This is a genomic window from Roseibium sp. Sym1, assembly GCF_027359675.1.
Lineage (GTDB): Bacteria > Pseudomonadota > Alphaproteobacteria > Rhizobiales > Stappiaceae > Roseibium.
This window is the reverse complement of the sequence record NZ_CP114786.1, coordinates 2,676,733-2,907,418: the sequence shown is the minus strand read 5'-3', so window position 1 is coordinate 2,907,418 and position 230,686 is coordinate 2,676,733. Positions and strand designations below refer to the sequence as shown.

The following is a 230,686-nucleotide window of genomic DNA, read 5'->3' as shown; positions in this document are numbered from 1 at the left end:
CTGCTGCCAACTCCCTACGGGGAGGATCATCAGGCGTGGATAGACAATTGGCGGAGATTCCAGGAGCATCTCGCGCCGTTCAGACATTGGCGCATACCGGTGATCATGTTCAGCAGCGACGAGGCAATTCAGGATTTCCGCGAGGAATGGCCCGGCACCCTGGCGTCACCGAGTGCCGATTTTGGCGGCGGCGGCCGGAGCATCGGCAACAACACGTTCAACATGACGAACCGTATCCTCCCGAAGATCATTGTATCGGTCTATGACAACACGCTGGAGCTATGGGCCGAAAACAACACCTGGTCGGATGGGCCGACGGTCGAAGCCATTCCACCCAGCGACGACATAATCATTCACATCTAGGCAACGGAGGAACGCTGAAATGAGAAGGATCACGTTGCCCGTTGTGGCGCACCGGATATTCAGCAAGAAGCACGAGAGGGAGATCGTCTGGGAAGATCCGCCGAATACCTTCTTCGAACGCAAATGGTGGGAGGAATGGGCCGCCGGGATGAACACCCCTCCCAAATGGCGCGACGACAGCGATGAAAAACCGCGCTTGCCGGGGGTGCCGTCCATAAGGCTCGACAGGGAACACGGCACTGTTCGCAGCATCGACGAGATTTGCGACATTTTCGATGGCGGCCACCGATCCGGATCAAGCAATGGCAACAGTGTGAACCGGATCTGGAAAGCGGCCGGTATCAATTTCCGGCTGGTGGCGATTGTGGACGAGGGATTGCCGCATGTGCGCTCCCTTGGCATCGACCATGAATCGGTGATCGACATTGCCCGGGATCTGAACACCCCCAAGATGGTCAACGTCTATTTCTTCAAGACCATCGTGGGCGCCCGGGGCGTCGGCGGGTGGTCGCCCAATCCCTTGCAGGAAATGTTGAGGCTTGTTCCATTTGCCGCGGGAGAAGACACGGACTCCTGGGATGGCACCGTTGTTGTGCTGGCGCACGAATTGGGACATCTCCTGAATCTGAGCCACGTGTCCGCTTCCGAAAACCTGATGCATCCCGCCGCCTGGGATAGCGCCGAACTCACTCCGGCGCAGATCATGATAGCCCGCAATCAGGCGCACTATTACACACCGGCTCTTCCATCCCTATGTGTGCAGACATGGTTTCGCGACCGCTTCATCGACCTGGAAGAGCCGCCACTTCGACGCGACGCGTTGAAGGAAGGTCCGCTGGTTCTCGGACCTCCGGTACCGCGACCGGAAGACCCCGCGGCCCAACTGGATTATGTGATGGATGGCGCGCCTGTGTTCGGCTACCAGCTGCCGCGAACCGGCGATTACCGGATGTACAAGAAACCTGTACGGGATGATGTGCCGATGTCCGGCGAGACGAAGCGGCCGGAAAACGACCGGCTCAAGGTGCAAAAGCATGCGTTGGCTCTCTTGAACAGCCTGGAAATCGACAGTCTGGTTGTTGCCCAGTTGGCCGGGCTTCCCGATGCGGCCGAGACACTCTCCGAAATTGCATCTGGAAGCGTCAAGGCGACCACCTCCCAGCGCCAGAACGCCGTTTATGCCCTTGGACGGATCGGCACACCGAAAGCTTCCGACATATTGCTCAAGGTGCTGGATTCGAAAGACCCGTCCATGAGGCTTGCAGCATTGGTGGCCTTGAGAGCGCTAGGGGTGACTACGCATATCCGGAAATGCCTTTGGCAGTTCGTCAAAAACAAGGATGTTGCCCGGGCAGAAGCCGATTTTGCACGCTTGGCCCTGGGTCAGAAGGTAAGCGCCTTCAGCAACGGCCCGCGTCTCGAGGCCGACATCAACAAGGGGATGGATCTCCCGTCCGGTGCCCGAGGCGCATGAACTGACGCTTGAGGTTTGTCATGAGGAACGTTTGTTCGCGCCCCGTCCAAACGCAACAATGGTCCGCGCCCAACAGGCTGATCGACGGCCCCTCAAATCTCCGTTCGCATCCGGTAGCCCGGCGCAAAGATCAGGCGCACATGAGTGATCGGCATGTCGCCCGCCCAGGTGATGCGCTCCATGGCGAAGAGGGCACTGCCCTCGGCCGCGTCGAGTTTTCTGGACAGCGTCCTGTCGGCGTTGACGGCGAAGAAGGAAATGTCGCCGTGGCTGTAGGGCGCGTTGTGGACAAGCCATTCGTTGGCGCTGACATCGGTAAAGGTCTGGTCGCGTGCCTCAGGCGCCGCGGCCAGGTTGATGTAGCGTTCCTCGAATGCATAGGGCCGGTCATCGGCGAAATGCAGCGTCTTCAAAAACAGCACATCCTCGCCGAGGCTCACCTGGAACGCGCCGTGCAGCATCGGTGGAAGCGGCCTGAGATCCCGTTCCAGCAGACTGTGGGAATAGGTGCGGCCGAGCGCCTCGACCTCCTCGCGGATGATCGGGATGGTGAGGGTCGCGCGCTGAGGCGGGTTGAGCGCGACCCGCGTGCCCGCCCGGCGCTTGCGCACCACCAGACCGCTTTCCGCCAGATCCCTCAAGGCCCGGTTGACCGTCGTGCGGGCGCAGCCGAATTCCTCGGCGAGATCCGCCTCATGCGGGATCTGCTCGCCCGGCAGCCAGACCCGTTCGTGGATCCGCCGCAGCAGCTCCTCGCGGATCCCGGTCCAGGAATTTGTGTCGGTCAGCGTCAAGTCTCTCGTGGTCCCGTCAAAGTCGATTGCGCAGCGAGGCCATGGTGGCCCGGTATTTCGCGCGGATGGCCTCGCCTTTTACATGGTTTCCGCCGGAAACAACATGCCGCCCGGCCGACCAGACTTCGGTGACCATGCGGTCGTCTCCGGCGAAGATCCAGGCATCGAGGATTTCGTCACCCTCACGGCCTTCGAGGTCGATGGCAGTGCAGTCGAGGGCAAGCAGATCCGCGTAACGGCCCTCTTCGATGGCACCTGACTTTCGCCCGAGCGCCTGGGCGCCGCCGGCAACGGCGCCGTCGAACAGCACCCGGCCGGTGGAATGCTCTTTGGTGGCGACGGACGCGCGGCAGGTGTCCCGCAGGCGCTGGGAATATTCCAGTGTCCTGAGCTCTTCGGAGAGCGCGATCCGGATGTTGGAATCCGAGCCGACGCCGAAGCGGCCGCCAGCGCCAAGATAATTGACGCCGTCGAAAATGCCGTCGCCAAGGCTGGATTCGGTGATCGGGCAGAGACCGGCAACAGCCCCGGTTCTGGCAAGGCCCTCTGTTTCCGCCGGCGACATCTGGGTGCAGTGGATCAGGCACCAGTTGTCCCGGACCTCATGATGGGCGAGCAGCCACTCGACCGGACGCTGGCCCCAGGCTGCCTGGACTTCCTCCACTTCCGGGATCTGTTCGGCGAGATGCATGTGCAGCGGGTTGGCCCCGGCAAGGGCAACCGCGCTTTGGAGGCCGTCGTGATCGACCGCGCGCAGGGAGTGCGGCGCAACGCCGATGACCGCATCCTCCGGCAGGGCCTTCAGCGCCTGCCCGGCCAGCTCGTGCAGCTTCTGGAACCGCTCGGTGTCGTTGCCGAAGCGGATCTGGCCTTGCGCCAGCGGACGCCTGTCGCAACCGCCATATTGATAATGGACAGGCAGATGGGTGAGGCCGATGCCCGTATCTGCAGCGGCGCCGATGATGCGTTCCGACAGTTCCGCAAGGTTGTTGTAGGGCGCCCCGCCCGGCTGGTGGTGCAGGTAGTGGAACTCGCCGACGGCGGCATAACCTGCCTCCAGCATTTCCATCTGCACGAAGGCGGCGATCGCCTCGACATCCTCGGGCCTCAGCGCATCCAGAAAACGGAACATGATCTGGCGCCAGGTCCAGAAACTGTCGCGCGGTTCGGAGCCGCGGCGCTCGCTCATGCCGGCCATGGCCCGCTGGAACGCGTGGCTGTGCAGGTTGCCAGGTGCCGGCAGCAGAATACCGACGGTCTGCCCTGTCGCGGCCGTATCACGGTCAACGGCCAGGATCCTGCCATCGGCGCCGATGGTCACCGCGACATTTTCCGCCCAGCCACCGGGCAGCAGGGCCCTTTCCGCAAAAACCGTCGCGCCAGAAACCGTCGACATGCCTGCTTTTCCTCCGTTGACACGTTAATATGTGCATGCATATTATCTTATAACGCGATCTAATCAAGCCGGAGTTGACCGTGACCAAACGCCTTCTCACCAATGCCAGGCTGGCGACGCTGACCGAAAGCGGCGCGCCCTATGGCCTGATTGACGAGGGCGCGCTGGTGATCGAGAGCGGTCGCATCTCGTGGATCGGCGAGGCCGCCAACCTGCCGTCGCATTATTCCCGCTGCACGCCGGAAGATCTGGGCGGGCGGCTGGTCACCCCCGGCCTGATCGACTGCCACACCCATGTGGTCTTCGGCGGTGACCGGGCGCGCGAATTCGAGATGCGCCTTGAAGGCGCGACCTACGAGGAAGTCGCGCGCGCCGGCGGCGGCATCGTCTCGACGGTCAGGGCCACCCGCGCCGCCAGCGAGGACGAGCTGCTCGTGTCCTCCCTGACGCGGGTCGACGCGCTGATCGCCGAAGGCGTCACGACGCTGGAGATCAAATCCGGCTACGGCCTCGACAGGGACACCGAACTCAGAATGCTGCGCACGGCGCGGCGGATCGCAAAAGAGCGGCCGGTCACCGTCAGGACCAGCTTCCTCGGCGCCCACGCCATTCCGGCCGAGTACAAGGACCGGGCCGACGCCTATCTGGACGAGGTCTGCCTGCCGACGCTGAAGGCGGCCCACGCGGAAGGCCTGGTCGATGCGGTCGACGGGTTCTGCGAAGGCATCGCCTTCTCGCCCGAGCAGATCAGAAGTGTTTTCGAGACGGCCAAAGACCTCGGCCTGCCGGTGAAGCTTCACGCCGAGCAGCTCTCCAATCTCGGCGGCACGGCCCTTGCCGCGTCCTACGGCGCGCTGTCGGCCGATCACCTGGAATATCTGGACGAAGCCGGCGTCACCGCCATGGCGGCAAGCGGGTCCGTGGCCGTGCTGCTGCCCGGCGCGTTTTATACGCTGCGCGAAACCCGGATGCCGCCGATGGACCTGCTTCGCAAGCACAGGGTGCCGATCGCGCTCGCGACCGACTGCAATCCGGGTTCCTCGCCGCTGGCCTCGCTGCTGCTCACCATGAACATGGGCTGCACCCTCTTCCGCATGACGCCGGAAGAAGCACTCGCGGGCGTCACCCGCGTTGCCGCGAAAGCCCTCGGCCTTGAGGACCGCGGCACGCTGGAAGCCGGCAAGCGCGCCGACCTCGCTGTCTGGAACATTTCCCATCCTGCGGAACTCTCCTACCGGATCGGGTTCAACGCTCTTAAAAAACGCATCTTTGGAGGCTCTGAATGAGCGCCCTCACCCTGACGCCGGGCTCCGTCACCCTCGCCGACCTGGACCGCATCTACCGGGAAGAGCTCGCCGTCACCGTTGATCGCGCCGCGCAAGCCGCCATCAACCTCGCCGCCGAGCGGGTCGCCGAGGCGGCGCGCGGCAGCGAGGCCGTCTACGGCGTCAACACCGGCTTCGGCAAGCTGGCCAGCGTCAAGATCGCGGCGGAAGACACCGCAACGCTCCAGCGCAACCTGATCCTGTCCCATTGCTGCGGGGTCGGCGAAGCGCTCGACCGCACCACGACCCGGCTGATGATGGTGCTGAAGCTGTTGTCGCTCGGCCGTGGCGCCTCCGGCGTGCGCATGGACGTGCTGAAGCTGATCGAGGACTGCCTTCAGCACAATGTCACCCCGGTGGTTCCCTCGCAGGGTTCCGTCGGTGCCTCCGGCGATCTTGCCCCGCTCGCGCACATGACCGCCGTCCTGATCGGCGAAGGCGAAGCAGAATTCAATGGCGAACGCCTGCCCGGCGGCGAAGCGCTGACAAAGGCCGGTCTCACACCGGTGGTGCTGGGGCCGAAGGAAGGCCTCGGCCTCATCAACGGCACCCAGTTCTCGACCGCCTGTGCCCTGACCGGCCTCTTCGATGCCTGGCGCCTGGCGGAAGCGACACTGGTCACGGCCAGCCTCTCAACCGACGCCATCATGGGCTCGACCGCGCCGCTCTTGCCGGAGATCCACGAGCTGCGCGGTCATCGCGGCCAGATCGAGGTCGCCCGTGCCATGCGTAAGATCATGGAGGGCTCGGAGATCCGCGAAAGCCACCGCGAAGGCGACACCCGCGTCCAGGATCCCTATTGCATCCGCTGCCAGCCGCAGGTGGCCGGCGCCTGTGTCGATCTCCTGCGCATGGCTGCCCGCACCTTGGAAATCGAGGCCAATGCGGCGACCGACAATCCGCTGGTGCTGATCGATGCCGGCCGGATCGTCTCGGGTGGCAATTTCCACGCCGAGCCGGTCGCCTTTGCCGCCGACCAGATTGCCCTCGCCATTGCCGAGCTTGGCGCCATCGCCCAGCGCCGCGTCGCGCTGATGGTCGACCCGACCCTCTCCTTCGACCTGCCGCCGTTCCTGGCAAAGGACCCGGGGCTGAATTCCGGCATGATGATCGCGGAAGTGACCACGGCCGCCCTGATGAGCGAAAACAAGCATCTCGCCAACCCGTGCTCGACCGATTCCACACCGACCAGCGCCAACCAGGAAGACCATGTCTCCATGGCCGCCCATGGCGCGCGGCGCCTTGCGCGCATGAACGCGAACCTTTCCCAGATCCTCGGCGTGGAACTGCTCTGCGCCGCCGAGGGCATCGAGCACCGGGCACCGCTCACCACCAGCCCGTCGCTGCAATCGGTGCTGGCGCGGCTGCGCGACACCGTGCCGAGCCTGGACGCCGACCGCTACATGGCGCCGGATCTCGAAAAAGCCGCCGAGCTGGTGCGCACCCGCGCCCTCGCCGCGGTCGTCTCCCCTTCGCACATGATCGAGCTGGGAGAGACCCATGCAGCCGGTTGAGGTTTTTGAAGGCGACAGCCCGGTCGTCCTTGGCGTGCCCCATGCCGGCACTTTCGTGCCCGACGGCATCCGTTCGCGGCTCAACGACACCGGCCTGAAACTGGCCGACACCGACTGGCATGTGGACCGGCTCTATGCCGACTTGCTGCCCGGCGCGACGATGGTGAAGGCCAACTTCCACCGCTATGTCATCGACGCCAACCGGGATCCGGAAGGGGTCTCGCTCTACCCGGGCCAGAACACGACAACACTTTGCCCGGTCACCGATTTCGACGGACGCCCCATCTACCACGCCGGCGAAGAACCGGAGACGGACGAAATCGAAGCGCGACGCCTTGCCTGGCACGCCCCGTATCACGCCGCCCTCGCGGCGGAACTGGAGCGGGTGCGCGCCAGGCATGGCGTTGCCATTCTCTATGACTGCCACTCGATCCGCTCCGTGGTGCCGTTCCTGTTCGACGGCACGCTGCCGGATTTCAACACGGGCACCAACAACGGCACGACCTGCGCCCCCGAAATCGAAGCCGCCGTCGTCAGCCGCACCAGGGCCGCCAAGGGCTACACGTCGGTGCTCAACGGCCGCTTCAAGGGTGGCTGGACCACGCGGCATTACGGCCGCCCCGAAGAGGGCTTTCACGCCATCCAGATGGAGCTGGCCCAGAAAACGCATCTGACCACCGAGGACACGCCCTTTGCCTATGACGTGGCAAAGGCAGACCGTCTACGCGTGCATCTGAAAGACATCCTCGGCGCGCTGGACAACCTCGCACCCCGCCTGACCAACGATAAAAGACACCCTGGGAGCCCCTCATGACCAATCCGCGTCACAACGCCCGAGACATCTTCCCGCCCACCGGACCTGAGCTCAACACCAAGTCCTGGCTCACCGAAGCGCCCTTGCGCATGCTGATGAACAACCTGCACCCGGACGTCGCCGAGAACCCGCATGAGCTGGTCGTCTATGGCGGCATCGGCCGCGCCGCGCGCACCTGGGACGATTTCGATCGCATCGTTGCCAGCCTGAAGAGCCTCGAGGAAGACGAGACCCTCTTGGTCCAGTCCGGCAAGCCGGTCGGTGTCTTCAGGACCCACAAGGACGCCCCCCGGGTTCTCATTGCCAATTCCAACCTGGTGCCGAACTGGGCCAACTGGGACCATTTCCACGAACTCGACAAGAAGGGACTGGCCATGTACGGCCAGATGACCGCCGGTTCCTGGATCTATATCGGCACGCAGGGCATCGTGCAGGGCACCTACGAAACCTTCATGGAAGCCGGCCGCCAGCATTACGAGGGCAACCTCAAGGGCCGCTGGATCCTGACCGGCGGTCTCGGCGGCATGGGCGGCGCCCAGCCGCTCGCCGCCGTCATGGCCGGCGCCTGCTGCCTGGCCGTCGAATGCGACGAGAAAAGCGCCGACTTCCGCCTGCGCACCCGCTATGTCGACGAAAAGACCCATTCCCTCGACGAAGCGCTTGAGCTGATCGAGCGCTGGACCAAGGCCGGCGAGGCCAAGTCCGTCGCCCTGATCGCCAACGCTGCCGACGTCTTCTCCGAACTGGTCAGGCGTGGCGTCAAGCCGGACATCGTCACCGACCAGACCTCCGCCCACGACCCGGTCAACGGTTACCTGCCGCAGGGCTGGACCGTTGCCGAATGGCGCGCCAGGGCCGAGACCGAACCGAAAGCGGTCGAGAAAGCCGCCCGCGCCTCGATGAAGGTGCATGTCGCCGCTATGGTCGATTTCTGGAACGCCGGCGTGCCGACCCTCGATTATGGCAACAACATCCGCCAGGTCGCCCTGGAAGAGGGCCTGGAAAACGCCTTCGCCTTCCCGGGCTTCGTGCCGGCCTATATCCGCCCGCTGTTCTGCCGCGGCATCGGCCCGTTCCGCTGGTGCGCGCTCTCCGGCGATCCGGAGGACATCTACAGGACCGACGCCAAGGTGAAGGAACTGATCCCGGACGACGAGCACCTGCACAACTGGCTCGACATGGCCCGTGAGCGCATTTCCTTTCAAGGGTTGCCGGCACGCATTTGCTGGGTCGGTCTCGGCCAGCGCCACCGCCTTGGCCTTGCCTTCAATGAAATGGTTCGCAACGGCGAGCTGAAAGCACCGATCGTGATCGGCCGCGACCATCTGGATTCAGGCTCCGTCGCCTCCCCGAACCGCGAGACCGAGGCCATGCGGGACGGCTCGGACGCCGTCTCCGACTGGCCGCTTCTGAATGCCCTCTTGAACACCGCCTCCGGCGCGACCTGGGTGTCGTTGCACCATGGCGGCGGCGTCGGCATGGGCTTCTCCCAGCATTCCGGCATGGTCATCTGCTGCGATGGCACCGAGGACGCCGACCGGCGCATCGGCCGGGTGCTGTGGAACGATCCGGCCACCGGCGTGATGCGTCACGCCGATGCCGGCTACGAGATCGCGCTCGATTGCGCGAAAGAACAGGGGCTCAACCTGCCGGCCATTTTGGGCAAATGAATAAGCACGGCGGGACGCTCCGGACCCAAACCTGTGACTGAGGGGTAATACCATGAAAAGACGTGATTTTCTGAAAGCCGGCGCGACCGGCACCGCCGCCGTCGCGGCCTCCACGCTGGCAGCTCCTGCCATCGCTCAGGACGTGCGCCAGTGGCGCATGGTCACCGCCTGGCCGAAGAACCTGCCGGGCCCGGGCGTTGCCGCCCAGATGCTGGCAGACCGCATCACCGCGCTCTCCGGCGGGCGCATCGAGGTCAAGCTCTTCGCAGCCGGCGAAATCGTCCCGGGCAACGGTGTCTTCGATGCCGTCGGCCAGGGCACGGCCGAGCTCTACCATGCCGTTCCGGCCTACTGGGGCTCCAAGTCCAAGGGCATTCTCCTGTTCGGCTCGCAGCCCTTCGGCCTGACGGCTCCGGAACAGGCGGGCTGGCTGATCCATGGCGGCGGCCAGGCGCTCTATGACGAGATCTACGCGCGCTTCAACCTGAAGCCGTTCCTGTGCGGCAATTCCGGGCCGCAATGGGCCGGCTGGTTCCGCACCGAGATCAACAGCGTCGACGACCTCAAGGGCCTGAAGTTCCGCTCCACGGGCCTTGCCTCCGAGATGTGCTCCAAGCTCGGCATGGCGGTCCAGGCCATGAGCGGTCCGGCCATGTTCCAGGCGCTCCAGTCCGGCGCGCTCGACGCCGGCGAGTTCATCGGCCCCTGGACCGACAGCGCGCTCGGCTACTACCAGATCGCCAAGAACTACTACTGGCCGGGCGTCGGCGAGCCGTCTTCCGCGGAAGAATGCGCGGTCAACCTGGAGGCTTACAACGATCTGCCGGACGACCTGAAGGAAGCCGTGCAGCGTGCCTGCGCCAGCCTCTATAATGACGTCCTCACCGAGTACAACACCAAGCACGCCCAGGCCCTGACCCAGCTGGTCAACGACCATGGCGTGATGGTGCGCAAGCTCCCGGACGACGTCATCGTCGCCATGGGCAATGCCGCCGGTGAAGTCGTCGCGGATCTCAAGGCCAGCGACGACGAACTGGTTGTGCGCATCACCGACAGCTTCCTCGCCTACCGCAAGCTGATGCGCGACTACATGCCCTATGCCGACAACGGCCAGATGAACGCCCGCGTCATGGACTACACCTACGACTAAGGACGCTAGCCCACCCACGGCGTCGTCCTGAGGAGGGCCTTAAGGCCCGTCTCGAAGGATCGGCATCTTGTCTAGAGCAAGCGGCCGATCCTTCGAGACAGCGCTCCGCGCTTCCTCAGGATGACACTGTGGGTGTGTGAGGGGCTGTTTTTTTGAGGAAGAGGACATACCCCGTCGCCCTCCTCCGTCGTCCCATGGCTTGACCATGGGATCCATGCCGTTTCCTTTCGCCCACTGAAGGCGCTGCAAGGTTACGGAATGGATTGCAGGATCTAGCCCTGCAATGACAAAGTTCCCTTACACCGCTGAAACAAGACAGGACACCACGGATGGAAAAAGTGGCGGGCGCGCTGGAGCGTGTGAATTCGGTCATAGGCAACACGCTCTGCTGGGCGGCGCTTCTCATGCTGCTGCTGCAGTTCGTGATCGTGCTTCTGCGTTATGTCTTCGGCTACAGCTTCATCTTCCTGGATGAGGGCGTGCTCTATTTCCACGCGGCGATCTTCATGCTCGGCGCCGGATACACGTTCCTGGTCAACGCCCATGTGCGCGTCGATATCTTCTATGCCAAGGCCAGCGAACGCACCCAGGCAAGGATAGACCTGTTCGGCCACCTGTTCCTGCTGACACCGGCGCTCATTGTGCTGATCTGGTTCTCCTGGCCGGCGGTGCGCGGCAGCTGGGCCATCCTGGAAGGGCCGATCTCCGTCGGCGGCATCCCGGCCTCCTTCCTCCTGAAAAGCCTTATCCCCGCCTATTGCGTGCTGCTTCTGATCCAGGGCGCCGCGGCCTTCATCCGCGATCTGCAGAAACTGAAAGGCCTTGCCGCATGAGCCTGCCGCTCGACCTCCTCATGTTCGGCGCACTGATCGCTTTCATCCTGCTCGGCTATCCCGTCGCCTTCACCATTGCCGGCGTCGCCACGGCCTTTGCGCTGATCGGCTGGTGGATCGGCGACTTCAACATCCAGCTCATGGGCGCCATGGGTCAGCGCTTCTTCGGCGTCCTGACCAATCCGGTCTTGACCGCGATCCCGCTGTTCGTGCTGATGGGCGTCATTCTCGAAAAAAGCCGCATTGCCGAGGACCTCCTGGAAACCATGGGGCGCCTCTTCGGCAAGATGAACGGCGGTCTCGGCGTCTCCGTTGTCCTGGTCGGCGCTCTGCTGGCCGCCTCCACCGGCATTGTCGGCGCGACCGTCGTTGCCATGGGCCTGATCGCCCTGCCGACCATGCTGCGCAACGGCTACGATCCGAAGCTCGCCTCCGGCATGGTCTGCACGGCCGGCACGCTCGGCCAGATCATCCCGCCTTCGACCCTGCTGATCATCCTCGCGGACGTGATGTCCAACGCCTTCCAGCAGGCGCAATATGCGCAGGGCAAGTTCACCATCGAGACCATCTCGGTCGGCCAGACCTTCGCCGCCGCCATGGTGCCGGGCCTTTTGCTGGTGGTTGTCTACTGCGTCTATATCCTCGCCCGCGCACGGCTGTTTCCGGACGATGCGCCGGCGATGAAGGAACATGTCGACAAACCGTCCGGCGCGGAGATCGCAAGCGCCATCGTGCCGCCCATCCTCCTGATCATCGCCGTGCTCGGCTCGATCCTCGGCGGTATCGCATCCCCCAACGAGGCCGCTTCGGTCGGTGCCATCGGTGCCATCCTGCTGGCGGGCCGCCGCCTCGGCATGTCCACGAAGCTGATCGTTCTGGCCACCACCGCCCTGCTGATCCTGGCGGTTGCCGCCTCGGTGCTGCCGGTGCGCCTGCAGCGTTCCGACATCTCCGCGGGCGGTTACGTGCTTGCCGCGATCTATGCCGGGCTCGCCCTCTTCGCACTCGGGGTCGTCTTGCGCATCCTGAAGGCGGCCTTTTCCGACGGGTTGCTGAAAGCCTCGCTGATGTCGACGCTGACCGTCACCTCGATGATCTTCGCCACCATCCTGATGGCGAGTTTCTTCTCGCTGGTCTTTGTCGGCCTCGGCGGCGAGGACCGGGTGCATGCCATCCTGAACGAGATGCCCGGCGGGCCGACCGGCGCGCTGATCTTCGCGATGCTGTTCGTCTTCGTGCTCGGCTTCTTTCTCGACTTTGTCGAGATCTCGGTGATCCTGCTGCCGGTCCTGATCCCGCCGCTGATCCTGATGGGCATCGACCCGATCTGGCTGACGGTGCTGATCGCGATCAACCTGCAGACCTCGTTCCTGACCCCGCCTTTCGGCTTCTCGCTGTTCTACCTGCGCGGCGCGGCGCCGAAGGAAATCACCACGGGACAGATCTATCGCGGCGTGGTGCCGTTCATCGCCCTGCAGATCGTCGCCGTCGCGATCCTGTGGCTGTTCCCGCTGATCGCCACCTTCCTGCCGCGCTGGCTCTACTGAGCCGGCGCCAGCGCACACTCTTGCCGGTCCGGCACGCTCTCGCCGGGCCCGCCTTCGGGATGGACCCGTGCCCGCAAGGGCTCTGCGATGAGCCGGCTCTTGAGCGCCTGTATCCGTCCATACGCCGCGTCGATCTTTTGCGCGAGCACCGGATCCGTCCGGGCCTCGCTGATCAGGATCGCGGCCACCTTGGCCGGGATGTCCGGGTCCGGCCGCTTGTCATTGGCAAAGACAAGAATGTCGGTACCGGCACCGACCGCGCGCAAGACGGCCTCCTCCAGCGAGAAACTCCGGCGGATCGCGTCCATCTGCAGGTCGTCGGACATGATCACGCCGGCAAAACCGAGCTCGTCGCGCAGAACCTCCGTCAGCGCCGGTTTGGACAGGGACACCGGCATGGCGTCCCCCGGCGGCCGAAGCGCACGATTGACCACATGCGCGGTCATGATCAGGTCGGCCTTGTCATCGGCGATCAGCCGCCGGAAAGGCTCCAGTTCCTTTTCGGTCCAGGTCCTGGAGACGTCGACCGCGCCCCTGTGGCTGTCCCGCCGGCTGGATCCGTGCCCCGGAAAATGCTTCAGCGCCGTCAGGACACCATGCTGCCTGTGCGCCTCGACAAAGGCGGCCCCGTAGTCAGCGACCTGATGCGGGTCGGCCGAGAAGGAGCGCTCCAGCCGGCCGATGATCGGATTGCGCGGGTTGGTATCGACATCCACGACAGGGCCGAGGTTCAGTGTGAAGCCCCAGTCGGACAGCCCTTCGGCGAGAGCACCATAGGCCGTTGCCGCTTCGGCCGCGCTCTTGCGGCGCGCCATGCGCTTCGCGGACACCGTTTGCGGAAATCCGTGACGCCGCTTCAGGCGCTGGACCACCCCGCCTTCCTGGTCGATCGCGATCAGGGGTGGCAGGCGGGCCGGGGCCACGGAGACCAGGCCGGCATTCATCCGGCGCACCGTCGCCCGGTTCCGGAGGTTTCGCCCGAGATAAAGTACACCGCCGATTTCCCCGGAGCGGAGCTGCTCCCGCACCCGCCGGAACCCGGCATGGCGGGGCGTATCGCCCGGAAATCCGACCAGGATCATCTGTCCGATTTTTTCCGGAAGCCCCGGCAGACAGTCTGCCCTTCCATCCGCTTGTGCCCATTCCGGAACGGCCTGCACGGCCCACGCCGTGCCAGGCCCGATCGGCAAGGCCAACAGGGCAAACAGGACACCGGCACAGACCCTGCCCATGAACATCATTTCTGACCCCGAGTTCCTAAGCGTTTGCTTCCACCCTCCTGATAAGGCTTTTGAGCGAAAAGACCCGCGGTCTTCCCGTTCCCGAAGGGTTTCTCTCAGCCCCATAAAAACATTCTTCGGTGGTTTCGGCAAAACGGGCTAGGGTCGGCCGCAAGCTGTGCCATGCGCATGCATGCATTTCAGACCAGGAAGGAAATGTTTATGGATCAGGACCTTTACGAGAAAGGCCTCGCGCAGCGCAAGGCAACCCTCGGGGACGCTTATGTCGAGAACAACCTCGCGGCCGCCGACGACTTCTCCAAGCCGTTCCAGGAGGCCATGACCGCCTGGTGCTGGGGGTTCGGCTGGGGCGACGAGGTCATCGACGCCAAGACCCGGTCCATGATGAACCTCGCCATGATCGGCGCGCTCGGCAAGATGACCGAGTGGGAGGTCCATTGCAAAGGCGCCCTCAACAACGGCGTCAGCAGAGAGGAACTCCGCGCCATCATTCACGTCGTCGGAATCTATTGCGGGGTACCGCAGGCGCTGGAATGTTTCCGGGTGGCAAAGAAGGTGCTCGACGGCCACGACGCGCCGGCCTGAAGCCGAACCTGACACCGGCTTCCCGTCATGATGGCCGCTCCTTTGTCGGCATCGGCTGGGGAAGACGGCCAGACCGCCAACCGGCCCCGCCATTCCGTGTCTGTTACGGACCGCCGGGTCCGGCCTTGGCGCTGCCGGTCAAGGTCGCTCGGAGCAGGCTCACCAGCAGATCGATGACAAACCAGGTCACGAGAAAGCCGACAAACTCCAGAAGAAAACTCTTCCAGTGAAAAAACAGCTGCGTGACGATCAGTGCCGGAAAAAGGCTGAAGACCTGGGTCGTCACCAATGTCTTTGCATCCGCGGCGAATTGCTTCCGCAAACCGTCATTTCGAAAAATGCTGTACATTCCCTCCTCCTATGCTGCTGCCATGACAGGTCGAACGGAACCGGTTGCCCGGCTGAACGCGTCTCGCTTCCAAGATGCTCGTGTCATCCGCTCCTGCGCAATCGAAAGCAGACGGCGCCCTTGCGGCCGGTGGACGCCGGCCCCGCGGCTACCAGGTACGGGTTGACCTCCGGGCCGGCACGCGATCGGGGCCGTTGTTCCGAAATCCTGAAGTTTTCAGCGAAACGCAGGGGCTGCCGGAACAATTTTTAATTGCCAAGGGTGGAAACGCAACTAAAATCATCAGACCAGCCGATGCAACGGGGGAGTTGCCGCGCTCTTTCAAATTGTGCTCCGGCGGCAACGCGGCATTGCCGACACCACGCCGGTACAGAACCGCGCTGCACCGACATTTGGATCGCCACATTGAGGAAAGATAACTGGCTCCGCGAGAGACCGGTGAAGAGCATGTGGCATCAGGAGTGGGAGGACAGCATGGCAGGAATGAATCCCAACGCAACCTTGCCCTCGGCCACAAAACGCCGTGTCGAGACGGTTTCCGTTCCCTTCGACCAGCCCAGGTTCGGGGCACCGGTGATTTTGAACGCTCCGGGCGCGGCCGCGCTTGAGGCAGCGCCGAGCGCGGATGTCATCAAGCCTCTGCGCGACTCCAAGGAACCGCTGCCAGAAGCTTCCGAGGTCGACCTCAGCCAGTTGCTCGAGCTTGAAGATTATCCGCAGGCTCCCGACGTGGAAATGGCGCATGAGAAGGGCGGTGTCGCTCCAGAAGCCAGCGTCCAGGTCGATTTCGACGGCGGCTCATACGGCAATCCGGGCACGATACCGCCTGACACCCATGGTGCTCCCGGCAAGACATCGGTCATGACCACGCTCAACAACCGGGTTTGGTGGCACGACCGCAGCGGGACGCTCCGGGCGGATGTGACACTCGATTCCTTTTGGAACGTGTTCGGTGTTCCGATCGACACATTTGACCCGAAAACCTTCAACGACGAACTGACCGGCCGCTTCATTTCCGTGGTCTGCGGCAACGCACGTCTGCCGTCTTCGTGTCTTCTCGTTGCCGTTAGCCATACAGACGATCCGCAAGGCAACTGGTCCTTCGGCCGCATCACGGTGGACCCCGCCACGATGGGACATGTCTGGATCGATTACCCGAGCGTCGGCTTCACCGAGGACAAGATTACAATCTGCGTGAACCTGTTCACGATTGACGCCAACAGTTTCGCCGGGGTCGCCCTGTTCGTGATCGACAAGCCGTCCTTTCTGTCGCCGCCCCACAACTTCGATTTCGACCAGTTCGTGGTCTCGGACCAGGGCGGCACATTGTGTCCCGCCATCGTCGCGGATGCCGGCGTCTCCGACCAATACCTGGTCAGCAACTGGACCGGCAGCTACAACGGCAACGGCTATCTCGCTCTTTACAAGATCGATGGCAGCGTCGCCGCCGGCACGACCAACTTCACCCGCGTCGGGTTCCTGAAAATGCCGCGCACCTGGTCCTTCGGTTTCAGCGGGGACCAGGCACCGCAAAAGAACACCCCTCACCGGATCAACACCGGCGACGCCCGGATGCATTGGGTGGTGCACAGACATGGCAAATTGCAGCTGTCCCACACGGTCTTCGTTCCCGCCTCAAGCCCCGCACGCAGTGCAATTCAATGGGCGGAGGTCAGTCTCACCGGCACGCCTTCCATGTCCCAAAGCCAGCTGATCGGCGGCACGAACAGTGAAACCTATTTTGCCTATCCGTCACTGGCTGTGAACTCGGACGGCGACACGCTGATCGGCATGGCCGCCTTTTCAAGTTCGATTTTCGCCAGTGGCGCCTATGCCTTCAAACCCGCCGGCGGGAGTTTTGCGAGCCCGGTGATCTACGCTCCGGGCAAAAACACATATCACCTCACATTCAGTGGGACCCGGAACCGCTGGGGAGACTACAGCTCGACGCATGTCGACCCGGCCGATACACGGAACTTCTGGACAGTACAGGAATATGCCGGCCCCACCGCCGACAGATGGCGCACCCGTTGGGCCAGCATCGCACCACCTGCTGCCGTGCCGACCGTCTGACGGACGAGGCCAGAGCGACCGGAAAGACCGTTGCCACGCCTGAGCGCCTTGCATTTGCCGGGATCGCTCCTTAGATTCGAGGCACAGGCTGGCACGCGGCGTCGGAGTTTCCGCGGCGGGTCAACGGATCATCCGACACGCTTCCGGCACGAATATCTGCTATTACAATCAGATCGCCCGCTTCTGCGCGACGATGGTTTTACCCGGGTTCGCACGTTGCCGGACAGGCGAATAGGGGTTGTCGGATGAAAGTGACCAAAACGTCCAAACGCGGTGTCACCGTCAAAGCGCCTTCGACCTCCGAGGCACTTGCTGGCGATGTTCGCTCTGCGATGAAAAAACTCGGCGCAAACATCATTGTTCACGAACCGCTCGCGCTGCCGGAAGCGGAATCGGTGCCGGAAGATGAAATTCTGCCTTCCGACAAGAAGAAGCCGCGCTAAACCCACAGTGTTGCGTTTAAGGCTCAGAGCCAGGACGCTGAAAACGATCCCGATGCCGGAAATGACCCGTCTTTCCAGATCGTGGAGCCTACCGTTCGTTCGCGCCTTTGCCGGCAATCATCTTCTCCCGGAACTTCTCGATGCGCGAGTTCCGGGTTGCGGATGCTTTTGCGGAACCGAGATTGATGACATAGCTCCTCTGCCGGCCCGGTGTCAGTGCGTGAAAGGCTTCCGCCAGCTCGGGGTCGGCATCCATGGCATCGACCAGCTCCTCCGGCAGCTCCAGTTCAACCGTCTGCTTCGGCGGCAGCACGCCCGCCGCGGCATAGCCTTTTGCCTCTGCCAGGTAGGACGCGATGACGGGTTTCATCGCCGCCACCTGCAAGGTCTCCGTAAACCGGATCACGCCGGGATGCTGCGTGTTCGGGCCGTTTTTGACAAGGACCCCCTCAGGGTCCTTCATCAGGGCCGCGTTGAAGAAACTGAGTCGAAAATCGCCGCGAAACGCCCCGATCAGCGCAATGTTCCGCTCACCATGCGCATAGCAGGGATGAGCCCATTTGACGGTTTCGGTCAGGCCGGCCTCCCGGCAGAGCTCGCGCAGCCGGGCAAGGCCTTCACTCCAATGACGCGCCGAACAGTCCGGTGTTGCAAACCGCGCGCAACGCCCGCAGCCCTTTGAAAAGAAGTCTTCTATGTCCGTGATCATGGTCATTTAGGCTCTCCCCGCCCGGCCTTTTAAATCAGGGATTGCAGGCCGCCAACAGCGCGAGCCGTTTTTGTGCCAGCAAATGCCGTTTGTAATTTGGATTCTTATGCGTTTTTTGTTATTTTTTCCGGAGAAGGCGGGAGGAACAACAAGAATGGACAGTTTCTGGAGCGCGATTGGCGGGGCTTTCGGCCTGCTGTTCATGCTGGATCCGGATCTCCTTGAAATCATCGGTCTGTCCATGCAGGTCACGCTGACGGCTGTTGCCCTCGCCTGCCTGATCGGCCTGCCCCTGGGGGCAGCCGTCGCCACATTCCGCTTTCCCGGCCGCACGCTTTTGGCGGTTGTTCTGAACGCCCTCATGGGTCTTCCGCCGGTCGTGGTCGGCCTGCTGGTCTACCTGATGCTGTCCGCATCCGGGCCGCTCGGCGTGCTGCGCCTGCTTTACACCCCGACCGCCATGATCATCGCCCAGATGGTGCTGGTGACGCCGATCGTCGCCGCTCTTACCCGCCAGGTGATCGAGGATCTCAACCGGGAATATGCCGAACAGTTTGCGTCCATGGGCGTGGGCCCGCTGGACCGGCTCACGGCCATGCTCTGGGATGCACGCTACAGCCTGCTGACCGTGGCCCTCGCCGGCTTCGGCCGCGCCGTGGCGGAAGTCGGCGCCGTCATCATCGTTGGCGGCAACATCAATCATGTCACCAGGGTCATGACCACCACCATCGCCCTGGAAACGTCGAAGGGCAACCTGCAGCTTGCACTCGCGCTCGGCATCATTCTCCTGCTGATAGCCTTTGCCGTGAACGCCGCGGTCATGGCACTCCGCAGCTCCGCCATGAGGTCCGCCTATGCGTGACGTTGCCTTCAACACAGCTCCAAGCGCTCTCGGGGCTCCCGCAGCCAACCTGGAGGCTCCGCTGCTCGAGGTCCGCGGGCTCCGCTTTTCAGCAGGCGGCGAGCGCCTTCTGGACCAGGTGGATCTCGGCATCCGGCGCGGATCGCGCACCTTGATCATGGGCCCCAACGGCGCGGGCAAGAGCCTGTTGCTGCGTCTCATGCACGGGCTTCTGCAGCCCGAGGAAGGCACCATCCTGTGGCGGGGCGCCAGGCTCGATGGCGACGCCCGCCAAGCGCAGGCCATGGTGTTCCAGCGGCCGGTCCTGCTGCGCCGGTCCGTGTTCGCAAACATGAAATTCGCCCTTACGGTACGCGGCCGGCGCGGCAGCGAACGCGCCGAGAAGATCCGCGCCGCCCTAGCCGATGCCGGGCTCGAACATCTTGCCAAACGCCCGGCCCGGGTGTTGTCCGGCGGCGAACAGCAGCGCCTGTCCCTCGTAAGGGCGCTCGCCTGCGAGCCGGAGCTTCTGTTCCTGGACGAGCCCACAGCCAACCTGGACCCGGCGTCCACGGCCGCCATCGAACAGCTTGTCCTGGACGCAAACGCGCGCGGCGTCACCGTCGTGCTGGTAACCCATGATGCCGGACAGGCAAAACGGCTCGGCCAGGATCTCGTCTTTCTGCAGGACGGCAGCGTCGCCGAAACCGGACCGGTCGAAACCGTTTTGAAATCACCACGCAGTGAGCCCGTCAAAGCCTGGCGGGACGGCCGGATCTATCTCGGCCCCAACACACGTTCCATAAAAGAGCACCCTGGGAGGTCACATTGATCAGAAGAGCATTTCTGGCGCTTGCCGCCACATTGATTGCCGGCGCCCTGGCGGGGCAGACAGCCTTCGCCGAGGACAAGTTCATCGTCGTCCAGTCGACAACATCGACACAGAATTCCGGCCTGTTTGACTACCTGCTGCCGAAGTTCCAGGAAAAGACCGGCATTGAGGTGCGTGTGGTCGCCGTCGGCACCGGCCAGGCCATCAAGAACGCCGCCAATGGCGACGGCGACGTGCTGTTCGTGCATTCCAAGCCGTCGGAAGAAAAATTCGTTGCGGACGGTCTCGGCGTTGCCCGGTCGGATGTCATGTACAACGACTTTGTCATCGTCGGCCCTGCGGATGATCCGGCAGGTGTCGCGGGTTCCGGTGATGTCGCCGCGTCCCTGAAGAAAATCGCCGAAGCCGAGGCCCCGTTCGCGTCGCGCGGCGACGACAGCGGCACCCACAAGGCCGAACTGCGCCTCTGGAAAGCCGCCGGTATCGATCCGACGGCAGCCTCCGGCGACTGGTACCGTGAAACCGGCTCGGGCATGGGCGCAACGCTCAACACCGGAACGGGCATGGGCGCCTACATCATGACCGACCGCGCCACCTGGATCGCCTTCGGCAACAAGGGCGACTACCAGATTGCCGTCCAGGGCGACGACAAGATGTTCAACCAGTACGGCGTCATCCTGGTAAACCCGGAAGCGCATCCGCATGTGAAGGCCGAAATGGGTCAGGAATTCATCGACTGGCTGCTGTCGAAAGAGGGCCAGAAAGCCATCGCCGATTACGAGGTCGACGGGCAACAGCTGTTCTTCCCGAACGCCAACAAGGGCAGCAGCTGACCCAGCACAACGGTTGAGCGGACAAACGACGGGCATCCGTGTCGCAGCCACCGCTCAAGCAGTCCCTCTCCTGCCCCACGGGAGAGGGACTTTTTTTGGTCGGAGGGAGACAGCTTCACCCTTCAGTCACGGGCGGACAACTCGGGCTCCGGCATCCGCCTCGACCCGCATGCGCATGTCACGAATTCATTCCCCCAGCCGGACCGAGGAACTTGTCGTCATGTCGGCGCTGGAAAAACCCATGTGTTCGAGAGCCTGATTGGCGCCGACCGCAATCACGATGATTGCCGCAAAGGCCAGAAGCATCGCTTTCATTGTGTGTCTCCTTCGCTCGTCCCGGCGGTCGTCGCCGTCCTGAGGTAGTCGATAAGGTCATCCCGGTCTTGCGGTCCAACGATCCGCTGCATCGGCATTTTCGAACCCGGTATGTAGTGGTCCGGCCCGTCCAGGAACAGCTGGTTGATTGTCTCCGCCGACCAGATGATATCAGATCCCTGCAAGGTCTCCGAATAGGGGTAGCCGGGAAGCGTTCCGGCCTGCCGCCCGAAGACCTTGAAGAGCGTCGGCCCGGCCTTGCGCCCGCCATCGGCGGTGAGCGCATGACAGATGGAGCATTTGCGCGCGAACTGGCGCTCGCCGTTGCTCATTTCCTCCGGCTTCTTCAGAAATTGCGGGGTCTCGGTGGCCATCGGATCGTAACTGGCGAGATCCGCCAGCGGCCAGGAATAGACGATGTTCTCGATCCCGCCGGCATGCAGCACGCTGCCGTCCTTCGAAAAGGCCAGCGCCCAGATCGGACCTTTGAGGGCCGCCCGGAAATCCGTTTCGATGCCCCAGGTTTCCGTGTTCAGCACGGTGATGTAGCCGTGCCCGTCTCCGGTTGCGAGCTTCGAGCCATCCGGGCTGAGGCTCAGCGCCAGGATCGGCCGGCGCTCGAAGGCAAAGTCATGCAGCCGCTCGCCGGTCTCGATGTCGACGATCCGTGTCGTGCCGTCCTGGGTTCCATAGGCAATCCAGCTTTCCGCCTGCCCGGAACCGCCAAGCCCGATGACATTGATGCCGAACCCGTTGCGGTCGATAACACGTTTTTCAGACCGGGTTTCCAGATCCCAGAGCTTGATCGAACCGTCGACGGAGGCAGAGTAGAGCCATCTGCCGTCCCTTGAAAAGGCAACCGCATTCACCCCGGCCGTGTGCCCCTCGAGGAAGACAGGCTCTCCGCCGCCGGCGGGCCACAGGCCGATCCGCGTATCCCAGCTGGCGCTGGCAATCAGGCTTTGGTCCGGAGAAACGGCAAGCTCCATCACCTTGGCGGTATGGCCCTTCAGCCGGGACGAGGTTCCGTCGGTGCTGTTCCAGAGGATCAGGTCATTGTCGTCTCCGGCGGAAACCAGCCGGTCTCCCCCTAAGAAGGCAACAACCTTGACCGCCGCCGCATGGCCCTCCAGCCAGCGCGGCGTTCGACCTGACCACAGGCCGACGGAATTGTCGAAACTGGCGGTCGCCACCTGGCCGGTGACCGCGGACACGTCGATATCCATCACCGGACCGCCGTGGCCCTTCAACGTCTGGAAGTCGGCGGCCTGGGCGAGCGTCGTCAGTGTGGCGGAGACAAGCAGGGCAACCAGGAAACCAACCCTTTTGTCATCCCGGCCAGGCGCAGCGCGAGCCTGGACCCGGGACTCCCGGGCGGCCGTTTTGAAGTTCGGCATAAGGTGAAGGTTCCCGGGTCCCCGCTTTCGCGGGGATGACTTCCTGTGCCGGCAGGACGTCCAGAGCCCTTCCCCCCAAGGCAAACCGATCATCGCCGAAGCGGCCCTATTCCGCCGGAACGGCATCTTTCGTCCCGGATCCCGATTCCCGTTCGGCTTCCTCGACTTCCTTGACCCAGAGGCCGTGGTGCTCGCGTGCCCATTGCAGCTCGACCTCACCGGAACCCATGGCGTCATAGGCGCCTTCCATGCCGATCGAACCGATATAGATATGCGCCAGGATCATCGCCATCATCACGAACGCAACAATGGCGTGCCAGATCTGGGCATATTGCATCTCCTCGTGTGGTGCGAGCGCGGTCGGCAGCGTGCCGAGGCCCAGAAGCTGCGAGATGCCGAGCGCATTCAGCTTCTCGAAGGTGGCCGCGAACATCGGCAGCTCGAACGGGAACAGCAGCGACAGGCCGGAGGCCGACACCGACACACCCAGAACGATCACACCCCAGAACACCATCTTCTGGCCGAAATTGAATTTCTTCGCCGGCGGGTGCACGCCCTTCTTCAGGAGACCGCCGCCGACTGCGATCCACTTCAGATCGGTCTTGTTGGGAATGTTGTGGGCCACCCACATCACGAACACCATGACGAGCCCGATCATGAAAGCCCAGGCGACGTTGTTGTGGATCCACTTGGAAGCCAGAGCAAGCGGCGCGAACGCGTCCTTGCCGATCAGCGGAATGATGGCGAAACGTCCGAACAGGGTCAGAAGCCCGGTCAGGGCCAGCAGAACGAAAGAGCCGGCCAGCAGCCAGTGACCGAAACGCTCGACGGCCTTGAACCGGGTAATGGTTCGGCCGGTTTTCTCGCCGTCAATACGGATGCGGCCGCGCAACAGGAAAAACAGCGCCAGCAGCAGCACCGTCGCGCCAAGCAGCCAGGCACCGTAAGTGGCCAGCGGGCCCTTGCGCCAGGCCAGCCAGCGCATGCCGCCGTCCTGCATCAGGACCGTCGCCGGCTCCCCGCCAGCGGAAACGGTGATGTCGGCGGAACCGTAGCGCAGCGCGCGCCAAAGCTCGGGATCGGAGACACCGCCCAAAGTGCCGAGCTGCGACGATATCGCCGCTGCGGAATTGGGATCGCCGGTGTTGTTGCGGCGGAAGTCGTAGTCGACCTTCTCGCCGCGCTGGCGTTTCATGATGTCTTCCAGCGTCTGCGCGCCGCCGGTCGCGGATCTTTCGGATGCCTGATCCTGCGCCAGCCCCTGGGACAGGAATGCCAGCAGCACAGCCAAAGCCAGTACCATGCGTTTCATGGCGGGAACCTCGTTTTCTTGTCACCGGAGACGCACGGGGCGGCACTGCTGCCGCCCCGCCTACGCACATATTCAGGTTGATCCGCATGCCGGACCGGCAGCCGCAAGACCGCCGGTCGCGGGAAGTGCGATCAACCGCCTTTCTGGCCGTAAGCGGTGCCCCAGCCCCAGGCGCCGGAGCCGAAGCCGCGGGCAACCACGCGCTCGCGGTAGATGGCCGACACAACGTCGCCATCGCCCGCCAGCAGGGCCTTGGTGGAACACATTTCCGCGCAGAGCGGCAATTTGCCTTCGGCAATACGGTTGCGGCCGTATTTGGCAAATTCCGCGGTCGAGTTGTTCTCTTCCGGTCCGCCTGCACAGAAGGTGCATTTGTCCATCTTGCCGCGCGATCCGAAATTGCCCGCCTGCGGGAATTGCGGTGCGCCGAACGGACAGGCGTAGAAGCAGTAGCCGCAGCCAATGCACAGGTCCTTCGAGTGAAGCACCACGCCTTCTTCGGACTGGTAGAAACAGTCGACCGGGCACACCGCCATGCAGGGCGCGTCCGAGCAGTGCATGCAGGCGACGGAGATCGACCGTTCACCGGGTTTGCCATCATTGATGGTCACCACCCGGCGGCGGTTGATGCCCCAGGGCACCTCATGCTCGTTTTTGCAGGCCGTGACGCAGGCATTGCACTCAATGCAGCGTTCGGCATCACAAAGGAACTTTGATCTAGCCATTGCGTCTCCTCCTTACGCTGCCGAGATCTTGCAGAGAGTGGCTTTTGTCTCCTGCATCTGGGTCACGGAGTCGTAGCCATAGGTCTGCGCCGTGTTGGTGCTTTCACCGAGCACATACGGATCGGCCCCGGACGGATATTTCGACCGCTGGTCCTCGCCCTGGAAATGACCGCCGAAGTGGAACGGCATGAAGGCAACGCCCTCGCCGACCCGCTCGGTCACCATTGCCATGACCTTGACCTTGCCGCCTTCCGGACCCTCGACCCAGACCTGCGCGCCGTCCCGCACCCCGAGATTGTTGGCATCCCGCGGATTGATTTCGACGAACATGTCCTGCTGAAGCTCGGCGAGCCACGGGTTCGACCGTGTCTCGTCGCCGCCGCCCTCATATTCCACCAGTCGGCCGGATGTCAGGATGATCGGGTAATCCTTCGAGAAATCCTGCTTCTGGATGGAGGCGTAGAGCGTCGGCAGGCGGTAGAATTTCCGGTCCTCATAGGTCGGATAATCCGCCACCAGGTCGCGCCGGTTGGTGTAGAGCGGCTCGCGGTGCAACGGCACCGGATCCGGGAACGTCCACACGACGGCACGTGCCTTGGCGTTGCCGAACGGGGCGCAGCCATGCTTGATCGCGACCCGCTGGATCCCGCCCGACAGGTCGGTCTTCCAGTTGGTCTTCGGACCGGCCACCGCGTCGATCGCGGCCCGTTCCTCGTCCGTCAGGTCGCCGTCCCAGCCCAGATCCATCAGCATCTGCATGGTGAACTCGGGATAGCCGTCCTGGATTTCCGCGCCCGGGTTGGAAACACCGTCGGCGAGCAGGTTGTCGCCGTCCCGTTCCACGCCGAAGCGGGCCCGGAAGCACAGGCCGCCTTCCGCGACAGGCTTGGACATGTCGTAGAGGTTCGGTGTGCCCGGATGCTTCATTTCCGGAGTGCCCCAGCACGGCCACGGCATGCCGTAGTATTCGCCGTCATTCGGGCCGCCAACCGCCTGAAGGGTGGTGCGGTCGAACGTGTGCTGGTTCTGCATGTGCGACTTGATGCGCTCGGGCGACTGGCCGGTATAGCCGATCGTCCAGAGACCGCGGTTCAGTTCGCGGGTGATGCTTTCCACATTGGGCGTTTCGTCGTCTTCCATCTCGATATTCCGGAAGAGACGGTCCCCCCAGCCGAACTTGTTCGCGAACTTCGCCATGATCACGTGATCGGGCAGGCTCTCGAACAGCGGGTCCACCACCTTGTCGCGCCACTGCAGCGAGCGGTTCGACGCGGTCACGGAGCCACGGGTCTCGAACTGGGTACAGGCCGGCAGCAGGTAGACACCGTCGGTGCGGTCATGAAGCACGGCGGAAACGGTCGGATAGGGGTCGATCACGACCAGCGTATCCAGCTGTTCCATGGCCTTCTTCATTTCCACCATGCGGGTCTGGGAGTTCGGGGCATGGCCCCAGAGCACCATTGCCCGCACCGCGTTGGGCTGATCGGTGTTGGCCGGGTCTTCCAGCACACCGTCGATCCAGCGGCTGACCGGGATACCGGTCAGGTTCATCAGGTTCTTGTCCTTGCCGTCGGCACCCTGAACCGTCGCGAACTGGGCTTTCAGCCAGTCGGGATCTTCCTCCCAGACACGGGCCCAATGCGCCCAGGCGCCTGCCGTCAGGCCGTAGTAGCCCGGCAGCGTGTGGCTGAGGACACCCAGGTCCGTCGCGCCCTGCACGTTGTCATGGCCGCGGAAGATGTTGGTGCCGCCGCCGCTGGTGCCCATGTTGCCAAGGGCCAGCTGCAGGATGCAGTAGGCGCGGGTGTTGTTGTTGCCGTTGGTGTGCTGGGTACCGCCCATGCACCAGATCACGGTGCCCGGACGGTTGTTGGCCAGGGTCCGCGCCACGCGCTTCAACTGGCTTTCCGGTGTCCCGGTGACCCGTTCCACCTCGTCCGGCGTCCACTTGGCGACTTCCTCGCGGATCTGGTCCATGCCCCACACGCGGGTGCGGATGAACTCCTTGTCCTCCCAGCCATTGTCGAAGATGTGCCAGAGGATGCCCCAGATCAGGGCGACGTCCGAGCCCGGACGGAAGCGGACATATTCATCGGCATGAGCCGCGGTGCGGGTGAACCGCGGATCGCAGACGATCAGCGGCGCGTTGTTCTGTTCCTTGGCGCGCAGCACATGCAGCAGGGACACCGGATGGGCCTCCGCCGGATTGCCGCCGATGATGAAGATCGCCTTGGAATTGTGGATGTCGTTGTAGCTGTTGGTCATGGCGCCGTAGCCCCATGTGTTGGCTACGCCGGCAACCGTGGTCGAATGGCAGATACGGGCCTGGTGGTCGACGTTGTTCGTCCCCCAGTAGGCCGCGAACTTGCGGAACAGATAGGCCTGTTCGTTGCTGTGCTTGGCCGAGCCGAGCCAGTAGACGCTGTCCGGACCGCTTTCCTCCCGGATCGTCATCATCTGGTCGCCGATCTCGTTGATCGCCTCGTCCCAGCTGATGCGCTTCCACTCGCCGCCTTCCTTTTTCATCGGATATTTGAGGCGGCGCTCGCCATGGGCGTGTTCACGCACCGAGGCGCCTTTCGCGCAATGGGCGCCGAGATTGAACGGGCTGTCCCATCCCGGTTCCTGACCGACCCAGACCCCTTGCGAGACCTCGGCGATGACCGTGCAGCCCACGGAGCAGTGGGTGCAGACGGATTTCACCAGATCGACGGAGGTGCCCGGCGCTTGCGCCTGGGCCCTGGTTACGGATCCGCCCGTGGCGGTGATGGCGGCCAGGCCGCCCGCGGCGAGACCGGAGCCTTTCAGAAATGTCCGGCGGTCTACCGATTTGTGTGCAGCGTCTCTAAGGATACTTGCACCCTGGGGGCGTCGCGCAACCCCATTGGTCTTTTTCCTAAGCATGTTGCCCTACCTTGCTTGTATCGAAATCGATACGGCTGGGAATTCAGTGAACCGGCCATCGGGCGTCACGCAACCATCGGCCGGGCAATTCACAGGGTCCAGTCAGAACCGGGCGCTGTCGAAGTAGGCGCGGGTATGCGCCGTGTCCTGCATCTTGTCGGAAGACAGATCAGGCTCCGCCGCTTCGGCGGTACCGCCGGCGGTTGTCGCAGCCACGGCGACAGGCGCCGACAGGGCAGCTAGTTTCAGGAAGTCCCGGCGGCCGGTGCCCTCTTTGGGCTGCGCCTGTTCGGGTCGTTTCATCGCTGCAATCCTCCTCTCCTTGCGGCGGCGGGAGCCACCTAAATTGCCAACGTGAACGTCAGTTGGGCAGCATGGCAAAGGCCTCGGCCTCAATCTCCATGAAGTGCCGCCCGAGCGAGCCGATCGCGCCGTAGAACACGGAACTCTTGCTCGATTCCAGATCGGTGAAAAAGTGAATGGCCCACGGTTCCACATGGGCGTTGTAGAAGTCCTTCTGTCCGGCCACGGAGGTCACCGTGCCGAACCGGCCGGTGATCAGGCCGGCCATCATCTCCATCAGCGAGGCAATGTTGTCTTCAGGTTCACGCTTGCCCTCGGCGCGCTGGATGCCACGACGGGCCATGTCGGCCCTGAGGTTGGCCAGCGGCTTTTCGTTGAGAAAACCGGTCAGGTAGTGACTGGCATAGGGAAGCAGTTCACCGCGCCCGAGACCGATGAACAGCGCGTTGAATTCACGCTCCGCTGTCTCGGCTGTGGTGACACCGGCGATTTTCGCCAGAACGCTGAGCGATTGTCCCAGCGGGGTGCCGTCGCCCTTGAGCGATGCAACCTGGTCGAGCAGTTCGCGACTTGCCGGACCGGCCAGCAGGACACCCAGGAAATCATAAAGGTCCGCCCGGGCCTGGTCTTCCGGGTCGATCACAAATTCCTTGACCATTGCGGACATCCGCGATGCTCCTCCCTCAAGCGCGGCTCGACTGCCTGGTCTGCCCGTCAGATCGCCTTCGACTCGCGTTAGACTTTAGTATTATGAATAGTCGAATCGAATGCGACGCCTCGTGATACGAGGTTCTTCTACAGGTTCATCTAGAGCAGAATCTTGCAAGTCAAGTGTATCCACGTCCTCCTCGTCAGATTGACCGAGGTTGTCTCCTTGCGTCAATTGAAAAGATGTTTTTCTTTTTTGAGAATAATCATTGTGCGCTGCGATATCTTCTTCGCACTGCAACTTTTCACTGCTTTCCGGTGTGGCATCGTCCGCTTCGGCAACATCCGTGGTTTCGGCGTCCTCACCGGTATCGACCAGTTCGGCAAACTTGTCGAACATGCCCTTGCCGACCTGGTAGACCGTCTGCATGTTCTCGATCACCGTGGCCGCGTCGGTATAGTCCTCGGCGTAGTCGACCAGCCCGTCGAGATTGGCGAGCACGGGATTGACCGCCCAGAGGCGGCGCAGGGCGCGACGGCGCAGCCGGTCCGGAACCGCCGATCCCAGGAACCTGGAGAAATCATCCTTCTCGGTGAGGCTGTCAGGATCCTGCAGGCCCAGTTCCTCAAGGATCTCCTCATCAGTCTTTTCTTCCAGCTGCGCGCGCTCGGCGGCTTCGGCTTCCGCGGTCCTTTCCGCCTGTTCCGCCGCCTCCGCCGCACGCACGGCCGCCTTGCGCCTGGACCAGAAGTCCCCTGCGCTGTCGTCCGGCCCGCTCATGGCTCCCTCCGGATCATTGCAGGGTATCCTTCGGCTTTCGGCCCGGCGCCCGGTACACGTCGCTCAACTGCTTGATGCGCGGGTCACCGATGCCATCCTCGACAAGGTCGATCCGTTTCCGGTCACGCTTGCGCTTGATGAATATCTCGTCTTCATGGTGCTGTTCGACAAAGTCGCGTACCCAGGCGATCAGGCCGGGCGGCATCGCGATCTTCTCCACCTGCACCTCGCTGGAATCGGCATAGTCCTGCCCCTCATAGGCCGACGCGGTCACGAGCATGACCTCCAGGGGCACGTCGCGCTCGACTTCATCCGCGGGGCGCAGAACCACATAGACGGACGGCACCCTGTCGGACAACGCGGTCAGGTAGGCTTCGGTATCGGCCCGGTGCAGCTCAAGAGGAACAGTGGCGGCGTGATACTCGACGGCCTCGCCTTCCTGCCTCATGACGGCCCAGTCGGCAGGCCCCGCACCCGGCAGCACCGACACCGGCCGCCAGGACCATTTCTGCCACTTCGTGGCGCCGGGCAGACGCCTGACGACCACACCGACAGGCATTGTCCGTGTCCGTTCCGTATTCACAGCAAGCCGTCCTCCCCCAGCCGGTCGTACCGGTCGTTTTCAGTATTGTCTAAATGCTGTCGTCTGTCCCACAAATTTCAAGCCCGGCTGAAGTCGAACTTGACGCGGACAGATTCGGGCCCTTGTTATGAAGGACGAATTGTCCGACATGCCGGCTTCAAGACCGGTGGCGCTCAATTCGCCTGGGGGAGAGGACGCGCACGCGATGACGGAGACAAAGCTGCTGCTTTGCGACTGCCTGGGCAGTCAGAAGATCGATGCGGAAGCCATCGAAAAATCAAGCGGACTTCCGTGCTCCAGGGTCTATACCGAGCTGTGCCGCAAGGAAGCTGAGAGCACGGCGGAGGCGCTGCAGGCCGGGGACGTGATGATCGCCTGTCAGCAGGAACGGCAGGCTTTCGAGGAGCTGGCAGCCGAACTCGAGACCGCAGATCCGGGTTTTGTCGATCTGCGAGACCGCGCCGGCTGGACGGAGGATTCCGCGCCCGTCACACCCAAGATGGCCGCGCTGATCGCGGATGCGATGCTGCCGGCACCGGGTGAGAAGGTTGTCGATATTTCCTCCGGCGGCACCTGCCTGATCGCCGGAGAGCCGGAACACGCGCTTTCGGCCGCCGCCGATCTCTGCGATGTCCTGAGTGTCACGGTCCTGCTGTCGCCGGAAGCGGAACTGCCTGTTGTGGACGACCGCCGTTTCGACATCGTGCGCGGCCGGATCCGGTCCGCGGCCGGCAGCCTCGGGCAGTTCAAACTGTCCTTTGACGCCCTTCAGGAGCGAATCCCGGGCGGACGCGGGGCGCCTGGCTGGACCGCTCCCCGCGATGGCGGCAAAACCGAATGCGACATTCTTCTGGACCTGCGCCGCGCCGCATCCCTTTTCCCTGCTCCGGAAAAACGCGAGGGCTATCTGAAAGTGGATCCCGGCAATGCCCGGGCCTATACCAGGGCGGTCCTGGAAGCGTCCCAGCTTGTCGGCACGTTCGAAAAGCCGATCCACATTCGCCTGGATGAACAGCTGTGCGCCCATTCCCGCGCCCGGAAGACAGGCTGCAGCCGCTGTCTCGATCTTTGTCCGACCGGCGCGATAACGCCCAGCGGCGATCATGTCGCCGTCGACACCATGATCTGCGCCGGCTGCGGCAGCTGTTCCGCGGCCTGCCCGTCCGGTGCGATTGCCTATGACGCCCCCCCGGTCGCCCACACTTTCCAGCGTCTCCAGACGCTGGCATCCACGTGGCGCAAGCACAGCGATGCCGCGCCGCGCCTGCTTGTTCACGGCCCCGGGCACGGAACGGATCTGATCCGCCTCAGCGCACGGTATGGCCGCGGCCTGCCGGCGGATGTGATTCCGATGGAAATGGCCGGGCTGGCCGGCTTCGGCCACGCCGAGGCGCTTGGCGCACTGGGATGCGGTTTTGCCAGTGTCACCCTCTTGGTCTCTCCCGAAACGGAAACCGAGGGCCTGCCCTTCCAGGTTGAACTGGCCAATGCCGTCGCAGGGGAAGACCGGACCGAGCTGATCGAACCGGCGGATCCCGACCAGCTGGCAGCGGCGCTTTACAAGGACACACCGGATGCCCTCACCGGCCAGCCGATCCTGCCGATCGGCTCGCGGCGGCAGATCACCCGGTTGGCGGCCAAGGCACTGGTCCCGGAAAGCGGCGCCATCCTGCCGCTGCCTGCGGGCGCGCCCTATGGGTCGGTCACGCTCAACCAGGACGCCTGCACCCTGTGTCTGTCCTGCGTCTCGCTGTGCCCGTCCGGTGCCTTGAAGGAAAACCCGGACAGCCCGCAGCTCCGCTTCCAGGAAGATGCCTGCCTGCAATGCGGCATCTGCACCAACATCTGCCCGGAACGGGCGCTGACGCTGGATCCGCGTCTCGACCTGAGCGACGAGGCCTTGAGACCAAAGGTCCTGAAGGAGGAGGAGCCGTTCCACTGCATCGAATGCGGCAAGCCCTTCGGCGTGCGCTCAACCGTGATGCGGCTGACGGAAAAACTCGCCGGCAAGCATTCCATGTTCCAGGACAACAAGGCGGTCAACCTGATCCAGATGTGCGACGACTGCCGGGTCAACGCCGTCTATCACTCCGAGAACAATCCCTTCGCCATGGGTGAACGGCCGAAGGTGCGCACCACCGACGACTACATCAGCAAGCGGCGCGACCATTGATCCGGCATCACATCTCTCACTGGTACTGGATCGGCGCACCGAGATCGGCAGGCGGTATCCGGGAGACAAAGGCGAGGATGGCGTCCAGCTCGTCCAGCGTCATCTCCAGCGGCACGATCGGCGACGGACGGCTGGCATCGAACGGTTCGGTGACCCCGTCGATGAGAGTGAAAGCCGGGTGCGGATTGAGCGCGAAAAACGCCTCGAACCGGGCCTGCCAGTCGGTGAAGCTGCGCATCACCGCAAAGGACGGAGAGGACCCGATCGTGGTCAGACGCGTCGCCTCGTTGACCATGTGGCAACGGCCGCAATGGCGCACCGCCAGTTTTTCGCCCTCGACGACATTGCCTTCAAGGACCACGGTCTCGTCATCCGCCTGCCTGGCGACCGCCGCCGTGAACAACGCCTTGCCGCCCGGCTTGAACGCCCCGATGGTCTTGCGGCCGACCTCGCTGGTGATCCAGTCCTCGAACCGATCGACATGTTCGTTTCCGGGTGTCAGGGTGACCAGCACCCAGGTCGCATCGGCGCCGGCAAAGACCGGCGTACCCCTGCCCTCGGTCGACAAACGTGCATCGGCTTCACCGGTGCCAACCAGTTCGATCCGGACCTGGGTCTTGAGAGAAAAGCGCGGCAGCAGATGCTTGAGAAACCCGCTCGCGACCAGCGTGTCGGGCGCAGACAGACGGAACGACCGGGACTGGGCCTGGCCGGCCCCGGCTGACACGACGCAGAGCGCAAGGCCCAACAGCCCGACGCAGAAAAGACGACAGCCCACGCGCTCCTCCCTCACGTTGCTGACAGGTCACGTCAGGGTAGGTGCCGGAGCGCCGAACAGTCAATGCACTGACAAATGCAACAGGAGGATAAGATGAGCGACGATTTCAACATGTCCATGCGCAAGTTCCTGAAACAGGTCGGCGTCACGTCGCAGCAGGCGATCGAGAACGCCGTGCGCGAAGCCGCCCCGGCCAGCGGCAAGACCTACAAGGTCAAGGCCGTGATCACGATCGAGGAACTCGGCCTGGAGCACGTCGTCAACGGCGAGATCGAGGGGTAGGATCGACGTGTCGCTCAGCCGTGAAAGCGTTCTGGAAATCCTGAAATCGGTAATCGATCCGGCGACGGGGGAAAACATCGTCGCCTCCGGCATGATGCGCGCCCTTCGCGTGTCGGAGGGCAATGTCCGCTTTGTCCTGGAGATCGACGGCGGCCGCATCGCCGAAATGGAAACCCTCGCGAAAGAAGCGGAGGAACGGCTCAAGGCACTGGCGGGCTGCAGCGACGTCCAGATCGCGATGACCGCCCATTCCGACGCACCGCCGCCAAGCGCGCCCGCCACCAAACCCGCCGAGCCGCAGCCGATCAAGGCCCGCCCGGCGCCGCCCGGCACATCCGGACCTCAGAAGGTGCCCGGCATCGACCGGGTGATCGCCATCGCGTCGGGCAAGGGCGGTGTCGGCAAGTCGACGGTGGCCGCCAATCTCGCCTGCGCGCTCGCAGCCGAGGGCCGCAAGGTCGGCCTGCTTGATGCCGATGTCTACGGGCCGTCCCAGCCGAAGATGCTGGGCGTGAGCGGCCGGCCGACCTCGCCCGACGGCCAGATGATCCTGCCCCTGCGCAATCACGGCGTCACCGTGATCTCCATTGGCCTGATGACCAGGGGCGACGAGGCGGTGGTCTGGCGCGGCCCCATGCTGATGGGCGCTCTGCAGCAGATGATGTCCCAGGTGCAGTGGGGCAAGCTGGACATCCTGATCGTCGACCTGCCGCCGGGCACCGGCGACGTACAGATGACCTTGTGCCAGAAATTCATCGTCGACGGCGCGGTCATCGTGTCGACGCCGCAGGACGTGGCCTTGCTGGATGCGCGCAAGGGCATCAGTATGTTCAACCAGATGCAGGTGCCGATCATCGGCATGATCGAGAACATGTCGACCCATATCTGCTCCAATTGCGGCCACGAGGAACACGTCTTCGGACATGGCGGCGTGGCGGCGGAAGCGGAAAAACTCGGGGTGCCGCTGTTGGCCGAAGTGCCTCTGCATCTGAACATTCGGCTGGCGGGAGACGGCGGCACGCCGATCGCGGTCCAGGCGCCGGATGCGCCCGAAGCCGGCGTCTTCCGGGACCTGGCCCGGACACTGGTCAAGGAGGGGCATGCATGAGCGAGCTGCAGTTTCCGCCGCTCTTCCAGGGCGAGCCGCTGAGCGGCCCGGCCGACCCGTTCGACCGGGCAATCGCCCTTGCCATTGCCGGCACCGATGCCGGCACGGTGGTCTACAATCTCGACGGGCCGCAGCTGCGGGCAAGCCTGGTCTTCGCGCCGGAAAAACCGTTGGAAGAGGCGATGACCGCCCTGCCGGTCTGCGGTCTCGGCCTGCAGGCCGCCCTCGGCGCCCTCGCGCCGCCGGAGGTCGCCGTGCATCTGGACTGGGACGGCGGCATCAAGGTCAACGGTGCGACCTGCGGCCGGCTGCGGGCAAAGGCCTCGTCCGTACTGCCGGACGCCGAACCGGACTGGCTGGTCATCGGCCTCGAGCTGGGCATGACCAGCCCCGCCGACAACCCCGGCGAGGCCCCCGACCGCACCTGCCTCCTGGAAGAAGGCTGCGCGGACATCACCCCCGGCGATCTGCTGGAGGCCTGGGTGCGCCACAGTCTCTACTGGATCAACCGCTGGCTCGAGGACGGGCCGCGCCCCGTTCACGACGACTGGCGCGCTCTGGTGCCGAATGTCGGCGAGCCGGTCGAGATCGACGGCCAGTCCGGCACGTTTGTCGGCGTCGACGAGAATTTCGGGATGCTCCTGAGAAACGGAGAGGAGACGTCCCTCATCCCCCTGTCCACCAGGCTGGAGACCTGAGCCCATGAAACTCGCCCGCGCCATTCACCTGGACGACAGCGACCGCAACGTGTTTTTCTCACCCGCGCGCACGGGCGAATGGTGCCTGTCCGGCGGCTTCGAATTTTCCGACTGGACCGAGGCCGATCTCGAAGGCAAGGCCCGGCAGGCCTTTGCCAATGGCTGGCTGGGGCTGGAGACCTTCGGCCGGGTGACGTTCGTCGCCGTCACGCCGATCGCGGAAACCGAGTTCCACCAGCTGGTCGGCCAGCTGGCACGACACTTCGTCGATCTCTACGGCGCGCCCTCCGTCGATGCCGCCAGAGGCGTCGCCGAGGGGGAGCTGCGCTACATGGCCGACCTCTGCGAAGAGCATCCGGAAAACACGTTGATCGCGGTGCAGCGGGAATTGAGCGAGGACGGCGTCCGTGAGAGTTTCCGCACCATTGCCGTTCCGGAGGCGGAACTGGACATGGTCGCCGTGCATGGCGACAGCCACTGACGTGCCCTGTCCGCCGTGCCGCGATTCCACCAGCCAGGACATCACCTTGCCGTCTCCACGCGGACAGACGCCGATTTCAACAAGATCTTTAGAATAACGCCACATTACAAGTCATAGAAAATTTACCAAATTTACTTGGCATTTATTGATAAAAAATACCCCTTGATCGGAATCAATGCTTCCTTGTCCGGTACATGTTACCAAGAGTAACTTGAACAAGGAGGCACATTTGAAAACGAGTCAGACCAGCACCCCCGCACGCAAAACCGCCGCCGGCAGCACCCGCCCCGGCAAGGCATCCAACAGCAAACCGGAACAGTCCAAGACGAGTGAGGAGATCCACCCGACGGGTGGAGGACTTCGTCACACACTCGCGGAGATGCGGCACAGCTCGGAGGCCATTCATCACGTATTCGAGACCGGCGAGTATCCCTACGCGACCAAGATGCGCCGGGCCGCCTACGAGAAACGCAAGGCGACGCTGCAGGCGGAACTGCTGAAGGCGCAGAAATGGATTCAGGAGACCGGCAAACGCGTGGTCATTCTGTTCGAAGGCCGGGACGCCGCCGGCAAGGGTGGAACAATCAAGCGGTTCATGGAGCACCTGAACCCTCGCGGTGCCAGCGTGGTCGCCCTCCAGAAGCCGTCCGAAGGCGAGCAGAGCCAATGGTACTTCCAGCGATATATCCAGCATCTTCCGACGGCGGGACAGATCATCCTGTTTGACAGGTCCTGGTACAACAGGGCCGGCGTCGAACGCGTGATGGGGTTCTGCTCTCCCGCGCAGTATCTTGAATTCATGCGGCAATGTCCTGAAATCGAACGCATGTTCACGCGCGACGGGATTCTCCTGTTCAAGTACTGGTTCTCGGTCACGCAGGAAGAACAGCGCCGCCGGTTCAATCAGCGCAAGACCGATCCACTCAAGCAATGGAAACTGTCACCGATCGACATGGCCTCGCTCGACAAGTGGGACGACTATACCGAAGCCAAGGAGGCGATGTTCTTCTATACCGACACCGCGGATGCGCCGTGGACCGTCATCAAGTCCGATGACAAGAAGCGCGCACGTCTGAACTGCATGGAACACTTCCTGTATTCGCTGCCTTATCCGGACAAGGACGGCAAAGTGGTCGGACATCCGGACCCGCTCATTGTCGGTTCGAGCCAGCATGTCATCGGAAGGGACAGCCATATTCTCGGCAAGACACTGCACCCGGAAACGAAGACCCGGCGCAACAGCGACGATTCTCCAGACGCCACCAGCTGAGAAGGCATGACGTAAAGGCACTGGCGCGACCAGTCTGACGACAACCGGCTCTCCCAATCCTCGCAGGCAGGCCCAATATTTTCTTCCCAGGTCCCGCCACACGCTCAGCGTCATCCTGAGGAGCGCGCTTGCGCGCGTCTCGAAGGACCGGCCACCTGTTCCCATGTGATTGGCCGCTCCTTCGAGACGCCGCTGACGCGGCTCCTCAGGATGACGCTGCAGGTGCGGTAGCGCCTGTTTACCTTGACAGATCTCTACTCTGCCACGGCAGGTCGTTCCTGCTAGGCTGGACCCGATTCAAAAGGAGCCACCATGCCCCGGACCGACCTTTCCCGCCGCCTGTTCTTAAGCACCTCCGCCGCGTCCCTGGCGCTGTTGCCGGTCAGCAGCATCGCGCAGACCCTGTCTCCCGCGCAGACACCGGGCGTCGAGGTGCCCCCCGGCCAGATCGATGCCGCTATTGCCGAACTCGACCGGATCAGCACCGGCATCCTGGAGCGCAGCGGCATTCCCGGTCTCGCCGTTGCCGTGGTTCACAAGGGGGAAACGGTGTTTGCGAAGGGATTCGGCGTCAGGCGTATCGATCTCAACGACCCGATCACGCCGGATACGGTCTTCCAGCTCGCCTCCCTGTCGAAACCGGTCGGCGCCACGGTCGTCGCCCGCCAGGTCGGTGAGGGGGTGGTCAGTTGGGACAGCCGCATGCGCGACCTGCTGCCCTGGTTTCAGCTGTCCGATCCCGCGCGGACCGACAAGCTCACCATCGGCGACCTCTACAGCCACCGCTCCGGCCTGCCGGACCATGCGGGCGACGACCTGGAGGATCTCGGCTTCGGCCGACGGACCATCCTGGAGCGCCTGCGCCTGCAGCCGCTGGATGCGTTCCGCACCTCCTATGCCTATACCAATTTCGGACTGACGGCCGCTGCCGAGGCGGTGGCGGAAGCTTCCGGCACGGACTGGGCGAGCCTGTCCGAAGACGCGCTCTATAAGCCGCTCGGGATGGACAGCACGAGCTCGCGTTTCGAGGACTACATGGGAGCGGACAACAGGGCATTTCCCCATGCCCGCGACGGTGACGCCTTTGCGCCGCTGTTCCAGCGCGATCCGGATGCCCAGTCGCCCGCGGGCGGTGTCAGTTCCACCGCCAACGATCTCGCCACCTGGCTCAAGATGGTGCTGGCGAACGGACAGCATGAAGGCAACCGGATCATCGCACCAGAGGCGCTTCTCCCTGCGCTCAGCCCGCAGAGTTTTTCCGGCCAGCCTCACACGCCCGACGCAAGGGCAGGGTTCTACGGCTTCGGCTTCAATGTCGGCGTGGAACCGTCCGGCCGCGTCAAGCTCAGCCATTCCGGCGCCTTCCTGATGGGCTCCGGCACCTGTTTTTCCATGATCCCCTCGCTCGATCTCGGCATCGTTGTCCTGACCAACGCCGCCCCGGTCGGCGCCGCCGAAGGCATCGCGGCCGCATTCATGGACCTTGCCCAGTACGGCCGCGAGACCCGGGACTGGTACGCCGGCTATGCGCAGCGGTTCGAGGCCTTCTTCGTCAAACGCGGACATACCGTCGGCCAGGAACCCCCGGCCGCAGCCGCGCCGCCGCCTGCCGCTTCTGCCTGCACCGGCCGGTATGGCCATCCCTATTTCGGAACGGTGGAGGTGAGCGCCGTTGGAGACGGCCTTGTCCTGTCGGCAGGCCCCGAGCCGCAACACTACGCGCTGAAGCCCTGGGACGGCTCGATGATGGTGTTCGACTTCGTCACCGAAAATTCACCGCTCGGGTCTCGCTCGACACTGGTCTTTGCCGAGATGGTGTCCGGCCAGGCGCAAAGCCTTGAGATCGAGCTGTTCGCGGAAGCCGCGCCGGCCCGTTTCACACGTCTGTGAGAGGACTGCCTAAAGGACAAATTCTCCCCGCATCCTGAGCGCGGCGTAGCCGCCGACGGAGACGCTGGTGATCTCCTTGCCGGAGGTGCCGAGCACGGTCCTGACGATGCTCGGCCGGCCCATTTCGAAACCCTGCTCGGCCACCAGGACCGCCGTTCCGCCGGCGCCCGGCAGCAGGTTTTCGGAGCGGAACAGGTCACAGGCGAGCGCGCCGTTCGTGGTGCCGCTGGCGGCCTCTTCCGGGTCACCGACACCGTGGCAGAGGTCGCGCAGCCGCACCTTGGCCTTGCCGAGGCCCGAGGCCTGCCGGCACCAGACACCGATCGTGTCGATGGACCGGTCGCGGCAGAAATCCCGAAGGGCAGCGTCTTGCGGCTGCAGCAACGCCAGTGTTTCCTGTTCGGCGAGCTGCACAAAGACGTGTCTCAAGGCTGTCGACGACGCGGTCACGCGCCAGACCAGGTTCGGGTCCAGTCCGAGAAGAGGTGCGATCTCCTCTCGGGCCACCTGGTTGAGATCGAACACCGGCAGCGGCTGATGCATGGTCACGGCACCGTCCGACGTCACCTCCACGCCGATCTCTCCGGCTGGCGTTTCCTGAACATTACTCCCGGGGCCGATCCGGCCGTCATCCCTGAGCGCGGCAAACACCGCCAGGGTGACATGGCCGCACATGTCCATTTCGGAGCATGTGGAATGAAACCGGGTTTCATAGCGCCCTTCCGAAATGTGCCGTACAAACCCTGTCGTCGGCGCGCCGAGATCCGCCGCGATCCGCTGCCGCGCCGCGGGCCAGAGCGGCATGTCCTCGAACACGACCGCCCCCATATTGCCGCCGGTCTCGTCTGCGGCGAAGGCGGCGTAAAGGCGAACGGGAAGGGTTTCCATGACGGGATCTCGACGGTGCATTGCGAAGGCTGCATCCGACCATGATGCGCCTGGTGTGGCAATTCCAGGGGCGGGTTATCCAGTGGAACCTGCCGGGCCGTGCCCGATAAACCGTCCCTCACAAACGCGTCACGAAACCGGCGCGACATTTTATTTCCATGTGATCGCCCTCGCCCCTACCTGACTGTCACCGCAACAGTTCCTTCGGGGGAAAAGACAGTCATGACCAGCATCGCATCGAACAGCCGTCCAGCCGCATCCCTGCCGGCGCTCAATTTCAACACGCTCGGCCTGATGTTCATCTCGGGCTTCTTCGCCACCATCGCCTTCGACTTCTGGGGGCAGATCCTCAGCCCGGCTCTCGGCTTCGCCAACCTGTCGCCGCATGGCCTGGCGCAGAGCCTGCTCGGCAGCCTCGGCCTGCCGAACAATGCCTTTGCCGGCTACTTCGTGCATTTCTACGTGGTCGGCCTGATCGGTTACCCCGTCGGCTGGATGTTCATCTTCGCCCCGCTTTGGCAGCGGATCATCGGCACCACCCACTGGCTGCTGCCCTCCGCGATCTACGGCTTCGGCCTCTGGGTCTTCGCCATCGGCGGCATCACCTCGCTGGCCGGCCTGCCCTTCTTCCTGAATTTCACCGGCATCGTCTGGGTCGCCCTGGTCGGCCACGTGCTTTATGGCATCGTGCTGGTCGCCATGCTCGAGCTGATCAGGAGCCGGAACGGCTAATCGCGGTTGCCAGACCCATTGAAACAGAAAAGCGCGCCAAAACGAGGCGCGCTTTTTCCTTCTGTCCATGGATCGCCGTACGGGTTCAGGTGTCCAGCGGCCACTCCCGTTCCAGCAGCTCCGCAGCAGTGCGTCCAGCCTTCACGATTCCCTCTGCCATAACGTCCGATTCCGCCAGCCGTGCCAGCGTGACCGTGCCGACCATCAAGGCAAGCAGCGCCGTTCCTTCGGCCCTTCCGCCACGCGTTGCAAGAAGCTCGGAAACCCGGTCAACCGCCGCAAGACCCTCACGACGTCCATCCTCTTCGCCGCGACCAAGGTCGTTCGCCAGCGCTGCCAGCGGGCACCCTTCCGCCCGGTTGTCGACATGCCCTTGCGACAGATAGGTGTCGACATAGTCCCGGCGCGCCTTTTTCCGGGCTGCGTCGTCCGAAGCCTCTTCCATGTCGTTCAACACCTCGTCGACGGCCGTCCGGAACGCCGCCGCGACGAGTTCGTCTTTGGATTTGAAATGCCGGTAGAAGCCGCCATGGGTCAGTCCTGCAGCCTGCATCACGTCCGAAACACTTGTCGCCTCCGTGCCGTTGGCACGCAGCAGGCGTGAGGCCGCGCCTAGTATCTTGTTGTGGGATTTGCGTTTTTCAGCTTCCGACATACGGGGCATGGGGCAGGCTTTCCGTTGGGCTTGACTTTATAGATTTCATGTATCATCTATATTTTTAGATTACAATCATCATCTAAAGGTGTTCCGTGTCCTCCAAGCCCAAAATTCTCGTCACCAGCGCCGGTGGCAAAACCGGTCTGCCCGTCACTTTGCAGCTTCTCGAGAAGGGATATCCCGTCCGGGCCGTTCTGCGCCGGCACGACAGGCGTGCGGAGCTCCTGGACCGCGCGGGCGCCGAGATTTTCATCGGCGATCAATACAGCCTCACCGACATGCGCAAGGCGATGCACGGGATCGACCGCGCCTACCAGTGCGCGCCGACCGCACCGAACGGATTGCACTTCAACGCGGTGTTCACGGTGGCGGCCGGTGATGCCCGGCTCGAACATGTCGTCACGCTCGGCCAGTGGCTCACCGCCGTGGACCACCCGTCCCTGTTCACACGGGAAGTCTATCTTTCCGATGCGCTGATCCGCCTCGCACCCGGAACAACGGTCACTTCGGTCACTCCGGGCTGGTTCGCTGACAACTACCTGATGGTGATCGACATGGCCGCCCATCTCGGCCTGTTCACCATGCCGCTTGGACCGGGACACGAAAAGAAGAACGCCCCGCCCTCCAACGCGGACATCGCCAGCGTCGCCGTCGCGGCGCTGGTTGATCCCGTCCGGCATGCGGGCAAGAGCTATCGCCCGACCGGTCCCGAACTTCTGTCGCCCGATGACATCGCGAGCGCGATGGGCCGCGCACTCGGCCGGCGGGTCCGCTACATGGACATTTCCGAAAAGATGATGACCAAGGCCCTGCGCGCCCTGCCGCCGTCGAATTACTCCGAGGCAGCGGTCTCGCAGCTCGCGATCTATGCCGAGGAATACCGCCGCGGTGCCTTCGCGGTAAACGCCCCGACCGGTGACGTGCAGGAGATCGGCGGCCGCGTCCCGGACAGTTTCGAAAGCATCGTCCGGCGTCTGGTCGCCACACGGGCGGACCTGCGCCGCAGCCCTGCCGGAACGGCGCGTGCCGCGCTCGGCTTCCTGAAGATCGCACTCACCCCGGCGCTTGATCTGGAGAGGATCCAGCGCAACCGGGACTACGTGCGCCCTGCCCAACCCAGGTTCTGCCAGGACACGCCGGAATGGGTCCGGAGCCATGTCCCGGGCGACCTCCTGAAGCCCCATGCCAACATCGCCTGAACCAGAAAACCGAAGGATACCCCATGACCGATACGTCCGTTCTCTTCGAACGCAACCGAACCTTTTCAAATGGCTTCGACCAGGCCGACCTGCCGATCCTGCCCAGGCTCAACACGCTGATCGTTGCCTGCATCGACGCACGGGTCGATCCCGCCCATGTGCTCGGGCTTGAACTCGGTGATGCGGTCGTCGTCCGCAACAATGGCGGCCGGGCGACCCGGGCCGTGATCGAGGAAATCGCCACGCTGGCGATGATGGTTTCGAAGATGACGCAAAACCCGCACCCCGCATTCAACGTCGTGCTGATGCAGCACACCCAGTGCGGTGCCCAGAATTTTGCAAATCCGGAGTTTCAGCAAGCACTCAGGGAAAAACTCGGCATCGACGTCTCGTCCTCGGCGATCACGGATCAGGAGACGGATCTGAAGGGGGACGTCAACCGGCTGCGCGATGCCGAGGAAATCCCAGGCTCACTCACCGTGTCCGCCGTGCTTTATGACGTCAGGACAGGAGGCATCCGGGAGATTGCCGGGCCTGCGAGACTTTCTGACCTGCGCTTGGACGCATGAAAATGGAAGACACGTCCCGAGACACACCGGACCGGTGACGAAGCCTCGGCAGCTCACCTCGGGCAACGGCTTGAACTGGCCAACAGAATAAGGCGCGCCTTCTGGCGCGCCTTTGTTTCTTTCAGGCCGGACCTCAGACCGTGCCGGACTGGGCCTTGTCGAAGATCTCCAGAGCCCCTTCCCTGGTCAGTTCGACCGGGTTGCCGCCGGCGGTCGGGTCGACGATGGCCATGTCGGCGATCAGCTCGCGCTTGCTGTCGTCCACGTTGAGCCCCGCCAGCGTGTGCGGCACGTCGAGGTCGGACCGCAGCTTCAGGATGGCATCGAGCACCCCCTGGTAACCGCCGGAAATGCCGAGGAAGCCGGCAAGGCGCTCGAATTTCTGTTCGATCGCAGGTTTGTTGAACTGCAGCACATAGGGCATGAAGACCGCGTTGGTCATGCCGTGATGGGTGTCGTAGAGCGCGCCGACCGGGTGCGACAGCGAGTGGATCGCGCCGAGGCCCTTCTGGAAGGCAACGGCGCCCATGGCGGCGGCGCTCATCAGGTGACCGCGGGCTTCCAGGTCGGAGCCGTCGGCGGCGACCCTGGGCAGGTTTTCAAACACCAGCCGCATGCCTTCCAGCGCGATGCCTTCCGACATCGGGTGGTACATCGGCGCGGAATAGGCCTCCAGACAGTGCGCGAGCGCGTCCATGCCGGTGCCGACCGTGATGAAACGCGGCATGCCGACCGTCAGTTCCGGGTCGCAGATGACGATGGCCGGCAGCATGTTCGGATGGAAGATCACCTTCTTGGTGTGGGTCGCCTCGTTGGTGACGACACCCGCACGGCCGACTTCGGACCCGGTACCGGCCGTGGTCGGCACGGCGACGATCGGTGCGATCCCGGCTGGATCGGCGCGTTTCCACCAGTCGCCGATGTCCTCGAAATCCCAGATCGGCCGGGTCTGGCCGGACATGAAGGCGATCAGCTTGCCTGCATCGAGGCCCGAGCCGCCGCCGAAGGCGATGACGCCGTCATGGCCACCGGCCTTGTAGGCGGCAACACCGGCTTCGACGTTGCTGTCGACCGGGTTCGGCTTGACGTCGGAAAAGACGGCCGCCTGAAGCCCATCGGCTTTCAGGCTCTCGATGGCCTCGGCCACCATCGGCAGGCCGGCGAGACCCGGATCGGTGACCAGCAGCGGATTGGCCATACCGGCGGACCGGACCGCTCTCGGAAGTTCCTTGATACGGCCGGCGCCGAAACGGACGGAGGTCGGGTAGGACCAGTTGACGGAAGGAAGTGAGCTCATGATCGTCTCGTTGGTTTGAAACTCGATGTATTCAGGGAAACACCCGATCTGCAGGTGCCGGTAGTCCGAACAGCACCGCCCCTTGCTCCCCTCTCCCCCCTTGAGGGGGAGATGTCCGCCTTGGCGGACAGAGGGGGGACGGGCGGTGCCGCAATTTCAAATCTCGCATTAGAGGAGAGGCTGTCCCCCCCTCTGTCTCCTTCCGGAGACATCTCCCCCTCCGGGGGGGAGAGAGGAGCAAGTCCGAAGGCTTCAGCCAATTGACAGTGCCTTTGGATAGACCCGCTCCTGCGTCTTGCCGCCTCAGTGCTCCACCCGGAAGTGGAAGGATTTCGGACGGGTCAGGTTGTGGAAGCCGATTTCGGAGAGGGCGGCGCCCTTGCCGGTGTCCTTCACGCCGGTCCACACCAGTGCCGGATCGAGATAGTCGCAGCGGTTCATGAACACCGTGCCGGTCTCGACCTTGTCACCGATCTCCGCGGCCGCCTCGACGTCCTCGGTCCAGATCGAGGCGGTCAGGCCGTAGGGGCTGTCATTCATGAACTGCAGCGCTTCCTCGTCGTCCTTGACCTTCATGATGCCGACGACCGGGCCGAAGCTTTCCTCGCGCATCACCGACATCTGGTGATTGACGTCGGTGAGCACCTGCGGTGCCAGATACGGCGTGCCGTCCTTGTCGGCCTCGAATTTGGAGGTGTCGATATGCGCCCTGGCACCCTTGCGCAGGGCTTCCTGGGTCTGCTCGCGCACCCAGGCGGCAAAGCGGGCCTGGGCCATCGGGCCGAGCGTGGTCGCCTCGTCGAGCGGGTTGCCCAGCTTGTACTGGCTGGTCAGGTCGACAAAGCCCTCGACGAAGCGGTCATAGAGGCTTTCATGGACATAGACGCGCTCGATACCGCAGCAGCACTGGCCGGCATTGTAAAACGCGCCGTCGACCAGGTTCTCGACCGCATAGTTGAGATCGGCGTCGGCGCGGACATAGGCCGGGTCCTTGCCACCCAGCTCAAGGCCAAGCGTCGCGAACGTGCCTGCCAGCGCCTTCTCGATGGCGCGGCCGCCACCGACGGAGCCGGTGAAGTTGACGTGGTCGATCAGGCCGGAACCGAGCAGCTTTTCCGTGCCCTGGTGGGTCAGGACGATGTTCTGGAAAACACCCTTGGGCAGGCCGGCGATTTCGAACGCCTTGGCGAGACGTTCCCCGACGAGCAGCGTCTGGGCGGCGTGTTTCAGCACCACCACGTTGCCCGCCATCAGCGCCGGCATGATGGTGTTGATGGCCGTCATGAACGGGTAGTTCCACGGCGCGATCACCATGACGATGCCGAGCGGCACGCGGCGAAGGTAGCGCTTGAAGCCCGGCTTGTCGGTACGCTCGATATCGGCCAGGGCCGCGGCGGCCGTGCGGGCGCAATATTCGGTGCGCTCAATGGTGCCGCCGAGTTCACCGCCGTACCGGATCGGCCGGCCCATCTGCCAGGCGAGCTCGTGCACGACGTCTTCGTTCATTGCCTTGAGGGCCTCCAGCGCCTTCTCGCAATAGGCAACCCGCTCGGCCACCGGCAGCGCCGCCCAGCCCGGCTGGGCCGTGCGCGCGGCGGAGACCACGCGGTCGACCGCCGCCGCATCCAGCGCCGGGCGTTCGGCATAGACCGAGCCGTCCACCGGCGAAATCAGTTTGATCACATCTGACATTTGAACCTCTCAAACCCGCCTCTTCCGGGCGGCGTCCTCAAAAGTGGTTGGCTCTAGGTGTTCCAGTCCGGCCGCTTCCCCCACCCTCGTCATCCTGAGGAGGGCCGTAAGGCCCGTCTCGAAGGATCGGCGGCAAACTCCGAGCAAGTTGCCGGTCCTTCGAGACGCCGCTTCGCGGCTCCTCAGGATGACGGCGTGGGGTGAAGCGGACTATTCTCGTCTCATCGCCTGTTATGCCCGCTCGAAGCCGCGGGCAACTTCATAATCGGTAACCACCCGGTCGAATTCCTCCAGCTCCCATTCCGCGGCGCGCGCGTAGTGGTCGATCACCTGGTCCGAGAAGGCCTCGCGCAGGAATTTCGACTTGCGCATGGTCTCGCGCGCGTCGCGCAGGGTCTGCGGGATTTCCTTGGCCCGCCTGGCTTCGTAGACGTCGCCCGACGTCGGCGGGTCGAGCGGCAGCTTTTCCTCGATGCCTTTCAGGCCGGCGGCGATCTGGACCGCCAGCGCCAGGTAGGGATTGAGGTCGGAGCCGCCGATGCGGCACTCGATCCGGAGCGCCTTGGTGCCTTCGCCGCAGAGCCGGAAGCCCGCCGTGCGGTTGTCGACGGACCAGACGGTCTTGGTCGGCGCGAAGGTGCCCTTCTGGAAACGCTTGTAGCTGTTGATGTAGGGCGCCAGGAAATAGGTGTAGTCCGGCGCGTACTTGATCAGCCCGGCCAGGTAGTGCCGCATCGTCTTCGACATGCCGAGTTCGGCCTTGTCGTCACAGAAGACGTTGTTGCCGTCCTTGTCGAACAGCGACTGGTGCACATGCGAGGACGAGCCGACCTTGTCGTGGTGCCACTTGGCCAGGAACGACGCGGACCGTCCCTTGGCCCAGGCGATCTCCTTCACCGCGTGTTTGGCGATGCTGTGATATTCGGCCGTGTCCAGCGCCGGGGCGTATTTGATGTTGAGCTCTTCCTGGCCGGTCTCGGCCTCGCCCTTGGTGTTCTCCACCGGGATGCCCGCGGCATAAAGACAGTTGCGCACCGGGCGCATGACGTCTTCTTCCTTGGTGGTCTGCAGGATGTGGTAATCCTCGTTGTAGCCGGAGATCGGCTCCAGATCGCGGAATCCGCCCTTGCGGATCTCGTCAAATCCCTTTTCGAACAGGAAGAATTCCAGTTCGGTCGCCATGATCGGCGTCAGGCCCATCTCGGCGAGCCGCGCCACCTGGCCCTTCAGCATGGCGCGCGGCGAATGCGGCACGTCCTTGTGGGTGTGATGGTCCTGCACGTCGCACAGCACCATGGCGGTGCCTTCCAGCCACGGCACCAGGCGCAAGGTCTCAAGGTCCGGCTTCATGACATAGTCGCCGTAGCCGCCCGACCAGCTGGTCGCGGCATAGCCCTCGACCGTGTACATCTCCAGATCCGTTGCCAGCAGATAGTTGCAGCAATGGGTCTCGTTATGGGCACTGTCGACGAAGTGCTGGGCGAGGAAGCGCTTGCCCATCAGCCGTCCCTGCATATCGACGATACAGACGAGCACCGTGTCGATCTCTCCGGTGGATACGAGCGATTTCAGCGCATCGAAGGTCAGGTTGCCAGGCATCTTGAGCGTGTCCGTTTCGCGGGTCGTGTTCTGTCGGAATTCTAAAAAGCCGGCCCGGAGGGTTCCGCTCCGGACCGGGAGGTATGGCCGTGCCGGAAACGGCACGGCCGGGCCTGCATCAGGTGTAGCGGTATGGACGCCCCGCCTTCTGCATGTCCTGATTGTACTTCTTGAAGATCTCGACGACCTTCGCCTTGGTCGGGCTTTCGGCCGCGATCTCGTCCCAGAAGGCCGTCGCGGCTTCTTCGACGGTTGCCCATTCGGCATCCGGAATGGAGGTCAGTTCCATCTTGGTGCCGTTGACGCGCAGGTTGGCTTCGCCGCCCCAGTACCACCACTGGCGATAGTAGTGGGAGGCATCCATGGCCAGCTGCAGCATCGACTTCAGGTGGTCCGGAAGCTCGTTCCAGCGTTCCTGGTTGGCGAAGAAGGAGCCGGCCCAGGCGCCGGAGATGTTGTTGGTCAGGAAGTAGTTGGTCACATCCGCCCAGCCGACGGTGTAGTCCTCGGTGATGCCCGACCAGGCAATGCCGTCAAGCTCGCCGGTCTGGACGGCAACCTCGATGTCTTCCCACGGCAGGGTGACCGGCACGACGCCGAACTGGGCCATGAAGCGGCCGGCCGTCGGGAAGGTGAAGACGCGCTTGCCTTCCAGGTCCTTCAGCGAGCGGATCGGGTCCTTGGTGGCGAAGTGGCACGGATCCCACGCACCGGCGGAGATGTGCTTCACGCCGACCTTGGCATATTCTTCTTCCCAGATTTCCTTAAGGCCGTACTGGTTGAACAGCACCGGCACGTCGAGGGAATAGCGGGACGCGAACGGGAAGTAGCCGCCGAAGACGGTGACTTCGGTCGGAGACGCCATCGAGTCGTCGTCGGACTGCACGGCGTCGATGGTGCCCTGCTGCATCGCGCGGAACAGTTCACCGGTCGGAACCAGCTGGTCGGCGGTGTAGAGCTCGATCACCATCTCGCCGTTGGCGGCCTTGTTGAAGGCATCGATATGCGGCTTGATCACGTGTTCGGCCAGCGCCGGACCGGCATAGGTCTGCAGGCGCCATTTGATCTGCGACTGGCCGTGCACGGCCGGGGCCGCGAGGGTGGTCGCACCGGCGGCGGCGGCAGTGCCAAGACCGGCTTTTTTCAGAAAGTCACGTCTGTTGGTCATCTCAAGTTCCCCTAAGTTCCAGTTTCATTTCAAGCGGTGCGGCCGTTGTCCGGCTCTGGTATGTCCGCAGTCAAACTCCGTTTCCTCCGGACGTTTTGTTGTTGCCCTCAGATCCTCCTACCTGCCGTACACGAGATCCGGCAGCCAGAGCGCGATCTGCGGGAAAGCCATGACGAGAACGAGCGCCAGGATCATCACCGCGACGAACGGCGTGATCGAGCCGTAGATGTCGCGCATGGTGACATCCTTGGGCGCCATTGCCCGCATCAGGAAAAGATTGTAGCCGAAGGGCGGCGTCATGTAGGCGATCTGCGTGGTGATCGTGTAGAGCACGCCGTACCAGATCAGCACCTCGCCCGCCGGCATGCCGAGGTCGAGCGTTGCCACCAGCGGCACATAGAGCGGCGCCACGATCACCAGCATCGCCGTGTCGTCCAGGAACGTGCCCATCACCAGGAAGGACAGCTGCATCAGGATCAGGATCATCCAGGGCGACAGGCCGAGCTGGTCGGTGAAGAGGTTCTCGATCGCCTTGACCGCGCCGAGCCCGTCGAACACCGCGCCAAAACCGAGGGCCGCCAGAATGATCCACATGAACATGCAGGAAATGCCGAGCGTGTTCTTCATGCACAGGATCAGGATGTCGAAGGTCATGCGCCGGCGCACGATCGAGGCGAGCAACGCGGTCAGCGCGCCGATCGCCGAGGCCTCGACCAGGCTGGTATAGCCCATCACGAAGGGCACCATCATGGCGGCGAAGATCACGATCGGCAGGATGCCTGCCAGGAGCAGGTGATATTTCTGATCCTTGGACGCTTCCCGTTCTTCCTTCGACAGAACCGGGCCGAGTTCCGGCTGGATCTTGCAGCGCACGGCGATATAGACCACGAACAGACCTGCCATCATCAGGCCGGGCACGATGCCCGCCAACCAGAGCTGGCCGACCGGTGCGCGGGCGATCATCGCATAGAGCACCAAGACCACCGAGGGCGGCACGAGAATCCCCAGGGAGGACCCGGCCTGGATCACCCCCGTGACCATGCGCTTGTCGTATTTGCGTTTCAAAAGTTCGGGCAGGGCAATGGTCGCACCGATGGCCATGCCGGCGACCGACAATCCGTTCATGGCCGAGATCAGCACCATCAGCAGGATCGTGCCGATGGCGAGACCGCCATGAACCGGCCCCATCCAGACATGGAACATCTTGTAGAGATCGTCGGCGATCTTGGTTTCCGACAGCACGTAGCCCATGAAGATGAACATCGGCAGGGTCAGCAGCGGATACCATTTCATCAGCTTCATGGCCGCGGAGAACGGAATGTCACCGCCGCCGGTGCCCCACAGCGCCAGCGCCGCGATGGCCGCGATGCCGCCGATGGCGCCGAAGACGCGCTGCCCCGTCAGGAGCATCAGCATCATCGACGAGAACATCAGGAGAGCGATCAACTCATAGGACATCAGAGAGACACTCCCTTGATCCGGGCAATGTCTTTCAGAAGTTCAGAGACGGTCTGGAGCAGCATCAGGAAGAAACCGAAGATCATGATGAATTTGACCGGCCACAGATAGGGCCGCCAGGCGGTCGGGCTGCGCTCGATGTAGCCGAGCTTCTCAGCCGCAGCGTCCGGACCGCCGGTCACGAAGGTGATGAAGAGGTCCCACCAGAAGCCGATCGAATCCTTGCCGAAATAGCCGAGCGAATAGGCTGTCGAATTGAGCGCGCCATAGAGCAGGACACAGAGGTAGAAGATCAGCAGCAGCACGGTGAAGGCGTCGAACCAGGCTTTCTTCTGCACGCTCCACTCGGCGTAGAAGAGATCCATGCGCACGTTCGAGCCCATCTGGATCGAATAGGGGCCGCCGAGAACGTAATAGGCGACCATGGCGAACTGGGCGACTTCCAGCGTCCACAGCGACGGATTGAAGAACGTCTTGGAAATCGACGACCACAACAGAATCGCCGCCATCACGAAGACACCCCACATGATCACCTTGCCGAGCCCGCGGTTGAACCCGTCGACGGCGCGGACATAGAGGCAGGCCAGCTTAAGCATGGGCACCTCCCCCAACCATCTGCGCGGCGCGTTGCAGCACCGGTGCCAGCAGCGTGCTCCAGCGGGCTTCCTCTTCCGGCGTCGTAATCTCGTCGTTGCGGATCTCGATCATCAGGCAGGGCAATTGCCGTTCCTCTCCATGCCGGTGGATCGTGTAATAGACGCCATCAGCGGGCGAATAGGGCTCATTGTCGCCGACCGTCAGGTCGCCGCGGGCCTTCAGGTCCGCCAGCACCGGATCGGCCAGGCGCCGGTCACTCTCATAGATCAATCCGATCTCCCACGGCCGGGACTGGCCCTTGTAGACGGGCGTGAAGGAATGGATCGAGACGACCGCACTCGGCAGCCCCTTGCCCTTGCGCAGGTTCAGCACCTCGTCGATCGCCGTGTGAAAGGGCCGGTGCGCAAGATCGATGCGCAATGCCTTTTCTTCCGGGCTCAGGTCCCTGTTCCCGGCAATCTCGGTGGTTTCGCTCAGACACGGGATCAGGTCGGGCCGGTTTTCCTCCCGGTTGCAGTCGATGATCAGCCGGGAAACCGTTGTGAAGACGAGCGGCGCGTCAAGCTCCTTCGACAGCCCCCTGGCAACGCCAAGCGCGCCCGGGTCCCAGGCGATATGGGCTTTCTTGTCGGCATCGCTGACGTTCAGGCTTGTGTCATAGGGAGGCGGAAAGAAGTTGGAGGCATGGTCGCAGACAAGCACGATCGGACCTGCCCCCTCGGCATTTTCAACCGCGACAGCGTGGTTCACTTCTCCTGCGGGGAGACCTGCACCCATTCCCAACTCCCTGAAAGACCACCCTGTTTCTTTGTAATGTTTATTACAGGATTGCCGACTTCGCTAACTTCTGTAATATTTGATACGCAGAATGAGACCGCTGTCAAATGAATTTCAGCGGCACCAATGGGAAAAAGGCCGAAGCCCATGGAACGCCCCCTTCTGGAAGAGATCCGCGACCGTCTGGATGAATTCACCGCCACGGAAAAGAAGGCGGCCCATGCGCTGATGGCGAATTATCCGATGCAGGGCCTGGGCACCGTCGCCCAGTTCGCGGAAGCCGCCGGTGTCAGTTCACCAACCATCCTGCGTTTTGTCGGCAGGCTCGGATTTCCGGGCTTCGCGGAGTTCCAGAAAAAGCTGCGCAGCGAACTGGAAAGCCAGCTCAACTCTCCGCTGGCACGCAGCAACAACATGGCCGACGCACCGGACCGGGACCCCCATGTCAGCCAGCTTCTCGACAATGTGCGCGAGACGTTCGCGCATCTGCCCAAGGGCGAGCTGACCGGGCTCACAAAGCTGCTCGCCGACGAGCGCAAGACCGTGCATCTCATCGGCGGGCGCTTCACCGACGGGCTCGCCCGCTACATGGCCGCGCATCTCAGGATCGTGCGCCCCAATGTCAATCACGTCGCCGGACAGCAGGGAAACTGGCTCGACCAGCTGATCGGTATCGGTTCGAAGGACGTGGTCGTCATCTTCGACATCCGCCGCTACCAGGCAGAGATCATCCAGTTTGCCGAGGCGGCGGCCCAGCAGGGCGCCACGGTGGCGCTGATCACCGACAGCTGGATGTCCCCGGTCGGCCGGATCGCCAGCTATGTGCTGCCGGCCCGCGTCGCCGTGCCCTCCCCCTGGGACTCCTCGCTGGCCCTGATGGCCATTGCCGAAGTGCTGATCGCCGGCGTCACCCGGGAGAACCAGGGCCGTGCCCAGGAACGCATGCGCGCCCTGGAAAAACTGCGCAACGAAATCGACCCCTCGACGGAAGGGCGGGCCATGGGGCCGGATATCTGAGTTTTTGCCGGGTCCACCATCGGTCATTCTGATCGGCCTGAAAACACGCCCTCACCCCACTCTCAGTGATCACCCCGGCCTTGAACGGGCACAAGATCTCACCACTCCCACCGAGGTCATCCCGGCCTTGAGCCGGGACCCACTCGTTTCCAGAGCTGTCGGGTTGAAGCAGGTATGGGTATGGGCGCCGCGTTGCTCTTTTCAGGGTCCTGTACGCGCCGACATGTGGATTAGGTCCCGGCTCAAGGCCGGGATGACCATGGTGATTGGGGCGAGGCTTCAACTGACGTCGCCACCAAAATTCAGCCTCATCCTGAGGAAGCGCGCAGCGCTGTCTCGAAGGATCCGCAGCACACTCCCAGGCAAATTACCGATCCTTCGAGACGGGCCTGCCGGCCCTCCTCAGGATGACGATGATGGATGTGGCCTGCTGATTCCTGAGGTGACGGACTTGCTGTCAAACCATGGGAGGCATCTCACTTTCCGTGCTCAACCCACCCTTAATTCACAGGCTTTTATCGGTTAGCCGGGTGCGCGCGACTCACCTATACTCCGACCGATCTTGGCAGGGTGTCGGCACAGATGCGGCGTCATGGTATGGCACCGAGACCGCCCCCCCCGCGGCCCGATGCCGCGACAGACAAAGGACGCAGCACGATCTCCAGCGACCTTTCCTCTCCACCGTTTCGCCCGCTCATCCGCGCGACACCGCGCGCCTTCATCCTGCGCGGCGAGCACTTGCTGGTGCAGGAAAAAAACCATCCGGTGAAAGGGGTTTACTACACCTTGCCGGGCGGAAAGCAGGAGCCAGGCGAAGACCTGGAAGCGACCCTGCAACGCGAGTGCCTGGAGGAAATCGGCGCGGAGGTGACAGTTGGCGACTTGCGGCATGTAGCTGATCTCTACCGAGCGAAATCGGACGGCATGGAGCGCCAGCACCAGCTCGATCTGATCTTCGAATGCACCGTCCCGCAGAGCTATCAACCAATGCTTGGAGACCATCCGGATCCGCATCAGGTTGCCACCAGGTGGATCACCGCCGAGGACGCGGCGCTGCTACGTCCGCTTTATGTCACAAAACTGTTTCCAGTTGGCTGTACGCGGGTGCCCAAAGTCTATCTCGGGCCTCACGATGACTAACATACCGAAGATTATCCGTGAAAATCTCCATTTCCTGTGCGCGGAGATTGACGGTCAGCTGATCCAGCTTGAGGCCTTCTTCAAGGAGCCGACGGCTGCGACCGCGCGCCGGATCATGGACCGGGCCGGATATGCCCATAACCTGAAGACGCGCATCCTCGCCGCCTGCGTGCGCCAGATGAGCGGCGCGAAGACGACCAACCGCAAACACATCACCCTGCGCAGCCTGGAACTGATCGCCTCCGACCTGCAGCGCCTGTCCAACCTGGCACGCCAGTCCCTGCACCATGTCGAGCAGATCGAAGAGTTCGAAGCGCTGGAGCCGCAGCGTTACCCGGCCATCGTCAAACGGGTCCGCGGCGGAGTTGCCCGCATCGAGCAGGCACTTGTCAGCGGCGACAGTGAGTTGGCGATCGGGATCGGCCAGCTTCAGGACAGGATCGAGGCCGACTACCGCAAGCTGTTCAAGACCTACACCCGGGAGATGCGCAACACGAAAATCCGGCCGGCCGACATCGCCAACAGCCTGCTGGTCGCCAGCGAGATCCAGCGCATGGGCGACTCGCTGCGCTCGATCAGCGAGGCCCTGATCTCCGCCAATATCGGCCAGGCGGTCAATTTCGAACGCTATTTCGCGCTTCAGAGCCTGATGTCGGACCTGGACGGACCGGGCGGCGACCTGACCGTCGAGACCATTGCCGAGACCCGCTCCGGCAGTTCCATCTCGGCCATCAAGGACCGCAAGACCGAAGAGGTCGCGGCGGTCTTCAAGGACGGTGAGAAAAGCAAGGTGAAGGAAGAGCGCCAGGGGGTGAAAAGCTGGCACTCGATCTATCCGGGCCTTGCCCCGAAGATCCTGTCCTACGAGAAAGGCGACCGGTCCGCAGCCCTTCTGATCGAACATCTGCCCGGCCAGACGTTCGAACATATCGTCCTGAGCGGAAACGAGACCCTTTGCACCTGCGCACTCAAGCGACTCAACCGGACACTCCGGGACATCTGGAAACAGACCAGGACCGGCGAACCGGCGGAACTGGCCAGCATGCAACAGCTTGCCAGGAGGCTCGGGGACGTGCGCCGGGTCCATCCGGAATTCAAGGACCGCAAGGTCAGCTTCTCCGGCGAGGTCCTGCCGTCATTCGACAAGCTGATCGACCAGGCCGCCGAACGGGAGACCAGGGTCCCCGCACCGTTCTCGGTCCATATCCACGGCGACTTCAATGTCGACAACATCCTTTACGACCCCGGCGAGGACCGGGTCCATTTCATCGACCTGCACCGGTCGCGCTACATGGACTATGTTCAGGATGTCTCGGTGTTCATGGTCTCCAACTACCGGCTGCAGGTGCTCGACCGCGAGACGCGCCGGCGGATCATGCAGGTCTCCCAGGACTTCTACAAATCCGCCAGGGGGTTTGCCCGCAAGCAGGGCGACGCGACGTTCGAATACCGGCTGGCGCTCGGACTTGCCCGGTCCTTCGCCAGTTCCACCCGGTTCATTTTCGACAAGTCCCATGCAAGGCGGATGTGGCTGCGCGCCCGCTACCTGATCGAACAGGCGCTTGCCTGCCCGCCCGGCGATGAAGCCCGCTTCCGGCTTCAGATGAAGGAGCTCTTCGTTGACTGACCTGAAAATCGGCGTCATCGGCATTCCGGGAAAGTGGTCGACCGAGGTTCTCGCCGATGCACTGGAAAAGGAAACCGGCTACCGCTGCGTGGTCGACATGGCCGATGTTGCGCTCGATCTGGAAAACCGCGCGCTGATGTCAGGGGCCACCGACCTCTGCAAGCTCGATGGCCTGGTGATCAAGAAGATCAGCCAACAGTACAGTCCGGCGACACTTGACCGGCTTGAGATGCTGCGCGTCGCCGAAGCCGCGGGCGTGAGGGTCTTTTCGTCCACGCAGTCCATCCTCGGCCTTGTCAACCGCCTGAGCTGCACCGTGACGCTCGCCAATGCCGGCATGCCGATGCCGGCGACCTGCGTCACGGAAAGCGTCGACCTGGCTCTTGCCGCCGTGCGGCGCTTCGGTGGCGCGGTGTTCAAGCCGCTGTTCTCCACCAAGGCCCGCGGCATGTCGCTGATGGATGGCGGCGAAGACGAAGCGGCGCTCCGGCGGAAGATCGAGGCCTTCAAGGCCGACAACCCGGTGATGTACCTGCAGCAGAAGGTCAATCTTTCGGGCCGCGATCTCGGCATGGTGTTCCTCGGCGGCAAATACCTTGGCACCTATGCCCGCGTCGCCCAGACCGACAGCTGGAACACGACCATTCTCCATGGCGGCAAATACGAGCCCTTCGAACCGGATGCGGATCTGGTCGAGCTGGCCCGGCGCGCCCAGGCGCCCTTCGAGCTCGATTTCACCACGGTTGACGTCGGACTGACGGATGCCGGCCCGGTCATCTTCGAAGTCTCCGCCTTTGGCGGCTTCAGGGGCGCGCTCGAGGGCGCCTCCATCGACGCGGCAACGCTTTACGCAAACCACGTGATTGAAAGGGTGCGCGCATGACCGGCATCAGCGTTCAGGACGTTGTCGATGCGCTCGCGCCGGTACGCGAGACCCAGGCCTCAGACCCGGTGTGTCTCACTGTCGGCGGGCTGGTCATTGAAGTCCGCTGCATGTCGGACACGCTGCTGGCCGAACTCCTGCGCTACTTCCAGCACGTCATTTCCGCACCCTCGGAACCGGACCTGACCGTCCATGTCCTGGGCGAAGCCGACCTGCCCTTCACGGTGGCCTACACCGACTGGGCCCGGGAACCGGGCAAGACCGGGCGCAAGGATGCCGTCTGCGACCTGGACAACGGGCGCATGGTGCTGAAGGTGCGCACCGGCGTGCAATTCCTGCAGGCGCCCGGCTGGGCGATCGCCTTCGGTCCGACGAAGGATTATCCCAACCAGGTGATCAACTTCGTCAATACCCAGATCCTCAACCATTTCCAGCGGCAGGGATGGGTCGCCTGCCACGCGGCCGCGGTTCGCATGGCTGACAAGGGACTGGCCATTTCCGGCCTCTCCGGCGGCGGCAAGTCGACGACCATGCTGCGCCTGATGGAAATCGCCGGAACGCACTATGTCACCAATGACCGTCTGCTGGTGCGCAATGCCGGCAACCGCACCGACGCGCTCGGCATCCCAAAGCTGCCGCGCATCAATCCGGGCACCATCGTCACCAATGCCCGCCTTGCCGGCCTCATCGACGAGGAACGCGAGGAAGAGCTGCGCAATCTCGAACCGGACGAACTCTGGCACCTGGAAGAAAAATACGACCTCTTCATCGACGACATCTACGGCCCGGGCCGGATTTCCCATGACGCAGGGCTGACCGATTTCTGGGTGCTGAACTGGTCTCGGGACAGCGTGGAACCGACAAATGTCCGCCAGGTCAACCTGGAGAACCGGCCCGACCTCCTCACCGCGATCATGAAAAGTCCGGGCCCGTTCTTTCAGGGCACCAATGGTATGTTCTGGACGGACCACTCGGAAATGGATACGCCGGCCTATCTGAACGCATTAAGGGACGTGCAGGTCTGGGAAGTCACGGGCAACATTGATTTCGACGCCCTGTTCCACGCAGGGGCCGATCTCCTGGGGCAGAAACCATGACCAACCGTTTTGCAATCCTCGTGCGGCACGGCGCCTATCACCAGAAACCCGGCACGCCGAGCGCGCTGCAGCCGTTTCAGCTGACCGATGCCGGCAGGCGGCAGGCCGCCGACGCGGGCCACGAAATTGCGGCCCTTGCCGCAGACCATGGCTGGCGCCTCGTGCCGGAGGTGCTGTGTTCGCGCCAGCAGCGCGCCTGGCAGACGGCCACGCTTCTCGGCCAATCCCTGTCCGAAGCTACGGGAGCGGACGTCACCGTGACCGAGCACGAGGCGCTTGCCGAGCGCAGTGTCGGCGCCTTTGCCAACCTGACCATCCCCGAGATCGAACAGGTGCTTGCCGAGGATCCGCGCTACACGCCGCCCCCCGAAGACTGGAAATCGAACAGCCATTACAGGCTTCCCGCCCAGGGAGCCGAAAGCCTGCTGGAGGCCGGCGCGCGCGTGGCCGCCTTCCTGGAGACTCGGCTCGACGCGCTGGCAGCCCACCCCGGGGTGACCGCGCAGGTCTTTGTCGGCCATGGAGCGGCCTTCCGCCATGCCGCGCACCATCTCGGCGTGCTCGCTTTCGACGACATCCGCAAGGTCAGCATGCACCACGCAAGACCCGTTGTCGTGAGTTTCAGCCCGGACGCGGGCTGGTCGCATGTCGCCGGCGCCTGGAAACAGCGTCAGGTTCTGGAAACCGCACTGGACTGATTGGAACGCCAAGCCCAATGATGACGGACACGCCCCTGAGCCCCCTGCTGCCGCCGATTGCCTGCACCAACAGCCGGGACCTGGACCTGCCCGAGAGCTGTGTGCCCTGGCCGATCGAAAAGGGACACGACCTGCCTATTGCCTGCAACAACGCGCCGGACCTCGTCACCAGCCTTGCCAAAGCCAATGAGCTCGGTCCCTGGGACTGGCCGGCAAGGCCGGTGATCTTCATTTCCGATCTGCATGCCGATGCCGAGAGCCTGTTGCGCTCCCTCGTGGCGGCGCGGGCGATCATCCGCACGGGCACGGGCCTGACGGAGTTCGAGCTCACGCCCTTCGGGCGGAGCTGCCAGATCATCATCGGCGGCGACTGCCTCGACAAGGGCCCGAGCAATCTTGACCTGCTCGACGCCCTGGCCGTCCTGATGAAATCCACGGACGTGGTGCTGCTCGCCGGCAATCACGACCTCCGGCTTTTTCTCGGTCTGGAAGCGCTCACCGTGAAGCGCAGCTCGCTCAACGCACACATGTTCGTGCGCATGGGCAAGAAGGTGATGCCGCTGCTGAAGGAGATCTTCGACCGCCATGTCGATGCATCCTCGGCCTTGGACCACCTTCCGGACGAAATGGACTGCCTGCGCCTGATGGTGCCCGGCAGGAAATGGACGAAGCAGTTCCCGAAGGCGGCCGCGGCCTACATGAACGACGCCGCGATCCGCAAGGAGATGCAACGCCTGAAGAAAAAGACCGACAAGTTCGCGGACCACGCCGCCGAAGTCGGCCTGTCGATCCGGGAGCTTTTTGCCGCGGCGCTGAAATGCCGGGAGCTGTTCATCGAGCCTGATGGCCGTTACGCGTGGCTGTTTCGGCAGATGAAGGCCGTGCACCAGAGCGGATCGCTGCTGTTCGTCCATGCCGGCATCGACGACCAGATGTCCGCCCAGATCTCGAAAAAGGGCGTCGATCACGTCAACCGGCGCTTCCGGAAGGAAAGCCGCAAGGATCCCTTTGTCTTCTATTCCGGCACGATCGCCAACCTGATGCGGACCAAGTACCGGGATGTCGATCACCCGCTGACCGAGGCCGGTGTCGAGGAGCTTCATCTGGCGGGCATCAAGCTCCTGGTCCAGGGTCACATCAACCGCCACTGCGGTCAGGAACTGACCTCCAGACAGGGCCTCCTGCACCTGGAGGCCGACATCACCCTTGACCGCCACTCCAGAAGCTCCGAAGGTCTGGACGGCATCGGCACCGGGGCAACGATCATCTCGCCCAGCGGCAATATTCTCGGCCTCAGCCGGGACTATCCGCATGCCAAACTGTTCGACCCGGTTGAGATCCTGAAGCAGCACGGAGTGTCGCGATGATGGAACGCAAGGGCCGGTTCCGGCACCAGTCTCTCCAGGACAGGAAGTCGATCCAGAAACTGCTCGACGCGGTCAAGCGGGGCATTGCCAAGGGTGAGCTCGAGTTCGGCGACGACACCGGCGAGATCACCCTGGAGCCCAGGGGCCTGATCACCCTGCGTGTCACCGCCACCCAGGAGGACGACCAGTCCCGCCTCGACCTGCGCCTCACCTGGACCAACGACACCGAAAACGGCAGGGACAGCGGCAAGCTGAAGGTCAAGGGCGGGTAGGCAAGCCCAGACATCAGCTTGAATGATCCTTTTCAGCCCGATCCTTCAACAGGACGGGGATGCGCTCGCAAGCCGGCATCTCATGCGTGGGCGGCGTGGCGCGAAGATATTTCGCCGGCTAACCAGTCCAGAAAAAAGGCTTCCGCCGCTGCCAGGTTTGCACCGGCTTTCTCCGACAGCCCCTCTTTCACCTCACCATACTCATACCCGGAAATGCCGAGCACAAAGGCTTTCGGACATGCACCATAGAGCGTTTCGGCGAGCGCCAGCACCGTTTCGGGAACCAGGCTGTGACTTCCGAGCACGTCCGGAGCGCCCGGCGCGATTTCCCGGAAGGAAAAGGCTTCCTCGCCGCCCATCTCCGCATCCGCGAAGATCACGAGGTCATGGCCTGAAACCGCCAGCGCATGTTCGGCAACCAGCTGGTAGTCGGTATCGACCTCAAGACCCGGCAAAGCGCGCGCGGCCATGCCTTCGGAAAAGGCCGGCCCCAGCCCGTCGTCCCCGCGCCCCGGATTGCCGTAGCCGATCAGCAGCATTCCAACACCCTCACACGCACTGTGTCTGGCTGTCGACCAGCGTGCCGTCGGCACCGAAAAGTTCCACCTGCAGCGGCATCTGGCCGAGCGCGTGGGTGGCGCAGGAGAGGCACGGGTCATAGGCTCGGATGGCGACCTCGACATGGTTGAGCATGCCCTCGGTGATCTTCTCCCTGCCGGAGAGATGCTTGACCGCCACGTCTTTCACCGCCCGGTTCATGCCCTCGTTGTTGTGGGTCGTGGAGACGATCAGGTTGCAATAGGTGACCTGGTCGTGCTCGTCGACCTTGTAGTGATGAATGAGGTTGCCCCGCGGCGCCTCGATGACGCCGATACCTTCCTCGCGCCGGTCTCCGGTGACAACCAGGTCGGATCCCTGCAGGTCCGGATCGTTCAGGAGCTCGCGGATCTTCTCGACACAATGCAGCACCTCGATCATGCGCGCCCAGTGATTGGCAAGGGTCGAGTTGTTCGGCGTGCCACAGGTGACCGCCTTCAGGTCCGCAAGCGCCGCATTGGCCAGCGGCGTGTCGATGAAGCTGGCCGTGTTCATGCGTGCCAGCGGCCCGACCCGATACCAGCCGGCGTCGGGACCGAGTGTCTTGATGAAGGGGAACTTCATGTAGGACCAGGAGCGCACGTCCTCGACGATCAGCTCGTGATACCTGGTGTAGGGCACCTGGTCGAAGATCGTGTCGCCGGTCGAGCTGAGCGCCCTCAGAGTGCCGTGATAGAGATCGAGAGCCCCGTCGCTCTCGCGCACCAGCGACATGTAGTTGGACGGAAACGAGCCGAACTCGGAGACCAGGTCCTCGTGCTCGAGCGTGTAATCGCGGGCAAGCTTCACCGCATCCTGCGCCCACGCGATCATTTCGTCGATGGAGGCGAGGAAATGATCGCGGCGCTCGGTGGACAGGTTGCGGTTGATGCCGCCCGGAATGGCGCCGGTGCCGTGGATCTTCTTGCCGGCCGTCGCCTCGATGATCTCCTGGCCGTATTTGCGCATCAGGACGGCGCGTTTGCCCAGCTCGGGCTGCTCCTTGATCACCTCGAAGATGTTGCGTTTCTCCGCCGGCGCGCCGAAGCCGAACAGGAGATCCGGCGCGGCCAGGTGGAAGAAGTGCAGCACGTGGGACTGCATCACCTGGCCGTAATGCATCAGCCGGCGCATCTTTTCCGCCGTCGGTGTGAGTTGGTCGACACCGGCGATCATGTCCATGGCCTTTGCCGCCGCAAGGTGATGGCTGACCGGACAGATGCCGCAGAGCCGCTGCACGATCACCGGCACTTCCCACATCAGCCGTCCGCGGATAAACCGCTCGAAACCGCGGAACTCGACTATGTGCAGCCGGGCCTCGTCGACCTCGTTGTCGGCATTCAGATGGATGGTGACCTTGCCGTGGCCTTCCACGCGCGTGACCGGCGAGATTTCAATCAGTCTGGATTCACTCATGACGACGTCCCGCCTCAGTCAAACTTGATCATGTCACGCTCAAAGCCCCGGAACTTGCCGGTCAGAAGCTTGGAGAGCGTGTCGAAAATGATGTCGCCGGTCGGGGCGCAGCCCGGGATCTGGTAGTCGATCTCGACCACCTGGGAACACGGATAGACCTCGTCCAGCAGCAGCGGCAGCGCCGGGTCGTTGGGCACGTTGTGGGTCGTGTTGCGGATATACTTGCCGGTGATGTAGGCCTCGTCGAGGCACTCGCGCAGAGGTGCGTCGGAATGCATGATCGCGTTGCGCATCGCCGGCAGCCCGCCCATGATCGCGCATTGGCCGAGCGCGATCAGCACGTCGCAATTGCGCCGGAAGTCGTGCAGCACATGCACGTTTTCCTCGTTGCAGCAGCCGCCTTCGATGATGCCGATGTCGCAGCGCTGGGTGAAGCGCTTCTTGTCGGTCAGCGGCGAACGGTCGACATCGACCAGTTTCATCAGGTCGATCAGCCGCTCGTCGATATCGAGGATCGCCATGTGGCAGCCAAAACAGCCGGCAAGGGAGGCGGTTGCGATCCGGGCCTTGGGCAGCTCGCTCATTTGCGCTTCTCCTCGATGTCATGACCGATCAGGCCCTTGTCGAACTCGCGCTCGCCGATCGGGACGGCAAAGCCGACCCGCTTGCGGATGATGCAGCCGACCGGGCAGACCTCCGCGCTGATGGCGTGGTCCGTGACCTCGGCATCCGTGTCCGCCAGGTTCTCGCCATTGACGGCGACACGCCGGTGAATGCCGCGGCCGACATAGCCGAAGATGCCCTTGCCATCGACGTCCTGGGAGGCGCGGATGCAGCGCCCGCAGGAGATGCAGCGGTTCGTGTCCAGCGCGATGTCCGGGTGGGACGCATCCAGCGCCCGGCACGGCTCCAGATACGGGAACTTTGTGGCCTCCGTCATGTCGAGCCGGTAGGCCATCGCCTGCAATTCGCAATTGCCGCTGGCCTCGCAGATCGGACAGAGGTGGTTGCCCTCGTGAAACAGCATTTCCACGAGATCCCGGCGCATCTTGGTCAGGTGCGGGGTCTCGTTCTCGACCGCCTGGCCGGGTGCCGCCGGCTGGGTGCAGGCGGCAACGCTGCGCCCGCCCGCCTTCACCGTGCACACCCGGCAGCTGCCCTGGTGGCGCAGGCCCTCGTGGTCGCACAGGCGCGGGATATAGACCCCGGCCTCGTCGGCGGCTTCCATGATCGTCTGACCGGCATAGGCGGTGACTTCGATGCCATCGATGGTGAAGGTGAAGCCAGTCTCTTTCTTGGTGCCGCTCATTGGGTGAAATCCTTGTCGAAGATGTAGGAGCGGCGCTTGGCGATCTTGCGCGCGCCATCAATGGCCGACTGGATGTCGAACGTGTCGCGAATGCCGTCCTTGCTCGGCTTGGAAACCGCCGAGTAGACCAGCGGGAAGTTCTTCAGGGTCGACAGGATCGGGTTGGGCGAGGTCATGCCGAGACCGCAGCGGCTGGTCTCGATGATCGTGCCGGAGAGCTCCTTGAGGTAGTCGATGTCCTCCGGATTGGCGAGGCCCTTGCGGAATTTCTGGATCGCCTTTTGCAGGAACACATTGCCGACCCGGCAGGGCGTGCAATAACCGCAGCTCTCATGCACGAAGAAGGACATGTAATATTCGACGATCTCGAGAATGTTGCGGTCGCCGTTGAAGATGATGATGGCGCCGCCGGTGGCGAGATCGTCGAAAGTGAGTTTGCGGTGGAAGCTGTCGCGGGCAATCATCGTCCCGCTCGGGCCGCCGACCTGCACCGCGGCGGCCTCTCCGCCACCGACCATCTCCAGCAACTCGCGCACCGTGTGGCCATAGGGAAGCTCGTAAATGCCCGGGTTGAGGCAGTCGCCGCAGACGGAGAACAGCTTGGTGCCGTGCGAACCTTCCGTGCCCATGGCGTGGAACCACTTCGCGCCCCGGTCCAGGATCCGGGCGGCATGGCAGAAGGTCTCCACGTTGTTGACCACCGTCGGGTAGCCGAGATAGCCGCGATTGACCGGGAAAGGCGGCCGGGTCTTCGGTTCGCCCGGCAGTCCCTCGCAGGAGCTGATCAAGGCACCTTCCTCGCCACAGATATAGGCGCCCGCCCCGAGTTGCAGGCGGATGTCGAAATCGAAGCCCTTGACGCCGAGGATCGCTTTGCCGAGCAGACCGCGACGCCGCCGCTCTTCCAGAACCTGCTCAAGGAGCTCGCGCAGATAGACATATTCGCCGCGCAGGTAGAGGATGCCCTCCCGCGCCCCGACCGCACGGGCGGCAATGGTCATGCCCTCGATCAGCAGGTGCGGCCGTTCGGTCAGTAGCACGCGATCCTTGAAGGTGCCCGGCTCGCCCTCATCGGCATTGCAGATGACGAAATGCTTCTCGGCGCGCTCGCTGGCGGCAAACCGCCATTTCCGGCCGGTCGTGAACCCGGCGCCGCCACATCCGCGCAGACCGCTGTCCTCGACAGCGGTGATGATCTGTGCCGGCGTCATCGACACGGCGTTGTTCAGCCCGGCCTCCTCCGGCACCGGTCCGAGCAGCACTTCGCCGGCATGGCGGATGTTGTTGTCGACCATGTGCAGCGCGCGCTCATGCGGCGTCAGGGAGGAAAAACGCTCGCTCACGATCCGCTCCGGTGCCTCACCGGCTTTGAGCGCCTCGGCTGCTGCCCGCGCCGTTTCGGGTGTGAGCCTCGTCAACACCACGTCATTGACCATGGCGGCGGGCGCCTGGTCGCACATGCCGATGCAGGGTGTGACTTCCAGCGAGAAAGCGCCGTCGGCGGACGTCTCGCCGATACGGATACCGAGCACCTCTTCAAAGATGGCGGACACCGCTTCGAGCCCCGAGTAGCGGTCGACGATGTCGTCGCACAGGCGGATGGTCACCCGGCCTTTCGGTGTCAGCGACAGGAAGGAATAGAAGCTGGCGACCCCCTCCACCTCGATCCGGGTGAGGCCGGTCCCGGCGGCAATCCGGTCCATGGTCGAAGGCGCGATACAGCGGTAGCGATCCTGCACCTCCCGCAGGATATCCAGCATGCGGTGCTTGTCACAGCCGTACCGCGTGCAGATCGCCGCGAGTTCAGCATCCGGCACCGGCGCCACGTCACACACCTGCGCGGCAACACCGTTCCCGGTCTCGTGACCGTTCTCCATGGAGATCTCCCTCATGAAGTCGCCGGAGCGACGCTCTCATTGCTAAATCGATTAGAAGGAAACGACGGTCGTTTGACAACCCGGTGAAATCCGGCACGCTTCCCGTGAAAATTCTCTCGTGCGGACACGCTCCCCCAGATGCGGCAATGCGTCTTTGAGCCAGATCAAGCTGCATAAGATCGAGGCAGGAAAGGAGCGCCGGATACAAAACCGGGCGCTAGGGTCAGGACTCATTAATTTGATTGAAATGGCGCAACAAACGGCGATGAGCTGCAAGGAAAAGCGCGATAAGCGGGCTTCCTGCCCGGTTGAGCGGTGTGACGCAGCAGATCGAAGCCGTTTTTGCCTCCGTCCGGGATAGGGTGAATTTGCCCGGCAACGTCGTTGCAAATCTTTGGAAACCGGACGGTTTCCTGCAGTTTTGCGCCTCGTATCCGAACAAATTCATCCCTACCATTTCACTCAAATTAATGGGTCCTGACCCTAGGCTGTAGTGACACATTAACGATTGGCAGCGCCGCTCGAAAACTGGGTCATTTCAAGGAGCATGGAGGACGGACATGCGGGGCATATTCGACGACATGAGACGCGGAAATGACCCGATTTCCGGGCGGCCCCTTCGGGGTTGGTCCAGGATCGTCCCTGAAGGCGTTGGAAATGCTCGAAAGTGCGCTGCACTTCCTTGCGCTTTCCGCCTGTTCAGGAACGATCCTGCCCCCAACGATGCCAGTCTTTAATGTGTCACGACAGCCTCGAGGCGCCCGGACAAGGTCGGATTGGTCGGAAAGGTCAGCGCAGCGGACGCTGACCGAAGGTGCTGACGGCTTCAATCTTGTCCAGATTGCCGTTGATCGTCTCCAGCCGCTCCAGATTGATGATCGTGGACAGCATCAGGCGGTCGTAGCTCCAGTCCGCGGGCTTCTGCAGGGACAGTGCCGTCAGGAAGATCACCGCGGTCATCGGCACAACGGCCAGTCCCATCACGCCCCAATGCGGCCGGATCCGGTTGGTCTCCAGAAGGGCCTCGACGCGGCGGCGCAGTTTCTGGGCCGGGGAGCGGCGCAGGAACCGGTCCTGGACCTCCAGCAGCGCAACGGCGGCGACACCGACCGCGCGGCCGCGCGTCATCTGGTCCTGCCGCTTCTTCAGGCCCGCCTGCGCGGCGCGCAGCAGACACATGCAGTAGGACCTGAGATCCACATGGGCATTTTCAGCCACACGCTGGTCGCAGGCCAGTTCGCGCAGGCGCTCCACTTCCGATTTCCAGACATAGAAGAACGGGTTCCAGAAGAACAGAGGCCGCAGCAGTTCCAGGCCGATCTCCCAGGCGACATCGCCCTGGCGCAGATGCTGGAACTCGTGTTTCAGCACGAGCTTCAGGTCGTCGGGCTCGCCCAGCAGTTCGGACGGGATGACCACGTAGTGATTCACGAGGCCACGCGCGGAAAACGGCACGAGCGCATGATCCGACAGAAGCAGATGCACGCGGCCCTGCCGGCGCCAGTCGTGACACGAGGCCAGCATCCGGTTGAGACGGACAAAACTGATTGCCAGCCTTGCGCTGAACCACGCCAGACCTGCCAGAAGGGCAAGGGCGATGCCGGCACCGAGCCCGGTCGACAGCGTCAGCACATCCTTGCTGAGCTGGCCGCGCATGCCGAGCAGGAACTGGAAGTCCTCCGCCGGAATGGCAACGCCGCCCCGAAGATATTGCGAGACCGCGTAATCCGCCAGGTTGACGGACATGACCGCCGGAACCATTTCGGCCGCCAGCAGGTGCTGATAACCCGCCACCGCAAGCGGTGACAGCAGGATCAAGGCAAACAGCCCGTTCAGGAGACCGAGCTGGACGGGAAAGTCGAGCTTGTTTCCGAAGCGGGCCATCAGAAGCTTGACGCTCAGCCACACCGTCGCGGTGATGGCCAGCGTGATGTTCAGATCGATGTAAACATCGAAGACCTGGTCAAGTAGCGTCATCTGTCCTCCTCCTGTCCAGCAACGCTCTAATTTCCTCCAGATCGTCCCCCGAGAGTTCGTATTCGTCGACCAGCCGGGCCACCAGCGATGCCGGTGTGCCGTCGAACAGTTTTTCCGACAGGTTTCGAAGAGAACGGGACTGGTAGGTATCCCGTGTCAGCCGAGGGCTATATATGAATGTCTTGCCTTCTTTCCGGCTGTCCACAAAGCCTTTTTCATCCAGGATCCGCATGATGGTTGCGCAGGACGTGTAAGCAAGTTTGCGCTCGGGTGGCAGGGTTGCCAGGATATCCCGAACGGAGCCTTCACCGAGTTTCCAGAGTTCGGTCATGAACTCCAGCTCGACTTCGGTCAAAAACTCGTTGCTCTTACGCTTTCTCATTACAATCCTGTGCCCATTTCGGAATGGATGTGGCTTATGCCTATTATTCATGCACCAAGTCAGCGGAAATTACTATTCATTTAGTTGGCAAAACGGCAACGCCGCGCCCCGATCTCACGGGGCGCAGCGCAGGATCACACTTTCCAGAAGCAGAACACGCCCCAGCCGATGCTCAGCGCCAGCGGCCACCACAGCGGCTCGCCCATCAGCCCGAGCCAGGCCAGGAAGATATAGGCCGTGCCCAGCAGGGTCATGAACAGGCGGTCGCCGCGGGTTGTTTCCAGTCCCAGGACACCCTTGCGGGCATGACCGCCGGGATATTTGAGCTCCACGACAGTCAGGAAACCGATCGCGGAAAAGATGCCGACGAACAGAAGCGCCGTCGGCCAGGTCCAGGCCATCCAGCCAAGCATCAGACCCTCCCCAGGGCAAAGCCCTTGGCTATGTAGTTGCGGACGAAGTAGATGACGATGGCGCCGGGAATGATGGTCAGGGTCCCGGCGGCCGCCAGAAGCCCGAGTTCGTAACCGGCGGAGGAAGCGGTCCGGGTCATCACGGCGGCGATGGGTTTTGCCTCGACGGCGGTCAGCGTCTTGGACAGCAGCATTTCCACCCAGGAGAACATGAAGCAGAAGAACGCGGCCACCCCGACACCGGATTTGATCGCCGGCAGGAAGATCGTCATGAAGAACCGCGGGAAGGAATAGCCGTCCACATAGGCGGTCTCGTCGAGTTCCTTGGGCACGCCGCTCATGAAGCCTTCCAGGATCCACACGGCAAGTGGCACGTTGAAGAGACAATGTGCCAGGGCCACGGCCAGATGCGTGTCGAACAGGCCGACGGCCGAATAAAGCTGGAAGAAGGGCAGCGCGAACACGGCGGCCGGGGCCATCCGGTTGGTCAGGAGCCAGAAGAACAGATGCTTGTCGCCCACGAAGGAGTAGCGGGAGAAGGCATAGGCCGCCGGCAGGGCCACGGTGATCGAGATGACCGTGTTGATCGTCACGTAGATGATCGAGTTGATGTACCCCCAGTACCACGTCGGATCGGTGAAGATCTCGATGTAGTTCGCGAAGGTCCAGGTCTGCGGGAACAGGGTGAACCCGGCGAGGATCTCGTTGGTGGTCTTGAAGCTCATCGCGACGAGCCAGTAGATCGGCAGCATCAGGAAGAGGATGTAGAGGGCCGGGACCAGGCTTTTCATGCGCATGACGGGTCTCCTCAGGACTTGTTATCGTTCATCGTCATCAGCGTGTAGAACAGCCAGGAGGCGAACAGCGTGATGGCGAAATAGATGAGGGACATGGCGGCTGCCGGTCCGAGGTCGAACTGACCCAGGGCGATCTTCACGAGGTCGATCGAGAGCAGCGTCGTGGAGTTGCCGGGCCCGCCTCCGGTGAGGACGAACGGTTCGGTGTAGATGTTGAAGCTGTCCATGAAGCGCAGCAGCACCGCAATGGTCAGCACCGTCTTCATCTTCGGCAACTGGATGAACCGGAACACGGCCCAGTTGGAGGCGCCGTCGATTTCCGCCGCCTGGTAATAGGCGTTCGGGATCGACACCAGGCCGGCATAGGCCAGCAGCACCACCAGCGACGTCCAGTGCCAGACATCCATGACGATGATGGTCACCCAGGCAGCAACCGGATCCTGGGTCATGTCATAGGAAATGCCCAGCGTGTGGTTCATGAAGTAGCCCAGGAGGCCGATATCCGGCAGGGTGAAGATGTTCCACATGGCCCCGACCACGTTCCACGGGATCAGCATCGGCAGGGCCATGGTGATCAGGCAGAACGGCACCCAGAATCCCTTCTTGGGCATGGCGAGCGCAATGGCGACCCCGAGCGGCACCTCGATGATCAGGATCATCACCGTGAAGAACAGCTGCCGGCCGAGCGCCGCATGGAACCGTTCGGACCGCAGGATCTGCTCGAACCAGCCTAGCCCTTCCCAGAAGAACAGGTTGTCGCCGAAGGTTTCCTGGACCGAGTAATTCACCACGGTCATCATCGGAATGAGCGCATTGAAGGCCACCAGGAGAAGCACCGGGGTGACGAACCACCAGGCGCGTTGGTTTTGCGTTTTCATCAGGCACCCCCTCCCGGCGTGCTTGCCAGCCAGCCATCCTTGTAGAGCCGGGTCTGGGTCTGTTTGAAGTCGAGCTTGACGGCGTCGCCCGCGTTCGGGGCCTCGCCTTCCAGGATTGCGTGGACGCGCTGGTCGTGGGCCACCGCCTCGACCACCTTGTGGCGGCCGATGTCGGAAACCTTGCGCACGGTCGCGGCCACTCCCGACCCGTTGGACGAGATCGAGACGAATTCCGGACGAATGCCGATTTCGGCCGAACCGTCACCGGCGCCGTCGACCGCGCCTTCGAGATCCACCTTCTCGCCGCCGAAGAAGGCAGCGCCGCCCTTCACCTCGCACGGCAGGACATTCATGCCCGGCGAGCCGATGAAATGGCCGACAAAGGTGTGCGCGGGCCGGTCGAAGAGTTCGACCGGCGTGCCGATCTGGACAACCTCGCCATCCTGCATCACCACCACCTGGTCGGCGAAGGTAAGGGCTTCGGTCTGGTCGTGGGTGACGTAGATCATGGTCGCCTTGACCCGCTGATGCAGCTCCTTGAGCTTGGAGCGCAGCTTCCATTTCAGATGCGGGTCGATCACGGTCAGCGGCTCGTCGAACATGACGACATTGACGTCCTGGCGCACGAGCCCGCGGCCCATCGAGATCTTCTGCTTGTTGTCGGGCGACAGATTTGCCGCCCTTGTGTTGAGCATGCCCTCGACTTCCAGCATCTCCGCGATCGCCATGACGCGCTGCTTGACGATGTCCTCGTCCCGGCCGCGGTTGCGCAAGGGAAACGCCAGATTGTCGTAAACGGTCATGGTGTCGTAGATGACCGGGAACTGGAACACCTGCGCGATGTTGCGCTTGGCCGGCGGCAGGGCGGTCACGTCCTGGTCGTTGAACAGGATCTGCCCCTCGGAGGGAACCAGCAGGCCGGAGATGATGTTCAAGAGCGTGGACTTGCCGCAGCCGGACGGGCCAAGCAGAGCGTATGCGCCGCCGTCGTCCCAGGTCAGGTCGATCTTCTTCAGCGCGTAGTCGGCATCGCTCGACGGGTTCGGGCTGTAGCTGTGACGCAGGTTGGAGAGTTTGATTTGTGCCATAAGTCCTCTCCTCAGGCCGCCAGGTCGCCATTGGGCGCAAAGAAGAAACAATGGCTCGGGTCCAGGTAGAAGGTGTGGACCTCGCCGACAAAATAGGGGTGTACCCCCGGCGACAGCGACACCCAGGACTGGCCGTGCATGTCGAAATGGGCGCTGCTTTCCGAACCGCTGAGCTCGGTCACCAGGACGTTGCCCTGAAGCCGCACGCTGTGCTGCGGGCTTTCCACCGGCATGACGTGGTGCGGACGGATCGCCAGCGTATAGGGTCCGTCGCGCAGGCTTGCCGCCGCGCCGGACGCCGACCAGCGGACATCGTCGTTCAGGATGATCGTGTCGCCCTGCTTGTTCACCGGCGCCGTGTTGATTGGCGGATTGGAGAACACCTTGGCAGCGTCGAGGTCCTTCGGCTTGCGGTAGATATCCGCGGTCGGGCCGAACTGGACCACATTGCCGTCGGTCATCAGGGCGGTATGGCCTCCGAGCAGGAGGGCTTCCTCGGGTTCCGACGTCGCATAGACAACCACCGCGCCGCGGCCGGCAAAGAGATCCGGCAACTGGTCGCGCAGTTCCTCGCGCAGCTTGTAGTCGAGATTGGCGAGCGGCTCGTCGAGAAAAACCGCGTCGCTTTCCTTGACAATCGCGCGGGCAAGCGCCGTGCGCTGCTGCTGTCCGCCGGAGAGTTCGTTCGGTTTGCGGTTGAGATAGGGTTTCAGCTTGAGGATGGCTGCGGCCTCTTCCACCCGCCCGTCGATCTCCGACCTGGCAACGCCGGCAACCTTCAGCGGCGAGGCGATGTTGTCGTAAACCGACATGTGCGGATAGTTGACGAAAAACTGGTGCACCAGGCTGATATTGCGCTTTTGCGCCGACAGGCGGGACACATCCTTGCCGTTCAGGAGGATCTGCCCGGAGGCCAGGCTGTCGAGGCCGGCCATCAGCTTGATCAGCGAGGTCTTGCCCGAGCCGGTTTCTCCGAGGAGAACATTGAAGTGGCCGGTCTGCAGGGTCAGGCTCGTTTCCTTGACATGCGTGATGCCGGCAACGCGCTTGCTGACGTTTTTGAGTTCTAGAGACATTTTTTTCTTGCCCGCGTCCGGACTGGGCTTGAAGGGCGGCCTTGTTGCGGCCGCGGCCCGTCACTTTCGGATCGGTGAAGGACCGGGGACAAGCCCCGGTCCAGTTTCGTGCTTGATGGGGCCAGGCCTTAGTTCTTGGCCCAGCGAGCAACCAGGTCGTCGTAGTTGACGGTCTGGCCCTGCGGCTTCTCGTTATCGAGCTTGGCCTTCGGAGCACCCGGCTTGGACAGCCACTCTTCCGGATCGGACTCTTCGTTGAGACGCGGGCCGCAGCCGCCATAGACGTTGGCGCGTTCGTCAGCCTGCTGCATGCGGGCCATGACGATGTCCATTTCTTCCGCGAGGCGATCCATGGCTTCCTGCGGCGTGAACGCGCCGGAGTTCACGTCACCGATCTGCTGCCACCAGATCTGGGCCAGCTTCGGATAATCCGGAACGTTGACGCCGGTCGGGGACCAGGCAACCCGGTCCGGAGACCGGTAGAACTCGACCAGGCCGCCGAGCTTCGGAGCCCGCTCGGAGAAGGACTCGTGGTTGACGGTGCTGTCGCGGATGAAGGTCAGACCGACATGGCTCTTCTTGGTGTCGACCGTCTTGGAGACGACGAACTGTGCGTAGAGCCAGGCTGCCTTGGCGCGGTCTTCCGGGGTGGAGTTCAGGATGGTCCAGGACCCCACGTCCTGATAGCCGACCTTCTGGCCTTCTTCCCAGTACGGGCCGTGCGGGGACGGAGCCATGCGCCACAGCGGCGTGCCTTCGTCATCCACGGTGTTGTTGCCTTCGGACTTCGGCTTCACCATGTCCGCGGTGAAGGCGGTGTACCAGAAGATCTGCTGGGCAACGTTGCCCTGGCTGAGCGCCGGCAGGGACTGGTAGAAGTCGAAGCTGGCGGCGCCCGGAGGGGCGTAGTTGCGCAGCCACTCGTCCCATTTGCGGATCGCGTAGACAGCAGCCGGACCGTTGGCGGCACCACCGCGGGACACGGATGCGCCCACCGGGTTACAGGTGCCGGCTTCCATGCGGATGCCCCATTCGTCGACCGGGATGCCGTTCGGCTCACCCTTGTCGCCGGCACCGGCCATGGACAGCCACGCATCGGTCATGCGCCAGCCGAGATCCGGTGCACGCTTGCCGTAGTCCATGTGACCGTAGATTTCGACACCGTCGACTTCCTTCACGTCCTTGGTGAAGAACTCGGCAATGTCTTCGTATGCCGACCAGTTGACCGGAACGCCCAGGTCGTAGCCGTATTTTTCCTTGAAGGCCGCCTTCAGGTCTTCACGGTCGAACCAGTCCTTGCGGAACCAGTAGAGGTTCGCGAACTGCTGGTCGGGCAACTGGTAGAGGTCGCCGTCCGGACCGGTGGTGAACTGGGTGCCCATGAAGTCGTCCAGGTCGAGACCCGGGTTGGTGACATCCTTGGCGGCACCTGCCATCCAGTCGGTCAGGTTGTAGGCCAGCTGCAGACGGGAATGGGTGCCGATCAGGTCGGAATCGTTGACATAGGCGTCATAGAGATTCCGGCCGGTCTGCATCTGTGTCTGCACGGCCTGCACCACTTCCCCTTCGCCGAGGATCTGGTGATTGACCTTGATACCGGTGATTTCTTCGAAGGCCTTGGTGAGGACTTCCGACTCGTAGGAGTGCGTCGGAATGCCTTCGGACAGGACGTTGATCTCCATACCAGCATACGGCTCGGCCGCCTTGATGAACCACTGCATTTCTGCAAGCTGCTCATCCTTTGACAGAACGGACGGCTGGAATTCCTGGTCGATCCATTTCTGGGCCGCCGCCTCGTCGGCAAAAGCGGACCCTGCTCCCGCAAGCACAGCACCTGCTGCGACTGCGGAGAGTAGATACTTACGCATCTGCATCTCCTCCCGTGAGATAATTTTCGCCGTGAATACCCGGCTCCGCATAGATGGACACAGCCTCGCCACGTTGTCAAACTAAATTTTTAGTAGATTTTAGACTCCATCAAATGAAGTCATAAACTATTGAAATATATAATTTTATTTCTGGCGCAACGCAAGCTGCGCTCCGCTTTTTCGGGGTCATTGGAACCACCGATTGATATGAGTGTGGCACAAATTTGACAACAGAGGTAGCCCGAAATCGGGTTTCGGGTCTTTCAGATATAGCCGTTTTTGACTTCCATTAAGGTTCGTTTTGCGTCGCAAAACGAAAATGACCCACAAATTTTGCAGCGCAACAGCACCACGAATGCCTCCCGGGGAGGACCCTGCGAGCGGGTTGGCACGATCCGCTTTGACCGGCCATCCGTTTCGCAATAGGTGTGGAATGCACAGGACGGTGTCTGTTGACCACGACACCCCTCCGGCTATCTGTTGAGACTGGTCGGTCAACACCCCTCATCAGAACGAGGTCTCGAAAATGCGGATTTCAACCGACGCGCCGGTCCTGGTCACCGGCGCCACCGGCTATGTCGCCGGCTGGCTGGTGAAGGAACTGCTCGAGGCCGGCGTCACGGTGCACGCCGCCATCCGCGACCCGGCGGCAACTCACAGGCTTTCGCACCTGACCGCGATTGCCGAAAAGGCGCCCGGCGAGATCAGGTTCTTCCGGGCCGACCTGCTGCAACCGGACTCCTATGAAGACGCCATGCAGGGCTGTTCCGTCGTCTTTCACACCGCCTCCCCGTTCACGGTCACCGTCAGGAACCCGCAAAAGGAACTGGTCGATCCGGCGGTCCTGGGCACACGCAACGTCCTGGAAACCGCTGTGGCAACCCCGAGCGTCACGCGTGTCGTCGTCACCAGCTCCTGCGCCGCGATCTATACCGATGCCATCGATTGCCGGAAGGCCCCTGGCGGTGTTCTGACCGAAGACATCTGGAACACCACCGCGTCCCTCGCCTACCAGCCCTACAGCTATTCAAAGACGCTCGCCGAGAAGGAAGCCTGGAAGATCGCGCACGGACAGGACCGCTTCAGGCTGGTCACCGTCAATCCGTCCCTGGTGATCGGACCGGCGCTGGCCAAGAAACCGACGTCGGAAAGCTTCAACATTGTCCGCCAGATGGGCGACGGCACCATGAAACAGGGAGCTCCCAAGCTCGGCATCGGCGTGGTCGACGTGCGCGATCTGGCCAGGGCCCACATGGCCGCGGGTTTTTCCGCGGACGCCGAAGGTCGCCACATCATCTCCGGCCACAACACCAACATCCTGGAACTCGGCAAATCCCTGATCGACAAATACGGCGACCGCTATCCGGTCCCGCGCAAGTCCCTGCCGAAATGGATCGTCTGGGCCGTCGGCCCCCTTGTCAGCGGTATTTCCCGGAAATTCGTCACCAACAATGTCGACGTCAAATGGCGCGCCGACAACACCAAGAGCAGACACGCGCTCGGCATGTCCTACAGGCCCTACAAGGAATCGATGGAGGACATGTTCCAGCAGATGATCGAGGCCGGGGCGTTTCGGAAACAGGGGTATCGATAGTTAGCAGCGCCCCTCCTTCCACGACATCCTATGGCTTGACCATGGGACCCATGCCGTTGCGCGTCCGGTCACACGGCCTTGCTTGTGGCATCGTCACGGCATGGATTGCAGGGTCAAACCCACTGCTGTCCGGTTAAGCAGGAGCCTCGGTGCGCAAACAGGCTTTGCCGCTTGTTCCACTCTCCCCCCTGGAGGGGGAGATGTCTCCGACAGGAGACAGAGGGGGGGCTCAACCTCTCGGCAGACAGGACCTTTTCCGAATTCGAGGAACCGCCGCGCCCCCCCTCTGTCCGGTTCCCGGACATCTCCCCCTCCAGGGGGGGAGAGGGGTGCAAGTGGTAAGGCACTGCGTGTCCCGGACTAGGAGAAGCGTAAATATCGACAATGAATCAATGACCTGTTGTAACTGAGCCGCGTTAAACCGGACAGCAGTGGGTCAAGCCCTGCAATGACGGAGGCGGGGTCAGAGCGGGCTCGCGATGGCCCAGGCCGAGGATGTTCCGGAAGCAGAAAAGGCGCGACCGAATGGCCGCGCCTTTCTTTGTTCAGACCAGAAAGAAAGCCTTACATCTTGCACTCGGCCGCATAGGCGTCGGCATGGTCTTCCATTGCCGTGGCGATGATCTTGTTGGTGTAGACGTCGCCTTCCTTGATCACCTCGCGGACATAGATGTCCTGGATCGGGTGGTGGTTCGGGCCGAATTTGAAGTCACCGCGCGTGGACGCGAAGTCGGCTTCCTCGAGCGCCGCACGAAACGCATCGGCATCCTTTACGTCCGCCTTGCCCATCGCGGACAGCAGCAGGTTGGCCGTGTCGAAGCCCTGCGAGGCATAGAGCGACGGCAGGCGGCCATATTCGGCCTGGAAGCTTTCGACAAAGGCCTTGTTGGCGTCGTTGTCGATGTCCTTGTTCCACTGGCTGGTGTTCTTGACGCCGAGCGCGGCGTCCCCGACCGCCTGCAGGATGCCCTGGTCGAACGAGAAAGCCGGGCCGACCACCGGCAGGTCGATGCCGCTGTCGGCATACTGCTTCAGGAACGAGATGCCCATGCCGCCGGGCAGGAAGAAGAACACGCTGTCCGCGCCCGACGCCCTTATCTGGGCGAGTTCGGCGGCGTAATCGGTCTGGCCGAGCTTGGTGTAGATCTCGCCCGCCAACTCACCGTCATAGAACCGCTTGTACCCGGTCAGCGCGTCCTGGCCGGCCGGATAGTTCGGCGCCAGGATGAAGCTGTTCTTGTAGCCGGCTTCCTTGGCATAGGCACCGGCGGCCTCATGCAGGTTGTCGTTCTGCCAGGCGACGTTGAAATAGTTCGGATGGCAGCCCTTGCCCGCCAGCGCGGACGGGCCCGCATTCGGCGACAGGTAGAACTTGCCCTGCGCGGTCACCGAAGGCACCACGGCCATGGCCAGGTTCGACCAGATGATGCCGGTCAAGACATCGACCTTTTCCGACTGGACCAGCTTGTCGGCCAGCTGCACGGCGACATCCGGCTTGCGCTGGTCGTCCTCGACAATGACTTCCAGATCCGGATTGCCGGCCTGTTTCACGGCCAGCAAGAAGCCGTCGCGCACATCGATCCCAAGACCGGCGCCACCGCCTGAAAGCGTCGTGATCATGCCGACCTTGACCGGTTCGGCCAGGGCGCTTCCGGACACAAGCGCAAGGACGCTCGCCGCTGCTGCAAGGTGTTTGAACATTTGAAAATCCCCTCTCATTCAATCCCTTTGAGCCTTTTCCCGGCTCTTGGCAGGACACTTTATCGGCACCCAGGCAGATGGCAAACAGGCAATTTTGAGAATAAGAAACCTTGGAAGGGCACGTCCTTGTCACCAAAGCTGAAAGAACGGCCTCCTGAAGAAATCGCCTCGCAATTGGCAGGATAATCGCGTGTGGTCTTGCCGGGCTCCCTCTCCCGCCGGGAGAGGTGGCAATCCGCGTTCCCTGGCATCTTTCGCCCGTTCCCCCTTCCAGCCGTCAGAGCTCGGTGCGCACGTGCCAGAGTTCGGGAAAGAGCTCCACGTCCAGCATGCGCTTCAGATAGGAGACGCCGCCCGTGCCGCCGGTGCCGCGCTTGAAGCCGATGACCCGTTCCACGGTGGTGACATGGTTGAAGCGCCAGCGGCGGAAATAGTCCTCCAGATCGACCAGCTTCTCGCCGACCTCGTAAAGCGTCCAGTGGGCCGAGGGATCCCGGTAAACGGTCTGCCACAGCGCCATGATCTCCGGCACGGCCGCATACGGTGCGCAGGACGGCGTGTCGGTATATTCATTCGGCACGGCGAGCCCCCGCCGGCGGGCGAAGGACAGCACCACCTGGTAAAGGCTCGGGCGGGCCAGTTCCGCGTTCAACAGCGCAACGCTGTCCGGATCGTGTTCGTGCGGCCTGACCATCGCGGTGTTGCGATTGCCCAGCGCGTATTCGATCAGGCGGTATTGCAGCGACTGGAAGCCCGACGACATGCCCAGCGCGTCGCGGAACTGGGTGTAGTCGCTCGGCGTCATGGTCCGGAGCACGTCCCATGCGGAATTGAGCTGTTCCATGATCCGGCTCACCCGCGCGAGCAGTTTCATTGCCTCGGGCATGTGGTCGTCGGCAATGGCGTCGCGGGCGGCATCCAGCTCATGCAGCATCAGTTTCATCCAGAGTTCGGATGTCTGATGCTGAATGATGAAAAGCAGTTCGTCGGGTGCCTTGGAAAGCGGTGCCTGCGCCGTCAGGATCTGCGACAGGCCCAGATAGTCGCCATAGGACATCTTGTCGGAAAACCGCATTTCGGCGCCTTCGGTTTCCGGATTGTAAGCGCCGCCGTGGCCGGTTTCATCAGTCATCAGTCTCTCCCTGGGGGCTCCTTGGGTCCGGGACACAAATGATGCCGCGGCCCTTGGCTCCTCACTGCATCTATAGCTGCCGGAAAAGGCACTTGGACAGGAGAGATTTCAAGACGTCGAAATATGGGTTCGCACCCTAACTTCCCGCCGCCTCCAGGATGGCATCCGCGGAAAAATCGTAATGACTGCGGCCGGACCTGGACTTGCAGAAACGACCAAAGTCGATCTTGTCCCAATCGCCATCCCCAAGGCGCTCCAGATAGGTCTCGACATTCTCCGGGGTGATCGGCGACATCTTGAACAGCACGTCGACATAGACCTCACCCTTCACGTCCCGGAAATAGTGATCACGCAGCATGACGATCGACCATGCGCCGGCAAAGAAATGCCCCCCGTGGCTCATGGTCATTTCCGTGCCTTGGACGGCATCCATGCCACGCTTCGACCAGTTCAGACCTGCGAAGAAAATATCCTTGCCCGCGGTCAGTCCTGCCTCACGCGCCGCTTTCCCGGCCCCGATCGCCAGGTCGTCGTTTGCGCCCCAGACAATATCGATCCGCGTGCGCGCCAGAACGTTCCTGGTCCGCTGATAGGCGAGCTCCTCGTTCCACTCCACCGGAATGGCGTGAACCAGGGTCACGTCGGGATTGTCGGCAACAGCCCGCGTCATGCCGAGTTCGCGCTGCAGGCCGGCGGGTGTGTTGCTGTCGCCGGTCAGGGCCAGTAACCGGATCTGCTCGGTTCCGGACCGGAGCTTTCGCGCTTCCGTGAAAAGGCTCAGTGCCATTTCGTAACCCGCAGTTTCGTTGTCGGGCACGATCGAGGCGATGACGCTGCTCAGGTCGATATTGCGCCGTTCCAGAATGTTCTTCTGCATCGGGGTCAGCTTGTTGAGCAGGAACAGGACCTTGCTGGGCTTCCCCTCCAGCAGCTGCATGAGCCTGGCCGCGGACTGGTTCTCGTTCACCAGGATGAAATAGTCAGGCAGATCACCCTGGACCAGCCGCTGGCTGAGCAGCTCTTCCATGGCATAGGGCTGCCGGTCGGCATTCAGGATTTCCAGGTCGGCATTCAGATCCGCCGCGGCCGCCGCCATCGTCTTCGACACCTCGCCCCAGAATCCCGTCTCACCACCCGGATTGACGAAGGTGACGCGAAAATCGGCGGCCTGGACGGCCTGGGCCGCAATCCAGAAACACACGATGCAAAAGACTCTGACGATCATTGCATTCCTTTGCTCCGATGTGCGTGCCACCGGCCGGGAAGGTTTCCCGGACGATGCGCCGACATCCGCAACAAGTCTATCCGGTCATTGCACGGTCCACCGCTGAAACGGCATCCTTCGCACAACCGCATTGTCCGCCCGAAACGTCAGCCCGCCAACCCGACCGCCTGCCTTGAAATCCGGCAAGCGCGAACACCGGGCACGGGCGGCAGCCAGGACCGTTTTCCGACCGGAGCAGGCGTAAAGCAAGGCGTTTTCAAAGCAAGACAAAAATACCAAAATGGATTTTCTTGGTGCATTATGTAGCCAGGTAGGTGGCAAAATGCTTAACGAAACAAAAAGCGCGACCGCATGTTTCCTGATCCTGGTTTTCATGACCTGTGCTTCGCCAGGCCGGATCGATGCCGCCGAAATCATCACACTGAAGCCGTTCGCCGACCAGGACCAGCGCTACCTCTATGTCGAACAACTGCTCGAAAAGAGCCTTGAGGCCAGTGGATCGCAGGACACGGTCGTCCGGGCGAAAGAACGTTTTTCACGCGACCGGCTGCTGCAGGAACTGATTGCGGGCCAATCGATCCATGTTATCGCGGAAGCACCGAAACCGGGATGGGAGGACCAGCTTCTGACCATCCGCATCCCCATAAGGAAGGGCATCCAGGGATACAGGCTGTTTCTGATCAACCGGCAGGACCAGCCGGCTTTGTCCGAGGTGAAAACGCTAGAAGATCTCAAGGCCTTCCCGACCGGATCGGGCGCACAATGGTCGACCCGGCGCGTGCTGGAAGAAAACGGTTTCACGGTTATCACCAATCCCGACTATTCCGCACTGTTCAAGATGCTGAAGCTCAGGCGGTTCATCACGTTCGGACGGGGCATCAACGAGGCTTTCCGCGAGCAGGATGCCTTTTCGGCAGAAAACGAAAACCTGGTGGTCGAGGACGGTCTGTGCCTGTTCATTCCGCTGCCGACCTATTTCTTTGTCAGCCCCGCGCATCCCGACCTCGCCAGGCGGATTGAGACAGGCCTGAAAAAGATGATTGCCGACGGATCCTTTGACCGCCATTTCCTGGATTACCACCGCGAGGACATCGAGCGCGCCCGGTTGTCGACGCGCAAGATCTTTTCGGTCACCAATCCCAATCTGAGCGCGGCGACACCACTGGACGTCCCGTCCTTCTGGTTTGACCCGGCCACCGCCTCACTTGTTCCTCCCGGGGACGGCAGCTGAGCGAAGAGCTGAGCGAAGACCGGGCAGACCGCTTGCAGAAAGACATGGTGCAGTGTGTCATTTTGTGAAAACCTGAGCCCGCGCGTTTGAGCCGAAGCGGATCAGGACCAGGAAATGTCTATACGAGCAAGCATTTATCATCTTACCCACTACCGGTACGACCGTCCGGTCACGTTGAGCCCGCAGGTTATCCGGCTCCGTCCCGCACCGCATAGCCGCACGAAGGTGCTGTCGCATTCCCTGAAGGTTTCGCCGTCCGGCCACTTCGTCAATCACCAGCAGGATCCCTACGGCAACTGGCTGGCGCGCTTCGTCTTTCCCGAGCCGGTGCGCGAATTCAAGATCGAGGTCGACCTGGTCGCCGACATGTCGGTCTACAATCCGTTCGATTTCTTCGTCGAGGAACGCGCGGAGACCTGGCCCTTCGACTATCCGCCCGAACTCAGCGAAGACCTGCAGATCTACCGGCGCCTGGACCCGACCGGCCCGCGCATGAAGGCCTTCCTGGAAACCATCCCGAGGGACGAGCTGCGCACGGTCGACTTCATCGTGATGCTGAACGCGCGCGTGTCCGAGGCGGTCGGCTATGTCATCCGCATGGAACCGGGCGTCCAGACACCCGAAGAGACCTTCGAGAAAGGCACCGGCTCCTGTCGGGACTCCAGCTGGCTTCTCGTACAGGCCCTCAGACATCTCGGGTTCGCTGCCCGGTTCGTCTCCGGTTATCTCATCCAGCTGAAACCGGACCTGGAGGCCCTTGACGGCCCGTCGGGCACTGATCACGATTTCACCGACCTGCATGCCTGGGCCGAAGTCTATCTGCCCGGCGCGGGCTGGATCGGGCTCGATCCGACTTCCGGCCTCTTGACCGGCGAGAGCCATATCCCGCTGGCCGCCACCCCGCACTACACCAACGCGGCGCCGATCGTCGGCATGGCCAGCAAGGCGGATGTCGACTTTGAATTCGACATGAAGGTCGCCCGGGTCGCAGAACACCCGCGGATCACCAAGCCCTTCTCCGACGACGCCTGGACCGCCCTCAACCAGATGGGCGACAAGGTCGACCGGATTCTTGCCCAGGAAGACGTCCGCCTGACCATGGGCGGCGAACCGACCTTCGTCTCGATCGACGATTTTGAATCCGCGGAATGGAACACCGACGCGGTCGGCCCCACCAAGCGTGACTTGGCTGACAGCCTGATCCGCCGCCTGCGCGACCGCTTCGCTCCCGGGGGATTCCTGCACTACGGCCAGGGCAAGTGGTATCCGGGCGAGACCCTGCCGCGCTGGACGTTCTCGCTTTACTGGCGCCGGGACGAAAAACCGATCTGGCACGATCCGGCGCTGATTGCCGACGAGGGCCAGGACACCGGCGCGGATGCCGAGAAGGCGGAAGCCCTGATGAAGGCGATTGCCGGCAAGCTGGAGATCGACCCGGAATATGTCGTTCCCGCCTACGAGGACCCCGCGGTCTGGCTGGTCAAGGAAGCCAATCTTCCCGAAAACGTCACTCCGGATAACTCGAAACTGGAAGACGCCGAGGCCCGGCATCGTATTGCCCGCGTGTTCGATCGCGGCCTGTCGAAACCGGCCGGCCATGTGTTGCCGGTGCAGCGCTGGCAGTCCAGGGCTTCCGGCAAGCGGTGGCGCTCCGAGCGCTGGAAACTGCGCCGGGAAGCACTGTTCCTGGTGCCCGGCGACAGCCCCGCCGGCTACCGCATTCCCCTGGAATCGCTGCCCCACGTGCCGCCGTCGCAATATCCCTATACAAACATTGCCGACCCGACCGTGCCGCGCGATCCCCTGCCGGAATTTCCGGCCGGACCGAAACCGGACAGGGTCCAGGACGTCGCCCATTTCAACGCCGGCTCCCCCCAGCAAGACCGACGCGAGCAGACGCTGACCAAAGGCGAAACCGATGACGGCGCGATCCGGACCGCCTTGTCGGTCGAACCCCGTGACGGCCGCCTGTGCGTTTTCATGCCGCCCGTGGAGCGGCTCGAGGATTACCTGGAACTTGTTTCCGTTGCCGAAGCGGCCGCAGCGGATCTCGGCCTGCCGGTGCATATCGAGGGCTATCCGCCCCCCACCGATCCGCGCATGAATGTCATAAGGGTTGCTCCGGACCCGGGCGTCATCGAGGTCAACATCCATCCCGCGTCCAGTTGGCAGGACTGTGTGGCGATCACCGAGGGTGTCTACGAGGATGCCCGCCAGACAAGGCTCGGCGCCGACAAGTTCATGATCGACGGCAAACACACCGGCACCGGCGGCGGCAACCATGTGGTCGTCGGTGGTGCGACACCGCTCGACAGCCCGTTCCTGCGCCGTCCCGACCTGCTGCGCAGCCTGATCCTGCACTGGCAACGCCACCCGAGCCTGTCCTACCTGTTCTCGGGTCTCTTCATCGGGCCGACCTCGCAGGCACCGCGTGTCGACGAGGCCCGGCATGACGGTCTTTACGAACTTGAAGTCGCCCTGTCCCAGATCCACCGGCCGCATGAAGGGCAGGCGCCCTTCCCCTGGCTGGTCGACCGGCTGCTGCGCAATCTCCTGGTGGATGTCACCGGCAACACCCACCGGGCCGAGATCTGCATCGACAAGCTCTATTCTCCCGACGGCCCGACCGGGCGCCTCGGGCTCGTCGAGTTCCGCGGCTTCGAAATGCCGCCCGATCCGCGCATGAGTCTCGCCCAGCAACTGCTTCTTCGGGCCCTGGTCGCCCGGCTGTGGCAGCAGCCGCTTTCCGGCAACCTGACCCGTTGGGGCACGGCCCTGCATGACCGTTTCATGCTGCCGCATTACGTCTGGACCGACTTCCTGGATGTCCTGCGCGATCTGGACCATCACGGTTTCCAGATGCGATCCGACTGGTTCGAGGCCCAGGCGGAATTCCGCTTCCCGTTCTGTGGCGAGATCGAGGTCGACGGTGTGCACCTGGAGCTGCGCCAGGCCCTCGAGCCCTGGCATGTTCTGGGTGAAACCGGTGCCATCGGCGGCACCGTGCGCTACACCGACAGTTCGACGGAACGTCTTCAGGTCAAGCTGACCTGCAGCGATCCGGACCGCTATGCGGTGACCTGCAACGGCCGCACGATGCCCCTGCAGAAAACCGAGACCAACGGTGTCTCGGTCGCGGGGGTCCGCTACAAGGCCTGGCAGCCCGCCATGGCCCTGCATCCGGTCCACCCGGTCGATGCCCCGCTGACCTTCGACATTTTCGACCGTTGGAGCGGGCGGGCCCTCGGCGGATGTGTTTATCATGTTGCCCATCCGGGCGGGCGCAATTATGAAACCTTCCCGGTCAATGGCAACGAGGCGGAAGCCCGGCGTCTGGCCCGGTTCGAGCCTCACGGCCACACGCCCGGTCTCTACATGCCCGGCCTTGAGCGCCCCCATCCGGAGTTTCCGTTGACCTTGGACCTGCGCAGACCGCAGAATGTCTGACGGTCGACCAGCGACCAGCCGTATGGAAAATGACGCATGAGCCTGGACGAAGACACTGAAAAAGGAGCGCAAGATTACAGCCTGTTGAAGGCTTATCGCCCTTTTCCGGGGGTTTCCGACGAGCTGCTTTATCCCGACGGCCGGGTGCGGCCGGTCTGGCGGCCCTTTCTCGATCATCTGTCCGGCCTGTCGCCGGAGACGATCCTCGAACGCTTCGCGCGCGGCAATCAGTATCTCAACGATGCCGGCGTCTATTTCCGCCAATACGGCCAGGATGGCCCGAATGAGCGGGAATGGCCGTTCAGCCATATTCCCGTCATCATAAGCCAGGACGACTGGCAGGTGATTTCGGACGGGCTTGTCCAGCGCGCGGAACTGCTGGAGCAGGTGGTTGCCGATCTTTACGGCCCGAACCGGCTTGTCTCCGACCGGCTGCTGCCGGCGAACCTTGTCGCGAAGAGCCCGGAATGGCAGCGCCCGCTGGTGGGTGTCGAGCCCCGGTCCGGTCATTTCCTGCATTTTCTGGCCTTCGAGATCGGCCGCGGGCCGGACGGCACCTGGTGGGTGCTGTCGGACCGGGCGCAGGCGCCCTCCGGCGCCGGTTTCGCGCTGGAAAACCGTGTGGCCACGGGGCGCGTCTTCAACGAGTTCTTCGCAAGGGCGAATGTTCACCGGCTGGCCGGGTTCTTCCGCCGCTTCCGGGATCACCTTGTCGACCTGCGCGGCGAGCCCGACAGCCGGGTGTCGATCCTGACTCCCGGGCCGCTGAACGACACCTATTTCGAACACGCCTATATCGCCCGCTATCTCGGCTTCATGCTGCTTGAAGGCGAAGACCTGACCGTCGAGAACGACCGTCTGATGGTGCGTACCGTCGCGGGCCTGAAACCCGTCAGCGTGCTGTGGCGGCGTCAGGACGCAAGCTGGACGGATCCCCTCGAACTGAACGAGACGTCGCAGATCGGCACGCCGGGGCTGGTACAGGCGGTCCGCCAGGGCACAGTCACGATGGTCAACGCCCTTGGCTCGGGCTTCCTGGAAACCCGTGCGCTGCTGGCCTTCCTGCCCCGCATTTGCGAACACCTTATGGGCGAACCGCTGAAGATTCCGAATGTCGCGACATGGTGGTGCGGCGAGACCTCGACGCGGGACTATGTCAAGGAACACGCCGAAACCATGATGTTCAGCCCGGCACTGAGCACCGCGCTGCCCTTCACCTCGGCCCAGACGGACTTCATCGGCAAGGACTTTCACGAGCGAAGCCAGGGCAACCTGGAATCCTGGATCGACGGCAGGGCCAGCAATCTGGTCGGCCAGGAAGCGGTCACGCTGTCGACGACACCTGCCTATCATGACGGGCAGCTGCTGCCACGGCCGATGAGCCTGCGCGTCTTTCTGGCCCGCACCGCCAACGGCTGGGAAGTCATGTCCGGCGGCTTTGCCAGGATCGGCCGGACGGAGGATGCCAGCGCAATCGCGATGCAGGCGGGCGGCTCCGCGGCGGATGTCTGGATCGTCGCCGGGCAGAAACCAGTCAAGGAAACCCTTCTGCACCAGACGGAATCGCCGTTCTTCAAGACCCAGAGCGGAGCCCTGCCGTCCCGTGCCGCCGACAACCTGTTCTGGCTCGGCCGTTACGTGGAGCGCGCCGAGGGCGCCGTGCGGCTGCTGCGCGCCTATCACGCGCGCTTACTGGAAACGGCCGATCCGGAGGCACCGCTGGTGGCCCAGGCAGGCGAATTCCTGGACAAGATCGGTGTGGCACCGGTCGAGCCTGTTCCCGAAGGCCTCTGCGAGATGCTGCAATCGGCCGTTGCCAGTGCGTCCAAGGTGCGCGACCGTTTTTCCGTCGACGGCTGGCTGGCCCTCAACGACCTCGCGCAGTCCGCCAACGGCGCCAGGAGAACGATGCGCGACAGCGCGGACGTGACCCGTGCCATGGGGCTGCTGCTGCGCAAGATCACCGGCTTTTCGGGACTGGTGCACGAGAACATGTACCGCTTTACCGGCTGGCGGTTCCTGAGTATTGGCCGGGCCCTGGAGCGCGCCCACCGGATGGCCGACCTTCTGGCCGAGTTCACGGCCGAGGACGCGCCGGAAGGTGCCCTGGAACTGCTGCTGGAGGTCGGCGACAGTGCCATGTCGATGAGCCGGCGCTACGCGGTCTCCCTCAGCCAGTCCACCGTGCTCGACCTCCTGGCGATGGACACCAAGAACCCGCGCTCCGTGCTCTACCAGTTGAACGACATGAAGGATCACGTCGGCGTGTTGCCGGGATCGTCGGAAAACGGCCACCTGTCGGAACTCGCGCGCTCCGTGCTGCAGATCCACACCAGCCTGGCCATCTCCACTCCCGACACGCTTGTTCCCGAAAAGCTTGGAGAGCTCAGGGACCAGATTGCCCATCTCTCCGTGGAGCTGACCGATGCCTATATCCGGTGACCTTAACCCCGCTTTTGAGTACACCGGACCCAACACCCTGCCGGCAACGAGACGATTTTGCTTTACGACCTGAATCTTGAAATCAGCTACAACTATGCCAGTCCGGCAAATGCCGGGCGCCACGCCCTGCGCCTGATGCCGGCAACCATTTCAGGCGCACAACGGCTTCTGGCCGGGCAGGTCCAGTTGCTGCCCGAGCCGTCGGAACGGCATGATCGCATCGATTTTTTCGGAAACGCGGTCACCGATGTGGCCTATCGCAGCTCCCACAGCGACCTTGTCTTCAAGCTGAAGGCCCGTGTCGACAGGACAGCCGTTCCGGAAGAATTCGACATTTCCCCGCCCTTGAACCTGTTGCCGAGGGAACTCGGCAGCATCCAGTCGCTGGCCCCGAACGAACCCCTGCATTTTCTGGCAGCGTCTCCGCGGCTGCCGCTCGATCCCGCCTTTGCGCACTATGCACAGCAGCATGCCTCGACGGACATGAGCACTCTCTGCGCCGTGGAGGCGCTCGGCAAGGCCCTCAATGCGGAGCTGAAATTCGACGCGGAGGCCACCACGGTCGACACGCCGGTCATGGAAGCCTTCGAGCGCCGTCACGGAGTTTGCCAGGACTTCTCGCACATCATGATTGCCTGCCTCAGGAGTATCGGCATCCCGGCAGGCTATGTCAGCGGTTTCCTGCGCACGATTCCGCCAAAGGGCCAGCCGCGCCTTGAAGGGGCCGATGCGATGCATGCCTGGGTACGGGCGTGGTGCGGCATTGATGTGGGCTGGGTCGAATACGACCCGACCAACGCGCTTCGGGTCGGCCAGGATCACATCGTGGTGGCCTACGGACGCGATTACGGCGATGTCGCTCCGGTCAAGGGGGCCCTGCGCACTGCCGGCGGCCAGACGACGAGCCACAAGGTGGATGTCATTCCACATTGACGGCGGGTGCCGTTCCTAGGGTCAGGACCCTAATCCCGAGATATCCCCCGCAGACCTCGCCCGGCCTGTTCCCTGTCGGCCGGTTTTGCTAAAGTGTAGTGCGCGACCACGGGTGCGGGAGCTGGTGATGCGTTCATTCCTATTGGCAGTGTTTTTGTTGTTTGTATCGGCCGGATCGAGCCTGGCGGACTACAATCAGTCCAAGGCCTGGTTCAACGAGATGACCTACCAGGAACGCATCCGGACGCAATTCCTTCTGGTTTTTACCGGCGACTACGCCTCGATCGTGGACGGCACATTCGGCAAGCTCACCTACAACGCCCTGACCACATTCCAGAAGCACCGGGAGTATGAACCCGACGGCGTGCTGGATCCTGCCGAACTTCTGGTCCTGCAGCGCGACGGTCTGGACCTCGTCAAGCGCGTCGGCTTCGAAACGAAGAACGATGCGTCGACCGGCATAACATTCGGCGTGCCGGTGAAACTGTTCGAACCGCCCACCCCGGGCGAACGCGGGCAGCGCTGGCAGGCCTATGACGGCAGCATCGCGCTGGAGACCCTGCGTGTTCCCCACACGGAAACCGCCTACAAGGACCTGTTCAGGCGCCTGACCCGGACAGGCGACGGCAGAACCGTCGAATTCAAGCTGATGAGAAACGACTATTTTGTCGTCTCCGGCCAAAAGGACGGCCGCGACTTCTATGCCAGGATCATGAAGACCGCCGCCGACAACAGGGGCTTCTCGCTCTCCTGGGAGCCGAGACACGCGGTGTTCATGGACCGGGTCGCTGTCGCCATGTCCAACAGTCTGCGTTATTTCGAGGGCAACCAGGATACAGGCAAGCTCGATGCCATGACCTCCGCTCCGGACCTGAACACACCGGAAGCGGGCAAGCACGCCGCGGCCGCGGCAACGGGCAAATCCGACCGGGCCCGCAAGATGCCCACAGGCTCCTCCTCGGGCTCGGGCTACCTGGTCACGGCGGCCGGGCATATCGGCACCAATGCGCATGTGGTCAGCGACTGCGGTTTTCTGGAAGTGCCCGGCCATGGCACCGCCAGCCTGGTGCAGGCCGACCTGGTCAATGACCTGGCCATCATCCAGCTGGACAGCAAGCACGCGGAACATTTCGCGCAATTCCGGTCGAAACAGCCTATCGTGCGCGGGGAAGAGGTGTTTGTCCTCGGGTATCCCTTCGCGCAGATCCTCGACAACAACCTGAATTTCACCTACGGAATCGTCTCGTCACTGGCCGGGGTCAAGGGCGACATCCGCCATTTCATGGTGTCCGCACCGGTGCAGCCGGGCAATTCCGGCGGGCCCGTGCTGGACAGGACAGGTGCCCTGATCGGCACGGTCGTGTCGCGCCTGGACAAGTTCAAGACACTGCAGGTGGCCGGCGATCTGCCTGAGAACATCAATTTCGCCATCCGCGGCCGGCTGATGTCCACCTTCATGGAGAGCCTCGGGCTGTCGCCGTCCTACAACACGATCACCCGGCTGAAGAGCCCGACCGTAATCGACGAGGAAGCCGCCCGCTACACGGTCCAGATCCTCTGCAAGAACTGATAGCCGCAAGGGGCTCTGCCTATCTGACCGCCTGACCGTCCGTATCGAAGAAATGCATGCGCGCCTCATCGAAATTCAGCCCGACACGCGCACCTTCTTCGACAGTGTCCGCGCCGCTGATGCGCACAAGAACCGTCTCCAGGCCGTCCAGCGCAACATAGAGGAACGTGTCCGCGCCGAGATATTCGGCGACTTCCACCGTCCCCATGCAATGGCCCTCGCCCTCACCGACGACAGCCATGTGTTCCGGCCGGATGCCGAGCTTGACCGGAGCCTGCACCGAGCCCGCATGCGGGTAGTGGCCCCCGCCATGTCCCTGGAGCGAAAACTGGTCGCCGGAAACGGAACAGGGCAGCACATTCATCTTCGGCGAACCGATGAACTGGGCGACGAACAGGTTGTCCGGCCGCTCGTAAAGCTCGCGCGGCGACCCCACCTGCTCGATCGTGCCGCCCTGAAGGACAACGATCTTGTCCGCCAGCGTCATGGCTTCCACCTGGTCGTGGGTCACGTAGATCATCGTGGTGCCGAGGCTCTTGTGCAGGCGGGCGACCTCGAAGCGCATTTCCACACGCAGGGCCGCGTCCAGATTCGACAGGGGCTCGTCAAACAGGAACGCGCTCGGCTCGCGCACGATCGCCCGGCCGATCGCGACACGCTGGCGCTGACCGCCGGACAATGCCTTCGGGCGCCGGTCGAGATAATCTCCGAGCTTCAGAACATCCGCAGCGGCGTTGACCTTGCTGTCGATCTCGGCCTTCGGCACACCGGCCGTCTTCAGGCCGAAGCCGACATTCTCGCGCACGGACATGTGCGGATAGAGCGCGTAGGACTGGAACACCATGGACAACCCGCGCCCGGACGGCGGCAGCGCGGTGACATCCTTGCCGTCGATGTCGATCGTGCCGCGGCTGGTTTCCTCCAGGCCGGAGATCAGCCGCAGCAGCGTCGATTTTCCGCAGCCGGACGGCCCCACGAAGATGACGAATTCACCATCCTTGATGTCGAGGTCGATGCCCTTGATGACCTGCAGGTCGCCGAACCACTTTTCGACCCTGTTGAGCTGGATCGCTCCCATTTCATGCTCTCCTACTCTTAAGCTGCCTGCTGCGCGTGAGAGGGCGAAGCCCAGGTGAGCCAGATGGCCGCCGTCCAGGAAAAGGAACCTCCACCGGCGCCGGCACCCGTTTCCGGGCTGAAATATTCGGCGAACCCGCTGGTCTCGATCAGGCTGGCCGTGTCGCGGCGCAGCCGGTCGGCACGCGCCGTGTCTCCGGCTTCCGCAAAGCCCTTGGCGATCATGTAGTTGATCATGGCCCAGACCGGCCCGCGCCAGTAGCGCAGCGGTTCGTAGCAACGATGATCGGGATCGTAGGACGGCATCATATAGCGCACCTTGGCCGCGATCCGGTCGAAATGGCCTTGCAGCGATGTCAGCGTCGCGGCGTCGGCCAGGCCCGCATAAAGGGCCAGAAACGATGCACTCGAGATCCCGTCCGTCTGTTTTCCGGAGCGTTCATCCAGGGCGACATGCGCCCGGATCTCTTCGTTCCAGAGCGTCTTCGCCCCCGTTTCCATCCGTGAAATCCAGCCGCGGATCTCGTCCGCCTCGGCGTCCTTGCCGAGCCTCTCGGCAAGCGCCAGAAGATCCCGGTTGGCGCGCAGGAAGATGAAGGTCACGCCCGGGTCGGCAACGAAGAAGGGGCAGCTCTCGGCCACCTGCGCCGAATCCCAGCCGACCTTCCGGCAGGCGGCGACGATGCTCAAGTAACGGTCGTAGTCTTCCTTGTGCGGGCGCATCGCCGGATCGACATGGGAGGTGTCCTTGCGCTCATAGGGCGCGATGTCCTTGACCTCGACGGCCCGGAGCGCGTCGTCCCAGTCCGGCAGGTTGTCGCGGCCGGATTCCCAGGGATGGATCACCGCGATCACGCCGAGGCCCTTCGGGTCCCGGTAGTTCAGGTACCAGCGGTGCCAGGCCATCAGGCCGGGCAACAGAGAGGCGGCCCGTTCGAGCGCCTTGCCCGTCCGGTCGTTCCGGACCAGATCGAGGATCACCGAGGCGGCGACCGGCGGCTGGGAATGCCCGGAACTCGGAATCGGACCGCCGTCCGTCCCCCAGACGCCCGGTCCCGGGAAATAGCTCGGGTCATCCTTGCGGAACAGGATGTGGGGCACCATGCCGTCGCGCCACTGGCCTTCGAACAGCATTTCGATCTCGCGCCAGGCGCGGTCCTGGTCGAACTCGGCGAAGCCGAGCGCGACGAAGACGGAATCCCAGTTCCACTGATAGGGATAAAGCCCCTTGGTCGGGATGGTGTAGCCGCCCTGATCGTTTTCCGTCAGGATGGTCTTGGCCTTTTGATCCAGGTCTGTGTACGACACAGTTAACTCCTCGGGCCTCTTTCAAAGAGCCCTTTTCATTGATTGCTCAACCCTTGACGCTGCCGGCCGTCAGGCCCTGCACAAGGAAGCGTTCGAACCACAGGAAGATGACAAGGACGGGCACGGTCGCAATCACCGCGCCCGCCATGAGGTGCTGACGCGGCACCTCGGAGGAATTCAGGGACACGACACCGCGCGACAGGGTGAAGATGTCCGGATCGTCGAGGAACATGAAGGCGAACAGGAACTCGTTCCAGGCGATCATGAAGACATAGAGCGACACCGAGGCGAGCGCCGGCAGGGACAGCGGCAGCGTGATCTTCAGGATCACGCCGATGCGCGACAGCCCGTCCATCAGCCCGGCCTCTTCCAGCTCCGAGGGCAGACCGCGGAAATAGCCCTGCAACATGTAGAGCGCGACCGGAATGGTGGTTGCCGGATAGACGATCAGAAGACCTGTGAGCGTGTTGCGGAGGCCAAGCTGGGAGAAGACCGCGTAGAGCGGGATCACCAGCACGATGGCCGGCACCATGTAGATCAGCAGCACCGAACGGGCCAGGAATGCCTGCCCCGGGAAACGCAACCTTGAGACCGCATAGGCGCCCGGCACCGAAAAGAGCAGCGTCAGCACGACGGTCGCAATGGAAACGAAGGCGGACACCATCAGGTAACGGCCGAAATTGAACTGGGTGAACAGTTCCACATAGGAGCGGAACAGGCCGTCCAGCCCCTGGCTGACATCGATGGAAAGATCGAGCGGATTGGCCAGAAGCGCCTGTTGGCTCTTCAGCGAGGTCATCACCATCACGTAGAAGGGCAACGCCACGATGATGGTGAAGACGACAAAGCCGATGCCCTTGGCAATGCGGATATAGATGACCTCCCGCTCGTACCGGCTCATCGCACCGAGGCGTGCGCCGCCGAGCGAGATCCGGTTGGCCGCCGTCACGCCGGCGACGAAGACGATCAGGGCAAGCCCCTGCCACACCGGGGTGGTGCCGAGTGAAAGACCGAAGGGCGCGGCGAAGGACGCCGCCATCAGCACCAGGAAAAGCGCACCGGCGGAAAGCCCCCAGGCAGGCAGCCCGCCCCGGGTTCCGGCGGACTGCCGCCAGACAAAGACCAGCGCACTGACGAGGCCGGCAAGACCGGCGGCGGTTGCCTGCGGCAGGGCGACTTCCCCGGTGATCAGGGTGAGCGTCACGGCGATCACCACCATGGCGGTAACGCCCCAGATCAGGCCGGTGAGCGCGGTGAGAAGGACACTGCCGGGTCTCATAGCCCTTCCTCCTTCGGCGAGAAGCGGATGAACAGGGTGGCGAAGGTGACCAGCACCACGAAGACGACGACGGCGACGGCCGCGCCCGCTCCCAGGTTGGAGAGCGCGAAGCCCTGCTCATAGACATCGACGGTCAGCGTACGCGTGCCCGCATTGCCGCCGGTCAGCAGGAAGATGTCGTCGAACTTGTTGAAGGTCCAGATGAAGCGCAGCAGGAACAGGACCGACAGGATGCCCATCAGCTGCGGCAGCGACAGGTACCAGAATTGCTGCAGAGGTGTCGCGCCGTCCATTTCGGCGGCCTCGTACATGTCCGTGTTGATCGACTGCATGCGCGCAAGGATGAACAGGAAGGACAACGGGAAATAGCGCCAGGCCTCAAAGGCGATCACGGTCGTCAGCGCCAGCGGAAATTCCATGGACAAGCCGAAGAACGAGAACTCGACCGCCCGCTGACCGAAGAAATTGATCGGGTCGGCGACGACGCCCATCTTTGTCAGCAGCGCGTTCAGGGTTCCGGAAAACGGATCGAACAGCACCACCCAGGTGAAGGCGACCGCGATCACCGGCGAGACATAGGGAAACAGGAACAGGCCGCGCAGGACGCCACGTCCCGGAAACACCGTGTTGAGCAACTGGGCGGCAAACAGGCCGAGCACCAGCGCGCCGCCGGTGCCGAAAATCGTGTAATAGAAGGTCACCCGCAGCACGGACCAGAATTCGTCGGCATTGAAAATCCTGCGGAAATTCTCAAGCGTGAAATCGAAATTGGTGAGGACGTTGTTGGCCTCGCCGGCGATCTGCGGCTCGCTTGCCCGCTCGGGACGGTCGGCAGACAGGAACGCATCGCTTACCGTTCCTTCAAGCTGCAGCCGGTCGCGCCAGCCGGGCTCGACGGTACCCAGGTCACAGGTCAGCACACTTCCGGTGACAGAGCATGGCTCCGGCAGGGCGCCGAGCTCGAATCCTGCCGGAATCTCGTCGGTCAGGACGACATTGCGGATCTCTTCGTCCTGGGACGAGTTGCGCAGGCGGTATTCCAGTGTGGCGCTGTCGCCGGCGGCTTCCGGCCGGCCACGCGCCCGCTCGTTCACCAGCACGGTGGGCGGCCTGAGATCGGCAAGTTGAACCGGTTTCACGCTGATCCAGAAATTGGCCATCAGCGGACCGGCGACGATCATCAGGATGATGGCAAAGGTCGGCGCCAGCATCATGTAGGCCAGCCACATCTCGCGCCGCTGCATGGGGCCAATGCCCTTGGGCGGGCCGGACGATGTGGATGTCTGATCGTGTGAACTCATTGTTCCAGCTTTCGGCACATCGATTGACGACACTCAATGCTTTGAAGTTGAAGCCACCATGCGGGGACACGCTCCCCCTCTCCCGTGGGGAGAGGGCTGGGGTGAGGGGAGCCCCCCCTCCGTATCCTCGCAAAGTCTGCCCCCTCACCCGGCGCAGTCGCGCCGACCTCTCCCAATGGGAGAGGAAACCTGGTGTATGCAGCGACCTTGGGTGATCGTTGGCAAACAGCCGCTTCCCGTGCTCCCACAAGGATCAGTTGGTTCGCTTTCTGTGGACCGGGCGTCACGGGCGGGCGCCCGGTCCCTGCCTTGGATGGTGGGCAGTGTCCCGCCTCCCGGTTCACACCGGGAGGCGCAACGCGGTTACTGGATCTTGGCCAGTTCTTCGTTGAGCTTGGCGACCGTTGCCGCAGCATCCCGCTCGCCGTCGATATATTCACGGACGTAGCGGTTGATCACCTGGCTGTTGATCATCTTGGAGGCAAGCGACAACTGGCCTTCCTTGACACCCCAGCGGCTGGCGGTGTCGAGACCGGAGACGATCGTGCTGATGGTCTCGGCATCGTAGAGGTCCGTCAGCGGTGCCTTGCGGTCGACGCCGACCGGCAGCTTCGCCCAGCCGTCGACAAACGCGGTGGCATTGTCCGAATTGCCCCGGCGGATCGGGAACTTGCCTTCCGGCGCGATCGACAGCGTCGACATGTAGCCGTCATCCATGGAGAACTCGACGAACTGCATGGCGGCTTCCGTGTCCGCATCGTTGGTGATGCCGAAATAGCGGATGTCGGCCCAGGCGGCACCATCCGGGTTGGACGGCCCTTTCAACGTGGTCACGACACCGGTCTTGGAGGCAAGCTCGGACGAGGTCGGATCGTCGGTGATGGTGGGCGGCGCACTGTCGCGCAGGCCGGCCAGCTCATCCAGGATGAACGGCGACCAGATGATCATGGCAGCCTTGCCGGCGAAATAGAGTTCGCGCGACTGTTTCCAGAAGAGGTCACCCGGGGGCGAGGCCTCTGCGATGGCCTTGTAGAACTCCAGCGCCTCGATGGTCTTCTTTTCATCCAGCGCGCTGAACCCGTCGCCGCTCACCGGGCTGACGCCATTGGCCAGGAACACGTGTTCCAGAACCTGGCTCATGAAGTTCTCGTCGATCTTGGTTGCGGCGACGAAGCCGAACATTTCCGGCGGATTGTGCAGTTTCTCGACCGCCGCGAGGATGGCTTCATAGCTGTTCGGAGCAGCCAGGCCGTTTTCCTCGAACAGGTCCTTGCGGTAGACGACCATCTGGGTCCAGCCGTCCACGGGCACGGACGCAACGCCGTCTTCCACCGATGCCATGGCGACGGCACCCGGTGCGAACGTATCGGCACCAAGATTTTCAAGAACCTCGGTCGCGGCTTCGGTGTCCAGGATGCCGGCTTCCGCCCAGGGCAGCGCATATTGCAGCGTGTGATAGATCACGTCCGGCAGGTCTCCGGCCGCGAAGGCCGCCGTCGCCCGCGTGCCGAGATCCGATTCCGACACCGGAATGACATCGACTTCGATGCCGGTCTTTTCTTTGAAGGCCGCGGCCATTTCTTCCTGCTTGGCCAGCCGCTCGGGCTGCTCTTCGGTGGTCCAGAACCGCAGCGTTTCCGCCTGGGCCGCCGTCAGGCCAAGCGCGAGAACGCCTGCCATGGTCGAGGCCAGGAATGTACTCCTCCCAAACATATTACTCTCCCTTACTGCCAGAATGTGGCTGTTGGTCCAGCCGGCCCCGGAGCGCTTCCGCGAGCGCGGCCGGTGTCATGGTTGGCGCGCCGTCGGAGGCACGCCGGATCAGGTTCGCTTGTGCAAGCGCCTGCAAACTGGTTGGGTTCTTGCCGTCCAGAACGTCGATCAGCATCCGCGCGACCCGTCCGCCGGCATCCTGTGCGCTTTGCGAAAACGTCGTCAGCGGCGGATCGAGATACTCGCCGACAGGCAGACCGTCGTAACCGATCACCGTCACGTCGGAACCGACCTTCAGCCCGAGCCTTCGGCAGAACTGTACCGCTCCGATCGCAAGGGCATCGGTCACGCACAGCAGGGCTGTCGGCGGCGCCGACAGCGACAACAGCGCCTTCGCACCGGCGGCGCCGCCCTTTTCGCTGAGAACCTGCAGGCTCTCCAGGCTCGAATCGTGTGCCACGCCGAGCGCCTCGAGGCCCTGACGGTAACCGTTCAGGCGCTGCAGGGCGAAATTCAGTTCCAGGGACCCGCCGACCAGGCCGATACGTTCATGGCCGAGGCTGTAAAGGTGGCGCACCCCCTCCGCAAAGGCGGTCTCGTTGTCGATGTCGAACCAGGCATAACCCTCCGGATCGCGTGTGCGGCCATGGGCGACAAAGGGGAAATTCTTTTCCAGAAGGAACGCGATCCGGGGATCGTCGACTTCCGTGCGCGTGACAATGAACCCGTCCACCTTGCGCCGTGCGATCAGCCGCTCCAGCGTCTCGATCATGTGTTCGCGTGAATGCGCGGTCGTGACCAGCAGGTCGAGGCCGAGTTCATCAAGCGCCCGCGCGATGCCGTCGATGAATTCCGACAGGAACGGATCCGCGCCGCTGCCGTGACCGACCGGAATGACGATCCCGAGCGTATCCTGGCGGCCGCGCTTCAGGTTGCGGGCGGTCGCGGAGGGCTGATAGCCGAGATCCTCGACCGCCTTCAGGATACGCTTGCGGGTGTTTTCGGAAATGTCGGTATAATTGTTGAGGACGCGGGAGACCGTTCCCTTGGCCACGCCGACATGGCGTGCGACATCGTCGATCGTGACGGAACCGCGCAACCGCGACATCAATCCTCCCCGGAGCTTCCCGGCTCCCTTCCCGCCGTTGCACGATCTGGCAACGGATCATTATTATCTGAATTCAGTCTTACAAAACCGATTTTGTAAGTCAACAAAATCGGTTTTGGTGCTGTGCGATAAAAATTCTGCAAAGCGGCAAGACACTGTCTTTGCAACGAAACACATCGCCTGAAAGTTTCGAGCGAACGTGAAACGAACCGCCCCCGGTCTCAGCACATGAAACCGGGGGCGCGGATGAAGGTGGAAGATTATGCCCGCGCCTGATCAGAAGGCGACGCCCGAAACCAGAATGAGATTTGCGTAGGGTGTGCACTCGCCGGTGCGGATGACGGCGCGCGCACGTGCCGTCCGCGTCCTGAAATCGTCGTGCGGCAGGCGCACATGCTCGATCGGCTTGCCCGTCTCGGCCGCCCAGTGCGCGAGCCGAACCTCGATCGCGGTGGTCAACTCCGGAGAGGCTTCATCGGCGAAGACCGCCTGTTCGATGATCATCTCTTCGACCAGCGCGTCGAGAACATCGAACAGCCCGGGCACGCCGGGGCTGACCGCAAGATCTATCACGCCGACATTGGGCGGCACTGGCAATCCGGCATCGGCCAGGACGATTTCGTCCAGATGCCCGAGCGAGGCCACGAGCTTGCTCAGATGACGGTTCAACAGCTTGGTCCGTTTCATGGCCTCTTCCTTTCTATGTCAGTGATACCAGCGCTTCGCACAGCGGCGCGGGATCATAATAGGGCGCGGACGCCTTGCTGACGAGATCGAGACGCAGGACGGCGATGCCGCGTGCGCCGATTTCCCCGGTCTCGCTTTCCGGCACGCTCTTGTCGACGATCACATAGTTGAGCAACCTGTGAACGGGACAGTCCGATCCGGCATCCTTGCGGAGATAAGTCAGCAGCGTATGAACCTTGTCTGCCAGCCGCATGTCGCCGGTTTCCGGATCCTGCCCGAGGCTCGGCACGTAGACCTTCGGCACCGTGCGCGCGGCAAGCGTACGGCCGACACCGGTCGGCAGGAGGGTCGCCATCAGGCTGGTGTAGAAACTGCCCGGGGCATAGCAGACAAGATCGGACGACCCGATCAGAGACCGGTTTCGGTCCGGAAACACCGCTTCCGCCGGGTCCCTGTCCGTCAGGCCGATGTTGAAGAAAAGATCCTTGATCGGAGAGGCCGGCGGCGGATGTTCCTTGCCGGTCAGCAAATGCTGTCCGATGATCACGTCACCGGAGGACAACTCCGCGCCCAGATGCAGGTTGTCGTCGGTCACGGCACGTACGGTGCCCTGGACGCCCACCAGCTTGGACACCAGAAAGATGATCGGTTCGAGCTCCTGGTTCTGGTTGAGGTAACCGCCGGCCAGGATCAGGTTGCCGATACTGGCACCCCGCAGGTCGAAGCTCTTCGGACGCGCGGCATGAAACATGCCGAGCTGGTTCTGGATCAGCGTGCGCATCGGCTGTTCGATGGCCTCGACCAGCGGATGCGTTCCCGCGATCATGGCCTGAAGTTCGCCCGCCAGATCCTCCGGCGCCGCGGTCCTGGAAAAACGGTGGGTGAACAGGCGAAACACGTCCGGATGCCCAAGAACCGTCTCGTCGGCGAGCGCCATCAGGCGGCTTCTGAGATCGCCGATCGCAGGCATGTTGAAGGCCAGCCGCAGGCCCTGCGAACTGCCGCCGCTGTCAAATGGGGTGACGAGATGAATGGAGTTGTGTGTGTAGCGTTTCAGGTGCTGCGCGACACCATTGAGCGCGGAGCCACCGCTGAAGAACAACAGGCGTGGACCGAGTTTCGGATTGGACAGAAAACGTTCGATCCGGAAAGGATCCGGCATGCGCACGGCGCGGGTGATGGTGAGTTCGGTCACATCAAGGTCCTGTTTCGTCCTTGGTCTTCCACAGCCTGGTCCCCGGAGGCGGTTTCATTTCATTGACGTCTGGGTGCACGATCCTGCGAAACCATAGCCTAACCGATCCGGATGGCACGGAAGTCATTGACATTCGTTAGTGTCGGTCCTGTGACCACCTGGTCCCCGATCGAGGCGAAAAACGTGTGCGCATCGTTGTGGCGCAGGGCTTCCTGGATGTCCGCGCCGGCAGCCGCGGCCCTGGCCGGGGTCTGCGGTCCGATCACCGCACCCGCCACCTCGGCGGCACCGTCGACACCGTCCGTATCGCAGGCGATGGCATGAATGCCGTCGGCCCCGTCGAGCGCGGCGGCAAGTGCAAGCGCATATTCGGCATTGGGGCCACCGACCCCGTCGCCTCGCCGGGTCACCGTCAGCTCGCCGCCGGACAGGAGCAGCAGCGGCGGGCTGCCCGCCTGCCGTTCCCGCTGCCGGGACAACGCCAGCCTGGCGTGTTCGGCGGCAACCTCGCGGGCTTCTCCTTCCAGGGCATCCCCCAGGATCTCGACTTCGCAGCCGTTTTCCTCTGCCAGGACCTTGGCCGCCTCCAGGGACTGCGACGGGGCTGCAAAGATCGTGTTGGTCACATGGGAGAGTCTTTCGTCCGCCGGCGCCAGCACGCCGCTCGGTCCGGCAAGCACGGCCTCCACCGACGCCGGCACGCTGATCTTCCAGCGGTCGAGAATGGATTTTGCCTCATCGGCCGAGCTGGCGTCACCGACCGTCGGACCGGACCCGATTTCCGCCGGGTCGTCACCGGGCACGTCTGACAGGAGCAGCGCCAGCATCCTGGCCGGATAGGCGGTTGCCGCAAGCTGCCCGCCCTTCACCCGGCTGAGATGCTTGCGCACCACGTTCATCTGACCGATCGGCGCGCCCGAAGCGAGCAAGCTCTGGTTGACTGCCTGTTTTTCGGCAAGCGTGATTTCGCCCGCGGGTGCCGTCAGCAGCGCGGACGCCCCGCCGGAAATCAATGCCAGAACGAAGGTTTCCTCATCGAGATCCGCGAGCAGGTCGAGCATGCGTTTCGTTGCCGCGAGGCCGGCCTCGTCGGGCACAGGATGCGCCGCCTCTACGATCTCGATGCCCTTGCAGGGACGTGCATAACCATAGCGCGTGATCACCAGCCCGTCGCACGGCCCCCAGACCGCTTCCACGGCTTCCGCCATCCGGGCGGACGCCTTGCCGGCCCCGACAACCAGGACCCGCCCGGCCGGCTTTTCCGGCAGATGGGCCGCGAGGCTTTTCATCGGGTCCGCGACTTCGACCGCCCGTTGAAACAGCTGTTTCAGAAAATCCTGCACCTCGTCACCCATCCGGCGTGCCTCTCCTTTCAATATTCGATGCCATCGTTTGAGCCCGGATCCGGCAACATTTTCAAGGGCATTGCGCGGCATTTCCGGCCCGAAAGAACCGAAACAAGCGAAAACACCCATGGCTGACCCGCTATTTTTTTGCGTTTTTCCACCATCGACCACACATCAGGGGACAGCTTGAGAGAGGTTCCGATGACAGTGCAAGCGACACCCGCCCTGGAGGGGGCGATCCGCAATCCGGACAACCCGGCCCATCTGATGGTGATCAGGGATGTGCCCCGCCGCATCCGCATCTATCACGGCGCCGCCCTGCTCGCCGACAGCACCCATGCGCTGCGCGTGCTTGAAATCGGCAAGTCCTTCTACGACCCGATGATCTATGTCCCGGAAGCGGATCTGAAGACAAAACTTGGTCATGTCGACCGCACGACCTTCTGCCCGATCAAGGGCGAGGCCAGCTACGTGTCGCATGACGGCGACGAGATCGGCTGGGTCTACCGCACGCCGGTTGCCATGGCCGGCCAGCTGGAAGGTCATCATGCCTTCTGGCCGGCCAAGGTGCGGGTGGTGGAAGGGGAATAGGCGGCCTGCGCGCCGCCGCTCCGCGGCTCAGCCCTTGCCGACATCCTCGACATAGACCAGTGCCCGGCCCTGGCAGATGCGCGTGCCGTCGGCGGCCTCGCAGACCGTTTCCAGGTCGACCAGATGCTTTTCGGGGCGCAGACGCGTGATCGTCACGGAAGCCGTCAGCGGCTCGCCCACCGGTGCCGGCGCCAGGAACTCAAGGCTCTGTTTCAGGTAGTTCGTGCCCCGTCCCGGCAGCTTGACACCAAGAAGGTAGGAAAACAGCCCGCCGATCAGCGGACCGGGCACGGCATCGGGAACGGGCGTGCCCTCACCGGCCATGCCCGCGAAATCTCGCATGTCCTGAGCCGTATAGCTGCGTGTCAGTTCTGCCCGCTGTCCGAGATCCAGGCTCATGCGAGTTCTCCGAGTTTGCAGCTTCCGGAAAGGGTGACAGCACCATCGGCGCTGCGCCTGACCTCGATCCCGATCAGCCCGGACGCGTCCGGGGCCTCATGAAAGGAAAACGTCAGTTCCTCATCCGCATAGGCCGGGTTCGGGAACATCAGCGCCTGGACCTCATGTTTCCGCCCGGGAAACAGCCCCTCCAGATGCCCGAACACCCGCGTATAGAGCAGCATGCCGTGTGACACGGTCCGGCCGAAGCGGGTACGGGCCGAAAAGTCCGGGTCGACATGGATCGGGTTGTCGTCGCCGGAGAGTTTCGCAAAGGCATCGAAATCGGCCTGCCGCGGGATCCAGGTGAAGGTTGCGCTGACGGGCGCGTCGGCGGTGAGGCTCATGGGCTATGCGTCCTCCGGTGTCTTTTCCAGTGTGTAGCTGTCTTTCAGGACATTCTTGCGGACCTTGCCGGCGGCGGTGCGCGGCAGGTCGTCGACGACGGTGAAACTCTTCGGAATCTTGTAGGGCGCCAGATGGGTGCGGCACCAGCCGGGAAGACTGCCCGTGTCGACCGTCTCGCCGGGACGCGCGATCAGGAAGGCCGCGCCGACCTCGCCCCACTTTTCGTCAGGCACGCCGATGACCACCGCCTCAAGGATTCCGGGATGGCCGACCAGCACCTTCTCGACCTCGGCCGGATAGACGTTCTCGCCGCCGGAAATGTACATGTCCTTGATCCGGTCGACGATGTAGTAATAGCCGTCCTCGTCGCGCCGCCCGACATCCCCCGACTTCAGCCAGCCGTCGACCGTGAAGGTTGCGACGGTCGCTTCGGGATTGTCCATGTAGCCCGGCGTGATGTTCGGACCGCGGAACTGGACCTCGCCTTCACCGGGACCTTCCACCATGCCGCCGTCACCGTCCACCAGCCGGACATCCGTCATGATCTGCGGCTTTCCGACGGAACCGATCTTGGCGGCCGCGTTGGCCTTGTCCATCAGGAACACGGTCGGACCGGTTTCCGTCATGCCCATGCCGTTGCAGATGGTCACTCCCCGGCTCTGGAATTCGACAAGAAGATGTTTAGGCACGGGCGCGCCGCCGCAGCCGAGCGACCGGACGGATGAAAAATCCGTCTTGCCGGCGCGGGGCGACAGCGCAAGCGCCTGATAGATCGCCGGCACGCCGAAGAAGCAGGTCACCTCGCCCGAGCCGATCAGGGTCAGGACGGTGTCGGCGTCGAACTTGCGCAGCACGGTCGACACACCGCCGTTCAGGAAGATCGGCAGGGTCGGCAGGTTGATCCCGGCCGTGTGGAACAGCGGCAGGAAATTGACGCCTTTCTCGCCCACGGAAAGGCCTGTCGCCTGGCAGTAGTTGATCATGTTGGCATAGGCCATGCCCGCGGTCTGGATCACCGCCTTGGGCAGGCCCGTGGTGCCGGATGTGTAGAGCAGGTACCAGGGCGTGCTTGCCTTGATGCGCCCGCAGCCGATCGCCGCAGGACTGGAGCCGTCCAGAAGCGCATCCAGCGCGCTCGTTGCCGTCCCGGACGCACCGATCGGCAGCAGATCGATCCCGGTCCCCGCGGCGAGTGCCCCGGCGGCTTCGGCCAGGCCCGCGTCGTGAAAGAGCAGCTTCGCCTCCGAGGCTTCCAGGATCGGCGTCAATTCGGCGGCGGGTTGGCGCCAGTTGAGCGGTACCAGCAGGATTCCGGTCTTCTGGGCTGCGAACAGCAGCACGAAGAAGTCCGGATGATTGTGGCACAGAACCGCCATGCGGTCCCCTTTTGCCAGCCCCCGTCCAAGGAGCAGATTTCCCAGCCGGCTGGCACGATCATTGATCTCGCCGAACGTGAATTGCCGGCCGGTCTCCTGGTCGATGAAAGCGGTCGCGTCGGGCGTCAGCTCGGCCCTTTTCGCGGCCATGTCGGTCAAAAAATCCATGTGTCCTCCCAAACACCCGGAGTGAGCGGCAGCCCGTCGCATCAGTGGCGTGTTTCAGGCGCGTTTCCTCGTGAAATCCTTCATGCCTTGCAGCGTGCCCTGGCGGCCGACCAGATCCAGAAAGCGCGTCTTTTCCTGGTCGAGACGCCGGCGCACGGTTTCCCGCCGCAAGCCGTCCCAGATGTTTTGCCGCGTTGCCTGGTGGGTCTGGGCAAACCCCCGGCCAAGATCCGCAACCCAGCCGTTGACAGTATCGATAAGCCCGGCCCCGGGGCAGGCCTGCGCGGCAAGCCCCAGTTCCACGACCTCCGCAGCACTGATGCGGGTATTTCGGTACTGGATCGCCAGGGCTCGGGCGGTGCCGATCCGGTCCGGCAGCAGCGCCGTCCAGCCCCCATCCGGTCCGAAGCCGACCGCACTGTAATAGGGCTGCACAAAGGCGGTATCGGCGATGGCGACCAAGTCGGCGGCAAGCATCAACCCCGTCGACCCTCCGGTGACCGGGCCGTTGACAGCCGCCATCACCGGCGCCGGAAACGCCAGCAGGTCGAGGATGGTGTCATGCAGACCGCCGACCAGAAGGTCCGCATAGGCCCGCAGCTCGATCTGCGAGCGGGCATGATCCAGAAACCCGCCGAGGTCGCCACCGGTCGAGAAACTGCTGCCGCGCCCGGAAAGCACCAGCGCCTCCGGGTCCCTTTCCGCCGCAGCCGCAATCGCGGCGCGCAGATCGGATATCAACGCGGGAATCAGCGCGTTGTGCCGGTCCGGCCGGTTCAGCCAGAGCCAGATAGCATCTTCGCGGACCTCGGTTTCGACAAAGCTCATGGCCCCGGTCTCAAGGTTCCTTCCTTCACGGCTTGATGCCGTTGGCGATCAGGTCATAGGCGCTTTCGACCAGGTCCCGGATCGGCTTGTCCGACTTGAACACCACCAGCTGCTCACCGAGCGACCGTGCTATTCCCATCAGCGCCCAGGCGCGTGTCTCGCTGTCGCCTTTCGAAATCTGGCCTGCCGCCTCGGCGGCTTCCAGCCCCGTGCGATAGCCGGCAGCGAAGGTCACGTAATATTCTTCATAGGCCGCCGGATCGACGAACAGGGCCTCCTGAACGATGCGATAGAGATCCGGGTGGGCCCGGACAAATTCCAAGAAGGCATGAAGACCGGCTTTCTCCGCCTCCAGGCGATTGCCGATGCCCTGCGTTGCCTCGGCGATCGTGTGCCGCACCAGCCGGCCCATTTCCAGAACCAGTTCGGAGAAGACCTGTTCCTTGGTGGTGAAATAGATATAGAAAGTGCCTTGGGCGACACCTGCCTCGCTGGTAATGTGGCCGATGGAAGCATCATTGTAACCCTTGGCGCCAATGACCTTCTCCGCGGCGGCCAATATCGCCCGCCGCGTGGCTTCTCCGCGAGCGGTCTTGGGCTGGTTGCCTGCCGTCCTGTTCGGCACGTCTGCCACTTCGGCCGGTTTGCGCACGTCCACTATCCTCCCGAGATCCTGAAACATGAATCAGTATTCATGTTTGATATCCGAAAGCAAGAACCTTCTTCCCAAATGGGTTGTTTTCGTGGAATTCGAGGGATCCGGGTCCTTTGCCGGATAGACTCAGCACTCCAAAACATGCAAAAAACAATATATGACGTTTGGACGCAGCCAGGCTTTTGACCTTGATCAAGGCCAAAAGTTTGTTAAGCAGTTTTGAATGACACTAATGTAGCTGCTAGTCTGGATCAGGACGGATTGGATCGAGACTGGAGAAAGCCGCGCGGGACGCGAGTTGCGCGGGCAGGAGAGAGGCGCTGGCAAAGGTGCCCGCTTAGAGAGGATCCTGAGCATGGACGTGAACGCGTATCTGGAAGAACGCCTGGGCAAATTGCATGACAACGGGAATTACCGTGTCTTTGCCGATCTCGAACGCCAGGCAGGCGATTTTCCGCGCGCGAAACGCTACCGCGAGGATGGTTCCGTCCAGGACGTGACCGTCTGGTGCTCCAACGACTATCTCGGCATGGGCCAGAACGACAAGGTCGTCTCCGCCATGCAGGATGTCATTTCCAAATGCGGCGCCGGCGCCGGCGGCACCCGCAACATCTCCGGCACCAACCACTATCACGTGCTCCTGGAGAACGAGCTGGCCGATCTGCACGGCAAGGAAGCCGCGCTGATCTTCACGTCCGGCTACGTGTCCAACTGGGCGGCCCTCGGCACGCTGGCTTCCCAGGTTCCGGGCATGATCGTCTATTCGGATTCGCTCAACCACGCCTCCATGATCGAGGGCATCCGTCATGCCCGCTGCGAAAAACGCGTTTTCAAGCACAACGACGTCGAGGATCTGGAGCGCCTGATGGCCGCTGACGATCCGGACGCGCCCAAGCTGGTGGCCTTTGAAAGCGTCTATTCCATGGACGGCGACATCGCGCCGATCAAGGAACTTTGCGACGTCGCCGACAAGTTCGGGGCGCTCACCTATCTCGATGAAGTCCATGCCGTCGGCATGTACGGTCCGCGCGGCGGCGGTGTCGCTGAACGCGAAGGCCTGATGGATCGTCTGACCATCATCGAAGGCACGCTCGGCAAGGCCTTCGGTGTCATGGGCGGCTACATCACCGGGTCGAAGACCGTGGTCGACTTTATCCGCTCCTTTGCCTCCGGCTTCATCTTCACCACGGCCCTGCCGCCGGCGCTGGCCGCGGGCGCGACCGCCTCGATCCGCCACCTCAAGGAAAGCCCCTTCGAGCGCAAGGCCCACAAGGACCGGGTCGCCCAGGTGCGCGCCGCCCTCGACAAGCGCGGCATCCCGCACATGGAAAATCCGAGCCACATCGTTCCGGTGATGGTCGGCGACGCCAAGAAGTGCAAATGGATCTCCGACATCCTGCTGGAGACCTACGGCATCTATGTGCAGCCGATCAACTACCCGACCGTGCCCGTCGGCACCGAACGCCTGCGCTTCACCCCGACCCCGCTGCACACGGCCGCCGACATCGAACACCTGGCGGACGCGATCAACGACCTGTGGTCGCAATGCGCCCTGGCCCGGGCCGTGGCGTAACGCCAATCGGCATTGCTGATTTTTGAGAACCCGCGTCTCGATGAGACGCGGGTTTTTCCGTACCATTTTCTCCACTTCGTCATCCCATGCGTGACCATGGGCCTGCCCTCGACGAAATCGGGGGATCCATGCCGTCTCCGTCCCACACATGCAGTGCGCATTGGGATACGCAACGGCATGGATTGCAGGGTCAAGCCCACTGCTGTCCGGATAAGCAGGAGCCACTGTGCGCAAACAGACGTCGCCGCTTGTTCCCCTCTCCCCCCTGGAGGGTGAGATGTCTCCGACAGGAGACAGAGGGGGGGGCTCACCCTCTCAGCAGACAAGACTCTTTCCAAATTCGAGGAACCGCTGCGCCCCCCTCTGTCCGGTTCCCGGACATCTCCCCTCCAGGGGGGAGAGGGGCGCAAGTGGTAAGGCGCTGCGTGTCCCGGAACGGCCCGGGGCCCTGGTCCCGGGCCTGCGCTCCGCCTGCGAAGACAATCCGGGGATGACAACCACCCTGCCCTTTTCCCTCCCCCGCCCTAGCTATGTCCGGGTGCCTGTTTGCGGGGAGCGATGCCGATGCGGAGTGTTGTTGCGGTTCTTGTGTGGTGCCTGCTGCTGGTACCGCCCGCCCACGCCGAGGAACTCGACCTCGAACTGGTGCTTCTGGCCGATGCCACCGGATCCATCGACGAGAACGAAATCCGCTTCCAGCGGCGCGGCTATGCCGAGGCAATCACCTCGGCGTCCGTGCTCAACGCCATCTCCAGCAACATCTACGGCAAGATCGTCGTCACCTATGTGGAATGGGCGGACATGTTCTCGCAGGATGTGGTTGTCGACTGGACGGTGATCGACGGCAAGGCCGCCGCGGACGACTTTGCCGCAAGACTGATGGAGGCCCCGCGCCGGGCATATGGCCGCAACGCCATCGGTGCCGCGCTCCTGAAAGGCAAGGAACTGATCGACACCAATGAATTCCAGGGGCTGCGCCGGGTGATTGATCTGTCCGCCGACAGTGCCAACAACTGGAACGGCCCGACCATTTCCGAGGCGCGCGAGGCTGTGGTCTCCTCCGGCATCGTCATCAACGGTCTCGCCGTCCTGTGCCGTCATTGCTCGGGCAGGCCGGTCGCCTATGACCTCGAGGACCGGTTCTACCGCGACATCATCGGCGGCCCGGCGGCATTTGTGGTCACCGCCGACAGTGCGCAAACCTTCGCCGAAGCCGTCCGGAAGAAACTGATCCTGGAAATCGCGTCGAAGCGGGAAACATCCCGCCGGATCCTCGCGCAATCGGCACCGCCCCGCCCGCCCGGGGTCGCTTTTGTTCGCGCCCGGTTCCTCGCAGGATCCCGCTGAACCTACCCTTAGGGAAAATCACGGTTGCCACACGGGAGTGTCATCTGCTTATCATTTGAGTTGTCGGGCCCCGCTTGCCCTAATGGCGCCGTGGGCCCTGGGAGAAAAATGGATGACCACCGGTCTTCTGATGCTGGCAATGTTCACCGTCTGCTACACGTTGCTGGCAAAGACCCTGTCCAACGGCATTCTTACCGCGCCCATCCTGTTTGTCGGCTTCGGCTACGCGATGGCCCAGACCGACCTCTTCCCCCTTGTGGAAGCCGAAAGACTTCTGCATGTCGTCGCCGAAATCGCGCTGATCATCCTGTTGTTTCTGGATGCCGCGCAGATCAACCTCAAGACACTGCGCGAGCGCCACCAATGGCCTGTGCGCATGCTGACCATCGGTCTGCCGCTGGCAGTTGTCATCGGCACGGCGGTAGCCGCGCCTCTTCTTGCCTCCGAACCGCTGATCGTCGCCGCGCTCGCCGCGGCCTTGCTGGCGCCGACCGACGCGGCGCTCGGCCAGGCCGTCGTCACCAACGAGGCCGTGCCGGAACGGGTCCGCCGGGCCCTGACCCTGGAAAGCGGCCTGAATGACGGCCTGGCCCTGCCGGTGATCCTGCTCTTTGCCAGCCTTGCCGGCGAAATGATGCAACCGGCCGCGACCGACTGGCTGGTGTTCGGCGCAAAGCAGCTCGTGTTCGGTCCCCTTGTCGGCGGCCTCATCGGCGCTGTTGGAGGCGTGCTGTTCCTCACCGCCAAACGCCGCAAGATGACAACAGCCACCATCGAGGGCATCGGCGCGATCGCGCTGGCTGGCGGCGCCTACCTTGCAGCGGACATGGTTGGTGGCAACGGTTTCATCTCGGCCTTCGTCGCCGGCCTCTTTTTCGGCAATGTCATCAAGGGCCAATGCGCCTTCATCTACGAGTTCACCGAAAACGAAGGCCAGATGCTGTCCTGGGGAGCGTTTTTCCTGATCGGGCTCGCGCTGGTGCCGGATGCCGTTGTCCATCTCGACGGTGCAACGCTCGCCATTATCCTGAGCAGTCTTCTGGTCGTGCGCCCGCTTGCCGTCTGGCTGTCCTTGACCGGCACCGATGCAGCACCGCTGACAAAGCTGTTCTTCGGCTGGTTCGGTCCGCGCGGACTGGCCACGGCCCTCTTCGCATTGCTCATTGTCGACCAGCTCGATCACGAGATTGGCGAACAGCTTCTGAACCTGGCGGTCAACGCCGTCTGGATCAGCGCCGTCCTGCACGGCATCACCGCCGTACCCTTTGCCAAGTGGTATGGGGCGCGCATTTCCGCGAGCGAGGGCGCTGCAGAAATGAAGGCGGTGCCACCGATGCGACCGGAGATGTTCGTCGACGAGATTTGAACGACCGAAGAGCCAGGGCGAAAACGCCGTTAGCCGGGGGAAAGCATGAAGAAACAAGTTGTTGCCACCTTGAGCACTTTGCCGGACCGGGAGCCGCAATACGCCCTTGTTGCCGATGTCGACCTGGTCGTCGTCCGCTTCGATGATGACGTTTCGGTCTTTTACGGCCGCTGCCTGCACCGGGGCGCCCTCATGTCGGACGGGTATGTCCAGGGCGACAACCTGATCTGCGGGCTGCACTACTGGGACTACCGGCTCGACAGCGGCGTCTCGGAATACAACAACTCGGAAGCCCTGCCGAAATTCACCTCCTGGGTCGAGGGTGACGACATCCTGGTCGACGGGGATGAAATCGCGGCATGGGCCAGGGACCACCCGCAACCGTTCCAGCGCAACCAGTATCTCGGCCTTTATGCCGACACCAGCCATGGCACCGAGGAAGAGCCTTATACCGGCCTGATCCAGCAATATGCCCGCGACGGCTTGTCGAAGACCGGCCATCACGGCCGGGTCGATGCCATGGGCGTGCCGCGCGCGCAGTTGCCCGACTGGGACGACATCCAGATCCTGACCGCCCAGCTGCAACGCTTTCCACTGCTGGAGGAGGACCCGGTCGGTACGGATGTCGTTATTGGCCCGAACGCGCAAAAACCGCTGCATCTGAAGATCCCGCTGTTCGTTTCCGACATGAGCTTCGGTGCCTTGTCCGAACCCGCCAAGATCGCCCTTGCCCGAGGCGCAGACCTGGCCGGCACCGGCATCTGTTCCGGCGAGGGCGGCATGCTGCCGGAGGAGCAGGAGGCCAATTCCCGCTATTTCTACGAGCTCGCCTCGGCCCGCTTCGGCTTTGACTGGGACAAGCTCTCCAGGGTCCAGGCTTTCCATTTCAAGGGTGGCCAGGGCGCCAAAACCGGCACCGGCGGCCATTTGCCGGGCGCCAAGGTCCGGGGCAAGATCGCCGAGGTCCGCGGCCTCACGGAAGGCGAGGACGCGATCTCGCCGCCGCGCTTTCCGGACTGGACGGACACGACCCAGATCAGGGACTTCGCCGACGAGGTCCGAAGCCGCACCGGCGGCATTCCGATCGGCTACAAGCTCTCCGCCCAGCACATCGAGAAGGACATCGACGCGGCGCTCGAGGTTGGTGTCGACTACATCATTCTCGACGGCCGCGGCGGCGGCACCGGTGCAGCCCCGATCATCTTCCGCGACAACATTTCCGTGCCGACCATCCCGGCGCTGGCCCGCGCCCGCCGGCATCTCGACAAGCTCGGACGCCCGGATGTCACGCTGGTAATCACCGGCGGCCTCCGCAAACCCGCGGATTTCGTCAAGGCGCTGGCCCTCGGCGCCGATGCAATCGCCGTCTCCAATTCGGCCATGCAGGCCATCGGCTGTATCGCCATGCGGGCCTGTCACACCAACAACTGCCCGGTCGGGATCGCCACCCAGAAACCGCATCTGGTGAACCGCCTGCAGATCGAGAAATCCGCGCGCCAGCTGACCAACTTCTTCGAGGCGTCGGTCGAACTCATGCAGGTCATGGCGAGGGCCTGCGGCTATTCGCACCTCAACCAGTTCAATCCGGACGACCTGACCACCTGGAAACGGGACATGGCGGATCTTTCCGGAGTTGCCTATGGCGGGGTTGCCTGAACGGATAACAGTGGGAGGAAGATGATGGACGCCCAGAATCTCGACTGGATCAAGGTCGGCCATACCAATGACCTGGCCGAGGGCCGGGTCAAGACGGTCACCGCCCGCACAACCTCGATCTGCCTGTCCCATTTCGACGGCCAATGGGCGGCGATGGACAATCACTGCCCGCATCAGCGCGGTCCGCTCGGCGAAGGTTCGATCGAAAAGGGCACGGACGGCAAATGCTGGATCCGCTGTCCCTGGCACGGCTGGGATTTCGACCCGCTGACCGGCGCGTCCCCGGGCGGTCACGAGGACAGCGGCCAGAAACTCTACCCGCTGAAGATCGAGGACGGCGAGATCTTCGTCGGTCTCGAACCGGAACCGGAGCATGAGCGCACGGTCACCGATGTCATGGCCGAGACCATGGTCAACTGGGGTGTCCGGCGCGTCTTCGGCATGGTCGGTCATTCCAACCTGGGTCTGGCCGACGCCATACGGCTCCAGGTGAACCAGGGCAATCTCGGCTATGTCGGCATCCGCCACGAGGGGGCCGCCGCCTTCGCTGCCTCCGCCTATGGCAAGCTCACCGGCCGGCCCGCCGCCTGCCTGACCATTGCCGGGCCCGGTGCCACCAATCTCCTTACCGGCCTGTGGGATGCCAAGGTTGACCGCGCACCAGTGCTCGCCCTGACCGGGCAGGTCCAGACCCAGGTCTTCGGGCCAGGTGCCTTTCAGGACATCGACCTGAAATCGGCCTTCGAGGCGGTGTCGAAATTCTCCCAGCCGGTGCTGTCGACCTCCAACCACGCGGAGCTGATGTCGCTGGCGCTGAAGACCGCAATCGTCGAACGCGACGTCGCCAACCTGATCTTCCCGGACGATGTCCAGACGATCCCCAGCGGCAAGCCCGCCGCCGGCCCGGAAGGCCGGATGGGCGGAACGGAAATCACGCCGTCACCGGATGATCTCGCCCAAGCCGTGGAGATGATCAATGGCGCCGAGCGTCCGGCCATGGTCCTTGGCTATGGCGCCAAGAATGTCCGTGACAAGGTGATCGCGCTTGCCGAGAAGATCGGCGCGCCGGTTATGACCACCTTCAAGGGCAAGGGCTTGATCGCGGACACCCATCCTCTTGCTGCCGGGGTGCTCGGCCGGTCGGGAACCCCGATCGCGAGCTGGTTCATGAACGAGGCCGACCTGATCATTTCGCTCGGCTCCTCCTTTGCCAACCACACCGGGATCGCGCCCTACAAGCCGATCATCCAGGTCGATTTCGAGCGCATGCAGCTTGGCAAGTTCCATCCCGTCTCCCTGCCGGTCTGGGGCGAGATCGGCACCTTTTGCGAGGCCATTGTAGACCGGGTACTGAAACCGGGCGGCGCACCCGACCAGAGGGAAGAACTCGTCGAGCGATGGGCGATCTGGCGCGAGGAGAAGGAACGCCGGCTGACGGAAGACCGTGGCCAGGGCATTCATTCGGCCGCCGTCTTCAAGGCACTCACCGAACTCTGCCCGGAGGACGCGATCATCCCGGTCGATGTCGGCAACAACACCTATTCCTTCGGCCGCTATTTCGAGCCGCGCGGCCAGCGCATCCTGATGTCGGGCTATCTCGGCTCCATCGGCTTCGGCCTGCCGGCCGCCATCGGCGCCTGGTGTGCGACGCAGGATTTCGCCGATTACAGGGGCCGGAAGGTGATCTCGATATCCGGTGACGGCGGCTTCGGCCAATACGCCATGGAATTCACCACGGCAGTGAAATACGGCATGAATATCACTCATATACTTCTGAACAATTCCGAGCTCGGCAAGATCTCCAAGGAACAGCGCTCCGGCGAATGGCCCGTCTGGGAAACCGGCCTCACCAATCCGTCCTTCGCCGCCTTCGCCCGCCTGTGCGGCGGTCACGGCCACAGGGTGACGGAGACTGCGGAGCTGAAGGACGCCATCCTTGACGCCATCAATCACGACGGCCCGTCCCTGGTGGAAATCATCACCGACGCGGACCTGGTGTGATGGCGGCAATTCGCCAGCTGTCATCGCGGCCGCAGCGAAGCGGCGAGCCGGGACCCAGTACTGCCAAGAAACAGTGTTGTCCACCGACGACCGGCTATGAGGGCCCCCGGGTCCCCGCTTCCGCGGGGATAACACCTTGGCATAACACCAGCCTCTCTTCGTCATCCCATGGCTTGACCCACTGCTGTCCGGTTAAGCAGGAGCCTCTGTATGCAAACAGGTTTCGCCGCTTGTTCCAGTCTCCCCCCTGGAGGGGGAGATGTCTCCGACAGGAGGCAGAGGGGGGCTCAACCTCTCAGCATACAAGGCCTTTTCCGAATACGAGGAACTGCTGCGCCCCCCTCTGTCCGGTTCCCGGACATCTCCCCCTCCAGGGGGGAGAGGGGTGCAAGTGGTAAGGCACTGCGTGTCCTGGACTAGGAGAAGCGTAAATATCGACAATGAATCAATGACCTGTTGTAACTGAGCCGCGTTAAACCGGACAGCAGTGGATCAAGCCCTGCAATGACGAATATCGAGAGCGAGCAAGCTGTTGGCACAGCTTTGTTTTCGGTTAAGCTCAAAACCTGGAACGGAGCTCGCGACCACGGAGACCTGATGTGCAGACAGCATCCATTCTGATCGAGATCGGCCGCTATTACCTGATGGCCGGGGGCGTGGTCGCCGTCCTGTTCCTGGCGATCGGCATCGACCGGGTGGAACCGTCCTCCCGCGGCTCCTATGTCTTCCGCCCCCTGCTCGTTCCCGGCATCTGCCTGATCTGGCCGCTGGTCCTTTATCGATGGATCCGGCTGGAAAAGCACGGCGAGGACGCAAGATGAAACGCGCCCACCGAACGGCACACGCCCGCATCTGGACGTGGCTCGGCATCCTGCTACCGCTCGCTTTCTTCGCTATTCTGGCCCTGCGCCAGTCCCCACCCGCCGACCGGCCTGCCTTGTTGATCGAGGCGCCTGCCGGGGAGGTCTCGCAATGAGCGTTCAGTACATGCCGGTCATCTGGAACCGGAACAAGATCGTTTATGACGCCGTGCTGCTGATCGCCGTCGCGCTCTATCTTTACGTCTATATCCGCGTCGGCCCGGCCTTCGAGGATGTGACCAGGCCCATCGACGGCGCCATCCTGCGCATGCGCGCCTTCGGCAGCTGCGCGTTCCTGATGCTGACCGTGATCCTGTGCATCGGGCCGCTGGCCCGGCTCGACCGGCGTTTCCTGCCGCTGCTCTACAATCGACGCCATTTCGGCGTCATGACCGCAGTCATCGCCGCCGTCCATGCCAATTACGTGCTCGGCTGGTATTTCAACTTCTCGCCGACCGACCAGTATGTCGCCCTGCTGTCGTCCAACACGAATTACGGCCAGATCCTGGGCTTCCCCTTCGAGGCGTTCGGCATCGCGGCGCTGCTGATCCTGTTGGTGCTGGCGGCGACCAGCCATGATTTCTGGCTGAGCTTTCTGGGCGCGCCGATCTGGAAAGCGCTGCACATGTTCATCTACGCGGCCTATGCCTGCGTGGTGCTGCATGTCGCGCTCGGCGCTTTGCAGGGGCCGGGCGATCCAATTTTCACCGCGCTCGTCGCCGCCAGTGTCGTTCTGGTTTCCGGCCTGCATTTCGTCACCGGGCGCATGGAGGCGAAGCGCGATCGCGGCGAACAGACCGCGCAGGCTTCGCTGCAAGAGCAAGGCTGGGTCATTGCCGGCGATCTGGACGAGATCGACGACACCTGCGCCAAGGTGGTCACGCTCTCCGACGACGAGCGCGTGGCGATCTTCAAGTATGACGGCAAGCTGTCGGCCATCACCAATGCCTGTGCGCACCAGAACGGCCCGCTCGGCGAGGGCAAGGTGCTGTGGGGCTGTATCACCTGCCCCTGGCACGGCTACCAGTACAATCTTGCCGACGGCCGTGCTCCGGCGCCTTTCACCGAGAAGATCTCCACCTACCGGCTGAAGCTGGTCGGTTCGACCATCCTTCTGGACCCGAACGCCCTGCCACCCGGAACCCATGTCAACCCCATTGAATTCGGAGGGGACTCATGAGCTGGCGACAGACCAAGGACGCCCCCTTCTTCGTCGGCTACCTGAATGCCGTGCCGAAACCGCTGGTGACCTTCCTCGCCGTCTTTTCCCTGTGTTTCGCCGGCGGGCTCGGCCTCGCCGCCCTGGCGCTGTCATCGACCCAGAACGATCCCGGCAACGGCGGCTTCCAGTGGGGCAACCGCTTTGAACATGTCGGACTGCTGGAGCTCAGGCCCTACCCGGTCCTGCGGGTGCCCGCCGACGGCGACACGCCCGCCCGCACCTACATGCTGGCGGGTCAGGGCAAGCGCGGCGTCTTCGAACAGGCGGAAGCCAACAAGGGCAGCCCGGTCTCGCTGCGCGGGGTGCCCGTCAATCGCGGCGACCTCACCATGATCCAGGTCGGCGGGGTCGAAGCGGCCGAAGCCCGCTTCGAAGGCGGCTTCCCCTCGGACGCCGTCCCGCTCGGCCGCTGGAAACTCACCGGGGAGATCTGCGACGGCAAATGTTATGCCGGTGCGATGCGCCCGGGCCGGGGCCTTGCCCACAAGGCCTGCGCGAATCTCTGCCTGACCGGCGGCATCCCGCCGGTCTTCGTCTCGTCCGGCGATGTGAAGGGCCGCAATTTCTTCCTGATGGCGGACAGCGACGGCAAGCTCCTCGGCGATGAACTCAAGCCGTTGCTGGCGCTCTATATCGAGGTCGAGGGCGACGTCGAGCAGCTCGACGACCTGATGGTGTTCAAGGCGGACCTGTCGACAGCGAGGGTGCTGAAATGAGCGACACACCGCAAAAACCGGCCTGGCAGACCATCCTGATCTCGCTCATTGCGACTGCGGTTTTCGTGACAGTCGCCTATTTTGTGTGGACCTACGCCAATATCGGCGTGCGCAGCTGGGACGTCACAAGAGGCTCACTGCTGACAGACCTGCGGTTTTTCGTCGGCCTGCTCGCCGTCTTTCTCGTACTGACTTTCCTCGACCGGATCGTCGAATTCGTGAAGGCGAAACGGAGCGGCGGGCACTAACCTGCGTCTCCCTCTCCACCCGCGAAAGCGGAATAAGGGCAGAACCACACACTCGTCCTCATCCTGAGGAGCGCGCCTGCGCGCGTCTCGAAGGATTCACCGCTTGTTCCAGAGTGGGCCGCCCATCCTTCGAGACGGGCCTTCGGCCCTCCTCAGGATGACGCATCATTTTGGTCCACGGCTTTATTCCCGCACCAGACCCAGCAGCAGATCGTTGAACTTTTCCGGCTCTTCCATGTGCGGGACGTGGCCGGAGTCCTCGAAGCCGTGGAAATGATAGTCGGGCACGTTGTCGGCGTGCCAGGCGTGGACGCCCGCGCCGTAGAGCTGGCTCTTCAGCCCGGCGGCCAGATGAAAGGGGACGGGAAAGTCTTGCAGGAGCGGGCGGAAATCCTGCGCGGTCAGCGAGGCCCACATCGGCCGCAGCATTTCGGGATCTCCGGCGGCAATTTCCTGGCGCGCGAAGGCGACCAGATCAGCGGCCGGCTCACAATCGGCCGCAAACAGCCTGCGTGCGATCCGGCCCGGCAGTTTCGGCCAGTCGGCGACCATGCCGTCGAGAAAATGCTTGTTGAGTTCGGCATTGAGGCCGTTCAGCGTGCCGTTGGACCAGTCCGGTGCATTGAGCACCTTGGGCGACATGTCGACCGCTACGAAGCTGGAGATCCGGTCGGCACCATAACGCTCGATCAGCGCATAGGAAACCAGCGCGCCCATGGACCAGCCGACAAGAACGATGTCCTCGAGTTCCCGGTCCGCCAGCGTGGAATAGACCGCGTCCGCCGCCGAAGCAATGCTGAGCGGCAGGCGGCCGGCCGTCCGGCCATGTCCGGGAAGGTCGGGAACGATACAGCGCGCATGGTCCCTCAGCACCTGGATCTGCGGCTGGAAGAACCGTCCCGGACAGGACCAGCCATGGATCAGGACCAGCGGCCGCCCGGTTCCTTCATTGCGGATATGCAGCAAATTGTCGTTCACCCACGCCCAGCCCGTAATCGCCCGACAATGCCCGTCGGGAAGAAATAAACCGACAAAATAAACAGGACACCCAGCCAGAGCAGCCAGCGCTCGGGTGCCACCAGCGTCGACAGGAACGGCACCGCGCTGGTCGCCTCGGCCGCCACACCCATCAGGTTCTGCAGATAGGTCTGCGCCAGGATGAACAGGGTTGCCCCGAGCACCGCTCCGTAGAGCGTTCCCATGCCCCCTATCACGACCATCAGCAGAATGTCGATCATGATTTCCATGGACAGCGTCGTCGCCGGACCGGTGTAGCGCAGCCAGATCGCCAGCAGCGAACCGGCCAGCGCCGCCATCACGGCGGAGAGCACCGTTGCGGTGGTGCGGTACCAGACGACACGGTAGCCGATGGCCTCCGCCCGGAAGGCATTGTCACGGACGGCTTTCAGCGTGCGCCCGAAGGGCGAGTTGACGATCCTGAGCATCACCAGGAACAACATCGCGGAAGCGAAGAAGACAAGATAATAGGCCATCAGCTTGCCGTTGATGCGCACGTCGAGGATCTTCTCGTCGATCAGCTTGAAAGCCGGGGTCAGCTCCCGCGGGATCCGGTAGTTGAGCCCGTCCTCGCCGCCGGTCAGCCAGGACATCTGCGACACCAGAACGGCAAAGGCACTCGCCACCGCAAGTGTCACCATGGCGAAGAAGATCGCCTTCACGCGCAGGGAAAAGAGCCCGATCACCAGCGCGAACACCGCTGCCACAACGGCACCGGCCACGGTTCCCCAGACCAGCGAAAAATAGCTTGGCCCCGTCGCCGACAGGGCCAGCGCCGTGCCATAGGCACCGATGCCGAAGAACATGGTGTGGGCGAAGGAGACGATGCCGGTATAGCCGAGCAACAGATCGTAGCTCGCCACCAGCACAATGAAGATGCAGATCCGGGCCGCTGTCTCCAGCGACTTGGTGCCGGGAAACAGGAACGGTGCGAAGGCCAGCGAAATCAGCACGATCAGCAGCAGGACAGTGAGCAGGCCGCTGCGCGGCGTGTCGCCTGAGAGAAGTCTTGTCAGCATGATCTTCCCCTATTTCGCCTTGACGACCGGATAGAGGCCCTGGGGCCGCCACATCAGGATCGCCACCATCAGGGCGATCGTCGAGATCAGCGCCACTTTCGGGGCCAGGAAGGCCGTGTAGTTGGCGAGCAGCCCGACCAGCATCGCGCCGATGAAGCAGCCTTCGACCGAGCCGAGCCCGCCGATGATCACGACGATGAACACCAGCACCATGATCTCGGAACCCATATGGGCAGTGATCGTCTCCTGGTAGAGCCCCCACATGACCCCGCCGAGACCGGCCAGCGCCGAGCCGGTCATGAAGACGATCAGGAAAAGGCGGCGGATGCGGTAGCCGAGCGCTTCGACCATCTCGCCATTCTCGACCCCGGCGCGCACGAGCAGGCCGACCTTGGTGTTCTTCAGGATGTGGCGCATGGCCAGAAACAGGGCGAGCCCGATGCCGACCGCCACCAGCCGGTATTTCTCGATCGCCGCCTCGCCGATCACCCAGGACCCCTGCAGGGCCTCGGGGCGCGACAGATGCAGCTCGTCCGGGCCCCAGACCACGTAGATCATCTGCTGGGCGACGATCAGCCCGCCCATGGTCACCAGGATCTGTTTCAGGTGCTCGCCGTAAACCGGCATGACGATCACCCGCTCGAAGGCCAGCCCCAGAAGCGCGGTAACCAGCATCGCCGCCAGGATGGCGATCAGCACGGCGGCAAGGTTCATCATCACCGAGGGCGAGGCGGTCCAGCCCGCCAGCCAGGCGAGCACGGTGAACCCGACAAAGGCGCCGACGGCGACAAAGGCCCCGTGGCCGAAATTGATCACGTCCATGAGACCGAAGACGACCGTCAGGCCCGAGGCCATGATGAAGATCATCATGCCCATGGCGAGGCCCGCCACGGTCAGGGTCAGCCAGCTGGCCGGGTTGCCGATCGCGACAAGGCCCACGAACGCCAGGATCGGGACCAGCATCACCGGCAGTTTCTGGAAGACCTGTTCGCTGAAGGGGACCTTCTCGATCCTCGGTTTGATCGATGTCTCGCTCATTGATGCGCCTCCAGGCTCAGTCCCATGAGTTTTTCCTGCAAGGCGGCATCTCCCGCCAGCTCGGCCATGGATCCGGAATGGATGATCCGGCCGTCGTCCATCACCGCGACGGTGTCGCCGATGCTGGAGGCCATGGCAAAATTCTGCTCCACCAGGAGGATGGTGGTGTCGGTTTCCTTGAGCTCCCTGAGCGCATCGGTCATCGCCTTGATGATCGCGGGCGCCAGGCCCTTGGTCGGCTCGTCGATCAGGATCAGGCGGCGCGGCTCGATGATCGCGCGGGCGACCGACAGCATCTGCTTCTGCCCGCCCGACAGCGTGCCTGCGGAGGAATTCCAGAAGGTGCCGATCGGCGGGAACAGCTCCCTGATCCAGGCGAGACGCTTGTCGTCGACCGGACCATTGGCGGCGGCCAGCATCATGTTTTCCGCCACGGTGAGATCGGTGAAGATGCCCATGTCTTCCGGCACGAAGGCAATGCCCCGCCGGGAGATTTCCGGCGTCGACAGTTTCGTTATCACGTGATCTTCGAAGCGGACATCGCCCTGGCTGGCGGTCCACAGCCCCATGATGGTGCGCAAGGTGGTGGTCTTGCCGGCGCCGTTGCGGCCAAGCAGGACCGTGACACCGCCCACCGGAACGGTCAGGTCCACGCCCTGCAGAATATGATAGGGCCCGATATGGGTGTGCACGCCGGAAAGCGTCAAAAGATTGTCGGCCATCACGCAGCCTCCCCGGAGGTTTCCGGTGCCTTGCCGAGATAGGCCTCCTGCACGACCGGCAGCGCGATCACCTCCGCCGGGTCGCCGTCGGCGACCAGTTCGCCATTGTGCAGAACGATGATGCGGTCGGCGAGCGTGCGGATCACGTCCATCTTGTGCTCGACCAGCAGGATGGTGCGGTCCATGTCGCTTTTAAGCTTCTGGATCAGTTCCAGGATCACCGGCACCTCGTCGACGCTCATGCCGGCGGTCGGCTCGTCGAACATCAGCACCTGCGGCCCGAGCGCGATCAAAAGCGCCACTTCCAGCTTGCGCTGGTCACCGTGAGGCAGGGCCGAAACGGTCTGGTTCGCCTGGTCGATCAGCCGGACCTCGGAGAGCACGTGATCGGCCCGCTCCAACAGCTCCACATGGCTTTCGGCGACGGAGAACAGGTCGAAGCCCTTGCGCGCCTTCGCCTGCGCCACCAGGCGGACATTCTCGCGCACGCTCAGGGTCGGAAACAGGTTGGTCAGCTGGAACGCCCGGCCGATGCCGCGGTCGGTGCGTTCCGGCACGGACAGCCTCGTGATCGTCTCGCCGTTCAGGAGAACGCTGCCCGAGGTGGCTGTGAGCTGTCCGGAGATCAGGTTGAAATAGGTGGTCTTGCCGGCGCCGTTCGGTCCGACGATGGCGGTCAGCGTGCCCCGGTCGAAACTGCAGGAAACATGGTCGACCGCCACATGGCCGCCGAAGCGGATGGTCAGGTCCCTTGTCTCAAGAATCGGGTGTTCCTTGGCCACGATTGTGTTCCCAGGTTAATCGAAGAGGTTGTCGGGCAGAGCCCGGCCGATTTCATCATTGCCCGGCCGGGGGATCAAGTTGAGGTGGCGCCGGAGTTGGTCTTTTCAGCGCCGCACACTCCGGTTCACCTCTCCCCTTGGGAGAGGTCGGCCTGAAAGGCCGGGTGAGGGGACAAACGTCCGAACGATACGGTGAAATCCGCCCCCTCACCCCGGCCCTCTCCCATTGGGAGAGGGGGCTTTTCATTGGCAATCGTCAGAAGTGCAGCCAGTCTTACTGGTTGCGGACCGGGATGTTCATGTCCTCGATCTTGAGTTCGCGAACCAGCTCCGGAATGCCCCACTCGACATCCGGATCGACCTTGATCTTGAAGTGGTACATCGACTGCAGGGCCTGGTGGTCCTCGGCGCGGAACATCATCTTGCCCTTCGGCGTATCGAACTCCATGCCTTCCATGGCCGTGATCAGCTCTTCGGTATCGGTGGACCCGGCCCTGCGGATCGCCTCGACGATGGCGATGCCCGCAGACATGCCGCCGGCGGTGAAGAAGTCGGGCGGCGCATCGAAGCGCTTCTGGTGCTCGGCAACCAGCCAGTCGTTCACCGGGTTCTTCGGGATCTCGTAGTAGTAGTAGGTCGCGCCTTCCATGCCGGGCAGCTCCTTGTAGGCCTTCATGGCCGCCAGGATGTTGCCGCCGGTCGCGATCTCGACGCCGAACCGTTCCGGCTCCATCGCCTTGATCTTGCTGATCGGGTTACCGCCGCCGGCCCAGATCACGAACAGGAACTTGCGGCCCGGCTCGTCCTTGAGGGCATCAAAGACGCGCTGCGCATTGGCGGTAAAGTCCTTGGTGTCGGTCGGCGCGTATTCCTCGAAGACCAGCTTGGCACCGGTGCCTTCGAGCGCTTCCTTGAAGGCGGCGACGCCGTCACGGCCAAAGGCATAATCCTGGGCGAGCGTCGCGATGGAAACGCCTTCCTGGCCGAGCGCGACCGCATTGGAAATCGCGTCCTGGGACGAGTTGCGCGAAGTGCGGAAGATGTAGCGGTTCCAGTTTTCACCGGTGATCGAGTCGGCCACGGCCGGCTCCACGATCAAGAGCTTTTCATATTCCTCGGCGACGGGAAGCATGGCCAGCGCCACGCCGGAGGACACCGGACCGACCGCGATGTCGACCTCGTCATCGCCATAGGCCTCGGCCAGCGCCGCCTTGCCGATGTCGGGTTTCAGCTGGGTGTCCTTCTCGATGACCACCAGCTTGCGGCCGTCGACTTCCATGGTGCCGTCGGTGGCATATTCCAGACCCATCATCAGCCCGGTATGCGACTGTTTCGCATAGGCCTCGAACGGTCCGGTCTTGCCGTAGACATGGGCGATCTTGATGTCCTCGGCCAGGGCGCCCGTGGTGCCTGCCGCCGCGATGCTCAGGCCGGCCAGAACCGGCAGCGCCCAGCGGAATACGCGTTTCGTCATGAATTCTCCTCCCGTTGCGCGCAAGGCCGGCGTCCCGCCCGTGCCGCTCCCACAGCCCGAACAACGCCAATTTGCCGCCTGACGCTGCAATATATGACACATGAATCAGTATTCATGTCAAGGAAGAAAGCTCAGGGGATGCGCGGGGGATTTGATCGGGGCGACGGCGCATTTGCCGCCGGCTGTGAGCGGCGAGACTGAGCCAGGCGGCGGGTTCGCCACTGCGCATCGAACCTATAACGCACTTCAGCTGTCACATGATGACAGAGGGCTTACAACCCTCGCAAGCACCAACTCATGTTCTGGAAAACGAGTGCCTCTGCCGCCTTTGCGGACAAGCGCAGCTCGCTGAATCAGCAGCAGGAATAGGGAAAGACCTGACCACGCACACCATCTGTCATCTCCGCGAAAGCGCACAGGTGTCCGGGATTTTAGGGGTGAGTCAAAGTGCACGGCAGACATTTCCTGCGATTGAGGTCAAAAATCTTGTCGCCAAACTTGATTTTTGGAGGCCTGCCGTGCCGTTTATTCGTACCGCCTTTCACCGCGTTTTGGAACCGCTCGACCGTCGTGTGGTCAACCGTGTGGTGAGCGAGCACAAGGGCAACCACGGTGTTGGCGAGGGAGACGGGGCCTGGACCTGCCAGCGCCATCTCAAGGCCCTGCTGTTCGCCCAACTGGCCGGCCTTTCCAGCCTGCGCGAGATCGAGCAGGCCCTGGCGGCCCGGCCGGAGGCGCTCTACCACCTGGGGCTGAGAGTTCCCGGCAAGTCGACGCTGTCGGACGCCAACGCCGCCCGCCCGGCGGCGGTCTTCCGCGATCTGGCCGGCCACCTGATGAGCGACGTGACCCGCAGGCTGCGCCAGGAAGGCAAGGGCCTGATCGAGCTGATAGACGCCTCGCCGATCCCACTGCGCGATGCCCGCTTCGCTTGGCCGGAGGCCGACAGCCGGGTGCGCGGCCTCAAGCTCTACGTTCACTATGACCCCGAGACGAAGCATCCGACCTGCTTCGACCTGACCTCGCCCCAGGTCAGTGACACGACCCTTGCCCGCGCCATCACCATCACGCCGGGGGCGACTTATGTGTTCGACAAAGGGTTTGCCGACTATTCCTGGTGGTTTGGCCTCCATCAGGCCGGTGCCATCTTCGTCACCCGCCTGAAGAAGAACGCCCGCCGGCGCGAGGTCAGCGCGAACACGGACCAGCTCGAAGCCCCCATCCTCGCCGACAACAGTCTCAAGGTCGGTCACAAGAAGCCCCGTGGCGGGGCGGACAACCCGCTCTTCGGCACAACTTTGCGCGAGATCCTGGTCGAGCGCGAGAACAAGGAGCCTCTGCGGCTGGTCACCAACGACATGGAGCGCTCGGCCGAGGACATCGCCCAACTCTACAAGAAGCGCTGGCAGATCGAGCTGTTCTTCAAGTGGATCAAGCAGAACCTCAAGATCAAGACCTTCCTCGGACGCTCCGAAAATGCCGTCAGGATCCAGCTCTATGTCGCCCTCATCGCCTTCCTCCTGCTCAGGCTGCTGAAGGACACCTGTGCCAAGGCACACAAAGGCACCCTCAAGGATCTCATGGCACGATTGAAAGTCGCCCTCTTCAACCCCCTTGACCTCTCCGCGCGTCAAAAGCCCAAACCAAGACCTCCGCGCCTCAGACCACCAAAACCCCAGCTGGAGTTGCAACTCGCATGAAAACCGACTGCGCGACAAAAATCCCGGACAGCTGTGCGCGAAAGCGGAGACCCAGGAAGCCTCATCGACAGCTGCTTTGCGCAACAGCTTTCACCCGGGCGTCCCGGATCCCGGGTCTGCGCTACGCTCCGCCCGGGATGACAATCAGAGGGTTTTGCGTTTTTCACCGTCATTCCGGACAAGCACAGCATTTGCTGTGCGCCGATCCGGAATCCAGCGCATCAGTGTGAGCGCAAGCGAACTCTATTCGATTATACGAGGACGCGTCTTTGGCGCGAAATATATCTGGGTTCCGGACCTGGCCATGCAGCTAAGCTGCAGACCGTCCGGAATGACGGCCTGCCTAATGTTTCTTACCGCAGCCGCTGTTCGCTCTTCGCATCGAAGAACAGCGCCGAGGCCGGGTCGAAGCTGATGGAGACCGTACCGTCGGAGACCGGAGCGTCCTCGCCCTTGGTTTCCACGATCACGCGTTCCCCGGTCGGGCAGACGAGATAGGAATAGGCGACGCCGCCGAGCTGTTCGCACAGGTCCACACTGGCGCCTTCGCTTGCAGGGGTAACCTCAAGATGCTGCGGGCGCAGGCCGACCAGCACCTTCTCGCCCTTGGCTGGCAGGGTCACGGAGGTCGGCACGGAGATACCGCCAAAGGCTGCAATCGTGACCGCGCCGTCACCGGCAATGCCTTCAACGAAATTCATGCTCGGACTGCCGATGAAGCCGGCGACGAACTTGTTGTCCGGGTCGGAATAGAGCTGCATCGGCGAACCGACCTGCTCGATATTGCCGCCGCGCAGCACCACGATCTTGTCGGCGAGCGTCATCGCCTCGACCTGGTCGTGGGTGACGTAGATCATGGTCGCGCCGATATCCTTGTGCAGGCGGGCAATCTCGACGCGCATGTCGACGCGCAGCTCCGCATCGAGGTTCGACAGCGGCTCGTCGAACAGGAACACTTCCGGTCCGCGCACGATGGCCCGGCCGATGGCGACGCGCTGGCGCTGGCCGCCCGAAAGCGCCTTGGGCTTGCGCTTGAGATAGGGATCGAGCTTGAGGATCCGGCTGGCCTCGGCGACCTTTTCCTGGATTTCGGCCTTGGGATGCCCGTTCATCTTCAGGCCGAAGCCCATGTTTTCCTCGACCGACATATGCGGATAAAGCGCATAGGTCTGGAAGACCATGGCAACGCCGCGTTCCGCCGGATCGGTTCTGGTGACGTCCCGGCCACCGATCCGGATCTTCCCGGCAGTGGTTTCCTCAAGGCCCGCAATCATGCGCAAAAGCGTGGACTTGCCGCAGCCGGACGGACCGACAAAGACACAGAACTCGCCGTCCTCGATCTCAAGATCCACCCCGTGAATGACTTCCAGATCACCATATTTTTTGACGGCTTTTGTCAGTGTGACGCCAGACATGAAACTCTCTCTCCCAGGAAGTGCTGTTCGGGTTCAGGCGGGGAACTGCCAGTCCTCGACCGCCGCGGCAATCTTGGAGGCGGTGTCGAGCAGAACCGGACGGATTTCCATCAGCTGTTCCAGGCTCTTGCGCTGTGTGGATGTGGTGACGGACAGCGCCCCGATGGGCCTGGCCTTTGAATTCAGGATCGGCGCGGCGATGCAGATGATCCCGGGCTCGTGCTCCTCGCGGTCGAAGGCAACGCCTTCCTGCCGGATCTTGTCCAGATCGGCGCGCAGCGCGGCCTCGGTGCTGAGCGTTGCGGGCGTATAGGCGTAGAAGGACTGCTTTTGCAGCACGTGGTCGAGTTCGGCCGGCTCCAGGAAGGCCATCAGCGCCTTGCCAACACCGGTGCAATAGGCGGGACCGACCTTGCCGGCCTGCGAGAACATGTCGATGGCATTCATCGGATTGCGCTTGTCGACATAGAGAACCTGGCCGCTGTCGAGCTGCGCCAGGTGCACGGTCTCGCCGGCCGCTTCCGACAGCGCGCTGACAAACGGACGCGCGATCGGCGCGATCGAGCTTTGACGCCAGGCCGCGTGCGCGAGACGCACCAGGCGGATGCCGAGCGAATAGGTCTGCTGGGTGTCGTCATAGGCCAGCATGCCCTGGCTCACCAGGGTCTGCAGCAACCGGTAGAGCGTCGCCTTGGGATGGGTGCTGTCGGCCAGCAATTCCGAAAAGCGCACCGGCCGGCCGACGGCCGCCACCTTGTCCAGGATTTCCAGGGCCTTGCCGACCGTGCCGTCGCCCGTCGTCGAGCCCGCCTGCTTGTTCATGCCTTCCTCCTTCGGCCCGTTTCTTCTCGCCGGCCCTGTTGACAACCTACCCCGTTCGCATCAAAGTATCAATATACGAAATCAAGTTTCACATAATGGAACCAAAAGGGAGGACACCATGCGTTCCATGCTGAAAACGTCCGTAGCGGCATTTGCCATGTTGGCAGCCGCGATGGGCGCAGCTTCCGCTGACGGCCTGACAGGCAATCTGAAAATCTTCCTCGACACGTCGAACCCGGCGCCGCGCGCGACCATGGAAGAGATGATCGCCCAGTTTCAGGAAAAGAACCCGGACTTGGCCATCGAGACCACGGTGATCGACCGGGAAGCCTACAAGACCCAGATCCGCAACTTCCTGACGGCCAACGCGCCGGATGTTGCCACCTGGTATGCGGCGAACCGCATGCGTCCCTACGTGGAAGCCGGCCTGTTTGAAGACGTGTCCGACCTGTGGAACGGCACCGAACTCGGCGAGAACCTGGCCTCGACGAAAGGTGCGATGACCATCGACGGCAAGCAGTGGGGCGTGCCTTACACCTACTATCAGTGGGGCGTTTACTACCGGAAGGACATCTTCGACGAGCTCGGCCTGTCTGAGCCCGCCACCTGGGAAGAGGAAAAGGCCAACTGCCAGAAGATCATCGATGCCGGCAAGAAGTGCTACACGATCGGCACCAAGTTCCTCTGGACCGCCGGCGGCTGGTTCGACTACCTGAACATGCGCACCAACGGCTTCGACTTCCACATGGACCTGCTCACGGGCAAGGCGAAGTGGACGTCCGACGAGGTCAAGCAGACCTTCGCCAACTGGCGTGAGCTGATCGACATGGGCGCTTTCATCGACAACCACCAGACCTATTCCTGGCAGGAAGCCCTGCCGTTCATGGTCAAGGGCGATGCCGCCGCCTACCTGATGGGCAACTTCGCCGTCGCACCGCTGCGCGAGGCGGGCCTCTCCGACGACCAGATCGATTTCTACCAGTTCGTGGAAATCAACCCGGACGTCGAACTGGCGGAAGATGCTCCGACCGACACGTTCCACATTCCCTCGAATGCCGAGAACAAGGAAAACGCCCGCGAATTCCTGAAATTCGTGGCCTCCGCCGATGTCCAGACCTGGATCAACGACGGCAAGCATCTCGGCCAGCTTCCGGTCAACTCCAAGTCCTCCGTGGACAAGGACAAGTTCCTGGAGCAGGGCTTCGAAATGCTGTCCTCGAACTCCCCGGGCGGCGTCGCCCAGTTCTTCGACCGCGACGCGCCGGCTGAAATGGCCAAGGTCGCGATGGAAGGCCTGCAGGAGTTCATGGTCAAGCCGGACAACCTGGACAGGATCCTGGCCCGCCTGGATCGCGCCCAGGAGCGCATCTACAAGTAGGCACCGCCTTGCGAAACCGGACGGGGGGCTCCGCTCCCCGTCTTCGTTCCTTTGTCCGCCGTCGCGCAACCCTTCGCGCCCGAGAGTTCAAAAATGGCCCAAGCGTCCGTCACCGAGGCCCGCCAGAGTTCCTGGTGGCATCGCAACCAGCAGCAGCTGACCCCCTGGCTGTTCCTGGCGCCGGGGATCCTGTTCTTCCTGTTTTACGTGATCTTCCCGATCTTCCAGTCGTTCAACCTGTCGCTCTACGAATGGGACGGGCTGGGCCAGGCGGAATATGTCGGCCTCTACAATTACGAGGAACTCTACTGGGACGACGCGTTCTATACCTCGCTGAAGAACAACGTCATCTGGCTGCTGCTCTACCTGGCCGCCATTCCCGCCGGGCTTTTCATCGCGCTGTTCCTGAACCAGACCGTCGTCGGCATCCGGCTCTACAAGTCGCTGTTCTTCTTTCCCTTCGTGATCTCCCAGGTGGTCGTCGGGCTTGTTTTCACCTGGTTCTATGACCCGACCTTCGGCATTCTCAACGTGCTGCTCGGTGCCGTCGGCCTGCCGCCGATGAACGTGCTCGGCGACGAGAACTGGGTCACCGTCGGCATCATCGTTGCCGGCCTCTGGCCGCAGACCGCCTATTGCATGATCCTCTATCTCACCGGCCTCAACGCCGTCGATCCGGAGCAGATCGAGGCCGGGCGCCTCGACGGCGCCAAGGGCTGGCGCATGCTCTGGTACATCATCGTGCCGCAGCTGCGCCCGGCCACGTTCATCGCCTTTGTCGTCACCATCATCGGCGCGCTGCGCTCCTTCGACCTGATCTCGGTGATGACCAATGGCGGTCCCTTCGGCGCCAGCCGCGTGCTCTCGTTCTACATGTTCGAGGTCGCGCTGTCCGAATACGGCTTCCGCATGGGATATGGCGCCGCGATCGCGGTCGTCCTGTTCCTGATCATGCTGGCCTTCATCGCCTACTTCCTGTGGTCGATGTACAAAGAAGAAAAGGCGCGCTGAGATGTTTCCGACACCGATCGAACGCACCTCCCGCTCCTGGCAGGTCACCTACCAGGCCCTGCTGCCGCTGGCGCTGATCCTGTGGCTGCTGCCGCTGATCGCGGTCGCGATCTTTTCCGTCAAGCCGGACGCGGATTTCGCCAACGCCAACTACTGGGGCTGGCCGTCCTCCTTTGAAGGCTTCACAAACTACGCGCTGGTCTTCACCGGCTCGGACATGCCGCAATACCTCCTGAACTCGTTCAAGATCACCATTCCGACCGTGATCGGCGCGGTGGCCCTGTCCTGCATGACCGGCTTTGCCCTTGGCATCTACAAGTTCAGGGCCAATATCTGGATCTTCTTCATGTTCGTGGCCGGCAATTTCGTGCCGTTCCAGATCCTGATGGTGCCCGTGCGCGACCTCACCCTGCAGATGGGTCTCTACAACACCATCACCGGTCTGGTTCTGTTCCACATCGCCTTCCAGACAGGGTTCTGCACCCTGTTCATGCGCAACTTCATCCGCGCGCTGCCCTTCGAGCTGATCGAGGCCGCGCGCGTCGAAGGCATCGCGGAGTGGAAGATCTTCTGGTACGTCGTGCTGCCGCTCATGAAGCCCGCGATCGCCGCCCTTTCCGTGCTGATCTTCACCTTCATCTGGAACGATTATTTCTGGGCCGTGGTGCTGACCCAGGGCGTCGAGAGCCAGCCGGTAACTGCCGGCATCACCTCCTTCAACGCCCAGTACCGCGCCGCCTATCACCTGATGAGCGCCGGCTCGATCGTTGCCGCGCTGCCGCCCGTCGCCATGTTCTTCCTGATGCAGCGGCACTTCATCGCCGGCCTGACCCTCGGAGCGGTGAAGTGATCAGGCATTGGCATCTTGGCGATGACAGGCAAAGTCTTGTCCTTGCCAGCTTCGACAACCGGTTGCCGGAAACCGTCTACTGGGGCCCCGCGCTCCCCGAGGGCGAGTCCCTTGAGACGCTTTCGGCGGTTTCCCGCATGGATGTCACCGGCGGCATGGTCGATGAAAACGCCGCCGTCAGCCTGTGTCCGGAAGCCTCGCAGACCTTCCCCGGCCAGGCCGGTCTGACCGCCCGGAGCCGGGACGGCAGCCCGCTTGCCCCGGCGTTCCGGTACGAAAGCGAAGCGGCCTCCGAGCATGGTCTGACACTGGTCTTTGCCGACACGGCTCTCGACCTGACCCTCGTCTTCGATCTGGCGCTGACACCGGACACCTCGCTGCTGAAGCTGCAGACACGGCTTGAAAGCGCGGATGTCATCCAGGTCGACTGGCTGGCCGCGCCCGTGTTGCCCGTTCCGGCGCACACCAACGAGATGATCGAGTTTTCCGGCCGCTGGTGCGCCGAATTCCTGACCAACCGCCTGCCCTTCGCGCCGGGTGCGCGCGTGCGCGACAACCGTACCGGCCGCACGGACCATGCCCATTTCCCGGGCCTGATCGTCTGCAACAAGGCCACCACCAACACAGCTGGCGAGGCCTTCGCCTTCCACTATGGCTGGTCCGGCGGCCACAGGATGGTGGCCGAGGAACTCGCCGACGGCCGCCGTCACATCCAGTTCGGTCATGCCTCCGCTTCACAGGCAGCGGGCCGTCATTTCGTCACCGCGCCGCTTTATGCCACCTACGCGCCGGGCGGCTTCAACGGCACGGCCGTGCGCTTCCAGCGGCACCTGCGCGACCATATCGTCACGGGTGCCCGGACGCCCCGCCCCGTCCACTACAATTGCTGGGAAGCGGTCTATTTCGATCACAAGCTCGACGAGCTGAAAGCCATCGCCTCCCGGGCAGCCGAGCTCGGCGCCGAGCGTTTCGTCCTCGACGACGGCTGGTTCGGCCGCCGCGACGATGACACCTCGTCCCTCGGCGACTGGATCATCGACGCGCGGAAATATCCGGACGGGCTGACCCCGCTGATCAGCCACGTCAACGCGCTCGGCCTGGAATTCGGCATCTGGTTCGAACCGGAAATGATCAACGAGGACAGCGACCTCTACAGAGCCCATCCCGACTGGGTGCTCGGTCCAACCGACCAGATCCGCGGTCGCCAGCAGCTGGTGCTCGACATGGCCCGCGAAGACGTCCGCGCCTATCTCTACGACCAGATTGCCGAGGTGCTGAAAAACAACGACATCGGCTACATCAAGTGGGATCACAACCGGGTGCTGCCCGTGGTCGAGGCGGCGCAGACCGACGGCGTCTACCAGTTCCTGGACCGGCTGCGCACCGATTTTCCGCATGTCGAAATCGAGAGTTGCTCCTCGGGCGGCGGCCGCATCGATTTCGGCATCCTGGAGCGCACCCAGCGGGTCTGGCTGTCGGACAGCAACGACGCGCTGGAACGTCAGCGTATCCAGCACGATGCCGCCCTGTTCCTGCCCGCTTCCGTCACCGGATCCCATGTCGGCCCGCGCCATTGCCACACCTCGGGCCGGACGCTGGACATGCGCTTGCGCGCCTGGACCGCGGCGCAACGGCACATGGGCTTCGAGATGGACCCGCGCGAGCTGACCGACGACGAAGCGGCGACCTTGCGCAAGGTGACGGGCTGGTGGAAGGACAATCGCAACTGGATGATGCACACCGATATCCTCAGGCTCGACAGCCCGGACCCGGCAATCATCGCCGAACAGCAGCTCGCCGGAGATGGCGGCCGTTTCGTGGTCTTTGCGGCCCTGACACGCCCTTCCGACCAGATCCTTCCTCACCCCATCCGGCTGACAGGTCTGGACCCGGCATCCATTTACAGGCTAACACTGGCCAATCGGGACGAAGCACCCCGCCTCTCGCGGGGAATGCCACTCCTCAAAACCCAGGACCTTCAGGCCAGCGGACAATATCTCATGTCCCACGGCGTCACCTTGCCCTGGCGGTTTCCGGAAACCGTCTTCGTGCTTGAGGGCCGGCGCATTTGAGGAACGCCCCTCAAACGAGAATATACTCGGCTCGCGCCGACCAGCGACTTAAGGAAGTGCCATGTACGCGACGTATCCGGATCTCGAAAACGCCTCGGTCTTCATCACCGGTGGGGGCTCCGGCATTGGCGCGGCCCTGACCGAAGGCTTCCTGGCCCAGGGCGCAAGGGTCGCCTTTGTCCAGAGATCCGACGCGACCGCCTTCTGTGACGAGATGGAACAAAAACACGGCCGCCGCCCGCTGTTCCTGCCCTGTGACGTTACCGACGTGAGCGCCCTCAAGGGCGCCATGGACAAGGCCGCCGAGGCCCATGGCACCATCACCGTGCTGGTCAACAACGCCGCCAACGACCAGCGCCACGCCACGGAAGACGTCGACGAGGCATTCTGGGACTGGTCCCAGGCAATCAACCTGAAGGCCTATTTCTTCGCCTGTCAGCATGTCATTGCCGGCATGCGTGCCAATGGCGGCGGCGCGATCGTCAATTTCACCTCGATTTCCTACATGATGGGCAATGCCGGCTACGCCGCCTACACGACCGCCAATTCCGGCATCAACGGCCTGACGCGCAGTCTTGCCCGCGAATTCGGTCCGGAAGGTATCCGCGTCAACGCCATCGCTCCGGGCTGGGTCCTGACCCAGAAACAGAAGGACATGTGGGTGACGCCGGAAGGCCTTGCCGCCCATATCGACCGGCAGTGCCTTAAAGTGGAACTCGTGCCGGAAGACATGGTCGACCCGGTCCTGTTCCTCGCCTCCAGGGCCAGCAAGGCGATGACCGGCCAGTCCCTGGTGGTCGATGGCGGTGTCGTGGTGACGGGATGACAAACGAGACCGACATTGCCTGGATCGCGGCGGATTGGGGAACAACCAATCTGCGCGTCTGGGCGCTGGACATCACCGGCCGGACGCTGGCCCACCGCCAGTCCGACAAAGGCATGGGCAAGCTTGCCCGCGAGAACTTCGAACCCGCTCTGCTGGACCTCGTCTCGGACCTGCTTCCGGCGGGCCGCATTGTGCCGGTCATCATCTGCGGCATGGCCGGTTCACGCCAGGGCTGGGCGGAAGCCCCCTACATGACGACGCCTTGCGCCCCGCCCTCGGCGGAAGATGCGACGCGCGTGGCAACATCCGACACCCGGCTCGATGTCCGCATCCTGCCGGGGATCAAGCAGATGTCACCGCCCGATGTCATGCGCGGCGAGGAGACCCAGATCGCCGGCTTCCTGGCCGGCAATCCGGGGTATTCCGGCACGCTCTGCCTGCCCGGCACGCACACGAAATGGGTCGCCCTGAAGGACGGCCGTGTTGAACGCTTCCAGACCTTCATGACGGGAGAAAGCTTCGCGCTTTATTCTGGTCAATCCGTGCTGCGGCATGGGCTCTCCGCCGACAAGCTGGACGAGACCGCCTTCAGGACGGCCGTGACCCGCCTGCTCGACACGCCGACGCGTTTTGCCGCGGAACTGTTTGCCGTGCGCGCCGCCGGACTGATCGCCTGCCAGACGCCCGAGCAGGCCGGCGGGCGGCTTTCGGGCATCCTGATCGGCGCAGAACTCGCCGCCGTACGGGATGCATTTGACCTCTCCGACGTGGTGCTGCTCGGCAGCCACGGCATCGCCAGAAGCTACCGGACGGCTCTTGAGTGCCTTGGTCGCGACGCCAGGCTGCTCGACGCCGAAACCATCACCCTCGAGGGCCTTGCCCTTGCCTATTCCAGCCTGTCGAAGGTGCCTTCATGAGCCGCAACCTGATTGCCATTCTCCGGGGCCTGAGCCCGGCGGAGGCACTGCCCGTTACCGAATGCCTGATCGAGGCCGGCATCACCCGCATCGAGGTACCGCTCAATTCGCCTGACCCGCTGACCAGCATCAAGGCGATGGCAGAGGCTTTTTCGGCGCGGGCCGAGATCGGCGCCGGCACGGTCCTCGACCCCGAGCAGGTCACCGCCGTGAAGACCGCCGGCGGTACGCTGGTCGTCTCACCCGACTGCAATCCCGATGTCATCCGCGCGACGAAAATCTGCGGCATGTCCTCCTTCCCGGGCGTGATGACACCGACGGAATGTTTCACGGCCCTGCGCAACGGCGCAGACGGACTGAAGTTCTTTCCCGCCTCGCTGATCGGGCCGGATGGCCTGAAGGCGATGCTCGCGGTGCTTCCGAAAGGCACGGAAACCTATGCGGTCGGCGGGGCCGGGCCGGACAATTTCAGCGACTGGATCAAGGTTGGCGCGACCGGCTTCGGCATCGGCACGGCGCTCTTCAAGCCGGGCTTTTCCGTGGCCGAGATCCGGGAGCGCGCAGACAAGATCGTTTCCGCCTACGACGCGGCAGTTTCCGAGGACAGGTGAACGCATGAGCACTCATTTTGACGACCGCCAGTGCACTCTTGGGGAAGGCCCGCTGTGGCATCCCGAACGCCGGCAGCTGTTCTGGTTCGACATCCTGAACCGGCAGCTTCTCAGCCGTGACAACGGTTCGCCGCGCTGCTGGCAGTTCGACGAATATGTGTCGGCCGCCGGCTGGGTGAGCCGGTCCGAACTGCTGATTGCCAGTCAGAGCAAGCTGTTCCTGTTCGACCTGGAGACGGAAAGCGCCCGCAAGCTCTGCGACCTGGAAGCGGACAATCCGGTGACCCGCTCCAATGACGGCCGCGCCGACCCGCAGGGCGGCTTCTGGATCGGCACGATGGGCATCAACGCGGAGCCGGGTGCCGGCGCCATCTACCGCTATTACAAGGGCGAGCTGCGCAAGCTCTTCGGCGACATTACCATTTCGAATGCCATCTGCTTTGCGCCGGACGGCAAGACCGCCTGTTTTTCCGACACGGCCACCCAGACGATCCGGAAAGTCGCGCTGGATGCCGACGGCTGGCCCCGCGGCGCGCCCGAGCTGTTCGTGGACCTCGGCCCGGAGGACCTCAATCCGGACGGAGCCGTCTTCGACAGCGAAGGCTTTCTGTGGAACGCCCAGTGGGGCGCCAACCGGGTGGCCCGCTATGATCCCAACGGCGTCTTTGTCGAGGAAGTCTCGTTTCCGGCCAAACAGGTCTCCTGCCCGGCTTTCGGCGGCGCTGACGGGCAAACACTTTTTGCCACCACGGCCGCCGAAGGCCTCGAGGGCGAGGACGAAGGCAAAACCTATTTTGCCCCGGTCGGCGTGCGCGGCCAGACCGAACACCGGGTCGTGCTGTAAGATCGGTGAAGTCCAACCGCCCGTCACGTGAGCCGGTTGGGAACAAGTCGCGAATACATGCGTCGCACCTTGCTCCCCTCTCCCCCCTTGAGGGGGAGATGTCCGGGAACCGGACAGAGGGGGTGGCAGCTTCACCGCGAATGCCGGCGGTGCTGAATTTGCCGAAAGGCTGTTCCCCCCTCTGTCAGCTGAAGCTGACATCTCCCCCTCAAGAGGGGAGAGGGGAACAAGCTTGAAGGCCATCACAACAAAACACAAACCTCTAATTGAATGAGGTCAGTCATGAAACGCACCCTTGGCACCTGCTATTACCCGGAACACTGGCCCGAGGAGATCTGGGAGGCCGATGCGCGCCGGATGGCCGAGGCCGGCCTGACCTGGATCCGGATCGGCGAGTTTGCCTGGTCGCGGCTGGAACCCAGGCCCGGCGACCTGCAATTTGACTGGCTCGACCGGGCCATCGAGACCCTCGGGCAGGCTGGCCTCAAGGTGGTTCTGGGCACGCCGACGGCAACCCCGCCCCGCTGGATGATCGACCGGCACCCGGACATGCTCGCGGTCGATGCCAGCGGCCATCCGCGCAAGTTCGGCTCGCGCCGCCACTACTGTTTTTCCCATGAAGGCTACAAGCAGGAAAGCGACCGGATCGTGAAGCTGATCGCCGGGCGCTACGGCAACAACCCGCACGTGGCCGCCTGGCAGACCGACAACGAATATGGCTGCCACGACACGATCCTCTCCTATTCGGATGCCGCCCGCGACGCCTTCCGGCGCTGGCTGAAGGATCGCTACGGATCCATCGAGGCGCTCAACCGTGCCTGGGGCAATGTCTTCTGGTCGATGGATTACGCCTCCTTCGACGAGATCGACCTGCCCAACCTGACGGTGACCGAGCCGAATCCGTCGCACACGCTCGCCTTCCGCCGGTTTTCCTCCGACCAGGTCGTCGTCTTCAACAAGCGCCAGGTCGACATCATCCGCGCGCATTCCGATGCTCCGATCAGCCACAACTACATGGGCCGGGTCACCGACTTCGACCATTTCAAGGTCGGCGACGATCTCGACATCGCCACATGGGACAGCTATCCGCTCGGCTTTCTGGGAGATCGGGTTGGTGCCGACGATGAGGCGAAACGCGCGTTCATGCGCCAGGGCGATCCGGACTTCCAGGCCTTCCATCACGATCTCTACCGGGCCGTCGGCAGGGGACGCTGGTGGGTGATGGAACAGCAGCCCGGCCCGGTGAACTGGGCGCCTCACAACCCGGCGCCCCTTCCCGGCATGATGCGGCTCTGGGCCTGGGAAGCCTATGCCCATGGCGCGGAGGCCGTCTGCTATTTCCGCTGGCGCCAGGCGCCCTTCGCCCAGGAACAGATGCATGCCGGCATGCTGCGCCCGGACAATGCCGATGCACCGGCGCTGATCGAGGCCCGGCGCGTGGCCGACGAGCTGCGGAATGCCCCGGACGTCTCCGCACCGCAGGCACCCGTCGCGCTGGTCTTCGACTATGACGCCGACTTTGCCTGGACCACCCAGCCCCACGGGGCGGAGCTCAGCTATTTCCAGCTCGTGTTCGACACCTACAAGGCCCTGCGCAAGCTGGGTGTGTCCGTCGACATCGTGCGCGGCGAAACCCGTGACTTCTCCGGCTACAGGATCGTCGCCGCGCCGGGGCTCATCTACATGCCGCAGGACCTGAAACAGGTTCTCGCCGATGCGGACGCCCTCGTGGTCCTTGGCCCGCGCACCGCCGCCCGCAACGCGGACATGGTCATTCCCGTGCCGCTTCCCCCGGACGTGCCGGGGCTGGAAGTGACCGTCGCACGTGTTGAAAGCGTCCGGCCCGACATGCCCATGCCAATGACAGGTGGTGGTGCCTTCGCGGGCTACCGCGAGGAACTTGAAACGGCTGCCGACGTGGTGCTGGAACTGGAGGACGGCCAGCCGGCGGTCGTCCGTCAGGAACACCTGACCTATGTCGGCGGCTGGGGCGACGCCACTGCCTTGCAACGGATCTACCAGCCTCTCTGCGAGCAAGCGGGCATTGCCACGCTCGAGCTCTCAGGTGGCATCCGCTGCCGCGACACCGGCGGCCTCCGGATCTGGACCAACTACGGAGCGGAAGCTGCCGAGACACCTGCGGGGCGGATCGAGGCTGCCGGGGTGCTTTTCGAGAAGCTGTAAAGGCACATGCTCATACACCGCTTCCCGGAATACAGCGTCGTCCTGAGGAGGGCCGGCGGGCCCGTCTCGAAGGATCCGCAACCGCACTCCGGAGCAAGTCGCCGATCCTTCGAGACGCCGCTGACGCGGCTCCTCAGGATGACGTTTTTGAGTGGGCGAGTCAGGCAAAAATCTGCAAACGCTGCCCTCCCAGATGGTCATCACGGGCGCAACGCAGCGGGGACCCGGGACCCAAAACCTTCGGGCGCTAGTAACCACCGTGCACAGCATCGAACAATGAAAATTCCGGGGTCCCCGTGTGCGCGGGGATAAAAGCAGAAGGCACGGTACCTCCCAGAATTCAGCGTCGTCCTGAGGAGGGCCGGCAGGCCCGTCTCGAAGGATCCGCAACCGCACTCCGGAGCAAGTCGCGATCCTTCGAGACGCGGCTGAAGCGGCTCCTCAGGATGACGTTTTGGGTAGGGCAAGTCAGGCTGAATTTTCCATGCGCCGCGTCCCCTCGATTGTCATCCCGGGCGGAGCAAAGCCAAGACCCGGGACCCAGGACTCCCGGGCGCGAGTAAACGGGCACAGCGTAGGACGATGAAGGCGTCCGGGTCGCCGCTTTCGCTGGGATGACAGCAGGCACAAGTGGAGGTTTCCTAGGCCGTCTCGCCGTCCACCAATTGCCGGATGATCGACGCATAATTCTCCGCGCCCTGCGCGCCCGTGATCAGGTGGCGGCGTTCGAAGATCACGGCGGGAACGCCGTGAATGCCGTTCTGGGTCCAGAAGGCTTCTTCCTGGCGGATCGCATCGGCATAACGCCCGTCCTCCAGAACCTTCAAGGCCTCGGCCCGGTCGAGGCCGATACTCTCGGCGACGTCGGCCAGCACCTCGTGGTCGTTGAGATCCTTGCCGTCACGGAAATAGGCCCGGAACAGGGCCATCTTCAGCGGGTGTTCCTTGCCTTCGGGGCCGGCCCAATGGATCAGCTGGTGCGCCTTGAACGTGTTGACCATGCGCATGTCTTCGGTGAAGCGGAAGTCGAAGCCGAGATCCGCGCCGATCGCCGTCAGCTTGTCGCGCGCGGCCTGGGACTGTTCGGCGGTCGAGCCGTATTTGCGCATGATGTGCTCGCGCAGGTTCTCGCCGCCTTCTTCCATCTCGGGGTTGAGCTCGAACGGATGCCACTTGATCGCCGCCGAGACACCGGTCTCGCCGATCGCCTGTTCCAGCTGCTTAAAGCCAACGATGCACCAGGGACAGACAACATCGGAAACGATGTCGATCTGCAGTACATTCTCGTCGAGGCTCTGGGTATCTTGAGACGTCATGAAAATCCCTTGTCTCCTGCCAGCACCTTGGGCGCTGGAACCGGTATCCTGTCTTGTCTTCCCATATAGGGACCGGTGACCACAGGGAAAAGGCTCCGGTTACCGTCAGGCAACCCGAAAGTTGCCCCATGACAGACGAACGACTGGCATCCCAACAACGGCAAGAATCCCGGCCTGAGGATGCTGCATCAGCCGACCTTCACCCGTTGTCCGCTCTCGCCGCTCTCGGCGATTGCATGGATCACCGCCTCGAAGTGCAGCGCCTCCCTGAAGGACGGCACCGCCTGGCGGTCCTCGGAGATCGCCGTCAGAAACGCGTGCACCTCGATCACCTTCAGGTCGTTGAAGCCGAGTTGATGCCCGGCCGCAGGCACGAACTGGCCATAAGGCGGATGGGCCGGACCGGTGAGCAAGGTCTTGAAGCCCTGTTCGGCCAGCGGGCCGCGGTTCTGGTAAAGCCGGAGCTCGTTCATGCGTTCCTGGTCGAAGGTGATCATGCCTTCCGTGCCGTGAACCTCGAAGCCGATGTAACTCTTGCGCCCCCAGGCGCTGCGCGAGGTCGAGATCACGCCATGCACACCGCTCTCGAAGGTGAGGAGGGCCGAGGCAATGTCCTCGTTCTCCACCGGCCGGCGCTCACTTGACCCCTCGCCCATCGGCCTGGTCTCGTGCACGGTTTTCGTTTCCGCGATCAGGCTCTCCACCGGACCGACCATGGCGGTTGCCAGTGACACGAGGTGGCAACCGAGATCGCCAAGCGTGCCGAGACCGGCATCGGCCTTGGTCGCCCGCCAGGTCCAGGCGAGCTCCGGGTCGGCCTGGTAGTCCTCGTCGACCGTGCCGCGGAAATGCACGATCCGGCCGATCGCGCCGTCGGCGATCAGCTTGCGCGCATGGGCGATCGCCGGATTGTGCAGGTAATTGTAGCCGACAATGGTCTTCGCACCGGTTTTCTCCGCAACGCTGAGCATGTCGCGCGCGTCGTCCAGGGTCAGCGCCATCGGTTTTTCCAGATGCACATGCTTGCCGGCTTCGAGCGCCGCCAATGCCATCTCCCGGTGCACCTTGTTCGGCGTGGTAATGCAGACAATATCGACCTTCGGATCGCTGATCAGGTCCTTCCAGTCGCTGGTTCCGCGGGCAAAACCGAACTGGTCGGCAAAGGCGTCGGCCTTGTCGTCGGGCACATCGCACAGCACCTCCAGCCGAGTCGCCGGAACATCGCCGAACACGGCCCTGACCGAGCCATAGGCCAGCGCGTGGCACTTGCCCATGAAACCGGTGCCGATCAGTCCAATGCCGAGGCTATCCATGTCCCGGTCCTCCCGAATGGTTTATCAAGGTCGCTGTGCGCTTCTAACGCACAGGTGCGCTGTTCCTTCAGCCGATGCGAGCGGATTCGCCTGGTCCCGCATCTCTTCGATCTTGTTCTATTCTCATCCCGTGGTGTGACCATGGGATCCATGCCGTTGCGCTTCCAGTTGCACGACCTTGCCTGTGGCAAGGTCACGGCATGGATGACCGGGTCGAGCCCGGTCATGACGGAGATAGGGGTACTGAGTTTTTCTCAGACCTCGTCCATACCGACGGCGCGGCGTTCGGCAACCGACTTCAGCGCGGCTTCCGCCAGCGCCAGCGCCTTCAGGCCATCCTCGCCGCTCGGCGACGGTGCGGTGCCGTTTTCGATCGCCGCGACAAAAGCCGTGATTTCTGCGGCATAGGCCTCGGTGTAGCGGGTCATGAAGAAGTCGTGCAGCGGCGGGCGCACATAGCCCTCTTCCGTCGCGACCTCGATCGACACGGCACGCTGGTTTTCCGCACTGACAACGCCTTTCGAGCCATGCACCTCGATGCGCTGGTCATAGCCGTAGGTGGCCCGGCGCGAGTTGGAGATCGTGCATTGCTTGCCGGATGCCGTCGTCAGCACCACCGAGGCGCTGTCGTAATCGCCGAGCTTGCCGATCTCCGGATCGACCAGGACCGAGGCCGTGGCGTAAACCGTGGTGATTTCCTCACCCAGCAGGAACCGCGCCATGTCGAAGTCATGAATGGTCATGTCGCGAAAGATACCGCCGGAAACCTGGATATAGGACGGTGGCGGCGCACCCGGGTCGCGCGAGGTGATCTGGACCATCTCGACATCGCCGATCCGGCCGGCGTCGATGGCTTCGCGCACGGCCTTGAAATGCGGATCGAAGCGGCGGTTGAAGCCGAGCATCAGCGTCGCGCCGAGCTCCTCGACCGTCTTGAGGCAGGTCTTGACGCGTTCCAGCGACAGGTCGACCGGTTTCTCGCAGAAAACGGCCTTGCCGGCGCGGGCGAACTGTTCGATCAGGTCCGCATGGGTGTCCGTCGGCGTGCAGATGATCACCGCGTCGACATCGTCCGCCGCGGCGATCTCGTCGATGGTGCTGACCCGGGCGCCATAGGCATCGGCAATCGCCTCGGCGGCCTCCGGAAAGGCGTCGGCAACGGCAACGAGCTGCGCGCCGGGCGCGGCACCGATGGCCTTGGCGTGAACCTTGCCGATGCGTCCGGCCCCGAGCAGGGCGACTTTGACGGCCATGATGTTTCCTCCCGGATGGCGCTGCGGCGAAGCGGGTCGAAGCACCGCTTGCCAATTTAGAATAAAAATTCCAAAATCACTTTCAACTGAATGTGTCAAGCCGGAAAAGAAGAAACACATGACCGAAGTTGAACCGGACCAGGCCCCGCCAGCCGTCGCTCCCGACACCATCGACGCCTTTTTCAGCCGCCTGGGGTCCACGGCGGACCGCCTTCCCAAGCGGCTGAAGCAATTCGCCGATTTCATCGCCGCCAACCCGGATCGGGTGGCTGTTTCAACGGTGGCCGAACTGGCCGACGGCGCCGATGTCCAGCCATCCGCCGTGATGCGTTTCTGCCAGGAAATGGGATTTTCCGGCTATTCGCAAATGCAGAAGCTGTTCCGGACCGGTTATGCCCAGAAATGGCCGGATTACGCCACCCGCCTCGCCAAACTTCGTGAACACGGTGCCGAATCCCCGTCCGCGCTGCTGGCGGAATTTGTCGAGGTCGGCCGGAGTTCGCTGGAAAACCTTTTGACGACCGTCGACCCGACCGCCCTGCAACAGGCCGTCGACGTGCTTGCCCGGGCCGAAACCATCCACATGATCGGCTTCAGGAGGGCTTTCCCCGTCACCTCTTACCTCGCCTATGCCTTTGAAAAAATGGACGTTCCCGCTGTCCTTCATTCCGGCATCGCCAATATCAACATGGAGCACCTGATCCGGCCGAACGATGCGGTGATCGCAGTCACCTTCGCGCCCTACACGGAAATGACCATCGACATGGCGACCAAGGCCCGGGCCACCGGCGCCGACATTGTCGCCATCACCGATGTGGTTACCAGTCCGCTTGCCCGGCTCAAAGCGATCCAGTTGCTGGTCTCCGAACTGGATGTCGGCGCTTTCCGCGCGCTGTCCGCCAGCCTGTCCCTCGCCATTGCCCTGGCCGTTTCCGTGGGCGCGCAGCGCAACCGCATCTGAACAATTTGGAAAAAATCTATTGCAACTTTTTCAAAATGGAATTTATATTCCAAACGCGGTTTCCGACATCTCGGCGCCGACATGACTTCTGATGACGCGGGCGGGACATCTGCAAGGCCCGCGGGTTAACGTTCTGGGAGGAACACCATGAAGAAGACACTTATCGCAATGGCGGCTGCCGCCGTTGCCTTCACCGGCCTGAGCGCTCCGGCATCCGCCGACGGCGAGCGCTTCGTGCTGGTCAGCCATGCCCCGGACAGCGACAGCTGGTGGAACACGATCAAGAACGCGATCTCGGTTGCCGGCGACCAGATGGGCGTCGAGGTGGAATACCGCAATCCGCCGACGGGTGACCTGGCCGACATGGCCCGCATCATCGAGCAGGCCTCCGCCTCCAATCCGGACGGCATCATCGCCACCATCGCCGATTTCGATGTTCTTTCGGGCCCGCTCTCCAACGCGGTCGCCAAGGGCATTCCGGTGATCACCATCAACTCCGGCACCCAGGAGCAGTCCAAGCAGCTCGGTGCGCTGATGCATGTCGGCCAGCCGGAATATGATGCGGGCAAGGGCGCCGGCGAAAAGGCCAAGGCCGCCGGCGTGACCAATTTCCTGTGTGTGAACCACTACATCACCAACCCGGCCTCCGTTGAGCGCTGCCAGGGCTATGCCGACGCGCTTGGTGTCGAACTTGGCGGCCAGATGATCGACAGCGGCCAGGACCCGCAGGAAATCAAGTCCAAGGTCATGGCCTATCTGCAGGGCAACCCGGACACCAACGGCGTGCTCACGCTCGGCCCGACCTCCGCACACCCGACCCTCGCCGCCCTGGACGAGATGGGCAAGTCCGGCGCTGTTCACTTCGGCACATTCGACCTTTCCGGTGAAATCGCCGAAGCGATCAAGTCCGACGTGATCGCCTTTGCCATCGACCAGCAGCCTTACCTGCAGGGCTACCTGCCGGTGGTGATCCTGACGAACCTTGCCCGTTACGGCGTGGTTCCGGGCAACTCCATCAACTCCGGCCCGGGTTTCGTCACCAAGGCGAACATCGCTCTCGTTGAAAAATACGCAGGCGAATACCGCTAAGGGGCTGGAGCAGCCCCTATCAGACAGCCCGTCGCGGCACCCGGGAGAGGCGGCTTTCCGCCTCTCCCCTTTGAGAAATCAGGCGCTCCCGGGTGTTGAGCGCATCAATCGGACATTTTCTGCGGCCGGGCCGCAGGGAAGCTGCAAGAGCTTCAAAAGCGGCCGGCCACACCGGCACGCAGGAGGAAATCCATGGCTGACACACAAGCCACAGCCGCCCCTCAGAAAGACGAACGCGTCCGCGAGATGTCGGCCGCGCGCAAGGCGCTGATCCGTCCGGAACTGGGCGCAATCTGCGGCGCGATCCTCGTCTTCATGTTCTTCGTCGGCATTGCGGGCGACAGCGGCATGTTCGCGCCGGAAGGCATCATCAACTGGGGTACGGTCGCCGCACAATTCGCCATCATCGCCGTCGGTGCCTGCCTCCTGATGATTGCCGGCGAATTCGACCTCTCTGTCGGCTCCATGATCGGCTTTTCCGGGGTGATCATCGCACTGATGACTGTGCAATGGGGCTTTCCGGCCTGGTTCGGCATCCTGGTGGCCTTCGCCCTGGCGCTCTCGATTGGCGCACTCAACGGCTACCTCGTGATCAAGACCGGCCTGCCCTCCTTCATTGTCACCCTCGCGTTTCTCTACATCCTGCGCGGCCTGACGATCTTCATTTCCATCGCCACCACCCGCAAGACCATCATCGGCGGCGTCCGCGAGGCCGCCGAGGGCGATCCGCTCGCGTGGCTGTTCGGTGGCAAGGTGTTTTCCGGCCTGTTTGTCTGGCTTGCCGATCTCGGCATTGTCGGCAAGTTCGTTGCCGGTCCCAAGGCCGGCCAGCCGGTCGTCGAAGGCATCCCGATGCTGATGATCTGGGCGATCGTGCTGATCGTCATCGGCCACATCCTTCTGACCCGTACCCGGTTCGGCAACTGGATCTTCGCCTCCGGCGGTGATGCCCAGGCGGCCCGCTATGTCGGTGTGCCGGTCAACCGGGTCAAGATCCTGATGTTCATGTTCTCCGCCTTCTGCGCCACGATCTTCGCCACCTGCCAGGTGATGGAATTCGGCTCCGCAGCGGCTGACCGCGGCCTCCTGAAGGAATTCGAGGCGATCATTTCGGTGGTCATCGGCGGCGCGCTCCTGACCGGCGGCTACGGCTCGGTCATCGGCGCGGCCCTCGGCGCCCTGATCTTCGGTGTCGTCCAGCAGGGCCTGTTCTTTGCCGGCGTGGAAAGTTCACTCTTCCGGGTCTTCCTCGGCGTGATCCTGCTGCTCGCCGTGATCCTCAACACCTATATCCGCCGCATGATCACGGGGGAGCGCTGACATGTCCGATACCAACACAGCCGCACTCATCGAACTCGTCGACATCGAAAAGCATTTCGGCCCGGTGATCGCGCTCAACGGCGTCTCCGTCTCCGTCAAGGCGGGCGAATGCCATTGCCTTCTCGGCGACAACGGCGCCGGCAAGTCCACCTTCATCAAGACCATGTCGGGCGTGCACAAGCAGACCGCCGGCAAGATCCTGATGGACGGCAAGGAAGTCAGTTTCAGCTCGCCGCGCGCGGCCATGGAAGCCGGCATTGCCACGGTCTACCAGGACCTCGCCATGATCCCGCTGATGTCGGTGACGCGGAACTTCTGGATGGGCCGCGAGCCGCAAAAACGGGTCGGCCCGTTCAAGTTCTTCGATTTTTCTGAGGCAAACGAGGTCACCATGGCGGAGATGGCCAAGATGGGCATTCACCTCAGGTCCCCCGATCAGGCGGTCGGCACGCTGTCGGGCGGCGAACGCCAGACCGTGGCGATTTCCCGGGCGGTCTATTTCGGCGCCAAGGTCCTGATCCTGGACGAGCCCACTTCCGCGCTCGGTGTGCGCCAGACCTCCAACGTTCTGGCGACCATCGACAAGGTGCGCAAGAAAGGCATTGGCGTCGTCTTCATCACCCACAACGTGCGCCACGCAATGGCCGTCGGCGACCGGTTCACGGTTTTGAACCGTGGCAAAACGCTTGGCACGGCCGCGCGCGGCGAGATCAAGGCCGAGGAGCTCCAGGACCTGATGGCCGGCGGGCAGGACCTGGCCGAGCTGGAAGGATCCCTGGGCGGCACTATCTGACGGCGCGGACAACAGGACGGAATGTGCACGTGACAAAACTCGATGTCATCACCATCGGCCGCTCCTCGGTCGATCTCTACGGCGCCCAGGTCGGCGGCCGGCTGGAGGACATGAGCTCCTTCAACAAGTATATCGGCGGTTCGCCCACCAACATGGCCACCGGCACGGCAAGGCTCGGCCTGAAATCCGGCCTGATCACCCGGGTCGGCGACGAGCATATGGGCCGCTTCATCCGCGAGGAACTGGAGCGCCACGGTGTCGACACGCAAGGCGTCATCACCGACAAGGAACGGCTGACGGCGCTCGTCCTGCTCGGGATCCGCGACCAGGAACAGTTTCCGCTGATCTTTTATCGCGAGAACTGTGCCGACATGGCGCTGCGCGAGGACGACATCGACCCGGCCTTCGTCGCCTCGGCAAAAGCCGTCGTCGCCACCGGCACGCATTTGAGCCACCCGCAAACGGAAGCGGCCGTCCTGAAGGCCTTGCGGATTGCGCGCGAGAACGGCGGCCGGACGGCGCTCGACATCGACTACCGGCCCAACCTTTGGGGCCTGTCCGGCCATGGTGACGGCGAACTGCGCTTCATCGCATCGGATAAGGTTACGGAAAAGCTGCAATCGACGCTGCATCTCTTCGACCTGATCGTCGGCACGGAGGAGGAATTCCACATTGCCGGCGGTACCACCGACACGGTCGAGGCCCTGCGCAATGTGCGCAAGGTCTCCGCCGCGACGCTGGTCTGCAAGCGCGGTCCAATGGGGGCGACAGCCTTCGAGGGTGCCATTCCGGACAGCCTCGATGACGGTGTCTCCGGCCCCGGTTTCCCGATCGAGGTCTTCAACGTGCTCGGCGCCGGCGACGGTTTCATGTCCGGGCTGCTCAAGGGCTGGATCACCGGCGAAGACTGGGTCACCAGCCTCACCTACGCCAATGCCTGCGGCGCCTTTGCGGTGTCGCGGCACGGCTGCACGCCGGCCTATCCGAGCTGGGAGGAACTGCAGTTCTTTTTGAAACGCGGCGTGAAGAACAGCGCCCTGCGCAAGGACCCGGAACTGGAACAGATCCACTGGTCCACCAACCGGTCGCGCCTGCATGGCGGTGACTGGTCGACCATGCGTGTCTTCGCCTTCGATCACCGTATCCAGCTGGAACACATGGCCGATGACGCCGGCGCGGACCGCGCCCGCATAAGCCCCTTCAAGAACCTTTGTCTCGACGCGGCGCTCAAGGTCGCGGACGGTCAGCCCGGCCACGGCATCCTGTGCGACAGCCGGCTCGGCCGCGAGGCGCTTTATCGGGCCGCCGGAACCGGCCTCTGGATCGGGCATCCCGTGGAGTGGCCAGCCTCCCGGCCGCTTGCACTGGAACCCGAGATCGGACCGGATTTCGGCGGCCTGGCCGAATGGCCGTCGGAACACGTGGTCAAGGTGCTGTGCTTCTATCACCCGGATGACCCCGACGACATAAGGGTCGACCAGGAAGACGTGCTCACGCGTCTCTTTGCCGCCTGCCGTCGCCACCGCCTGGAAATGCTGCTGGAAGTGATCCCCTCCAAGGTCGGTCCGGTTGACGACACCACCACCGCGGACATCATCCGGCGCATCTACGAGATCGGCATCTATCCGGACTGGTGGAAACTGGAGCCGATGACCTCGAGCGCGGCCTGGGACAAGGCCTGCAAGGCCATCGCCGACAACGACCCCTACACCCGCGGCATCGTCGTGCTCGGTCTCGACGCGCCGGAAGACGAGCTCGCCACAAGCTTTGCGGAAGCCGCCCGTTATCCGCTGGTCAAGGGCTTTGCCGTCGGCCGGACGATTTTCGCCGATGCCGCCCGCAAATGGCTCGCTGGGGAATTGACGGATGAAGCTGCCGTGGCCGACATGGTAAGCCGGTATGGCCGGCTTTGCCGTATCTGGGACACGGCCCGCGCCGAGGCCCGCCTCACCGAACCGCAAGGAATTTCCGCATGACCGCAACGATCCGCCTCACCGCGGCCCAGGCGATGGTCCGCTATCTTTCCGCGCAGATGACCGAAGACGGCGAGCGCTTCATCGACGGCATCTGGGCGATCTTCGGCCATGGCAATGTCGCCGGCCTCGGCGAAGCCCTGGAACAGGCCGGCAACGCCCTGCCGACCTGGCGCGGCCAGAACGAGCAGACCATGGCCCATTGTGCCATCGCCTATGCCAAGGCGAAGAAACGCACCCGCGCCATGGCGGTGACCTCCTCCATCGGCCCGGGGGCCACCAACATGGTCACCGCCGCCGCCCTTGCCCATGTCAACCGGCTGCCCGTTCTGCTGATCCCCGGCGACGTCTTCGCCAACCGCGCGCCGGACCCGGTGCTGCAGCAGGTGGAAGACTTCGACGACGGCACGGTCTCGGCCAATGACTGTTTCCGGCCGGTGTCGCGCTATTTCGACCGGATCAGCCGCCCCGAACATCTCCTGACCGCGCTTCCGCGCGCAATGCGCGTCATGACCGACCCGGCCAATTGCGGTCCGGTGACGCTCTCTTTCTGCCAGGACACCCAGGCAGAGGCGTTTGATTATCCAGAGAGCTTCTTTGAGCCGAAGGTCTGGCGCATCCGCCGGCCGGAGCCGGATGCCCGCGACATTGCCGACGTGGCGGAGCTGATCCGCGCGGCGAAAAAGCCTGTGCTCGTCTGCGGCGGTGGGGTGATCTATTCGCAGGCAGAGGAGACGCTCGGTGCCTTTGCCACGACCCATGGCGTTCCGGTGATCGAGACCCAGGCCGGCAAGTCGGCGCTGGCCCAGGCCCATCCGATGAACTTCGGCGCCGCCGGGGTCGACGGCGCCGCCTGCGCCAATGCCCTCGCCGAAAACGCCGACCTCGTCATCGGCGTCGGCACCCGTTTCCAGGACTTCACCACCGGTTCCTGGGCCCTCTTCAAGGAACCCGGCCGTAGGCTCGTCTCGATCAATGTCCAGCCCTACGATGCCGGCAAGCATGGCGCGGTCGGGGTTGTCGGCGATGCAAAGGTTTCGCTGGAAAAGCTCTCCGCTGCGCTCGGCTCCCACAAGGCTTCTTCGTTCGACCCTCAGGCCCGCCTCGACTGGCTGGCCAGGGTCGACGCCCACTGTGCCGCCCGCACCAATGTGCCCGCAGATTACCTGCCGCTCGACGCCGAGGTGATCGGCGCGGTGCAGCGGACCTCGTCGGACAGAACCATCGCCATGTGCGCCGCCGGCACCATGCCGGGCGCGCTGAAACTTCTGTGGCAGGCGCCCGAGGGCGGCTATCACATGGAATACGGCTATTCCTGCATGGGCTACGAGATCGCCGGGGCCATGGGCCTCAAGCTGGCCCGGCCGGACCGGGACGTGGTCTGCTTTGTCGGCGACGGCTCCTACATGATGGCCAACTCGGAACTGGCAACGGCGGTGATGCGGCGGGTGCCGTTCACGGTGGTGCTGACCGACAACCGCGGCTATGGCTGCATCAACCGGCTGCAGATGGGCACCGGCGGCGAGCAGTTCAACAATCTCTACAAGAGCTCCAATGTCGAGACCCAGCCGGAGATCGACTTCGTCGCCCATGCGGCCGCCCTGGGCGCGCATGCGATCAAAGCGAAGGACATTGCCGACCTGGAGGCGCAGATCCTGGCCGCCAAGGACCGGGCCATCCCGACGGTGATCGTGATCGACACGGATCCGATGCACGGTCCGGGCGAGGCCGGCGGCGGCCACTGGTGGGACGTGGCGGTGCCGGAAGTCTCTCAGCGTGCCGAGGTGAACAAGGCCCGCGAGGGCTATGTCGCCGCGCAGAAACACCAGAGCCTGGTGGAGTGAGGAAAGCAAAACAAGAAGCGTTTCGATCACTCCACACAACGTCATCCCATGGCTTGACCATGGGCCTGCCCTCGACGACATCGGGGGATCCATGCCGATTGCTAGCCCAACGCAAGACTGTGCTTGTGGCATGGCAACGGCATGGATTGCCGCGTCAAGCCCGGCAATGACGAAGTTCGGAAAGGCCTCAGGATGAGGTCCGGATTTGAATTCGATTACCAGCAACACGCTTTTAGGAGCGTCACAGGACGACAGCCATGATCCTTTACGGCACCAACCCGATTGCCTGGGCCAATGACGACGACCAGAGCCTCGGCGCGCATATACCGACAAGCCAGATCCTGGAAGAGGCCTCGAAGATCGGCTTCGACGGCATCGAGAACGGCCACCGCTGGCCGGACGAACCGGAAGCCTTGAAACAGCTTCTCGGCAGCCACGGCCTGAAATTCATTTCCGGCTGGTACTCGCTCAACCTGCTGGCGCAATCCGTCGAGGACGAAAAGAAAGCCATCCAGCCGCATCTCGACAAGCTGAAGCACAATGGCTGCAAGGTCTGCATCACCTGCGAGACCTCCAACACCATCCAGGGCTCCCAGACCGACATCAACGGCAGCCCGGTGCTGACGGCTGAGGAAATGAAGGCCTTCGGTGCCAGGGTCGAGGAGCTTGCCGCCTTCTGCGCGGACCAGGGCATCGACCTTGTCTATCACCACCACATGGGCACGGTCGTCGAGACCCCGGACGAAATCGACGCCTTCATGGCCGCGACCGGCCCGGCCACCAAGCTGCTGTTCGATGCCGGCCATTGCTACTTCGGCAGCAACGGTCAGGATCCGGCCCCGATCCTCCAGAAATACGCGGACCGTGTGAAACACTTCCACGCCAAGAATGTCCGGCCTGCGGTGATGAAAGAGATCCGGGACAGCAAAAGGTCCTTCATGGACGGCGTGCGTGCAGGTGTCTTCACGGTGCCTGGCGATGAAGAAGGCGGTGTCGATTTCGCACCGCTGCTGAAGATCCTGAAGGAAACCGGCTACCAGGGTTGGATCGTGATCGAGGCGGAACAGGATCCGGAGGTCCGCAATCCGTTCCACTATCAGAGCCTCGGCCTGAAGACCCTGAAACAACTCGCAAAGGAAGTGGACCTGACATGAGCAAACTTCTCGTCAAACCGTCCGGCACGTCCGGAAAGGTGCATGACATCACGCCGGAGAGCGCCGATTGGGGCTATGTCGGTTTCGGGCTTTATCATTTGAACGCTGGTGAAACCGCCTCCGAGACAACCGGTGACAGGGAAGTCATCCTTGTTCTGGTCGAGGGCAAGGCGATGATCACCGGTGCCGGGGAAAGCTTCGGCCAACTCGGCGACCGCATGAGCGTCTTCGAACGCAAGAAGCCTCATTGCGTCTATGTGCCCAATGGCAGCGACTGGTCGGCAACCGCGACCACGGACTGCGTGCTCGCGGTGTGCACCGCGCCCGGCAAGGGCAACTACCCGGCCCGGGTCATCACGGACATCGGCCAGGTGGAGCGGGGCAAGGGCGCCAACACCCGCTACATCCACCCGATCGCCATGGAAGAAAGCGATATAGCGGACAGCCTGCTCGTGACCGAAGTCTTCACCCCGCAGGGCAACTGGTCGTCCTATCCGCCGCATCGGCACGACGAGGACAATTTCCCGGACATGACCTACCTGGAAGAAACCTATTATCACCGCCTGAACCCGAAACAGGGCTTCGGGTTCCAGCGCGTCTTCACCGAGGACGGAGAGCTGGACGAGACCATGGCGGTGGCGGACGGCGACGTTGTGCTGGTGCCCAAGGGCCATCACCCCTGCGGCGCGCCCTATGGCTACGAGATGTATTATCTCAATGTCATGGCCGGCCCCATGCGCAAGTGGCGCTTCCAGAACCATCCGGATCATGACTGGATCGCGCAAAGGGACGCGGGATAGCAGCCCGCATACAAAATGAAAAAAGGCGCCGGAGCGCCTTTTTTGCGTTTCGGATACAGCCGTGGTCAGGCGGCGATCAGGATGTGGTCGTCCGGCAACCGGTCCGCGAATTCCACCCCGCAACCCGACCCCGTCTCACGCACGACGGTCCCGTGGAGCACCATTCCATCCAGGAATTCCAGCGTCATCTTCTCGCCCAAGGGCACATCATGCATGTCGAGGATCTGCGCACCGGTAACGCTGACGTCGATCAACTGCGCCGTACGCCGGACGCCGCTCGCGAAGGTGATGGTGACATCCTCGGAGATTGCCTTGCGCGATGACCTACGGCGGTCTTCGACATCCTTGGTGACGTCCGCAAGGAACTTCTCGACTTCCTCGGCCAGGCTGCTGCTGGCATCCGACACCATGTTGGAAGCAGTGTTGACGGCTCCGGCCTCCTCGGAGGTCTGGACAACCGCGCTCGACACGGTCGACATGCTGCCTGCCGCCTCGCCGGTGCTGTCGCTGGCCGATCTTGCGGAACGGGCGATTTCCTGGTTGGCGGCCCGCTGTTCCTCGATGGCTCCGGCGACCGAGCTGGTCAGGTTCTTGATCTCCGAAACCTTATCCGCGATGTGCTCGATCGCGCCCGCGGCATCCTTGACGGACGTCTGGATGCCGGTGATGCGCCCGGAAATCTCGTCCGTTGCCTTAGAGGTCTGCTCCGCCAGTTCCTTGACCTCGGAGGCCACAACGGCAAAACCCCGGCCCGCCTCGCCGGCGCGCGCCGCCTCGATGGTTGCGTTCAGCGCCAGAAGGTTGGTCTGTTCGGCGATGTCGCGGATCAGGTTGACGACGCTGCCGATATGCTCCGCGGATTCCGACAGGGTCTGGACATTGCGGTTGGTCGCCTCGGCCGCTTCCACCGTTTCCATGACAATCCGGGTGGTCGCCTCGGTCTGGCTGGCGATCTCCTGGACGGATGCCGTCATCTCTTCCGTGGCCGCGGCGACGGCGGCGACGTTTTCGGACGCACTGCTTGACGCGTGACCGGCCGTGTCGGATTCCGACTTGGCATTGGCGGCCAGCTCTTCCAGCGTATGCGCCGCCTCGCGCATGCGTCCCATCTGGTCGCTGACGGTCGCCAGCCGATCCGACATGATCGTCTTGAAGTCCTTGATCAGGTTTTCCAGGAAGGCCTGGCGCTGACGCTCCCTGTCTCGCTCGCCCCTGGCATGATTTTCAAGTTCCATGCGCTGGATCGTGTTTTCCTTGAAAACGTCAACCGCCTTGAACATGTCGCCGATTTCGTCTTTGCGGCTGGCGTCCGCCGTTTCCACCTTGGTGTCTCCGCCCGCGAGACGGCTCATGGCGTCGACAAGCACGTTGATCTTGCCGGTAATCGCACGTGCCGCGAACAGCCCGACAATGGCAGCAATTGCCAGGAGGGCGATGCCTGCGATCAGCATCCGGTTGCGCATGGCCAGGACCGGCGCAATCGCTTCTTCGTAAGACTGCATCGCGACAACGGCAAACTTGCTGCCGTGATAATCAAAACTGACAGCCGAGATATCCAGTTTTTCATCCCGGTGCAGAGTGTCGAAACCGAAGGCTTCGCCTTGCGCGAATGCCGCCTCGACCACCGGGCTTTCCAGCCTTGTCGCCAGAATGTCGTTCAGGTCCCGGGTATATTCGGTGTCGTTGCGCATCAGCCGGTCTTGACCGATCAGGGCAAGTTCACCGGTGTCTCCAAGACCCAGATCGTGGCGCATCAACGCGTTGATCTTGTCCACGGGCATCTGGAACGCCAGCACGCCGACCACATTGCCGTCGTCGCGGATGGGATAGGCAATGAAGCTGGCGGGCGCATCAAAGCTCGGGCCGTAGGGCGCAAAGTCTTCAAACGCCACTGTCTCATCGCCGGTGATCTTCATCGCCTTGCGGAAGACTTCCCCGAGGTCCGTCGCGGCCCACTTGCCGCCGTCAGCCTGGAAGTTCGTTGCGTAGTCCAGTTCCTTGAACACGGAATAGACCAGGTTGCCGTCCGTATCGAACAGGAAGACGTCATAATAACCCTGGTCCTGCTGAAGATTGCGAAACCAGGGGTGATATTTCGCGTGCACGTCGTCATAGGCCGACCCGGTATCGGCCCGGTCAAGCAGGTGCTTCTCGCCGGTCGGATGTGGATTGTCCGTGATATAGGCGGCCTGCAGGGTCGGTTCCGGATCACCGCCGGACATCTTCCAGAAGTTCCAGACATTGGCAAATTCCTGGACCGCCGCCGCGGTACCCGGATGCCCTGCGGTCAGGATCAACTCCCGTTCGATTGCCTGCAGGTAGGCCAGCGTTTCGTCCTTGCCGGTCTCGGCAGCCGCCTTCAGGCGTTCTTCCGTCAACTGGTTGATGCTGCTGACAGAGGTGAAATAACTGGAAATTCCAATTCCGATACCGACAATCGCGGCCGCACCGACCACCAGTGCCGGAATTTTTTTAGACAGGCGCATTTCCGAAAACATCCGCTTCCCCCAGAAGACACGGCAAATCCCGCAACATGTCTTTAAAAATAGGAAGAAGAGACCAATGAAATCTTAACTGCATCACCTAAAGTAAATAGAAGGTAATTCTACGGACGAAACTCGAAAAGACCAATGAAAACTTATTGATATTTATTACAATGAGGTTTTCCGGAACTCGAATCAGAACGCAGTTGCCTGCCTGCAACCGGCCGTCACGTGGCCTGGGCGGGCTCCAGGCAATCCACCAGCGCACCGCGATGCCGGATCACCCTGCCCGCAAGGCCGGCACCTGCGTCCACGCTTTTGGCGACATCGCCGGAGATCAGGAACTCAGCCAGGAAAGCGGCGTTGAAACTGTCGCCGGCCGCCGTTGTATCAACAATGCCGGACACGGGTTTGGGCTGAAAGGTCTGTCGGCTCCCTGCCGTCGCGCAGATCACTTCCTCCGGACCGTTCTTGACCACCACCATGCCGGCACCGGCAGCAAGATACCGGTCGGCGCTGACATCGGGCGCGGGATCGGAGAAATGCGCCAGCTCGTCCTCGAAGGACGGCATGACGAAATCGCACAGTCCGGCCGCCTCGGTGACACAGGCACGCATCGTGTCCGCGTCTTCCCACAGGCGGGGCCGCAGGTTGGGATCGAACGCCACCCTTGCGCCGTTCGAGCGCGCCTTGCGCAAGGCGTCCAGAAACGCCGTGCGGTCTTCGTCCGGCAGGATCGCCAGGGTGATTCCACTGAAATAGATCAGGCCTGCCCGGCCCAGAACGCGCTCAAGATGCGCCCGGTCACTCGCCAGGCAACGGGCAGCCGACTGAGAGCGCCAATAGGCGAAGCTGCGTTCTCCGTCCTTCAGCTGGATTATGTAGAGGCCGACGGTGCGGTCGTCCCGCTTCTGGATCGCGGACGTATCGATATCCGATCCTTTCAGGAAGGACAGCATCTGGTCGGAGACATTGTCCTCACCGACGGCGGTGTAATAGCCGACGGTCCAGTTCGGTGGCAGGCATTTGCGCGCATACCAGGCCGTGTTCAGCGTGTCGCCGGCAAAGCCCATGGCAAAGGTGCCGTCTCCTGTCGGCGCCATTTCAACCATACATTCTCCAATGGCCAGAAACTGTGTCGACAAGGGGCGCTCCTAGAGGTTTGCGGACCGGAAAAACTAAAGGCGGACATTCCGCAGAAATCAGCGATTTAAATCCATTAGCATAGATCACTCGGCTTGAGAAATCGGCCCAAAGTCCAATGCCGTCGGCCAAAGCGGTTTGGCATTCTTCAAAAGCGCGGAAAGCCGCCTTGCGGCGGTCGCAGAAAAATTTTTGGCAGCTTCATGCCGGAGCGCACGAAGCTCTTCGCGAGCTGGTCGGTGAGACGATGGCGTTTACGCGCCGCTTCCCTCGTCCGCAACGAACACCTCGGTGTTCGCGCCTTCGAGCGCGGCAAGATAGCCGGCCGGCACCGGCCGGTCGGTGAAGATCGCGTCGACATCGGCAAGATGCCCGCCGCGCACATGTGCACTGCGCCCGAACTTGCTGTGGTCGAGCACCAGGTAGGATTTCCGGCAATTGGCAAGGATCGACTGGCGCGCGGCAACCTCGTCCTCGTGAAAGTCGAGCAGCGTGCCGTCCTCATCGACGCCCGCGACGCCGAAGATACCGATATCGACCTTGTAATTGGCGAAGAACGCCTGTGCCGCGGAGCCCAGGACGTCCCGGTCCCCATGGCGCAGGCGGCCGCCCGTGATGGTGACCTGGAAGGACGGGTTGCCCGAAGCCGAGAAGGCGACGTTCAGATTGTTGGTAAAGACGGCCAGCCTGTCGTGGCCGGTCAGCGCCTGCATGACGATTTCCGGGGTCGTGCCGATGGAAAAGGCCAGCGACTGGTTGTTGTCCACATGCCCGGCGACAAGCTTCGCAATCAGTTGTTTTTCAGGGAGGTTGAGAATCTGGCGGGTTGAATAGTGGATGTTGGAAGCCGGGGCAGGCGGTTCGACGCCGCCATGGGTGCGGCGCAGGACACCAAGCTCGCACAATTTGTTCACGTCCCGTCGTATGGTCTGCGTCGTGACATCGAATCGCTCCGCCAGCTCCTCGACAGAGGCAAATCCGGCCAACTGCACCAGATCCGCGATTTCAGCCTGACGTTTTGAAATTTCTATTTGCCCAAGCATGTTAATTGATCCGACATCATCCAATTGCTGCGGCCGCGGCCAAAGCCCGTTTGTTTCCAGGGCATCTTGTTGACTCGCAAAAACCTGTCTTCGAAACCCGGTTAAATCATGTTCATATGAACCTTACTCGACGCTCATATGAACATGATATGACAAATGGAGAAAGCTGGTGGTGCAACACGGCACCGTAAAAGCGAAAAAGATTTGAAAATTCCTTGCGTCCGAGAGGGCCTTTGAAAGTTTCCAGGCGAGGCGATTGCCCGTCCGGATCATTGAAAAGACGCCACAATTCGGAAGATTTCTGTCGGCCGACCGCTTAAGCCAGCTACCGTGCGGATACAAAATCGGACCAGGCATGGCGCGGGCGCACACCTCCGACTTCACTTCGTCATCCAACTGTCAATCGATTGTCATGCACCCTTCCTAAGTAACTCCCGGGTTCCCCCACACCATCGGGAGATGTCATGAAAACGATTATTAGCTCAACGCTGGCGCTGGCCCTCACCGGCTCCGTCGCCGTCGCCCAGGACGCCCTGCCGCAGCAGGACAACGACTGGTTCACCGCCGCACAGGCTCAGCTGGAGGCGAAAGCCGCCGTCCAGCCGAACACCAACAAGGCCAAAAACGTGATCATCCTGATCGCGGACGGCAATGGTGTCGGCACCAACTACGCCACCCGCCTGTTCGATGGCCAGCAGAACGGCAATTACGGCGACGAACACGTCCTGCACCACGAGACGTTCCCGCACCTGGCTCTGGCAAAGACCTACAACGTCAATGCCCAGACACCGGATTCTGCCGGCACAGGCACCGCGATGCACTCCGGCGTGAAGACCAAGGCCGGCGTGATCGGCGTCGATGAGACGCTGAACCGGGGCGACTGCTCACAGGTCGAAGGGGCAACCGTCGTCAACGCTGCCGAAATCTACTCCGCCATGGGCAAGTCCGTCGGCGTGGTCTCGACCGCGCGCCTGACCCATGCCACCCCGGCATCGGCCTACGCACATTCCGCCGACCGCAATTTTGAAGACGACAGCAAGCTGCCGGAAGGTTGCCAGGTCCCGGACATCGCCACCCAGATGATCGAAGCCGTCAAGGCTGGCCGTGTTGACGTTGCTCTTGGCGGCGGCCGCCGTCACTTCATCCCGAAGGACGTCACCGACGAGGAAGGCAAGGCCGGCAAACGCACGGACGGCAAGAACCTCATCGAGGAGGTGAAGACCGCCGGCGCCCAGTACGTCCATGACGATGAGACGTTCAGGGCGGCCAGGCTGGACGGCACTCCGCTGGTCGGCCTGTTCGAATCCTCGCACATGAAATACGAGGCCGACCGCACCGGCGAGCCGAGCCTTGCCGAAATGACGGAAGCGGCCATCAAGGCGCTTCGGAACAACGAGGAAGGCTTTTTCCTGACTGTCGAGGCCGGTCGTGTCGATCACGCCAACCACGACGGCAACCTAGCCCGCGTCGTTCGTGATGGCGTCGCCTTTGCCGAAGCGGTCGCCAAGGCCGATGAACTGACCGACGACGAAGACACGCTGATCATCGTCACCGCCGACCACGAACATGCGATTGCCTTCCAGGGTTATGCGGGCCGCGGCTCCGACATCCTGGGCCTGTCCATGAAGATCAACCCGGCCGGCATCGAAGCCCTGGACGAGCCGAACCTGGCAGCGGACGAAAAGCCCTACACCACGGTTGGCTACCTCAACGGAACGGGCACCATCCTGACGGAAGACCAGGACTGGTTCGGCACCCGGCCGACCCTGACCCAGGAAGAAGCCACCGATATGGACTATGTCCAGCAGGCGCTGATCCCGATGTCCTCCGAAACCCATTCCGGCGAGGACGTCGCGATCTACGCCAAGGGCCCGTTTGCGCATCTTTTGAACGGCACCGTGGAACAGAACTTCGTTTTCCACGTCATGCACCACGCCGCGACCGCCGAATAACCGGCATCGCCCAGAACCGGAAAGGCCCGCCCCGCCGCGGGCCTTTCTCCTTTCCGTCACCCGGCAGCGTCATGACGAGACGCGAAAAGAGCTCAAACTGGAGACCGGCATGGATCGCAGACAGCTTCTAATCTCCGGCCTGGCCTTCGGCGTGTCGGCGGGTTTCGGCATTCCCGGGTCCGCCAAGGCCTCCGGCGAACCGCTGAAGCTGCGCGCGCTCTACAACAAGGACCGGAGTTTCTCCGATCTCGCCAAATCGCTTGAAGGCCGGCGGATCACCGTTGACGGATTCATGGCGCCACCGCTGAAGGCGGAAATCCGTTTCTTCGTTCTGACAAAGAAGCCCTTGGCCGTCTGCCCCTTCTGCGAAACCGAGGCGGAATGGCCGGACGACATTCTGGCGATCTACACCAAGCGCACGGTGGAAGTGATCTCCTTCAACCGGAAGATCGAAACCAGCGGCGTTCTGGAACTCGGCAGCTTCAAGGACCCGGACACCGGCTTCGTCAGCCGCGTGCGTCTGGTCGATTCCGTCTACGGGCTGGTGTGAACCGGCAGATGACCCTTTCCCTGAGCATTGAAGACCTGACGGTCAAATCCCCGCGGGGCCGCACCCTGCTGGCCTGCGGCCGGTTCGCCGCAGGACCGGGAGAAGCCATCGGGTTGCGCGGGCCTTCCGGTGCCGGAAAGTCGACCTTTCTCTACGCGCTTGCCGGCCTGCAGCCTGCAATGACCGGCCAGGTTTCCTGGCAGGGGACAGATCTTGTCCGGCTGGGCGACAGCGCACGCGCCCGCTTTCGCCGTGAAAATATCGGCATGATCTTCCAGGATTTCCTTCTCTTCGAGGAACTCGGTGCATTCGGCAATGCCACGCTCGCGACCGCCTTCAACGGCGCGGACAAGCGCCGGTCGATCCGGCAGACGGCGCAGCGGTGTCTCGAGCGGCTCCATGTCCCGAAGGACAGGCGCACGGTCGACAGTTTTTCCGGCGGCGAACGGCAACGCACGGCGATCGCGCGGGCCCTTGCCCACGATCCGGCCATCATCCTGGCGGACGAACCGACCGCCAGCCTCGACCGCACCACGGCGGACGCACTGATCTGCGACCTGATCGATCTGGCACGCACGGAAAGGAAGACCCTGATTGCCGTCAGCCACGACGCTCATCTTCTGGAACACATGGACCGTGTCGTCGACATCGCCGACGGCCGCCTTGTGGGCGAGGCAACCGGTGCCTGACCTGATCACGAACGCCTGGCATTCCCTGTCGCCGCTTGCCCAGGACAGCCTGTGGCTGCTCCTTTTGCTGGCTCCGGCACTGTTCGCGGGTGTCGCCGTGTTGTGGGGTTTCCGGCCACTGGCACTGGTGGGCGCGCTGCTCTGGCGTTACCGGTGGACCAACCTGACCTTTGTTCTCCTGATCGCAATCTCGGTCGGCATCGGCGTCGGCCTGATCGCGCAGGAAAGGGGCCTCAGGAAAGGCACGGCCCGGGCCGCCGACAAGTTCGACCTGATTGTCGCCGCCCCCGGCAGCGAGATCACCATGATGTTCGCCGCCGTCTACCTGCAGCCGAGCGACGTCCCGTTGCTGGGTGGCGAAGCCTTTCACGAGATTGCCACCCATGACAGCGTCGACCTTGCCGCCCCGCTCGCCTTCGGGGACAGTTTCCGGGGATCGCCCGTCGTCGGCACCACCGCAGATTTCATCCAACACCTGACCGGCGGCCTCGAGGCAGGCCGGCTGTTTCAGTCGACGACGGAAGCGGTCGCCGGCTCCGCGGTGACGCTCGACCTCGGCGCCCGGTTCGAACCGGCCCACGGAGTTGGCGACGCCGCCGAGAATGACGCCCATGCCGGCGCGGCGCTGACCATTGTCGGCAGGATGCCGCCGACCGGCAGCCCCTGGGACCGTGCGATCCTTGTGCCTGTCGAGAGCGTCTGGAAGGTGCATGGACTGATGAACGGTCATGCACCGGAGCGACGCACACAGATCGGACCGCCTTTCGACAAGGACTATTTTCCCGGAACACCCGCCATCCTCGTGCGCGCGGAGGCGCTCTGGGCGAATTACGCCCTGCGCTCGGACTTCACCCGCGACGACATGATGGCTTTTTTTCCCGGTGCGGTGCTGGCCCAGCTTCATTCCCTGATGGGCGATGTCCGTCAGGTCATGTCGGTCATGGCCGTCCTGACCCAGGTCCTGGTGACCGCCGGTGTCCTGACGGGACTGATCGTGCTGGCGCGGCTGTTTGCCAGACGGCTGGCGCTGCTGCGCGCCCTCGGCGCGCCCGGCCGGTTCGTCTTCGCTGTTGTCTGGGCCTACGCGGCCACGCTGATCGCCGCCGGTGCGCTTGCCGGCCTTGCCGTCGGCTGGGTAGCCGTGGGTGCTGTCTCGAAGGTGGTGACGGCCCGCACCGACATTCTCGTGACGGCCACACTCGACTGGCCGGAATTCCACCTGATCGCGGGTTTTGTCAGCTTCACCGTGCTGCTCGCCCTGCTACCCGCCTTCATGGCAATGACACGGAATATCATTACAGATCTGCGCGCCTGATCTGTTCTCCCGGAGTTTCTTCCATGCGCGTCTTCGTCCTGCTGCTGCCAGTATTGCTCCTGTTTGCACAGCCCGCCCCGGCCTCCGACACGCACGCGGTCTCGAAGGACCATGCTCACGAGAAGCCTCATGACGGCGACTATCAGGAACACCCGGATCACAAGGGCGGTGCCAATGGCGTGACCGCCCTGCATGCCTGGATACCGGCAACTTCCGACAAGGAAGCCCTGCTTTTTGTCGAGATTGAAAACGGTTCGGACGCAGTGGTCCGCTTCCTTGGCGCCGAAACCGAAATGGCCGACATGGTCGAGCTGGTCGGGTTCCAGATGACCGACGGCGAAGCGGCCTATGTCCCCCTTCCCTCCGTGCCGGTCAAACCTGGCAAGGACCTGGTCCTTGCCCCCAACGGCCTCGCCCTGCGTCTCACCGGCCTGAAACAGGCATTTGAAAAAGGAGACACATTCGAGATCGAACTGGAATTCGATTTCGGCCATGTCGACATGCCCGTCCAGGTCGAGGCCGCGAACGCCACCCGGCACAGCCATGCCGGGCACCAGCACTGATTTTTAGGGACCGTTGCCTCTGCAAAGCACGATTGCTGTAATTACCCCCACCCTTGTTCCCTCCCCACAAGGGGGAGGGAGACGAATGTCGCCTCATCAGAACAAGCGGCAGTATGCGCGTCCTGTGCCTGTCGCAAAATGAATGAAACGGCGCTTCCCAGTCCCCCTCCCCCTTGTGGGGAGGGGTTAGGGGTGGGGGGTTCCGGAAAATCAATGCAGCGCCGGTTTACCTGTACAGGAACGATTTGCCGTTGCTGTCGAAGAGATGCAGCTTGTCGGCGGCCGCCGTCAGGCGCACATTGGTGCCTCTCGCGATCTGGTGGATGCCGGGCAATTTCGCGATCAGGCCCGGGTCGCCGTTCTGGGCCTTGAAATAGAGCACCGTGGTCTCGCCCAGCGCCTCGACGATCTCGACGTCCGCCGACACCAGGAAGTCGTCGCTGTCCGTGACCGTCAGGTCCTCCGGACGCACGCCCAGCTTGACGGTCTGGTCCTTGTCGCTGCCCAGCGAGGCAATCGGCACGTCGGCGTGGCCGCCATCGGACATGACCACCGAAGTCCGGTCACCTGTCGCGGTCACCTTGGCCTCGATCAGGTTCATGGCGGGCGAGCCGATGAACTGGGCGACAAAGGTATTGGCCGGACGCTCATAGAGCTCCAGCGGCGCGCCGAACTGCTCGACATCGCCGCCATGAAGCACCACGATCCGGCTGGCAAGCGTCATGGCTTCCACCTGGTCGTGGGTGACATAGACCATCGTGCTTTCGGGCATGCTTTCCTTGAGCTGGGCGATCTCGATCCGGGTCGCGACACGCAGGGCCGCATCGAGGTTGGACAGCGGTTCGTCGAACAGGAACACTTTCGGATCCCGGACGATCGAACGGCCGATGGCAACACGCTGGCGCTGGCCGCCGGAAAGGGCTTTCGGCAACCGGTCGAGATACTGCGTCAGCTGCAGCCGGTCCGCCGCCGCGCGCACCGCCGTGTCGATCTCCGCCTTGGACTTGCCCGCCAGTTTCAGCGCGAAGGCCATGTTGTCGTAGACGGTCATGTGCGGATAAAGCGCATAGGACTGGAACACCATGGCGATGCCGCGCTGTGCCGGCGGCACGTCGTTGACGACCATGCCGTCGATCTCGAGCGTGCCGCCGGTGATCTTCTCAAGACCGGCGATCATGCGCAACAGGGTCGATTTTCCGCAGCCGGACGGCCCGACAAAGACGATCAGCTCGCCCGCCTCGATGTCCAGGTTGATATCGCGCAGAACTTCGACGGTCCCGTAGGACTTGCAGACATTTTTCAAGGACAGGGATGTCATGCCGGCTGCTCCCAATTTTTGATTATGTTCATGTTATTTGACCGATCCCGCGAGAAGCCCGCGTACGAGATAGCGTTGCATCAGGAAGAACACCGCCAGCGGCACCGCAATGGAGACAAACGCCGCCGTAGCCAGGATTTCCCAGTTGCCGCCGCGTGTTCCGAGGAGCTCCACGATCTGGTTGGTCATCACCGTGGTCGAGCCGGTGCTATCGATCAGGAACACCTTGGCCACCAGGAGATCGTTCCAGGTCCACAGGAACTGGAAGATCGCGAAGGAGGCCAGTGCCGGGAAGCTGAGCGGCAGGATGATCCGTGTGAAGATCTGGAAATCCGTCGCCCCGTCGACCTTGGCGTTTTCGATGATGTCCCGCGGCAGACCGACCATGTAGTTGCGCAAGAGATAGATCGCCAGCGGCATGCCGAAGGCCGTATGCGCCATCCAGACCCCGAGATAACCTTTTGCACTGACGGCATCGCCTGGCTCGAAGCCCAATAGTCTGCCTAGGGCATTGGGCTCTGCCAGCACTCGGAGGTTACTTGGGTCTGGTTGACCTAAGAAGGACACAACCAACTCCGCAATCTGACCATGCAAGGTAAGCAACGGGATCAGGGCAAGCTGCAAGGGCACCACCAGCAAAGCCACGACCACCGCGATCAGCAGCGCTCTTCCACGGAAATCCATCCAGGCCAGTGCATAGGCGGCAAAGGCCGCGATCACGATCGGGATGATGGTCGCCGGGATGGTCACGGTCAGCGTGTTGAAAAACGCCTTGGCCATGTTGTCCTGGCCGGAACCGGAAAACAGGATGGTCGCATAATTCTCCAGCGAGAATTCCGGCGGCACGGTCGCCGTGATGAAGATCCGCTGGCCGCGGCCGGAGATCTGCTTGTCATTGCCGCGCCACACGTAATTGCCGTCCGGCTGCAAGGTCACGCTTTCCCCCCCCTTCAGCTCGGCGGTCTCGCCGGGCTGATAGGCGGCGACATCGCGCGAGGAGACGCCCCAGGCCTTGATGTCACGCGGTGCGCCTTCGAAAATATTACCCGTGACGACAAACATGTCGCCGTCGGCCACACGCGTGTCGTCGGGATCGGTGGTGCGGTAGACCTCGTTCTGTTCCGACGGGAACAGCGCCGCCCACCAGCCGGAGCTCGAGATCTGGTCGGCGGAGCGGAACGATGACACGAACAGGCCGACGGTTGGAAACAGCCACAACAACACGAGCGCGGCGACGGAAAGATGAACGGCCCAGGTGAGCCCGGACTTTTTACCGGCGATACTGGCCATTATTTCATCTCCTTCCGGGCATTGTAGACGTTCCAGACAAGGATCGGTGTCACCAGCAGCATGATGATGATGGCACTGGCGGAGCCGATGCCCCAGTCGTTGGCGCGGAAGAGCTTGTCATACATATAATTGGCCAGGACCTGGGTTTCCCACTGGCCGTTGGTCATGGCGAAGACGATGTCGAACACCTTGAGCACCGTCAGCGTGATCGTCGTCCAGACGACCACGATCGTGCCCATGATCTGCGGCACCTTGATCTTGAAGAAGATCTGGAACGGGTTGGCCCCGTCGATGATGGCCGCCTCGATGGTTTCCTCCGGAATGCCGCGCAGCGCGGCGGACAGGATCACCATGGCAAAACCTGTCTGGATCCAGATCAGCACCACCATCAGGAAGAAGTTGTTCCAGAAGGACAGTGTCAGCCAGGTCTGCGGCTCGCCATAGGGCAGGTCCACGATCCAGACGCCGACCGCGGAGCTGACCGAAAGCCAGATCAGCCAGACGCCCGCGACGGCCACCAGAAGACGCAGGGGCAGAAGCCAGGGCGAGCGGTCCTGGCCCTTGGCGACGATGTCCCGGACGAACAGCCAGGCGACATAGGCGACGATGGCGGCGAAAGCCAGGTACATGAGTGTCGGCAACACCTGCAGCATCAGCACCGAGCCGATGCCGCCGTCGAATTTCAGCCAGACCGCGTTCAGGACACCGATCTGGTTCTGGTCCGCCGGACGGGTGTCGTAGATCAGCTTGAAGATCACCGAGGCGCCGACAAACGAGATCGCCATCGGCATGAAGATAAGCGACTTGGCCAGGTTGCCCCATTTGATCCTGTCGGTCAGCTGCGCCACCAGAAGCCCGAAGGCGGTGGACGCGGCCGGCACGACGATCAGCCAGAGCATGTTGTTGCGCACGGCTTCCCAGAACTTCGACTCGTTCATCATCTTGCGGTAGTTCTCGAAGCCGATAAAGGCGCCGTCGAGCGACCGGTCTGTCAGCGACAGGCGCAGGGTCTCGAACACCGGATAGGCGAGATAGAGCGTCAGCGCGAAGATCGCCGGAAACAGGAACAGCCACGGGCGCACCATGTTGGCCCGGTTGATATTCCGCCCCGCATTCGGCCCGACGGCCGGAAAGATCACCCTGTCGAGAACGACATTGGAAAAGAAGAAATACCCGAGACACGCCCCAACGCCGATAACGATGGTGACGAGACCCAATAAGGCCGGGTTGTCCGTAAGCATGGCCGTTCCCTCCCGATTTGATTATCAGGCACGCCCGGCTGGCCGGACGCGACCCTCTCTTAAGGAACTTTGATTTGGACGATTTTTTTGTGTTTTGGCGCGCACGCCGATCCTTCAGAAAAACGGCCGGCCTCCCGAAGGAGACCGGCCATCTGGAGGATTACTTGAGGGCGTCCCAGCTCTTCTGGATTTCCTCGGCCACGGCCTTGGCGTCCTTGCCGCCGGTATAGTCGACCATACCGGTCCAGAAGGTGCCCGCACCGACGCCGCCCGGCATCAGGTCGGAACCGTCAAAGCGGAAGGTGCTGGCATTGACGAGGATCTCGCCCTGTCCGCGCAGCGTGTCGTCCTTGTAGGCCTGAGGATTGACACCCTTGTGCGGGGTCAGGAAGCCGGTCTGCGCCATCATCACTTCATGTGCGATCGGCAGCTGGAAGAATTTCATCAGCTCGCTGGTCGCATCTGAGGGGTCGGTGATTGCCATCAGCGTACCACCGCCCAGGACCGGACTGCCGAGATCCTTCTCCGCGTAGGCCGGGAAGTAGAAGAAGTCGACATCCGTGCCGAATTCCACGCCGTCCGGAAAGAACGCCGGCACGAAGGAGGCCTGGCGGTGCAGGTAGCACTGAGGCGGCGAGGAGAACAGGCCTTTCGGGCTGTCACGGAAGTCGGTCGACGCGACTGCACCGGCTCCGCCGGCGACCTTGGCATCATCACGCGCGAACCAGCCGAATTCCTCGATGGCGGCGACGACGCGCTCATCGTCGAACGGAATTTCATTCGTGGTCCACTGGTCATAGACGTCAGCCGGCTGCGTGCGCAGCATCAGGTCTTCCACCCAGTCGGTCGCCGGCCAGCCGGTCGCAGCCCCTGAGCCCAGCCCGATGCACCACGGCGTTTCACCGTCGGCGACGATCTGTTCCGTCAGCGCCTTGAGTTCTTCCATGGTCGTCGGCACCTCATAGCCGGCATCCTCGAAATTCTCAGGCACGTACCAGACCAGGCTCTTCACGTTGACATTGTAGAAGAAGCCGTAGAGCTGATCGGCGCCGTCCTTGTCCTTGTACGTGCCCAGATTGACCCAGCTGTCGCCGGCGCCGTAATTGTTGGCAACCCACTCGCCCATGCCTTCAGGCAAGGGCTGAAGCAGGCCACGTGCAGCCATGTCGGAGGCAAGGCCCGGCTGCGGGAACACCGCGATATTCGGCGCTGCGCCGGCTTCGGCATCGATGACGATCTGCTGTTCGAAGGAGTCGGACCCGGTGTAGATAACTTCCGCGCCGGTGGCTTCGGCGAAATAGGCGAGCACATTGCGGAAATATCCGTCTTCCGGCTGCAGCCACGGACCGGCGATGGTCACGGTCTGACCGCTCAGGTCCGGTGCGCTTTCCGCCCAGGAGTTGTAGCTGTCCCAGTTGAACGGGCCTTCGCCCGGGGTGAATGCAAGGTCGGCAGCAAATGCCGTGCTCATGCCCAGACCGGCGACCAGCGCCAGGCCGGCTGCACAGGCCATCAAACGTGATTTCATGTCTATCCTCCCGATTGTCCCTATGCTGGGACACTCCATCTAAAGTGGCACACCTCACCGCCTGGCAGCAATACCCACCCCATGCCTGCGATGCGCAATTCTACCAGAACCGGTCATCCAAACCGCTTTGGATTTCGCCCTAACCATGTCGTTAGCCTTCGGTCTTGTCAAGCACACAACTCGCCAATTAATGTTGCATTTCAATAACAGCCTGTTGGGAGGGACGCTTTCAAAGCGTTTTGGGCAGAATGAGCAATGGTGTGAACCTGAAAGAACTGTCGCAACGGCTGAACCTGTCGCAGACAACCGTCAGCAGGGCGCTGAACGGCTATCCGGAAGTCAGCGAGGAAACCCGCAGGCGCGTCACCGAGATGGCCGAGAAGCTCGGTTACGCGCCGAACAGCCAGGCCAGGCGGCTGGCCACGGGCCGCGCCATGGCCATAGGACATGTCATACCCCGCTCAATCCACGAGATGATGAACCCGATCTTCCTGGAGTTCATCGCCGGCGCCGGCGAGACCTATTCCAGGCACGGCTACGACATGATCCTTTCGGTGGTCGACGATGCTCATGAAGAAGAAGCCTACCGGCAGATCGCATCGCGCAAGAAGGCCGACGGCGTGATCATTAACGGCCCGGTCAACGACGAACACCGGCACCGGCTGCTGAAGGAGCTGAACCTGCCCTTTGTCGTTCACGGGCGCATACCGGGCGCCGAGAAGGAAACCTCCTGGATCGACATGAACAACCGCCGGGCCTTCGAACGCGCAACCAATCTGCTGCTCGACCTCGGCCACACCCGGATCGCTCTCCTGAACGGCCTGGAACACATGGATTTTGCCCACCGCCGCCGGAAAGGCTTCGAGGAAGCGCTCGCCGCACGCGGCCTGACCGCCGACCCGGAGCTGATGCGCAGCGCCGACATGACCGAACCCTTTGGCTGCGACAACGCCATGGAGATGCTGGCGAGTGACAACCCTCCCACCGCGTTTCTGGTGTCGTCAATGATAACGGCGATTGGCGTTGCGCGTGCCGTGGGCCAGTGCGGTCTCCGGACCGGCAAGGACATCTCGATCATCACCCATGACGATGCGCTGTCCTTCCTGCCGAACAGCGGTGAAGTGCCAATCTTCACCTGCACCCGGTCATCGGTGCATTACGCCGGTCGAAAGGCGGCCGAACTCCTGCTCGACATGATTTCCAATCCGGCCGCCAAGCCGACATCCCTGCATCTCGACGCCGAATTGATCGTTGGACAATCCACCGGCCCGGCGCCCGCCTGACTTCAGACCTGGGACAGGCCGCAGCTATCAAGCAGGTCTTTCATACGGGCGAGACCCGTCAGGCGATGCCCCCTTGCGATCTCGGCCGCGGCATCCTCGTCGCCGGCTTCAATTGCATCGACGAGCCTGAGATGATCGCCGGCATTGGAGGCCGGCGCCTTGTTCAGGCGCAGCAGCACATTGTTGGCCCTGTAGACCTGATCCAGGAATCCGGCGATTTCCGTATCAAGGCGGGTATTGCCACTGACACCGGCCACCCATCTGTGAAAGCGGTCGTCGAGTACCGCCCAGGCTTCGATGTCGCCGCCCTTCAAGGCTTCGTCGGAGCGATTCAGGAGCTCGCGGACACCGTCAAAGGTGTTCCCTCCGCCCTTTTCCGCCGCTGCCAGGCGCCCGGCCAGCGCTTCGAGCGCCGACAGGATCTGATAGATCTCGCAAATATCCCGACGGGAAATGGGCAGAACCTTGGCGCCGCGCCGCGGAACCAGATTGACCAGCCCGTCGGCCTCGAGACGGATCAGCGCCTCACGCACGGGTGTCCGGCTCATGCCGAGCCGATTGGCGATATCCGGCTCCGGCGCCTGGAAACCGGGCGGCAGGTCCCCCCTGAGGATTTCTGATTTCAAACGGTCATAAGCGTTGTCGACGCGTGTGGATTTTGCTTTCGATGACATCGCGGGATGCACCCAGTCTCCTGATGTGTAAATATGCAGATTGCATTGTCCCGCACGCTTTTTTTTAGCGCAGTCGGCACCTGTTTTTACTGCGCCGAAAGACAAACGCTCCGACGCGGCCGACATGTTTTGTGAGCAAAATATATGCCTTATCGATAACAATTCCTTTAGAATTTTATCAAAACCCTTTCCCTGACGGCACCATCCACCGCACATGTTCCGATAAAGCACTGACAGGGCTTGATTTTTCGCATTCATACCCAAGACGCCCCGCGGAAAAATATATTGTCAAAAATAACGGTATTGCGTTCGGCTCATCACGAGACGGCGAACCTGATACGGCTCTACTCGCATGGGAGCACCCTGCCGGCACCGGCACCGGCACCACCCCGATTGGCATTGCCGGCACAGGTTCAGCCCACGACTGATCTCTCCCAGGGTGATTTCGGCCTATTCCGGATCACACAAAACGGCCGCCAGTCAAAAATGACAGTGAACAAATATCAATACAATCATCAGAACATGTAAATTACTACAATATTGAGATAAATGAAGTATAAATAACAATTCATCTCTCGAAAATACTGTTTGTTATTCTTTTTCCGCTTCTATGAAACCATTCGCCGGCGGGGGCATGCATGGAACGTTTAGCAGCAGGTATAATTACCGGTCACAACTACATTCTCCTTCTGCTTTCCGTTGTCGTATGCCTGGGCGGAAGCGCATTTTCTCTTTATCTTCTGTCCAAGGCACATCGCGAAACAGGACCTTCGCGCTTGGTATGGCTGGTCTGGTCCTGCCTGGTTGGTGCATCGTCAATATGGGCAGCCCATGTGGTTGCGCTCAGCGCACGCGAACTGCCGGTCGACACCGGCTTTCGGCTGCAGGCCACGCTGCTTGCCCTTGCCGTCACCTTCATCGGCATGTTTGCCGGATTTGCCCTGTCCACGAAACGCAATATCCGGCTGGCTCCCGAGTTCGGCGGGATTGTGTTCGGTCTCACCCTGGTGTCCATGGGCTTGGCGACATCGATGGCCCAGGCAGGGGCTCCGACGGCTGGCGCCCTGCCTTCTGTCAGCCTTTGGTCGCTGCTTCTCGGGGCCTGCCTGGGGGCGATCGCCCTAAGCTTCGTGCCGCAATTGCGCGCGCCGCGCGCCCTGGCCAGCGCAACCGCGTTTCTGTTTCTTGCAACAATGACACTGCACCTGTCGGTACCGGCTCCGATTGCTCCCGCCGCCCAGGTCGGCTCCCAGCAAAGCCCGCTCTCGCTGTCCGACGGCCAGATGATGATGGTCGCTCTGGTCATTTGCGCGATGGCCGTCCTGTTCGCCGCCACAGGCTGCCTGCTCGACCGCCAAAGGAAGCTTGCGGCGCGACGGGCCTACAGTCATCTGTCGTTGCAGGACTCCCTGACACACCTGCCCAATCGCCACTATGTGCAGAAGATTGCCACCGAACTTCTGGAAAGGGCCGACCACCAGGGCAACGCCTGTGCCGTCGTGTTGATCAGTCTCGATCAGTTCAAGGCCATCAACGACCTGCATGGCTACAGGGTCGGCGACACGGTTCTGTGCAGCATGGCGAAGACGCTGACGGACAATCTCGGCGACACGGTGTTTATTTCCCGGTTCTACGGCGATGAATTCCTGGTCATCAATCCGGAACTCGAGACCATCGACGAGGCAGTCGAATTCGCGCGCCTGGTGCGTTCACTCGCCCGCCGTCCGATCCAGTGGCATTCCTATCGCCTTTCGATCCGCTCCAGCATCGGACTTGCGGTTTTCCCAAGGGACGGCAACGACCTGACCAAGCTTGTGCAACGGGCAAATCTGGCGGCCAAGCAGGCAAAGTCGATCGGCGGGAACCTCATCCAGCCCTATGTCACCGGTATGGAGGAAGCCAACCGCTGGGAAGCCGGCCTGGCTTCCGACCTGCGCAATGCCACCCTGGAAAACCAGCTCAGCCTGGTGTTTCAGAAACAGAACCTTGCCAGGACAGGCGACCTCATCGGCTACGAGGCACTGGTACGCTGGCGGCATGCGGAAAGAGGACCGATCGCACCGGAGGACTTCATTCCTATTGCGGAACGGTCGGGTATCATTCTCGATATCGGCAATTGGGTTCTGGAAGCCGCCTGTTGCGAGGCCGTGACATGGGCCGCACCGGTAACGCTGTCCGTGAATGCCTCGCCCCTGCAGTTTTCGCGCAGCGACTTTGTCGGTCTGGTTTCGACCGTTCTCGTCCGGACGGGTTTCCCGGCCGACCGGCTCGAGATTGAACTTACGGAATCAACACCGATCGAGGACCACGAACGGGTGCACGAGACGATCCTGTCGCTGCGCAAGATGGGCGTGCGGGTTGCCATGGACGATTTCGGCAAGGGGTATTCCTCGCTGAACACGCTCCAGGCCTTTCCTTTCGACAAGATAAAGGTCGACAGGGCCTTCACCCGGTCTCTGGAGACCGACCCGCACGCAAGGGCGATCCTGCGATCCGCCATCCTGCTTGGCCACAGTTTCGGTATTCCCGTCATCGCCGAAGGTGTCGAGACGGAGCGCCAGTTGCAATTCCTGCAAGAGGCAGGGTGTCAGCAGGTTCAGGGGTTCTTGTTCGGAAAACATTTGCTTCCATCACAAATAAAAAAGAAACAATCCAGGTTGAGGCAAACCGGAACCTGACCAAAATCACGAAGTTTCTTGAATGGCGCTGAATTAATAATTGTAACAATTATCAATACTTGTAAATGGCCAAAAAAACATCAAAAGACCTGGAATTCACTAACGCTTATTAACCATAAGACTTCACATCAACTTACCTTTGATTAACTATAAAAATCTAATGTGATTGCAGACAACAAACAGGTACCGCAATGACGACCCTCCTTGCTCCAACCAGACTGAAGCAGTTTGCCCGGGCCCGCCTTGTCGGCCTTCTGGCGGGGGCTTCCGTGATCAGTTTGAGCATTGCCGGGAGCCCGGCATTCGGAACGTCCCTGGAAGAGGCCATGGCGGCCGCCTATGCGATCAATCCGGGGCTCAAGGCGGAACGGTCCAAGTACCAGGCAACCAAACAGGGTGTGTGGACAGCCAGGTCCGAATTCCTGCCGACCGTAACGGGTTCGTATCTGGGCGAACAAAACGCCTTCAAGACCCGCAGCGGTATTAGCGACCGCGCGTTCTTCCATGAACTCGGGATTTCCATGTCCCAGACCGTGTTTCAGGGTTTCGCGGGCGTCAACCGCCTGAACCAGGCACACGAGGAAGCGAATTCCGGCCGCAACCAGCTGATCGGCGTGGAACAAACCCTGCTGTTCAACACGGCAGACGCCTACCTGCGCATCTGCAGGGACAGGTCGATCGTTGCCCGCCTGACGGACTATACCAACGTGGTTCAACGCGAAGTCAGCGCGGCACGCGCCCGCTACAAGTCCGGCGATGCCACCCGCACCGATATCGAGCAGGCGCTCGCCCGTCTGGCCGAAGCGCAGGGCAACAAGGATCAGGCTGTCGGCGACCTCGAGGCCTCGGAAGCCCTCTATGAACGCCTGACCGGTCAGAAACCGGGCAAGCTTGGTTGGCCCGGCATTCCAAGATCGATCGAGCCGGCCGGTCTCGAAGACGCCATAAGCGTGGCCTACCAGAACAACCCGTCCATTCGCGCCGCCACCGCGGATGCCCGCGCCGCCCGTTATGCGGCGCGCGCCGCTGTCGGTGACATGCTGCCAAGGGTGTCGCTGGAAAGCGAATGGGAAAACGGCTACCGGGGCAATTTCGGCAACCGCGACGAAGAGGATTTCCGCTTCGGTGTCCGGGTCACCGCGCCGTTTTTCACCGGCGGGCGCAACATCGCCTCCGTCAAGCGTGCCAGGTACACCGCCTCGCAGACGGAATATGAACTTGACGACACCCAGCAGATCATCCGCGAGAACGTCGTGCGGGCGATGAAGCAACGCGCCGCCTCAAGGCTGCGCGCCAAGGCCGGCAAGCGCGCCATCGAGGCCAACCGGCGTGCGGTCAAGGGCCTGCAGGTGGAGTTCGACAGTGGCCAGCGCTCGCTGCTCGACGTGCTCGACGGTGAGCGGGAACTGCTGTTGAGTCAGGTCGACTACCTGCGCGCCCGGTATGATGCCCGTATCGCCGACTTCTTCCTTCTGGCCAATATCGGCCGGCTTGCACCCCAGCATTTCTCGATTATCGAGGAACGGCCGAATCCTGTTGCCCGCATCATGCCGGAATTCAACACCTGGGATCTGCGCCTTGGCCCGACGGAAAACGATCCGTTCCAGTCAGCCGTGGCAGACGTCGCGATCACCGACCCTGTCGTGGTGATCGAAACCCAGCCGCTGCCCCCGATCAAGTAACCGCCCAAGACTCGGGCGAGAATACCTTTCGCGGGTAGATTGACCTTGTCAGTACTGAATGCCTTCCAGATCCGAGAAGTCGATGCGGCCACCGTCGGCGAGCTCGATGTAGCCGCCTGAATCCTGCGACAAGGAGATCTCGCCGCCGAGGGCGTTGACTTCCTCGATTGCACCCTCGGTCATGGTAATCGACCAGTCGGTGCCGTATTCGCCCAGAGCCGTGCCATCAGTGGCATTTGCGAGATCGATGATGTCGATCCAGTTGCCGCCGGCACCGCCGGAGATCGTGTCGTTGCCATCGCCGAGCATGTAGGCGAACAGGTCCGACCCGTCACCGCCGGCCATGACGTCGTCGCCCGTGCCGCCGCGGATTACGTCGTCTCCCGAACCGCCGTGAAGGCTGTCATTGCCTCCCTGGCCGATGAGGATGTCGTTGCCTCCCCGACCATAGATCGTATCGCTGAAATCACCGCCGACGATCGTGTCGTCACCACTGGTTCCGGTTTCACAGATGGCGCTTTCATCGACATCGACCACATCCAGTGTGATGGTCTCCGTGTCAGACAGGCCACCGCTGTCTGTCGCCGTGACATCGAGGGTTATGGTCTGCTCGGTCTCAAAGTCGACCGCGACATCGTCCTTCAGCTTCAGCAGATAGTTCTCACCATCGGAGATGACTTCAAATCGATCGTCGGACACCGTGAAGGTGTGCGTGTCGCCCACGTCCGGATCGACAACGGAAAGCTGGATCAGCTCAACACCGGCTTCGTTTTCCGGCACGTGATACTCGTTCGCGTCGCAGTCATCGTCATGGCCATGATAGGTCTGGCCGTGCACGCCGTCATCTTCGTGATAGTGGCCTTTTTCGCCATCCTGGATATGGCCCCAGTGACCGTCGTGATGATCGTCCCAGTGCTTGTTGGCATTGTCTGGGCGGTAAATGGCATTGCCAACGATCAGGTCGGGTGGTGAATTGCCGGATCCGCCGGAGGTCACCTCGACCGGGAAGGTCGCGCTGGACTGCGAACCGTCGCTCGACGTCGCGTTGATGGTGACATCGATGGTCTCGCCCGCGATCAGCGCGGCCGCGTCGGCAACCGTGACGACACCCGTATCGGCGTCGATGCCGAACCGGTTGTCATCGATGGAATAGGTGACCGTGTCGCCGGCATCCGCATCCCGGGCAAAGGCGGTCAGGCCGACCACGACCCCGGCCGCGGCGGTTGCCGCCACCAGATTTTGGGCGGTATCCGTGTCGCTGACAGGACCGATTGGCGAATTGTTGTCGTTCGGGCCTTCGGGCTCGACATCAATCACATCGATGACGATGGTCTCCGTGTCCGACAGGCCGCCGGTATCGGTCGCCGTGACCTCGATGGTCACCTGGGTTTCCGTCTCGTAATCGAGCGCCTGGTCGTCCTTCAATTTCAGCACGGTCTCGCCGTTCTGCGCGACCACTTCGAACCGGTCGTCCGAAACGGTGAAGGTATGGCTGTCGCCAATGTCCGGATCGAAGACGGACAGCGTGCCGACTTCGGCGCCGAGCTGTTCTTCATAAACAGCAGCATGGGCGTCGGTCTCCTGCACGGTCTGGTCGAAGACAGGGTCATCGAAATCCTCGTCACCACCACCGACAAGATCCTCAAAGCCGATCCTGATGCCGCTTTCCGCGGCATAATCGTACCCACCCGGGTTGAGCGACCCGTCACCGGAGAAGAACACATTGGCGCCCTTACCGACCAGCGGCGTTCCGTCCACGACGGCTTGCCAGTGTCCGTCCCCGTCCTTCTGGAACGTGACCGGATCGCCGCTCGCAACGCTGTTATAGTCAGCGCCATCCGGGATCAGGAAGTAACCGATTTCACCGGCTTCGACGCCCTCCAAGTAGATGGTTGCGCTGTCGCCTGCATTCAGCTGGTTCTGATCGACCCATACGATCTCGCCACCGATCGGGTTGCCGTTGCCATCCATATGGAAGACACCGAGAATGTTGCTGTAACCTGCGGATTCTTCCACGAAGGTCATGGTCACGGAGCATCCCGGGCCGAGCTCCGGATCGAAGTCCAGATCCGGCGCTTCGTTGACATCGGTAATGTTGACGGTGAAGGTCCCTGTCGACGTGGAGCCGTCGGATGATGTTGCCGTGACCTCGACATCGACACTCTGCATGGCCTCATAGTCAAAGCTGACGCCGTCCCGGACGGTGAGGACACCGGTATCCGGGTCGATCTCGAACCGGTCATCCGTGATCGAATAGGTCACACTGTCGGAGGCGTCCGGATCGTCCGCGAACGCGGTCACGCCGACATATTCGCCGCCTGACCCATTCTCCGCAACGCTGTTCAGCGCAGTATCGCTGTCCGCGACGGGACCGATCGGACCGACACTCTCGTCGATGTCCAGCACATCGATGACGACGGTTTCGGTGTCCGACAGGCCGCCGGAATCGGTCACCGTCACATCGACGGAAACCTGCGTCTCGGTTTCATAGTCGAGGGCCTGGTCGTCTTTCAGTTTCAGGACATATTTGTCACCGGACACCACCACCTCGAACCGGTCGTCCGACACGGTGAAGGTATGCGTATCACCGACATCCGGGTCGAAGACCTGCATCGGGGCGATTTCCGCGCCATGGAATTCCTCGACCACCGCGATGCGGGTGTCCGCGGTCATCGAGACACTGTCGATCAGGGTGCCGCCATTGTTGTCGGAGCCGATCTCGACAAAGGTCAACGTGTTGGAACCGTCACCGGAGCCGCCAACCACATTGAAGGAAAAGGCCTGCCATCCGGAACCGGTCGTCGCCGGATCGATCGTATCGATCAGCTCGCCGTTCCAATAGACTTCCGCCACGCTCTGGCCTTCGCCTCCACGCGACTTCATGTCAAAGGACAACTGGTAGACCTGGCCATCGAGCTGGCCTTCGACTTCCTGAGAAATCCAGCCGTTTGTGCGGCTAGCAAGATCGAGATGATGGCCACCATCGGTCGCGCCGAAATTGTTGTGTCCGGCCTCATGGACATCGACATTCTCGTAGGTCCAGCTGTCTATGGAATTCGGGTTCTCGTACCAGCCGGTCCCGGCGTTTCCTCCATGGGGACCGTCATAGACCTCGAAACTGCCGTTCTGGATCATCTGCAGGCCACCGTCTTCCAGGCAGATGACAAGATCCGGCGGCTCGTTGCCGTCCGTGATGCCGATGGAGAAAGTGCCCGTTGCGGTTGACCCGTCGGTGGACGTTGCGGTCACGGTTACATTGACACTCGAGTCCGCCTCGGCGTCGAAGCTGGATCCCGCCTTCACCGTGATCTCGCCCGTATCCGGGTCGATCTCGAAGCGGTCGTCGCCGCCGGTGATCTCGTAGGAGACCACGTCGGTGACATCCGGATCGTCCGCGAACGCGGTCACACCGGTATAGTCGCCGCCCGACGCGAACTCCGACACCTCGTTGCCGGTGGTGTCGCTGTCGCTGACAGGACCGATCGGGCCTTCGTTCTCGTCACCGATGGCGATCGTAAACGTACCCGTCGAGGTCGACCCGTCCGAGGACGTCGCCGTCACCTCGACATCGGCAGAGCTTTCCGCCTCGGCGTCGAAGGAAGAGCCCGCCTTCACCGTGATCTCGCCAGTGTCCGGGTCGATCTCGAAGCGGTCATCGCCGCCGGTGATCTCGTAGGAGACGACGTCGGTGACATCCGGATCATCCGCGAACGCGGTCACGCCGGTATAGTCGCCGCCCGACGCGAACTCCGACACCACGTTGCCGGTGGTGTCGCTGTCGCTGACAGGACCGATCGGGCCTTCGTTCTCGTCGCCGATGGCGATCGTGAACGTGCCGACTGACGTCGAGCCGTCCGAGGACGTCGCCGTCACCTCGACATCGGCAGAGCTTTCCGTCTCCGCATCGAAGGAAGAGCCCGCCTTCACCGTGATCTCGCCCGTGTCCGGATCGATCTCGAAGCGGTCATCGCCGCCGGTGATCTCGTAGGAGACAACGTCGGTGACATCCGGATCGTCCGCGAACGCGGTCACACCGGTATAGTCGCCGCCCGTCGCGAACTCGGACACCTCGTTGCCGGTGGTGTCGCTGTCGCTGACAGGACCGATCGGGCCTTCGTTCTCGTCGCCGATGGCGATCGTGAACGTGCCGACTGACGTCGAGCCGTCCGAGGACGTCGCCGTCACCTCGACATCGGCAGAGCTTTCCGTCTCCGCATCGAAGGAAGAGCCCGCCTTCACCGTGATCTCGCCCGTGTCCGGATCGATCTCGAAGCGGTCGTCACCGCCGGTGATCTCGTAGGAGACAACGTCGGTGACATCCGGATCGTCCGCGAACGCGGTCACACCGGTATAGTCGCCGCCCGTCGCGAACTCGGACACCTCGTTGCCGGTGGTGTCGCTGTCGCTGACAGGACCGATCGGGCCTTCGTTCTCGTCGCCGATGGAAATCGTGAACGTGCCGACGGACGTCGACCCGTCCGAGGATGTCGCCGTCACCTCGACATCGGCAGAGCTTTCCGTCTCCGCGTCGAAGGAAGAGCCCGCCTTCACCGTGATCTCGCCCGTGTCCGGATCGATCTCGAAGCGGTCGTCGCCGCCGGTGATCTCGTAGGAAACCACGTCGGTGACATCCGGATCGTCCGCGAAGGCGGTCACGCCGGTATAGTCGCCTCCGCTCGCGAACTCCGACACCTCGTTGCCCGTGGTATCACTGTCGCTGACAGGGCCAACCGGGGCCTCGTTCTCGTCGCCGATGCTGATCGTGAACGTGCCCGTCGAGGTCGACCCGTCCGAGGACGTCGCCGTCACCTCGACATCGACGGAGCTTTCCGTCTCCGCGTCGAAGGAAGATCCCGCCTTCACCGTGATCTCGCCCGTGTCCGGGTCGATCTCGAACCGGTCGTCGCCGCCGGTAATCTCGTAGGAAACCACGTCGGTCACATCCGGATCGTCCGCGAAGGCGGTCACGCCGGTATAGTCGCCGCCCGACGCGAACTCCGACACCACGTTGCCGGTGGTGTCGCTGTCGCTGACAGGACCGATCGGGCCTTCGTTCTCGTCGCCGATGGAAATCGTGAACGTGCCGACGGACGTCGACCCGTCCGAGGATGTCGCCGTCACCTCGACATCGGCAGAGCTTTCCGTCTCCGCGTCGAAGGAAGAGCCCGCCTTCACCGTGATCTCGCCCGTATCCGGGTCGATCTCGAACCGGTCGTCGCCGCCGGTGATCTCGTAGGAGACAACGTCGGTGACATCCGGATCGTCCGCGAACGCGGTCATACCGGTATAGTCGCCGCCCGTCGCGAACTCGGAGACCTCGTTGCCTGTGCTGTCGCTGTCGCTGACAGGGCCGACATCCGTGTTTTCGGTTGGATCGCCAGGACCGGGGCCGTCACCACCGTCGTCTTCCTCCGGCGCGAGGCCTCCGCTGGTGCCGTCACCGATTTGAGACCCGGATGCGCTGACCCCGTCTCCACCCAGATCAAACTGCGGCAGGGTTGCGTCCAGCCCGCGAGCACCCGGCACAGTACCGTCGCCAAGGCCGCCGTCGTCATTTGGAGCGCCATCGGAGGTCTCTACCACCTCCTGGGAGCCTTCGGGCAACCGGGTATCGCCCTGGCCGTCGCCACGCCCGCTGCCCAAGCCGCCTGCCTTGGCACCACCGCCACCGGTTGCGTTTCCACCAGTGCCGTCTCCATCGACCTGGGAGGCACCCGTTCCTTCGTTTTCCAGAGGCACAGCCTGATAAAGGTTCGCGATCGTCGCCTCTCCGGTGTCTTCCGGCTCGATCGAGAGGGAATAGTCATTGCCGCCATCCGGACGATACGGATCTCCGGCCTGCGCTTCGACCCGGCCCGGAACTGGCGTGTCACCGCCGGAATTCGACGAGGAAGATCCGGCCGGTTTGCCCGTGTTTTCGGAACTGTCGGTGTTGGCCATGACTTGCACGCGCTCCCTTAAATCACGCCCTCATCAGACGCAGGGTTAGATTAATAAAAACAAACCTCGATCAATGAAATACATATACATCTTGAACAAAATTTAGATTTTATGGACTTATTGGTAAACGGTTTCGAAACGATTACACGTACCTAATGTAATTGAGGAGGCGTATACTATGACATCTTTTATCATTGATACTTTTAACAGTGTTAAATTGCCAAAGTTGACGTTCATTTCCTCCGAATCGGGCGAACCGGTAAGGACGCCGGCCTTGCCACGCTCCGTGATCATGGCCTCCATCCTGATCAACATCCTTGGGCTGGCCATGCCGCTGACCATTTTGCAGGTCTATGACAGGATCCTGCCGAACAAGGCCACGGACACCCTCGTTATCCTGGTTATCGGCCTGGGGTTCGTGCTGGTCATCGATGCGGTTCTTAAGACAATCAGGTCCTATGTGGTTGGCTGGCTCGCTGCCTCGTTCACCCACAAGGCCAATCTGGAAGCCACTCGGCGCCTTCTGAACTCGAGAGGCGATGCCGCGTCGGAGGCAACGGTCTCCAAACACCTCGACTCGTTCCGCTCTCTGCAAGCACTCGGCGACCAATATGGCAGCCAGGCGCGCCTCCTGGCTATCGACCTGCCGGCCAGCGCCATCTTTCTTGCCGTTCTGTTCCTGATCGGCGGCCCCATCGGCTTCATTCCGGTCGCGCTGCTGGCCCTGTTTGCCCTGCGCACCGCCAACCTGAACGCCAAGATCGAAACGCTGATCGAAAAGCGGGCCGAACAGGATCAGCGCAAGTACGATTTCATCTTCGAGGTTCTCTCCGGCCTGAACACGATCAAGGCCATGGCGCTGGAACCGGTCATCTTGCGCCGGTTCGAACGTCTGCAGACCCAGACCTCCCGAATGGGTTATGACTATATCGACCTGAACAACCGTGCCCGCAATTCGTCAGGGTTTTTCACGGTCCTGACGACGGTTTGCGTCGTGTCCGCCGGCGCGCTCCTGGTCATGGGAGGGTTTATCAGCGTGGGCGCGGTGGCGGCGTGTACGCTTTTGGCCGGACAGGTTGTCCAGCCTCTGCTTCGCGGCATCAACCACTGGACCGACATGCAGCGGATCAACCATGATTTCCGTGAAGCCAGCGCCCTGTTCGATCTGCCCAGGGAGGAGCTGACCGCAAGTCAGGATCTCGCGATTGTCGGCAACATCAAGCTGCAGAACGCCAGCTTCCTGCCCCACGGCGACGCCATTGTCCCTGTTCACGACCTCTCGCTCACCATCAACGCCGGCGAAATCGTCGCCTTCGAAGGCAACGACGGAAGCGGCAGGACAACGCTCGCGCATCTTGTCTCCGGCGACATGAAACCGACCTCCGGGCAGGTCCTGCTGGACGGCCACAACCTTTACGGACCGGATCACCGCACGCTTTGCAAGAGCATCGCCTATGTCGGCAATGATGCCCAGATGTTCTCAGGCACGATCCTGCAGAACCTGACGCTGTTCGGATCCCATGCATCCCCGCAAAAAGCCCGCATGGCTGCAAACCTGATCGGTCTTGAAAAAGACATCCACCTGCTGCCCCTCGGCTACGACACGCCACTCGGCAACGCCATTGAGGAAAATCTCACCGATTCCATGGTCCAGCGGATCGCAATTGCCCGCGTCCTTGCAGGTGAACCCAGGATCCTCATTTTGAACGACGCCAACGGCGCGCTCGATCACAAGAGCGAAGCCGAGCTGGTTGAAGCCCTGAAACGGCTCAAGGGGCAGCTCACCACCCTGATAGTCAGCCATCGCCCGTCCTTCCGGGCCATCGCGGACAAGCAGTTTCATCTGGATCACGGCCGCCTCAGCGCCGCGCCGGAAGCGGCTGCGACACCCCGGCCCCGCTTCCGCCGGCGCGACCCTGCCGGTCCGAAAAAGCAAGCTTAGGAGCGCACCATGCCCCTCGCCGCTTTTGACAATGCAGACACGATTTTTCAGGACATGAAACCGGCGCAGAGCCGGATGAACCTGGAATCCCGTGTCCAGCAGCATTCCGGCAGCACCGTCGAACGCGCCTCCCCCGCGGAAGCCTGCCTGCTTCCCTTGCTGGAAGCCCTCGACTGGGACGGCATGGAACGCCACCTGTTCGAAGCCCTGCCGCATCTTGAGGGCATTCGCGGGATTTTCGACCTCCGGGCTGTGCTCGTCCGCCTGAATTTCCGGGTCACGCCGACCACCCGCTCGCCCAGGCAACTCATGGCGGAGCAGTTTCCCTGCCTCGTGAAGCTGGGAGACAACATTCTCGTCGGCCTCGGCCTGACCGAGGACGGCCGTTTTCACGCCTATAGCGGTGAGGCCCGGCGCAAGGTTGCCATCGCCTTCAGCGAATTGAAGGATGCCGAGTTCTTCCTGATCGAACGGGAGGAGGATGCGGTCAACGACGCCTACAAGCATTGGTCCTCCCGCCTGTTCAACCAGTTTCGCGGCACGATGCTCTCGATCATGGCGGTCGGATTCCTGTCGAACCTTTTGGCCCTGGGCCTGCCCCTCTTCGTCATGAATGTCTACGACAAGGCAATCGGCGCGAAGTCCGTCCCCGTGCTGATCACGCTGGTGATCGGTATCGCCGTGGCCCTGGCCATGGACTGGATGGTCAAGGGCACCAAGTCGAACTTGCAGGCCTATCTCGGCGCACGCCTGGACGCCGTGGTGGCGAATTCCACCTTCCGGCATTTTCTGCACCTGCCGCTGCCGCTGATCTCGTCCGCGCCGATAGGCGCACAGATCACCCGGCTGAAGCAGTTCGACGGCGTTCGTGAAATCTTTCATGGCAACCTCGCGAACGCGCTGATCGATTTGCCCTTCTCGGCGCTCTTCGTATTGGTCCTCGGCCTGATCGGCGGGCCGCTCGCCTTGCTGCCTGCCGGACTGCTGTTGCTCTACGTGCTGGCGGCGCTGATCATCGTTCCGCGCATGAAGACGTCCATCAACCTGGCAGGCGACGCCAAATCGCGCATGCAGAACATCACCGTGGAAATCCTGTCCAAGCGCAAGGCCATCCGGGAATTGTCGGCGGATGAGATCTGGGTTGAAAAATACCGTGCCATTTCCGCGGACTTTGCCCTGAAGAACCTGAAAACCAAACAGCTGTCGCAGGTCATGCAGGTCATCTCGCAGATGCTCATGACCCTTTGCGGCATTGGCGTGCTCGGGTTCGGCGCCATCCTGGTGATGAACCAGGACCTGACCCAGGGGGCCCTCATCGCCGTCATGGCCCTGTCCTGGCGGGCCCTCAGCCCGATGCACCAGGCTTTCCTGAGCCTGTCGCAGCTCGGCCAGGCGCAGCAGACCATCGAGCGCATCAACGGCCTGTTGAAGATCGACATGGAACGCCAGCCGGGCAAGCTGCCGAGCCTGCACCGGCAGTTCCAGGGCACGGTCCGGTTGTCCAATGTGGTGCTGCGCTATCCGGCGCGCCAGGAACCGGCCCTGCGCAACTTTTCCCTTCAGCTGGACAAGGGATCGGTCACCGCGGTCACCGGTCCGAGCGGATGCGGCAAGACTTCGCTGGTGCGCGCAATTCTGGGCCTCTACCGGCCGCAAATGGGTGCCATCCTCGTGGATGACCTGGACATCAGGCAGCTCGATCCGGGCGAATGGCGCAATGCCATCGGTTATGCCCCCGAACACTACGACTTCTTCTATGGCACCGTCGCCCAGAATTTCCGGATGGCCAACCCGCAGGCGGACAATGACCAGGTACGGTCCGTGTTCGAGGAATTCGGTCTCAATGCCTATGGCGATCTGCTGCCGCAAGGTGTCGAAACCCGCCTGACCGGGCAATTGATCGCCATGCTGCCGGACAACGTCAAGCAGCGTATTCTGCTGGCCCGCGCCTTTGTCCGTCCCGCACCGATCTATGTGCTGGACGACCCGGCCGGGAACCTCGACTTCGAGGGCGACAAACTCCTGATGAAGAAAATCGAGCAGGTACGCGGCACATCGACCGTCATGCTGACGACCTATCGGCCCAGCCACATGCGCATGGCCGACAAGCTCGTCTACATGCAGAACGGCATGGTGGCGATGGCCGGCTCCCCCGATGAAATTCTTGAGGACATCCTCAAGCAGCAATCACGCTAGCCGACCGGCCAGGCCTGGAACGCAGCTATCGACAAACGCCGAGGACACTCCAATGGCAGCAAAAGACGATCCCGACACATTGCGCAAGGCCGTATACGGCCGCGTCGGCCTTCCGCTGGAACTGGAAGACGGTGTGCCGCCGGCCTTCTATTCACGGCTCCTGGCCGGTTTGGCCGTCGCCACGATCCTGCTCATGGTCTGGGCCGCGGTGGGACAGATACGGGAAGTTGCCAGCACCATCGGCGAAATCGCCCCGGCCGGTCAGATCCTGACGGTTGAACATCTGGAAGGCGGCATCGTCAACGACATCCTGGTGGAAGAGGGGCAACTGGTGAATGCCGGCGACGCGATCGCACGGCTAGAGAAGCAGGACACGACTGCCGAACTCGCCCGGATCGAAAGCCGCCTCAGCTATCTTGAGCTGGAGGAACGGCGCCTGCTCGCCCAGGAATACAGCGACGCCAATTCCGTCGGTCTGCGCCTCGACCCGACGGTCGACGGACTGAGCGCTCAACAGCGTGCCGCCCTGACGGCCAACCGGAAGGCCGTCGCCGACGAGCAGGACGCCTACACCGCCCGCGTGGCACAAAGGCGTGCCGAAGTGGTCAGCCTCGAAGCGCAGATCGAACTGCAAAAGTCACAGGTTGCCCTGGAGAAGGAGAAATTCGAAATCCAGGAAGGCCTGCTGAACGACGGTTACACCTCCCGCCGCCGCTATCTGGAAGCGAAAGGGGAATACCAGCGCTCGCAGGTGACGCTTGAACAGTTGATCGGCAAGCACGCCCAGGCCCGCGAGACACTGACCGAGGCCCTGGCAAGCCTTGCGCAGGCCGGTGCCGAAGTGAACCGCGACGTTGCCGACGAACGTGCAAGGATTGCCCAGGAACGGGCGGAACTGAAACAGGAGATTGCCAAGCTCAAGGATCGCCAGGAGCGTCTGTTCGTCAAGGCGCCGGTCGACGGTTATGTCAAGTCGCTCGGGCAGACCGGGCGTGGCGCCGTGGTCAATCCGGGCGACATGATCGCCGAGATCGTTCCGCTTTCCGAGAACCTTGTTGCCGAGGTCAAGGTCAATCCCAAGGACATCGGCCATATCAATGTCGGCGACAAGGCCGACATCACCATCACCAGCTACGATCCCAACATCTACGGCACGTTGTCCGCCAGGGTGGAAACGATTTCCGCCTCCAGTTTCCAGGACGAATATGGCGAATACTATTTCAAGGCGACACTCGCCTTCCCGGGGCAGACGATCGGAACGGGGTCTCACAAGCGCCCGGTACGTCCCGGCATGCAGGTCAATGCGCAGGTTGTCACCGGATCCAAGTCGATCCTGATGTATCTGCTCAATCCGGTCACCCGGGCGGCCCGCACGATCTTCACCGAACGCTGACCGGCCGGTTGCCGATGAGAAGACAAAAGCCCCGGAGACATCTCCGGGGCTTCAGCTTGACTGCAGGTCTCAGAAGGCCGCCTTCACCTTTTCGGCGACTTCCGGGCTGACCCACCTGCCCCAGACATCCTCGAAGTTTTCCAGGAAGTAATAGGCACCATCTTCATTTGTGGCCTTGTTGTCCTCCATCCAGGCCATGACCTTCCCGGCTGTGCGATTGTCCCAGCTGCGGCTCATGACATAGTCCATCGCCACGCCGGCCTTTTGCGCGAAAGCGTCGGTCACAACGGTGAAAACCTCCGACTTGTCCCAGGCATTCCGTTTCGGATCCGCGCAATCAGCAATCACGGTGCAGCTGTCCCATTCCCGCTTGTCGTGCGGAACGCCGAAGTCGAGCAATGTCATGTCGTATTTGCCGAGAAGGGCGGTCGGGCCCCAGTAGTAGCCCAGCCATCCCTGTTTGCGTTCGTAGGCACGGGCCAGCGATTCGTCGAGGCCCGCGGCTGAGCCCGGATCGACCAGCACGAAACCTTTTTCCGCGCCGTCATAGGCACGGAACTGGTTCCTGGTCGCAGTGCGGCAGCTCCAACCGACCGGGCAGGTGTGGAGGGCCCCCTTGCCTTCGTCTTCAGCGCCCGGGAACAGTTCCGGATGCGCAAGCGCGTCGTCAACGGTGCGGATGTCATGTTTCTCGGCAAGATAGCTCGGGACCCAGAAACCTTCGACGCCTCCCTCGCTGAGAACTTTGCCGCCCATGATCAGCGATCCGTCGGCAACCGCCTGACCAAGCGGCTCACGCACACCGTTGATCCACAGTTCCGGCGCCATGTCCGGCTCGCCGTCTTCAGTCATGGAAGTGAAGGTCGGTATCGTGTCGCCGGAGACCAGCTCCACGTCGCAGCTATAGCCGTTTTCCAGGATGATCCTGTCGATCTGCGCGATGGCTCCGGCGGACGCCCAGTTCATTTCCGCCACGGTGATCGTTCCGCAGTCCTCCGCCATTGCCGGCGAGGCCAGACCCGTCATTGCGGCCACCATGACGGAGACAAACAGCTTCTTCATAAGGCTACTCCCGTGCAGTCTGTCTATTTGTGCCTGATTTGTGCGCAATGGACCAACCCCCCGGTCAGAACTTTTATCGTCCGGCACGTTGAACGAGAGCGTTCCTTCTCCGGTCGGCGCCTATGGCGACACCCCGGCTTCCGGCAGGAGGGCCGACAAGGCCAACCGGGCCAGAGCCTTCGCCGCGCCCGTGCGTTGCTGCAGAAACACGACCCGACGGTTCACGACCGGGTCAAGGCGCCTGACCGAAAATCCGGCCTCGTCCTTTTCAAGGCCGTGCCACAAGGGCAGGACAGCCTGGCCACTGCCTTGTGACACCATCACGGCAATCGTCTCCAGGGCATCCAGTTCGCACAGGATATGTCCGGCGGACATCCACCGCCCATGCTCTTCCCAGATCCCGCGCCCGCCCCACGACGCCCGGTCGTAGACGATCCAGGGCAACGCTTCCGCGTCCCCGGGCGCCTCGAAAGCTCCCTTCGGCACGACATGGACAACCGGCTGAAGGGCGAGTGTCTCGCTGCGCACTTCCCTGGGCAGGGCAAACGGTGCGGCAACCGTGATCGCCGCGTCCAGATTGCCCGCAAGAAGCTCGTCATAAAGGCTTTCGGACGTTCCCGGCCGGACCGTCAACACCGCTTTCGGCGCGTGCCTGCGGAAGGCGCGGATGACCGCCGGGGCGTGGTCCAGAAGCGCCGTGGATATGGCTCCCAGCCGGAAAGGGCCGCCGAGACCTTCCGGATCGATGTGGCCGGCCAGCCGGCCGGCGTCCCGGACGAGCCGGGAAGCGGCGGGCAGCAGGCGAAGGCAGGCCTCGGTCGGCGTCGCCGCATGCGCGCTCCTGTTGAGAAGCTCGGTGCCGAATTCCACCTCCAGCACGCGAATCCTCTGGCTGATCGCCGCCGCCGTCAGGCCCTGTTGCCGGGCCGCCGCCGCAATCGATCCGGTTTCGGCAACCGCCAGCAGGCTTTCAAGGAACCGGGTATCCAAAACAATTTCCTATGCTGAAGAACAAAAAAACATCCTAAATGTTTTGAACCGGATCTGCTAGCAAGGCTCCGTCCGAAAATGGAGACCCATCATGCAACCCTGCTTTCATCTCGCCTATCACGTCACCGACCTCGATGAGGCGCGCGCCTTTTATGGAGGCCTGCTGGGCTGTGCCGAAGGCCGCAGCACCGACACCTGGGTCGATTTCAATTTCTTCGGCCACCAGATCTCGCTGCATCTCGGCAGGCCCTTCGAGACCACCAACACCGGCAAGGTCGGGGATCACATGGTGCCGATGCCTCATCTCGGCGTCGTGCTGGCGATGGACCGCTGGAAGTCGCTTGCGGAAAAACTCACACAGGCTAACCTCGCCTTCATCATCGCCCCGACCATCCGCTTCGAGGGCCAGCCGGGCGAACAGAGCACCATGTTCTTCAGGGATCCGTCCGGCAATCCGATCGAAATCAAGGGCTTCGCCGACGAAGCCGGAGTATTTGCCACATGACCCCCGTCGTTCCCTTTGTTTCCGAAGCCAGCGCGGACGAACGCCAGGCCTGGCGCGATGCGCTTCCGGAAGCTTTGAAGGACATCGCGATCGTCAAGCCCTTCGAGGACCTCACAGCCGATGAACGCGAGGACGCGACGGTTGCCATCGTCGCCAATCCGGATCCGGCCAAAGTCGCCGCCCTGCGCAATCTTGTCTGGGTGCAGAGCCTGTGGGCCGGGGTCGAGCGGCTGACCGCCGAACTGCCGTCCGAAGGCCCGGCGATCGTGCGCCTGACCGATCCGCAAATGGCCGAGACCATGTCGGAGGCCGTTCTGGCCTGGACATTCTACCTGCACCGGGACATGCCGCGCTACCAGGCACAGCAGCGGCGGAAAGTCTGGCAGGGTCACGATCTCAGGCTGCCGAAGGAACGCACGGTCGGCGTGCTCGGCCTCGGCAAGCTCGGCGGCGCATCCGCCCTCCGCCTCAAGGACAACGGCTTCAATGTCCTCGGTTGGAGCCGGAGCGCGAAGGCGCTCACCGGGATCGCCTGCTACCACGGGGCGGACGGACTGAGAACGGTTCTTCAGAAGTCGGACATTCTCGTCCTGCTGATGCCCCTGACGGCGGACACCCGGGGCATGATCGGTAGCGCGGAACTCGGCGACTGCAAGGACGGCGCGTCACTCATCAACTTTGCCCGCGGCCCGATTCTGGATGACGCAGCCCTCCTGCACGCACTCGACAAGGGGCCGCTCTCCCATGCAGTGCTCGACGTGTTCGACGAGGAGCCTCTGCCCGCATCCCATCCCTTCTGGGACCATGACAAGGTGACCGTGCTGCCGCATATCTCGGCACCGACCATCACCAGCACCGCTTCCAGGATCGTGGCGCTGAACATCGGCGGTTACTTCGCCGACGGCACCGTGCCACCCAGCGTCGATCGCAGCCGGGGATATTGACGGTTTCCGGCTCTGGCCGTCGCATTCCTGTCAAGAAAGGCAGGCTATCAGGCGGGCAGCTCAATTGACTTCGCAAACAGGTGTTTCATGACCGACCTCCCGATCCTCGGCGCAGCGCTCAACGTCGATACGCTCGAAGCGCATCGCGACCTCATGCTCGAAAAGCCGCGCGATCTCGAGTTGCAGGATTTCGTCGAGGCTGAGGTGCTGAACGGTGACTGGCAGCCATTGGCCGACAGGGCCAGGGCCCTGCTCGACGGTCACCAGGGCCGAGTCGGCATTCACGGACCCTTCTGGGGCTTTTCCGTCGACACGATGGATGTCGATGTGCGCCAGATCGTCAAGAAACGGCTGTGGCAGGGGCTGGATGTCTGCGAGGCGCTCGGCGGCACGCACATGGTCGTGCACAGCCCCTATTCCACCTGGGACCACAATAACCTCGACAACTACGACAGCGCCCGCGCGCAAAAGATCGAGCTCTGCCACCTCGCCATGAAGGACGCCGTCAGGCGTGCGGAAGACATCGGCTGCGAGCTGGTGATCGAGAATATCGAGGACAAGGATCCTTACGCCCGGATCGAGCTTGCAGAGAGTTTCGGATCCGAGGCCGTCAGGATCTCCGTCGACACCGGCCATGCCCATTATGCCCATGGGTCCACCGGCGCTCCGCCGGTCGATTATTTCATCAAGGCCGCCGGCAACCGCCTGCGCCATATTCATCTGCAGGACGCCGATGGCTATGCCGACCGGCACTGGACCCTCGGCGAAGGCACCATTAACTGGCATTCCGTGTTCGACGCCCTTGGCAGGCTCGACAGCAACCCGCGCCTGATCGTCGAACTGCGCGATCACGACGGCCTGCCCGACTCGATCGCCAACATGGCGGCGCTGGGTCTGGCGCAGTAGGGGCGACGCCTGTCCAGTCGCCAGCTCACACACTTCCACGGTCATTCCGGACAAGTGCGGCGCCAGTCGCACGCTGATCCGGAATCCAGCGCATCAGCGTGAGCGCAGCGAGCACATCAACCTGAACACTACGCGCGCATTCCAATGAGTGCGGCAACCCACTAGAGCGTTTTCCGATCAATTAGGATCATTTGATGAGTGTATCCGGTTCAGTCGGCAAGGCGCGTCGCGAAGCGCGATGCGGTGCATCGGGCAAGCGGCGCAACGCTGCCGATGGGCCGGATACTCTCACCCGCAACAGCCCGGATATGTATGAGAAACAATTGAAAATGGGCCGGACGGTTTGGCGCACAGGCGTCGTTGGCCCACCCTTGTGGTGGGAAACACCAGCGCGCGTGACCCGCCTGGCCAGCGCGCCAAACCGTCTCGGTCAAATGAACCTTATTGATCGGAAAATGCTCTAGGCGTCACCCCGGACGCAGCGCAGCGGAGATCCGGGGCCTACTTGTTTCCAGAGCTACGGTGATTTCACAGCTAAGCCGCGAGCTTCACTGCTGTCAGCGCAAGCGGTCCAGCGAGTGGGCCCCGGCTCTCCCTGCAGTCGGCCGGGGTGACCCGAGGAGCAAGCCTCACCCCATCGCCCAGGGACCGTGGTAACCGCCACCGTCCCTGTCGGTGCGCTCGAAGCCGTGGGCGCCGAAGAAGTCACGCTGGCCCTGGAGCATGTTGGCGGTGGAGCGGGCGGTGCGCATGATGTCGAAATAGGACAGCGCCGCCGACAGCGCCGGCACCGGAAGGCCGTGAAGCGCCGCCTGGGCGACCACCTGGCGAAGCATGGCCTCGGTCTGTTTCAGCTTTTCGGAGAAGAACGGCGCCAGCATCAGGTTGCGTTCAGCATCATCGGCGAGCGCCGAGGACATGTCGTTCAACATGGCGGAGCGGATGATGCAGCCGGCGCGCCAGATCCGGGCGATTTCCGGCAGCGGCATCGCCCAACCGTATTGTTTTGCCGCTTCCAGGATCAGGCCGAAACCCTGCGCGTAGCAGATGATCTTTCCGGCGACGAGCGCGGCTTCCAGCGCATCGATCGTAACGCTCTCGCGGTCCATGCCGGAAGGTGCCGCGCCGAACTCCGCTTCGCCCGCCTTGCGCTCGTCCAGCCGTGCCGACATGTTGCGGGTCGCGACCGCCGCCTCGATCGCGCTCGCGGGCGTGCCCAGCATCAGCGCCTCGATGGCGGTCCAGCGGCCGGTGCCCTTCTGGCCGGCCTTGTCGAGAATGATGTCCAGCATCGGCTTGCCGGTGTCCGGATCCGCAGTCTTGGCGACCTTGTAGGAGATCTCGATCAGGTAGGACTGCAGGATGCCGCCGTTCCATTTTTCAAATACATCGCCGATCTCCGCGGCGGACAGGCCGAAGCCGTCGCGCATCACGCCATAGACCTCGGCGATCATCTGCATGTCGGCATATTCAATGCCGTTATGAACGGTCTTGACCAGGTGACCGGCCCCGGCTTCGCCGAGATAGGCCGCGCAGGGTTCGGTTTCATGCTTCGCGGAAATCGCTTCCAGGATGTGGCCAACCTGGTCCCAGGCATCCCTGGCGCCGCCGCCCATGATCGACGGACCAAAGCGCGCGCCCTCTTCGCCGCCGGAAACACCAATGCCCATGAAGCGTGGGCCTTTTTCAGCCGCTTCCTTGGCGCGCCGGTTGGTGTCGTGATAGTTGGCATTGCCCGCGTCTATGATCAGGTCTTCCGGGTCCAGCAGCGGCCGCAGCGCCTCGATCTGGGCATCGACCGCGTCGCCGGCGGGCACCATCAGGATGACCGCGCGCGGCGATTTGATCGAGGCGACGAAGTCTTCCAGCGTCTTGGTCGGCACCAGCCTGGACGCCAGCTCACCGGCCTTTGCGACGAACTGGTCGGTCTTTTCCGTTGTCCGGTTATAGACCGCGACCTGAAAGCCATGTTCGGCGATGTTGAGCGCCAGATTGCCGCCCATCGTGCCCAATCCGATCAGTCCGATTTCCGCACCCTGTGAGCTCATGAACATTGCCTTTCATAAATCGATTAGTAACTGGTCGGGCGGTCATAGCCGACCGGCGCCCGGTGGGCAATCCTTGCATACATGTGAACACAATTTAGACCGCACAGGACGCCCGGAGTTACAGCCGCTCTCGATCGACAGGGAAACGCCGTTGAGGGCCTTGTGGGATCCGAAGGATTTGGTGACGGAGGTGAGCCGGATGGGCAGGCCTTCCGTTATCCCGCACGTGTGAAAGTCTGATTACACCGCCGCGTCAAACGGCTGTTACCGTTGCCGCAGCCGCAAGAGCAGATCGACTTCCTCTTCCAGCGCGCGGCCATAGGCGCGCGCCGCGGGGGCATTGGACGTGCTCAGGGTCTCGTGGCGCAGCAGGCAATAGGCCGCGAGGCGCCAGTGATAGGCGGTGCGGTCCTCCAGGAACCGCTCGACCGTTTCCTGGTGCGGATAGTGTTCCAGGAACATGTCCTCGACATGGGCGACCAGTGGATGCAGGCCGTAGAGCATGGCAAGCCCGGGCGAGACGAAACAGGCGATATCCTCGACCGGATCGCCAAGGCCCGCGAACTGCCAGTCGATCAGCCGGGCGCCGTCGCCGGTTGCCAGGATTGTGCCGAGGCAAAAGCTGCGGTGCACGAGGGAGCGAACCGGCTCGCGCCGCGGCACCGCACCGGTTTCCGGGCGCAGCCGCATCAGGTTCGCCGCCTTGCGGCTCTGCGGAATGAGGGCGAGCATGTCGTCGCCGCTCTTGAGCACCTCGTGGTAACCGGACGGCACGACTTGATGGCTGGGAATGGGTTCGTCCAGCGCCGCGAAGCGGCCGATCAGCTCCGCCGCTTCACCAACCTCGATTTCCTCCTCACGGCGCGGCGCATATCCATAGACAAGGATGGGCGTGCCTGCCGGGCTCTGGGCAAACGCTTCCAGCTCGGGTGCAAGGTCGTAGCGGGCCAGCACCGAAAGGGCGTCGGCTTCCTGCTCCGGCAGGGTCGGGTAGAGCGGGTTTTCCTCGTTGCCCGGGAAGAACTCCTTGATCAGATAGACACGCCCCGTCGCGTCCAGCCACCAGAACCGGCAGGTATAGTTGACCGGCAGCGGCCGCAGTTTTGCGGCACTCCAGTCCTCGACCGGCAACAGGGTCTTCAGAAAGCCCAGCAGGTCCTCATCTGAAAGTCGTTCGCTCACGCACACCCTCATGGTTGGTCACCCGTTCTGATCGCGTTGAAACCGCGTCCCGTCAAGTCGAAGTTTCGAGCGCCGGGTGAAGCTTGCGCGCGCCCAACTGCAATGTCGGAGTTGAAGCACTGGCCGTCGTTCTGAGACTGCCCGGAAAAGGTGCGCCCTCCGCTAACGTGATTTCAAATGGCGCAGAGCGCTTCAGGCCCGGCCGCCCCGGCGCAAGGCTCCCGACTCTTACCTTTACGGCGGACACGATGACGGACGATATCGACATGGCTCCTCTTGAGGACACGCAACCGGCCCGGCGCGGGCGGCGGCGCAGGGGCGGCGAAAAGGCGACACCGGACCTCTTCCCGCAAAAACCGTTCAGGCAGCCGCGCAACATCTTCACGCCGCTGGAAGCGGTGTCCGCCGACGAACTGGAAGCCATCCACGATGCCTCCATGCGCGTTCTGGAGGAAATCGGCATCGACTTCCTGCACGAAGACGCAAAGGCCATGCTGAAAGCGGCCGGTGCTGACGTGACGCCGGGCGAGGACCGGGTGCGCATGGACCGCGCCATGGTCACGGAGCTCGTCGCCAAGGCCCCGGCCGAATTCACGATCCGCGCCCGCAACCGCGCCCATGATCTTCAGATCGGCGGCAATGCCATTTCGTTTTCCTGCGTCGCCAGCGCCCCCAACGCCGTCGACCGGGACGGCGGACGCCGGCCGGGAAACCGGGAGGATTTCCAGAACTTTCTCAAGCTCTCGCAGTATTTCAACATCATTCACTGCCTGATGGGCTATCCGGTCGAACCGGTCGACATTCATGCCTCCGTCCGCCATCTGGACGGCATTGCCGACTTCCTGCGCCTGACAGACAAGGTCTATCACATCTACTCGCTCGGAATGGAGCGCAACCGGGACGGCCTGGAACTGACCCGGATCGGCTATGGCCTGACGCGCGAGGAGTTCGAAAGAACCCCCTGCACCACAACCGTGATCAACACCTCCTCGCCGCTGCGCCTCGACACGCCGATGCTGCAGGGCCTGATCGAGATGGCCAATGCCGGCCAGGTCTCCATCGTCACGCCGTTCACGCTGGCCGGCGCCATGGCACCGGTGACGGTGGCAGGCGCACTGACCCTGCAGAACGCCGAGGCGCTCGCCGGGATCGCCTTCGCCCAGATCGTGAAACCCGGCGCCCCGGTGGTCTATGGCGGCTTCACCTCGAATGTCGACATGCGCTCGGGCGCACCGGCCTTCGGCACGCCGGAATACATGAAAGCGGCGATTGTCGGCGGCCAGCTGGCACGCCGGTACAACCTGCCCTACCGCTCCTCCGGCGTGTGTGCGGCCAACACGGTCGACTACCAGGCCGCGCTTGAAACCACCCTTTCGGAATGGGGGGCGATCAATGGCGGCGCCAATCTCATCAAGCATGCCGCGGGCTGGCTGGAAGGCGGCCTCAGCGCCGGGTTCGAGAAATTCATCACCGATATCGACCTTCTGCAGAAGATCGCCGAGTACCTGACCCCGCTCGATGTCTCCGAGGAAGCGCTCGCCATCGACGCGATCCGCGAGGTCGGCCCGGCCGGGCATTTCTTCGGCACCGAACACACCCAGGCCCGTTACAAGGACGCGTTCTACGCCCCGATCGTCTCCGACTGGCGCAATTACGAGACCTGGGCGGAAGCCGGCAGCCCGATCGCCTATGACAAGGCCAACATGCTCTTCAAGAAGGCGCTGGAAGCCTATGAGCAGCCTGCCCTTGACCCGGCCATCGACGAAGAGATCACCGCCTTTGTCGAGAAGCGCAAGGCCGAGGGCGGCGCCCCGACCGATTTCTGATTTTCACACGACGAGACGAACAGGCCCGTCGTCGGACGGGGACATTTCCGGAGCGATTTTCATGAAGACCCATACGCAGGTTGTTGTCATCGGCGGCGGCGTTGTCGGCTGCAGCGTGCTTTACCACCTGACCAAGCTCGGCTGGAAGGACGTCACCCTGGTGGAGCGCGACGAGCTGACCTCGGGTTCGTCCTGGCATGCGGCCGGCGGCTTTCACACGCTCAACGGCGACCCGAACGTCGCCCAGCTTCAAAGCTATACGGTCGATCTCTACAAGGAACTGGAAGAGATCTCCGGCCAGTCCTGCAGCCTGCACCTGACTGGCGGCGTCATGCTGGCCGATACGCCGGAACGCATGGACTTCCTGCGTCTGGCCCAGGCCAAGGGCCGCTATCTCGGCATGGACCTGGAACTGATCTCGGTGGCCGAAGCCAAGAAAATGTTCCCGATGCTCGACGAGAAACATTTCATCGGCGCGCTCTGGGATCCCATCGAAGGTCATCTCGACCCGTCCGGCACCACCCATGCCTATGCCAAGGCCGCCCGTGTCAACGGCGCCACCGTCTACCGGCACACCAAGGTGGAGGAACTGGTGCAGACGCCGGACGGCACCTGGGACGTGATCACCAACAAGGGCACCATCCGCGCCGAACATGTCGTCAATGCCGGGGGGCTGTGGGCGCGGGAATGCGGCCGCATGGTCGGCATCGAACTGCCCGTGCTTGCCATGGAGCACATGTATCTGCTCACCGACGAGATGCCGGAAGTCGTTGCCCACAACGAGGCGACGGGCAAGGAGCTCATCGGCATTCTCGACTTCGGCGGCGAGATCTACACCCGCCAGGAGGGCAAGGGCATGCTGCTCGGCACCTACGAGCAGAACTGCCGCCCCTGGAGCCCGCGCCAGACCCCCTGGGATTTCGGCCACGAGCTGCTGGCGCCCGATCTCGACCGGATCGCGCCGGAACTGGAAGTCGGGTTCGAACATTTCCCTGCGCTGCAAAACGCCGGCATCAAGCAGATCATCAACGGCCCCTTCACCTTCGCGCCCGACGGCAACCCGCTGGTCGGTCCCGTCCGCGGCCTTAAGAACTACTGGGTCGCCTGCGGCGTCATGGCCGGCTTCAGCCAGGGCGGCGGCGTCGGCCTGACGCTGGCCAACTGGATGATCAACGGCGATCCGGGATACGACATCTGGGGCATGGACGTCGCCCGCTACGGCTCCTGGGCAACGCTCGCCTACACCAACGCCAAGGTGCAGGAGAACTACCGCCGCCGTTTCCGCATCCGGTTTCCGAACGAGGAACTGCCGGCAGCGCGGCCGCACCAGACCACTCCGCTCTATGACCGGATGCTGGCGCAGGGCGCCGTCATGGGTGACAGCTGGGCGCTGGAAACCCCGCTCTGGTTCGCGCCGGACGGCGTCGAGGCGAAGGACATCTTCTCCTTCCACCGCTCCAACGATTTCGACCATGTCGGCGCCGAATGCCGCGCCGTGCGCGAGAGCGTCGGCGTCACCGAGACCGCCAATTTCGCCAAGTACGAAATCACCGGGCCGGGCGCCGAGGCTTTCCTGTCCCACCTGATGACCAACACCATGCCGAAGATCGGCCGCATCGTGCTCACGCCGATGCTGAACGAGTACGGCAAGCTGATCGGCGATTTCACCATCGCCCGCGCCGGCGAAGAAAAGTTCTACATGTGGGGCTCGTCCCAGGCCGAGATCTATCACATGCGCTGGTTCGAAAAGCACCTGCCCAGAGACGGCTCGGTGACACTCCGCGCGATCAACCTCGGCTGGGTGGGGCTTTCCATTGCCGGTCCGAATGCCCGCAAGGTGCTGGAGAAGATCACCGGTGAAGATGTCACGAATGAAGCGTTCCGCTTCATGGACTTCCGCGAGATGGACGTCGCCAACGCGCCCTGCAAGGTCAACCGCATCACCTACACCGGCGACCTCGGCTACGAACTCTGGATGGCGCCGGAATACCAGCGCCAGGTCTATGACGCCCTGATGACGGCGGGCGCCGAATTCAACATCGTCAACTTCGGCATGCGCGCGCTGCTGTGCCTGCGGCTTGAAAAGAATTTCGGCACCTGGTTCCGCGAGTTCCGGCCGATCTACGGCCCCTATGAAGCCGATCTCGGCCGCTTCGTGAAGCTCTCCAAGGAAAGCTTCATCGGCAAGGAGGCCGCGCAGAAGGAATTTGACGAAGGTCCGAAGCGTCTCAGGGTCAGCTTCATGGTCGATGCCGGCGATGCCGATGTCATGGGTGACGAGCCGATCTGGCACGGTGGCAAGGTGATCGGCTGGATCACTTCCGGCGGCTACGGCCACCATGTCGGCACCTCGCTCGCTCAGGGCTACGTGCCAGCGGAGCTTGCAAGGGACCTTGGCGATGGCGCCTTCGAGATCGAAATTCTCGGCGAACGCCGCAAGGCCACCATCAATCCGGACCCGCTGTTCGACCCGAAGGCCGAACGCATGCGCATGTAACCGCCATCTGAGCGCCAGATGGAGCCTGCAAGGGAGGAGTGTGGGCATTCATGAACACGGAACATTTCGGCCGCCACCGGCGCAAGATCATGCCCGCGGTCCTGCCCGCGCATCCGGGTGATCTTGCCGACTATGAGACTCTCGCCGCCTATGCGATGGAAAAGGCGACGGTGCTCAACCGTCATGTGCTCGGTTATGGCGAACTGGCCGAAGCGGAGTGGGCGGCGCTTGATCTCGCCGCCCCCGATCTCGACGCCATCCGTGCCTATCGGCTGGCGCGCATCCGCAACCAACTGGAGCAACGCGACCTTTCCGCAGCGATCCTGTGCGATCCACTCAACGTGCGTTATGCGACCGACGCCACCAACATGCAGATCTGGTCGACCCACAATGCCGTGCGCTACACATTCGTGGCGCTGGACGGCCCCGTTATCGCCTTCGACTTCCACAATTGCGAGCATCTGGCCGCGCATAATTTCCTGGTCGACGAAATCCGTCACGGTGTGCCCTGGTTCTATTTCGAGGCCGGGCCGCGCTCGCAGGAACTGGCCCTGAAATGGGCGGACGAACTGGCCGACCTTGTCAGGACCCATGGCGGCGGCAACCGCCGCATCGCCATCGACAAGGCCCGCCGGGAAGGCGTCGCGGCCCTGGAGCGCCATGGCCTTGAGATCCATGACGGCGAAGAGGTGATGGAGCTGGCAAGGGCGATCAAGTGCCCCGACGAGATCAGGGCGATGCGCCGGTCGATCGCTTCCTGCGAAGCCGCCATGCACGAGATGGAAGCCGCGCTCCGGTCCGGCATGACCGAATGGGATCTCTGGGCCCTGCTTCACGCCGGCAACATCCGCCGCGGCGGCGAATGGATCGAGACCCATCTCCTGTCCTCGGGTCCGCGCACCAATCCCTGGTTCCAGGAAGCATCCGCCCGGGTCATCCAGGACGGTGAACTCGTCGCCTTCGACACCGATCTGGTCGGGCCCTATGGCATGTGCTGCGACATCTCACGCACCTGGCTGTGCGGCGACGGCGTGCCCACCAACGAGCAGCGCACGCTCTACCAGATGGCGGTCGACCAGATCGAGGCCAATATCGGCATGCTGGCACCGGGACGGACTTTCCGGGAACTGTCGCACGACGCTGCCAGCCTGCCCGACGACTACCTCGCCAACCGCTATTCCGTGCTTTTCCATGGCGTTGGCCTTTGCGACGAATACCCGGCCGTGCCCTACCCGGCCGACTGGGAAGCCGGCGGCTATGACGGTGCGCTTGAGGCGGGCATGGTGGTCTGCGTGGAAAGCTATGTCGGCCGCCATGGCGGCCATGAGGGCGTCAAGCTGGAGGAGCAACTCCTGATCACCGAAACCGGTCATGAGCGGCTCAGCAGCTATCCCTGGGACGCCAGGCTGATGGGACAGGCGGTGTGAGGGAAGACCAAACCCTCGTTCTCCTTCGTCATGCCATGGCTTTGCCGCACGAAAGGCTTTGCCTACCGGAGACGGAACGGCATGGGTTGCCGGGTGAAGCCCGGCAATGATGAAGTAGAAATGGTTTGATCCTGTTCGACGACTATTTCAGCCGGATGATCTTCGGGCCGAGCGCGCGGAGGTAATCGCCCTGGTCGGCGAAGACCATGACGTTGGTCTCGCGCACCTCGGTCTGTTTCAGCTCCAGCGGCGTCTTGCCGTCCGGATTGACGATCACCTTGCGCGTCGGCGGCAGGCCGCGGAACACCAGCACGCCGGCTTCCTTGGTGACGATGGCGCCATAAGGCTCGTCATGAACGATGCGCGTTGTATCTCCGGCCTGCGCGGCAACACCGAGAGCAAGGCTCAGACCCGCGGCAGCCAGCAGGGACTTGCAGAACGTTTTCATGGCACGTCTTCCTGTTAACGCTTCATTTACCATGAATCGTAACCGGTCGTTAACTTTTGCGCCAGCCATCGCGTGACCGGCATCCCCTGAAAGCAGGATTATGGTTAACGCAAGTAACGGGATCGAAACGACAGCCCACCGGGCAGCCCGACAGGCCGCTCAGGCCAGCGACGGATAGCCCAGCTCCGCGGCTTGCCGCTCCATGTCCAGAATGCCGTCATAGTCGCTGCCAGACAGCCTGGAGAAGCCGACAATCCCCAGGCGTTCGCGGCTTTTTGCCGTATTGGGAGAGGAGAAAACCTGAGACACGGTCTCGCTGATCAGGTCGGCCTCCCCGTCTGAAAACCGCAGCGACGTGATCAGCGGCAGGCCCGGCGCAGCCGCTGTTTCTCCGATTGTCCTGAGCCGTCCGGCCAGCTCCGGCAATTCCCGGCAGGCAAGTCCCCAGCTGACGGTGTCGATGGCGGCGATCTCCGCATCGCCGGCTGCCACAGCCTTCATCGAGTTCAGGTGACCGCCGCTTTCGATCACGTCGGAAAAGAACACCCGGCCGGCGCCGAGCCGCGCGATCGCGTGGCGGAACGTGTTCATGCCCGACTGGCTGTCGGGACCGTTGAAGGCGGCTCTCCGGCCGCGCAGTCCCTTCAGTGTGCTGTACGGGCTGTCCCGCCGGACAACAAGCTGGCTGCAATAGGCAGGTCCCCGGCAACCCGGCGCATCGTAGTGGGGCGTGCCGACCAGCCGGACCTTGTCCGCCAGCGCATGGGTCAGCGGATAGCCGCAGGTCTGGGTGAGAAGCAGGTGCGGATCGGTCCAGAAAGCCACGAGGTCCGCCTCGCCTCGCCGGGGCCGAAAGTCTTCCGGCGCAATCCCCAGAACGCCGGAAAGCGCGCCTTGCAGCGCGATTTCGAGTTCCGCCGTTGCCGCGCGGACCTCCGGCCAGTCATACATCGGCAGACGGACCGGAAGAAACCCTTGTTCCCTCAAGAGACCGCCTTTCCGGCTGTCTCCAGTCCAGCGGGTTTCAAGCCGCCGGAGTCCAGCCCCGCCTTGTCCCGCCGCCTGGTCGGATGCGCCACCGGTTCCTTCACCTTGAAGAGATACTGCTTCGCCAGGTCAAAATAGCTCGAAAAGACATATCCTTCGTTGCGCCGCTGCCAGTCCGCGCGCGCCGCGCGGTAGATGGCCGGCAACTGGTACCAGGGCGTCCGCGGGTTGGCATGATGGACGACGTGGAGATTGTTGTTGAGGAACAGCAGCGAAAAGACCGGGCAGAACTCCACGATGATCGACCTCGCCTCGGCATGGTCATGGGCGCGGTGCTCGGCAAAGGTGCGCAGCATCAGCATGCTCATGGCCGGGTATGACACAAGGAGAAGATAGAGCCACAGCGGAATGCCGCCGACAAGGGTCACGAACAGGACGACCGGGACGGCCCCCGCAAGATGATGCAGCCAGGCCCGCATCACCGCCCTGTCGCCGTCCAGCATCATCCGCAATTCCGCACCCAGAAAGCCGATCATCGAGACGGCAGGTCCCAGAAGCAGCCGGCCGAGCAGACTGTTGTTCAGCGTCAATACGAACCTTATCGGTGCGGGCAGTCTCTGCCAGTCCGCCCAGGCCAGATAGAAGCTTTCCGGATCGTCATAAGGATCCGTCAGGCGATCATTGTTGTGGTGGCGCAAGTGCAGCGACTTGAACCGGCGGTAAGGCACCCACAAACCGAATGAGCAATAGACAAGCGCCTCGTTGACGCCCGGGCTGCGGGTCGGGTGGCCGTGCAGGACTTCATGCTGCAGGGAGGATTGCAGTGTGACGGTCAGGGCTGCCAGCGGAAAAACCACGAAAGGTCCCAGCTCCGAATAAAAGCCGATCAACAGCATCCAGGTTCCCGACGTGGCCAGGATGAGCGCCAGCGTCGGCCATTCGCAGAGTTTTGCGCGCGGCACGAAGATCTCCAAATAATTGATTTTGCGGTGTAAACCGAAAGACCCTGAGACTATGCGGCGCTGATGCCGTCCGTTCAACATGAGACTTTGGAACTTATTCCCCATATGTTATCAAAATCATCATTTTGTTTATTTTATTATACATATGTTGAAAATATGCGGCTTGAAGGGAGTATCTGAATGATATCGATCCGGAACGAAACCGCCCGGATGCCCTTTCCGCCGGCTTCGAAACGGACCACACGGCCCTCACCTCGATCCCGGGGGACAGATCAGACGCCATTCGCTGTTGGTCGAATCGGCAAAAACGGGGTAAGCAACCGGGGCACTTTTTGAAGGAACCTCTCCGTGGCCTGGTCCCCCCAACAAGATGACGCCTTGCAGCAGACCGCCGACTGGCTGAAGCGCGGCGACCGTCAGGTATTCCGCCTGTTCGGATATGCCGGAACGGGCAAGACCACCCTTGCCCGCCACCTGGCCGAAGGCATTGACGGCGATGTCTGCTTCGGCGCCTTCACCGGCAAGGCGGCGCACGTGCTGCGCCAGAAGGGCTGTGAGGACGCCGGCACCATTCATTCGCTGATCTACCGCCCCCGCTCCGCCAAGGAGGAGGAGGAAACGGACGACGACGACGAGGACAGCGGCCCGCAATTCGCCATCAAGCGTGACAGCGCGGCGGCAACCGCCAGCCTGATCGTCATCGACGAATGCTCCATGGTCGACGAGGAACTCGGCAAGGACCTGTTGTCCTTCGGCACACCGGTCCTGGTGCTGGGCGACCCCGCCCAGCTGCCCCCGGTCAAGGGGGGCGGCTATTTCACCGAGGCGGAACCCGACGTGATGCTGACCGAGGTGCACCGGCAGGCCCAGGACAACCCGATCGTGCGCATGTCCATGACCATCCGCGACGGCGGCCAGCTCGACTATGGCACATTCGGCGAAAGCAAGGTCATTCACCGGCGCGACATCGACAAGGACCAGATCCTTGAAGCCGACCAGGTTCTGGTCGGCACCAACAAGACCCGTCGTCTCTACAATGGCCGAATCCGGGAACTGAAGGAGTTCTCGACACCGATGCCCGCCGTCGGCGACAAGCTGGTCTGCCTGCGCAACGACAAGACCAAGGGGCTCTTGAACGGGGGGCTCTGGACCGTGAAGCGGCTGCGGCCGCCGCGCGGAAACACGCTGCGCTTCGATGTCGTGTCCGAGGACGAACTGTCGCGCACCGCCGTCAAGGTCAAGGTGCTGCCCGCCATGTTCGAGGATGGCGCCGAAGCCATTCCCTACGCGATCCGGCGCAAGGCCGACGAATTCGACTACGGCTATGCGCTCACCGTGCACAAGGCGCAGGGCTCACAATGGGACAATGTCGTCCTGTTCGACGAAAGCTGGGCCTTCCGCGAGCACAAGAGCCGCTGGCTCTACACCGCGGTCACAAGGGCCGCGGAGCGGATCACTGTCGTAAGATAGGGGCGTTGCGCTCGGGTTCCGAAAATCCGTCGAGGTCGTCACGAACCGGAAGCGCCTGGAGGCCGGTTTCGACGAAGGTTTTCAGATCCGCCTCCTTGCAGCCGCTGCGGCCGAGCAGGGCAATGGCCGAGAACTGGCCGTCCAGAAAGGTCGCCACCCGGTCGATATCCGCGTCGTCGCGCAATTCCCCCGCATCGGCCGCTTTCAACAGCCGCTCGCGAATGGCGGAATACCGGGATTCCCGCAAACCCGTCACAACTTCCCGGTGGCGCTCCGGCCCATAGGTGCAATCCACCAGCGCGTTGACCAGGAAACACCCCGCCGGCGTGTTCTTGTCGAGGGTCAGATCGGCAATCGCGCCCAGAAAATCACGAAAGTCCTCGACAACGTTTTTCCGCGCCAGCTTCAGCTGCGCGAAGACAGGACCGCCATAGGTCTCGAAATAATGCAGCAACGCCTTTTCGAAAAGGGCTTCCTTGTCGCCGAACGCCGCATAGAGACCCGGCTTGGCCATGCCCGATGCGTCGGCAAGGTCATTCATCGAGGTTCCCGAATAACCATTCTGCCAAAAGGCGATCATCACGGAATGAAGTGCGTCCGCGGTATTAACTTTTCTTGGACGGCCTCGTGCCATCGGTCTGTCCTCCTTGTAACAAACCGTCTGCCTGGAGCTCGCCAGCTGCGACTGCCCCTGGATTCGGGCATTTCTGTTGCTTGTCTGATATGGGTCTTTGCCCATTAAGATGTATTATTTTGGCTAAAGAATAACGCACTCTGTGGAATGCGAAATACGTAAATTGTTGCATTCCGTTCATTTGCCCCGCAAATTCAACCAGGAATTGCAGATAGAGGTGAAATCGCGCCCGAAAAAATGAAATTCCGCCTCGCCTCGCAAGGAATATTCCGCCTGTTGACGCGGCCTGGCGGCCCCATTCGCTTCTTTGGCGGAATTGACGGTGGACGGAAAGGCCATGTCCCTTTCCCACCCGATTGAGGCGGATTATGTTGTGCCGCCTCGAATGCCACCACCGAAAGCACTTGCGTAAATGGAAAGCGTTTCCCCTACCGGCCCTGCCTCCAAAACAAAGCTCAACGCCGAAACCGCGCTGCGCATCGCCCAGAGGATCGCCGACGAAATCGGCTGCAAGGCGGGACAAGTCAACGATACGGTCCAGATGCTGGACGAAGGCTCGACCGTGCCCTTCATTGCCCGCTACCGCAAGGAAGCGACCGGGGGCCTGGACGACAGCCAGTTGCGCAAGCTGGAGGAGCGGCTGATCTACCTGCGCGAGCTGGAAGACCGGCGCGGTGCCATCACCAAGTCGATCGAGGAACAGGGCAAGCTCACCGAGGCACTGACGCAAAGCATTCAGGCGGCGGAAACCAAGTCCCAGCTGGAAGACATCTACCTTCCCTACAAGAAGAAGCGCCGTACCAAGGCCCAGATCGCCCGCGAAGCCGGTCTGGAACCGCTCGCCGACCTGCTGCTCGGCGACCCGTCGAAGGATCCGGAAAAGGAAGCAGCCGCCTATGTCGATGACGGCAAGGGCATTGCCGACACCAAGGCGGCACTCGACGGCGCCCGCCAGATCCTGATGGAACGGTTTGCCGAGAACGCGGAGCTTGTCGGACGCCTGCGCCGCCATGTCGAGGAGCGCGGTGTCGTCCAGTCGAAGCTGATCGACGGCATGGCCGAAAAGGGCGCCAAGTTCGCCGACTATTTCGACTATTCCGAGAAATGGTCGAAGATCCCCAGCCACCGGGCCCTCGCCCTGTTCCGTGGCCGCAACGAGGGCGTCCTGTCCGTCGATCTCACGGTCGATGCCGACGATGTCTCGCCGGTCCTTCCGGCGGTGAAGATGGTCGCCGACACCTATGGCCTCGCCGACCGCGGCCGCCCGGCGGACAAGTGGCTGATGGACGTCGCCCGCTTTGCCTGGAAGGTGAAGCTCGCCCTGCATCTGGAGCTCGACCTGATGGGCGTGCTGCGCGACAAGGCCGAGGAAGAGGCGATCCAGGTGTTCGCCCGCAACCTCAAGGACCTTCTGCTGGCGGCTCCCGCCGGTGCGCGCGCAACGCTCGGCCTCGACCCGGGCATCCGAACCGGCGTCAAGGTGGCCGTGGTCGACGAAACCGGCCGGCTGGTCGACACCGCCACCATCTATCCCTTCCAGCCGCGCAACGATGTCACCGGCTCCCGTGCCGCGCTGCTCGCGCTGATCGCCAAACACAAGGTCGGCCTGATCGCGATCGGCAACGGCACGGCCAGCCGCGAGACCGACAAGCTCGCCGGCGATGTGCTCTCCGACATTCCGGCCGGCCAGCGCCCGGTCAAGGTGATCGTCAACGAGGCCGGTGCGTCCGTCTACTCCGCCTCGGAACTGGCGGCGAAGGAAATGCCGGATGTCGACGTTTCCCTGCGCGGCGCGGCCTCCATCGCCCGGCGCCTGCAGGATCCGCTGGCCGAGCTGGTCAAGATCGAGCCCAAGTCCATCGGCGTCGGCCAGTACCAGCATGACGTCAACCAGACCAGGCTCGCCCGTGCGCTCGATGCCGTGGTGGAAGATGCGGTGAACGCGGTCGGCGTCGATCTCAACACCGCCTCGCCGGCCCTGCTGTCACGCATCTCCGGCCTGTCGGACAGTCTCGCCAAGGCCGTCGTCGAGCACCGCGAGGCCATCGGCCGCTTCGACAGCCGCTCACAGCTGAAGGAAGTGCCCCGTCTCGGCGCCAAGGCGTTCGAACTTTGCGCCGGCTTCCTGCGCATCACCGGCGGCAAGGAACCGCTCGACGCCTCCTCCGTGCACCCGGAAGCCTACCCGCTCGCCAAGCGGATCGTAAAGGCCTGCGGCCGGGATCTCAGGCAGATCATGGGCGACGCCTCCCTGCTGAAGGGCCTGGAGCCAGGGGACTTCACCGACGAGAAATTCGGCCTGCCGACCGTCAGGGACATCTTGAGCGAACTGGAAAAACCCGGCCGCGACCCGCGCCCGGAATTCAAGACGGCCGCCCTTCAGGACGGCGTCGAGGAGATCTCGGACCTGAAACCCGGCATGAAACTGGAAGGCACGGTGACCAACGTCACCAATTTCGGTGCCTTCGTCGATGTCGGCGTGCACCAGGACGGTCTCGTGCATGTCTCCCAGCTCGCCGACCGCTTCGTCGATGACCCGCACAAGGTCGTCAAGGCGGGCGACATCGTCAAGGTGACCATCCTGGAGGTGGACGTGCCGCGCAAGCGCATCTCCATGACCATGAAATCCCAGGCCGACTACCAGGGCCAAAGGGAACGCGGCCAACAGCAGGATCGCGGGGGTCCAGGCGGTCGCGGTCCGGGTGGCAAGGGGCCGGGCGGACGTGGCCCCGGCGGCAATCCCCCGCGCGGCAGCAGCGGCGGCGCGCCGAAGAGCTCCGGTGGCGACGGCGGCAACAACGCCATGGCGGCAGCCCTTGCCGCGGCGATGAACAAGAAGCGGACGTGATCTAGGCGAAGACTTCCGCGTCTCTTGTCGGCAACTCGCCACGTTCCCGAAGATCCTTCAGGTAGGCACGGCAGACAATCACCGCGAAGAGGGCGAGGCTGAACAACGACGTCAGCTTGACGAGCACAAGAACCATTGCGCCGGCCGGGTTGGGCACTCCGGCAGACGTGACCGGGTCTGAGCCGATGCCGAGGTTCTCCGCGAGGATCAGGATCACAAACGACAAGGCCGAAAGGCCCCAGACGCCGAGCAGGAGCCTGGGGATCAGATAGCCGGCCTGCCGAAACGCCCGTCCCACGGCGGCCCCGATCTCAGGCCTGACACCGAACAGCCGCGCGGGAAACACGGTCCCGAACAAAAACATGGCAAAAAAATAGACACCACCCACGCACAGCATGGTGAGGCCCATGAAGTACCCCGTTCCTGGTTGCGCACCCTGCAGGGTTGATGCTGCAAGCGCCACGACGAGTATTGAAGCGACTATGACCGGCACATAGAGCAGGAATAGAAACCGCAGGGAAAATCCCATGTATTTCTTTCCGTTCTCCTTTGAGCTGACATCCAGCCCGAGAAAAGAAAGACAAACATAGAAAACCACGCCGGCCTCGGCAAAAGCCTTGGCGACAGTTATTGAATTGTCGATGTCGTACAACATGTTGACGCAATCAAGAATAAACAAAAACAGAACGATACCGAAGAAATATTTCCAGCATGAAAGGACAGATCGAAAAGCCTGAGAAATGATATTCGGCCCGGAATTCATGAAACACCTCCAGATTGCGCACTGCTCCCATCTTTAGCGGCAGTTCGAGAAACACTTCAATGGCCTTGTTACAGAGGTCCGGGTACCAGAATGCAAGTTTCGCCGAAGCACCCCTGCGACAGCAACGCGCCCACGGCATCCAACAGGAACAGATGTTGACCGGATCAAGGAGCAATGCGGGGGCCTCCCGGCCGCCGCTACAACCATTCGCTCGGCAGGCCAGCTCAGGAACATTTTTCCTTGATCTGGCCAAGCTGGCCCCGGCCGCGCTTCAGCGCGTAAGGGACCTTTCCGCTCGACAGCCGAAACGGATCGCCTTTGCAGGTCGACTTTGCCATCCGTTGCACTTTTGCCTTCGACTTGCAGTTCCAGTCACCAAGCTGCTTGTTTTTCACGGGGTCGTAGGTATTGGCGGGATAACGGAAGCAGACATGGCTTCCGCCGGAACTGTTTTTCCACTGACCCCGAACACTGCGCGAGTTTCCAGGATACCAAAGGTAGGAACGACCACCGCGCGCATAGTATTCAACTTGAATACCGTGACCTCCGCCATAGAAGACAAGCGTCCGGCCGGAAAACTCCAACGGCTGGGAACTCGCCGGGGAGAACATAAGAAAAACGGCAATGCAGAAAAACAGAATTCGAGCTGTCACCGAAACCACCTCACACAATCCAGAACAAGCAATCAAGATTGCATAACAAACGCGCCTCACGCGCTCAAGGCGCAGCCCCGCCGTTTCGGGACGATTTTGAGGGCAAGCGTGGAGAGGCGGCGAGGGTCAGTTGGCGGATAGCCCGGCAACGGTGGTCAACGCCGCCGGGCTGCCCGTTACCGGTACTCGTAACAGGTGTCGCTGCCCCAGGGCGCTTCGATATAGACTTGCTGGCCCTTGCTGTGGATCGTGTAGGGGCCATCCGAATAGCGGGCACCCGACCCCGAGACGACCTGCTCCAGCCTGTGGAGAGGAGCTCCGTCCATCGAGAAGGTCAGGTGACCGTTGCCGCTGTTCACGTAATTCACGATCAGGGGAATACCTTCGGTGCAGGTGTATTTGACGGTGAGCGCGTTTTGCCCGGCCGGCTGCGGAAGTTCGCCGCCCGTTACCGGCTGCCCCCCGCGAGCCGGAAAGGCATCGGTGATACGGTAGAGATCCGACTTGGGCCCGTTGCCCTGTCCATAAAGGACCATGCGCCGGTGAAGGTCCAGCTGCAGCGTCACGTTGCGGGACGCATCGTGGAGATAGACGGACCACTCGTCCCGGCCGAATTCCTGAAAATGGAAGCCGATGGTGCCATAGACATCCGTCTCCTGCCACTGGCCGCCACCGACACTGACAAAGCTGCCGCCCGAATGCCGCACAACGCCGACATTCCTGCCATTCACGCCGGCGGTTGCCGGCGGCTGCGCGGGGGGCTGCTGTGGTGGATTGTTGACCTGGGGGCGCGGTGCACAGACCTGGTAGATCCCGGGATACGGCCGCTCCGAGCAGAACAGTCCGCCCCAGTGATATCCGGTCTGGCCGTTCCGGTAACGGATCTGGAACCATTCGTAGCCGTTCATCATGACCCCGGTTCCCGACAGGATCAGAATGGCATCACCCTGGTAAAGACTGCCGCTCTGGCCATACTGGATGCCGGGACCGCTGCGGACCTTGCCACCGTAGGATTGGCCGTTCTGGGGAAAGTCAACGTCCGGAGACGCCAGGGACGCGGATCCCGGCATAAAAGCAATCGCCACTGCGAGAAGAACTGCAAACCGTTGCATCTAAATACCTGCACTGTTGAAACACTTGAAATTGAAATCCGGCTTTTTGCCGGCCACATTTTTCAGTTGCGGGATTTACGATAGGTCATATGAACCGAAAATGAACGGTTCTTTATCCTCTCCCGACGAAAGAATAATGTTCCGGTGCCAGGGACGAGGTGATCGGCGCGCCTGGGGAATACCGCGAACCTGGCGGCAAGGAACACAAGTGCAGGCGGTTTCCGCACCTCCGTGAGACATCCCCCGGACATTCCGGCAGGACTTGAAGCATTAAGATCACCCGCGCCCGCTGCTCTTGCCTGGTCAAAACTGCCCCCTCTGGTAAAGCGCGCGAACTGCTTTAACTTCATAGAAATGAAGCATGGTCGAGGATCGGCATATGCCGCAGAATGATCAGGAAGAGCTCTGGCCCGAGCAGGACATCGAGTCCAGCTCCCTGACCGCGCTTGCACATCTTTACCGCGCCGAAGTGTTCCGCAGCACCCATTGGCGCACCCGGCTGGACAACACCACCAACTGGGCCGTGGTCACCACGGGCATTGCGCTGTCGGCAACGTTTTCCAACATCGACGCCTCACCGCTGCCCATGGTTCTGGTCGGCCTGCTTGTCACTGTTTTCCTGGTCTTTGAAGCCCGCCGCTACCGCTACTACAACATGTTCCGGGCGCGGGCACGGCTGATGGAATCCGACATCTACGCGCCGATCCTCCACGGCCGCAAAGTGCCCTGGTCGGCGGAATGGAGCAAACTGCTCGCCGACGACTACGAAACGCCGCATTACCATATCAGCCTGGCGCGGGCGGCCGGCCGGCGGCTGCGCTCGAACTATTCCTGGATCCTGGCCATCCAGGCGGTCGCCTATTACGGCAAGATCGCCATTCATCCCGAACCGCTGGTGAGCCTGTCCGAGGCGTTCGAACGCGCGGCCATCGGGCCGATCCCCGGCGGCCTGGTCATGATGGCGGGCGTGTTCTTTCACCTGAGCTGGGTGGTCTTCGCGATCGTCACGCTGCGCCTCGACAAGGCCTACCGCGAACAGCGCAAGTCACCCATGCAGGCGATCTGACACCCTCAGGTCACAAGGTGGTCAAAACCGGTCCGCGCGATAGGGCACCGGATCGACGACGGGACGCATGCCCTCGATCATGTCGGCGACCAGTTCGCCGGTCACGGCGGACTGGGTCAGGCCATGATGGGCATGGCCGAAGGCGTAGAAGATGCGCTCATGCCGCGACGCCGGAGAGATCACCGGCAGACTGTCGGGAATGGAGGGCCGGTATCCCATCCAGCGCTTGCCGCCCTCTTCCTTCAAACCGGGATAGAACCGCCGCGCCTTGGCGATCATCGCGTCGACGCGCTTCCAGTTCGGCGGCAGGTTCAGACCGCCGAACTCGACCGCGCCGCCAACGCGCAGACCGGTGGAAAGCGGTGACATGACGAAACCGTGTCCCGGCAGCATGATCATGCGCTTCACCGATATGCCGGGTTCCGGCACGGTGATGTTGTAACCACGTTCGGTGTCGAGCGGAATGCGGTCGCCGAGCTGGCCTGCAAGGGTCTTCGACCATGCACCACAGGCAATCACCAGCCGCTCGGCATCGATTGTCGATCCGTCCTTCAGCACCAGTCCGCACCCGGCTTCGGACGGCAGCAGCCGCGCCACCTCGCCGGTCGCGAAGGTCACACCCTGTGTCTTCAGCCAGTCCGCAAGCGACAGGCACAAGTGTTTCGGCTCGTCGACCTGCATCCAGCCGGGCACGAGGGCACCGCCGATGACGCGGTCCGACAGGTCCGGCTCCAGGTCGCGGATTTGTTCCGCACCCAGTTCCTCGACCTCGATGCCGTGACGGCGCTGCTCGGCCCAGCCGCCGCGGGCGTCCTCAAGCGAAGCAGCGGTATCGAAGAGTTCCAGACAGCCGTCACGACGCACCTGATTGTGCGTTCCCGATACGCGCCAGAGCGCCTCCCAGGCCGGCAGCGCCGCTCCGTTCAGCTCGACCAGCGCCTGTGTGCTGCGCGCGACCCGGTCCGGACTCGAGGCGGCCAGGAACCGCAGCATCCAGGGCAGGATTTTCAGGGCATAGGCCGGGCGGACCGACAGGGGCCCAAGCGGATCGGCCAGCCACTTGATGGCCTGTTTCCAGAGCCCCGGAGTGGCCATCGGCGCCACATCCGTCCAGGCGATGGCGGCGGCATTGCCCTGGCTGGCGCCAGCGGCGGGGCCTTCCCGGTCAAGGATCGTGACATCATATCCGCGCTGCACCAGGCTGGCGGCCGTCGCCAGTCCCACCACACCGGCGCCGATGACATGGACGTGTCCCTTGCTCATTCTGATTGACCGGCTTCCTGTTTGATTGGCAGCTGCACCGGAGGGGTTACCGGCTGCAGGGTCTGGTTTGGCCGAACACCCGTCCCCGGCGGTGGTTCGATAGTGTTGTTTCTATCAGTGTCAGACTCGTGCCAGGTGTCAACATCTGATATATCAAAAGTACATCTGGAATTGAAAATGGGCGTTTCCCTTGATGGCAAGCGATCTCAGCCAATCCGCGCAGGCCTACCTCCTCCTGGAAGAGGAGATCGTCACCTTGCGCCTGAAGCCCGGCGAGGCGATCACCGAGGCCTCGCTGACGCAGCGGACAGGACTGGGCAGAACACCCATCCGGGAAGCCATCCAGCGGCTCAGCTGGGAAGGGCTCCTGTCGATCCGGCCACGCCTCGGCATCATCGTCGCGGAAATGAACCCTTCCGATTTCCTGAAAGTCCTGGAAGCCCGCCACGGCCTCGAACGCCTGGTTGCGGGACTTGCCGCCCGGCTTGCCGGCAAGGACGAGCGGCGGACCCTGGAGGCCTGCGCGGAAGACATGCGCGAAGCGGCCGCCAAGTCGGATGTCGAGGATTACCTGCGGCACGACAAGGCCTTCGACGATGTCGTCTCGCAGGCCGCCTGCAATCCCTTCGCCACCAAGGCGCTTGCCCCCTTGCAGACCCATAGCCGGCGCTTCTGGTACCGCCACTTCGGCGAGGAGGACCTCAATCCGGCGGCCTGGAGCCATCTGGAGGTCATGCGGGCCATCGCTGGTGGCGACGAGGACGCCGCCGGCGAACACGCGGACAACCTGATGCTCTATTTGCGCCGGCAGGCGACGAGTCTCGTCAGCAGACCACGCTAGATCAAGCCGCGGCAGGGAAATAGGAGCGCGTCCTGTTCGCCAGGGCCACCAGTGACAACATGACCGGAACTTCCACCAGCACCCCGACAACCGTTGCCAGCGCCGCGCCGGAATTCAGACCGAACAGACTGATGGCAACGGCAACGGCAAGTTCAAAGAAGTTCGATGTTCCGATGAGCGCGGCCGGCGCGGCCGTGTTGAACGGCACCCGCCACAGGTATGCCCACAGGTAGGCAACAAGGAAGATGCCGTAGCTTTGAATAAGCAACGGTATCGCAATCAGGACTATGACGAGGGGCTTTTCAAGGATGGTTTGTGCCTGGAAACCGAACAGCAGGACAACTGTTGCCAGGAGACCCAGGACCGAGAAGGGTTTGACCTTGCCGGTAAACTCCGCGATCCGTTCCTCATTGTCGTTCCCGTCCAGCGCCTTGCGCGTGAAATATCCCGCCACAAGAGGAATGACAACGTAGAGGATCACCGACAGCAGGAGCGTTTGCCAGGGCACGACAATGTCCGTAACGCCGAGCAGCAGGGCCGCGATCGGCGCAAATGCAAACACCATGATGATGTCGTTGATGGACACCTGAACGAGCGTGTAATTCGCGTCGCCCCGCACAAGCTGGCTCCAGACGAACACCATGGCCGTGCAGGGAGCGACCCCGAGCAGGATCATGCCTGCGATATATTCCTTCGCCGTCTGCGGGTCGACGAGGCCCGCGAACAGATATTCGAAAAACAGGATCCCGAGCGCGGCCATGGTGAAGGGTTTGATCAGCCAGTTGACCACGACCGTAATGCACAGGCCCTTCGGCTTGCGGCCGACGTCCTTCAGGGACGCAAAGTCCACATTCACCATCATGGGATAGATCATCACCCAGATGAGTACGGCGACCACCAGATTGACACTGGCGTATTCCAGGGAGGCGATGACCTGAAAGACATCGGGCACGAAAGCCCCGAGACCGACACCTGCCGCGATGCAAAGCGCCACCCACAGTGACAGGTAACGTTCGAAAAGCCCCATGGGCGACGAAGTATCTTGACTCATGACGTTCTTTCTCAGTTGAACCTTCAGGCGTTGAGCAGCCTGGAAACGGACATGTCTTTGTGGGTCACGGCACGCGAGACCACTTGCTGACAGGGAACGACCTTCTTCAAACGGATTTCGGCCTTGTCCCGGAAACGCGACAGGCTGAAATCAGGCATTCGAAAGATCCTGGGTATCGGCAGTCGCCCCAATGGCCACGAGCCGCGCCTTGCCGTCGTCCGCGGTGAAAACACGGTCGCCGAGCGCCAGCATCGCGTTGATGCGCCGTTCCAGGCGCTCATAGGCGAGGTCGAAGGCGGCCGCGCGGGTGGCGTCATCGCCCTGCACGCCTGCCGGGTCCGGGATGCCCCAGTGCACCACCATCGGGTGCCCCGGCCACACGGGGCAGGCCTCGCCGGCGGCGCTGTCGCAGACGGTGATGATCAGGTCCATCCTGGGAGCGTCCAGGCCGGAGAATTCCTCCCAGCTCTTGGAGCGGAAACCGTCGCTCGGCAGGCCGTGGCGCTCCAGACAGGCGAGCGCGTCCGGATTGACCGTGCCGCGCGGCGTCGACCCGGCCGAGAAGCTCCGGAAGCTGCCCTGCCCCAGATGCCGGAACAGCGCTTCTCCAAGCACGGAGCGGGCCGAATTGGCCGTGCAGATGATTAGAACATTGCGCATTTGAATGATGGCCCCACCAGTGATTGCGCAGTCAGCGCGCTTTTCCCGTATCACAAACTCCGCCGGCCGCCAGGCTGGCGATCGGAGCGCACAGCTCCGGGTTTCCACCGCAGCAATCCTGCAGCAGGTAGGTCACGAGAACCTGCATGGTCTGAAGGTTCGCGCGGTAGCAGATCGAGCGCCCGTCCCGCTCGGCGAGTACAAGACCGGAACGGGACAAGGCGCCCAGGTGGGTCGACAGGGTGTTTGGACGCACGTCGAGCGCGTCGGAAACGGCGCCGGCGGTCATGCCTTCCTTTCCGGCTTTCACCAGCAGGCGAAAGACGTCGAGGCGGGTCTCCTGGCCAAGGGCTGCCAATGCGTTGAGAGCGTCTTCTTTTTCCATATTTCGAGAATACTCGAAATAACGAATAATGCAACCTCGATTTCGCGCAACCGGAAAAGAAAGGCCCTGCTCCAGGGGAGCAGGGCCTTTCCGAACAGTCGCCGTTGACGGTTGTGCCTCAGGCGGCCTTTGCCGCCAGGCGCTTGCGGATGCTTTCCACGTCCGCGCGCGGTGTCGCGGCGAACAGCGTCTTGGTGTAGTCGTGCTGCGGGTTTTCGAAGACCTCGTCCCGCGTGCCGTATTCCACCACCTCGCCGAAATACATCACCATCACCTTGTCGGCGATGTAGCGCACCACCGACAGGTCGTGGGAGATGAACACGTAGGTGAGGTTCATCTCCTCCTGCAGGTCGGCCAGCAGATTGAGGATCTGCGCCTGGACCGACAGGTCCAGCGCGGACACCGGTTCGTCGAGCACGAGCAGCTTCGGCTTCATCATAATCGCCCGGGCAATCGCGATGCGCTGGCGCTGGCCACCGGAGAACATGTGCGGATAGCGGCCGTAGTGTTCCGGCTGCAGCCCCACTTTCTCCAGCATCTGAAGCGCCAGGTCGCGGCGTTCGGCCGCCGGCATGTCGGTGTTGAGCAGCAGCGGCTCTTCTAGCACGTGACCGATCTTCTGGCGCGGGTTGAGCGAGCCATAGGGGTTCTGGAAGACGATCTGCACCTTCTGGCGCATTTCCTTCGAGATCCCGGTCTTGGAGATGTCGATCGGCAGGCCGTCGATCTCGATCAATCCGGAGGATTGCGCGTCGATCATGGTCAGCATGCGCGCCAGCGTGGACTTGCCACAGCCGCTTTCGCCGACCACGGCCAGGGTCGTGCCGCGTTCCACGTCCAGATTGACACCCTTGACGGCAGTCAGGGTGGATGCCTTCTTGAACATGCCGCCCTTGATGTCATAGGTCCGGTAAAGGTCGCGGACCTTGAGGATCACATCTTTGGACATTTAAAATCCTCCCGCTTCGGCATAATCGCTGACGGTCGGCAACCGGTCGCCGGTGGCATTCTCGGGAAGCGCCGACAGCAGGGCCTTGGTGTAAGGGTTCTGCGGGTTTTCAAACAGGTCGAGCACGCCGGACTCTTCCATCTTGCGGCCCTGGTACTGGACGATCACGCGGTCGGCGGTTTCCGCGACCACGCCCATGTCGTGGGTGATCATGATCAGCCCCATGCCGCTGTCCTGTTGCAGCTGGACCAGAAGGTCCAGGATCTGTTTCTGGATGGTCACGTCGAGCGCGGTGGTCGGCTCGTCGGCGATCAGCAGTTTCGGTTGGCAGGCAATTGCCATGGCGATCATCACGCGCTGGCACTGGCCACCCGACATCTGATGCGGAAAGGCATTGAGCCGTCCCTCCGGATCCGGAATGCCGACCGAGGTCATCAGCTCGATCACCCGATCCTTGATCTGCCGGCCCTTGAGCGCAGTATGCGTTTTCAGGGTCTCACCCAGCTGGAAGCCGACGGTGAAACACGGATTGAGGCTGGCGATCGGCTCCTGGAAGATCATCGAGATGTCCTTGCCGATCACCTTGCGGCGCGCCTTGGCGGTTAGGGTGCGCAGGTCAAGGCCCTCGAAATCCATCTTGTCCGCGGTGATTGTCGCGGTGTCCGGCAGCAGTCCCATGGTCGCCAGCATGGCAACGGACTTGCCGGACCCGGACTCCCCGACGATGGCCAGGACTTCACCGGCGTCAACCGTGTAGTCGACGCCGTCCAGGGCCTTGAACGGGCCTTTGGCGGTGTCGAACTCGACTTTCAGGTTGCGAATTTCAAGAAGAGACATGGGCTCAGCTCCTCTTCAGCTTCGGATCGAGCGCATCGCGCAGGCCGTCGCCGACCAGGTTGATGGCCAGAACGGTGATCAGGATGGCAAAGCCGGGGAAGGTCACCACCCACCAGGCGCGCAGGATGAACTCGCGTGCTTCCGCCAGCATCGTGCCCCATTCGGGCGTCGGCGGTTGCGCGCCCATGCCCAGGAAGCCGAGGGCGGCCGCGTCCAGGATCGCATTGGAGAAGGACAGGGTCGCCTGAACGATCAACGGCGCCAGACAGTTCGGCAGGATGGTCTTGAACATCAGCCGCATGTGACCGGCACCGGCCACCTTGGCCGCGACCACATAATCGCGCGAGCGCTCCGACAGCACGGCGGCGCGGGTCAGGCGCACGAAATGCGGCTGCAGGACGATGGCGATCGCGATCATCGCGTTGATCAGGCCCGGCCCCAGGATGGCCACCAGCACGAGGGCGAGCAGCAGCGACGGGAAAGCCAGTATGATGTCCATCACCCGCATGATGAAGGTGTCGACCGCACCGCGCATGTAGCCGGCGACCAGGCCGAGCACGATGCCGCCCACCAGGGCGATGGAGACGACGACCACGCCGATGAACAGCGAGAACCGCGCACCGAAGATCAGGCGCGAGAGAATGTCGCGGCCGACGGCGTCGGTCCCGAGGATGAAAGCGGCCTTGCCGCCTTCCTGCCAGACCGGCGGCACCAGGAAACTGTCGCGGTACTGCAGGTCGGGATCGTGCGGCGCGACCAGGGGTGCGAACACCGCCATCAGCACCAGGAGAACGAAGATGACGAGGCCGATCACCGCGCCCTTGTTCTGCGAGAAGTAGTACCAGAACTCGATCAGCCGCGCCTTGGTGGCGTTGCGGCTTTCTTCCTCGAGCTTGGCGGTATCGGCCTTGGTGGCCGGGGAGGTATCTGTCATGTCGGAATACCCTCGGCTCAATTGTGGCGGATGCGCGGATTGATCAGGCCGTAAAGCACGTCCACGATCAGGTTGACCAGCATGATGATCCCGGCGATGAGCAGCAGGCCGCCCTGGACCACGAAATAGTCGCGGCGGGAAATGCTGTCGACGAGCCATTTGCCGATGCCCGGCCAGGAAAAGATCGTTTCCGTCAGAATGGCGCCGGCCAGCAGCACGCCGACCTGGAGGCCGATGGTGGTGATCACCGGGATCAGGGCATTGCGCAGGGCATGCAGGCCGATCACCGATCGAGGCGGCAGGCCCTTTGCGCGGGCGGTGCGGACATAGTCCTCACCCAGCACTTCCAGCATCGCGGAGCGGGTCTGCCGGGCAATCACGGCAAGCGGAATGGTCGCCAGCACGATCGACGGCAGGATCAGGTGCCGGACCGCGGACAGGAAGGCGCCCTTTTCCCCCGACAGCAGACTGTCGATCAGCATGAACCCCGTCACCGACGGGAAGAAGAACATCAGCGAGATGCGGCCCGAAACCGGGGTCCAGCCCAGAATGCCGGAAAACAGGATGATCAGCAGCAGGCCCCACCAGAAGATCGGCATCGAATAGCCGACCAGCGCCGTGCCCATGATCGCCTGGTCGGCGATCGAGCCGCGCTTCACGGCGGCGAAGATCCCTGCGGGAATGCCGATGCAGACCGCCAGGATGATGGCGCACAGCGCCAGCTCGGCGGTCGCGGGAAACAGCGTCATGAACTCGTCGAGAACGGGCTTCTTCGAGGCAAAGGAAGTGCCGAGATCGCCCTGGAAGACGCCGAGAACGTAATCGATATATTGCTGCCACAGCGGCTTGTCGAAGCCCATCTGTGCCATCAGCTCGGCCTTGCGCTCGTCGGAGATCCCGCGTTCACCTGCAAGCAGGTCGAGCGGGTCACCGGGCAGCAATCGGATGAAGGAGAAGGCGACGAGCGTGACGCCGATGAATGTCGGTATCAACAGGCCCAGACGGCCTAGAAGAAAACGGAGCATGTCAGGTTCCAGATACAAAGAACCAGCGGAAACCGTCACAAGTCATGAGAGTGCCCGCCGGTCAGAATGTTCGAAGGCGCCGGCATTGCTGCCAGCGCCTCCTTGAGATCAGGCGGATTTACTCCGCGATGTCCACACCGTCAAACCAGTGACCGCCGAGCGGGTCCATGACGTAGCCGGTGACCTTGGAGGACATCGGCATGAACACGACGGAGTGCGCGATGGTTGCCCACGGAGCCTGCTCCTTGAAGACGACCTGTGCCTGTTCGTAGAGCTTGGTGCGCTCTGCCTTGTCGGTCACGGTCTTGGCCTTCTGGATCAGGGCTTCGAAGTCGTCGTCGCACCACTGGGCGCGGTTCGAACCGCCAACGCCGTCACAGCCGAGCAGAACGGCCAGGAAGTTGTCCGGGTCGCCGTTGTCGCCGGTCCAGCCGAGCAGCACGGCACCGTCACGATCGACGTCCTTGGAACGGGACAGGTACTCACCCCATTCGTAGGAAACGATCTCGACGTCGACGCCGACCTTGGCGAAGTCAGCCTGAATGACTTCCGCCATGCGACGGGCATTCGGGTTGTACGGACGCTGCACCGGCATCGCCCAGATCTTCATGGACAGGTCGGAAACGCCGGCTTCTTCCAGCATCTTCTTCGCCAGTTCCGGATCGTATGCGTCGTCCTTGATGGCGTCGTTGTAGGACCACATCGTCGGCGGAATCGGGTTCTTCGCCGCCTGGCCGGAGCCCTGGAAAACGGCGTCGAGGATTGCCTGCTTGTTGATCGCGTGGTTCAGCGCCTTGCGGACTTCCTTCTTGTCGAACGGAGCCACCTTGGTGTTGTAGGCGAGATAACCGACGTTCAGGCCCTGCTGCTCCATGAGCGTCAGGCTTTCATCGGACTGAATGTCGGCGATGTCGGCCGGTGCCGGATACGGCATGACGTGACATTCGCCGGCCTTCAGCTTCTGCAGGCGCACGGCGGCATCCGGGGTGATCGCGAAGATCAGGTTGTCGATCGGCTGCGCGCCGTTCCAGTAGTCTGCGTGGGCGCCATAACGGATCACGGCGTCTTTCTGGTAACCGACGAACTTGAACGGACCGGTACCGACCGGCTGCTGGTTCAGCAGTTCCTTGGTGCCGGCGGCTTCAAGCTGGGCGGCATATTCGGCCGACATGATGGACGCGAAGTCCATCGCCAGGTTGGCGAGCATCGGCGCTTCCGGACGGTTCAGCACGAACTTGACCTTGTAGTCGTCAACCTTGACGATCTCCTTGATCAGGTCCGGCATCGACATGCCGTTGAAGTATTCCCAGGCGGTGCCCGGCGTATACTCGTGCCACGGATGATCCTTCTTCAGCTGGCGCTCGAAGGAAAAGACCACGTCATCGGCGTTGAAATCGCGGGTCGGCGTGAAGAAGTCGGTGGTGTGAACCTTCACGCCCTTGCGCAGGTTGAAGGTGTACTCCAGGCCGTCTTCGGAGACTTCCCAGCTTTCTGCCAGGCCCGGCAGCACTTCGGTGGTGCCGCGCTTGAACTCGACAAGCCGGTTGTAGAGCGGCTTGGAGGAAGCATCGAACGTGGTGCCGGCGGTGTAGAGTGCGGTGTCGAAGCCTTCAGGAGACCCTTCGGAGCAATAAACCAGGGTTTTTGCCGAAGCGCCCGTTGCTGCGATCACAGCAAGGCTCGCGCCAAGAAGGGTTGCCTTCAAGGTTTTTTGGAAATTCATCAAACTGTTCTCCCCTTGATGAAGAGCCAGGGCTTTGCATCATTGGATCGTGCAAAGGAGTTGAGCCCAAGCCAGCGCAAACTAAGGCTTTTTTCTGGCAGAAAATCAACTGCCAACATATTTCTAATTTACCGCAGTTTTTGAAATTTTTTTGCTAGGTAAGGCATGCTGCCGTAAATATTTAACACGAATGACCATTGTTAATGAAAACAAATACCGCAACGGCACCATATTTCGGGCTTCAACTAACCGCCTGAAAACAAAAGGCTCTCACAAAAGCGAGAGCCTTCGTTTTTTTCAATCCTGCGTGGTACGGGTTCGTTTGACCGCATCCCGCCAACCGGACAGCAATCGGGACCGTTCACTTTCCTGTAAACGCGGTTCGAACCGCTTCTCCAGTTTCCACTCCGCGGAAAAGGCCTCCGGGCCCGGCCAGACGCCGGCCTTGTATCCGGCGAGCCACGCGGCGCCGAGCGCGGTGGTCTCTGCAACGGTCGGCCGGTCGACCGGAGCCCCGAGAATGTCGGCCAGAAATTGCATGGTCCAGTCCGAGGCGGTCATGCCCCCGTCCACGCGCAGGACCGGCTTCTCGGCATCCGGCCAGTCCGCCTGCATGGCCTCGATGAGATCGCTCGTCTGGTAGCCGACGCTCTGCAGCACCGCCCGCGCGATTTCCTTCGGCCCGGTGTTCCGGGTCAGGCCGAGCAGGGCGCCGCGCGCGTCCGCATCCCAGTAGGGCGCACCGAGCCCGACAAAGGCCGGCACCAGGTAGACATCCTGCGTCGGATCCGCAGCCTCCGCCAGGGCCTGCGACTCGCCCGCGCTTTCGATCAGTCCCAAGCCGTCGCGCAGCCACTGAACCGCGGCCCCCGCGATGAAGATCGATCCCTCGAGCGCATAGGTCGTCTCGCCGTTCAGCCGGTAGGCGATCGTGGTCAGCATCCGGTTGCGCGACCTGACCGGGGACCGGCCGGTGTTCATCAGCGCGAAACAGCCCGTACCATAGGTGGACTTGACCATGCCGGGCCTGAAACAGGCCTGTCCGACCGTCGCGGCCTGCTGATCGCCCGCCACGCCGAGGATCGGGATGGCCCGGCCGAACAGCTCCGGATCGGTCATGCCGAACTCGTCGGCACTGTCCTTCACCTCCGGGAGCATGCTCATCGGCACACCCAGATGCGCGCACAGGCTTTCGTCCCAGGCATTGTCGTGAATGTTGTAGATCAGCGTCCGGGACGCATTTGTCGCGTCCGTGACATGGACCCTGCCGCCCGTGAGCTGCCAGATCAGCCAGGTATCGACCGTGCCGAAGGCAAGGTCGCCGCGTTCGGCCCGTTCCCGGGCGCCGTCGACATTGTCCAGGATCCAGGCGATCTTGGTGCCGGAGAAATAGGGGTCCAGCAAAAGACCTGTTTTCGCGGTGAAGGTTTCCTCGAGCCCCTCGCCCCGCAGCCTGGCGCAGGTTTCCGAGGTGCGCCTGTCCTGCCAGACGATGGCATTGTAGACCGGCTCGCCGGTCGCCCTGTCCCAGACCAGCGTGGTTTCGCGCTGGTTTGTTATGCCGATCGCGGCAACATCCGCTCCGCCGCCCGGCGCTTTCTCCATGGCCTCACGGCAGACCCTGAGCGTGCTTGTCCAGATGTCGGACGGCACGTGTTCCACCCAGCCCGATTTCGGAAAATGCTGCGGGAATTCCTGCTGCCCCGTGCTGATCGGCTGAAAATCGTCACTGAACACAATGGCCCGACTGGACGTTGTGCCCTGGTCAATCGCCAAAACCCCTCCGGACATGGCGTCCCTCCCGCTTTTCTCGTCTTGTCATGGAAACCGCCGGCAATGCCGGCGGATCACGTGAAACCCTTGTTGAAAACTATGCCGCAGCGCCTGCACGCTCCGCAAGATAACCGGCCATGAAAGCTTCGAGGACCGCAGCCTCCTCACTGCTGAGCCTGAGACCGAGCTTGGTCCGCCGCCACAGGACATCTGCCGCGGTACGGGCCCATTCACGCTCCATCAGCCACTTCACTTCCGCTTCATAAAGGTTGTAGCCGAAACACTGGCCGAGATCGGCGGTGCTTTTGGCCTCGCCGAGGAAATGACGCGCGTCTGTTCCGTAGAGCCGGATCAGGCGTGTTGCCAGCACCTGGCCCAGGAACGGATAGTCCTTTTCCAGCCGCGCGACCTCGTCATCGAACGCGTCCACCTTGAAATCGCCGCCCGGCAACGGCGCGCCGGCGGTCCACACACCCCGCTCGAACGGCAGATACGGCTCCAGTTTCGCCAGCACCTGCTCGGCAAGCTTGCGATAGGTCGTGATCTTGCCGCCGAAGACGGACAGCACCGCAGGTGTGTCCGCGCCGCCATCGAGCTCGAGGACATAGTCGCGCGTGGCGGCCTTGGCGTCCTTGGCGCCGTCGTCATAGAGAGGCCGGACACCGGAATAGGTGTGCACCACATCGGCCGGCGTCACAGGCTTCTCCAGATATTCGCTGACGGCCTTGCACAGATAGGCGATCTCGTCCTGCGAAATCTCGACCTCGCCAAGGTCGCCGGTGAAGTCGACGTCCGTCGTGCCGACAAGCGTGAAGTCGTTCTCATAGGGAATTGCGAAGACAATGCGCCCGTCGCCATTCTGGAAAATGAAACAGCGGTCATGGTCGAACTGGCGCGGCACGATGATATGGCTGCCCTTGACCAGGCGAATGCGCGAGGAATTGTTGGAACCGACCACCCCGTTGAGCATGTCGGCGACCCAGGGCCCCGCAGCGTTGACGATCACCTTGGCGGTGACGGTGCTTTCCTCTCCGGTTGCCAGGTCCTTCAGGAGGGCGGTCCAGGTGTCCCCGTCGCGCCGCGCGCTGACACATTTGGTCCGGGTCCTGATGTCGGCCCCGCGGTCGGCGGCGTCGCGCGCGTTGAGCACGACCAGGCGGGCGTCGTCGACCCAGCAGTCGGAATACTCGAAACCCTTGTGGAACAGCTGTTTCAGACCCTGTGAAAACGGTTGTTGATCGAGACGCACCGTCTTGGTGGCCGGCAGCAGTTTGCGGCCACCCAGATGGTCGTAGAGAAACAGGCCGAGGCGCAGCAGCCAGGCCGGCCTCAGGTCCTTGTGATGCGGCAGGATGAAGCGCAGCGGCCAGGCGATGTGCGGCGCCATCCGCCAGAGCACCTCGCGCTCTTTCAGCGCTTTGCGGACAAGGTCGAACTCGTAATATTCAAGGTAACGCAGGCCGCCGTGAATCAGCTTGGTCGAGGCGGAGGACGTCGCCCCGGCCAGGTCGCCCATCTCGACGAGCATGACGGAAGCTCCCCGGCCGACCGCATCGCGCGCAATGCCCGTCCCGTTGATACCCCCGCCAATGACCAGAAGATCGTAATCAGCCGCCATACCCTGACCCCGGCTCGTTTGAACTCACATATTTTGACATGAAATGAAAATAAAACGAAACTGTACGAAATTCAATCAACTAATTCGCAACGCCAGAAATGAAAATGCCCCGGAGCCGGCGGGGGCACGGCTACCCGGAGCACATTTCGGTTTTCATAGGCACAAGTCTATGTATTTACTGGATTTAACCGTCGTCCGCAGGGGCGTCGTCCGCCACATCACCGGCCGTTACCGGCAATTTTCGGCGTTGTTTCGGTTTTTCCAGTTCTTCCGCAAACGGGGGCGTGGCCGCGTGATAGGTAACCTGCGGGAACGGAATCTCGATGTCACGCTCGTCGAAGACCTGTTTGACGAACTCGTTGAAGGCGCGTCCCACGCTCCACTGGTCCCCCGGCAGGGTCTTGATGCGTCCTCGGATATCGATCGAGCTCGCGCCGAAATTGGTGACACCGTGCATTTCGAATTCGTCGAGGATCTTCGGCCCGAAGTCGGTTTCCTTCAGCCGCCGGAAAGCCTCCAGCATCGCCTCCTTGGCCGCACCGATATCCGTGTCGTAGGACACGCCGATCAGCGCGACATGATACGAGAAGCCGCGCATGAAGTTGGATACCATGTCGACCGATGAAAACGGAATGATGTGGGTGGTCCCGTCGAGGTCGCGCATGCGGACCGACCGCACGGTCAGGCCCTCGACCGTGCCTGTGATACCGGCGACCGTAACCACGTCGCCCTCGTTGATGGCGTTTTCGATCTGGATGAACGCACCGGTGATGATGTCCTTCACCAGCGTTTGCGCGCCGAACGAGATCGCCAGGCCGACGACACCGGCACCGGCGATCAGCGGGCCGATGTCCACGCCGATCTCCGACAGGGCCAGCAAGGTGGCCATGACGATGATGACAACGGTGGACGCGTTGCGGAACAGCTGGAACAGCGTGCGTTCGCGGGCCGTCACGATATGGCCGGACCGCGCCTGAAGCCTGAGGTCGACCCAGGACATCACCGCCAGCCAGATCGTGAACGCGACCAGCAGCACCAGGAGCGCGGACCCGTAGCTGCTCAAAAGCTGCACACCTGCCTCGCTCACCAGCCAGTCGATCAGGGACAGGACTCCCCAGATCTCCAGCAGCAGCAGCATGGTGACAAGGAACACCGCGAAGCGGATGATCTTGAGCAGGCGCGGAACGAAGGCATTCAGCCGGTGTTGCAGCGCCGGCAGGGTCCGGTTGAGTTCATCCGGCAACCGGATGCCCCCCTTGATGGCCCGCGTCATCACCAGCGACAGCACCATCCCGGCCATGATCGTCAGGATGGACAGGCCGGTCGCCCGGATGATGATGGTGGTCGCGTCGAAGGGACGGGTCACCCAGATAATGAAAATGGCGACGATGTACCCCAGCGCGGCGATGTGCCAGAGCCGGCCGACCGCGGTCAGGGCCCTGCGCGCCAGGGCGCTCTGCAGATGTCCGGCATAGTCTTTGGTTCCCTCTTGTACCCGTTGGCGGTTCCGCAAGACCAGCACTGCCAGATAGATCATGCCAAGCAGGACCACTATGAAACGCAGCGCGTTGCCGAGCACGAAGGACACAGCCACATTGGCGACGGGAACCGCCAGGAAAACCCCGTAGATGATCCAGTACAGGAACAGCCTGAGACGCCGGTACCAGTAGAGCGAGCTGTCGTCGGTGAAGGGCAACAGACGCAGTTCGGGACGGCCGGGCGCGAAGATGAACCGCAGGGCCACATTGGCCAGGCCTATGACGAAAAACGCGTTGAGGGCGAGGCTCTCCTGCAGCGTGACCCCGGTATCGAACCCGCCGTAACTCAGCAGCGCCGCCCCGTTGCCCACCGCCCAGCCGATGCCGACGGTAATCCCGTCGACAATCGAGGTCAGGATGAGAATGAAGCTGCGTGTGAGACCGCCGCCATAGCGTGCATAGACGGACATGCGCGGATAGAGTGCCTTGGCGGCAATCTGGCTGATCAGGAAACCCGCATAGGCGGCGACCAGCACGAAAACGACCTGGATGGCGATTTCCTGCGCGCGCTCCCATTTGACGGGTATGTCGCCGCGCAGCACCAGCCCCAGTCCGTTCAGGGACCGCAACGCCTGTTCGAGCAGGTAGCCCGTATCGTCGACCAGGACCCGGGTATACTCACCGACCCGGAGTGCGAGATTCTCCTGCATCGATGCGTCTTCCGGCACCGCCGCCGGGCTGTTTGCATCTTGCGGGGCTGCCCCTGCACCGGTTCCACCGGCCCCGGATGCCGCTGTGCTCTTCTGGAGCAGCTCGAGAAACGCGGCCCGGCTCTCAGGATCATTCAGAACCTTGACCAGCGCCTCGTTGGCCTGTTCGATCTGCTGCGAGGAGCTTCCCTTGGCTGCCGACCCTTGATCATTTGCTTCCTGGGCCACGACCGGCAAAAGCCCGGCGAAAAACAGCGCCACAAGGGCGAAAATGCAGCTGCGCAATATCGTCATTTCAAACTCGTTCCGGATCCATCGTCGGGCAGGCAAATCATCTGGCAACGACAATATGGAGGAACTCGCGGCATTGGAAAGGTCCGTCGACCAACTTCCCGGGTTTTTGCGCCGCACAAATACCAGCCAAGCAAAAGGCGCAGTTGAACTGCCTTCCACGTGTTATCTAGCAGGCATCTTTTTTCACTTATCAACGAATTTTGTGAAATTACGCAGGGTCACGGCGCGACATCATTCCAACAGGTAACGTATTAATAACAATATAGGCGTCAGTTTGTACTGACGAGGAGGAAGGATGCCAAGGTCCTTGATCAAGCTTGCCCTTGAAGGCACGGATGAAGCGCGCAGGCGTCTGTTCGCGCAGGTGAGCGAACTCGTCATAACCGATCTGGATCAGCGCACCGATCGCGAGCTCGCGGTCTTCTCCGAAGTCATTATCAAGCTGTACTCGGTAGGGTCCTCGAAGGACAGGGCGCGGCTCGCGCAAAAACTCGCCACACAGGCCAACACGCCCGTCGAACTCGCGCGCAGGATCGCCGAGGACGAGGTCAGCGTCGCCATGCCGATACTGGCCCATTGCCCGGTCTTTTCCCAGGAAGACCTGCTCGATTTCGTCGAGCGTCTCAGCAATGGCCACCGGCAGGTTCTTGCCCGCCGCCATGATCTCTCTCCCGAAGTCTCTGACATTATCGCTGAAAAAGGCGACCGGCCGGTGCATCGCATTCTGGCGGGCAACCGGGAAATCCGGCTCTCGCGCGAAACCATGCTCACCCTGGTCAAGTACGCCACGGAAGATTCCGTGCTGCGCGAAGACCTGTGCCTGCGCTCGGATTTGTCTCCGTCGGTCTGCCGCACCCTGCTGCCGCTCGTCGATGACGACACCAAGAAACGCCTGCACCGCATCATTGAAGGGGCGCTGTCCCAGGAACAGCTCGACCAGATTGCCAGGCTGAAATTGCTGCGCCGAGAGTTCGGTGCCGCGCTCGACAATACCGACATGAACCTCCTCTGGCTGGAAGCCGAACGGTCGGACATCACCGTGAATGAGCTGACGATCCTTCTTCTGCAGGACGGCCGTTTCAACCACGTGATCGAATTGCTGAGCGCCCGCGGCAGGACAACGCAGAAGTCCCTGAAGGACGCGGTGTTCAACGGCAAGCCGGATCTTGTCCTCAAGACCGCGGCCAGGGCCGAGCTGGATGTTGCGACTTTTGCCCTGTTCGCAAAGATACGCTGCGAGCACCTTAAGGTGCCCTTCACACAGGGCTCGGAATGGACAGCGGCCTACAAGAAGCACCTGGAAGACAACGCACACACGAAGCAATCCCGCTGTGGCGACTTCCAGGCCAACCGCCGTCCGAAGAAGCTGCGCCCGACAGGGAACCGGAGCGCCCGCGTGGCGGCAATCTGAAATTCTGCAAAAAACCGGAACCGCGTCAGTTTCTGGTACACAGCGCCGCCGCAAGCGCGGTGGTCAGTGTCGCTGTGGCGTAGAACCACAGTCCCGGCAGGATCGCGGCAGCGGCCAATCCGCTGGTCTTTGCCGCAAACAGAACCAGGGCCACCAGCATCACGTCCAGCATTGACCATTTGCTGACCATGGACAGCAATGCCAGCGACCGCGTCCTGGCTCCGCTCAGGACCACGACATGAATGAGAATGATCTTCACTGCCGGAAAGCCGATGGAGAACAACCCGACGATTGCCGCGAGCGCCGCGTCTCCCTCGAGCCACAGGCCCTGCACCATCTCGATCAGCGTCGGGCGGTCTTCAAGAAAATACAACCGCTCGAATCTCATCAGCGGCTGGGTCAGGCCGAGCGCGAAGGAGAATGTGGAAAGGGGAAGCAGGAGTGCCAGGAAGAATCGCATGGAATGTTCTGGCTCCCGGCAATGGACGTGTGGCGATGGATCGCGTCGTACGGCATATGGGTTGCCGATCGCCATTTCCCTATATCACCGGCGCCGGAAACCGCAAAACCTGACCGTCGGCAACGACGGTCAGGCCAAAAGGGAAGCATCTTGGCGTGAGTCGGCCGTCGCGCGGCGGCCGGTCTGAAATCCGGGAACCTGCCGCGCCGTCTAGCGCATCCGGGCCCGTGAGGCGACTTCGTCGAGCTGATCCTGCTCCGCCATTTCCTGGGCGGTGCGCTCGCGTTGCTGGTCGCGCTCCTCCAGCTGCTCGAACTTCTTCAGTTCCTCGATCGCTTCGCTGAGTTCGTCCTGGGCACGCTGCAACTGGTCGTCCAGTTCATGGGCGGAATTGCGCAGGTTGTCGCGGCGGTCGGCGGCGGCCTTGGCGAAAGTCGGATAGGCAAAATGAGTGACATCCGTAATGCCGACCCGCTCCTGCTCGGACCTGATTTGGTCGTCGAGCTCGTCGGCCATCCGGTTGAACTCGGCAATCATGCTCTCGATCTGAGCGAGTTGCCGCCGTTTTTCGTCAACTTGAAACCGCTTCAGGCGGATCAAACTGTCTCGGGTTTTCATAACTCAATACTCCCCTAACACGGGCAGTCTACCCCTGAGTCATTTCCAAAAGGTTGGCAAGTTGCTGATACCCGTCAGAAAGTGACGTTGCTTCGTCTTTTCCCTGATTCAGGAATTCATCGATCATCTCGAACCGGTAGATGGCCTCGTCAACCGTCGGGTCTGATCCCTTGCGGTAGGCGCCGAGGCGGATGAGTTCCTCCATATCCGTATATGTGGACAGGAGCTGCCGCGCCTTGCGCAGGACCGGAAGCTGTTCGGGCGGCACGCAGCGCGGCATCGTTCTGGAAACCGATTTGAGCACATTGATCGCCGGATAGCGTCCGCGCTCCGCAATCGCGCGTTCCATGACAATGTGGCCGTCGAGAATGCCGCGCACGGCGTCTGCGACCGGTTCGTTGTGATTGTCCCCCTCGACCAGAACTGTGAACAGGCCGGTGATCGAGCCGGCGCCTTCCCTGCCCGGCCCCGCACGCTCCAGCAGGCGCGGCAGTTCGGTGAACACGGTCGGCGTGTAGCCCTTGGAGGTCGGCGGTTCGCCGACGGACAGGCCGATCTCCCGCTGCGCCATCGCGAATCGGGTGACCGAATCCATCATGCACAGGACATTTTTGCCCTCGTCGCGGAAATGCTCCGCCACCGTCATGGCAAGATAAGCTGCCTGGCGGCGCATGAGCACGCTTTCATCGGAGGTCGCCACGACCACCACGGAGCGCTCCAGTCCGGATTCGCCGAGGTCGTCCTCGATGAATTCCTGAACCTCACGGCCCCGTTCGCCGATCAGGCCGATCACGGCGACATCGCATTTGGTGTTGCGCGCCAGCATCGACATCAACACCGACTTGCCGACGCCGGAGCCCGCGAAGATCCCCATTCGCTGGCCTTCGCAACAGGTTACGAAAGTGTTGAGGGCCCGGACACCCAGATCCAGCGGCGGTCCGACTCGTTTACGTTCCGAGGCCGGAGGAGGTGAACTTCGCAATTTGCGAGGCACTCCGCCATTTGGAAGAACTCCTTTACCATCAATCGGTTCACCAAGTGCATTGACCACCCTGCCCAGCCAGGCATTGGCCGGGTGCACCACGCTGTCGCGGGAAACGATTACGGCCTTGCAGCCCATGCGCACGCCTTCCAGGCCTGAAAACGGCATGCACAGGGCGTGTCCTTCGCGAAAACCGACGACTTCCGCGGGAACTTTCGGGTTATCCTCACCGCTGTCGATCAAAAGTCGGGAGCCCACGCTCATCTCGTGAATCGGTCCCGCGATCTCCACGAGAAGGCCCTGAACCGCCGTAACTCGGCCGTAAATCTCGGTCGGCATCAGCGAATCGATCTCGGCGAAAAGCGCCTTCACGTAAATTTCCTTCCCCCGTTAACGGATTCGGTAACTGTTCGTTTACGACTCTGGTTAATCTTAACCTTTGGAAGGCTGACAAGCGAGAGCCATTTCGAAGTCAAAACGGCTTTGTTGAAAGGAATCTGAACGGAATCGGTTAGACCCGTTTCTTAAAGTTCAACATTAAGATTTGTGAATCGTCTTTTTTTCTGGGGATTCAACAAGTTGTCTGTTGTTCACAGTTTCCTCTCTACGAAGCTTGCCGTTACGAATCAGAATTTGTTAACCATTAACCGATAGCTTTGAGTCGGGGTTAACTCAGTCCTTCGTAGCAGGCACCGACAGAGCCGTTGCGACTTGCCCAGGAAAGGCAGAACAAGGGGATTGGCATGCGTGTATTGTTGATTGAGGATGATAGCGCCACGGCGCAGAGCATCGAGTTGATGCTGAAGTCCGAGAACTTCAACGTCTACACGACAGATCTTGGCGAGGAAGGCATCGACCTCGGCAAGCTGTACGACTACGACATCATCATGTTGGATTTGAACCTGCCGGACATGTCCGGCTACGAGGTTCTCCGGACGCTTCGCGTTTCAAAGGTCAAGACACCGATCCTGATCCTTTCCGGTAACGCGGGCATTGAAGACAAGGTGCGCGGCCTCGGCTTCGGCGCTGACGACTATATGACCAAGCCGTTCCACAAGGACGAACTGGTCGCCCGCATTCATGCGATCGTCCGCCGCTCGAAGGGCCATGCACAGTCGGTGATCGTCACCGGCGACCTGAAGGTCAACCTGGATACCAAGACCGTCGAAGTCGGCGGCCAGCGTGTCCATCTGACCGGCAAGGAATACCAGATGCTGGAGCTGCTCTCGCTGCGCAAGGGCACCACGCTCACCAAGGAAATGTTCCTGAACCACCTTTATGGCGGCATGGACGAGCCGGAACTGAAGATCATCGACGTCTTCATCTGCAAGCTGCGCAAGAAGCTGGCAGCGGCGACCTCCGGCAAGAACTATATCGAAACCGTCTGGGGCCGCGGCTACGTGCTGCGCGAACCGGAAGCCGAAGCCGCAGCCTGACCGGCCGGCCTCGTAAAGACAAAAGCCCCGGCAGCGCCGGGGCTTTTTTCATTTTTGTGACCGGTTTTTCAGGCGTGCTAGAGCGTTTTCCGATCAATAAGGATCATTTGATGAGTGTATCCGGTTCAGTCGGCAAGGCGCGTCGCGAAGCGCGATGCGGTGCATCGGGCAAGCGGTGCAACGCTGCCGATGGGCCGGATACACTCACCCGCAACAGCCCGAATGCGTATGAGAAACAATTGAAAATAGGCCGGACAGTTTGGCGCACCGGCGTCGTTGGCCCACCCTTGTGGTGGGAAACACCACCGCGCGTGACCCGCCTAGCCAGCGCGCCAAACCGTCTCGGTCAAATGACCCTTATTGATCGGAAAATGCTCTAGTCACCATCCGCGTCTGAGGTCGAGCCATCCCGTTCGGCAAAGGTCAGGACCAGGTTCTCTTCGGCGCGGCCATAGGAAACCGAGGCGAGCATCTCGCCGGCCGCGTCATGCAGCGTGATCAGCCCTTTCCGGTTGGACATCTGCATGTGGTTGACCGTTGCCCGTGTTACGGAAACCCGCAGGGTTTCCCCCACGGCCAGCACACCTGCGCCAATCGGCTGCGGCCGGCCCATCTTGTCGCGCAGTTCATGACCCGCCAGCTCGACATCGACCGCACCGGCATTCCAGATGTCCACCCATTCGGTGCCCTGGTCGTCACCGACCGGATTGGGCAGGGCGGACAGGATACGCAGCGGACCGTCATTCTGCAGGTCGATATCGACCGGCCGGACAATGACGGTGCCGGTGTCGATGGTACTGCTGCTGCCGTCACCCAGATAGACCGGATAGAAGGAGCGAATGTGCGGGCCAAGTGCGCCGTCAACGGTGGTTTCGTGATACATCACCAGATCGAACTTGCCCTCACCCAGTTGCACCCGCTTGCGCTGGTTGCTGAGCAGACCGTGCAGGCCCTCGTAGAAGGCGAGCGTCCCCAGCGCGAATTCGCAGGCCGGGCTGCTGCCGACAAAGAAGCCGCCCTTGCTCTTGAACATCTCGGCGATCAGCTCGCCCGACATGTCCTGGTGGTTCCACACCATCTGCAGGGTGACGACGTGGGGATTGTCCGGACCCGGACCCCCGAGATCGTATTTGTAGCCGAGATAGTCGACCCGGTTGTTGAGCTCGTCGAGAGCAAACTTGACCCAGGAATGATACCCGGAGATTTCGCCTTTCTCAGCCGCGGCATTGCCGCCTTTCTTGTATTTGCCCTCGCCGACGAAAACATGCTCGAACCCGGTGCAGAAATGGGTCGACTTGCCTCGAAAGAAGTTTGTGTAGACCTCGAACCACATCCGGCGCAGATCCGCGCGGAAGGTCTCAACCGTCATGTCGCGGACCAGTTCGCTGGAGATATGCGCGAAGGCGATCTGCATCGGCCTGCTGGCAATGACAAGGTCGAGAAACCGCTCGATCTCGTCCTCTTCGGCCGGGGAAATGGTTTCCGGATCGCGGAAATGGACGGCAAAATTGTCGAGCAGACGGATGAAGGAGCGGTAGAGGTCGCTGGCATCCATCTTGTCGAAATCGACGCTGGCGAAAAGCGGGCTGGTCGCAAGGTCGATCTGCCGCGAGCCTTTTGCCCTGACCTGCTCGTCGAGAAGGATATCCGCGTCGGGCGCGTGCCAGTCGCCGTTCGCAGCGCGGGCGCTGACCGTGAACCTGTGGTCGTCCCCGTCCCAGATGGCTTGATAGATATGGACCGACATAATCACCTCAACCCAAGGTTAGAGGGCAAGCTGTCACACTTTATGTCATTTCCATAATCCGGACGAAAGTCAAAAGCCCTGCCCCGCCCTTGTGAACAGGACCGGCCCGCGGGCCGGCCCCGTTTCCCGAGGGGTCAGGTCACAGTTGCAGCTGATAGGATGCCGGTACGTAGCGGAAGCCGTCGCCGGCTGTCTCCACATAGCCGACGGCCGGGAACGGCATGTGATAGCCAACGAAAGGCACCTTGTCGGCGGCCAGCATTCCGAACACCGTCTTGCGCGTCGCCGCGGCCGCTTCCTTGTCCATGTCGAAACGGACCTCCCAGGTCGGATGGGCCAGCGACCACACGTAGTGGTTGGCCGTATCCGCCGTCAGGGCAAGCTGCTTGCCGCCGTCCTCGATCATGTAGATCATATGCCCCGGCGTGTGGCCGTTCGCGGCCATGGCCGTAATCCCGCCGGTCACGGATCCGCCATCGTCGAGGAAGGTCATCTTCTCGGCAAGCGGTGTCACGTTGGACGCCAGAAGCTTGGTCACACCATTGGCCTCCGGGTCCATCGCCGCCCAGAAGTCGTATTCCTTCTGGCCGGTCACATACCGGGCGTTCGGGAAGGCCGGCGCACCGCCTTCCAACAGGCCGCCGATATGGTCCGGGTGCATGTGGGTGAGGACGACAACATCAACCTGCTCCGGCGTGTAACCCGCGCTTCCCAGGGCAGCGCGCATGTTGCCCCGTGCCGGACGCGCGCCTTCGCCGTTACCTGTGTCGAAAAGCACCAGTTCGCCGCCCGTGTTGACGAGCGTCGGCGTGAAGCTGATCTGGAAACTGTCGTCCGGCAGGAAGTTCTCGGCATTCGTCGCGGAAAACGTGTCTGCATCCACATTCATGGCAAATGTCTTCTGCGGCTCCTGAAGGGACACGGCACCGTCATGCAGCGTCGTCACCTCGAAGCCGCCAACGGAATAGCGTGCGACCGGGGCCGGAAGAGCCCCCTGTTTTTCTGCCGCCGCCTGCACCGCGGAGGTGCCCGCCAGGCTCGCGCCCGCCAGCGCGCCCCCAGCCCCCAATAGGGCTGCGCGGCGTGTCAGTTCAACTTTAATCTCGGTCATGTTCCCACTCCCTGCCATTCCAAAGGATCGACGGCGGCCCTGGCAAATCTGGATCGCCGATGCCGCGATGATTACGTGCTGGGAGATGGAACGGTTGGCCGGTCAGGCAAGAGCCTTTTGCAGCCCGCTGGGTAAAGTTCGGGAGAGCTCAGAAAACTCTAATAATAACAATATATTACGCAATCATATAGCCGAGGGTTCATCCGGGGAGAGGCATCACGAGTTCGTGAGCATGAAAAAGGCGGCCGAAGCCGCCTTCCGCAAGAGTGTTGCCGCTTCGGGCGTCAGCGCTGCAGGCCGATGCCCGCGCCCACGGCAATACGGGGACTGCTGACGGACCCCGTGCCCGCCTGGACGGCCTGCTTCTTCTGAAACAGCCCGCGCTTGCCCTGGACCGGCTTGAAGGCGTCGGTCAGCCCGACAACTGTCTCCGCCGCGCCGAGCACCAGGAAACCGTCATCCGGCATGGACTTCGCGAGCCGGCCAAGAATTTCGGTCTTGGTGGCCTGGTCGAAATAGATCAGCACGTTGCGGCAGAAGATGATGTCGAATTCGCCGAGATGCGTGAAATTCTCAAGAAGATTGAGCTTCTTCCACTCGATCATCGCGCGCATACCGGCATTGATCTGCCACATGTCACCCTTTTGCTCGAAATACTTCAGGAGCATCTGGATCGGCAGGCCGCGCTGAACCTCGAACTGGCTGTAGAGACCGGTCTTGGCCTTTTCGAGCACTTCCTGGCTCAGGTCGGTGCCGAGGATCCGGGTCCGCCAGCCGCCCATTTTCGCTGCATCTTCCTTCAGGCAGATGCCCAGCGAATACGGCTCCTGGCCGGTCGAGGCGGCTGCGCACCAGATCTTGAGCTGTTTGCGTGTCGCCCGGCTTTCCAGCAACGCCGGCAGCATGGTGTCCCTGAAGTGGTCGAACGGCGTCTTGTCGCGGAAGAAGAACGACTCGTTGGTCGTCATCGCCTCGATGACATCCGTTTCGAGCGCGCGGTTGCCGCCGCGCTGCAGCTGCTGGATAACCGCGCTGAGGGTTTCCAATTTGGCACTGCGCGCGATCGGCAGCAGGCGGCTTTCCACCAGGTACTGCTTGTCGTTCGACAGGACCAGACCGGACTTGGTCTTCAGGAAATTTT

198 protein-coding genes (2 of these 198 running past the window's edge) are annotated in these 230,686 nt (G+C 62.6%); 92 read left to right on the top strand and 106 right to left on the bottom strand.

From position 1 onward, the window contains the following. Both O6760_RS13220 and O6760_RS13215 read left to right on the top strand, forming a co-directional pair. On the top strand, positions 1 to 363 hold the final stretch of the coding sequence (locus O6760_RS13220) for a DUF1565 domain-containing protein (protein WP_269585824.1). The gene continues 1,419 nt to the left of window position 1, outside the view; only the last 363 of its 1,782 coding nucleotides appear in the window; the start codon falls outside the window, past its left edge; its stop codon occupies positions 361 to 363. A gap of 19 nt (positions 364 to 382) precedes the next feature. After that, the gene (locus tag O6760_RS13215) at positions 383 to 1,837 is read left to right on the top strand and encodes a HEAT repeat domain-containing protein (RefSeq protein WP_269585823.1); all 1,455 of its coding nucleotides are present in this window, start codon (positions 383 to 385) and stop codon (positions 1,835 to 1,837) included. Positions 1,838 to 1,929: 92 nt separating this feature from the next. Here the strand turns inward: O6760_RS13215 and O6760_RS13210 are convergent, their stop codons facing one another. After that, positions 1,930 to 2,631 (bottom strand): GntR family transcriptional regulator, encoded by a 702-nt coding sequence (locus O6760_RS13210; RefSeq protein WP_269585822.1) that lies wholly within the window; start codon positions 2,629 to 2,631, stop codon positions 1,930 to 1,932. A gap of 16 nt (positions 2,632 to 2,647) precedes the next feature. Beyond that, positions 2,648 to 4,027, bottom strand: coding sequence for a formimidoylglutamate deiminase (locus O6760_RS13205; protein WP_269585821.1), 1,380 nt, complete (start codon positions 4,025 to 4,027; stop codon positions 2,648 to 2,650). A gap of 74 nt (positions 4,028 to 4,101) precedes the next feature. On the opposite strand from O6760_RS13205, the gene hutI reads away from it, so the two are divergent. From hutI to O6760_RS13170, 7 genes are all read left to right on the top strand, one after another. Next, complete coding sequence (hutI, locus tag O6760_RS13200) at positions 4,102 to 5,313, top strand: imidazolonepropionase (RefSeq protein WP_269585820.1); 1,212 nt, start codon at positions 4,102 to 4,104, stop codon at positions 5,311 to 5,313. Further along, the gene (hutH, locus tag O6760_RS13195) at positions 5,310 to 6,866 is read left to right on the top strand and encodes a histidine ammonia-lyase (RefSeq protein ID WP_269585819.1); all 1,557 of its coding nucleotides are present in this window, start codon (positions 5,310 to 5,312) and stop codon (positions 6,864 to 6,866) included. Before hutI ends, hutH begins: the two co-directional genes overlap by 4 nt. Further along, positions 6,853 to 7,680 carry an N-formylglutamate deformylase gene (hutG, locus tag O6760_RS13190; protein ID WP_269585818.1) on the top strand — a complete coding sequence of 276 codons (828 nt, stop codon included), beginning with the start codon at positions 6,853 to 6,855 and terminating at the stop codon, positions 7,678 to 7,680. Before hutH ends, hutG begins: the two co-directional genes overlap by 14 nt. Continuing rightward, positions 7,677 to 9,350, top strand: a complete 1,674-nt coding sequence (gene hutU / locus O6760_RS13185) for a urocanate hydratase (protein ID WP_269585817.1) — start codon at positions 7,677 to 7,679, stop codon at positions 9,348 to 9,350. Before hutG ends, hutU begins: the two co-directional genes overlap by 4 nt. Before the next feature lie 52 nt (positions 9,351 to 9,402). Beyond that, the gene (locus tag O6760_RS13180) at positions 9,403 to 10,500 is read left to right on the top strand and encodes a TRAP transporter substrate-binding protein (protein WP_269585816.1); all 1,098 of its coding nucleotides are present in this window, start codon (positions 9,403 to 9,405) and stop codon (positions 10,498 to 10,500) included. 329 nt (positions 10,501 to 10,829) lie between these two features. Then, positions 10,830 to 11,333, top strand: a complete 504-nt coding sequence (locus O6760_RS13175) for a TRAP transporter small permease subunit (protein WP_269585815.1) — start codon at positions 10,830 to 10,832, stop codon at positions 11,331 to 11,333. Beyond that, positions 11,330 to 12,880 (top strand): TRAP transporter large permease, encoded by a 1,551-nt coding sequence (locus O6760_RS13170; protein ID WP_269585814.1) that lies wholly within the window; start codon positions 11,330 to 11,332, stop codon positions 12,878 to 12,880. The genes O6760_RS13175 and O6760_RS13170 overlap by 4 nt, the downstream gene beginning before the upstream one ends. On the opposite strand, the gene O6760_RS13165 is transcribed toward O6760_RS13170, so the two are convergent. Next, positions 12,874 to 14,121 carry a glycoside hydrolase family 3 protein gene (locus O6760_RS13165; RefSeq protein ID WP_269585813.1) on the bottom strand — a complete coding sequence of 416 codons (1,248 nt, stop codon included), beginning with the start codon at positions 14,119 to 14,121 and terminating at the stop codon, positions 12,874 to 12,876. The two genes, O6760_RS13170 and O6760_RS13165, sit on opposite strands and share 7 nt — an antisense overlap. 201 nt (positions 14,122 to 14,322) lie before the next feature. Here O6760_RS13165 and O6760_RS13160 point away from each other — a divergent pair, with 201 nt between their 5' ends. After that, positions 14,323 to 14,706, top strand: coding sequence for a carboxymuconolactone decarboxylase family protein (locus O6760_RS13160; RefSeq protein ID WP_269585812.1), 384 nt, complete (start codon positions 14,323 to 14,325; stop codon positions 14,704 to 14,706). Between the two features lie 103 nt (positions 14,707 to 14,809). Here the strand turns inward: O6760_RS13160 and O6760_RS13155 are convergent, their stop codons facing one another. Continuing rightward, positions 14,810 to 15,055, bottom strand: coding sequence for a hypothetical protein (locus O6760_RS13155; protein ID WP_269585811.1), 246 nt, complete (start codon positions 15,053 to 15,055; stop codon positions 14,810 to 14,812). Positions 15,056 to 15,529: 474 nt separating this feature from the next. On the opposite strand from O6760_RS13155, the gene O6760_RS13150 reads away from it, so the two are divergent. Next, on the top strand, positions 15,530 to 17,128 hold the full coding sequence (locus O6760_RS13150; protein ID WP_269585810.1) for a hypothetical protein: 1,599 nt from the start codon (positions 15,530 to 15,532) through the stop codon (positions 17,126 to 17,128). Between the two features lie 245 nt (positions 17,129 to 17,373). Continuing rightward, on the top strand, positions 17,374 to 17,571 hold the full coding sequence (locus O6760_RS13145; protein WP_269585809.1) for a hypothetical protein: 198 nt from the start codon (positions 17,374 to 17,376) through the stop codon (positions 17,569 to 17,571). 88 nt (positions 17,572 to 17,659) lie between these two features. On the opposite strand, the gene O6760_RS13140 is transcribed toward O6760_RS13145, so the two are convergent. Then, positions 17,660 to 18,286 (bottom strand): YdeI/OmpD-associated family protein, encoded by a 627-nt coding sequence (locus tag O6760_RS13140; protein ID WP_332306225.1) that lies wholly within the window; start codon positions 18,284 to 18,286, stop codon positions 17,660 to 17,662. 148 nt (positions 18,287 to 18,434) lie between these two features. On the opposite strand from O6760_RS13140, the gene O6760_RS13135 reads away from it, so the two are divergent. Genes O6760_RS13135 through O6760_RS13125 form a run of 3 tightly spaced genes read left to right on the top strand, consistent with a single transcriptional unit; the run spans position 18,435 to position 20,786 of the window. Continuing rightward, positions 18,435 to 19,142 carry an ABC transporter permease gene (locus tag O6760_RS13135; protein ID WP_269585808.1) on the top strand — a complete coding sequence of 236 codons (708 nt, stop codon included), beginning with the start codon at positions 18,435 to 18,437 and terminating at the stop codon, positions 19,140 to 19,142. Then, positions 19,135 to 19,953: an ATP-binding cassette domain-containing protein gene (locus O6760_RS13130; RefSeq protein WP_269585807.1), complete on the top strand. Its 819-nt coding sequence runs from the start codon at positions 19,135 to 19,137 to the stop codon at positions 19,951 to 19,953. The genes O6760_RS13135 and O6760_RS13130 overlap by 8 nt, the downstream gene beginning before the upstream one ends. After that, positions 19,950 to 20,786, top strand: a complete 837-nt coding sequence (locus O6760_RS13125) for an extracellular solute-binding protein (RefSeq protein ID WP_269585806.1) — start codon at positions 19,950 to 19,952, stop codon at positions 20,784 to 20,786. The genes O6760_RS13130 and O6760_RS13125 overlap by 4 nt, the downstream gene beginning before the upstream one ends. Positions 20,787 to 20,972: 186 nt before the next feature. Here O6760_RS13125 and O6760_RS13120 read toward each other — a convergent pair whose 3' ends face one another. The 9 genes from O6760_RS13120 to O6760_RS13080 form a co-directional block, all read right to left on the bottom strand. Further along, positions 20,973 to 21,101 carry a hypothetical protein gene (locus O6760_RS13120; RefSeq protein WP_269585805.1) on the bottom strand — a complete coding sequence of 43 codons (129 nt, stop codon included), beginning with the start codon at positions 21,099 to 21,101 and terminating at the stop codon, positions 20,973 to 20,975. Next, positions 21,098 to 22,498 (bottom strand): c-type cytochrome, encoded by a 1,401-nt coding sequence (locus O6760_RS13115; protein ID WP_269585804.1) that lies wholly within the window; start codon positions 22,496 to 22,498, stop codon positions 21,098 to 21,100. The genes O6760_RS13120 and O6760_RS13115 overlap by 4 nt, the downstream gene beginning before the upstream one ends. A 106-nt stretch (positions 22,499 to 22,604) precedes the next feature. Beyond that, on the bottom strand, positions 22,605 to 23,810 hold the full coding sequence (locus O6760_RS13110) for a formate dehydrogenase subunit gamma (protein WP_269585803.1): 1,206 nt from the start codon (positions 23,808 to 23,810) through the stop codon (positions 22,605 to 22,607). A gap of 131 nt (positions 23,811 to 23,941) precedes the next feature. Beyond that, on the bottom strand, positions 23,942 to 24,535 hold the full coding sequence (gene fdh3B / locus O6760_RS13105) for a formate dehydrogenase FDH3 subunit beta (protein WP_148582751.1): 594 nt from the start codon (positions 24,533 to 24,535) through the stop codon (positions 23,942 to 23,944). 12 nt (positions 24,536 to 24,547) lie between these two features. Then, positions 24,548 to 27,439 carry a formate dehydrogenase subunit alpha gene (locus O6760_RS13100; protein ID WP_269585802.1) on the bottom strand — a complete coding sequence of 964 codons (2,892 nt, stop codon included), beginning with the start codon at positions 27,437 to 27,439 and terminating at the stop codon, positions 24,548 to 24,550. A gap of 102 nt (positions 27,440 to 27,541) precedes the next feature. Then, positions 27,542 to 27,742, bottom strand: coding sequence for a twin-arginine translocation pathway signal protein (locus O6760_RS13095; protein ID WP_269585801.1), 201 nt, complete (start codon positions 27,740 to 27,742; stop codon positions 27,542 to 27,544). Between the two features lie 58 nt (positions 27,743 to 27,800). Continuing rightward, positions 27,801 to 28,409, bottom strand: a complete 609-nt coding sequence (locus O6760_RS13090) for a TorD/DmsD family molecular chaperone (RefSeq protein ID WP_269585800.1) — start codon at positions 28,407 to 28,409, stop codon at positions 27,801 to 27,803. An 81-nt stretch (positions 28,410 to 28,490) separates the two neighbouring features. Beyond that, positions 28,491 to 29,171 (bottom strand): DUF3306 domain-containing protein, encoded by a 681-nt coding sequence (locus O6760_RS13085; protein WP_269585799.1) that lies wholly within the window; start codon positions 29,169 to 29,171, stop codon positions 28,491 to 28,493. Between the two features lie 13 nt (positions 29,172 to 29,184). Continuing rightward, positions 29,185 to 29,730, bottom strand: coding sequence for a DUF3305 domain-containing protein (locus tag O6760_RS13080; protein WP_269585798.1), 546 nt, complete (start codon positions 29,728 to 29,730; stop codon positions 29,185 to 29,187). A gap of 229 nt (positions 29,731 to 29,959) precedes the next feature. Between O6760_RS13080 and O6760_RS13075 the strand changes: the two genes are divergently transcribed. Further along, on the top strand, positions 29,960 to 31,927 hold the full coding sequence (locus O6760_RS13075) for a 4Fe-4S binding protein (protein ID WP_269585797.1): 1,968 nt from the start codon (positions 29,960 to 29,962) through the stop codon (positions 31,925 to 31,927). A 16-nt stretch (positions 31,928 to 31,943) separates the two neighbouring features. On the opposite strand, the gene O6760_RS13070 is transcribed toward O6760_RS13075, so the two are convergent. Further along, positions 31,944 to 32,705 carry a hypothetical protein gene (locus O6760_RS13070; protein ID WP_269585796.1) on the bottom strand — a complete coding sequence of 254 codons (762 nt, stop codon included), beginning with the start codon at positions 32,703 to 32,705 and terminating at the stop codon, positions 31,944 to 31,946. A 93-nt stretch (positions 32,706 to 32,798) separates the two neighbouring features. On the opposite strand from O6760_RS13070, the gene O6760_RS13065 reads away from it, so the two are divergent. The 6 genes from O6760_RS13065 (at position 32,799) to O6760_RS13040 (ending at position 38,434) form a co-directional block, all read left to right on the top strand. Continuing rightward, on the top strand, positions 32,799 to 32,987 hold the full coding sequence (locus tag O6760_RS13065; RefSeq protein WP_269585795.1) for a DUF6494 family protein: 189 nt from the start codon (positions 32,799 to 32,801) through the stop codon (positions 32,985 to 32,987). Between the two features lie 7 nt (positions 32,988 to 32,994). After that, complete coding sequence (locus O6760_RS13060) at positions 32,995 to 34,095, top strand: Mrp/NBP35 family ATP-binding protein (RefSeq protein WP_269585794.1); 1,101 nt, start codon at positions 32,995 to 32,997, stop codon at positions 34,093 to 34,095. After that, complete coding sequence (locus O6760_RS13055; RefSeq protein ID WP_269585793.1) at positions 34,092 to 34,793, top strand: biotin/lipoate--protein ligase family protein; 702 nt, start codon at positions 34,092 to 34,094, stop codon at positions 34,791 to 34,793. Before O6760_RS13060 ends, O6760_RS13055 begins: the two co-directional genes overlap by 4 nt. Positions 34,794 to 34,797: 4 nt before the next feature. Next, positions 34,798 to 35,274 carry a DUF6505 family protein gene (locus tag O6760_RS13050; RefSeq protein ID WP_269585792.1) on the top strand — a complete coding sequence of 159 codons (477 nt, stop codon included), beginning with the start codon at positions 34,798 to 34,800 and terminating at the stop codon, positions 35,272 to 35,274. 229 nt (positions 35,275 to 35,503) lie between these two features. Then, the gene (gene ppk2, locus O6760_RS13045; protein ID WP_269585791.1) at positions 35,504 to 36,544 is read left to right on the top strand and encodes a polyphosphate kinase 2; all 1,041 of its coding nucleotides are present in this window, start codon (positions 35,504 to 35,506) and stop codon (positions 36,542 to 36,544) included. Between the two features lie 312 nt (positions 36,545 to 36,856). Then, positions 36,857 to 38,434 (top strand): serine hydrolase, encoded by a 1,578-nt coding sequence (locus tag O6760_RS13040; RefSeq protein ID WP_269585790.1) that lies wholly within the window; start codon positions 36,857 to 36,859, stop codon positions 38,432 to 38,434. 9 nt (positions 38,435 to 38,443) lie between these two features. Here the strand turns inward: O6760_RS13040 and O6760_RS13035 are convergent, their stop codons facing one another. Continuing rightward, on the bottom strand, positions 38,444 to 39,322 hold the full coding sequence (locus O6760_RS13035; RefSeq protein WP_269585789.1) for a PhzF family phenazine biosynthesis protein: 879 nt from the start codon (positions 39,320 to 39,322) through the stop codon (positions 38,444 to 38,446). A gap of 222 nt (positions 39,323 to 39,544) precedes the next feature. Here O6760_RS13035 and O6760_RS13030 point away from each other — a divergent pair, with 222 nt between their 5' ends. Beyond that, a complete protein-coding gene (locus O6760_RS13030; protein ID WP_269585788.1) occupies positions 39,545 to 40,054 on the top strand; it encodes a hypothetical protein in 510 nt (169 codons plus the stop codon). An 85-nt stretch (positions 40,055 to 40,139) separates the two neighbouring features. On the opposite strand, the gene O6760_RS13025 is transcribed toward O6760_RS13030, so the two are convergent. Beyond that, the gene (locus O6760_RS13025; RefSeq protein ID WP_269585787.1) at positions 40,140 to 40,718 is read right to left on the bottom strand and encodes a TetR/AcrR family transcriptional regulator; all 579 of its coding nucleotides are present in this window, start codon (positions 40,716 to 40,718) and stop codon (positions 40,140 to 40,142) included. 86 nt (positions 40,719 to 40,804) lie between these two features. On the opposite strand from O6760_RS13025, the gene O6760_RS13020 reads away from it, so the two are divergent. Continuing rightward, complete coding sequence (locus tag O6760_RS13020) at positions 40,805 to 41,911, top strand: NmrA family NAD(P)-binding protein (RefSeq protein ID WP_269585786.1); 1,107 nt, start codon at positions 40,805 to 40,807, stop codon at positions 41,909 to 41,911. 23 nt (positions 41,912 to 41,934) lie between these two features. Further along, positions 41,935 to 42,480, top strand: coding sequence for a carbonic anhydrase (locus O6760_RS13015; protein ID WP_269585785.1), 546 nt, complete (start codon positions 41,935 to 41,937; stop codon positions 42,478 to 42,480). Between the two features lie 133 nt (positions 42,481 to 42,613). On the opposite strand, the gene O6760_RS13010 is transcribed toward O6760_RS13015, so the two are convergent. From O6760_RS13010 to O6760_RS12975, 8 genes are all read right to left on the bottom strand, one after another. Further along, the gene (locus O6760_RS13010) at positions 42,614 to 43,777 is read right to left on the bottom strand and encodes an iron-containing alcohol dehydrogenase (protein ID WP_269585784.1); all 1,164 of its coding nucleotides are present in this window, start codon (positions 43,775 to 43,777) and stop codon (positions 42,614 to 42,616) included. Between the two features lie 303 nt (positions 43,778 to 44,080). Next, on the bottom strand, positions 44,081 to 45,469 hold the full coding sequence (locus O6760_RS13005) for an aldehyde dehydrogenase family protein (protein WP_269585783.1): 1,389 nt from the start codon (positions 45,467 to 45,469) through the stop codon (positions 44,081 to 44,083). A gap of 231 nt (positions 45,470 to 45,700) precedes the next feature. Continuing rightward, positions 45,701 to 47,068: a glutamine synthetase family protein gene (locus O6760_RS13000; RefSeq protein WP_269585782.1), complete on the bottom strand. Its 1,368-nt coding sequence runs from the start codon at positions 47,066 to 47,068 to the stop codon at positions 45,701 to 45,703. Positions 47,069 to 47,186: 118 nt separating this feature from the next. Beyond that, complete coding sequence (locus tag O6760_RS12995; protein ID WP_269585781.1) at positions 47,187 to 48,236, bottom strand: TRAP transporter substrate-binding protein; 1,050 nt, start codon at positions 48,234 to 48,236, stop codon at positions 47,187 to 47,189. 117 nt (positions 48,237 to 48,353) lie between these two features. Beyond that, entirely contained in the window at positions 48,354 to 49,694 is a 1,341-nt protein-coding gene (locus tag O6760_RS12990) for a TRAP transporter large permease (protein ID WP_269585780.1), read from the bottom strand. Then, complete coding sequence (locus O6760_RS12985) at positions 49,694 to 50,290, bottom strand: TRAP transporter small permease subunit (RefSeq protein ID WP_269585779.1); 597 nt, start codon at positions 50,288 to 50,290, stop codon at positions 49,694 to 49,696. The genes O6760_RS12990 and O6760_RS12985 overlap by 1 nt, the downstream gene beginning before the upstream one ends. After that, a complete protein-coding gene (locus O6760_RS12980) occupies positions 50,283 to 51,068 on the bottom strand; it encodes an N-formylglutamate amidohydrolase (RefSeq protein ID WP_269585778.1) in 786 nt (261 codons plus the stop codon). Before O6760_RS12980 ends, O6760_RS12985 begins: the two co-directional genes overlap by 8 nt. Continuing rightward, a complete protein-coding gene (locus tag O6760_RS12975) occupies positions 51,038 to 51,217 on the bottom strand; it encodes a hypothetical protein (RefSeq protein WP_269585777.1) in 180 nt (59 codons plus the stop codon). The genes O6760_RS12980 and O6760_RS12975 overlap by 31 nt, the downstream gene beginning before the upstream one ends. Between O6760_RS12975 and O6760_RS12970 the strand changes: the two genes are divergently transcribed. The 8 genes from O6760_RS12970 to O6760_RS12935 all read left to right on the top strand — a co-directional run bounded on the left by O6760_RS12970 (position 51,216) and on the right by O6760_RS12935 (position 59,169). Continuing rightward, entirely contained in the window at positions 51,216 to 52,085 is an 870-nt protein-coding gene (locus O6760_RS12970) for a MurR/RpiR family transcriptional regulator (protein WP_269585776.1), read from the top strand. The genes O6760_RS12975 and O6760_RS12970 overlap by 2 nt on opposite strands. A 597-nt stretch (positions 52,086 to 52,682) precedes the next feature. Then, the gene (locus O6760_RS12965; RefSeq protein WP_269585775.1) at positions 52,683 to 53,225 is read left to right on the top strand and encodes an NUDIX domain-containing protein; all 543 of its coding nucleotides are present in this window, start codon (positions 52,683 to 52,685) and stop codon (positions 53,223 to 53,225) included. Then, on the top strand, positions 53,218 to 54,852 hold the full coding sequence (locus tag O6760_RS12960) for a phosphotransferase (RefSeq protein ID WP_269585774.1): 1,635 nt from the start codon (positions 53,218 to 53,220) through the stop codon (positions 54,850 to 54,852). The genes O6760_RS12965 and O6760_RS12960 overlap by 8 nt, the downstream gene beginning before the upstream one ends. Further along, the gene (locus tag O6760_RS12955) at positions 54,845 to 55,735 is read left to right on the top strand and encodes a GAK system ATP-grasp enzyme (protein WP_269585773.1); all 891 of its coding nucleotides are present in this window, start codon (positions 54,845 to 54,847) and stop codon (positions 55,733 to 55,735) included. Before O6760_RS12960 ends, O6760_RS12955 begins: the two co-directional genes overlap by 8 nt. Next, complete coding sequence (locus O6760_RS12950; RefSeq protein WP_269585772.1) at positions 55,732 to 56,832, top strand: HprK-related kinase B; 1,101 nt, start codon at positions 55,732 to 55,734, stop codon at positions 56,830 to 56,832. The genes O6760_RS12955 and O6760_RS12950 overlap by 4 nt, the downstream gene beginning before the upstream one ends. Then, positions 56,829 to 57,530 carry a histidine phosphatase family protein gene (locus O6760_RS12945; protein WP_269585771.1) on the top strand — a complete coding sequence of 234 codons (702 nt, stop codon included), beginning with the start codon at positions 56,829 to 56,831 and terminating at the stop codon, positions 57,528 to 57,530. The genes O6760_RS12950 and O6760_RS12945 overlap by 4 nt, the downstream gene beginning before the upstream one ends. A gap of 17 nt (positions 57,531 to 57,547) precedes the next feature. Next, entirely contained in the window at positions 57,548 to 58,897 is a 1,350-nt protein-coding gene (locus tag O6760_RS12940) for a metallophosphoesterase (RefSeq protein ID WP_269585770.1), read from the top strand. Further along, a complete protein-coding gene (locus O6760_RS12935; RefSeq protein WP_269585769.1) occupies positions 58,894 to 59,169 on the top strand; it encodes an amphi-Trp domain-containing protein in 276 nt (91 codons plus the stop codon). The genes O6760_RS12940 and O6760_RS12935 overlap by 4 nt, the downstream gene beginning before the upstream one ends. An 80-nt stretch (positions 59,170 to 59,249) precedes the next feature. Here O6760_RS12935 and O6760_RS12930 read toward each other — a convergent pair whose 3' ends face one another. The 13 genes from O6760_RS12930 to O6760_RS12870 all read right to left on the bottom strand — a co-directional run bounded on the left by O6760_RS12930 (position 59,250) and on the right by O6760_RS12870 (position 72,826). Beyond that, positions 59,250 to 59,708, bottom strand: coding sequence for a hydrogenase maturation protease (locus tag O6760_RS12930; RefSeq protein ID WP_269585768.1), 459 nt, complete (start codon positions 59,706 to 59,708; stop codon positions 59,250 to 59,252). 10 nt (positions 59,709 to 59,718) lie between these two features. After that, positions 59,719 to 61,161 (bottom strand): Ni/Fe hydrogenase subunit alpha, encoded by a 1,443-nt coding sequence (locus tag O6760_RS12925; protein ID WP_269585767.1) that lies wholly within the window; start codon positions 61,159 to 61,161, stop codon positions 59,719 to 59,721. A 14-nt stretch (positions 61,162 to 61,175) separates the two neighbouring features. Beyond that, complete coding sequence (locus O6760_RS12920) at positions 61,176 to 61,745, bottom strand: NADP oxidoreductase (RefSeq protein WP_269585766.1); 570 nt, start codon at positions 61,743 to 61,745, stop codon at positions 61,176 to 61,178. Continuing rightward, positions 61,742 to 62,470 carry a 2Fe-2S iron-sulfur cluster-binding protein gene (locus O6760_RS12915; protein WP_269585765.1) on the bottom strand — a complete coding sequence of 243 codons (729 nt, stop codon included), beginning with the start codon at positions 62,468 to 62,470 and terminating at the stop codon, positions 61,742 to 61,744. The genes O6760_RS12920 and O6760_RS12915 overlap by 4 nt, the downstream gene beginning before the upstream one ends. After that, complete coding sequence (locus tag O6760_RS12910) at positions 62,467 to 64,347, bottom strand: NAD(P)H-dependent oxidoreductase subunit E (RefSeq protein ID WP_269585764.1); 1,881 nt, start codon at positions 64,345 to 64,347, stop codon at positions 62,467 to 62,469. Before O6760_RS12910 ends, O6760_RS12915 begins: the two co-directional genes overlap by 4 nt. Before the next feature lie 789 nt (positions 64,348 to 65,136). After that, on the bottom strand, positions 65,137 to 66,324 hold the full coding sequence (locus tag O6760_RS12905) for a M56 family metallopeptidase (protein WP_269585763.1): 1,188 nt from the start codon (positions 66,322 to 66,324) through the stop codon (positions 65,137 to 65,139). Beyond that, complete coding sequence (locus tag O6760_RS12900) at positions 66,311 to 66,706, bottom strand: BlaI/MecI/CopY family transcriptional regulator (protein WP_248154233.1); 396 nt, start codon at positions 66,704 to 66,706, stop codon at positions 66,311 to 66,313. The genes O6760_RS12905 and O6760_RS12900 overlap by 14 nt, the downstream gene beginning before the upstream one ends. Before the next feature lie 134 nt (positions 66,707 to 66,840). Then, positions 66,841 to 67,119, bottom strand: coding sequence for a DUF2160 domain-containing protein (locus O6760_RS12895; protein ID WP_332306224.1), 279 nt, complete (start codon positions 67,117 to 67,119; stop codon positions 66,841 to 66,843). Next, entirely contained in the window at positions 67,119 to 67,916 is a 798-nt protein-coding gene (locus O6760_RS12890; RefSeq protein ID WP_269585762.1) for a carbohydrate ABC transporter permease, read from the bottom strand. The genes O6760_RS12895 and O6760_RS12890 overlap by 1 nt, the downstream gene beginning before the upstream one ends. A gap of 11 nt (positions 67,917 to 67,927) precedes the next feature. Next, positions 67,928 to 68,794, bottom strand: coding sequence for a carbohydrate ABC transporter permease (locus tag O6760_RS12885; RefSeq protein WP_442969875.1), 867 nt, complete (start codon positions 68,792 to 68,794; stop codon positions 67,928 to 67,930). Further along, positions 68,794 to 69,882 carry an ABC transporter ATP-binding protein gene (locus tag O6760_RS12880; RefSeq protein ID WP_269585761.1) on the bottom strand — a complete coding sequence of 363 codons (1,089 nt, stop codon included), beginning with the start codon at positions 69,880 to 69,882 and terminating at the stop codon, positions 68,794 to 68,796. Before O6760_RS12880 ends, O6760_RS12885 begins: the two co-directional genes overlap by 1 nt. 11 nt (positions 69,883 to 69,893) lie before the next feature. Next, positions 69,894 to 70,958 carry an ABC transporter ATP-binding protein gene (locus tag O6760_RS12875; protein WP_269585760.1) on the bottom strand — a complete coding sequence of 355 codons (1,065 nt, stop codon included), beginning with the start codon at positions 70,956 to 70,958 and terminating at the stop codon, positions 69,894 to 69,896. 128 nt (positions 70,959 to 71,086) lie between these two features. Further along, a complete protein-coding gene (locus O6760_RS12870) occupies positions 71,087 to 72,826 on the bottom strand; it encodes an ABC transporter substrate-binding protein (protein ID WP_269585759.1) in 1,740 nt (579 codons plus the stop codon). Positions 72,827 to 73,352: 526 nt separating this feature from the next. Here O6760_RS12870 and O6760_RS12865 point away from each other — a divergent pair. Continuing rightward, the gene (locus O6760_RS12865; protein WP_269585758.1) at positions 73,353 to 74,420 is read left to right on the top strand and encodes an NAD-dependent epimerase/dehydratase family protein; all 1,068 of its coding nucleotides are present in this window, start codon (positions 73,353 to 73,355) and stop codon (positions 74,418 to 74,420) included. A 564-nt stretch (positions 74,421 to 74,984) separates the two neighbouring features. Here the strand turns inward: O6760_RS12865 and O6760_RS12860 are convergent. From O6760_RS12860 to O6760_RS12850, 3 genes are all read right to left on the bottom strand, one after another. Continuing rightward, complete coding sequence (locus O6760_RS12860; protein ID WP_269585757.1) at positions 74,985 to 76,121, bottom strand: ABC transporter substrate-binding protein; 1,137 nt, start codon at positions 76,119 to 76,121, stop codon at positions 74,985 to 74,987. A 277-nt stretch (positions 76,122 to 76,398) separates the two neighbouring features. Beyond that, a complete protein-coding gene (kynA, locus tag O6760_RS12855) occupies positions 76,399 to 77,253 on the bottom strand; it encodes a tryptophan 2,3-dioxygenase (protein ID WP_269585756.1) in 855 nt (284 codons plus the stop codon). A gap of 136 nt (positions 77,254 to 77,389) precedes the next feature. After that, a complete protein-coding gene (locus tag O6760_RS12850) occupies positions 77,390 to 78,478 on the bottom strand; it encodes an ABC transporter substrate-binding protein (protein WP_269585755.1) in 1,089 nt (362 codons plus the stop codon). Between the two features lie 322 nt (positions 78,479 to 78,800). Here O6760_RS12850 and O6760_RS12845 point away from each other — a divergent pair, with 322 nt between their 5' ends. The 5 genes from O6760_RS12845 (at position 78,801) to O6760_RS12825 (ending at position 88,101) form a co-directional block, all read left to right on the top strand. Beyond that, positions 78,801 to 79,709, top strand: a complete 909-nt coding sequence (locus O6760_RS12845) for a hypothetical protein (RefSeq protein WP_269585754.1) — start codon at positions 78,801 to 78,803, stop codon at positions 79,707 to 79,709. A 114-nt stretch (positions 79,710 to 79,823) separates the two neighbouring features. Further along, positions 79,824 to 83,156 carry a transglutaminase family protein gene (locus tag O6760_RS12840; protein ID WP_269585753.1) on the top strand — a complete coding sequence of 1,111 codons (3,333 nt, stop codon included), beginning with the start codon at positions 79,824 to 79,826 and terminating at the stop codon, positions 83,154 to 83,156. 36 nt (positions 83,157 to 83,192) lie between these two features. Then, on the top strand, positions 83,193 to 85,598 hold the full coding sequence (locus O6760_RS12835; RefSeq protein WP_269585752.1) for a circularly permuted type 2 ATP-grasp protein: 2,406 nt from the start codon (positions 83,193 to 83,195) through the stop codon (positions 85,596 to 85,598). Between the two features lie 57 nt (positions 85,599 to 85,655). Next, a complete protein-coding gene (locus O6760_RS12830; RefSeq protein WP_269585751.1) occupies positions 85,656 to 86,531 on the top strand; it encodes a transglutaminase family protein in 876 nt (291 codons plus the stop codon). A 127-nt stretch (positions 86,532 to 86,658) separates the two neighbouring features. Further along, positions 86,659 to 88,101, top strand: coding sequence for a serine protease (locus O6760_RS12825; protein ID WP_269585750.1), 1,443 nt, complete (start codon positions 86,659 to 86,661; stop codon positions 88,099 to 88,101). Between the two features lie 19 nt (positions 88,102 to 88,120). On the opposite strand, the gene O6760_RS12820 is transcribed toward O6760_RS12825, so the two are convergent. The 9 genes from O6760_RS12820 to O6760_RS12780 form a co-directional block, all read right to left on the bottom strand. Then, a complete protein-coding gene (locus O6760_RS12820) occupies positions 88,121 to 89,179 on the bottom strand; it encodes an ABC transporter ATP-binding protein (RefSeq protein WP_269585749.1) in 1,059 nt (352 codons plus the stop codon). A 17-nt stretch (positions 89,180 to 89,196) separates the two neighbouring features. Next, positions 89,197 to 90,486 (bottom strand): MGH1-like glycoside hydrolase domain-containing protein, encoded by a 1,290-nt coding sequence (locus O6760_RS12815; protein ID WP_269585748.1) that lies wholly within the window; start codon positions 90,484 to 90,486, stop codon positions 89,197 to 89,199. A gap of 46 nt (positions 90,487 to 90,532) precedes the next feature. Beyond that, positions 90,533 to 91,765: a carbohydrate ABC transporter permease gene (locus O6760_RS12810; RefSeq protein WP_269585747.1), complete on the bottom strand. Its 1,233-nt coding sequence runs from the start codon at positions 91,763 to 91,765 to the stop codon at positions 90,533 to 90,535. Further along, positions 91,762 to 93,066: a carbohydrate ABC transporter permease gene (locus tag O6760_RS12805; protein WP_269585746.1), complete on the bottom strand. Its 1,305-nt coding sequence runs from the start codon at positions 93,064 to 93,066 to the stop codon at positions 91,762 to 91,764. The genes O6760_RS12810 and O6760_RS12805 overlap by 4 nt, the downstream gene beginning before the upstream one ends. A 363-nt stretch (positions 93,067 to 93,429) precedes the next feature. Further along, entirely contained in the window at positions 93,430 to 94,779 is a 1,350-nt protein-coding gene (locus O6760_RS12800) for an ABC transporter substrate-binding protein (protein ID WP_269585745.1), read from the bottom strand. A 1-nt stretch (position 94,780) separates the two neighbouring features. Then, a complete protein-coding gene (locus tag O6760_RS12795; protein WP_269585744.1) occupies positions 94,781 to 95,887 on the bottom strand; it encodes a LacI family DNA-binding transcriptional regulator in 1,107 nt (368 codons plus the stop codon). 276 nt (positions 95,888 to 96,163) lie between these two features. Then, positions 96,164 to 96,574, bottom strand: coding sequence for a D-ribose pyranase (gene rbsD, locus O6760_RS12790; protein WP_269585743.1), 411 nt, complete (start codon positions 96,572 to 96,574; stop codon positions 96,164 to 96,166). Between the two features lie 13 nt (positions 96,575 to 96,587). Continuing rightward, positions 96,588 to 97,769, bottom strand: coding sequence for a GAK system CofD-like protein (locus O6760_RS12785; RefSeq protein WP_269585742.1), 1,182 nt, complete (start codon positions 97,767 to 97,769; stop codon positions 96,588 to 96,590). A gap of 98 nt (positions 97,770 to 97,867) precedes the next feature. Next, positions 97,868 to 99,124, bottom strand: a complete 1,257-nt coding sequence (locus O6760_RS12780; RefSeq protein ID WP_269585741.1) for a glycerate kinase type-2 family protein — start codon at positions 99,122 to 99,124, stop codon at positions 97,868 to 97,870. A gap of 192 nt (positions 99,125 to 99,316) precedes the next feature. Between O6760_RS12780 and O6760_RS12775 the strand changes: the two genes are divergently transcribed. Next, positions 99,317 to 99,706 (top strand): DUF427 domain-containing protein, encoded by a 390-nt coding sequence (locus tag O6760_RS12775; protein WP_269585740.1) that lies wholly within the window; start codon positions 99,317 to 99,319, stop codon positions 99,704 to 99,706. Positions 99,707 to 99,733: 27 nt separating this feature from the next. Here the strand turns inward: O6760_RS12775 and O6760_RS12770 are convergent, their stop codons facing one another. The 5 genes from O6760_RS12770 to O6760_RS12750 are packed head-to-tail and all read right to left on the bottom strand — an operon-like array spanning position 99,734 to position 103,516. Next, a complete protein-coding gene (locus O6760_RS12770; protein ID WP_269585739.1) occupies positions 99,734 to 100,105 on the bottom strand; it encodes a phosphate acetyltransferase in 372 nt (123 codons plus the stop codon). Then, entirely contained in the window at positions 100,102 to 100,491 is a 390-nt protein-coding gene (locus tag O6760_RS12765; protein ID WP_269585738.1) for a MaoC/PaaZ C-terminal domain-containing protein, read from the bottom strand. The genes O6760_RS12770 and O6760_RS12765 overlap by 4 nt, the downstream gene beginning before the upstream one ends. A 3-nt stretch (positions 100,492 to 100,494) precedes the next feature. Next, a complete protein-coding gene (locus O6760_RS12760; protein WP_269585737.1) occupies positions 100,495 to 102,036 on the bottom strand; it encodes an AMP-binding protein in 1,542 nt (513 codons plus the stop codon). Positions 102,037 to 102,090: 54 nt separating this feature from the next. After that, positions 102,091 to 102,864, bottom strand: coding sequence for an enoyl-CoA hydratase/isomerase family protein (locus O6760_RS12755; RefSeq protein WP_269585736.1), 774 nt, complete (start codon positions 102,862 to 102,864; stop codon positions 102,091 to 102,093). A gap of 25 nt (positions 102,865 to 102,889) precedes the next feature. Then, positions 102,890 to 103,516, bottom strand: coding sequence for a TetR/AcrR family transcriptional regulator (locus tag O6760_RS12750; RefSeq protein WP_269585735.1), 627 nt, complete (start codon positions 103,514 to 103,516; stop codon positions 102,890 to 102,892). Positions 103,517 to 103,874: 358 nt separating this feature from the next. Between O6760_RS12750 and hemA the strand changes: the two genes are divergently transcribed. The 10 genes from hemA (at position 103,875) to O6760_RS12700 (ending at position 114,508) form a co-directional block, all read left to right on the top strand. Then, on the top strand, positions 103,875 to 105,092 hold the full coding sequence (gene hemA / locus O6760_RS12745) for a 5-aminolevulinate synthase (RefSeq protein ID WP_269585734.1): 1,218 nt from the start codon (positions 103,875 to 103,877) through the stop codon (positions 105,090 to 105,092). A 564-nt stretch (positions 105,093 to 105,656) separates the two neighbouring features. Further along, positions 105,657 to 106,439 carry a DUF1194 domain-containing protein gene (locus O6760_RS12740; RefSeq protein ID WP_269585733.1) on the top strand — a complete coding sequence of 261 codons (783 nt, stop codon included), beginning with the start codon at positions 105,657 to 105,659 and terminating at the stop codon, positions 106,437 to 106,439. Between the two features lie 112 nt (positions 106,440 to 106,551). After that, entirely contained in the window at positions 106,552 to 107,805 is a 1,254-nt protein-coding gene (locus tag O6760_RS12735; protein ID WP_269585732.1) for a cation:proton antiporter domain-containing protein, read from the top strand. A 45-nt stretch (positions 107,806 to 107,850) separates the two neighbouring features. Next, on the top strand, positions 107,851 to 109,461 hold the full coding sequence (locus O6760_RS12730; protein ID WP_269585731.1) for a glutamate synthase-related protein: 1,611 nt from the start codon (positions 107,851 to 107,853) through the stop codon (positions 109,459 to 109,461). Positions 109,462 to 109,482: 21 nt separating this feature from the next. Next, positions 109,483 to 111,462 carry a thiamine pyrophosphate-dependent enzyme gene (locus O6760_RS12725; protein ID WP_269585730.1) on the top strand — a complete coding sequence of 660 codons (1,980 nt, stop codon included), beginning with the start codon at positions 109,483 to 109,485 and terminating at the stop codon, positions 111,460 to 111,462. A 599-nt stretch (positions 111,463 to 112,061) separates the two neighbouring features. Continuing rightward, entirely contained in the window at positions 112,062 to 112,283 is a 222-nt protein-coding gene (locus O6760_RS12720) for a hypothetical protein (RefSeq protein ID WP_269585729.1), read from the top strand. Then, a complete protein-coding gene (locus O6760_RS12715) occupies positions 112,280 to 112,438 on the top strand; it encodes a hypothetical protein (RefSeq protein WP_269585728.1) in 159 nt (52 codons plus the stop codon). Before O6760_RS12720 ends, O6760_RS12715 begins: the two co-directional genes overlap by 4 nt. Further along, positions 112,435 to 113,502 (top strand): Rieske 2Fe-2S domain-containing protein, encoded by a 1,068-nt coding sequence (locus O6760_RS12710; RefSeq protein WP_269585727.1) that lies wholly within the window; start codon positions 112,435 to 112,437, stop codon positions 113,500 to 113,502. The genes O6760_RS12715 and O6760_RS12710 overlap by 4 nt, the downstream gene beginning before the upstream one ends. Beyond that, positions 113,499 to 114,260 carry a hypothetical protein gene (locus O6760_RS12705; protein WP_269585726.1) on the top strand — a complete coding sequence of 254 codons (762 nt, stop codon included), beginning with the start codon at positions 113,499 to 113,501 and terminating at the stop codon, positions 114,258 to 114,260. Before O6760_RS12710 ends, O6760_RS12705 begins: the two co-directional genes overlap by 4 nt. Then, positions 114,257 to 114,508: a hypothetical protein gene (locus tag O6760_RS12700; protein WP_269585725.1), complete on the top strand. Its 252-nt coding sequence runs from the start codon at positions 114,257 to 114,259 to the stop codon at positions 114,506 to 114,508. The genes O6760_RS12705 and O6760_RS12700 overlap by 4 nt, the downstream gene beginning before the upstream one ends. Positions 114,509 to 114,691: 183 nt before the next feature. Here the strand turns inward: O6760_RS12700 and O6760_RS12695 are convergent, their stop codons facing one another. The 6 genes from O6760_RS12695 to O6760_RS12670 form a co-directional block, all read right to left on the bottom strand. Next, positions 114,692 to 115,486 carry an alpha/beta fold hydrolase gene (locus tag O6760_RS12695; RefSeq protein ID WP_269585724.1) on the bottom strand — a complete coding sequence of 265 codons (795 nt, stop codon included), beginning with the start codon at positions 115,484 to 115,486 and terminating at the stop codon, positions 114,692 to 114,694. Continuing rightward, positions 115,483 to 116,544 carry a branched-chain amino acid ABC transporter permease gene (locus O6760_RS12690; RefSeq protein ID WP_269585723.1) on the bottom strand — a complete coding sequence of 354 codons (1,062 nt, stop codon included), beginning with the start codon at positions 116,542 to 116,544 and terminating at the stop codon, positions 115,483 to 115,485. The genes O6760_RS12695 and O6760_RS12690 overlap by 4 nt, the downstream gene beginning before the upstream one ends. Before the next feature lie 9 nt (positions 116,545 to 116,553). After that, the gene (locus O6760_RS12685) at positions 116,554 to 117,582 is read right to left on the bottom strand and encodes a branched-chain amino acid ABC transporter permease (RefSeq protein WP_269585722.1); all 1,029 of its coding nucleotides are present in this window, start codon (positions 117,580 to 117,582) and stop codon (positions 116,554 to 116,556) included. Next, on the bottom strand, positions 117,579 to 118,304 hold the full coding sequence (locus tag O6760_RS12680; RefSeq protein WP_269585721.1) for an ABC transporter ATP-binding protein: 726 nt from the start codon (positions 118,302 to 118,304) through the stop codon (positions 117,579 to 117,581). The genes O6760_RS12685 and O6760_RS12680 overlap by 4 nt, the downstream gene beginning before the upstream one ends. Beyond that, positions 118,304 to 119,089: an ABC transporter ATP-binding protein gene (locus O6760_RS12675; RefSeq protein WP_269586268.1), complete on the bottom strand. Its 786-nt coding sequence runs from the start codon at positions 119,087 to 119,089 to the stop codon at positions 118,304 to 118,306. The genes O6760_RS12680 and O6760_RS12675 overlap by 1 nt, the downstream gene beginning before the upstream one ends. Positions 119,090 to 119,360: 271 nt before the next feature. After that, positions 119,361 to 120,560, bottom strand: coding sequence for a substrate-binding domain-containing protein (locus tag O6760_RS12670; RefSeq protein WP_269585720.1), 1,200 nt, complete (start codon positions 120,558 to 120,560; stop codon positions 119,361 to 119,363). Positions 120,561 to 121,078: 518 nt separating this feature from the next. Here O6760_RS12670 and O6760_RS12665 point away from each other — a divergent pair. Next, a complete protein-coding gene (locus O6760_RS12665) occupies positions 121,079 to 122,260 on the top strand; it encodes an IS4 family transposase (RefSeq protein WP_269585719.1) in 1,182 nt (393 codons plus the stop codon). Between the two features lie 353 nt (positions 122,261 to 122,613). Here the strand turns inward: O6760_RS12665 and O6760_RS12660 are convergent, their stop codons facing one another. Beyond that, positions 122,614 to 123,675, bottom strand: a complete 1,062-nt coding sequence (locus O6760_RS12660) for an ABC transporter ATP-binding protein (RefSeq protein WP_269585718.1) — start codon at positions 123,673 to 123,675, stop codon at positions 122,614 to 122,616. A 33-nt stretch (positions 123,676 to 123,708) separates the two neighbouring features. Then, entirely contained in the window at positions 123,709 to 124,497 is a 789-nt protein-coding gene (locus O6760_RS12655; protein WP_269585717.1) for an IclR family transcriptional regulator, read from the bottom strand. 118 nt (positions 124,498 to 124,615) lie between these two features. On the opposite strand from O6760_RS12655, the gene O6760_RS12650 reads away from it, so the two are divergent. The 9 genes from O6760_RS12650 (at position 124,616) to O6760_RS12610 (ending at position 135,190) form a co-directional block, all read left to right on the top strand. After that, positions 124,616 to 125,875: an ABC transporter substrate-binding protein gene (locus O6760_RS12650; RefSeq protein WP_269585716.1), complete on the top strand. Its 1,260-nt coding sequence runs from the start codon at positions 124,616 to 124,618 to the stop codon at positions 125,873 to 125,875. 93 nt (positions 125,876 to 125,968) lie between these two features. Next, positions 125,969 to 126,886, top strand: a complete 918-nt coding sequence (locus tag O6760_RS12645; RefSeq protein ID WP_269585715.1) for a carbohydrate ABC transporter permease — start codon at positions 125,969 to 125,971, stop codon at positions 126,884 to 126,886. Between the two features lies 1 nt (position 126,887). Further along, positions 126,888 to 127,736, top strand: coding sequence for a carbohydrate ABC transporter permease (locus O6760_RS12640; protein ID WP_269585714.1), 849 nt, complete (start codon positions 126,888 to 126,890; stop codon positions 127,734 to 127,736). Then, entirely contained in the window at positions 127,733 to 129,808 is a 2,076-nt protein-coding gene (locus O6760_RS12635) for an alpha-galactosidase (protein ID WP_269585713.1), read from the top strand. Before O6760_RS12640 ends, O6760_RS12635 begins: the two co-directional genes overlap by 4 nt. A gap of 61 nt (positions 129,809 to 129,869) precedes the next feature. After that, on the top strand, positions 129,870 to 130,634 hold the full coding sequence (locus O6760_RS12630) for an SDR family NAD(P)-dependent oxidoreductase (protein WP_269585712.1): 765 nt from the start codon (positions 129,870 to 129,872) through the stop codon (positions 130,632 to 130,634). Further along, a complete protein-coding gene (locus O6760_RS12625) occupies positions 130,631 to 131,551 on the top strand; it encodes a 2-dehydro-3-deoxygalactonokinase (protein ID WP_269585711.1) in 921 nt (306 codons plus the stop codon). The genes O6760_RS12630 and O6760_RS12625 overlap by 4 nt, the downstream gene beginning before the upstream one ends. Next, on the top strand, positions 131,548 to 132,162 hold the full coding sequence (locus tag O6760_RS12620; RefSeq protein ID WP_269585710.1) for a 2-dehydro-3-deoxy-6-phosphogalactonate aldolase: 615 nt from the start codon (positions 131,548 to 131,550) through the stop codon (positions 132,160 to 132,162). Before O6760_RS12625 ends, O6760_RS12620 begins: the two co-directional genes overlap by 4 nt. 4 nt (positions 132,163 to 132,166) lie before the next feature. Further along, the gene (locus O6760_RS12615; protein ID WP_269585709.1) at positions 132,167 to 133,006 is read left to right on the top strand and encodes an SMP-30/gluconolactonase/LRE family protein; all 840 of its coding nucleotides are present in this window, start codon (positions 132,167 to 132,169) and stop codon (positions 133,004 to 133,006) included. A gap of 282 nt (positions 133,007 to 133,288) precedes the next feature. Next, positions 133,289 to 135,190 carry a beta-galactosidase gene (locus tag O6760_RS12610; protein ID WP_269585708.1) on the top strand — a complete coding sequence of 634 codons (1,902 nt, stop codon included), beginning with the start codon at positions 133,289 to 133,291 and terminating at the stop codon, positions 135,188 to 135,190. Between the two features lie 641 nt (positions 135,191 to 135,831). Here O6760_RS12610 and O6760_RS12605 read toward each other — a convergent pair. The 3 genes from O6760_RS12605 to iolG form a co-directional block, all read right to left on the bottom strand. Continuing rightward, on the bottom strand, positions 135,832 to 136,506 hold the full coding sequence (locus O6760_RS12605; RefSeq protein WP_269585707.1) for a DsbA family oxidoreductase: 675 nt from the start codon (positions 136,504 to 136,506) through the stop codon (positions 135,832 to 135,834). Between the two features lie 188 nt (positions 136,507 to 136,694). Then, positions 136,695 to 137,819, bottom strand: a complete 1,125-nt coding sequence (locus tag O6760_RS12600) for a Gfo/Idh/MocA family protein (RefSeq protein WP_269585706.1) — start codon at positions 137,817 to 137,819, stop codon at positions 136,695 to 136,697. Positions 137,820 to 138,073: 254 nt separating this feature from the next. Continuing rightward, positions 138,074 to 139,072 carry an inositol 2-dehydrogenase gene (gene iolG, locus O6760_RS12595; protein ID WP_269585705.1) on the bottom strand — a complete coding sequence of 333 codons (999 nt, stop codon included), beginning with the start codon at positions 139,070 to 139,072 and terminating at the stop codon, positions 138,074 to 138,076. A 118-nt stretch (positions 139,073 to 139,190) separates the two neighbouring features. On the opposite strand from iolG, the gene O6760_RS12590 reads away from it, so the two are divergent. The 8 genes from O6760_RS12590 (at position 139,191) to iolB (ending at position 149,006) form a co-directional block, all read left to right on the top strand. Continuing rightward, entirely contained in the window at positions 139,191 to 140,033 is an 843-nt protein-coding gene (locus O6760_RS12590) for a MurR/RpiR family transcriptional regulator (protein ID WP_269585704.1), read from the top strand. 147 nt (positions 140,034 to 140,180) lie between these two features. After that, positions 140,181 to 141,122: a sugar ABC transporter substrate-binding protein gene (locus O6760_RS12585; RefSeq protein WP_269585703.1), complete on the top strand. Its 942-nt coding sequence runs from the start codon at positions 140,181 to 140,183 to the stop codon at positions 141,120 to 141,122. A gap of 192 nt (positions 141,123 to 141,314) precedes the next feature. Beyond that, the gene (locus tag O6760_RS12580; protein ID WP_269585702.1) at positions 141,315 to 142,442 is read left to right on the top strand and encodes an ABC transporter permease; all 1,128 of its coding nucleotides are present in this window, start codon (positions 141,315 to 141,317) and stop codon (positions 142,440 to 142,442) included. Position 142,443: 1 nt separating this feature from the next. Beyond that, positions 142,444 to 143,235, top strand: a complete 792-nt coding sequence (locus O6760_RS12575) for an ATP-binding cassette domain-containing protein (RefSeq protein WP_269585701.1) — start codon at positions 142,444 to 142,446, stop codon at positions 143,233 to 143,235. A gap of 29 nt (positions 143,236 to 143,264) precedes the next feature. Beyond that, on the top strand, positions 143,265 to 145,211 hold the full coding sequence (locus tag O6760_RS12570) for a bifunctional 5-dehydro-2-deoxygluconokinase/5-dehydro-2-deoxyphosphogluconate aldolase (protein WP_269585700.1): 1,947 nt from the start codon (positions 143,265 to 143,267) through the stop codon (positions 145,209 to 145,211). After that, positions 145,208 to 147,052 (top strand): 3D-(3,5/4)-trihydroxycyclohexane-1,2-dione acylhydrolase (decyclizing), encoded by a 1,845-nt coding sequence (gene iolD, locus O6760_RS12565; RefSeq protein ID WP_269585699.1) that lies wholly within the window; start codon positions 145,208 to 145,210, stop codon positions 147,050 to 147,052. The genes O6760_RS12570 and iolD overlap by 4 nt, the downstream gene beginning before the upstream one ends. A 257-nt stretch (positions 147,053 to 147,309) precedes the next feature. After that, positions 147,310 to 148,206: a myo-inosose-2 dehydratase gene (gene iolE / locus O6760_RS12560; RefSeq protein WP_269585698.1), complete on the top strand. Its 897-nt coding sequence runs from the start codon at positions 147,310 to 147,312 to the stop codon at positions 148,204 to 148,206. Next, entirely contained in the window at positions 148,203 to 149,006 is an 804-nt protein-coding gene (gene iolB / locus O6760_RS12555) for a 5-deoxy-glucuronate isomerase (protein WP_269585697.1), read from the top strand. Before iolE ends, iolB begins: the two co-directional genes overlap by 4 nt. A 65-nt stretch (positions 149,007 to 149,071) precedes the next feature. Here the strand turns inward: iolB and O6760_RS12550 are convergent, their stop codons facing one another. The 3 genes from O6760_RS12550 to O6760_RS12540 all read right to left on the bottom strand — a co-directional run bounded on the left by O6760_RS12550 (position 149,072) and on the right by O6760_RS12540 (position 153,675). After that, positions 149,072 to 151,504 carry a methyl-accepting chemotaxis protein gene (locus tag O6760_RS12550; protein ID WP_269585696.1) on the bottom strand — a complete coding sequence of 811 codons (2,433 nt, stop codon included), beginning with the start codon at positions 151,502 to 151,504 and terminating at the stop codon, positions 149,072 to 149,074. A gap of 212 nt (positions 151,505 to 151,716) precedes the next feature. Then, positions 151,717 to 152,634, bottom strand: coding sequence for a sugar kinase (locus O6760_RS12545; protein ID WP_269585695.1), 918 nt, complete (start codon positions 152,632 to 152,634; stop codon positions 151,717 to 151,719). A gap of 252 nt (positions 152,635 to 152,886) precedes the next feature. Further along, the gene (locus O6760_RS12540) at positions 152,887 to 153,675 is read right to left on the bottom strand and encodes a DeoR/GlpR family DNA-binding transcription regulator (RefSeq protein ID WP_269585694.1); all 789 of its coding nucleotides are present in this window, start codon (positions 153,673 to 153,675) and stop codon (positions 152,887 to 152,889) included. A gap of 464 nt (positions 153,676 to 154,139) precedes the next feature. Between O6760_RS12540 and O6760_RS12535 the strand changes: the two genes are divergently transcribed. From O6760_RS12535 to O6760_RS12515, 5 genes are all read left to right on the top strand, one after another. Continuing rightward, positions 154,140 to 155,627, top strand: coding sequence for an alkaline phosphatase (locus tag O6760_RS12535; RefSeq protein ID WP_269585693.1), 1,488 nt, complete (start codon positions 154,140 to 154,142; stop codon positions 155,625 to 155,627). Between the two features lie 109 nt (positions 155,628 to 155,736). Beyond that, the gene (locus O6760_RS12530; RefSeq protein ID WP_269585692.1) at positions 155,737 to 156,177 is read left to right on the top strand and encodes a hypothetical protein; all 441 of its coding nucleotides are present in this window, start codon (positions 155,737 to 155,739) and stop codon (positions 156,175 to 156,177) included. 8 nt (positions 156,178 to 156,185) lie between these two features. Beyond that, complete coding sequence (locus tag O6760_RS12525) at positions 156,186 to 156,866, top strand: ABC transporter ATP-binding protein (RefSeq protein ID WP_269585691.1); 681 nt, start codon at positions 156,186 to 156,188, stop codon at positions 156,864 to 156,866. Beyond that, positions 156,772 to 158,181 carry an FtsX-like permease family protein gene (locus tag O6760_RS12520; RefSeq protein ID WP_269585690.1) on the top strand — a complete coding sequence of 470 codons (1,410 nt, stop codon included), beginning with the start codon at positions 156,772 to 156,774 and terminating at the stop codon, positions 158,179 to 158,181. Before O6760_RS12525 ends, O6760_RS12520 begins: the two co-directional genes overlap by 95 nt. A gap of 23 nt (positions 158,182 to 158,204) precedes the next feature. Then, the gene (locus O6760_RS12515) at positions 158,205 to 158,744 is read left to right on the top strand and encodes a copper chaperone PCu(A)C (protein ID WP_269585689.1); all 540 of its coding nucleotides are present in this window, start codon (positions 158,205 to 158,207) and stop codon (positions 158,742 to 158,744) included. A 226-nt stretch (positions 158,745 to 158,970) separates the two neighbouring features. Here O6760_RS12515 and O6760_RS12510 read toward each other — a convergent pair whose 3' ends face one another. From O6760_RS12510 to O6760_RS12495, 4 genes are all read right to left on the bottom strand, one after another. Continuing rightward, a complete protein-coding gene (locus O6760_RS12510; protein ID WP_269585688.1) occupies positions 158,971 to 160,062 on the bottom strand; it encodes an ABC transporter ATP-binding protein in 1,092 nt (363 codons plus the stop codon). 33 nt (positions 160,063 to 160,095) lie between these two features. Beyond that, on the bottom strand, positions 160,096 to 161,352 hold the full coding sequence (locus O6760_RS12505; protein ID WP_269585687.1) for a carbohydrate ABC transporter permease: 1,257 nt from the start codon (positions 161,350 to 161,352) through the stop codon (positions 160,096 to 160,098). Further along, positions 161,352 to 162,593, bottom strand: a complete 1,242-nt coding sequence (locus tag O6760_RS12500; protein ID WP_442969874.1) for a carbohydrate ABC transporter permease — start codon at positions 162,591 to 162,593, stop codon at positions 161,352 to 161,354. Before O6760_RS12500 ends, O6760_RS12505 begins: the two co-directional genes overlap by 1 nt. A 160-nt stretch (positions 162,594 to 162,753) precedes the next feature. Beyond that, positions 162,754 to 164,121, bottom strand: a complete 1,368-nt coding sequence (locus O6760_RS12495; RefSeq protein WP_269585686.1) for an ABC transporter substrate-binding protein — start codon at positions 164,119 to 164,121, stop codon at positions 162,754 to 162,756. A gap of 260 nt (positions 164,122 to 164,381) precedes the next feature. Between O6760_RS12495 and O6760_RS12490 the strand changes: the two genes are divergently transcribed. Next, a complete protein-coding gene (locus tag O6760_RS12490) occupies positions 164,382 to 165,404 on the top strand; it encodes a LacI family DNA-binding transcriptional regulator (protein ID WP_269585685.1) in 1,023 nt (340 codons plus the stop codon). A 2-nt stretch (positions 165,405 to 165,406) separates the two neighbouring features. Here O6760_RS12490 and O6760_RS12485 read toward each other — a convergent pair whose 3' ends face one another. After that, the gene (locus O6760_RS12485; RefSeq protein WP_269585684.1) at positions 165,407 to 166,336 is read right to left on the bottom strand and encodes a GntR family transcriptional regulator; all 930 of its coding nucleotides are present in this window, start codon (positions 166,334 to 166,336) and stop codon (positions 165,407 to 165,409) included. Positions 166,337 to 166,854: 518 nt separating this feature from the next. Between O6760_RS12485 and O6760_RS12480 the strand changes: the two genes are divergently transcribed. Together O6760_RS12480 and O6760_RS12475 are read left to right on the top strand one after the other, a co-directional pair. Then, complete coding sequence (locus O6760_RS12480; RefSeq protein ID WP_269585683.1) at positions 166,855 to 168,756, top strand: putative bifunctional diguanylate cyclase/phosphodiesterase; 1,902 nt, start codon at positions 166,855 to 166,857, stop codon at positions 168,754 to 168,756. Positions 168,757 to 168,947: 191 nt separating this feature from the next. Continuing rightward, positions 168,948 to 170,438 carry a TolC family outer membrane protein gene (locus O6760_RS12475; RefSeq protein ID WP_269585682.1) on the top strand — a complete coding sequence of 497 codons (1,491 nt, stop codon included), beginning with the start codon at positions 168,948 to 168,950 and terminating at the stop codon, positions 170,436 to 170,438. Positions 170,439 to 170,486: 48 nt separating this feature from the next. Here the strand turns inward: O6760_RS12475 and O6760_RS12470 are convergent, their stop codons facing one another. Continuing rightward, on the bottom strand, positions 170,487 to 176,378 hold the full coding sequence (locus tag O6760_RS12470; RefSeq protein ID WP_269585681.1) for a cadherin domain-containing protein: 5,892 nt from the start codon (positions 176,376 to 176,378) through the stop codon (positions 170,487 to 170,489). Between the two features lie 274 nt (positions 176,379 to 176,652). Between O6760_RS12470 and O6760_RS12465 the strand changes: the two genes are divergently transcribed. Genes O6760_RS12465 through O6760_RS12455 form a run of 3 tightly spaced genes read left to right on the top strand, consistent with a single transcriptional unit; the run spans position 176,653 to position 181,909 of the window. Beyond that, positions 176,653 to 178,320 (top strand): peptidase domain-containing ABC transporter, encoded by a 1,668-nt coding sequence (locus O6760_RS12465; protein WP_269585680.1) that lies wholly within the window; start codon positions 176,653 to 176,655, stop codon positions 178,318 to 178,320. A gap of 9 nt (positions 178,321 to 178,329) precedes the next feature. Next, positions 178,330 to 180,516 carry a peptidase domain-containing ABC transporter gene (locus O6760_RS12460; RefSeq protein WP_269585679.1) on the top strand — a complete coding sequence of 729 codons (2,187 nt, stop codon included), beginning with the start codon at positions 178,330 to 178,332 and terminating at the stop codon, positions 180,514 to 180,516. A gap of 52 nt (positions 180,517 to 180,568) precedes the next feature. Continuing rightward, the gene (locus tag O6760_RS12455) at positions 180,569 to 181,909 is read left to right on the top strand and encodes an HlyD family type I secretion periplasmic adaptor subunit (RefSeq protein ID WP_269585678.1); all 1,341 of its coding nucleotides are present in this window, start codon (positions 180,569 to 180,571) and stop codon (positions 181,907 to 181,909) included. Positions 181,910 to 181,978: 69 nt separating this feature from the next. On the opposite strand, the gene O6760_RS12450 is transcribed toward O6760_RS12455, so the two are convergent. Beyond that, positions 181,979 to 182,971, bottom strand: coding sequence for a glycine betaine ABC transporter substrate-binding protein (locus tag O6760_RS12450; RefSeq protein ID WP_269585677.1), 993 nt, complete (start codon positions 182,969 to 182,971; stop codon positions 181,979 to 181,981). Between the two features lie 120 nt (positions 182,972 to 183,091). Further along, positions 183,092 to 183,961, bottom strand: coding sequence for a LysR family transcriptional regulator (locus O6760_RS12445; protein ID WP_269585676.1), 870 nt, complete (start codon positions 183,959 to 183,961; stop codon positions 183,092 to 183,094). A 91-nt stretch (positions 183,962 to 184,052) separates the two neighbouring features. Between O6760_RS12445 and O6760_RS12440 the strand changes: the two genes are divergently transcribed. The 4 genes from O6760_RS12440 (at position 184,053) to O6760_RS12425 (ending at position 186,780) form a co-directional block, all read left to right on the top strand. After that, positions 184,053 to 184,466, top strand: coding sequence for a VOC family protein (locus tag O6760_RS12440; RefSeq protein ID WP_269585675.1), 414 nt, complete (start codon positions 184,053 to 184,055; stop codon positions 184,464 to 184,466). After that, positions 184,463 to 185,410: a 2-hydroxyacid dehydrogenase gene (locus O6760_RS12435; protein ID WP_269585674.1), complete on the top strand. Its 948-nt coding sequence runs from the start codon at positions 184,463 to 184,465 to the stop codon at positions 185,408 to 185,410. The genes O6760_RS12440 and O6760_RS12435 overlap by 4 nt, the downstream gene beginning before the upstream one ends. 87 nt (positions 185,411 to 185,497) lie before the next feature. Continuing rightward, on the top strand, positions 185,498 to 186,316 hold the full coding sequence (locus O6760_RS12430; RefSeq protein WP_269585673.1) for a sugar phosphate isomerase/epimerase family protein: 819 nt from the start codon (positions 185,498 to 185,500) through the stop codon (positions 186,314 to 186,316). A gap of 194 nt (positions 186,317 to 186,510) precedes the next feature. Beyond that, positions 186,511 to 186,780 (top strand): hypothetical protein, encoded by a 270-nt coding sequence (locus O6760_RS12425; RefSeq protein ID WP_269585672.1) that lies wholly within the window; start codon positions 186,511 to 186,513, stop codon positions 186,778 to 186,780. 165 nt (positions 186,781 to 186,945) lie between these two features. Here O6760_RS12425 and gndA read toward each other — a convergent pair whose 3' ends face one another. Both gndA and O6760_RS12415 read right to left on the bottom strand, forming a co-directional pair. After that, positions 186,946 to 188,364 (bottom strand): NADP-dependent phosphogluconate dehydrogenase, encoded by a 1,419-nt coding sequence (gndA, locus tag O6760_RS12420; RefSeq protein ID WP_269585671.1) that lies wholly within the window; start codon positions 188,362 to 188,364, stop codon positions 186,946 to 186,948. Positions 188,365 to 188,628: 264 nt separating this feature from the next. Then, the gene (locus O6760_RS12415; RefSeq protein WP_269585670.1) at positions 188,629 to 189,546 is read right to left on the bottom strand and encodes a phosphotransferase; all 918 of its coding nucleotides are present in this window, start codon (positions 189,544 to 189,546) and stop codon (positions 188,629 to 188,631) included. Positions 189,547 to 189,794: 248 nt separating this feature from the next. Here O6760_RS12415 and O6760_RS12410 point away from each other — a divergent pair, with 248 nt between their 5' ends. The 3 genes from O6760_RS12410 (at position 189,795) to O6760_RS12400 (ending at position 195,296) form a co-directional block, all read left to right on the top strand. After that, positions 189,795 to 191,372, top strand: a complete 1,578-nt coding sequence (locus O6760_RS12410) for a trimethylamine methyltransferase family protein (RefSeq protein WP_269585669.1) — start codon at positions 189,795 to 189,797, stop codon at positions 191,370 to 191,372. Between the two features lie 61 nt (positions 191,373 to 191,433). Continuing rightward, positions 191,434 to 193,869: a GcvT family protein gene (locus O6760_RS12405; RefSeq protein WP_269585668.1), complete on the top strand. Its 2,436-nt coding sequence runs from the start codon at positions 191,434 to 191,436 to the stop codon at positions 193,867 to 193,869. A gap of 50 nt (positions 193,870 to 193,919) precedes the next feature. Further along, entirely contained in the window at positions 193,920 to 195,296 is a 1,377-nt protein-coding gene (locus O6760_RS12400; RefSeq protein ID WP_269585667.1) for a M24 family metallopeptidase, read from the top strand. A 142-nt stretch (positions 195,297 to 195,438) separates the two neighbouring features. Here O6760_RS12400 and O6760_RS12395 read toward each other — a convergent pair whose 3' ends face one another. The 3 genes from O6760_RS12395 to O6760_RS12385 form a co-directional block, all read right to left on the bottom strand. After that, positions 195,439 to 195,744 carry a hypothetical protein gene (locus O6760_RS12395; protein WP_269585666.1) on the bottom strand — a complete coding sequence of 102 codons (306 nt, stop codon included), beginning with the start codon at positions 195,742 to 195,744 and terminating at the stop codon, positions 195,439 to 195,441. 159 nt (positions 195,745 to 195,903) lie between these two features. Next, a complete protein-coding gene (locus O6760_RS12390) occupies positions 195,904 to 196,731 on the bottom strand; it encodes a phosphate/phosphite/phosphonate ABC transporter substrate-binding protein (RefSeq protein WP_269585665.1) in 828 nt (275 codons plus the stop codon). After that, the gene (locus tag O6760_RS12385) at positions 196,728 to 197,693 is read right to left on the bottom strand and encodes a fatty acid desaturase (RefSeq protein ID WP_269585664.1); all 966 of its coding nucleotides are present in this window, start codon (positions 197,691 to 197,693) and stop codon (positions 196,728 to 196,730) included. The genes O6760_RS12390 and O6760_RS12385 overlap by 4 nt, the downstream gene beginning before the upstream one ends. Before the next feature lie 348 nt (positions 197,694 to 198,041). Here O6760_RS12385 and O6760_RS12380 point away from each other — a divergent pair, with 348 nt between their 5' ends. Further along, positions 198,042 to 199,163 carry an ATP-dependent DNA helicase gene (locus O6760_RS12380; RefSeq protein ID WP_269585663.1) on the top strand — a complete coding sequence of 374 codons (1,122 nt, stop codon included), beginning with the start codon at positions 198,042 to 198,044 and terminating at the stop codon, positions 199,161 to 199,163. Here O6760_RS12380 and O6760_RS12375 read toward each other — a convergent pair. Both O6760_RS12375 and O6760_RS12370 read right to left on the bottom strand, forming a co-directional pair. Then, positions 199,147 to 199,704 (bottom strand): TetR/AcrR family transcriptional regulator, encoded by a 558-nt coding sequence (locus O6760_RS12375; protein ID WP_269585662.1) that lies wholly within the window; start codon positions 199,702 to 199,704, stop codon positions 199,147 to 199,149. The genes O6760_RS12380 and O6760_RS12375 overlap by 17 nt on opposite strands. A 270-nt stretch (positions 199,705 to 199,974) precedes the next feature. Then, a complete protein-coding gene (locus tag O6760_RS12370) occupies positions 199,975 to 200,136 on the bottom strand; it encodes a hypothetical protein (RefSeq protein WP_269585661.1) in 162 nt (53 codons plus the stop codon). A gap of 73 nt (positions 200,137 to 200,209) precedes the next feature. Between O6760_RS12370 and O6760_RS12365 the strand changes: the two genes are divergently transcribed. Beyond that, positions 200,210 to 202,645 (top strand): Tex family protein, encoded by a 2,436-nt coding sequence (locus O6760_RS12365; protein WP_269585660.1) that lies wholly within the window; start codon positions 200,210 to 200,212, stop codon positions 202,643 to 202,645. A gap of 1 nt (position 202,646) precedes the next feature. Here O6760_RS12365 and O6760_RS12360 read toward each other — a convergent pair whose 3' ends face one another. The 3 genes from O6760_RS12360 to O6760_RS12350 form a co-directional block, all read right to left on the bottom strand. Continuing rightward, positions 202,647 to 203,408, bottom strand: coding sequence for a hypothetical protein (locus tag O6760_RS12360; RefSeq protein WP_269585659.1), 762 nt, complete (start codon positions 203,406 to 203,408; stop codon positions 202,647 to 202,649). A 224-nt stretch (positions 203,409 to 203,632) separates the two neighbouring features. Next, positions 203,633 to 204,061: a hypothetical protein gene (locus O6760_RS12355; RefSeq protein WP_269585658.1), complete on the bottom strand. Its 429-nt coding sequence runs from the start codon at positions 204,059 to 204,061 to the stop codon at positions 203,633 to 203,635. A 176-nt stretch (positions 204,062 to 204,237) separates the two neighbouring features. Continuing rightward, positions 204,238 to 205,131, bottom strand: coding sequence for an MliC family protein (locus O6760_RS12350; protein ID WP_269585657.1), 894 nt, complete (start codon positions 205,129 to 205,131; stop codon positions 204,238 to 204,240). 421 nt (positions 205,132 to 205,552) lie between these two features. On the opposite strand from O6760_RS12350, the gene O6760_RS12345 reads away from it, so the two are divergent. Next, entirely contained in the window at positions 205,553 to 206,239 is a 687-nt protein-coding gene (locus O6760_RS12345; RefSeq protein ID WP_269585656.1) for a DUF2270 domain-containing protein, read from the top strand. Positions 206,240 to 206,260: 21 nt separating this feature from the next. On the opposite strand, the gene O6760_RS12340 is transcribed toward O6760_RS12345, so the two are convergent. Then, positions 206,261 to 207,502, bottom strand: coding sequence for an NAD(P)/FAD-dependent oxidoreductase (locus tag O6760_RS12340; RefSeq protein ID WP_269585655.1), 1,242 nt, complete (start codon positions 207,500 to 207,502; stop codon positions 206,261 to 206,263). Positions 207,503 to 207,695: 193 nt separating this feature from the next. Here O6760_RS12340 and O6760_RS12335 point away from each other — a divergent pair, with 193 nt between their 5' ends. Next, positions 207,696 to 208,343, top strand: a complete 648-nt coding sequence (locus O6760_RS12335) for a GntR family transcriptional regulator (protein WP_269585654.1) — start codon at positions 207,696 to 207,698, stop codon at positions 208,341 to 208,343. 1 nt (position 208,344) lies between these two features. Here the strand turns inward: O6760_RS12335 and arsB are convergent, their stop codons facing one another. From arsB to O6760_RS12275, 12 genes are all read right to left on the bottom strand, one after another. Continuing rightward, entirely contained in the window at positions 208,345 to 209,394 is a 1,050-nt protein-coding gene (gene arsB, locus O6760_RS12330; protein WP_269585653.1) for an ACR3 family arsenite efflux transporter, read from the bottom strand. A 23-nt stretch (positions 209,395 to 209,417) separates the two neighbouring features. Then, positions 209,418 to 209,552, bottom strand: a complete 135-nt coding sequence (locus O6760_RS12325; RefSeq protein ID WP_269585652.1) for a hypothetical protein — start codon at positions 209,550 to 209,552, stop codon at positions 209,418 to 209,420. Continuing rightward, the gene (locus O6760_RS12320) at positions 209,545 to 210,054 is read right to left on the bottom strand and encodes an arsenate reductase ArsC (RefSeq protein WP_269585651.1); all 510 of its coding nucleotides are present in this window, start codon (positions 210,052 to 210,054) and stop codon (positions 209,545 to 209,547) included. Before O6760_RS12320 ends, O6760_RS12325 begins: the two co-directional genes overlap by 8 nt. 31 nt (positions 210,055 to 210,085) lie before the next feature. Next, positions 210,086 to 210,439 carry an ArsR/SmtB family transcription factor gene (locus O6760_RS12315; RefSeq protein ID WP_269585650.1) on the bottom strand — a complete coding sequence of 118 codons (354 nt, stop codon included), beginning with the start codon at positions 210,437 to 210,439 and terminating at the stop codon, positions 210,086 to 210,088. Positions 210,440 to 210,557: 118 nt separating this feature from the next. Continuing rightward, the gene (locus O6760_RS12310; RefSeq protein ID WP_269585649.1) at positions 210,558 to 211,388 is read right to left on the bottom strand and encodes a dipeptide ABC transporter ATP-binding protein; all 831 of its coding nucleotides are present in this window, start codon (positions 211,386 to 211,388) and stop codon (positions 210,558 to 210,560) included. Further along, complete coding sequence (locus tag O6760_RS12305) at positions 211,389 to 212,225, bottom strand: ABC transporter ATP-binding protein (RefSeq protein WP_269585648.1); 837 nt, start codon at positions 212,223 to 212,225, stop codon at positions 211,389 to 211,391. A gap of 4 nt (positions 212,226 to 212,229) precedes the next feature. Further along, the gene (locus O6760_RS12300; RefSeq protein WP_269585647.1) at positions 212,230 to 213,159 is read right to left on the bottom strand and encodes an ABC transporter permease subunit; all 930 of its coding nucleotides are present in this window, start codon (positions 213,157 to 213,159) and stop codon (positions 212,230 to 212,232) included. Positions 213,160 to 213,176: 17 nt separating this feature from the next. Then, entirely contained in the window at positions 213,177 to 214,184 is a 1,008-nt protein-coding gene (locus tag O6760_RS12295) for an ABC transporter permease subunit (protein ID WP_269585646.1), read from the bottom strand. Between the two features lie 118 nt (positions 214,185 to 214,302). After that, on the bottom strand, positions 214,303 to 215,907 hold the full coding sequence (locus tag O6760_RS12290; RefSeq protein ID WP_269585645.1) for an ABC transporter substrate-binding protein: 1,605 nt from the start codon (positions 215,905 to 215,907) through the stop codon (positions 214,303 to 214,305). A 297-nt stretch (positions 215,908 to 216,204) separates the two neighbouring features. Continuing rightward, positions 216,205 to 217,698 (bottom strand): glycerol kinase GlpK, encoded by a 1,494-nt coding sequence (gene glpK / locus O6760_RS12285; protein WP_269585644.1) that lies wholly within the window; start codon positions 217,696 to 217,698, stop codon positions 216,205 to 216,207. A gap of 79 nt (positions 217,699 to 217,777) precedes the next feature. Continuing rightward, positions 217,778 to 219,298: a glycerol-3-phosphate dehydrogenase gene (glpD, locus tag O6760_RS12280; RefSeq protein WP_269585643.1), complete on the bottom strand. Its 1,521-nt coding sequence runs from the start codon at positions 219,296 to 219,298 to the stop codon at positions 217,778 to 217,780. Positions 219,299 to 219,482: 184 nt separating this feature from the next. Continuing rightward, complete coding sequence (locus O6760_RS12275; protein ID WP_269585642.1) at positions 219,483 to 221,780, bottom strand: mechanosensitive ion channel domain-containing protein; 2,298 nt, start codon at positions 221,778 to 221,780, stop codon at positions 219,483 to 219,485. Positions 221,781 to 222,075: 295 nt separating this feature from the next. Between O6760_RS12275 and O6760_RS12270 the strand changes: the two genes are divergently transcribed. After that, a complete protein-coding gene (locus tag O6760_RS12270) occupies positions 222,076 to 223,191 on the top strand; it encodes a DUF2336 domain-containing protein (RefSeq protein ID WP_269585641.1) in 1,116 nt (371 codons plus the stop codon). Positions 223,192 to 223,216: 25 nt separating this feature from the next. Here O6760_RS12270 and O6760_RS12265 read toward each other — a convergent pair whose 3' ends face one another. From O6760_RS12265 to fliI, 3 genes are all read right to left on the bottom strand, one after another. Further along, a complete protein-coding gene (locus O6760_RS12265) occupies positions 223,217 to 223,651 on the bottom strand; it encodes a paraquat-inducible protein A (RefSeq protein ID WP_269585640.1) in 435 nt (144 codons plus the stop codon). Positions 223,652 to 223,861: 210 nt separating this feature from the next. Next, entirely contained in the window at positions 223,862 to 224,269 is a 408-nt protein-coding gene (fliJ, locus tag O6760_RS12260; RefSeq protein ID WP_269585639.1) for a flagellar export protein FliJ, read from the bottom strand. Positions 224,270 to 224,297: 28 nt separating this feature from the next. Beyond that, positions 224,298 to 225,623: a flagellar protein export ATPase FliI gene (gene fliI, locus O6760_RS12255; RefSeq protein WP_442969873.1), complete on the bottom strand. Its 1,326-nt coding sequence runs from the start codon at positions 225,621 to 225,623 to the stop codon at positions 224,298 to 224,300. Between the two features lie 371 nt (positions 225,624 to 225,994). Here fliI and ctrA point away from each other — a divergent pair, with 371 nt between their 5' ends. Beyond that, complete coding sequence (gene ctrA, locus O6760_RS12250) at positions 225,995 to 226,687, top strand: response regulator transcription factor CtrA (protein WP_269585638.1); 693 nt, start codon at positions 225,995 to 225,997, stop codon at positions 226,685 to 226,687. A gap of 376 nt (positions 226,688 to 227,063) precedes the next feature. Here the strand turns inward: ctrA and O6760_RS12245 are convergent, their stop codons facing one another. From O6760_RS12245 to O6760_RS12235, 3 genes are all read right to left on the bottom strand, one after another. Further along, complete coding sequence (locus O6760_RS12245; protein WP_269585637.1) at positions 227,064 to 228,434, bottom strand: hypothetical protein; 1,371 nt, start codon at positions 228,432 to 228,434, stop codon at positions 227,064 to 227,066. A gap of 139 nt (positions 228,435 to 228,573) precedes the next feature. After that, positions 228,574 to 229,545 (bottom strand): MBL fold metallo-hydrolase, encoded by a 972-nt coding sequence (locus O6760_RS12240; RefSeq protein WP_269585636.1) that lies wholly within the window; start codon positions 229,543 to 229,545, stop codon positions 228,574 to 228,576. A gap of 284 nt (positions 229,546 to 229,829) precedes the next feature. Continuing rightward, positions 229,830 to 230,686 carry the 3' portion of a CheR family methyltransferase gene (locus O6760_RS12235; protein WP_269585635.1) on the bottom strand. It continues 28 nt past the right edge of the window, so only the last 857 of its 885 coding nucleotides appear in the window; its start codon lies beyond the right edge, outside the window; the stop codon is at positions 229,830 to 229,832.

Bases quoted from the DNA above. Each gene is read 5' to 3' on its own strand.
- O6760_RS13215 (WP_269585823.1), top strand. From the start codon at position 383: ATGAGAAGGATCACGTTGCCCGTTGTGGCGCACCGGATATTCAGCAAG.
- O6760_RS13205 (WP_269585821.1), bottom strand. From the start codon at position 4,027: ATGTCGACGGTTTCTGGCGCGACGGTTTTTGCGGAAAGGGCCCTGCTG.
- hutH (WP_269585819.1), top strand. From the start codon at position 5,310: ATGAGCGCCCTCACCCTGACGCCGGGCTCCGTCACCCTCGCCGACCTG.
- hutG (WP_269585818.1), top strand. From the start codon at position 6,853: ATGCAGCCGGTTGAGGTTTTTGAAGGCGACAGCCCGGTCGTCCTTGGC.
- hutU (WP_269585817.1), top strand. From the start codon at position 7,677: ATGACCAATCCGCGTCACAACGCCCGAGACATCTTCCCGCCCACCGGA.
- O6760_RS13180 (WP_269585816.1), top strand. From the start codon at position 9,403: ATGAAAAGACGTGATTTTCTGAAAGCCGGCGCGACCGGCACCGCCGCC.
- O6760_RS13175 (WP_269585815.1), top strand. From the start codon at position 10,830: ATGGAAAAAGTGGCGGGCGCGCTGGAGCGTGTGAATTCGGTCATAGGC.
- O6760_RS13170 (WP_269585814.1), top strand. From the start codon at position 11,330: ATGAGCCTGCCGCTCGACCTCCTCATGTTCGGCGCACTGATCGCTTTC.
- O6760_RS13165 (WP_269585813.1), bottom strand. From the start codon at position 14,121: ATGATGTTCATGGGCAGGGTCTGTGCCGGTGTCCTGTTTGCCCTGTTG.
- O6760_RS13160 (WP_269585812.1), top strand. From the start codon at position 14,323: ATGGATCAGGACCTTTACGAGAAAGGCCTCGCGCAGCGCAAGGCAACC.
- O6760_RS13155 (WP_269585811.1), bottom strand. From the start codon at position 15,055: ATGTACAGCATTTTTCGAAATGACGGTTTGCGGAAGCAATTCGCCGCG.
- O6760_RS13150 (WP_269585810.1), top strand. From the start codon at position 15,530: ATGGCAGGAATGAATCCCAACGCAACCTTGCCCTCGGCCACAAAACGC.
- O6760_RS13145 (WP_269585809.1), top strand. From the start codon at position 17,374: ATGAAAGTGACCAAAACGTCCAAACGCGGTGTCACCGTCAAAGCGCCT.
- O6760_RS13140 (WP_332306225.1), bottom strand. From the start codon at position 18,286: ATGACCATGATCACGGACATAGAAGACTTCTTTTCAAAGGGCTGCGGG.
- O6760_RS13135 (WP_269585808.1), top strand. From the start codon at position 18,435: ATGGACAGTTTCTGGAGCGCGATTGGCGGGGCTTTCGGCCTGCTGTTC.
- O6760_RS13130 (WP_269585807.1), top strand. From the start codon at position 19,135: ATGCGTGACGTTGCCTTCAACACAGCTCCAAGCGCTCTCGGGGCTCCC.
- O6760_RS13120 (WP_269585805.1), bottom strand. From the start codon at position 21,101: ATGAAAGCGATGCTTCTGGCCTTTGCGGCAATCATCGTGATTGCGGTC.
- O6760_RS13115 (WP_269585804.1), bottom strand. From the start codon at position 22,498: ATGCCGAACTTCAAAACGGCCGCCCGGGAGTCCCGGGTCCAGGCTCGC.
- O6760_RS13110 (WP_269585803.1), bottom strand. From the start codon at position 23,810: ATGAAACGCATGGTACTGGCTTTGGCTGTGCTGCTGGCATTCCTGTCC.
- fdh3B (WP_148582751.1), bottom strand. From the start codon at position 24,535: ATGGCTAGATCAAAGTTCCTTTGTGATGCCGAACGCTGCATTGAGTGC.
- O6760_RS13100 (WP_269585802.1), bottom strand. From the start codon at position 27,439: ATGCTTAGGAAAAAGACCAATGGGGTTGCGCGACGCCCCCAGGGTGCA.
- O6760_RS13095 (WP_269585801.1), bottom strand. From the start codon at position 27,742: ATGAAACGACCCGAACAGGCGCAGCCCAAAGAGGGCACCGGCCGCCGG.
- O6760_RS13090 (WP_269585800.1), bottom strand. From the start codon at position 28,409: ATGTCCGCAATGGTCAAGGAATTTGTGATCGACCCGGAAGACCAGGCC.
- O6760_RS13085 (WP_269585799.1), bottom strand. From the start codon at position 29,171: ATGAGCGGGCCGGACGACAGCGCAGGGGACTTCTGGTCCAGGCGCAAG.
- O6760_RS13080 (WP_269585798.1), bottom strand. From the start codon at position 29,730: ATGCCTGTCGGTGTGGTCGTCAGGCGTCTGCCCGGCGCCACGAAGTGG.
- O6760_RS13075 (WP_269585797.1), top strand. From the start codon at position 29,960: ATGACGGAGACAAAGCTGCTGCTTTGCGACTGCCTGGGCAGTCAGAAG.
- O6760_RS13065 (WP_269585795.1), top strand. From the start codon at position 32,799: ATGAGCGACGATTTCAACATGTCCATGCGCAAGTTCCTGAAACAGGTC.
- O6760_RS13055 (WP_269585793.1), top strand. From the start codon at position 34,092: ATGAGCGAGCTGCAGTTTCCGCCGCTCTTCCAGGGCGAGCCGCTGAGC.
- O6760_RS13050 (WP_269585792.1), top strand. From the start codon at position 34,798: ATGAAACTCGCCCGCGCCATTCACCTGGACGACAGCGACCGCAACGTG.
- O6760_RS13040 (WP_269585790.1), top strand. From the start codon at position 36,857: ATGCCCCGGACCGACCTTTCCCGCCGCCTGTTCTTAAGCACCTCCGCC.
- O6760_RS13035 (WP_269585789.1), bottom strand. From the start codon at position 39,322: ATGGAAACCCTTCCCGTTCGCCTTTACGCCGCCTTCGCCGCAGACGAG.
- O6760_RS13030 (WP_269585788.1), top strand. From the start codon at position 39,545: ATGACCAGCATCGCATCGAACAGCCGTCCAGCCGCATCCCTGCCGGCG.
- O6760_RS13025 (WP_269585787.1), bottom strand. From the start codon at position 40,718: ATGCCCCGTATGTCGGAAGCTGAAAAACGCAAATCCCACAACAAGATA.
- O6760_RS13015 (WP_269585785.1), top strand. From the start codon at position 41,935: ATGACCGATACGTCCGTTCTCTTCGAACGCAACCGAACCTTTTCAAAT.
- O6760_RS13010 (WP_269585784.1), bottom strand. From the start codon at position 43,777: ATGAGCTCACTTCCTTCCGTCAACTGGTCCTACCCGACCTCCGTCCGT.
- O6760_RS13005 (WP_269585783.1), bottom strand. From the start codon at position 45,469: ATGTCAGATGTGATCAAACTGATTTCGCCGGTGGACGGCTCGGTCTAT.
- O6760_RS13000 (WP_269585782.1), bottom strand. From the start codon at position 47,068: ATGCCTGGCAACCTGACCTTCGATGCGCTGAAATCGCTCGTATCCACC.
- O6760_RS12995 (WP_269585781.1), bottom strand. From the start codon at position 48,236: ATGACCAACAGACGTGACTTTCTGAAAAAAGCCGGTCTTGGCACTGCC.
- O6760_RS12990 (WP_269585780.1), bottom strand. From the start codon at position 49,694: ATGTCCTATGAGTTGATCGCTCTCCTGATGTTCTCGTCGATGATGCTG.
- O6760_RS12985 (WP_269585779.1), bottom strand. From the start codon at position 50,290: ATGCTTAAGCTGGCCTGCCTCTATGTCCGCGCCGTCGACGGGTTCAAC.
- O6760_RS12980 (WP_269585778.1), bottom strand. From the start codon at position 51,068: ATGGGTGCAGGTCTCCCCGCAGGAGAAGTGAACCACGCTGTCGCGGTT.
- O6760_RS12970 (WP_269585776.1), top strand. From the start codon at position 51,216: ATGGAACGCCCCCTTCTGGAAGAGATCCGCGACCGTCTGGATGAATTC.
- O6760_RS12975 (WP_269585777.1), bottom strand. From the start codon at position 51,217: ATGGGCTTCGGCCTTTTTCCCATTGGTGCCGCTGAAATTCATTTGACA.
- O6760_RS12965 (WP_269585775.1), top strand. From the start codon at position 52,683: ATGGCACCGAGACCGCCCCCCCCGCGGCCCGATGCCGCGACAGACAAA.
- O6760_RS12960 (WP_269585774.1), top strand. From the start codon at position 53,218: ATGACTAACATACCGAAGATTATCCGTGAAAATCTCCATTTCCTGTGC.
- O6760_RS12950 (WP_269585772.1), top strand. From the start codon at position 55,732: ATGACCGGCATCAGCGTTCAGGACGTTGTCGATGCGCTCGCGCCGGTA.
- O6760_RS12945 (WP_269585771.1), top strand. From the start codon at position 56,829: ATGACCAACCGTTTTGCAATCCTCGTGCGGCACGGCGCCTATCACCAG.
- O6760_RS12940 (WP_269585770.1), top strand. From the start codon at position 57,548: ATGATGACGGACACGCCCCTGAGCCCCCTGCTGCCGCCGATTGCCTGC.
- O6760_RS12935 (WP_269585769.1), top strand. From the start codon at position 58,894: ATGATGGAACGCAAGGGCCGGTTCCGGCACCAGTCTCTCCAGGACAGG.
- O6760_RS12930 (WP_269585768.1), bottom strand. From the start codon at position 59,708: ATGCTGCTGATCGGCTACGGCAATCCGGGGCGCGGGGACGACGGGCTG.
- O6760_RS12925 (WP_269585767.1), bottom strand. From the start codon at position 61,161: ATGAGTGAATCCAGACTGATTGAAATCTCGCCGGTCACGCGCGTGGAA.
- O6760_RS12920 (WP_269585766.1), bottom strand. From the start codon at position 61,745: ATGAGCGAGCTGCCCAAGGCCCGGATCGCAACCGCCTCCCTTGCCGGC.
- O6760_RS12915 (WP_269585765.1), bottom strand. From the start codon at position 62,470: ATGAGCGGCACCAAGAAAGAGACTGGCTTCACCTTCACCATCGATGGC.
- O6760_RS12910 (WP_269585764.1), bottom strand. From the start codon at position 64,347: ATGGAGAACGGTCACGAGACCGGGAACGGTGTTGCCGCGCAGGTGTGT.
- O6760_RS12905 (WP_269585763.1), bottom strand. From the start codon at position 66,324: ATGACGCTACTTGACCAGGTCTTCGATGTTTACATCGATCTGAACATC.
- O6760_RS12900 (WP_248154233.1), bottom strand. From the start codon at position 66,706: ATGAGAAAGCGTAAGAGCAACGAGTTTTTGACCGAAGTCGAGCTGGAG.
- O6760_RS12895 (WP_332306224.1), bottom strand. From the start codon at position 67,119: ATGCTTGGCTGGATGGCCTGGACCTGGCCGACGGCGCTTCTGTTCGTC.
- O6760_RS12890 (WP_269585762.1), bottom strand. From the start codon at position 67,916: ATGCGCATGAAAAGCCTGGTCCCGGCCCTCTACATCCTCTTCCTGATG.
- O6760_RS12885 (WP_442969875.1), bottom strand. From the start codon at position 68,794: ATGAAAACGCAAAACCAACGCGCCTGGTGGTTCGTCACCCCGGTGCTT.
- O6760_RS12880 (WP_269585761.1), bottom strand. From the start codon at position 69,882: ATGGCACAAATCAAACTCTCCAACCTGCGTCACAGCTACAGCCCGAAC.
- O6760_RS12875 (WP_269585760.1), bottom strand. From the start codon at position 70,958: ATGTCTCTAGAACTCAAAAACGTCAGCAAGCGCGTTGCCGGCATCACG.
- O6760_RS12870 (WP_269585759.1), bottom strand. From the start codon at position 72,826: ATGCGTAAGTATCTACTCTCCGCAGTCGCAGCAGGTGCTGTGCTTGCG.
- O6760_RS12865 (WP_269585758.1), top strand. From the start codon at position 73,353: ATGCGGATTTCAACCGACGCGCCGGTCCTGGTCACCGGCGCCACCGGC.
- O6760_RS12860 (WP_269585757.1), bottom strand. From the start codon at position 76,121: ATGTTCAAACACCTTGCAGCAGCGGCGAGCGTCCTTGCGCTTGTGTCC.
- kynA (WP_269585756.1), bottom strand. From the start codon at position 77,253: ATGACTGATGAAACCGGCCACGGCGGCGCTTACAATCCGGAAACCGAA.
- O6760_RS12850 (WP_269585755.1), bottom strand. From the start codon at position 78,478: ATGATCGTCAGAGTCTTTTGCATCGTGTGTTTCTGGATTGCGGCCCAG.
- O6760_RS12845 (WP_269585754.1), top strand. From the start codon at position 78,801: ATGCTTAACGAAACAAAAAGCGCGACCGCATGTTTCCTGATCCTGGTT.
- O6760_RS12840 (WP_269585753.1), top strand. From the start codon at position 79,824: ATGTCTATACGAGCAAGCATTTATCATCTTACCCACTACCGGTACGAC.
- O6760_RS12835 (WP_269585752.1), top strand. From the start codon at position 83,193: ATGAGCCTGGACGAAGACACTGAAAAAGGAGCGCAAGATTACAGCCTG.
- O6760_RS12825 (WP_269585750.1), top strand. From the start codon at position 86,659: ATGCGTTCATTCCTATTGGCAGTGTTTTTGTTGTTTGTATCGGCCGGA.
- O6760_RS12820 (WP_269585749.1), bottom strand. From the start codon at position 89,179: ATGGGAGCGATCCAGCTCAACAGGGTCGAAAAGTGGTTCGGCGACCTG.
- O6760_RS12810 (WP_269585747.1), bottom strand. From the start codon at position 91,765: ATGAGACCCGGCAGTGTCCTTCTCACCGCGCTCACCGGCCTGATCTGG.
- O6760_RS12805 (WP_269585746.1), bottom strand. From the start codon at position 93,066: ATGAGTTCACACGATCAGACATCCACATCGTCCGGCCCGCCCAAGGGC.
- O6760_RS12800 (WP_269585745.1), bottom strand. From the start codon at position 94,779: ATGTTTGGGAGGAGTACATTCCTGGCCTCGACCATGGCAGGCGTTCTC.
- O6760_RS12795 (WP_269585744.1), bottom strand. From the start codon at position 95,887: ATGTCGCGGTTGCGCGGTTCCGTCACGATCGACGATGTCGCACGCCAT.
- rbsD (WP_269585743.1), bottom strand. From the start codon at position 96,574: ATGAAACGGACCAAGCTGTTGAACCGTCATCTGAGCAAGCTCGTGGCC.
- O6760_RS12780 (WP_269585741.1), bottom strand. From the start codon at position 99,124: ATGGGTGACGAGGTGCAGGATTTTCTGAAACAGCTGTTTCAACGGGCG.
- O6760_RS12775 (WP_269585740.1), top strand. From the start codon at position 99,317: ATGACAGTGCAAGCGACACCCGCCCTGGAGGGGGCGATCCGCAATCCG.
- O6760_RS12770 (WP_269585739.1), bottom strand. From the start codon at position 100,105: ATGAGCCTGGATCTCGGACAGCGGGCAGAACTGACACGCAGCTATACG.
- O6760_RS12765 (WP_269585738.1), bottom strand. From the start codon at position 100,491: ATGAGCCTCACCGCCGACGCGCCCGTCAGCGCAACCTTCACCTGGATC.
- O6760_RS12760 (WP_269585737.1), bottom strand. From the start codon at position 102,036: ATGGATTTTTTGACCGACATGGCCGCGAAAAGGGCCGAGCTGACGCCC.
- O6760_RS12755 (WP_269585736.1), bottom strand. From the start codon at position 102,864: ATGAGCTTTGTCGAAACCGAGGTCCGCGAAGATGCTATCTGGCTCTGG.
- hemA (WP_269585734.1), top strand. From the start codon at position 103,875: ATGGACGTGAACGCGTATCTGGAAGAACGCCTGGGCAAATTGCATGAC.
- O6760_RS12740 (WP_269585733.1), top strand. From the start codon at position 105,657: ATGCGGAGTGTTGTTGCGGTTCTTGTGTGGTGCCTGCTGCTGGTACCG.
- O6760_RS12735 (WP_269585732.1), top strand. From the start codon at position 106,552: ATGACCACCGGTCTTCTGATGCTGGCAATGTTCACCGTCTGCTACACG.
- O6760_RS12730 (WP_269585731.1), top strand. From the start codon at position 107,851: ATGAAGAAACAAGTTGTTGCCACCTTGAGCACTTTGCCGGACCGGGAG.
- O6760_RS12725 (WP_269585730.1), top strand. From the start codon at position 109,483: ATGATGGACGCCCAGAATCTCGACTGGATCAAGGTCGGCCATACCAAT.
- O6760_RS12715 (WP_269585728.1), top strand. From the start codon at position 112,280: ATGAAACGCGCCCACCGAACGGCACACGCCCGCATCTGGACGTGGCTC.
- O6760_RS12710 (WP_269585727.1), top strand. From the start codon at position 112,435: ATGAGCGTTCAGTACATGCCGGTCATCTGGAACCGGAACAAGATCGTT.
- O6760_RS12705 (WP_269585726.1), top strand. From the start codon at position 113,499: ATGAGCTGGCGACAGACCAAGGACGCCCCCTTCTTCGTCGGCTACCTG.
- O6760_RS12700 (WP_269585725.1), top strand. From the start codon at position 114,257: ATGAGCGACACACCGCAAAAACCGGCCTGGCAGACCATCCTGATCTCG.
- O6760_RS12690 (WP_269585723.1), bottom strand. From the start codon at position 116,544: ATGCTGACAAGACTTCTCTCAGGCGACACGCCGCGCAGCGGCCTGCTC.
- O6760_RS12685 (WP_269585722.1), bottom strand. From the start codon at position 117,582: ATGAGCGAGACATCGATCAAACCGAGGATCGAGAAGGTCCCCTTCAGC.
- O6760_RS12680 (WP_269585721.1), bottom strand. From the start codon at position 118,304: ATGGCCGACAATCTTTTGACGCTTTCCGGCGTGCACACCCATATCGGG.
- O6760_RS12670 (WP_269585720.1), bottom strand. From the start codon at position 120,560: ATGACGAAACGCGTATTCCGCTGGGCGCTGCCGGTTCTGGCCGGCCTG.
- O6760_RS12660 (WP_269585718.1), bottom strand. From the start codon at position 123,675: ATGTCTGGCGTCACACTGACAAAAGCCGTCAAAAAATATGGTGATCTG.
- O6760_RS12655 (WP_269585717.1), bottom strand. From the start codon at position 124,497: ATGAACAAGCAGGCGGGCTCGACGACGGGCGACGGCACGGTCGGCAAG.
- O6760_RS12650 (WP_269585716.1), top strand. From the start codon at position 124,616: ATGCGTTCCATGCTGAAAACGTCCGTAGCGGCATTTGCCATGTTGGCA.
- O6760_RS12645 (WP_269585715.1), top strand. From the start codon at position 125,969: ATGGCCCAAGCGTCCGTCACCGAGGCCCGCCAGAGTTCCTGGTGGCAT.
- O6760_RS12640 (WP_269585714.1), top strand. From the start codon at position 126,888: ATGTTTCCGACACCGATCGAACGCACCTCCCGCTCCTGGCAGGTCACC.
- O6760_RS12630 (WP_269585712.1), top strand. From the start codon at position 129,870: ATGTACGCGACGTATCCGGATCTCGAAAACGCCTCGGTCTTCATCACC.
- O6760_RS12625 (WP_269585711.1), top strand. From the start codon at position 130,631: ATGACAAACGAGACCGACATTGCCTGGATCGCGGCGGATTGGGGAACA.
- O6760_RS12620 (WP_269585710.1), top strand. From the start codon at position 131,548: ATGAGCCGCAACCTGATTGCCATTCTCCGGGGCCTGAGCCCGGCGGAG.
- O6760_RS12615 (WP_269585709.1), top strand. From the start codon at position 132,167: ATGAGCACTCATTTTGACGACCGCCAGTGCACTCTTGGGGAAGGCCCG.
- O6760_RS12610 (WP_269585708.1), top strand. From the start codon at position 133,289: ATGAAACGCACCCTTGGCACCTGCTATTACCCGGAACACTGGCCCGAG.
- O6760_RS12605 (WP_269585707.1), bottom strand. From the start codon at position 136,506: ATGACGTCTCAAGATACCCAGAGCCTCGACGAGAATGTACTGCAGATC.
- O6760_RS12600 (WP_269585706.1), bottom strand. From the start codon at position 137,819: ATGGATAGCCTCGGCATTGGACTGATCGGCACCGGTTTCATGGGCAAG.
- iolG (WP_269585705.1), bottom strand. From the start codon at position 139,072: ATGGCCGTCAAAGTCGCCCTGCTCGGGGCCGGACGCATCGGCAAGGTT.
- O6760_RS12590 (WP_269585704.1), top strand. From the start codon at position 139,191: ATGACCGAAGTTGAACCGGACCAGGCCCCGCCAGCCGTCGCTCCCGAC.
- O6760_RS12585 (WP_269585703.1), top strand. From the start codon at position 140,181: ATGAAGAAGACACTTATCGCAATGGCGGCTGCCGCCGTTGCCTTCACC.
- O6760_RS12580 (WP_269585702.1), top strand. From the start codon at position 141,315: ATGGCTGACACACAAGCCACAGCCGCCCCTCAGAAAGACGAACGCGTC.
- O6760_RS12575 (WP_269585701.1), top strand. From the start codon at position 142,444: ATGTCCGATACCAACACAGCCGCACTCATCGAACTCGTCGACATCGAA.
- iolD (WP_269585699.1), top strand. From the start codon at position 145,208: ATGACCGCAACGATCCGCCTCACCGCGGCCCAGGCGATGGTCCGCTAT.
- iolE (WP_269585698.1), top strand. From the start codon at position 147,310: ATGATCCTTTACGGCACCAACCCGATTGCCTGGGCCAATGACGACGAC.
- iolB (WP_269585697.1), top strand. From the start codon at position 148,203: ATGAGCAAACTTCTCGTCAAACCGTCCGGCACGTCCGGAAAGGTGCAT.
- O6760_RS12550 (WP_269585696.1), bottom strand. From the start codon at position 151,504: ATGTTTTCGGAAATGCGCCTGTCTAAAAAAATTCCGGCACTGGTGGTC.
- O6760_RS12540 (WP_269585694.1), bottom strand. From the start codon at position 153,675: ATGCTTGGGCAAATAGAAATTTCAAAACGTCAGGCTGAAATCGCGGAT.
- O6760_RS12535 (WP_269585693.1), top strand. From the start codon at position 154,140: ATGAAAACGATTATTAGCTCAACGCTGGCGCTGGCCCTCACCGGCTCC.
- O6760_RS12530 (WP_269585692.1), top strand. From the start codon at position 155,737: ATGGATCGCAGACAGCTTCTAATCTCCGGCCTGGCCTTCGGCGTGTCG.
- O6760_RS12525 (WP_269585691.1), top strand. From the start codon at position 156,186: ATGACCCTTTCCCTGAGCATTGAAGACCTGACGGTCAAATCCCCGCGG.
- O6760_RS12515 (WP_269585689.1), top strand. From the start codon at position 158,205: ATGCGCGTCTTCGTCCTGCTGCTGCCAGTATTGCTCCTGTTTGCACAG.
- O6760_RS12510 (WP_269585688.1), bottom strand. From the start codon at position 160,062: ATGACATCCCTGTCCTTGAAAAATGTCTGCAAGTCCTACGGGACCGTC.
- O6760_RS12505 (WP_269585687.1), bottom strand. From the start codon at position 161,352: ATGGCCAGTATCGCCGGTAAAAAGTCCGGGCTCACCTGGGCCGTTCAT.
- O6760_RS12500 (WP_442969874.1), bottom strand. From the start codon at position 162,593: ATGCTTACGGACAACCCGGCCTTATTGGGTCTCGTCACCATCGTTATC.
- O6760_RS12495 (WP_269585686.1), bottom strand. From the start codon at position 164,121: ATGAAATCACGTTTGATGGCCTGTGCAGCCGGCCTGGCGCTGGTCGCC.
- O6760_RS12485 (WP_269585684.1), bottom strand. From the start codon at position 166,336: ATGAATGCGAAAAATCAAGCCCTGTCAGTGCTTTATCGGAACATGTGC.
- O6760_RS12475 (WP_269585682.1), top strand. From the start codon at position 168,948: ATGACGACCCTCCTTGCTCCAACCAGACTGAAGCAGTTTGCCCGGGCC.
- O6760_RS12470 (WP_269585681.1), bottom strand. From the start codon at position 176,378: ATGGCCAACACCGACAGTTCCGAAAACACGGGCAAACCGGCCGGATCT.
- O6760_RS12460 (WP_269585679.1), top strand. From the start codon at position 178,330: ATGCCCCTCGCCGCTTTTGACAATGCAGACACGATTTTTCAGGACATG.
- O6760_RS12455 (WP_269585678.1), top strand. From the start codon at position 180,569: ATGGCAGCAAAAGACGATCCCGACACATTGCGCAAGGCCGTATACGGC.
- O6760_RS12450 (WP_269585677.1), bottom strand. From the start codon at position 182,971: ATGAAGAAGCTGTTTGTCTCCGTCATGGTGGCCGCAATGACGGGTCTG.
- O6760_RS12440 (WP_269585675.1), top strand. From the start codon at position 184,053: ATGCAACCCTGCTTTCATCTCGCCTATCACGTCACCGACCTCGATGAG.
- O6760_RS12435 (WP_269585674.1), top strand. From the start codon at position 184,463: ATGACCCCCGTCGTTCCCTTTGTTTCCGAAGCCAGCGCGGACGAACGC.
- O6760_RS12430 (WP_269585673.1), top strand. From the start codon at position 185,498: ATGACCGACCTCCCGATCCTCGGCGCAGCGCTCAACGTCGATACGCTC.
- O6760_RS12425 (WP_269585672.1), top strand. From the start codon at position 186,511: ATGAGTGTATCCGGTTCAGTCGGCAAGGCGCGTCGCGAAGCGCGATGC.
- gndA (WP_269585671.1), bottom strand. From the start codon at position 188,364: ATGAGCTCACAGGGTGCGGAAATCGGACTGATCGGATTGGGCACGATG.
- O6760_RS12410 (WP_269585669.1), top strand. From the start codon at position 189,795: ATGACGGACGATATCGACATGGCTCCTCTTGAGGACACGCAACCGGCC.
- O6760_RS12405 (WP_269585668.1), top strand. From the start codon at position 191,434: ATGAAGACCCATACGCAGGTTGTTGTCATCGGCGGCGGCGTTGTCGGC.
- O6760_RS12400 (WP_269585667.1), top strand. From the start codon at position 193,920: ATGAACACGGAACATTTCGGCCGCCACCGGCGCAAGATCATGCCCGCG.
- O6760_RS12395 (WP_269585666.1), bottom strand. From the start codon at position 195,744: ATGAAAACGTTCTGCAAGTCCCTGCTGGCTGCCGCGGGTCTGAGCCTT.
- O6760_RS12375 (WP_269585662.1), bottom strand. From the start codon at position 199,704: ATGAATGACCTTGCCGACGCATCGGGCATGGCCAAGCCGGGTCTCTAT.
- O6760_RS12370 (WP_269585661.1), bottom strand. From the start codon at position 200,136: ATGGCCTTTCCGTCCACCGTCAATTCCGCCAAAGAAGCGAATGGGGCC.
- O6760_RS12365 (WP_269585660.1), top strand. From the start codon at position 200,210: ATGGAAAGCGTTTCCCCTACCGGCCCTGCCTCCAAAACAAAGCTCAAC.
- O6760_RS12360 (WP_269585659.1), bottom strand. From the start codon at position 203,408: ATGAATTCCGGGCCGAATATCATTTCTCAGGCTTTTCGATCTGTCCTT.
- O6760_RS12350 (WP_269585657.1), bottom strand. From the start codon at position 205,131: ATGCCGGGATCCGCGTCCCTGGCGTCTCCGGACGTTGACTTTCCCCAG.
- O6760_RS12345 (WP_269585656.1), top strand. From the start codon at position 205,553: ATGCCGCAGAATGATCAGGAAGAGCTCTGGCCCGAGCAGGACATCGAG.
- O6760_RS12340 (WP_269585655.1), bottom strand. From the start codon at position 207,502: ATGAGCAAGGGACACGTCCATGTCATCGGCGCCGGTGTGGTGGGACTG.
- O6760_RS12335 (WP_269585654.1), top strand. From the start codon at position 207,696: ATGGCAAGCGATCTCAGCCAATCCGCGCAGGCCTACCTCCTCCTGGAA.
- arsB (WP_269585653.1), bottom strand. From the start codon at position 209,394: ATGAGTCAAGATACTTCGTCGCCCATGGGGCTTTTCGAACGTTACCTG.
- O6760_RS12325 (WP_269585652.1), bottom strand. From the start codon at position 209,552: ATGCCTGATTTCAGCCTGTCGCGTTTCCGGGACAAGGCCGAAATCCGT.
- O6760_RS12320 (WP_269585651.1), bottom strand. From the start codon at position 210,054: ATGCGCAATGTTCTAATCATCTGCACGGCCAATTCGGCCCGCTCCGTG.
- O6760_RS12315 (WP_269585650.1), bottom strand. From the start codon at position 210,439: ATGGAAAAAGAAGACGCTCTCAACGCATTGGCAGCCCTTGGCCAGGAG.
- O6760_RS12310 (WP_269585649.1), bottom strand. From the start codon at position 211,388: ATGTCCAAAGATGTGATCCTCAAGGTCCGCGACCTTTACCGGACCTAT.
- O6760_RS12305 (WP_269585648.1), bottom strand. From the start codon at position 212,225: ATGTCTCTTCTTGAAATTCGCAACCTGAAAGTCGAGTTCGACACCGCC.
- O6760_RS12300 (WP_269585647.1), bottom strand. From the start codon at position 213,159: ATGACAGATACCTCCCCGGCCACCAAGGCCGATACCGCCAAGCTCGAG.
- O6760_RS12295 (WP_269585646.1), bottom strand. From the start codon at position 214,184: ATGCTCCGTTTTCTTCTAGGCCGTCTGGGCCTGTTGATACCGACATTC.
- O6760_RS12290 (WP_269585645.1), bottom strand. From the start codon at position 215,907: ATGAATTTCCAAAAAACCTTGAAGGCAACCCTTCTTGGCGCGAGCCTT.
- glpK (WP_269585644.1), bottom strand. From the start codon at position 217,698: ATGTCCGGAGGGGTTTTGGCGATTGACCAGGGCACAACGTCCAGTCGG.
- glpD (WP_269585643.1), bottom strand. From the start codon at position 219,298: ATGGCGGCTGATTACGATCTTCTGGTCATTGGCGGGGGTATCAACGGG.
- O6760_RS12275 (WP_269585642.1), bottom strand. From the start codon at position 221,780: ATGACGATATTGCGCAGCTGCATTTTCGCCCTTGTGGCGCTGTTTTTC.
- O6760_RS12270 (WP_269585641.1), top strand. From the start codon at position 222,076: ATGCCAAGGTCCTTGATCAAGCTTGCCCTTGAAGGCACGGATGAAGCG.
- O6760_RS12265 (WP_269585640.1), bottom strand. From the start codon at position 223,651: ATGCGATTCTTCCTGGCACTCCTGCTTCCCCTTTCCACATTCTCCTTC.
- fliJ (WP_269585639.1), bottom strand. From the start codon at position 224,269: ATGAAAACCCGAGACAGTTTGATCCGCCTGAAGCGGTTTCAAGTTGAC.
- ctrA (WP_269585638.1), top strand. From the start codon at position 225,995: ATGCGTGTATTGTTGATTGAGGATGATAGCGCCACGGCGCAGAGCATC.
- O6760_RS12245 (WP_269585637.1), bottom strand. From the start codon at position 228,434: ATGTCGGTCCATATCTATCAAGCCATCTGGGACGGGGACGACCACAGG.
- O6760_RS12240 (WP_269585636.1), bottom strand. From the start codon at position 229,545: ATGACCGAGATTAAAGTTGAACTGACACGCCGCGCAGCCCTATTGGGG.